Source organism: Gracilibacillus sp. JCM 18966 (genome assembly GCF_055392695.1).
Window position 1 is genome coordinate 749,729 of record NZ_AP043883.1, and the last position, 230,686, is coordinate 980,414.

The following is a 230,686-nucleotide window of genomic DNA, read 5'->3' on the forward strand; positions in this document are numbered from 1 at the left end:
ATCATCTAATGCAAGAAATTCTCTTTCTTTAATGATTTGCTGATACCAATAAGCAGATTTCTTCAAATGACGATTTCGATTGTCTTCTAAATCTATTTCTACTAGACCATATCTATTTTTAAAGGCATTCATTGGGGAAACATTATCCGAAAATGCCCAAAGCATATAGCCTGTACAATTAGCGCCTTCCTTTACTGCTTTTAATAACCATTTTAAATGCTCAGCGATAAATTCGATTCGATAATCATCCTGAATAATATTGCTCTCATTTTTGAATCTTTTCTCATTCTCTACACCCATACCATTTTCCGCGATAAACCATTCGATGTTTCCATATTCCTCTTTCATTCGCATCGCCATATCATACATAATTTGTGGGTAGATCTCCCAACCACGATAAGGATTCATCTTTTTGCCTGGCATATCAAATTTTTCATAATAGTACGAAGGATGAAATGGGATAGCTTCATTCCATGCAGATGTCCTAGCTTGTACCCGATGTGGAAAATATAGATTTATGCCGACATAATCCACTGTATTATTTTTGATGATGGATAGTTCTTCTTCTGTATAATCAAAGGTGATTCCATGCTTATCCATTAGATCAAATAGCTGTTTCGGATACTCTCCTTTTATTGCCGGATCTAAGAAGGTACGATTAAAAAACAAGTCATACATTTCCGCTGCTTTTTGGTCATGGGGAGCAGAAGAACGTGCATAGGTAACCTCTGGATTTAAGATGACACCAATCTTTGCTCCATGCTTAGCCTTTAAATCCTTTTCTTTAAAAAGCTGCACTACTCTAGCAGTTGCCAGACCTTTATGATAGTTCCATTGCATCCATTTCTTTGTGTTTTGCTCAAACGGCCAACGGATCGCATCTAAGTATACCCTTGTTTGAACCACTACTGGTTCATTAAACGTAAACCAATGCTTTACTCGATCTCCATAGCGGTCGAATACCTTTTCTGCATATTTGACAAATAATTCGAGGACATGCTTGGAAGCCCAACCGCCATACTCCTTCAATAGCTTTGCAGGTAATTCATAATGTTCTAGACAGATCATTGGCTCTATACCATTGTCTATTAATTCGTTAATCACATCATCTATGTAATTGGCATATTCTTCGTCGACCGTTGCTGTTTCATAGTCTGTTAGGAAGCGTGACCAATTGATAGAAGTTCTGAAATGGGTTAAACCGATTTCCTTCATCAGCGCGACATCTTCTTTAAAGCGGTTTCTGAAATCTGTTGCAACAGCCGGCCCATATCCATTGTGCCAGACATTCTTGTTTTCTTTATACCATAGATCTAAATAGGAATCCTGTGTATCCTTCTTCCCTGACCAACCCTCTGATTGCCAAGCGGACAGAGCGGCACCTAAGATAAAGTCCTCTGGTATCTTTATTGCTACTTTTTCCATTACTACTACCTCCTAAATTATCTCTCTAATCTCGAAGAAGTTACTTGCCTGTATTTCGTAGGTGTCATACCGACAAACTTCTTAAAGACCTCTACAAAGTATTTATATTCATTGTAACCTACTTGTTCAGCTATCTCATGTATTTTAAATGGAGTTTCCATTAATAATCTCTTGGATTCCTCTACACGTAGGCCATTGACATATTCATTAAAATTTTTACCTGTTTTTTGTTTAAATAATGAGCTAAAATAATTTGGTGAAATATTGATAACATTAGCTACTTCTTGTGCTTTTATATCGGACGCAAAATACTCCTTTATATAGGCTATAGCCCGATCCATTAACCAATCATTATGATCCGGTTGCGTTAAATGGAAGCCATCAATAATCCTTTCAATGTCCATTAAGATCAATTCTCCTATCACTATAAAAGAGTCGACTAATAATATGTCTGGATCTTGATGAAATGCGAGCTTTATTCCACTAGGCTCCATTTGTAATACGTCTTGACATTGTTTCATAATAGCCTGCATTAACGCTCTCGCTAACTCAATCACATGTCCAAGAGTAATATGCTGCTCTTGGAAATAGTAGACCATTTGCTGAACGATGGATTGGATCTCTTCCATTTCAAGATGCAGAATCGCATTTGTTAGATTCTGCTCCATTTCCTTCGGGTAGGTAATCATTTTTACTTCTTTCGTTTTCTTTTCATAAAAAGCTAATTTTTCTCGCTTAATCGGCATTTGAAAAACGGCATCCACCATCTGAGATACTACGGAATGAAGCTGCTTGACTTGTACTGTGAAGGGACACAAGAAGATAAGATGATCCGATAACTGGTGTTGCATGTCTGTTAATAGTTGATCACTAGATTGGTTCTCCGTGTCAAAGAAGCATGTTAGTAATATATTAGATCGGATAAATAAGGAAACTCCGAGTCTACTATTTTTAGAAAGCATTTGATCAGCGGTTTGCTTCCAATTGTTTTTCAATTCCCGAAGTTCGTCCTCTGTGAACTTATTTATATCGAAATAATAATCCCACTTCATTGTCAAGATTATTTTCAGCTTTTGTTCCTTAAGTATCGGAGAGACTTGTGTTGGATTGGGGTATTCCAATACTTGTTCTATTAATGTGTTCAATAGAACATGCTGTTGCTTTTGCTCTTGCTCGTTTCTTTCTAATTTCATTTTCTGCATTAATTTATCCATAATGGTAAGTAGTTGGTCAATATCTACTGGCTTTAGCAAATAATCCTTTACCCCTAATTGCATCGCTCTTTGGGCATAGCTAAATTCATCATAGCCACTAATCATGATTATTTCCGTGTTAGGGTAATACTGGCTAATATAAGTAGCAAGCTCCAAACCGTCTTTATTTGGCATTTTGACATCTGTTATGATAATATCTAACCCTTTATGTTCGTTGATTTTATTGATCGCATCCTCTCCGTCCATAGCAGTACCTACTACTTCAATCCCTTTTTCGTGCCATGGGATGGTGTTCGCTAATCCACGAGAAATTATTGGCTCATCATCAACTATTAACATACTATAGGTCATTATTTTCACCTGGTTCTTGTTTTTTTGCTTTTTCCTTTTCCAGTGTTAATGGAAGCTCTAATGTTATCCATGCCCCTTTGTTTCCTTTTTTGATCTCCATACCATATCCTTCACCAAATGCTAACCTCATTCGATCTCTTATATTTTGCAGGGCATATCCTCCATCAATCTTCGATAATGATTCTTCTTGAAAACCCCGGCCATTATCGATAACGTCGATGATCAGACTTCGTTCTCTTTTATATGCGCGTATATCTATTTTGCCTTGCCTTGGGAGATCCTTCAATCCATGAAGGATACTATTTTCTACTAATGGCTGTATTAATTGTTTCACAATCAGTGTGTCCTTCAATTGTTCCTCATAGTATATCGTATATTGTAATCGATCACCCATTCTACTTCGCTGAAGCTCCAAATAATTATCAAGATAAACCAATTCCTCTTTCAGTGAAACCCACATACTTCCTTTATTGAGATTCATCCGAAATATCTTCGACAGGCGTTCGATTAGTTGACTTGTTTCCATTGCTTTTTCCATTCTTGCAGTCCAACGAATCATATCTAATGTATTATATAAAAAATGAGGATCAATTTGATTTTGTAATGCCTCTAGCTCCGATTCCTTCTGCTTGATCTTCAATTTATATTCGCGATCAATAAACTTTTGTATCGTTATAACCATTTTATTAAACCTTAATCCTAACCTTCCAATTTCATCCTTTGAATGAACCGGAACCTTTGCCGAAAAATTACCCTTTTCCAATTGCTTTGTCTGTTCGGTTAATTCTAAAATTGGTTTCACATGCCAATTATAAAAACCAAAAAATGCGACAACACCAAGAACAGCTAATAGGACAACAAGATTAATCATTAATGTACGAACATTGTACAAGTTCTGCACTACCTCATCCTGATTAACTAGTATCACAGAAAACCAATTCGTTCCGATTATTTTTTGCTTGACCAATAGATATTTTTCCCCACCTGTTTCATAGGTGAAATTTTTCCCCTGTTCATGTGTGACTAAGTCAATAATAGCTTGATTAGGATATTTATTTCCTACCAGATCACTATCAGGATGTAACACTACTTCTCCACTGTTGGATAAAACAAAGTAATTTCCTTGTTGTGTCATATCTACTTCGATATTTTTATATAATTCTGTTTCATTCAGACGGATTCTCGCCATCCCTATTGGTTGTGAAATCTTGTTAATGTCATTAATTTGTCTAGTTAAACTAATTACATGGTGCTCTCCAGACCATGCACTGTTTAATTTATACGTGTTGCTCCAAACTGGCTCCCCGCCTGTCGAAATAGCTAGCTTTCTAAGTTCATTTTCATTTCCTTCGACCGGATTACCGAAATTCAGTAAATTATCTTGGTTAGTACTGACAAGTTTAATTGAATCAATATACTTATAGCTCATGATTTGAAAGGTAAAAAAACCTTTAATGGCATTTTCCGCTTCTCTGACCTTTGCTACGTCTTGCTTTGGTGTTGTGAAGAAGGTGCGGAAGCTCTCATCGTAAATCATATACGAGGTAATATTCTCGATAGTATTTAAGATTGCTACTAGATTTTCATCATTTTTTTCTAATCTTGCATTAATATTTTCCTCTGCTTGCTCCTTAAACACCTCGGTTGTTTGGTAATAAATAAGCGAACCAAATAGGATAGTGGGTAGTGTAATAAGTATTAAAAACACACTGATAAATTTTTTTCTTAATCCCCAATGACGAATCATTTACATCACCTTTAAACTCTTTTCTACCTATCATACACTATCCTTTTACAGCGCCTGCTGTCATTCCTTTTACAATTTCTTTTTCTAATAACAGGTAAAAGGCGATAATCGGAATCAAGGACATCGTTAAACCTGCCATTTGGGCACCATAGTTTGTCGTAAATTGACCAGCAAAACTAGCTAAACCGAGTGGCAATGTTTGGAGATTAGGGTCATTGATTAAGACTAGTGCAAATGAAAATTCATTCCAATTATAAATAAAATTCAAGATCAGAACTGTAGCTAAGGCAGGACGCGACATTGGTAAAATAATCGACCAAAAGATTCGGAAAATACCACATCCATCCATAATCGCTGACTCTTCAATATCCTTTGGAAATGCCTTCATAAAGCTTGTTAGAATAAAAATCGTAATCGGCAGATGGAAAGCGATATATGGAAATATTAGCGTAATCGGTGTATTTAATAATCCGATATTACGCATTAGGATAAACATTGGTACTAATGTTGCATGGATAGGGATCAGCATACCAAATATAAAAAAGGTGTAGACGGCTTTGTTTAATTTAAAGGTAAACCTAGACAAAAAATAAGAGGTAACTGCACCGATTAAAACGGTTAAAAACGTTGCTGTTAAACAAATAAAAATACTATTAGAGAATAGTGTTCCTAGATTTGCCGTTTCCCAAGCACTGATATAATTTTCTATGACAAATTCTTTCGGAAAGCCGAATTGATTATTTGCAAACTCCTGCTCGGATTTAAATGAGTTAATCACCATCCATAGAATAGGATAGGCATTTACAAGTGCGAAGATGATGAGCACAACGTAAATCAGCGTTTTTTTCACCGGAAATTTTTTATGTTGATATGCTTTGTTTTCGATCGATTTTTCGTATGTGGACTGCAATAGGTCTCCTCCTCTCTATATCATCTTTTTTCCTAAAAGTTTGGTTACCGTATAGATTAAAATAAGGCTGAAGAAGAAAATAATGACTGATACTGCACTTCCATAGCCATATTGTAATTGATTAAATGTTTCATTAAACATATACAATGCCATTACATCTGTCGAATGGGCTGGTCCGCCATTTGTCATGACATAGATAAGATCAAATGTCTTTAAGCTTCCAGAGATACAAAGAATTACAGCAACAATAATGGTATCCCAAATCATAGGAATCGTAATGCTCCAGGTGGTTTTCCATTCGGAGGCTCCATCGATTCTAGCAGCTTCCAATACTTCTTCTGGGACATTTTGTAAGGCGGCTAGAAAAATGATTAAATACAGCCCAACAAACTGCCAAATGACAGTTACCAATACGGCAATCATGGACCATTTAGAATCACCGAGCCAATTCTGTGCTAAGAAATCTAGCCCAATCGTTCGCAATAATTCATTAATTAAACCATTTTCCGAATTATAGATTAAGCTCCATGTTATCGAAATAACGACCGTTGATAACACAACAGGTAAAAAACCGATCGTCCGGAATAGCTTCAATCCTTTTATTTTTCTGTTGAGTAATAATGCAATGAACAACGCAATGGGTACTTGACCCAAAACGGAAGCTAAGACAACATAAATATTATTTTTCAAGGAATTCCAAAATAGTGGATCTTGGAACAATGCTTTAAAATTATCAAGGCCAACATATTGCATCGCTGAAAAGCCATCCCACTCCATTAATGAATAATAAAAGGATTGAAGAATTGGTAAGATTGCAAAGATAAGATAGATGATCAATGCTGGTAAGATCCCCACCGTTATTGCTATTGTTTTATTTCTAGTTGCATGCATCCGCTCACCTCCATTAGGGGCTGGGACGAAAGAATAATATAGGAAGAAAAACCCGACCATTATTTTTTCTGCACAAAAACCGCTCCGTCAAAATACTCCGCTTTCCGTGGGCACGGCTTCAGCTAACTTTGCAAAGAAAACCGCTTTGCAAAGTGGATCTTCAGCTCGTGCTGTTCCCACTGGAGTCTCCGTATTTTGACTACGCTCAGTCAGAATTTTGTTCGGATTCTCATGCTCCTTTTTCGTTATGTCCCAGCAACCATATTTATTTGCCTTCATTTTCAGCTTGCATCTCTTTCGCAAGCTCTTCTGGTGTCATTTCACCTAAAGTAATGGACTGTAGCCCATTATTAATTAAATCGGTCAACTCCGGAGTTAAGGTAGCATCATAAACAGGAGCTAATCCCCCTTGTGCCAGATTATTCGCTTCCTGAAATACTTGAGGAATTTCATCACCCATTTCAAGATCTGCAGGAACAATAATATTTGCCTCTAGTAACTGTTGATACATCTCTTCACTATAAAAAAACTTTAAAAATTTGAATGCCGCTTCTCTTTCTTCCTCACTTAAATCACTGTTTAGTGCAATACCTCCACCTGCAACACCTGCAATTTTCGCTGGATCTCCTTCTCCACCTTCAAAGCTTGGAAATGGAGCAACACCAATATTCTCAATATTTTCGGCACTTTCTAATATCGGGCCAATTGCCCATGATCCTGCAAAGTGCATAGCAGCATTACCACTTATAAAGTTATTGCGAGCCTGTGCTTCATCCAGTGTATTCATATCCTCGTTGAATGCTTTTATTTCCGTAAGCTCTTGGATGATAGACAATGATTGAACGAATTGTTCATTTTCAAACGTTCCTTCACCGTTTAAAGCTTGAGGTAAAAAATCACTTCCAGTAAATCGATCAGCAATGGTCGAAATATATACGGATTGCAATGGCCAAATCGCTTTATTCCCTAGTGAAATAGGGGTGATATCCTTTTCATTTAATGCTTGGATTAAACCCTTTAAATCTTTATAGCTTTCCGGGAATGTGTCAAAACCTGCCTGTGCGATCATTTCTTTATTATAGAAGATCAAACTCGTTTCACTTATATTTCCTGGTATGGCATACTGATTGCCATCCACAGCATAATCCTTCATAATCCCTTCTGGAATTGTGTCTTTCCAATTATCGATAATATCATTTAAAGGTAGGAGCGCATCCCCTTCCACTAATGGTTGTATTCTTGCTCCTGGCCAAACACGGAACATGTCAGGCAATTGTTTACCCGCTGCTTGTGTACGAAGCTTTGTCTCGTACTGGTCATGTGGAATGGCTTCAATGATCACCTCAATATCTTCATTCTCTTCATTAAATTTCTCGACCATACTTTTATAGGCATTATTCTCTGGTCGATCCTCTGTCCAATCATTCCAAAGTGTTAATTCAATCACATCACTACCTGAGGTTTCTTCATTATTACTCCCTCCACATGCTACTAAGCCTAATAAAAATGCTGTACTAAATATCATAATGGCAAGCTTTCTCATTATTACCCCTCCTCTTTTTCTAAACGCCTACACAGATTGTAACTGCTTACAAATAAGTTGAATATCCTAGTAATTTATAAAAATATCCGAAAATTTATCCATCTTAATAGAACAAACCGCAAAAAGCCTTACTCATACTATTGTATCAGTAAGGCAAATTTTATTTTAATTTGATTTATTAATTATAATTTATACGGCCTTTCTTTGAAAATAAATATATCCACATAGGAAGAATAAAACAAAGCTACCACCCACAACGAGTAACAATTGATCCCACGGGATAAAGAACACATCCCCTTCCTTTCCACCTATATACATCATCATAAATGGTTGTCCCCATGGATAATATGGTCCATATGTTTCTGAATTAATAGCTAGTATTGTCGGCAAAGTAAAAATAACATTCACCGCAAAGGGAGCAGCAAAGCTCTTGAATAACATAGACATCCAAAGCTGTAAGGCAACTAAAGGCAATGTCGCTACCCAACCACCAAAAATACTCTTCCAGACAATATCAATAGGAAATGGAGTGGTAAAGCCTTTTATCATCCCTACTGTATAGACACTAGCAAGATATAATAACTGAATCACCATGACTAAGAGCATCACGAGAGCATATTTGCTGATAAACACTTTTCCTCTTGTAACAGGCATGGCGAGAAGCTGCTTCCAGCCACCTGCTTGGTGCTCATATCGGCAAATAACGCTTGCCAGCACGCCTGTTATGAGAGGTAAAAATAATAATGCATAGGTGAAATTCATGCCCATTAAGGCGATATACCAATCATTTGCTACACCTTCCATCAGGTCCATATTATAGGTTAAACCAATAAAAAGTCCAATGAGTGGACCGACAAAAATAATTGGCAAGATTTTAGATTTTCGTAATTTTAACCATTCCGAGCGTAATATTCCAACCATTTATTTGACATCCCTTCTTGCAAAATCTAACATACCAGCAATATACAATAAAAAGCCAACTCCGAGTCCGAGGAGTACGTTGATAATGGGATCTCCCCATTCATTTCTCAATGTTGGCCATTTCCATATCATCCAATCGGGTAAGACATAGGCAGAATAAGCGAAAATTACCCCCATAATACCTGTTGTGATGGGAATACCTTGATTTTTACTAACCGTAGCAATCCAAAGCTGTAGTGCTAGTACAGGTAAGGCTGCAACAACAGGATATAGACTTAATGTTAATATGGAGTTGTATGGTATATCACTCCCTAAACCAAGAAACAGACCAAAGCCAAATGTGAAAACCATGAGAAGTAGTGAGGAAACAACTAACAAAAAGGCTAGTACAGTGAATTTGGCTAAGTATACACTCCATTTCGAAACAGGGAGGGCAATTAATTGCTTCCAGGCGTTTGTTTCACTCTCAATACTTGTTAAAAAAGAAGTGAGGATCGCAATCCCTAACACGATGGCTAATGGAGTAAAGGAACTGACATTTGCTAAATAGTACTGCCAGTCATTTTCGCTCTGCTGGAGGAGATAATCCTTCCTCACTCCATAGTTGACCATTTGTAATGCAATGACTCCGAAAGGACCTAAAAAGGTTAAGAACCAAAATCCTTTCCGTTTAATTTTTAAAAACTCCACACTTAGCAACTTTTTTATCATCCAGCTTGCTCCTCCCTCGTCATTTGCAGGAAGATCTCCTCAAGTGATCTCTTTTCTTCTTCCACACGATAGATGGCGATGTCCTTTTGAACGAGGAAACGAATTGCTTCTGCCACTTTTTCATCGGTATGCTCGGTTAAGTAAATGATTTCGTCCTGGTAATCTACCTTTACTCCCTTTGCAAGTAAATATTGCCATGCCGCTTTACTATTACTTACTTTTAACGAAATCTTTTGTTTGGCAAACCTTCGCATTGCTTCAATCGAATCCTGAAAAATCATTCTCCCTTTTGTTACAATTCCCACCGTTGTCGCCATTTGATCAATTTCAGATAATAAGTGACTAGAGATAAGGACAGTCATTCCATGCTCTTCTGGCAATCGTTTGATTAGGTCACGAATTTCAATAATCCCTGATGGATCAAGACCGTTTGTTGGTTCATCTAGAATTAATAATTCTGGATAATTTAATAATGCTGCAGCAATCCCCAAACGCTGCTTCATTCCAAGTGAGAAGCCTTTTACTTTTTTATTGGCTACATCTGATAAGCGAACAATTCCAAGCACTTCCTTTATTCTAGATTTTGGTGTACCTAGTATTTTCCGCCATACTTCTAAATTTTCATAGGCTGTTAGATGAGGATAATAGGATGGATTCTCTACTAAGGAACCGACTTTTGACAAGATACTCATTCGACCCTTGTTCAGATCCTTCTGAAAAACTTGTATAGAGCCAGAGGTTGGCTTCATTAGTCCTAACAGCATCCGAATCGTTGTCGTTTTTCCTGCTCCGTTTGGTCCTAGAAATCCATAGACCTCTCCTTTTGGTATCTTCATATCCAGACCTTCCACTGCCATTTCTTTTCCAAATTTTTTGGTTAATTTTTTCGTCTCTACGATATATTCCATTTTTACTCACCTCTCTTTCTATGATAGACAGTCTAGGTTAAATTCTAGTAGGGGCTTTGTTTAAATTTTGTTTAAATAAAAATAGTGGGAAGAACTAGATTTAGCTCTTCCCACTATATAGTCGATCATTTATAATTTTCACCGTTGTTCCTTGCTCATTTGTGTCCATTGTCCAATCCAATTCCATTCCTTTTACCATTTTATCTACGATGGATAAACCTATTCCTGCACCCTTTTGATCAGAGTCTACTTTTAATCCGTGACCATGATCGGAAATGACCACTGCATCATAGTTAGCAACAGATTCTATCTTTATTTCAACATATTTACCACTGCTTGCATGACGTAATACATTTTGTAAAAGGTTGTCATAAATTCGAGTTAACCAGTTTGGATCTACATGCCATGTGTGATCCATCCCTTCATCGATATCGACATGGACATGAAATCCTGCTTTTTCAAAGACTGGGTACCAGGAGGCTATACACTCTCTTGTAAAACGGGCGATATCTACTTCCTTGTATTCTAATTTGTATTTACTTGCCATTAAAAGCGTGTAAGACATTAGATTCTCAATAAGACGATCTATATTGTCCACAGAGGATGCTAATGTTCGAAGGGCATCCTGTGTAGTTGCCGGCAAATCCTGCTTGGTTAGTTTATAGGTTTGTGCATTGATTTTGGTTAAAGGGGTTCTTAAATCATGAGATAAATTGGCGATTAATTCCCTTCTTAACTCTTCCTCCTCTTGCTCTCGCTCCTTGCTATCCCTTAATTCGTCTACCATTTGGTTAAAAGTCTGTTCAAGATGACCGATCTCATCCTTTTTCTTCACATCAATCTTAATTGGTAGTCCGTCCACATCACGTATTTCCATTGCCTCTTGCAAATATAATAATCGCTTACGAATACCGCGAAAGAATAAAAAAGAGATGAAAATAAATAGAAGGATAATTACTATCATCCCAACAAATATAATCGAACCGAACTTATCATACACCTTTTCTACTGGTGTACTAAAGTTCTCTCTTGGCATTTCAAACACAACGAGTCCATTCGCTTCACTGCCACCTGCAAATGCAATCACAGTAAATGGATTTCCATCATAACGATCCTTAATAAATTTTGCCGTATACGCTGCAGTCCATTGTTCTGGAAGCTTTTTGTCGACATGGAACTGTTCTTTTAGAATACCATTACCATCCACCCAGAACATGGCCGCTTCTGGAAATTGCTCTCCCCACTTCTGAAAATAATCGTTTATTTGTTTATCGGTAATGGCATCTAGCTGATTTGTTTCTTCATGCCACTTTTCTTCAATCCATTCAAAATCGTATTCTTCCCGAGCATCATTCTTTTCAAAGCTATCTGCTACACCTGCAATAAAGATAGCAATAAATAAATATCCAATCTGAACAATCGATATGGCTAACACAATAAGGAGCATGTATTTTGCTAAAAGAGATTGAAAAAACTTCCTCATACCTTCACCCGATAGCCGATGCCTCGAATGGTTTCAATAATCCTTGGCTTAGCCGGATCCTGCTCCATTTTTTCGCGCAAATAACGAATGTGTACCATTAGCGTTTTGTCCCCATCTATGTAAGGCTCCCCCCATACACCTTCATAAAGCTGCTCCTTTGTTAGAATTTGATTGAGATGACGAATAAAAAATTGAAATAAATGATATTGTTTGCCTGTTAGCTTGATTTCCTCACCTGTCTTCTTATTCATAATCATCATCGTTTTCACCTGAATGCTCAAATGTCCTATCTCAATCGTATCTTCACTTTTTTGGAATCGTCTTAACAGAACCTCTACTCTTGCAGCGAGCTCTTCTGGATGAAATGGCTTGGTTAAATAATCATCCGCAAAACTTAGCCCTTCGATTTTGTCCTCCACTGCAGATCGTGCAGATAACATGAGGATTGGTAAATCCTTTATCTCTTTTTTGATACGCTTCCCTATAGAAAAACCGTCCAGCCCTGGCAACATAATATCAAGGATTGCCATATCTATATTCGATAAATAGGATTCTAAATTTTCTCCAGACCGAAGCCATGTCACGTCATGCCCCTTTTCCGTCAACGCTTCTGTTACCCAGCTCCCAATTTCCTTCTCGTCTTCTATGTATAAAACTCGTGCCATTAGTGCCCTCCTTTTTTCTAGATATATTTTGCTATAAGATACCACCTATTTTCTCTTGTCACAAGCACTAAATGATCGCTTTTTTGTCTAGCTTTGGGAGAATAAGGACATTTCTAACATGGATTCTGCTTGAAATGTCCTTTACTTTTTGGGATGAGCGACTTTTGGGATTCAATTGTAGTGATTTTAATGTTTTTCACAAAATTCGCTGAACATCTGATCCTTTACTTCATCAATCGGAAACTGATCAGGGTATGTCGATATCATTAGCATGATTCCTTGAAGGGTGGAAGAAAAATATAAGGAACGTTTTCTCGGGGCTTCCACTCCTATTTTTTTAAATATTTCACATTGTAGTTCAAACTGCCTTGCATTTTCTTCTACAATCCGTTTACTGTATTGAAACAATTCTTGATCTGCCTCTGGCTGTGTTTGTAAATGCAGATAAAATCGGAACTCTTCTGGCTTTTCGTACACATTATCGACGGCCGAGTTAATAATATAGGCTAGCTGATCAAAAGGAGTAGTTTGGGCAATCGCAGTTTCCATCACCTCTGTTAATGCTTGGATTCTTAGATCCACCATCGTAGCAAGTAGCTCTTCTTTTCCTTTAAAATAATTATAAAGCAATCCTTTTGAAATATTTGCCTCTTTCGCAACATCGTTAATAGAGGTTGCGTGATATCCCTGTCTTATAAACAAATGCATGGCAGCACTTCTAATATTTTCTTTTGCTAATTGTCGAATACGTTCATTTTCCTCTGGTGTTCTTGGCATTTTATTTATCTCTCCATAAATTTAGTCATTTGCTGATAAAGCTTGTGAGGATGTGTTAGTGTAAGCATATGGTCTGCTCCAGAAATGGAAATGATTTGAGCATTCGTGCATTCACGAAAGTACTCTTTGACACGCAAGTTATCGGCGGACTCTTCCGTGCCAATTAAAAATAATGTGTCTGGCTTTAATTCTGCTAATCTCTCAAAAGCTGGTGGCTCTGGCCAAATCAACTCAAAGGAAGGCCAGTTAAAGGTTCGTTGTATATGATGACGAAGCATTTTTTCCGTTAATTCTCTTTGGGGACTTGCCTGAACCACTCGGTATAATGGTGCGCTCTGCGAAACCTCTATCATTTGATCAATATCAGGAGCCGCAGCTGTGATACTATTCATATATTCTATAAATTGATCGGAATAAGGAAAACCGGTTAATGCTGGGGCTAACAAAATTAGCTTATCTACTCTTTCAGGATACTCTAAAGCGAAGTCTGTTGCAATCTGTCCCCCCATGGAACGACCGACAACGGTTGCTTTTTTAATTTCCAGATGGTCTAGAAGCGATTTTACATCTTCTACACAACTGACATCACCTGTTGGATCTGGTGATTTTCCAGCACCACGACCATCGTAAGTAATAGCTTGATACCTTTGCGATAGCAATGGCGCTAGATAGGTCCATTCTCTTAAGTCTGCTCCCCCACTATGAATAAAAACGATTGGCTTTCCATTCCCACTTACTTCATAATACAAATTCATGTTTAAATTCCCTCCTTATTTTTTTATAATTTTATCATTGAATGAACGTTTAGTCAAAAATATTACTAAGTCAAATGACCGTTTACTGGAGCGGTTAGAAAATACTTTGTTCCCAAATGTGACGAGTATCGTCATCCTTTTTGTTGTTTTATTTTATCCTTCTAGTATATATCTTGTAGCTTTTCGTATATTAAGTAATAGTTTTTTAAAAAGGAGCGTAGATGAATGGAACGATTTCAAGATAAAGTAGTGATCATCACTGGTGGAGGATCAGGCTTAGGGCGAGCAGCTGCTCTACAAATGGCAAAGGAAGGAGCCAATTTAGTTCTTGTAGATGTGGATAAAGAAGGTTTGGAAACAAGCAAAAAAGAGATTCTCTCTGCTTCTCCTAATGCAACAATAGAACTCTTTGAAGCTAATGTTGCACATGAATCAGAAGTTAAGCAGTATGTCGAGCATACGATAAACACATTTGGAAAAATTGATGGATTTTTTAATAATGCTGGAATTGAGGGAAAGCAAAACTTAACAGAGGATTATGAAGTGGAGGAATTCCAACGGGTAGTAAAAATTAATTTAGATGGCGTATTTTACGGGATGAAATATGTCCTAAAAGAAATGAAAAGACAAGGATTCGGTTCAATCGTGAATACTGCCTCAGTTGGAGGTATTCGTGGTGTAGGAAACCAATCAGGTTACGCGGCAAGTAAACATGGTGTAGTAGGGTTAACTCGAAATTCAGGTGTTGAGTATGGACAATACGGTGTAAGTATAAAAGCTATTGCTCCAGGTGCCATTATGACACCAATGGTGGAAGGATCACTGAAACAAATAGGTGGGGAAAATTGGGAAGAGGCTGGAAAAGAGTTTGTCAGTGTAAACCCTATGAAACGGTTTGGAAAACCAGAGGAAATTGGATATCTCGTTGCTTTTTTATTATCAAGTCAGGCGGATTTTATCAATGCAGCGGTGATTCCAATCGATGGTGGTCAATCTTATCAATATTAAAAACACTGCGAATGCCTAGTTATGTTTATACTTTCCAACCGTATAAAAAAGGATGGCCAAAAAAGTGCCATCCTCTTTTTACTGTGATTTTTCCTCGAAATCCTCGGTTTGTTCTACTCTAGTGATCAATACTTTATCTACTCGAACATTATCCATATCAATCACTTCTAGGAGAAGATCATTTACGTTTATTGTATCTTTTTCGCTAGGGATATTACCAATCTGATGGGTAATAAATCCACCTAACGTATGGAAATTTTTATGGTTGGTATTCCATAACGGGCCATCTTCTAAATCGAAATATCGAATAAACACATCAATGGAAACAAGACCATCTGCTAACCACGTCGTTTCATCTCTTTCAATAATTTGTGGATCAGGCTCATCCTCTTTTTCAGGCAAGTCACCAACAATGTTTTCTACAATATCATGAAGTGTGATAAAACCTTCGATACCTCCGTATTCATCGATCACTACTGCTTCATGCTGTCCAGTTTGCTTTAATGTCTCTAAAGCCCGGTATACCTTTACTGACTCTGGTAGAATAAGTGTTTCGGTAACGCAATCTGAAAGCTCAAAATGCTCATCTAGGATCATTTTTGAAAAGACATCCTTTGTATGAATAATCCCTTGGAAATTATCTAAGCTTCCTTTCCCTACTGGAAATTTGGAGTAGCGACTTTCATTAATTCTTTTTATGTTATCTTCAAAAGGTGCTTCTATATCTATCCAAACAAGCTGTGTACGGGGTGTTAAAATATCTCCTAAGAGTTTGTCGCCCAGGTAAAATATTTGTTCGACAAGATCCTGCTCGATTTCCTCTACTGTACCACTATATACACCTTGCTCAATTAATTGATTTATTTCTTCTTCCGTTACATCTGGTTCTTTTGTCTGCTTAATTCTCAATAGCTTTAGAACAAATTCAGTTGATTTACTTAAAAACCAAATGATCGGCCGCCCAATTTTTGAAAAAAAGTACATCGGCTTTGCAACAAGACAGGCTACCTTTTCAGGATTTCCCATCCCGATTCGCTTTGGTACTAATTCTCCAATAATTAGCGACAAGTAAGTGGAAAGGCCAACGACTAATGCAAAACTTAATTCATAGCTAAAAGCAGCAAGTGCATCGACTCGTTCTACATATACTGCCAATTGCCCTGCAATAGTAGCACCACCAAAGGCACCTGTTATCACACCGATTAAAGTAATTCCAATTTGAATCGTAGAGAGCAACTGATTAGGGTTTTCGGCTAACTTCAATGCATACCTTGCTCGAGCGTCTCCTTCATCTCTACGTTTTTCTAATCTGTTTTGTTTTGATGTTACAATCGCAATCTCAGTCATAGCAAAAATACCGTTTGCTATAATTAAAATAAGTACAATGACTATCGAAGTAACTATACTGTCCAAAAAAACTTCACCGTTCCTTTGATTATATGAAATTTTAGGGTTTACCTAATACTATAAATTATATCACATTATTGTAGTTTGGAACGGCACGAGTATGTGTATGCTATCTAAAAAATGGCACATCCTTTACACCAACTAATCTTGCATAAATAAACAGTTGTCCTTTATGGTGTATTTCATGATCATACATTGCTAATAGATATTTTTTCTTTGTTCCTTGGAGCTTTGGATGTGTGGCATTATTTTGCATTTCTAATTCTTCCTCTGTTATCGATTGATAGGTTGCTTTCGTTTTTTCTGTAAAGCTGTTGACAGCAGCGCGTACTTCCTCCATTGTTTTGCATTCTGGAATATCTGGTGGAAGAAACTCCTCTGTTTTCACCATGGAAACGAAAACATCATTCCAGCCAGTCACATGAAGAGCTAGTTCCCCTAATTCCATCGCACCCTCCCATGGTTTAAAATGAATAGCTTCATCATCTATTTGCTCTAATAAATTCACCAACACTTGGCGATGTTGAAGCCAGTCCTCCATCATGATTGTCGATTCACTCACTATTCTTCCCCCTCACCTATTTTATAATTTATAAATTCGACGAATGGTCAATTATATCCTCTATAATATACCCTTTTTATTAATGTATAGTAAACTATACATTAATAAGATAAAGCAGGTGAAATAATTGAAAAAAGTCGTAAATAATCGTGTGAAAGAGTTAAGAAAAAATGAAGTATACTCAAAAACAATTAGCAGATGAAATAGGAGTGACAAGACTAACAATCATCTCCATTGAAAAGGGAAGATATGAACCATCTGTTGGAATAGCTTTAAAATTAGCTTGTGTCCTAAATACTAAAGTAGAAAACATTTTTTGGATTGGAGAGGATCACCATTAAAATTAATTATTTGTATCGAATATTATTAAAATTTTGTTTATTTTTAATATTTGCTTTATTTGCCATCAGCAACTATAAATCGATTGTTCCTAACTCTGCTTACATGACATTTGTAGTGCTTAGTATTTTTCAACTTATATCATTTGGTTATGACTTAATCGTTTTTTTAATAGGAAATAAAATAAAGAATGAAATGGATGATGTGGACGAACGGTCTAGAAATCATGCTTATAAAGCGGGATTTGTAACCTTCATTATAAACATGGTGTTTTTATTGCTTTTTATCTTACTCATCATAAACTTTCCATTCATATCATTGCAGCCAGTTGAATATATCACAATTTTAATTGGATTAAATTATATAATATACTATTTAATCAAATTTTATTTAATTTTTAATAAATAGAAATGAGGTGAAAATTGTGAGTAAAGGGGTAAATATAATTTTAAAAACATTTAGTATAGTGTCATTAATTATTTCGGGCAGTTTGTTCTTACTATTCATCAATGCATTTGTCAATATAATTCCTTTAAGAGACCTTATTCAAGGAATACCGATCATTTTGCCTGCCTTTGTTGCACCATTTGGGGTCCTTTTTGGCTTTGTTGGCTACTTAAACATGAGAAATAAACTTGGCTTATATGGAATCCTGTCGAATATTTTTATGTTTTTACTTCCTTTTATTTATGTCATGGGAGGAACGCTTATATTCGGACCATGATTTAGCCAAAAAGAATCGTTCTTAGCATACAGCTTAAACTCCTATTTATATAAGTAGCTATGATAAAATGGATATAAACGAAGAGTTGTTCAGCCTTCAGGATAGGCATAGAGATATTCCTGCGAAAAGGCTCCATCCTTGTTGATTTCATACTGTACTATTCGGACTGATTGTAAGCCGATCATCTAAAGGTGGGTTGAATTCAATTGAAAATAATAGACAAAAGCTTGGAAAATGACCATTTTTTTGAATATGTCGCTTTGACAATATTGTCTTTTTTCGTTTTAAAACGACTCAAAAAAATCGAACAAAAACGTAATGCTCTGAAAAAAGAGATAGACGAAAAGAAATATCAAGTTTGATTAAATTAAATTTTGATGAGTTGAACTGAGGGCGAAGGTTTTGCCTTAACCTGATTAACACATGACTACTAATTATCCAGAATCCCTATGAATGGATCGGGAAAAATTATAATCATTACACATACTAAGAAACATAAACCTAAAATTATCATCATGTACCTTTTTACTTTTTTATTTAACGAATGAACAGGTTGGCGATAAAAGATAGGTATGATTGCCGTTCCTATAATAGTAGAAATCAACATACCGAAGCTTATAATCCCGTATGTCATTCCTTCCCAACCATCATCTACTGCTAATAAGCCATATCCAGTACAAATAATTGCTAACAAAAAGACTAAAATGGGTGGTATGAAAAGAAGCTTTGTTTTATTAATCTTTAAATAGCTGTAAAAAAAGATATTTAATCCTAGAAAAAAACCGAACAAAATATAAACAAATAGCATTCAAGTAACCTCCCTCAATAAATTAATATATCCTTAGAATTTCATCGTTTTCCTTCCAATATCTCTTGATTACTTGAAGTCCATGATAGGCCACTTTACTATTATTTATAAATCATGATAAATATGGAATTCAATCGTCATACTTCTAACAAGGTATCGGATTTATTTTCCATTAAATGGTTATTGGTGTATGATCGCACAATGGATCTCCACTTGCACATGGCGGTGGACCCTCCCACGTCTCTCGGCGTCAATGCGCGTAAATTCCTTCGTTCGACCTGACCATGGTGGAGGCCGGAAATGCTCCTATAGTGGGTCGTTGCCCTGATGGATGTAATAACGACCGGCTTCTCCGTGCTTCAATTGTCAAAAGTTTGGTTGTAAACGTTGGTTCTATTGTTACTTATGCAACTTCCTGTATATTCGAAATCATGGGAATATCCCGAATCATTCGTTCTTCACTGAATGCGCAGTTACGTGTCCCTAATAGGAAAAATATCTTCACGACTTTTCTGCTTAATGCGACAAAGGATTGCTTGCCTGACAGTGGATTATGGGACCGATAGCGATAGTAATGATGCAATTGTTTGAATCCTTCATTGTGTAACGATAAGGGTCTTGCCACTTGATACAATAAGTTTCGCAGTCTTCTACGCCCTCGTTTGGTGATAGTCGTCTGACCCTTGAAATAACCTGATTGATTCAATTTTAAATTTAATCCCGCTAATTTAATGATTTGGCGTGGATCTTGATAATTTGTTAAATCACCAACTTCAGCAAAAAAACCAGCCACGGTAATGGCGCTCACACCTTTGATTGTCATCATCTGATCAGCACCAGGAATATGGAGAACGAGTTCTTTCAGTTGTGCTTCAAGAGCGATTCGTCGTTCTTCCAACGCCTTATACTGATCCAGGAGATAACGGATCTCTTGGCGTCCCATGCGCAAGCCTACTTGTAAGCCCACGCTATGCTTAGCTGCTTCTTTTAAGGCCTGAATTCGTTTGATTCCCACTGCTCGAGTTGCGGCCTGTTTGACTTCCAGAAGTAAGCTTTCTTCGGATGCTGCTCGTATATCTTCTGGCAGATAACCCTTATCTAATAAATGAAGGGCAGCCTTTCCCGTCCAATCTTTAAAGACCGTCAGAAACTCTGGAAAATAGCGATCCAGTGCATTATGCATTTGTGCCTTTATCGACGCGATATCCTCCTGGATCATGTCATAAAGCTTCATGCCTTCCCGCAATTCCGCATACACATCCTCGGGTAACGTTGGTTCGTGGTAACGACCGTCACGCATGACCTGTGCGATGACTTTCGCATCTTTGGTGTCATTTTTCGTTGGAGAATCGTCGTCCATTTCCTTGAACCGTTTTACCTTCATCGGATTAACAACCACCACGGGAATGTCTCGCGCCTTTAAATAATAAGCGAGATTCAGCCAATAGTGGCCAGTCGGTTCCATTCCAATTAACAGATTAGGTCGGTTGTGTTTCTCGGACAGGTTTTGAGCCCATTCTATCAACTCCAGAAAACCTTGATAGGAATTAGTGAACACTAGTCGTTTCACTAAATCTCGCCCACGATCATCTATCGCTCGGGCTACATGTTTGCGTTTGGCCACATCCACCCCAATAATTAAGGTTTGTTCATTGACTTGCGCTATTCGTTTATTTTGTGTAAAATCCATACTAGAAGTCCTCCTTCGGTACTTAATTCGAGGTCATGCATGACACTCTCTATCGTACCAAGGGGGCTTTTTTTATGCATTTCTCAGATTCGGCTATTTTTCCTCAAATTTTCTTATTACAGGAATGCTCCTTAAATTAAATATGATAATAGATGACTACCAAAAATAATAATAATGAGATCAAACATTAAGGAAACCATAAAGATTTTTGTTTTAAAAAAGATAAAAGTGAACAATAATAAAAAAATAACAGACGGGAGATAAAACAAATTAATGCTTGCTTGTAATACATTTTCTATAATAGAAGGATTAGCTCCAGAGGAGTTCGCGTAAAAGATATAATAGAGAATGCCGATTCTCACCATTACCAAAAAGACCAATAGTCCTATATTCAGTTTTCTTAAACTTTTCAAAGGTTTAATGTTGGTTTCACTAGAATTACTATCAATGGTTGGTATTTCGGTTGTTTTAATGTCTGAATATAAATGACTACATTCATCACAAGTGTTTATATGGTTATGAATAATTTCCTTTACTTCATTGTCTAACTCTTCCTCAATAAATATTAATTCTCTAACGAGTAAATGAATTTTTTCTTCCTCTTTCATTATTCATCCACCTCCATTTTGGCCAAACGTTTTTTTATACGAAATATTTTTGATTTAAGTGCTGATGTAGTTAAATTGAAAAGGTGCTCCATTTCTGAATAGCTATATCCGTAATATTCCTTGGCAAGCACAATGGCTTTGTCAGTTGGATTTAATTTCTTCAATAAATCTTCTAACTGTTTATTAACCAATACCTCTCTCTATTGATGTTTGATCAATAAGTAATCGTTCAATTATTTCTTCATCTTTTAGCAGAGTAGGTTTCTTTTTTTTGTAATAATCGAGAAATGCATTTTTAGCACATGTTATTAACCACCTTTTGGTATAGGTCACTTTCAGCATATTTTCAGGGTTAAATAATATACGAGTAAATAAATCTTGAATAATGTCTTCCGCTAAATCTTCGCTTTTGGTTAATCCTATAAAAAAGAAAATTCCGTAAAAACAAATAATTTTCGTTATACATTTTTTCTATGTATTCTAATGGTTTCTTCCGACGCATAGCAAAACCCCTCTACTCTCCCTCTAATATTAAGACGATTAATTCCAAATAATGTTGCGGTTTTTTATTGACTTATAGCAAGATGAGGAGAGGAGAGGAGAATAGAATAAAAAAGATGACCCCTTTTTCGAATAGGAATCATCTTAAGTAGCTTAACCCTTTTTTTCACGCTTGATATAGGTACCAGGTTAACTTCTTATCCATTTATTCCGGCACATTATTATTCGCTATCGATAGTCGGTTCCAGCAGTTAATAGTAATAATTAAAGCAACTAAATCAATATACTGCTTCTCATTAAAGTACTGTCGAATGGTTTGATAAACATCCTCTGGCACTCCGTTTTCTCCAATCTTCGTTACTGCCTCTGTTAATTCTAAAGCCGCTCTTTCTTCCTCTGAATAGAAGTTCGTTTCTTGCCAAGCACTTAAGCAATAGATCCTTTGTTCTGTTTCCCCAAGCTTCCTTGCATCCTTTGTATGCATATTGATACAAAAAGCACAATTGTTCAGCTGGGAGGCACGAATTTTTATTAATTCTATTAGCTTTTCATCAAATCCTGTCTGCTTTTTGTACATTTCTAATTGGCGGATGAGCTTGACTAATTCTGGAGCTACCTCCATATAGTTTATTCTTGGTTTCATCTATCTTCCTCCTTTTTTTGTCTTTCACTTATAAGACAAATTAGAAGGAGTAATTGTGACCTATTTTGTTTAATTTTTCTGGATTCATCACGACATAAATATTTTCAATACCATTTTTCGTATAATGGAATGTCAATATTTTTATTGGTTTACCTTGTCGTCTTTGGAGAATACCAATTTCACCATTTACATGAATCAAGCTTAGCTCACCATCGAAGGTACCTCTTTTATGAATTCCTCGTATATAAGCAGCAACACGGTGCTTGTCATAGATAGGATACATAGCAGAAAGTACTTTACCACCACCATCTGATAACAGGACAACATCTTTCGATAATTGGTCAATGAACGGTTCGAAATTACCACTATCTACTGCTTCTAAGAACAAATTAGCTAACTGGTGTACCTCTTCTTTCGTAGCTTTCGGTGCATTAATATTTTCTTGTAGCTTTCGCTTTGCCCTACTGAATACTTTACGACAGCTTTGTTCAGATCGCCTGAGTATTTCTGCTATACTTTTATAATCATAGGAGAGTATTTCACGTAATAGAAAAACACACCTTTCAAGCTCTGTCAGTTGATGTAGGAGAACAACAAATGCATACGAAATAGATTCTTCCTTTAGCAATTGTTCTAACGGCTCATTTACCATTGTTTCGACAATTGGCTCTGGAAGCCATGGCCCTGGATATACTTCTCGCTTTTTTCTAGCGGATTGTAGAAGATTAAGGCATTTATTTGTCGTCATTTTCGTTAAATATGCTTTTGGATCTTGAAGGGATGAAATGTCCATCTTTTCTAGCTGAACAAAAACATCCTGAACGATATCCTCCGCATCCTTAACAGAACCTAACATTTTATAAGCAACAGAAAATAGGAATGATTTGTATTCTTCATAAAATGTACGATGATCCATCTTCTTACCAGCTTTCCTTTATAATGTGGTTAATCGGTGAACAAAACATAAGATGAGGATTCATTTAAAATCACTATACCATTAGTGTGGATAAAGTTCCATTTACTGCTAGATACGCTAAAATGAAAAGAATACAGAGGTGATAAAATGATTAGAGAATTAGATGAAAAAGAATCATTACCTATGGATTTATTGCTTTTAGCAGATCCATCGGAAAAGCTAGTGACGGAATATGTAAAGAGAGGGAAATGTTTTGTCATGGAAGAGAAAGATTCCATTATTGGTGTCTATGTCCTGCTTCCAACTAGACCAAAAACAATAGAAATCGTAAATGTGGCTGTCGATGAAAGCTTTCAAGCAAAAGGTTATGGTAAAAAGCTTGTTCTTCATGCCATTCAAACCGCAAAGCAAGAGGGCTATAAAACAATCGAGATCGGAACAGGAAACTCAGGTGTTGTTCAATTAGCATTATATCAAAAATGTGGCTTTCGGATAACTTCGGTTGATCGCGATTTTTTCCTTCATCATTATGATGAACCGATCTTTGAAAATGGTATCCAGGTGATTGATATGGTGAGACTATCACAGCAGTTATAAGGTCTTCTATCTGGCTTTAATCCTCTTAGGATTAGAATCCTTATAGGCAGTAATTCGTATAAATTATTTCATTCTCCGTACAATACTGATGTAAAGCTCATGTGATATCTTACATAGGAGGCCAGTAATAATGGGGTACAATGAATATTGGGAACAAATTTACAGTATTAGTGAAGAACTAAATTCTCTAATAACTGCTTATTGGAATGATTATTCCAATTTATCATCTTGGCAATTTTGGGTAGTTCTTTTCATCATGATAATACCTTTAGTTATACTTTACTTTACCGTTGATCGCCAAAGGATTTTTGAATTATTCTTTTTTGGTTTTATCGTACACATGCTTTGGTCATATTGTGATACTATTTTATCGTTATATAAGTATTTTGTTCATACCTACTTTCTAACACCTTTATTGCCTTATGCCCAAAACATGACCACTTCATTGCTTCCCGTAAGTTTTATTCTGTTATATCAATATTGTACGAAACACAAGAAGAATTTCTACTTGTATACATTGTTCTTAAGTGCTTTCTTTGCATTACTTGGTACCCCTATTGAAGAATATTTTGGCTTTGTAAAGTTTGATAAGGGATTGCTACCATTGCATATTTTCTTTATAGATGTAGCTATTGCTTATATTGCTTATTGGGGAACCAAATTCGTCTTAAGCCTAAACCAAAGAAGTGAAAAAAATAAATAAAAATTCTTTTCACTTCTTTTTATTTTTACATATTTAGAACCGCATTGAACTTCAGACCTTTTCACTTTCGGAAATGAAAGATTACGAAGGTTAGCTCTGCGATACTTTCGAATCCTTTTTATGCTCAGTTATATCAGAAAAGGAAGCGACATATCGAATGGGATCTCCTGCTTCGTCCTTCACTGTACTAATATTTAGCCATTCAAGATATAGTTCACCACTTTTTCGTTTGTTCCAAATCTCCCCTTGCCACTGGCCCTGTTCCTTCATTTCTTTCCACATTTTTTGATAGAAGGATGGAGATTGTTTGCCTGATTTTAAAACAGATGGGGTTTTTCCAATAATCTCTCCCTCATTGTAACCTGTTAATGTCGTAAAAGCAGGATTCACAGCGATAATTTTTCCATTCGGATGGGTAACCATAATTCCCTGTCCTGTAGATTTAAATACGTCATTTGAAATTTTCAGACGGTCATGGTAATACATCCATACAACTAATACTAAACTCGCCAAAGCCATTTGGGATAATAACATAAAACCAATCGCATAATGACCTGTGATGGAATGAACAATCGATAGGATAAGTGGTGGAAAAAATCCGCCTAAGCCACCCATCATCGATACAATCCCATTCACAATCCCTGCTTGATTCTGAAAATACATCGGCACTAGCTTAAATAGCACACCATTACCTATACCAGCAGAAACGGCAATCGCAATTGAGCCAATGGTATAAAGGCCAATCGAAGGCGAGAAAGCTAACAAAATAGCAGCAATCGTATATATCGTAAAAACGCCTGTCAATAAATACATTGGCTTAAACCGATCACCTAGCCAACCACCAAGTGGCCGAATGAATGTAGCTACTGCAATAAAACCAGCCGTTCTTAAGCCTGCATCTACTCGAGCCAATTCGAAGTTAGAAACGAGGAAGTTGGGTAAGTAGACCGTAAATGCGACAAAGGAGCCAAATGTAATAAAATAAAATAGTGAAAACAACCATAATTTTTCGTTTTTATATACACTTTTGATTTGTTCCATGATTGGTGTTTTCATTTTTTCTTCTTTTCGATCACCAAGGAAAATATTTAGTGCAATAAAAATAAGTAACAAAATCAAATACACTTTGACTGTTAAGGACCAACCAATTTGTGTGGCTACAACAGGTGCAGAGAACGTCGTTACCGCTGTTCCAATATTACCTACACCATACAACCCATTTACAAAACCTTGTTTTTCCTTAGGATAATATTTAGGAAGGGAAGTAACACCGACTGAGAAAACCGCACCACCTATCCCTAAGAAAAGACCACCTATCATTAAATCAACAAAGCTCGAAGCCTCACTAATATAAAATACCGGAAATAACAAGAGAATAAAACTTGTGATAAATACTATTCTGGCACCATATAAATTGGTAAAGTATCCGAGCGGGATCCGTAAAATGGATCCTAATATAACTGGAATAGCCGTTAGAATAGCAATACTCCCTGCTGGAATATGGATATCCTCAGTCATAAAAGGTACTAGCGAAGATATGAGCACCCAGACCATAAAACCTACGACAAGATTTAAGGTTTGCAATGGCAATTGTATTTTTTTCATGATTCACTCACCTTTACTTATGTTCTGAAAAGGTTTTTTAGATTCCCAATTCCATTGTATATTTTTCCTCGAATCAAATAAATTAGGGAGTTCCCCACTCAGATGAGGAGACTCCCTTAAAATTCTAACAATTTCTTTTTTAACGCATATTCGACTAATTCAGGCTTACTCTTTAGATTTAATTTTTCCATAATCTTTGCTTTATGTGCTTCGACTGTTTTGACAGAAATATATAGCATTTCGGCAATCTCTTTATTTCCATATCCTTTTGCGACCAACGGCAAAATCTCTAATTCCCTTTTCGATAAAATCTCAAGCCTATCGTCCTGATTTGCTTCACCATTTTTGATGAATTCACGGACAAGAGAGTTGGTCATTTTAGGTGAAATATAGGTTCCATTGTTTTTCACCGTACGAATCGCTGCTATTAATTCTTGGTCTGGCGCATTTTTTAGTATATAGCCTGCTGCACCATTTTTTAATACATGAAATAAATATTCGTCATCATCATGCATGGTTAAGATTAATATTTTCGTAGAGGGAAAATCCTCATGAATTCTTCCTGTTGCAATTAAACCACTTTCTCCCGGAGGCATGCTTAAATCTAGTAATAAAACATCCGGCTCATGTTGTGCCACCTTTTGATAGGCTTCCATTCCATCTGCCGCCGTATCTACAACTTCCATATCATTCTGGAAATTTATTATCATAGAAAATCCGCTTCTCACAACAGCATGATCATCTGCGATCACAATCTTCATGGGCTTTACTCCTCCTCCAATTGATTTGGTATAGGAACCGACAGAAAAACAGTCGTTCCTTTATGATGCTCGGAATGGACCTTTAGCTTACCATTAATCAGTTCCGCCCGTTCCTTCATGCCAAACAAACCGATACCAGACCCTTTTACTGTCGGATGGTCTACATCAAAGCCTTCTCCTTTATCCCGTACATAAAGCTCTAGTCGATCTTCACTTTCCGTAAGAATAACCGTTATTTCTGCAACCTTTGCATACTTAACAGCATTCAATACCGCTTCCTGACAAATACGATAAACGGTTGTTTCCATATTTGGTAGATAACGGCGCTGCTTGATCGTAGAAGTAAAGCTTACTTCAATGCCATAGGTTTGTTTCACCCATTTAAAATGTGAGCGAAACGCTGCCTCTAGGCCAAGATCATCAAGAGAAGCTGGCCGTAAAAATACGGATAGATCACGAATATCCTCAATCAAACGGTTTAGCGTTCCTTCCGTATCATCTATTTTCTTTAGAATATCCTTCTCATCCATATACCTCATTACACGAATATCAACAAGTGTACTAATCAGCTCTTGAACGACACTATCATGAAGCTCTCTAGAAATACGCCTTCGTTCTTTCTCCTGAGCATCGATTGTTTTTTGAAGCATCTTGTTGCGATAAACAAGCTCTTGTTTTTTATATTGTAAAGTTAAATCACGGAGCATAAACACATACACTCCGTTTTCCTCATCGATCATGTGGTAACTAGCAGCATAGGGTACAATTCCTTTACCATTCGTTTCTAAATAAACCTGAAATGAGGTGAAATCACTTTCGGGATCCTTTAAATAGCAATGCACACAGGTCATTAGATGCTCATCACTCGTGTACCCCCTACAAAAGGAGCAAAGGGAATTAATGTTTCCACCTTTAATTTTTTGCAACAAACTAGGGTCGATAATTTGTTCTGCAGCTGGATTTAGGGATAGGATATTCCCCTCTTCATCCAGGAAGAAAATTGCTTCTGTGCTGTTTTGATACATCTTGACTAAAAAATCGATCATCTGATTATTCGTCATTTGAATCAATTTGTCATCAACTCCTGCAGATAAAGTGGACCGAAGCACTCACCAAGTTCATCCATCATACGTTGATATAATGCTATGCCTGCTCCTTCAATTTCTCTACTTGCTACTAGCAAAACAGCTGTGACACGGTGATTTTTGAATAGCGGCAATGCGACAAAGCTCTTTATTTGTTCAAACTGAAGAATCGGATAATGATACATCTTGTTTGGATCTATTTGAGTAGGTACATTGGATACAATATAAGGCTTCCCAGATTTAAAAACAGCACCAGCAACCCCTTTGCCTGTACGTAATTGAATCCTCTTATATTGCTGGTTTAAATTACCAGATATATACTTCCATTTTAATAAAAACTGCTCCTCAGGTAAAACCATAGCTAGAGCAACTAAATCAACTTCGTAAATTTCATGAAGCTGATGAATCGCCGTTTGAAAGTCAAAGGATTCCATACCTTCTCCCCTTCTTTCCAATAATGTAAGACCCCTATCAATGGGCTTTCAGATATTAGCGTCGTTCTTGAAGCAAGAGACGGCTAACTCTATAATCATGGTTAAGACGTTTTTCTTTTTTTATGTCTTCTATATAGAATATAACTTCTACCAATATAATTCAATGGTACACTCCACACGTGAACCAAACGTGTAAAGGGCCATATAGCAAAAATGAGAAAGCCAGTAAATACATGAAGCTTAAAGGTTAGCGGAACATCTGTCATATAAGAAGGATCTGGTCGAAAAATAAGTAGGTCCCGAAACCATACAGAAATCGTCTCACGGTAATCAAAGTCATGCTGCACGTTATTCGTAACTAATGTGGAATAAACACCCATAAACACAATAAATAACAGCAAAATATTCACAACGATATCCGATGTAGAGCTTAGCTTACGGACCGATTCTTTCGTAATACGTCTGGAGGTTAAAAGCAGCATTCCCGCTAAAGTAACCACACCAAAAAATCCACCAGCATAAACAGCCCCAATATGATATAGGTGATCATTTACACCTAATGCCTCCATCCAGGACTTCGGTATCCCTAGTCCTGCCACATGGCCTAATATAACGGGTATTATCCCGATGTGGAATAATAAACTACCGATCATGAGCTGTTTTTTCTCAATAAATTCACTAGATTTCGCCGTCCAACTAAATTGATCGTGCTTATACCGATAGAAATGCCCGATTAAAAATGAAGCAATGCAAAGATAAGGGAAAATCACCCACAAAAATTGATTTATCATTTGGATTCAACCTCCTGCTTTAGCACACAGGATTTCATCAGCTCACGCATCCCTTGAATTAAATAGAAATAAGGACTATTTTGTTTTTCCAAGGTCTGCAATAAGTGATAGGTCCCGTCTTCGATTACAGCAAATAATAACGAGAAACTCTCTAGTGATCGTTCATCTTCTAGCCAATCTGCAGCAAAGATAAATTCACACATTAATGGTAGATAATCTGAAAGTTCTGCTTGATCCATATTTAATCCATACATCTCATATAAGACCTTAAGGCGGGCAAGCATTTGCCCACGCTCCTTACTATCTTCGAATTTAGCATAGGTCATGTATAAGGTTGCTTTTTTCTGAAAATCAAATGTTTCAATATATTGCTCTTGAATCTTATCCAGCTCATTGAATTTACCGATCTTATCCCAATACGACCGAATAGATGAAAGTCCCGGCATACCTGATGCAAAAGTTGCCTCAAAGAATTCCTCGTTAAAGATCGATAACTCCTCCGGATAGGAGAGATGTTGACTGAAAAAATCAAATGCTTGCTTATATTGATTTAATTTTTCTAAATTAATCACGCCAAATCCCTCCATAGAAGGTTTCTTCGTATATTTCCTTTCCTGATTTCTCCACTGGCATAGATGGACCACATCCGTCACAGCCCATATCATAGCCTTCAGATCCTTGCGCACGATACGTATCCATATATCCTTCCTTATGGGAGGTAGGAATAACGAAACGATCCTCATATTTAGCGATGGAAAGCAAGCGATACATTTGCTGTGTTTGATGTGCAGAAAGACCAACCCGGTCTAGACGGGATTCGTCGAATTCTTTTCCACTTGATAAAGCGCGCATATAGGACCGCATCATGGCCATTCGCTGCAATGCTTCTTTTACTGCATCGGCATCACCAGCTGTTAACATATTAGCTAAATACTGAATCGGTGTACGCATTTCCTCAATAGCTGGGAAAATAGCATCCGGATTTTTAATCGAATCCCTTCCTTCGAAATAACTCATAATCGGACTAAGTGGTGGCACATACCATACCATCGGCAATGTTCGATACTCTGGGTGTAATGGAAAGGCTAGTTTATATTCGATGGCAAGCTTATATACTGGTGAATTTTGTGCTGCTTCAATCCAATCCTCTGAAATCCCATCTTTTCTTGCTTGCTTAATTATTTCCGGATCATGTGGATCTAGAAATAGATCACATTGTGCTTCATACAAATCTTTTTCATCAGGAGTTGATGCTGCCTCTAAGACACGATCAGCATCATAAAGGAGTACTCCTAAATAACGAATTCTCCCCGTACATGTTTCAGAGCAAACAGTTGGGAGGCCTGATTCGATCCTTGGAAAACAGAAGGTACATTTTTCTGCTTTATTTGTTTGCCAGTTAAAGTACACTTTTTTATACGGGCAGCCTGTCATGCAATAACGCCAGCCACGGCATGCCTCTTGATCCACTAAAACAATCCCATCTTCGTCTCGCTTGTACATAGCTCCAGATGGACATGATGCCACACAGCTTGGATTGAGGCAGTGTTCACAAAGTCTTGGTAAATACATCATAAATGCTTGCTCAAAATTAAATTTAATCTCTTCTTCGATTTTTTCCACATTCGGATCTTTCGGTCCAGTGACATGTGCCCCAGCTAAATCATCCTCCCAGTTTGGCCCCCATTTGACCTCCATTTTCTCACCAGTGACTGCTGAATGAGGTCGCGCAACAGGCTGATGCTTTTTTTCCTCTGAAGTGGTTAAATGCTCGTAATTATAAGTCCATGGCTCGTAATAATCCTTCATTTCTGGCATATCTGGGTTATAAAAGATTTTCCCCATTGCGATTTTGGATAGCTTGGAGCCAGATTTGAGCTCCAGCTTCCCTTTTCGCATTTGCCAGCCACCTTTATATTGTTCCTGATCCTCCCATCGCTTTGGATAGCCCATTCCTGGTTTTGTCTCAACATTGTTAAACCACATATACTCTGCTCCCGGGCGATTGGTCCAGGTGCTCTTACACGTAACACTACAGGTGTGGCAGCCAATACATTTGTCTAAGTTCATAACCATTGCCACTTGTGCTTTAATCTTCAAGCCAATCAACCTCCTTCATTTTCCGAACCGCTACATATTCATCTCGCTGATTACCAATAGGTCCATAGTAGTTGAAACCATAGCTTAGCTGTGCATATCCTCCAACCATTTGTGTTGGCTTCACGTGAATCCGTGTCGGGGCATTATGGCTTCCACCACGTTCACCTGTAAGCTCCGATCCGGGCACATTAATATGCTTATCCTGTGCATGATACATAAACATGGTCCCTTGTGGCATTCGGTGACTGACGACGGCACGTGCTGTAACGACACCATTTCGATTGTAGACCTCTAGCCAATCATTGTCCTCGATATGATGTGCTTTTGCATCGAGATCACTTATCCATACCGTTGGTCCTCCTCTAAACAAGGTGAGCATGTGCAAGTTATCTTGGTAGGTAGAATGGATATTCCATTTTCCGTGTGGCGTCAAATAACGCAATACGAGAGCATCCTTCCCTCCGATTACCTTCTGATCATGCTTTCCAAAAACCATTGGTGGCAGTGTAGGTTTATAAATTGGCAATGACTCCCCAAACTGTATAAAGATTTCATGATCGATATAAAAATGCTGTCTTCCAGTCAATGTTCTAAATGGCACTAATCTCTCAATATTTGTCGTGAATGGAGAATAGCGTTTCTTCCCTTTGTTGGACCCAGTGAATACAGGTGTCGGAATCACTTCACGTGGCTGTGCAGTGATTTGGTCAAAGGTAATCCGTTCTGCTTCCCTATCGGATGAGATATCCTTTAATTCCATTCCTGTGTCAGCTTCTAATGACTTATATGCTCGTTGAGAAACGGCTCCATTCGTTGCGGAGGAGATGTGAAGCATTGCATTGGCTACCTGTCTCGCTGTTTCCATTTTCGGTAGCCCATTTTTAATGGTTTCATCAAAATGTGTACCATTAATTAATTTCAATTCCTCATACTCTTCCTTAACAGAGAAATTAACCCCGTGTGCACCAATTTTTCCTTTTTCAATATTCGGACCTAAGGTGACATATTTATCGTAGATTTTCGTATAGTCCCGTTCAACGATTTGAATATTCGGCATTGTTTTTCCTGGGATAGCCTCGATCTCCCCTTTTTTCCAATCCTTCACTAATCCATTCGGTTGAGCCATTTCACTAGGTGAATCATGACCAAGTGGAGCTGTGACCACATCCTGATAGGTTTCAGGTAAATGCTCTTCCGCCATTTTGGAAAAGGTTTTTGCAAGGGATCGATAAATGTCCCAATCAGAGCGTGATTCCCATAATGGATCAATGGCTGGATTAAATGGGTGAACAAATGGATGCATATCGGTTGATGAAAGATCTGTTTTTTCATACCATGTTGCAGCAGGCAAGACTATATCTGCATACATGGGGGTTGCTGTCATACGGAAATCTAATGCTACTAACAGATCTAGCTTTCCTTCAACTTCCTCTTGACGCCATTTGATCTCCTCGGGCTTTTCTTCATCATTTTGCTTAGAGAGCAAGCCATCATGTGTACCAAGTAAATGCTTCATAAAGTATTCCTGACCTTTTGCAGAGCTTGAAATAAGATTGGAACGCCATACGAATAAGGAACGCGGGAAATTCTCTTCTGCATCTGGGTCCTCAATCGCAAAGCTCAGCTCATTAGACTTAAGCTTTTCAACCGTGTGCTGAATAATCTCTTCTTTTGTCGTTTTACCCAGTTTTTTCGCTTCTTCTGCTAATTTTAAGCTATTCTGATTAAACTGCGGGTAGGATGGTAACCAGCCTAATCGTGCTGCTAAAGCATTATAATCCGCAGGGTGCTGATAACGAATTTTTTTACTTGTTGGTGATTTTAGCGAGTCATTTCCCATCTCTTCATATTTCCATTGATCGGAAGCAAAATAGAAAAAGGATGTTGCATTTTGTAAGCGTGGTGGACCTTGCCAATCCTTCGCAAATGCAATGGATGACCAGCCTTCGATTGGTCGACATTTTTCTTGACCAACATAATGAGCCCAGCCTCCTCCATTTTTACCTTGAGATGCAGTTAAAATAACTAAGTTTAAAATAGCGCGATAAATAGTGTCACTGTTAAACCAATGGTTAATCCCTGCCCCCATAATGATCATAGATCTTCCATCAGTATCGATGGCATTTTGTGCAAACTCTCGCGCAACTTGTGTCACGATCGATGCCTTTACTCCAGTAATTTTTTCTTGCCATGCGGGAGTATAATGAGATTTATCATCCTCGTATCCCTGCGACTCAAGGGGACTATTCGCTTTTTTCACACCATATTGGCTGATCATTAAATCATAAACTGTCGTAATTTTTCTTACGGTACCATCCTTTAAGGTAATGGTTTTTGCTGGGATTGGACGGTTAAAGGTACCGTTCCCTTGATTATCAAAAAATGGAAAGGTAATTTCCTCCCACTTCGCATCAAGTGGGACAATTGATAGGGCAGGATCCACCTTCGTTCCGTCTTCATTCTCTAATTTTAAATTCCATTGTTTCCCTTCCTCCCAGCGTTGCCCCATTGTGCCATTTGGCACAAGCATTTCTTTTGTTCTTTCATCGTAAATAACCGGCTTCCAATCAGCATGTTCGGTCTCATAGCCAAGATCACTTGCTCGTAAGAACCTCCCAGCTTTTAACCTGCCATCCTCCTCATCTAACAAAAGTAAAAATGGCATGTCGGTATACTGTTTGGCATAATTAATAAACATTGGCTCTTTTCGTTGTTCATAAAAATCATCTAAAATAACATGTGTCATCGCTTGTGCTAGTGCAGCATCTGTCCCGGGATTTGGTGACAACCAATTATCTGCAAATTTGACATTTTCAGCATAGTCCGGTGCCACGGAAACAACTTTTGCCCCTTTATAACGTACCTCTGTCATAAAATGGGCATCTGGTGTACGGGTTAATGGTACATTAGAGCCCCACATAATTAAGTAACCGGCATTATACCAATCTGATGATTCTGGTACATCTGTCTGCTCTCCCCAAATTTGTGGAGAAGATGGCGGTAAATCCGCATACCAATCATAGAAACTCAACATTTCGCCACCGATTAAGTTAATAAAGCGAGCACCGGAAGCATAGCTAATCATGGACATAGCTGGAATAGGAGTAAATCCTGCGATACGGTCCGGTCCATATTTTTTTATTGTATAAATTAATTGAGCTGAAATTAGTTCAAGTGCAGCCTCCCATGTTACTCTAACGTGACCACCCTTACCGCGTGCTTGTTTGTACAGCTTTGATTTCTCTTCATCTTCGACAATACTTGCCCATGCCTTCACTGGGTCTTCATGTACTTCTATTGCTTCTCTCCATAAGCGCCAAAGCTTGCCTCTCATATAAGGATACTTGACACGAAGAGGACTATATTCATACCAAGAAAAGGAAGCACCACGTGGACATCCCCGCGGTTCAAATTCTGGCATATCAGGCCCACAGGATGGATAATCCACCTGCTGATTCTCCCATGTGATGATGCCGTTTTTCACAAACACCTTCCAGCTACAAGAACCTGTACAGTTAACACCATGTGTGGTTCGCACAACCTTATCATGTGACCATCTGTTACGATACATATTCTCCCAGTCTCGATTTTTTTCTTCTAAAAGTGACCAATTTCCAGCATATTTTTCTACTGGTTTAAAATATCTCAAGCCAACCTTCCGTTTCATCTCGATCTTTCACCCCATTCATTAATGCTAGGTTAATAATTTGTTAGGGAATCATTTATAACCTTTATTAGTATCTATTATGAATGGAAATCATCACTTCTCCTATTAGGGAATTTCCTATTCATCCGGCAAAAGCCCCTTTAGTTTCGAAATAAAAAAAGGAGCCTCCCTAAAGAAGGTCTCCGCTTTGTCTTACTTTTTTAAACAATACATGATTTTCGATATGAATATGATCACATGTGTCTTTTTCTAATTCATTTAGTCTTTTATAAACTAGCTGAAAGGTATTACACGCGTCTGCTGGTGGCTGGAAGTCATTTGTGATTTCCCTTAATTCATGTAATAAACCACCAGTTAGGTCATGCTTGCTTTCTAGCTCGAACAAATAAGCATCTACTTTTTTTCTAAGTTTTTCTGATGGTTCTGTTTGATAGGTTTCCAGTATTGGAAAGATATACTGATCCTCCTTATTCATCATGTTAAGAAGTTCTATACGCAATCTATCAAATAGCTGTTTCACTTTTCTTAGTTCCGTTTTTTTCTCTCCATGTACCATAGCCACTTTTTTCACAATTGAAGAAAGGCCTACTAATTCCTCTTTTAGATAACGATGATGCTTCATTTGGATATAATTGATTAAAGTGATTGTATCAAATGCTTTTGGCTTTAGACCGTGGTAATTCTTCTTCCGTGTTTCCACATCTTTAATTTCAAATAAAATCTTTTCTGGATCATACCCCCTTTTTGTTGCCGCTTCTTTTAGTGATGCTTTCCCATCACAATAGTAATCTATCCTTTTATGTCGAAATAAATCCGTTGTCTGAGGTAATTCGGCAACAATCTCCGATACTAGTGTATCAAGTGTTATTTGAGGCATTTCCTCCCATCCTCTCCTCGTATTCTCCCTATCTCTTCCTCAATATAAGGAAAACAGCTAGAAGTCGTCTATTCGGAAATTCCCTATAATCCGTTTAAAAAATGAGTATAAATTTTTCATGAGGTTCCCTATAAGCAAACCACCTATATTCATTCAGGGAATTCCCTAATCTTAAAAACTTCTATGCTATGCTACGATAAAGTAAGACTTAGGATGGTGGATAGTTATCAAACTATCAACGGAATAGTAAGCTCAATGACAAGAAAAAAACGAAAATGATTGAGGAGGAATGCTTCATGACAGGACCATCTTTAAAACAATTTCATGCTCATCATGCTATTCATGCAGGTGCACTTGCTGGGGCGATTGCGAAGACGGAGGAGCTCAAGCAATTCATGCGTGAAGAGAATGTAGATAAAATTAATATGGCTGTTTCTGAATTGCTTGATTATTGGGAAAGTAGAATTATTAGTCATGCCGATGCAGAAGAGGAGGAGAATGGGTTTTATCAAGAGATTATAGAGCTTAAGCCTTTATTAAAAGAGGAAATTGTGGCATTAAAACGGGATCACAATCTACTGAGAACCATTGCTGAACAAATAAAAACACAAATGGAGGAGGAAGGCTTCTCTATAGAGATACTGGAAAAATTTCAAGCATTGATTATTGTGAACGAAATTCATAGCCACGATGAGGAGCAAATCTTATTAGCAAATGAGTAAAGTGATAAGTAAATTGTTCACTTATCACTTTTCACTTTTGAAATAGTTAGCCCATCTCCAATTGGAAGGATAATCGATTCTAATTTAGGATGACTAGCAACTTTTTGGTTAAATTGCTTCATCCGTTCTGTACGTGGCTTTGGCTCGATACTAGCATCTGCTACACTACCAGCTGCTAGCACATTATCGGCGATCACTAAAGCGTCCGGTTCTGCTAGCTTGATACAATAATCTAAATAGTTCTCATAATTCCCTTTATCTGCATCAATAAAGAAAAAATCAAATTTTTTATTTTCAGAAGCTAATTTTTCAAGGCTTTTGAGAGCAGGCCCAGTAATATAATTAACTTGATTGCCATAGCCTGCTTTTTTTAGATTTTTATGTGCAAGTGTTGCATATTTTTCTTCTAACTCCAGCGAGGTTATTCTGCCATTCTTCTGAAATCCTCTTGCAAGGCAAATTCCGCTATAGCCTCCAAGCGCCCCTATTTCTAGTAGATTTTTTGCCCCTGAAATAGATACAAGCATGGTTAAGAGCTTGCCTGAAGAAGGCGATACCGAGATAGATGGCATGTCATTTTTCTTAATAGATTCTATAACCTCTTCTAATAATGGGTCCTGTTTGGCAAACAGATTATCTATATATTGATTGACCTTTTTCATGTCCCTTCCACTCCTTTTTATCCTTATAAATAAAACTCCATATGCTTCTTACTTTGTTGATAATAATGTAGTCTATCCTCTAAAGTTCCTGTATGGAACTCAAACTTATGCCCATCTGGATCGGTAAAATAAATAGATTTCTTATCACGCGTATCTCTTTCTCTACCTGAAAGTATAGTTACATCTAATTCTTTTAATTTGTTGTAAATTTCGCTATATTCCTTCTCCTCAATAGAAAAGGCAATATGTGTATAAGAGCTATGAATCTCATTACGAGGGATATTTTTTTCCTCATTCAATGCAAGCCACATCCCAAGTAAATCAAAATAAGCTGTCGTATTTCCTTTTACTAATAGCTTTGCTTCGAACACATCCCGATAAAACTTTATCGATTTTTCCAAATTAGAAACGGAAAATAATAGATGATTTAATCCCTTAATTGGCAAGCTACATCCGCCCTTTCTTAAGTCTCCTCCTGCATATGGACAATCATTTTTCCTCGCACGTGTCGGCCCTTTAATTTCTTTAGTCCTTCAGGCAACTCTTTACGGGAAAGAACTTCCGTTACCATGGCATCAAGCCTTTTATCCTTCACCCTTTGCATTAATTCTTGCGCCATGTAAGCTAAATTTCTCCTTGCACGTGCAGATCCACTTTGATGGGCAGCCCCTAGCGCTACTTCATGGATGGATGGAGATAAGGTAAAAGGCTTCACGTCAGAAGTGTCAGGTCCTCCTGCTATATAGGCTAATTGACCAGAAAAAGTAAGGCGTTTTAGGTCTTCTGTTGCTTCTTTTCGTCCTACTGTATTCAAAATAAGGTCAACACCTTCACCATTTGTCTCGTCTAAGATTCGGCTAGTTACATCCTCTGTGCGATAGTCAATGGCTATATCTGCACCGAGCTGTTTAACCCAAGAATGGTTATAGGAAGAGGCCGTGGTAAAAACTTTTAATCCTAATTCTTTAGCTAGCTGAATCGCGAATCCCCCTACTCCACCAGATCCAGCATGGATTAAGATAGATTTTTTCTGAAAATGGTTTAATTTTTGTACAATTCCTTCATATGCTGTCATTCCTGCACAGAGAATAGTAGCAGCTTGATCAAAAGAAACACCGTCAGGGATTTTTGCTGTAACATCTGAATCTACTACTGCTTTTTCAGCAAAGGCGCCATTATTCGATAAATTAGTATGACAGGCCACACGATCTCCTATATTAAATCCATGTACTTCTGAACCTATTTCTACAACCTCTCCTGTTAAATCAACCCCAACTACATGTGGATACTTCCAATACGGATTGCCATTTTCGATCATTTTATAATCGACTGGGTTTAATGCCGTACTGATAATTTTTACAACCAATTGATTTTTTTCAGGACTAACATCCGCGATTTCCCCCCACGTTAGGTTTTCTATCTTTCCAGGTTCTTCTATATACCATGCCTTCATCTATTCTCAGCTCCTTTTTTCACCCTGTTTTAACATTATGATACCATCTTTATCCAGATCACTAAATCATATTGCATCTGTTGTTCATGAAAGCGATGTTATTATGATAAAATATATTTAACTTTGCTAGGAATGGAGGGAATGGTTGATTATGACAGAATTTCTAACCTATCATCCACCACCACCTTTGTCGGATTATATTCATATCTTTTGGTACAGCAATGGACTTCAATCACCCCACGAAAAAGAACGCGTACTCCCGGATGGATCAATAGAATTAGTGATCAATTTACGAGAAGATATCATCAAGCTATATGATAAAGAGACGCATGATCACTTTACAAGTTATCAGGGGAGCATCATTTCTGGTCCTCATTCAGATTTTGTTGTGATCGATACCGCAAGTCAAACGAATACGGTAGGTATTCATTTTAAGCCTGGAGGTGCTTTTCCTTTTTTCCCAGTTGCGATTTACGAGTTATGGAATACCCATCTTTCTTTGGAGCAATTATGGGGCGATAAAGTAAAGGCATTACGTGAAAGGCTACTTGAGGCTCGCTCACCTACTTTTATGTTCCACATCTTGGAGCAATTTTTAATAAAGATGAAAAAGGATACAACCAACCACCCAATTATCACCTATGCCCTAGCTAAATTTCAAACACCAGAATATCCGCTTCGAATTAGCGATATCACTGATCAAATCAATCTAAGCCCTCGGCACTTTATCGATATTTTCAAAAAAGAAGTTGGTCTGACACCTAAGCAATTTTGGCGTGTACAACGATTTCAACATATCCTCAGCTCCATTCACAAAGTAGATTCAATTGATTGGATGGATATCGCACTAGCATGTGGATATTATGATCAGGCCCATTTCATTCACGATTTCCGTTCCTTTTCAGGCATAAAACCAACAGCTTATCAATCGAATCAAGCTTTTAAAAATCACGTTCCGCTTTTTTAGATAGGTCATTTTTTTACAATAATAAATGACATGTGCTGATTATAATGAATGTAACAAATATTTTTGAATGGAGGAGATTATTATGTATCCTATTCCTAGAGGCCATCACACTGTAGCACCCTATATGATTATTAGAGAAGCTGCCAAAGCGATAGAATTTTATAAGAAGGCATTTGGTGCAAGTGAGGTAATGTGCCTAAAAAATGATAATGGAAAGATAAAGCATGCAGAAATTAAAATTGGGGATTCCATCATCATGATAGTGGACGAGTTCCCAGACTTTGAATTAATGCGCGGTCCCCAGTCGCTTGGTGGTTCTTCTATGCATATTTTCCTTTATGTAGAAGATGTAGACTCTCTCTACCGGCAAGCAATGGAAGCTGGTGCAAAAGAGTTAGCACCAGTAGAGGATCAAGCAGATGGAGATAGGCGCGGAGGATTAATCGATCCATTTGGACATATTTGGTGGATGGCCACACATGTGAAGGATGTTCGATTAGAGGGATAATTCGGGGCGGGCGTTTGACAATGTCCGCCCTTTTCTATTATAAAATTAGATCCTTCCCAAAATAGATGGTCACTAGCGTTAACCCCAATAGAACGATATTCTCTACAGTTCCACCAGTTTTTGTTGTGATTGGGAAGCGAATGGTGATACTGACTGGATAAAAAAGCTTAATTCCATTTTTCGTTGCAGCATCCAAAATAAAATGGCTTACCATTCCTACTAGAACTCCCATAATAATCGATGAATTATCTGTGAAAAGAGTTAATAAATAGCCAACTAGTAACAAAAATAAGAGGCTATGGGTAAAGGTTCTGTGGCCAAATATTGTATTGATTACTTTTGAAATAAGCGGAAACCTTCTACCAATTTTACTTCCACCATGGCAAATGTCAGGCAAAACAGCCCCAAAAGCCCCTGCGATAATAAAAATAGTAGGGTCATAGTGTTGATAATGGGCAACAGCGGCAGCCGATGCTATCCCACCCATAATATGTGTCTTTCCTGTCATTTTACTTCTCCTTGTATGTACTGTCTTTAGTAGTGATTGATGCAGATAAGGAAACGTTTGTTCTTATTTTAGCATAGTTTATTAGTATAGGAAAGCATTAGTTTTGGTATATTTTCCGCCATGGTAGCAATAATAGGTGTTCGCATCAAGTTTTTTTAATTTTGCTAATGACTTTTTTGCATCCTCCATATTTAAACAATAATCAGGATTAGCGATCATAAGCTTGTGATCCTGATGAACTGCGGCATCCCCTGTAATTACACTGTTTAAATGAGGGAAGAACAAAGAAATATGGCCTGATGTATGCCCTGGTGTGGCAACAACCTCACAACTTTTATCTAAGATTAGATCACCATTATAGACAACTCTATCAACTGAAACATGTTTCTGTTCTTTCAGTTGGCTTATAAACGATTTTCCAAACTCTTGGAGTTCTTTTGGCATGTGCTGTTGCATCTCTTCAGCTTGCTTCAACCTTTCAGATTTAACCTGCCCGCTAATGTATTTAGATTCTGTGTCACTTGCTATTATATTTATCCAAGGAAATTGATCCTTAAATTCTCGCAATGAACCGATATGATCCATGTCATAATGGGTAATAATAATATTTTTTAATTGACCTATTTGGTAGTGATTTTTAATGATCGCTTCCTCAATTAACTTTAAACAAAAGGGATATCCCGTATCCACTAAGGTGAGCTCACCCCTCGATTCTATTAAACTAGGATAAATATAATCCTTTTGGTCATTAAATTCGACTTTTATTGGTAATTCTATTATTTTCATTTCTTCACCTCTTTCAAAAATTGTCCATTATTTCACTTTCTCACAAAATACGCACCTTTATTAGCTCCCATTTTCTCAAAGTTTTTCTTAAGAACAGTTCTAATACTCCAATTAAGATCCATTTCACACCAATCGTGAATAATTTTAGTCGTTATTTTTTGATTTGGAAATAATATTTGAAATTCATCTATATTGCGTAAAAGGACGTGCTGTAAGTTTTCTTTTTCTCCACATGCTCTACACGTACAACTTTTTTTTGCTATATCCTTTAGTATTCCGGAACAGGAAGGGCAGCGCATTCCTTTTTTTAATTCATTGTAATGGTAATCAGGAAGTGTTTGTTGAGGGGATGTTTTTTTATTTAGGCTATGTAATTTGTCGGATAATTGCTGTAGAGACGGAGATAGTGGAATTGTTTGATTAAATTGTCTGATATACTGCCCTAACTGGGATGGTAAAATAATTTTATCCGTTCGAGGTGCATGAAAAAGTGTAAATTCGGGGTTCGGAAATACTGCAGTAGGTACTATTGGGGTGGTGAAGCCAAGTTGATGGAAAAGCTGCCTAAGCAAGGAGCTGGATCTTTTTAACTGAATAAGCGGATCATCCACTTCTTTCTCCGAAATATGATAGAGCTTTTCGTCTTGATCATAATATTCACCAATATAATTCTTTATTTCATACATATAAAACAGATTATTATATAGAAGCCCCTGATCTATTTGGAAAAACCTATCGTTATAATTTAAACAAAGATCTTTTAACAATATGTAACCACCTGGGAGTTGTTCTAGTAGATGATCAAAATAGACCTCCCCTTCATAACCTCTTTTTAAGCTCCTATACCTTCTTTTGTCTTTGCTAGAAAATCGCTTACGGTAAATAAGTGCTTTATAGACTTGCAATTCATGAGCTTTTTTACGCGCTCGCAAATGTATGCTCCTTTCTTTTCTAACATTCTATTATAAATACAAAAACAATGCTAGTGTTATCTGATTTAATTGTTAATGTTCGTGAGAATTTTATCTTGATTATTTTGCTTGATGACTACGGGATAACCAAGATATTTTGTTTTATCTTGGTTATTTTACTGGGTGACTGCGCGATGGCCAAGATATCTGGCTTTATCTTGGTTATCTTGATGGGTGACTGCGCGATGGCCAAGATATACTAATCTTTACATAAAAAAAACTGCATAAAAGAGCTTACAAACTCTTCTACGCAGTGAATTCTATACCGTCTGTCTAATCATATTGTTCACTTTGCTGGCAATCTCCTCGTACGTCGTGTCTAATGAGACAGCCAGCTCACTGAACATAATATTTTGTACTGATTCTAACAGCTTGTGATCCAAATCAGACACCTTGTGGCCGTTTTCTTTAGCCTTTATTTCTTTTTTCATTAGTGTATTTAGAATATTAGAAATCTTTTGGCGGTTTCCTGTATGAACATAACTCGTATATTTTTTATTGCGTTCTCTTGCATTGTCGATCCATTCCACACCTGGAAATTGGAACGAATGTAATATTTCCTTGGCTTCTTCTTTATTCATAACTGTCCACATGTTAGTTTGATTATCCTCAACAGGTGCACTAATCGTCAAATTTGGATCTTTTACTGGGTGCATCACATAGTAGGTTCTCTCTTTATCTCTAAACTTCTTTTCACAGATGTCGTCAATTTTACACAAACCATGTGTCGAATAGATAATCATATCTCCAACATTAAACATTTAGTCAAGCCTCCAACTAACATTTTGTCAACTTAGTTTACAATTATAGTATACGCCATTTTTAAAAAGATGTCAATCTAGTTGACAAAGGAGAGTGCTTTTTTTATAATTAGTTTCGAAAAAATGCGCAGGAGTGGTCTTGTTGAATGATGACTTACACAACCTCAGCTTATTCGATATGCTTAGCGAACGGCAAATACAGCTTCGTAAATTATTAGAAGATTTGCGAAATGATCATAGTGAAATAATTCTATCCAATTCCGAATGGTACATTCTCGCTAAAATCGATAAAAAGGAGCCAACGATAGCATCTGTTGCTAAGAATGTAGATATCTCGAGACAAGCAACACATAAATTCATTAAAAATCTGGCAGCAAAGGGATTAATAGAAATCATTGATGCCAAACATAACAAAAAAGAGAAATGTATTCGTTTAACCGATCTTGGTATAAGTTGCTATGAAAAAAATGAGGCATTAAAAAAAGAATTAGAGGATAAAATGGCCGTCAAAATTGGGGAAGAACAACTTCAATATTTAAAAAACATGCTCAAAATAGATTGGGGATTGTAATGGGTCTGCTCTAATAGCAGACCTTTTTTCTAGCATAAAGGTTGAACCTTACCATCACGCTAGCATGGCTATTACGCTGATAAGGTCAACAATATTTTAGAGGGGAGTTGGAAATCATTCCCCTCCTCTATTAGTCTAATTTATGAAACCAGTTTCAGATCAAGGAAAAACGAATATTTGACATGAAACGCGTTTCATAGCTTACACTAAGGATGGTAACCATACGACATCAAATATAAAAGGAAAGTGGGACAAGAAATGAAAGAACAAAGTGTTATATTTTTTGATATAGACGGAACATTATTAGACCATGATAAAAAATTGCCTCCTTCCACAAAAGAAGCGATTTTCCAATTAAAAGAGAATGGACATCTAGTTGCTATTGCTACAGGCCGTGCACCTTTTATGTACGAGGATTTGCGCGAAGAATTAGGCATTGATACATTTGTGAGTTATAACGGGCAATATATTGTTTTAAACGGGGAAGTGCTACATACGAATCCATTAAATATCGATTCTTTAATTAAACTAACTGAAACTGCTCTTCACAATGATCATCCCGTTGTATTTATGGATCATGAAGATATGAAGGCGAATGTTCCTGATCACCCTCATGTCAAAGAAGGAATTGAGTCATTAAAGATCAAGCATTTTCCGACACATGATCCGTATTATTACGAAGGACGCGAATTATATCAATCTCTTTTATTTTGTCCAGAAGGGGAAGTGAAACAGTATAAAGATAATTTTCGCGATTTTGATTTTGTGAGATGGCATCCTTTATCTGTTGATGTCCTCCCTAAAGGTGGTTCAAAGGCAAAAGGGATCGAAAAGATTGTAGAAAAACTAAATATTCCAAAAGAAAGAATATATGCTTTTGGGGATGGCTTGAATGACATCGAAATGCTATCGACAGTAAACAACAGTGTTGCAATGGGAAATGCGGAGGAAAAAGTGAAACATGTAGCAAAATATATTACAGAGTCTGTGGAGAATAATGGGATAGAACATGGGCTTAAGCTAGTTGGTTTACTATAATTACTAAAAACCCAATTTTGGAGACTTCTCTAGAATTGGGTTTTTTCATTTGCATCGGATCAAGTTCTAATCCTGTATCCTTTCGTATATGTATTTAATGATGTCAATAAGGATGGAGGGTTTTTATGCAATATTATTATGGGAATCAGATGCCACTTCGTGTCCTAGATGAAGCTGAGTTTTGGAAGCATCAAGAAGAAGAGCATACAGTCGTTATTAGAGAGCTCGTTAAAAATTTGGAGCAGCCATACGTTGATGCACTGAAAGAATGGGAGAAGGCTTTTGCTCAAACCCATCAGCAAGTAGTGAGGTATATTGAAACAGTTAACCGATCTGCTGGACAGGTTTCAGATGCACTTTATCAGGATATTTTGAAGCTAACCTCTTTTTGCCTTGAACAGAGTCAGCAATTTATAAACTTTTGTCGTACATTAATGGAAGAAAGTAAACCGATCAGCACCAATCAAACCGCTAAGGTCGTGTTGAATCATATTATTGTAGAATCAGAATACTTTATCGGGGTTGCCCAAACTATTTTATATCAAAAATAGAAAGTTACTTCCTTCTACCGCTTTTAAGGTGTTGTCCTTTATAGTCTAATTCTGTAAAGGGCTTTTTTACTTTATTTTAATTTTGCTGGAATAAAATATGCGATGGTTGCTGATAGAAAGGCTATGATTATGGGTTGGAATAAATGGATTTCCTGTGGAGAATTGACACCAAGACTGCTTACGTTTGCTATATATGGCGTATACCACAAAGTTAAAATCATTCCAGATATGAGTTGAAGTAAGGAATAGATGATTAAAAAACTTACAGCAAAAACTATATATTTCTTCACTTTTAAAAAACCTCTCATTTCACTTTATTTTATTCTTACCTAAGGGTTCGTACAGACGTTAAATAGATTTCAGTCTTCTAAGAAGCCAACTAGTATAGGCTAAAATTATCTATTACACATATTAATCTGTATTCGTTTTCATTGACTTACACCTTTTCTTTAAAATATACTTAAATTACCTAAGGAAAATTTAAAAGGGAGTGATTGCGTGAAAACTATGATAAGTAAATGTACACTTGATGACTTACGTCTTTTGCAGGATATTGCTACAGATACCTATAATGAAACATACAGCCATTTAAACACTCCAGAAAACATGAACGATTATTTAGAAAATGCCTTCAATGCTAATCAACTTACAAAAGAACTATCCAATGAATTTTCTTCTTTTTTATTCTTGTATTCCAATGATATTCTCATCGGTTATTTAAAAATTAATGAGGGACCAGCCCAAACCCGTGAAGTCGGGGAAAATGCTATGGAAATTGAACGAATTTACGTCAAACAAAAGTACCAAGACAAAGGTTTTGGTAAAACATTACTGCAGACAGCCATTGAGCTAGCCAAAGAGCATAACAAAAATGAAATATGGCTAGGTGTTTGGCGAAAGAACAAAAATGCCATTGAATTTCATAAGAGCAAAGGCTTTGAAATAAGAGGTCAATACTCTATCTTTATTGGTGATGAAGAAAAAGAAAACTATATTATGGTAAAAACCTTGAAATAGGTAGATTGAGAGAAGAGGATTTCTCTCTTCCTACTTCGTTTTTTTCAGCTATGGCATGCCACACTTCTCTAACTATATGAAGACCTAACCACATTTTCCTCTAATACCTTTTGTAGATTTTGCTCCATCTCCTCTGTCATCACAATACAGCTTATCGTTCGAAATCTTGACTTAATTTTTAACTCTTTTTTATCATTAATTTCTGAAGAAAAGCCATAATGCCTACTGTTTACATCTATCGGAACAAATTCAAATGACTTTATTTTTTCCCATCGAATAAACTGATTCCCACTAAGAATCCCTTTATTTGTGATAGAAAACAACTGAAACAAATCATTGGAATGAAGTAAAGGGATAAAGAAAAAGGGGTACAAATAGAAATTAAATTCATCGTGAAAAATGGCCAGGATAAACAGCGTTGTTGCTAATACTAGTGTAAAAGCATATAGGATGATCCCCCATTTTTGTGTGGAAAGGGTCGGGGGTTTTATTTCTCTACGTTCAGAGTTTTTAATGGAAGCCATCTCCTCATCTGTTAGCGGCATAATTACACCTTGATTCATTTTCTTTAAAAGGACGATTAACTTATAGCTATGATATCCGATAAATAGAAGAAATAATAGACTCATTAATATTCTCATGCGCCATCACCTCTTGTCTTGTAAAAGTTGGAAACCATTAATAGAATTATTCCTATGATCATGAGTGGTATTGCAGAAAAGCCTAACATATTCTCTTGAATTCCTAACGTGCTATGAAAGGTAATGCCAAAAGCCACTAACCATATTCCGATAAAGAATAATGTTTTACTCTTTTTGCGATGTTTCTCCATCTTAATTCCCCCGTATTAATATACGAATAACTCAAGGCTTTCGTTTCATAAAACTTCGCTATTCAAAATACAGATGGTAGTGGTTTTCACATCTTTCATTGAATCTCGACTTACAATGTAAACAATGATTTGTATTTATGTACTGATTAATCGTTAATTCTACTCCACAGACTCCACAGATTATCGCTTTTTCCTCTCTTTCCTTTGCGCTCCATAGTTCAATCGAATGATTTTCACATTCTTGATGACATTTATAGCATGGATAAAATTTATGACAACATTTAAATTTTATCGCAATAATATCCTTTACATTATGATAATGTTTACAGCGAGTTTGGTTATCTACAGTAAGTCCATAGATTTTTGGCATGTTGTTCACCTCATTAAACGTATTTTATTGCTTTACTTTTAACCCTAACAATCGAGAAAAACCAATAGCTTGTTCAGGTGAAACTACACATCCTTCTAGACTTTCCATCGAAACATTCATTCTATCAAATGTACAAGTACTAATATCAATGCCTTTAAGCACCGTTTGATGGAAATCGACCTCATTCATATCACTCTTCTGAAACTCCACATTGATAAATTTACTACGATAATAATTAGCATTTTGTAAGGAGGTCTGATCAAATATTACTTGATTTAAACGAGACTCCGCAAAACTACTGAACCTCGCGATACATCCCTCAAAGGATACATTCCCTAACGAGCTTTCCGAAAAATCCACACCTAATAATTTACAATCCTTAAACGCAACTCTATGTATCGATCCCTGTCTCAAATTAACATTTGATAGATCACAATTTTCAAAGATCACATCCGTCAAGTCTGCCCTTTCCAAAGAAACACTCGGAAAGGTCACTCCTTTAAAAATAACCTTGGATATCATCACAGGATAAAAATTTTTACTACTTATCATGCTATTAGATATCTTACAATTTGATAATTCCAGCTCTTCTTTTGTGAAAATATCCCCTTCCTTCCCTTCTTCTAAATCAAAAGGGATTTCAGGTAATTTGATTTTAAAGTTTTTTGTCATAACAACACCTCTTTGCACCATTATAACAAAAATTTATTGAATGATAGATCCAAAAAAAGCTGAACTTTACGAAGCTCAGCTCGGTGAAACTCTGCCTATAAGTACTTTCCGGTATAGGAAGTTTGATTTTCTCTTATCGTTGCTGGTGTTCCTTCGGCTATAATTTGACCTCCATTTACTCCTCCTTCGGGACCTAGATCAATCACCCAATCTGCCGCTCTAATCATTTGGCTATTATGCTCCACCATAATAACCGTATTTCCTGCATCCACTAATCTATCTAATAGCTTTAGTAATTGAACAGTATCATTGGGATGTAATCCTGTTGTAGGTTCATCTAATAAATATAAGGATTTTTTATTCCCTTGTTTCATGAGCTCCTTAGCCAGCTTCAATCGTTGTCCTTCTCCACCTGAGAGGGTAGTTAAGGATTGGCCTAATTTCAGATATCCAAGACCAATCTCCACTAGTAAATCAAGAACGTATTTCACCTTTCTCTCCTTGTTGAAAATCGTTAAACAATCATGAACAGAGCTTTCCAATATATCATTAATGGAATGCTCCTTATATTTTACTGAAAGGATCTCCTTCTTAAATCTCTTTCCATGACAAACAGGACAAATTACCTCTAAATCCTCGAAGAATAGCATGTTTGTTGATACATAACCTAATCCTTGGCAATTTTCACAACGTCCACCGACTGTATTAAAAGAAAAATGCTTTGCTGTCAGCTTGTTCTCTTTCGCTACTGTTAACTGAGAAAATAGCTTTCGAATTTCAGTAAACACTTCTATATATGTTGCAATATTAGACCGTTTCATTCTACTTAGTGGTGACTGACCGACTGTTATCATTTGATCAAAATATTGAAGGCCTGTAACCTTCTCAAAGCCTTCGTGGATTTTGTCGTTCCCTTTTGCTAATACATCAAAAACAAGCGATGATTTCCCTGAACCTGATACACCTGTAACCGCTGTAAGACATCCAATTGGAAAGGAAGTGGTTATATCCTTTAGATTATGAACATTGGCATGATGTACCGTTATTTTCTTACCAATCCCTTGCCGGAAATCACTCACCATTTTGTGCTCTTCCCGTAAATATTTCCCTGTCACGGAAGCTTCCTGTTCCATTAATTCCTGTAAGTTTCCCTCGCCAACGATTGCTCCTCCCATTTTACCTGCACCTGGACCCATATCTATGATATAGTCTGCATGCTTCATCACGTCTACGTCATGCTCGATGACTAAGACTGTATTACCTAAATCTCTAAGCTTTTTCAATACACTTAACAGTCCTAAGGTGTCCTTCGGATGTAACCCTACAGTAGGTTCATCCATGATATAAAGTACCCCTGTTAATGCAGAATCGAGAAGGGCTGAAAGTCTTAACCTTTGTACTTCTCCTCCCGATAGGCTTATCACTTGGCGATCTAACGTCAAATATCCCAATCCTATTTTGATAATTCTTGTAAGCTTTGTCTCTAAATCTTTTATAAACGTCTTAGTGATCGAATAACTTTCTACATCTAATGACTTCTCTAGACTTTTGCTCCATTTTAGCATTTCCTCTAAAGAATGGTTTACGAGGTGTGTAATCGTTTTATCTGCTACCTTAACCCTTCGGCTAGTTTCGTTTAACCTTTCTCCTTTACAATCAGGACATGTCTGGGAATAAAAATAATTTTCAGCTTCTGCAGAGGCTCCAGCCTTTTCCGTAAACCTTCTCCACATTCCTGTTAATACACCTTCAAATTTGCCTTTATCAACCGTTTTTGGAGGCTTAACAGTAGGGAAATATTTCTTCACTTCCTCACTTTCGACACCATAATATAAAATTGCCTTTTGGGCAGGGGTATAGTCTTTTAGAGGTAGTTGTTCTTGAAGTGATATACCGTAATAGTTCATCGCAGCTTTTACAATAGATACCTGATAGTCTGCATAGCGCCCTTTCCATATATCTACGGCTCCATTTTCAATCGAATGTGCTTGATGGAAGAGAGATTCTTTATGAATATCGACGACTTCTCCTAGACCTTTACAAGTAGGGCAGGCTCCTTCAGTGGTATTGTAAGAGAAATGCGTTCGAGTCAATTTTTCCATTCGATGCTGACATTTCGGGCAATGAATATATTCTCGAAAGCTATTTTCTTCTTTCTCTATTTCCTCTTCATTCCAAGTTGGCTCTATCTCATACTGACAAACAGAACATCTCCTCCTACCAATTTTCTCAAAAATCATCCGTAGACTTGTATACATATCTGTTACGGTTCCAACTGTTGAGCGAGGATTCTTATTGGCAATTTGTTGGTTAATACTGATGGATGGAGAAAGCCCACTCATGAATTCTACTTTCGGTTTATCAATTCCTTGTAAGCCCATGGATTCTAGATATTGCCTCTGACATTCTTTAAATAATGTATCTATTGCCAAGGTAGACTTTCCTGATCCGGAAGGACCTGTTAGGACAATGAGTTGATTTTTTGGAATAGATACTGACAGGTCCTTTAAATTATTTTCTTTTGCCCCATTTACCACGATTACATTTTCCAAAACTATCTCCTCCAATATCTTTTCTATTTCAAGCATACAACATTTATGCAAGTGCAAAGTTTTGATAGCAATGTTATTATTATAATAGGCTTAAAATGAATCAAACCCGTCATGGGATTACAATGTTTTAATTGAATCTTTTAAAGAAAAGAGAGGGCTCCTATGGAATTAAGACCGATAGACATTGCTCGAGAGCTAGACGTAGGAACCAGTGCCTTACGGCATTATGAAAAATGGGGTATTGTTCCACCAGCCAAACGGAAGGCAAATGGGTATCGTGTTTATACGGAAGTACATGAAGCCTATTTCAAATGTATACGCGCTATGTATCCAGGGTTTGGGATGGCCACAGTAAGAAAAGTTATGCCTATGATTCAGCAAAATAAGTTTACGGAAGCTTTATGGGAAGTAAATAGAGTCCAAGCAAATTTATATGAAAATAAACAACAAGCAATAAAGGCATTAGATATATTAAAACCTGATAATATGGAGAGCTTTTTGAATAGGCAAAATAAAAACCTGTATAACATTGGGGAAGTAGAGAGGGAAATTAAAGTCCCAGCCACTACGATTCGGCATTGGGAAAAAGAGGGCTTAATTAAACCTGTTAGGGACGCTGAGAATGGCTATCGAATGTATAGTCGTGACGATATTCGTAAATTATTAATCATTCGAACCGTTCAATCATCGGTATATTTCCTTGATAGTGTTCGAGAGATACTAGATAGAATCAATCAGCTTAACGTCACAGAGGCAAGAAAAATCACCATGGATTCTTTAGTGTATATGGATTATCAAATTGAGCAGCAACTTCGTGGTGCGCATTACTTATATCGATTAATCAAATTACTGAAGAAAAAAGAAAAAGAGGCATAAGTTAAAACCATGAACTATCTTTTCGATATCCCATGGTTTCAGTAATTTATGTTTATGCTTCAAGCTTAGCTGCCCATAACTCGATTTCGATCTTTATCTCGGGCAAGCCCAATTCAGTGATATACCCTATGGTCATTGATGGATAGTCTGTAGTAAATAACTGCCCCCATTGGGTATAAAAGAAATCCCAATCTATCCTTTCTGTTGCCCATATGTTCACTTTAATAATGTTTGTTGCATCTAATCCTTCAGATTTCAAAAAGGCTTTGATATTACTAAATGTGTTACTCACTTGGTCATTGATGGTAGGAGGAATATTCCCTTCTTGGTCTACCCCTATTTGTCCGGATGTTACGAATAACTCAGCATTTTTAGGAATTCTCGTAATATGTGTGTAATTACCTACAGGTGGTGGCATATTTGACGGGTTTTTTCTCGTAATTTTTTGCATCTTATCGCCTCCTTAGATAAATTTTATTAAAACTCCCATTCCGGATTCCAGACTACCTCCCAAAGATGTCCATCAGGATCTTGAAAGTAACCGGAATATCCTCCCCAAAAGGTGTTACATGCCTTTAGTGTAATGGTGGCTCCCGCTTTTTCTACGAGTTCCATGATTTGATCTACTTCTTCTTTACTGCTTACATTGTGTCCAATCGTAAATTCTGTCGGACTGTTTGCTGTTTTTGTAACCTTTGCATCGTGAGCAATAGCTTCCCTATTCCATAATGCTAATTTAAGTCCAGATTGCAGATCAAAAAAAGCGACAGCACCGTGCTCGAATTCTTCTCCTACTATTCCCTCTGTATGCAAACCTAATCCATCTCGATAAAAGGATACTGCCTTTTCTAAATCATCTACTCCTAATGTAAGAACTGAAATTCGCGGTTCCATAAATCAACATCTCCTTAGGGTTTAATTGGTTACATCATTTGCTCCAGTTCAGGTTGCATTGCACTTGTTAGAACTATAGATAGTTGTTCCTCAGCATAGTAAAAGCCAAATTGCCCTTTGCCTTTCTCTATTTCCTTCATTACTTCGGATAATTGGATTCTTACCTGCTCATTATCCCCGTTCAGCTTGGCGCGAATTGCTTCACTCCTTTTATAACTGATAGGTTCAAAGGAATTCATAAGCCGATGCAATCGGTCAAATTGTACCTTATCCTCCTCCTTATTTACTACCATATCGATCTGCTTAATTTGGTTGATAAATTGTAATGTGAATTTATTTTTCTTTGTTATAGGTATCTGCTTAAATGGTTCAATCAAATTAGAAGCTGTGTCGTAATTTTTCGTGACAAGCGTATAATAAAAGAGAATATGTGCAACCGAAATATTATCAATGGTTGGTTCCAATGTCTTAGCCTGTCTGATTAAATCCTTTGACCAGTCCCTGGGATGTAATGGAGTCATCATTTCCTTAATTAATAATAAAGAAATTAGAAATTCATCTGAATGTTTCCCACCTCTCCATAGCTCCCACAATATACGACCATCGGATTTTAAGGACCCTTGATATGGCAAAATGGTTAAAACGAATACACTTAAATTAAAAATACCAAAGTAGTATACCATATCGATGTTCATGAACTCTCCAGTAAGTAAACTGATCATACCGACTACTACTGAAAAAATAGGGCCACCCGCTGCATACCATTTATGCTGCCGGGCGATCGTTTCTAAATCTTTGGCCAATGGTGTGCAGTTCGAAACTCCACCAAAACTGAACCAGCTGTCATTGACGCTTATACGTAACCGATCTGTTTTTTCAATGGTGATGGGACCAACTGTGACATAATTGAATTTGTAACCTGACCATATTCCAAATACAACGTGTCCTAACTCATGAATGAATAAAGTAAAGAATAAAAGAGCTGCACACATACCGATCAAATTAGCTGTTTCTGCGTAGTTGGTAAAGTTAAACAGTCCAATAAGCATGGCTGAAATAATTACGATGCCAAAAGGCTTCATGATGTCATTCATTATTTGTTTCTCCTCTAGAATGTATTTTCATTTGTGAAGGTTATGGTCTACCATTATCGACTCAATGATTACTAACCTACAATTAAATCAAAAAATCTTTCATATGCATCATATATCTTGTCCGCTTCCACCTGATCCTGAAATTCATCTTCATATTTATAAACAAAGAGATCCATTTCATAAAGGGAAATCAGAATTCTGACAAGTGGCTTCGGCATTGTATCCCAGAAGAATATTTTGTCATCGATAGTCGTCAATTCTTCCAGGATCTCTTCGAATTGTTCTTCATCCAAGCCCTTTCCTTGTTGGAGTTTTTCAAAAAAGCCCCCGCCCTTTTCAATTTGTTCCATGAGACTTGACATAACTTTTTCCTTTGCTTTGTCCGATATTTGATCACAAGCAAGACCCTTCTGCCTCAAGGTGCTGATATTTGCTGCAGCATCCCGTATTCTCTCGGATTCTTCTCCTGAATAATTTCTGGAAAAGTTATAAAGCTCACCACAGACTTCCATGACTGACTGTACGGCATCTTGTGGAATAGAGTCCTTATCACTCCATTGCTCCATCAATAGTGAAAACGACCTTTTCATATTTTCATATTCCTTCTCATCCATGCCATTACCCATCCGCAGTTTAACAAGCAAATTTATCTCCGATTCAATAAAATGTTCCAATAATGTTAATTGGTCCATATTGACACCCCTTTTGTTAATTCATAAACTCGGAAGGACGACCGATTAACTCAAATGCTTCCTTAGGAATAAATTTTTCAACAAGTACCTCCTGTGAACTATTCGCATAATTCCGGACCATTTGAAATGGTTTACCAGCCTTGGTGACTAGATACTTTTCTTGTATTTCGGGGTCTGTTAAATCATAGTATTTATTAGTAACCTTATTCAAATCAATTCGTACTATCCGAAGATCCTGTGGCTTCCTGTCATTATTTATATCATACCTAGCATTGTCGAGGGCAACATCAAAGCTTTTGGTTGTGGAAATAAATTGAGAGCCTTTAAAATTCTCCTTACTTCCATTTCTCACATGTCCAGCAATACTCATATTTCTATCCGGCCTCCTAGCCTTTATACCCTCGGAGATATCCTGCTTATCTGGTAAAACACGGTAAACAATCTTTTCCCCTGACTTTGGCTTTATACCAATTTTTTTCAACAGATCATCTGCCTGATTTACCTTTTCTTGAATCTCCTCTACTCCATCAGAGGAATAAGTATTTCCACTCGAAAAAGAAGATATAGCTTCATCTACTGTTCCTATCAGTTCCCCTATATAATTGACAATACCCTTAACCGTCTCTTCTACACCGTCAATCGTATTCTCAATACTATCTCCAACTGAACCGAACCAATCAGTTACAGGCTCCAGAAATCCTCCATCTGCTTCAACAGAGCTAACAGTGGCTAATGTTGAGATATCAGCAAGAGGTGCTCTCTCCGCTGATGTGTTTATTGGCTGCATAAAAGAAAAAAGCATAAGTGCAATGAAGAAACAGAGCAGATATGGGTGTTTAATTTTCTTCAACTTTCTTTCCTCCTAACTATTAAATGTGATAGATTCATCCGTCTAGAATATGAACTCAGATGATAACGTTTCATTCTATGTATGATTAATTACACTCTTTATAATAGAAAAGATTTCAAGTAAAGTCTATGTAATTTATACATATAATAAAATTTAGTATTTTTTTCCTAATAAGCCTTTTCTAAGTAAGCGCAAGATTATTAATTTATCATTAATTAGGTTAAAATAATAAATAGAACATGTAGAAAGGGTGAAAAAATGAAAGTTTTAGTTATTGGTGCTAATGGACAAATCGGTAAACATCTGGTTTCCTTTATTCAGGAAAATGACAAGCTAGAGGCAAGGGCTATGATTCGTGATGAAAAACAGGCTCCTTATTTCAAAGAATTAGGTGCAGAAATAGCGGTAGTAGATCTAGAAGATGAAATAGAAGCCATTGCAAAAGCTGCAGATGGAGTCGATGCTATCGTCTTTACTGCCGGATCTGGTCCAAACACAGGGAAGGATAAGACACTGATGATCGACTTAGATGCTGCTGTGAAAACAATGGAAGCAGCGAAAGAAGCGAAAGTTAAACGATATATTATGATCAGTTCCTTTGATACCACTCGTGAAGCTATTCAATCTGCTCCAGAGTCCTTTGCTCCATATGTAGTGGCGAAGCATTATGCAGATGAATGGCTTAAATCCACTAACCTAGACTATACCATTATACACCCTGGGTTATTAACAAATGATTCTGGAAAAAATAAAGTTGAGCTTGCAACAACGGTAGCAAGAGGAGAAGTTCCTCGAGAAGACATTGCGAGAGTTATTGTAGAAAGTTTAATCAATGATTCCACGATCGGGAAGGAATTCCAGGTTGTTGGTGGAAGCACCCCTGTCGAGGAAGCAGTAAAATCTGTCTAACTAAAGTGAAATCAAGTGCTTGTGAAAGGACCCCCTAAAAAAGGGGGTTATTTTCACCTTGTGTATTTATACCATCTACTGATTATCCCTTATACACTTTTTTCAATTCTGCCAGATCGAGCTTCTTCATTTTAAGTGTTGCTTGATTCAGTCGATTGATTTGTTCTGCAGTGCTATTATTCATCATCTCATCCATTTCTCTCGGTACGATTTGCCAAGACACTCCAAACTTATCCTTTAACCAACCACATTGTTCGGACTCAGGAACAGCCGATAGCTTATCCCAATAGTCATCAATTTCTTCTTGCGTATCGCAATATACCATAAAGGAGATCGCCTCATTGAATTGGAAGTCATGATCCATTGCACTATCCATTGCAGTAAACCAATGATCTAATAGCATGAAATCTGAAAACATAACCGTCCCTTCTTTATCAAGCTCCATGCCTTCAGGATAGCGATAAATCTGTCCCCAATTTGTGCTCTTAAAGGTAGACACATAAAAGTCAACGGCTTCCTCAGCTTTCCCACACACCTCACCAACAAACATAAGCGAAGGTAAAATAGCAGGCCTTTCTTCTCCATCAGGATTAGTCAGGATTAACTGCCACGATACACCATACTTATCTTGAATCCAGCCGTACATTTCGCTAAACGGATACTTATCTAAAGGCATTAGCTCAGAACCACCTTCAGATAATTTGTTCCAAACCTCCTCGAGTTTCTCACGAGCGTTGGCTTCTCGTGATGGATCAAAATTAACGGTAAATGAAATAGATGGATTGAATTGGAAATAAGGACCTGCGCTGATAGCCATAAACCCCTGTCCCCATAATTCAAATGAGACTAAGTTAGCGTCACCTGATGGGGTATCATTCAATGTCGTACTGTTTGTCATGTTTGATTCAGGAAAAATCGACGTATAAAACTTCGCTGCTTCAGCGGCCTCCTTATCAAACCACAAATGTGGAACAATATTTTTCTTTAATTTTGTCATTATTCTCCCTCCTTTATGTGCATATTCTATCATAGCTATTGACAGACTATTTCTTTTCTATTGCTATGTTAAAAAAGACATTGACTTAACGTTCATTTTACATGTATTATATATCTAAAAGATACATATCATTTAGATAGGGGTATTCCATGAAAAAATATAATCATACAACATATGCCATTCTTGGTATATTAACGACTGAATGCAGAACGGGGTACAGTATCAAACGACTCATCGATCAAAGTCTAAATCATTTCTGGAAAATTAGTTATGGGCAAATTTATCCTACTCTGAAACGAATGGTGGAAGAGGGATTAGCAACCGTAAAAACACTCACAGAAGGTGGTAAACCTGATCGACATGAATATTCACTAACTTCAAAAGGGGAAGCTGCCTTGAAGGAATGGTTGGAGCAGCCAATTGAACAAATACCTCACGAGCGAAATGAAGTATTACTAAAATTATTTTTCGGAAGACACCAAACAAAAGAAAATACATTATTACAGTTGGAAATTTATAAGCAAAAATTAACGGAAACCTATGAAACCTATCAGGCTATTGAAAAGATGATCAAATCCAATCATCAACATCATGAGGATCTGACCTATTGGTTACTTACTTTAGATTACGGGAAACGGGTGACAACGGCTGCGATGGAATGGTGTGATACGACTCGAGATTATTTTAAAAAGGAGGAAGAGTAAATGGCAAAGCACATTTATAAAGGTCGATTTACAACAGAAAACCAGGAAGATTTAGTAGTATTTCTTATTGGAATGAGGATAAACAAACGCTATCTATTCCATCGTTGGTTACCTGTCTTTACTGCTATGCCTGGGATGATTAAGGAACTCTATTCGAATAAAGAGGAGCTAGGGTTTCTATCAATGGAAAGTTATTTTGGTTTAAGAACAACTGTTATGATTCAATATTGGCGGTCTCTCGATGATTTACTGGCATATGCAAAAGGTGAAAAACATTTGAAAGCATGGGAAAGCTTCAACAAGAAGATTGGAAATAATGACTCTGTTGGGATCTACCATGAAACCTATGAATTGAAAAAGCAACAGTATGAATCTGTATATGGAAATATGCCGTTATACGGACTAGGGAAGGCGATGAAGCATATTCCAATTACAAAAGAAATAATTACCGCAAAAAAGCGACTTAATCGTTAGAAAAAAGCCTCCGAATCTCGGAGGCTTAACTAATAAATTGTAATATAAAAGTGAGTAAAAATAGACAAGCGATCATATAAAGGGTGAAGGATACGTTTCTTTTTTTCCCTGTCGCTAATTTTAACATCACATACAAGATGAATCCCATTGCTATACCATCTGCAATACTGTACGTAAAAGGGATCATGATCATCATAAAGATGGCTGGAAATGTCTCGGTCATATCCTGAAAGCTTAAATTCCGTATATTTTGTACCATAATTGCCCCAACAATGATTAAAATCGGTGCAATAGCATTTGCTGGAATGATATTCATATATGGAATCAGAAAAATCGTACCGAGAAAAAGTATTCCTGTTGTGATCGACGTAAGCCCTGTTCTACCACCTGCCGCAATTGCAGCAGTAGATTCAGCTGTGGATACAGTTGGACTTGAACCAAAAATACCAGATAGCATCGAAGCAATACTGTTTGCTTGAAAGGCCTTTTTAAACTTTTCTGGTCCTTTAGCTAAGTCTAACTGACCTGCGACTAATCCCATATTTTCAAAGACGATCACCATCGTAATGGAAAATACAGAGATAACAAAAGGCAATGATAAACTGTTTTCTAGCGAAAACGCTCCAAATACTTGGCTGTATTCCTGCAAGGAGAAAGCCTGATTCGTAAGTGGAGGCATTACATCAAGCAAAAAGGCGATACTTATCCCAACGAAAATCGTCCAGAGAAAATGCCCTTTTACATTGCGAACAAACAAAACAAAAGCGATAATTAACGTTAATATCGTTGCTAATACGACAGGATCACTTAAATCGCCCATCGCAATAATCGATTGATCGCCTTGTTCTATTAAGCGCCCTTTCTCCAGTCCGATCAATATGAGGAAAAATCCTATCCCTATGGTTATAGCTTCCTTTAACGAACTAGGAATCGCTTTGTTGATTACCTGCGTTAATTTAGAAAAAGCTATCAATAGGAAGATAATTCCGGAAACTACTGTGACACCAAGTGCCTCCTGCCAGGCTAACCCCATCGACTGTACCAAGGTATAGGTAAACATCGCATTAATTCCCATCCCAGGGACCACTAAGATGGGTGCATTGGCCCATAATCCCATTAGGAGACACCCTACAAATGATGTCATGATGGTAGCCACAATGGCACCTTGTAGAGGAATCCCTGCCTCTGACAAAATCAGCGAATTAACCGCAATAATGTATACAATCGTGAAAAAACCGATAAATCCTGCTGTTATCTCCTGTTTAACACTTGTCTCGTGTTGTTTTAATTGAAATAAGGATTTTTTCATTCCATTTCCTTCTATTTAATTATCCCTCTCCCAACCCGCTCTCCTCTATGCTTTCTTATACCAAAATAAATAGCAAAGAAAAGAGAGCCAACTTACATTTTAGTAAAAATAGAGCATTTGTCAACTACTTAAAACGATAAACAATGAAAGCAAACAACCCTTTAGAAGTTTCCTAAAGGGTTGGCGTCTTACCATTAATAGAATCTTTTAAAACTAGAAAAGTGTTTCTTCCAGTAAGAATTGTTTAAGCTAACAACCTCTACTCCATCTGAGCCTGCATGGATAAATTGATTGTTTCCTAGATAGATTCCCATGTGTGAAATGCCAGATTTATAAGTTCCCTCAAAAAATACTAAATCTCCAACCTTGGGATTGTTAACATAATAGGAACGGTCATAATAACCTGCACTGGAAAGTCGCTTGATGTCCTTTTTACCAGCTTGCTTGTATACATAATAAATGTATCCACTACAATCAAATCCATTTGGTGTTGTTCCACCCCAAGCATATTTTGTACCCTTTAAGCTTGTAGCAACATCGATAAGTTTGGTTACGTTGTAATCTATATTACTAGGTTGTTTATTGCTAGTATTCTTATCAGAAGTGGAGCTTGTTGAATCTTGCTTTGCTCCGATTTTCAGCTTTTGACCAACATAAATTCGATCAGAGCTTAGATTATTCCATTTCTTCAAATTAGCAACAGAAACACTATATTGAACTCCTATATGAGAAAGTGTGTCCCCTGACTTTACAATATAAATAGTAGAGGAAGAACTACTTTCTTCTTTATTAGAGTTAGAATTAGATGATGTTTGTTCATTATTAGAACTGGTATTAGAGCTTGACTTTTTTACAACTAAGACATTGCCTGGGTAGATCAATGTAGTATTTAAATTATTCCATTTCATTAAGTTTTGAAGGGAAATATTGTGCTTGTATGCTATACCACTTAGAGTATCTCCACTTTTTACTGTATATTTACTTGTCTTACTGGTGCTTTGATTCGCATTTTTATTTTGCGTTTGGTTATTTTTATTAGAAGAAGATGCATCTGTTTTGATAATTTGATTTGGATAAATAATATCAGAGCGAAGCTTATTAATATCGATCAGTGCTTGTACACTTGTATTATACTTCTGAGCTATCTTCCATAATGAATCACCACTTTGGACTTTATACGACGCCGCTTCTGCTTCATCTGCTCCTATCATTGTTGATGCGATAGCTGCACCTAAGGTAACAGACATAATCATTTTCTTTTTTACCATTTAAACTACATCCTCCTGTTTATTAATAATAAATAATTCTTCTCTTTAGGAAAAACAAAGCTCGTACTACTAGAATTGATGTATGTATGAAATGTGGATAAACACGCAAGTTTTATGTAAGGAGCTTTTACGAAATCAAATATAGTCCTATTATACTCCCTTTTAGCGAAAAATGATAGATTTTATTGAAATATGTTTTTTAATTTTTTGTATCAAATTATAGGTTGTTTGACCTATAATTTATTCAATTACATAGAAATCCTTATAATTGTATTACCAATAGTAATTATATTATTTACCGAACGATACTAAATGACTATTAATAACATGTCATTTATGTAATTCTTATAGTTACCTTTAATCACATTTTCGTTCTAACTATACAACCAAAACTTGTTAATAAAAAAACTCGCAGTCAACTGCGAGTTAAATTTCCTATCCCTAATCTAATTTAGCTTTTTCCTTTCGATAAATTACCCGTAAACGAAGAAAGAATCCAATTGCAGCCCCTGTTAATCCAAGTGTAATTCCAACCCAAAAACCAGAGGGTCCAAGATTCGTAAAGGCTGCTAATAAATATCCAGAAGGGATACCAATTAACCAATAAGAAACAAAGGCGATATAAAATGGTACTTTTACATCCTTGTAGCCCCGTAAAACACCCTGTAGACTAGCTTGTGAAGCATCAGATAATTGATAAATAATGGCAATGATGAATAACTGTCCCGCTATTTGTACAACAATCGGATCTGTAGTGTAAAGGTAGGCAATTGGCTCTCGGAAAAAGAACATAAAGACAGATCCTGAAGCAAGAAAACCGATGGCTCCAAGTACTCCAATAAAGGCATACTGTTTAGCTGCATCTAATTTTTTACCGCCAATTGAATAGCCTACCACAATCGTTATAGCCATTGATATACTAAGTGGTATCATAAATAGTAATGTCGTAAAGCTAATCACAATTTGATTTGCCGCAATAACCGTAGTGGAAAACATATTGCCAATTAGTAAGGTAACAACGGAAAAAATGCTTGCTTCAAAGAAAATGGAAAGTCCGATTGGTATTCCTATGGATAATTGCTCTTTCCATGCTTTAAACGATGGCTTCACCCATTGGACAAATAATTTGTACTTTTTCACTGCTTCAATTCTAAATGTCATAATAATGCTAATAATTAATATGATCCAGAAGGTGATACCTGTTGCGTATCCAGCACCAATCCCGCCTAACTTAGGCATTCCAAAATTACCAAAAATTAAACTATAATTTAAAAGTACATTAAAGGGAACAGCTAAAACCGTAATAATCATGGTGATTCGTGTGAATCCTTGTCCATCGAAGAAATTACGAATAACATTGGAAAGGAATAATGGGATAATCCCAATCGACAGACCAGCTAAATAATGAAAAGCGATATGTTGTACATTTTCTTCTAAATCCATTAGATTTAAAATCGGATGGAGGGCAAACGCCCCTACTAGAATAATCATCATACCAAGCATAATCGCTAAAAATATAGCTTGTGTTACGGTATGATGAATTTTATGACGTTGGTTTGCTCCCATAAATTGCGCAATAATCGGTGTAATGGCGAGCATAACACCATTCATTCCTGTAAAAACTGGTGACCATAAACTAGATCCAATAGCGACTCCAGCAAGATCATCTGTTCCAACACGACCAGACATCATCGTGTCAACAAGGTTCATTGCTGATAAACTGATCTGTGTAATCATTATCGGCCACAAAATAACTAAGAATAAATGAATTTTTTCCTTCCATGTTTCGGCATGATACATGTGAACCCTCCTTACTTCTGAGATGTACGATCTGGATAGGTAATACCTAACCAGAATATTTCCCAAGCTGCATGTAATTTTCGGTTGGTACGAGCTTCTCCTCCGTAAATTAATTCGACACCAATGGAATCTAACAATGCCGAAAATGACATGACTGCAACATTAGGATCTTGACTTATTTCTTCCTTTTCATACGCATATTGAAATCGATCAAAATATAATAAGTCTACTTGATCAATGTATTGATAGAGCTCCCTAGTGACTTCATCGTATAAATGACGTGGAGGAAGAAAGGTGTTACGAAGCCAGAACTTTAATTGATTATCATGATGAAATCGATGGATAAAATGTTGCAGATCTGACCATAAAAATTCCTTTAGTGTTTTATCGAAATATCTTTTTATATAATCTTGTTCCTTTTTTAACTCATCTGCGAAGGTTTCCTTTAGTATTTGCATAAACAGGGCATCTTTTCCTTTAAAATGAGTATAGATGGATTGTTTCTTGATCCCTACTTGCTTCGCAATATCAGCAAGGGACGTCCCTTCATAACCATGTATGGCGAATAAATTCAATGCTTCCTGTTTAATTAATTGATAAGACATCCTACCACCCCTTACGAACGGTCGTCAGTATAGCTTAGCAAAGGATGATAGGAGTGTCAATAGACGGAATACAACAAAAAAAAAATCACAAGTGATTGCTTGTGATTTTGAGGAAGGAGCATTATTTCAGTGATGGTTTATTATCTAATGCTATCGATAGAAATATATATACCCAAACAGAAACAGAAGAAGTGAAGAAGAAAATTAATCTGACAATGAAAGAAGATATGCCAAAAAACTCCGCGATCCCTCCACACACACCATAGAATGCCTTATCCGTTGATGATCTTGTTAACTTCTGATTCATTCCATTTCCTCCTTCATATGTTAAGTCACTTGCCTTTTTACCAATTATAACACGCTTTTTGTAAAATAAAGGATATAGCTAATACTTTAAAGTGCTAGCGCGCTCCTCCAAGAAGCAAACACATGGATCCCGTTGATAAAAAAATAAACACTAGGAAGCACCCAATATTAGGGTGTTTCTTCTTTTACGAGTACTATGCACATTACTTGCAACTTTTCATGAAAGCGTTTATAGTAGTTAACTGTTCATACCTCTCCATCCTCATTCGTCCTCTTTACTCTTTCCGCTTATAAATTCACCGATCATCGAGAAGGAGGTAACTATGTTACATCGATTAAAAATATTTGATAATTTTTATTATGGATGGGTTATCTTAGTTATTGGTGGTTTAGGGGTGTTTTTCTCTGGACCTGGTCAAACATTTTCAAATTCTCAGTTTATAGATGAATATATACATGATTTCGGATGGTCGAGATCACAAGTCTCCGGTGTCTATTCTGTTGCTACACTATTAGCAGGTGTACTAATGATGATCGTAGGACGTTTCATCGATCGATTTGGACCAAGGATGATGATGGTAACAGTAGGAACTTTATTTTCCTTAGCATGTTTCTATAATAGTTTTATATCTAGTATTTGGATGCTTGCATTAGGATTTTTCATGGTACGTTTATTAGGGCAAGGGAGTATGACATTAATTCCAAATACACTCGTTGCCCAGTGGTTTGTGAAAAAAAGAGGTCGAGCCTTTAGTTTAAAAGCACTTTTTAGCTTTGCTGGTGCCATGTTATTTCCTATTATTAATACTTGGCTCATTCAAACATGGAGCTGGCAAGTAGCATGGCAATTTTGGGGAATAGTACTTCTATTTTTATTTGTACCTATTGCTTTCCTTGGAGTAAGAAATAGCCCAGAATCTATTGGATTAGAGCCAGATGGAAACGTAGAACCAGAGGCCGACCAACAAAATAAATTAGTGACACCCGTCATAGAGGCTGAAGAAGATTGGACATTAAATGAAGCAATGAGAACGAGAGCTTTTTGGGCTGTATTAATCTGTGTTGGTATACCTGCGTTAGTTAATACAGGTATTACGTTCCATATCACCTCTATCTTTAAAACGAATGGATTATCGCTTGAAATGGCCGCAATGGTTTTAAGCTTAATGGCATTTGTCGGAATTCCGATTTCCTTAGTCTCGGGTGTAATTTTAGACAAAGTAAAAACAAACTATGTCCTATTCGTTATCTTTATCATCGAATTTTTTGTTCTTTTATTGTTACTAATTACAGATAGTTTCCTTATGGCAATACTATTTGGTATATTATGGGGATTGGCAGGTGGATTAGAACGTATTGCTATCGGTGTTATTTGGCCTAATTATTTTGGTAGAAAATATATTGGGAGTATTAATGGTGTTGGAGCCACGATAATGGTTATCGGTTCATCCCTAGGCCCGTTACCATTTGGTATAGGCTTTGACCTATTTGGTGGCTATACTATCGTTATTCTATTAGCATTAATCTTTCCTATAATCGGCGTTATCTGTTCCCTATTAGCAAAAAAACCAGTGAAGGTTACTATTTGACTACATGTAATTCTAAAGTATGTAGTCTTTTTTTTTATACTTAACCATCTAAATCACTTAACATATTTATAAATTTTAGTAAAGACGGAGGTATATACTTATCTTTCCGATAAATGAACACTGTTTTGACTTTACCGTATAAATTTGGAATGGAATGCTGTCTAAGCATTCCATCTTGTACATGCTTTGTAACGACAACTTGTGGAAGCATACTTATACCTAGACCAGCTGCTACACAACCGATTATCGCATCTAAAGTACCAAATTCCATTATTTTATTCGGAATTATCCTCTCTTGACGTAACCATTGTTCAAGTTTTTCTCGATAGGAACATCCAGCATGAAATACAAGCAACGTTCTTGTTTGAATATCTTTAAATGAAGAAATAGGAGGATGAATTGTATCGGTAATGAGTACTAATTCCTCATTAATTACTTCCTTTTGAATGAGCTCGGGATGTTCAATAGGTCCAGCCACAAATGCTCCATCAAGTTCATACTTTAAAACTCCTTGGATATTTTGTTCAGAAGAGCCTGTTTTTAAAGTTACATCAACATCTGGAAAGTCTTTATGATACTTTGCAAGTAGGGTTGGTAAGCGAACTGCAGCGGTTGTTTCCATTGAACCAATAATTAACGGACCACTTGGTGTTTGATCATCATTCATCACACTTTTTGTTTCCTCTATAAGATGAAATATTCTTTCAGTGTATGATAGCAACATACTTCCCTTGGCTGTTAAGTCAGTCCCACGATTATGTCTATAAAAAAGGGTTGTTTTAAGATCTGATTCCAATTGCTGTATTTTCATAGTGATATTAGATTGTGCATATTGAAGTTCTCTTGCTGCTTGTGAAATACTTCCCAGCCTTGCAACAGTCTGAAAAATTTTTAATGTATGCAAATCCATAAAAATCCTCACACCTTTTTGCCATCTAAATAACTGATGACTAATATCAATATAATATATTATTCAATATATCAAAAAAAAGATATGATTTAAATATAATTTTTATCTTTAGAAAAAATCGAAGGAAAGACTAACTTAATCAATAAGTAAAAATAAAAAAGAGGTGTGAAATATGTTAAAGAATAAGATGACAGAACTTTTGAAAATTAAGCATCCGATTATCCAGGCTCCTATGGCTGGTGGAGTAACAACCTCAACATTAATCGCTGAGGTTTCAAATGCTGGTGGGCTAGGGATGCTTGGAGCAGGATACTTGCCCCCTGCTCAAATAAGGGAAGAAATTAGGGAAATAAAGCAATTAACTTCAAATCCGTTTGGAATAAATCTCTTTGTTCCTAATGAGTTTGATATTACAGAGAATGAGATTAAATCGGCTAACCAGTTCTTAAACCCGATTCGTAAGCAATTAAATTTACCCCAAAGGGATGACCTTGATTTTCCAAACTTTAAAGATGTTTCTGATACATTTACTGAACAAATTAAGGTTATTATGGAAGAAAAAGTTCCTATTTGTTCATTTACATTTGGCATCCCTTCTAGAGAAGTGATTGCTGAATTAAAACAATCAAACATTATCCTGATTGGCACAGCTACCACTGTGACAGAAGCAATGGAAAATCAAAAAGCTGGAATGGATATGGTTGTTGTTCAAGGAAGTGAAGCTGGTGGACATCGTGGGAGCTTTATTAATGGAGCACAAGAAAATTTGGTTGGGTTAATGTCTCTGATCCCACAAGTTGTAGACAATATAAGCATTCCTATTGTTGCTGCAGGAGGAATTATGGATGGGAGAGGATTAATGGCTTCGATTTGTTTAGGAGCAATGGGTGTACAAATGGGTACAGCTTTCCTTACTTGTATTGAAAGTGGAGCGAATAAGGTTCATAAAGAAGCAATTCTTAAAGCTAAAGAAGACCAAACTGTTTTAACTCGTTCATTTTCAGGTAAGTGGGCAAGAGGAATTAAAAATAATTTTATTTCAAAAATGCAGAACTATGAAACACTGTTACCCAATTTTCCTGTTCAAAATAGACTAACACAAGATATTAGAAAAACTGCTGCTACAGAAGATAATCAAGATTTCATGTCCCTTTGGGCTGGTCAAAGCCCTAGATTAGCCACAATTCAAAAAGCCGAAATATTAATTAAAAATATTATTGCAGAAGCCAACAAATTAAGTTCTATGGATACAAAGTAAATTCTTGTACTAAAAACCTAGCAAAAAAAGCTAGGTTTTTCTATACCTTAAATAATTATATTAACACTTACAAGCACTATATCGGTACTAAAAAATACTATTCATTTAATAGTATTTGATAAATATAATAGAAAACTGTAGAAAACGGCTGTAATTCAAAGAAAAATACCATTGTTTACGTTTCTATAGCGGTTTGACGTTTTTGTAAATTGTGATATAGTTCACTTTGTTCACGCCGGAAATTTTCTCTGAAACGCTCAGAGAACTATAAAATAATACGAAAGAGGTGCTTCATGAACAGAGCAGAAAAAATTAAATATGAATGGTTTGGGAATATACGAGGAGATATATTAGCGGGAATAGTGGTAGCTTTAGCGTTAATTCCAGAAGCCATTGCGTTTTCGATTATTGCAGGGGTTGATCCAATGGTTGGGCTATATGCCTCCTTCTGTATTGCTGTTATCATTTCCTTTGTGGGTGGAAGACCCGGGATGATTTCAGCTGCAACAGGGGCTATGGCGCTATTGATGATCACGTTAGTAGCAGATCACGGGTTGCAATATTTATTTGCGGCTACTATTTTAACTGGAATAATACAAATTCTATTTGGGGTATTTAAATTAGCTAGGTTTATAAAATTTGTTCCTCGTTCCGTAATGGTCGGATTTGTTAACGCACTAGCTATTATGATCTTCACATCACAATTACAGCATTTCGAAGGTGAAAGCTGGATTATGTACAGTATGGTAGCTTTAACATTGGCAATTATTTATCTTTTTCCTAGGATCACAAAAGCGGTTCCCTCCACTTTAGTGGCCATTATCGTTGTAACTTTAATCACCGTATTTTCCGGATTTGGTATTCGTACAGTAGGAGACCTTGGTAATATCTCTCCCAATTACCAATTTTTATGATTCCTGACATTCCAATATCTTTTGAAACATTGGCGATTATTTTCCCTTATTCACTAGCACTCGCCATTGTTGGGTTATTAGAGTCATTGTTAACCGCTAATATCGTGGATGACATGACAGATACAGAAAGCAATAAAAACAAAGAATGTCGCGGACAAGGGATAGCTAATATTGCGTCAGGTTTCTTTGGCGGAATGGCTGGTTGTGCAATGATAGGACAATCCGTTATTAATGTTAAATCTGGCGGAAAAGGTCGATTGTCTGCCTTTGTTGCAGGTCTTTTCCTTATGTTTTTAATTATTGTATTAGGTGATGTCGTCGTCCAAATTCCTATGGCAGCACTTGCTGGTGTAATGATTATGGTATCTATCAGTACCTTTGATTGGTCTTCCCTACGAAATATTCATAAGATTCCTAGAACCGATGCAATTGTTATGGTAGCAACCGTTATTACCGTAGTAGTAACACATGACTTATCAAAAGGTGTTTTACTTGGTGTATTACTAAGTGCCATCTTCTTTGCGGCAAAAATATCTAAGGTCAAGGTTACGAGTATTTCATCTGTAGATAATAGTAAGAAAATTTATAAAGTCGATGGACAAATTTTCTTTGCTTCAGTAAGTGATTTAGTAGAACAATTTGCTTTCAACGAACCGATTAAACAAGTGGATATTGATCTTACCAATGCTCACCTCTGGGATGATTCAGCAATTGGTGCATTAGACAAAATCGAAATGAAATTTGAACAAAATCATGTTAAGGTACAATATATAGGTCTAAATGCGGAGAGTAGATTATTAAAAAGAAAAATCGGTGGTCTATCAAAAGCATCGGGTCATTAATCGTAGAAGAGGTGAAGGGGCTTGTATAAAAAAATATTACTTGCAACAGATGGATCAGAGCACTCCGTTCGAGCAGCGGAACACGCAATCGAAATTGCTCAACTCAAGAATGGAACGATCGACATTGTCTATGTAGTAGATGGGAATACGTCCAAAACAGATGTCCTTCATGGTGTGGACAAATATGAAGTTAAAAAAGAAAGAGAAGAAAAGATAAAACCGGTAAAAGATAAAATTACATCTGTAGGTATTCCTTGTGAAACAAACATCTTACATGGTGAACCTGGTCCTTCGATTGTTGAATTTGCTAATGACAATAATTATGATCTTGTGGTGGTAGGTAGTAGAGGATTAAATAAACTACAAACCATGATCCTCGGAAGTGTAAGTCACAAAATACTCAAACGCGTACAATGTCCTGTTTTAGTCGTAAAATAAAGTGACCATTAGTGATGTTGGAAGGCCTGAACCTTTTTCTAAAGATAAGGTTCAGGCTTTTGTTTCGGTAAAAATATTTAATAATAGAGCCTTTAACTGTAAGTTTTTACAGAGATCGGTTCAAAAGTAGTAAATTTTTCTATTAGAGATGAAGGATTGGAGTCAACCATAGCTAAGGATCGGTACTTCTCCTGCAAAAATTGTTGCTCCACCATATGATCAAATAAACTAACTAAAGGATTAAAATATTGATGAATATTCAGCAGGCCAAATGGTTTTTGATGTAAGCCAATTTGTGCCCATGTAAATATTTCGAAAAATTCCTCCATGGTTCCAGGACCTCCTGGAAGGGCAATAAATGCATCTGCCAGTTCAGCCATCTTTGCTTTTCTTTCATGCATAGTATGAACCGTATACAGTTCGGATAGATGGGGATGGGCTATTTCCCTTTCTTCTAATAGTGTTGGTATCACTCCAATTACCTCTCCACCTTCGGCTAACACGGTATTAGCTAATTCCCCCATTATCCCGACACTTGCTCCACCGTAAACTAGGGTGATATCTCGCTTCACTAATTCTTTTCCTAATTGGATGGCACCTTCTTTATAAATATTTGAAGCACCATAACTAGAACCACAAAAAACCGCTATTCGTTTCAAAATAATTCCCCCTATCGATCTATATAGATATCGATTATCATTATATAGATTATTCTGTTAATCTAAAAGAAAAAAATATGGAGGATTTATATGAATTTAAATGATTTTCAACAATGGGTAAAGTCTTATTATGAGAAAAGAGGGTGGTCAGATTTAGATATTTTTATTCGAATTGGTTTTCTAGCAGAAGAAACAGGTGAGGTTGCAAGAGCCATCAGAGCACTGGAAATTGGTAGAGATAGACCAGATGAAGGTACCGGAACATTAGATCAACAAAAACAAGAATTAGTAGAGGAACTAGGTGACGTTTTGGGAAATCTTATTGTCATTGCGAATAAATATGATATTCCACTTGAAGATATCTTTCAATCCCACCGAGATAAATTAGATAAACGATATTCTTCCTAACTTGTACAGAAGGATTTGCTTTTCCACGGCGCCTATAAAGTCCTAGGGCGGTAACAAAGACGGTTTACGAAGCAATCGTTCTAATGATCAGTATTACTAGTTCTTATAGTGCTGATTATGAAAGAAAAAGAATAAGCCACCCTACTAAGCTTTATAGCTATAGCAAGGTGGCAAAACCAGATTATATGGTGACCGCCACTATAAAGGAAATCTATTGCATGACCGGTAGGTGTTACCGCACCTATCGGTCTTTTTACTGTATGAACTTATTATACCTAACGTTTTGAAAAAATAGACTGTTTTTGTTAGGTTATAGAAAAAATTCTCATTCTTCTTTTAGAAGCATGCTAAGCTTTTTTCCATTCCATTAAATACTCCGCTTTACCTGTCTGCTCATCCCTAAGTTCATCCTTCAAAACAAAGCCATTTTTCAAATAAAAGTTTATAGCTAATGCATTTTCCTGATATACTCTCAGCTGCATGATATTCCGTCGCCTTTTTTCAAAGTTCAACAACTCTCTTCCAGCCCCATTATTTTGGTTGCGTACATCTATAAAAAGTGCTGCTAAATAGTTGCCTACCATAGAAATAAATCCGATAATCTCGGATTGGTCTGTAATGACATGAGTCTCTGACATTGGAATATACTTATCTTTCATTTCTTGCATTTTTGATTCCCAATAGCTAGCATCTATGAAATGATGAGCCTGTACTGAACCTTTATACCAAATATCGATTATTTTTTGAATATCTTCATTTTTATATGGTCTTATCATCTTCTTTATTTCCCTTCTTTATAAAAACCCTTTGGATAAATCATATCCAAAGGATTAGATGATAGCAAGACAAAATGCGATAGCTAACAACAAATACCCTCATAAGGTATTCTAAAAACATTTCATATATAGTAAAAGGCCGATTTAACGGGAAAGTAAAAGAAAGCTTTTCAAAGAAGGCTATTTATCTAACGAAATGGATATTATTTTCACCTGCATGGATGAATGAGACTGGAGCTATTCCAATCACCGTCCATGGTTCGAGGGAACCATAGGCTATAACAGGCTGTATTTGTCTTGCTCTTCATAAACCCGATAACCATTTTCTTTACGAGAAGGTTGGATTAACCTTTTTTCTCGTAATAACGAAAGAACGGGGGCTAACTCCTGTTTGATTAGAAAGTTTACTGATCTTCATTTCCCTGTACGATAAGGAATCGATTTTTTTAGGTTGGAGATATGCTTAACGTACAAAATATCCGAAATGTTGCCGGCACCCCATATAGCTTATCCCACTTTAAGTGATGGTTATGACATAGCGTTTTTTACAATGTTGCGGTAGTAGCCTATGGTAAACAGAGCGAATACAAAATAGATAACCGTGTAACTTGTCATGGCGATGGATGCCGGAAATATGGTGTCCGACCGGATCATAAATGAAGCCGCCTTGATAGCAAAGATCGAATGCAGCATACCAATCGATAGAGGGAGAAGGAACACGATGGCCTGCTTTCGTATAATGCCTTTCATGATCATATCCACGTCGAATCCGAGCTGACGCAATGTCTTAAAGCTTTGCTTTTCCTGCTCAGCTTCGGTCATTTGCTTAAAGTACAAGATGCTGCCGGTTGAGATCAAAAAGACAAGTCCAAGGAAAGCTGCGATGAAAATGAGCAAGCCTGTCAGCTCCAGCACTTTTTTGTACTGCGCATAGTAATCATACTTTAATGGTTCGTCATTGTCATATTTTTCGTATATTGAGGAAGCTATTGCGAGCTCTTCCTTGTCCGGAACTTGATACGTATCAAAGTGAATTTTTTTATAATCAGGCGTACCGGCCATTTGTTCTGCGATTTTGTTCATCGTCGCTTCTGACACTAGCAGCTGACTGCCGGGAGCATTTAAATTCATGATGTTCGTTTCCCTCAATGTCCTCAATGTATACATAACGGCCTGTCCATGCTGCTCCAGCTCTATTTTGGTTGGATATCGCTTCGACTGCTCATCTAATTCCCCGGCAAGTGAGGCCCCAGCATCGTACAATATGGCTTCACCATCTGGCGGCACGTTGAGGTCTGCGCCTGTTTGTTTAAGCTGTTCGGCCGGAAGCCATAACAAACTTTCTTCAACCTTGTAGGATTGGTCATTCGGATCAAGGATGATGCCCATCGTCAGAACCGCTTGAACGACGTGGTGATTAACATCGATGCCTTCCTTCTCCAGCTCCATTTTGAACGACAGCGCCTCCTTCGGATCGTTTTCAAACATAAAATCATAAGGGAGGTCGCGACGGGTCTCATGCTCTACGGAGTAGTAGAAGGAGTAAGCCATGGAAATCAGCGTGATGGTCATGGCCGACAACAACGTAATCAAGGCAAGTGAGTTGGCATTTGCTTTCGTATGGTGCATCAGCGGAGCTATCGACAGGCTGTTTGTTAAGCCTAGGTGTCCATCTTTACGCTTGCGGAACCGGTAAAAGCACCATCTGATCGTAACGTGAAACAATAAGTAAGTCCCTGTAACGATAGATCCGAGCATCAATAGTGCGTTGGGGAATAACTCTTTATCGATATGACCCGATAATTTATAGCCGTATCCAATCAGCGCCAGACCGAGCAGGGCAAAAATAGCAGATGCCACCGCTTTAGGCGGATTAGTGAGATCAGGCCGCTTGTCAGCTTGAAACAGATTCAGAAGGCTGCTGCGATAAACCGTCAGCATCATCTGAATGGAAGTGATGACGATGATGAAAAGATAGACCATCACCGTTTTAAAAGCCGCTGGTACGGAGAAGCTGATGCCGACAATCCCTTCTAAGCCGAGCAGATTCAGCAAAATCAGGACGAACAGCCTTGAAATCAACGCACCAAAAATGATCGCAGCAAGTAGTGCACCTAAGCCAAGCAGTATATTCTCGATTATTAGATATCGGGCTACCCAGCCTTTGGAAAGACCAATCAGCTGATATAGTCCGATTTCTCGACTGCGCCGACGCAGGAAAATGCCGTTGGCTGAGACGGTAAAGATCCCAACGATCACAATCAGCGTGACTCCCGCAATTTGAAAGAAGACAACGCTCGTATTTGTCATATTCTGAACAGACTGATCGTGCTGTAGTGAGGTGAAGACAAAATACAGGCTCAAACTAAAGATCAGCGCAAAGAAGTACAAATAATAATGCTTCACATTTTGCCGCATGCTGCGAAGCGCTAATTCAAAAACCGTCAACATGGTTGCCCCCCTAGCACAGCTTGCACGTCCATAATTTCATTAAAGAACGCATGTCTTGTTTTATCGCCGCGGTAGAGCTCGGAATAAATCTTCCCGTCTTTTAAAAACACAACACGGCTGCAATAGCTGGAGGCTACCGGATCATGCGTCACCATGACAATGGTGACCCCTCGCTGCTGATTCACTTTCTCCATCACGTCCAGTAACGAGGAAGCGGATTTGGAATCCAGTGCACCAGTCGGTTCGTCCGCAAACACGATCGAAGGCTGGTGGATCAGAGCGCGCCCGGCAGCTGTCCGTTGTTTCTGGCCTCCTGATATTTCATGCGGATATTTGTACGACAGTGCTTTAATGTCAAGCACATCAGCGATGGCTGTGAACTCGCTTTCCGCTTTTCGCTTGCTCATTTTGCTAAGGGAGATGGGCAGCAGTATATTTTCCTTCACTGTTAACGTGTCCAGTAGATTGTAATCCTGGAAGATGAATCCCAGCTTGTTGCGCCGAAAGGCAGAAAGTGCGGTATTACTCAGCTTCGAGATATCTTCGTCATCAATTAAAACCGTTCCGTCCGTAGTATGATCAATCGTGGCTAAGACGTTAAGCAATGTCGTCTTGCCTGATCCGGAAGGGCCCATAATGCCAACAAATTCACTGCGGGTGACGCGTAAATCTATTCCTTTTAATACATGCTGTGCATTCCCTTTATTACCATATGTTTTGTGGATATTTCGTGCTTGTAAAATGGTTTCTCCTACATTCAACTGATCCATAACGTACCTCCAAATCATAATTTGATAGCTTTATTATACGGTTGGATTTTCCGCTTGTCGTACGTTTTACATGACAATTTGGCAGGACAACGTGACAATATTGTCACGTTCACTATTCCACACCAAAAAAACAGCCAGGAGCAATCCTGACTGCTTCATAGTTGGATATTACTCGCCCGCCCCTCTCCGGACAGCTTCGAAGGCGTTGGGTTCGACAAAGATCATTCGCATTACCGTTCCTTTCTTTTGACCGGGTTGCGCTTTGAGGGTAATTCCTAATTTATCTGCAACGGTTTTTGCAAGATAGAGCCCGAGTCCGGTCGCTGCGTTTTGAATCCTGCCGTTTTCGCCCGTGAAGCCTTTGTCAAAGATACGCGGCAATTCATGCGGCTGTATTCCCGGTCCTTCATCGATGACATCCAAAAAGACTTGGCCTGTCTCCGTTACATCCGTCACGATCATAAGTACCGTATTCGCAGGATTATATTTCACGGCATTCGTCAACAGTTGCCGAAGGATGAAACGGCACCATTTTTGGTCTGTAATGGCCTTTACATCCGTTCCTTCGATACTGACCGCCAGATTTTTTTCCATACACCACGGCGCCAGCTCCCGTACTTCTTCCGCAGCAAGGCGCTGTATAGAGGCCAATTCAAGAACATAGTCTGATTCGATCGCGGGCAGACGTGTCATATGCAGCTGCCGGTCAACCAACAAATACACCCGCAACCATTCCGCTTCAATTTTACGTATTTCCGGATCACTTGGCTGGGCGTCCAAGATCAGCTTCATGGCGGTGAGAGGAGTCTTCACCTCATGGATCCATGAGGCCGTAAATTCATTCTCGATCAGTTGAGATTCTTTATAGTCAGAAAGCTTTCGTTTGAACTGAAGGGAGGCCTCCCGTAAGATGTCGTTGGTCATCTGATCTAGGCCGTTCCCAGGTTCAGGAAGTGTCTCCATCCAGTCTAAGGCCATGTCTTCCTGCAGAGCAGCCAACGCGGCGGCATATTTTGTCTCTTTTTTGAAGCGCCATATAAAAAACAGGAGAAAGGACAGAATAAATGAGGCGTTAAAATAAAAAAGAGAAGTAGATGTGACCTGGATGCCTTGATCAAGCAGGATCAGAGCATTGGCTAAGCCGAGCAAGCCGGCAAACAGTAAAATCCAGCTTTTCCTTGCATCAACGTAACGGATAAACATGGCTCGGTTCCCCCCTATCAATACATGTTCATAATCTCTATAAAGTGATGGCCATATAACCCAGCCCTTTTTTTGTCACAATAGCGTCTGCCAAATCGATTGTCTCTAGCTTATGCCGCAAACGAGTTACATTCGCCGTGAGGGTATTGTCGTTCACGAACTGCTCATCCTCCCACAGTTTTCGTATCAAGTCATGGCGCGAGATAATGACATTGTTGGTTCTCACAAGCGTGATCAGTATAAAAAATTCGTTTTTTGTTAAATCCACTTCTTTCCCAGCTTTTCGAATTATACCTCGATTCAAATCAATCAAGGCGCCATTCCATTCAAGAATATTCGATTGCTCTTCGCCATAAGCATATGTCCTCCGGAGAACGGCTTGAATTTTGGCATAAAGCACATCTGTATGAAACGGCTTCTGGATGAAGTCGTCCGCTCCCATGCTCAGTGCCATGACCATATCCATTGGGTGATCGCGAGAGGAAAGGAAAACAATGGGTACTTTGGATACAGCGCGAATCTCGCGACACCAATGAAAACCGTCAAATTTCGGGAGTATGACATCCATGATGACGAGCTGAGGCTGTTGTTCAAGAAATGAACGCATCACACCTTCAAAATCATCTGGTCTCGTGACCCGGAACGACCAAGCCTCTAGACCTTTCTTCAATGCAGCAAACAAAGCATCATCATCTTCAACAACAAATATGTTTATCTTCATCGAGCCAGCCTCCTAGTGTCGCAAATTTGACTCTTGTAAATAAAATAATATGAGGTAACAAAGAATTACTCCTCTTTATTGTATCACAATTAATGTTTCACCTATGGTGGGGGTACGGAAACGATTCGAGGATTGAGGGGCACTATGAAAACAAACCGTTTGGTTAGATCGATCTCTCTCGATCATCAATAGCACGCGCAACGTGTTTGTGTCTGGCGATATCTATGCAACAGTGATTGTGTTTTCCGTTATTTGCATTAATCGAGTAAAATTTATTTTGACTCCTCCTTCGGTATTTTCGAGGTCATTATTTCGTGACGTGACACTCTCTATACACCAAGGAAGGCTTTTTTGTGTAATTCCAAAAACCTTATTTCGGGTCAAATTTATTTCTACAGGAAGGCTTTTTTATAAAAAACCCATTGGACAAATCATTTCCAAAGGGTAGATTTTAACAATTTAAATAAGAGGGACTTACAGACGTAATCTAAGCTTTCAACAATTTTGCATTAATAGCTACGATAATCGTACTCAAACTCATTAGAACTGCTCCAACTGCTGGGCTTAACACAATACCAATAGGTGCTAATATACCAGCTGCTAGCGGGATAGCCAATATATTGTACCCTGCAGCCCACCATAAATTCTGAGTCATTTTACGATAGGTTTTCTTCGACAAACTAATTAAGGAGACAACATCCTTTGGGTTACTTTTCACAAGCACTACATCAGCTGTTTCCATTGCTACATCTGTTCCAGCTCCTATGGCAATTCCTAAATCAGCTGTTGCAAGAGCAGGAGCATCATTAATTCCGTCTCCTGTCATTGCCACCCTCCAGCCTTTTTCCTTAATTTTCTTAACTTGATCCGCTTTTTTGTCTGGTAAAACTTCGGCATATACCTCATCAATATTCAATTGTTCGGCAACCCAATTAGCCACCTTTTTGTTATCACCAGTTAGCATAATCGAATGTATATCAATTTCCTTTAGCTTAGCAATGGCTTCTTTTGCGGTTTCTCTTACCATATCTGCTAAAGCAATCATACCAACTAGTGCATCATCTATTAAAACAAATACGACTGTTTTCCCTTTCTCCGACATCTGATTAAACTGTTGCATATCATAGGTAAGATGATTGTCATCGACATAACCAGGACTGACCACATTAATTTTTTGACCATTAATGGTTCCTTGAATTCCCTTTCCAGTAATTGATTCGAAATTCGTTATTTTTTGTAGATGCATTCCTTTTTCTTTTGCTGAAGTAACGATACCTGTTGCAAGGGGATGCTCTGAACTCTGCTCCAAGCTTGCTGCTAAATTTAAAACTTCCTCCTCTTGATATCCTTCATTTGGAATAATATTGGTTACACCAAATTCTCCTTTTGTCAGCGTTCCTGTCTTATCAAAAACAACGGCATTTAAATTTCTCGCACCTTCAAAATTGGCACGATTACGGATAAGTAAGCCTTGTTTTGCAGAAATAGCTGTAGATACTGCTACAACAAGAGGTGCAGCTAAACCAAGTGCATGTGGACAAGTGATGACCATAACCGTCACCATTCGTTCCAGTGATGTATCAAATGGATATCCAAGCCCAAGCCAAACGAATAAGGTAATAAATCCAGCAGCAAGCGCAATATAAAATAACCATTTTGCTGCCCGATTGGTAACATCCTGTGTTCGTGATCTTGAATCCTGTGCCTCTTTGACCAGTGTAATGACTTGTGAAAGGTAAGAAGCTGCACCGGTTTTTTCAACCTGTATCGTAAGTGAACCTTCCTTATTCACCGAACCGCCGATAACTTCATCACCTTTATTCTTTTCCACAGGTACGGATTCTCCTGTAAGCATCGACTCATCTATTGCTGAATTTCCATCTAGGATTGTTCCATCCACTGGGATTTTTTCTCCAGGTTTGACCAAAACACGATCGGCATTCTTTAACTCAGAAACTGGTATGTCTTCCACTTCGTCTTGTTCGTCGAGTTTATGAGCCTCACTAGGCATGAGCTTGACAAGCTCCTCTAGCGCATTGGACGCTCCCATCAAGGAACGCATTTCGATCCAATGTCCTAATAGCATAATGTCAATCAATGTGGCTAGCTCCCAGAAAAAATCCTTCCCTTCTAAGCCAAAAACAGTGAGCGAACTATAGGCATAAGCAACAAAAATTGCTAAGCCAATGAGTGTCATCATTCCAGGGTTTTTATCTTTTAATTCACTAATTGCCCCGGTAATAAATGGCCAACCACCATAGAAAAAGATAAAGGTAGCAAGTAGGAATAAAATATAGGAATTGTATAGAGGTTGCCAATTTACCCCGAAAAAGTTTTGAATCATCGGAGATAAAATAAGAATTGGAATGGTAACCATTAAGGAAATGTAGAACCTTTTTTTAAAGTCTTTCACCATATGCTCATGATGATGGCTATGGTCATGTCCGTTATGATTTTCATACTCACTATGATGATGTTCTTCATGACTATGATGCTTTGAATGGTCATGATGAGCATGGCTTTCAGAATAGTTTTCTTCATGATTAGAACGTCCTTGAACATGATTCATATGTTTAGAATCATGCATTGCTTCTTTCTTTGTATCTCCCTCTCTTACCAAGCTAATCACTTCCTTTTTTTATCTAATATTCCTTTCTAATTAAACTTCTATCCATTTGAAGCTCTGTATTTTTACTGATAATACAATACCCTTGTAAGGTATCAAACAAACATTTCATATTAAGTAAAAGAGCCGACCCAATAAAAAAAACGGATCAGCTCTTATATATGTATGCTACGACATCGTAGCCTTGATCTTCTACTGCTTCGCTTAAATCAGTAATCGTAACCTTAGTCTCATCAAACGGCAACACTCACTTTTTCAGTAAAATTAACCTCTGCACGGACTCCATCCATTTTATTTAGAGCAAGCTGCACAAGTCATTCCTGTAATTCCGACCGTAACATGCCTTTCATCACTCATGTTCTAAGCCCACTTATTTGGAAAATTGTTTCATCACTTCGAGTAATTCATCAATAACTTCGTCTCCGTCTCCAGATTTAACCGCATGGCTAACACAATGCTTAGCATGCCTTTCCGCTACCGTGAATCCTACTTTTTTTAGTGCTGCATTAATCGCACTAATTTGCACGAGTATATCAGGACAATACCGGTCCTCCTCCACCATTTTCTGAATACCACGCACCTGACCTTCTATTCGTTTAAGGCGATTGATAACCTTCTCTTTCTCATCTTTTGTTTTAGGTGTAATGGGATGATCATGAAGAAATTCTCCCATTCGCTTCACTTCCTTTCTTTTCATAAAAATACTATACCATTAATCGTATTTATGTGAATAAAGAAAACTCGGCAACTGCCGAGCATTACATGAACATTATTTGATGCATTAAGTTTATCCATTTATAAAGTTTGTATTCTTTTAGATAATATGGATATAGACACAAATAACCACCCTTGAGCCTGACAAGCAACTAAGGTGTGGTTATAAAAAATACCTATAGTGTGTCGCTCCCTTGAAGGGCTATTGCACTACTGTTCGGTGAACCACCACCAAGACGAACTATATTATTATACGACTTTCTATTTATATTATACTGGATAAGAAATTTTAACAAATAACTTATTTTGTTGAAATACCCAATACAAAAAAGTCAGTAAATGAAAATATGTAAGCTATTTTCGTTAGACAATCTTAACCATTTACAAAAAAATAACGCATGATCTCTAACTAGAATCATGCGTCCATGGACTTTTACCATGATCAACAGGGAAATAGCTTACATTGATATTATACAAAAAACAAAATCAACCTTTTATCAATAACATCACTATTTTTGATATAAACAAAGATAAAGTGAATTCCATTTTTTATTAGTATGGATCAAATAGATGTCCACCAATAGCCTAATCCTTCTTATCCCTTATATCTCTTGGAATAAATAAATTCAGTGACCGGAACCGTAATAAATGTCAGACATACAACTAACAATAAAGGATAATTATCCACATTATTAAGATTACCTGTACCTTCTGAAACAAATAGTATGATGCCTGACAATACCATTAATACATAGTAACCAATTTTGGCGCTTTGTGTTTGAATATGTCTATCTAATTCATCCTTTTCACCGCCGCCTTCGTGTTGCCCCCAAGTAATCCAGTTAAAAAAGTAAGTTAATGCAAGAAAGCTAAAGAAGATAGAACCTCCATCAACCGTTCCAAATTTAAACCATTTGTATAAGGAATACCCTGCAACTAATATGAAGACCATAAACGCGATAATTGCGATAATTTTTTTAGTCTTATCCATTTCTCTTTCCCCCGTTCTTAGGTATAAATAATTGTTCCATGGGAACCGCTAAAGTTTTTGCAATATCAAAGGCTAACTGTAGACTAGGGTCATACTTATTGTTTTCAATCGCATTGATGGTTTGTCTACTTACATGGCATAATTCTGCTAATTGCCCTTGAGAAAACCCGCTTTTTTCTCGATATTCTTTTATTTTATTTTCCATTCTGAACCACCTTTTAATCTGATAAGGTGTAAAATACTTTTGACACCTCGATTATAAAATAAGACAGACATGGTGTCAAATACATTTGACATATTGTCTGTCCAGATTTAAAAGTTACTTCATGTAGTTTTCCACTAATTCGAAGCATCTCTCTTGTGTAAGATTGTTCTCAACCCTTACATATTCATATTGTTCCATTGTACCACCTTTATATTGTAGAGATGCCTCTTTTGCTGTATTATCCCGGTAATCTAACCATTCACGCTGTTCTATTCTTAGTTGTTCCATTTCTTCTGTCGGTAAAGTTTCTTCTAAAACTCCATAAATTTCATTTAACATGCCATCCAAAATATCGAAAGCATCACCTTCTATTTTTTTTAAAGCAAATGTTGTCTCATCCATAGGATTTTCTCGCATTTCTTCCACTTTCTTTTTCGTCTCATTTAATTTGTTGAGATATTCTTCCTTTAAGTCCACAGATTCTTCTTCGTTCGTTGTATTTACATTCTCGCTTTGACCGTTATCCTCAACGATTTTTACGTTCGAATTATCCATATTGGAGTCATTCTCTTTAGAATTTGACTGGTCCGATTTTTCACTTGGATTTGTTGAGGTAGGTTGATCTTCTGTCTGTTTAACGGTTGACTCGTTCGTCGTGCTGCTACAAGCTGCTAGCAATAGTAGCACTGTCCCTAATATTCCTAATAAAAAGTGACGTTTCATAAAATACTACCTTTCTTAAAAATTTTGTCTAATAGCCAATTAACACATCTTTTTTAATGTTTCGTTTGGAAATTTCATTATCTCGTAAATAAGTAGATGTATCCTCTACCATTGACTTCGGACCTGCAATATAGTATTTAGCATTATTCTTATAAGTACTGATGCTTTTGTCCAATGCTTGCTGTAAGTGATTCGATGAATCGAGATAAGTTAAGCCGATAGAGGTATTACTCGCTATTCTATCAAGCTCATCTTTAAAAATATAAGTTTTGTTACTGTCCAAATAGAGTAGATGCACAGGTCTTTCTTTTTTCTCAGCCTCTAGTTGCTTTACAATGGAACGAAAAGGGGTAATTCCAATTCCACCCGCTATTAGTACTGTAGGGTGTTCCTCTCTTAAATAAAATGCCCCGACAGGTCCAGCCATCGTTATCTTCGTTCCTTTTGTTAATTCTAGCATTGCTTTCTTAAATTCACTAGGTTGATCACTGATTTTGGTCGTAATTTGAATCGTATTTTCCTGAGGTACAGATGCTACACTAAATGGTCGCGTATTGTTTTTTATTTTCTTGTGGGTAATTGTAAACAAGCCATATTGTCCTGCATTCCAGGTTATATCCTTTTCTTTTTCGAACAGAAAGGTATAGTAGTCTTCTGATTCTTTGTAGCTTTTTAGAAATGATAATTCTTTCTTATTAAACATGGAAAGCATATCTTTTACAAAACTCATTTCCATAGCTCCTTTCTAATTATTTTCTCCAAAAAGTAGAACAATTAGCTTTGTCCCAAATATTAAAGTCTATCATTTTCCCAAGTAATGAATAGTTAACAGGTTTATTCCATGGGATACGAATCAATCCCTTTGTGTAATCATATCCAGCCTTCTTAATATCCTCCTCCACATGAGTAATGGTAGCATCTTCAGGGGCAACCGCTAGATGTTTTTTGGATACACTAAAACCAATAATAAAGGTACCATGATCTGTAAACATCGGTTGATTCCATTTCAATTCTGTCTCTAATTGTGGATATTTATTATTTACCCAATGCAACACTTCTTCTGTTCTTTCACGTTGGGATAGATCATCTATCCCTGCTACGAATGCTTCAAAAATCGCCATGTCTTCCTACCTCCTTATCTTTACGCTTCATCTAACACTTTCTTAAGATTTTCCACCTTATACATCCAGCCATACTTCGCACCATTAAATGCTTGTCCCTCTTGATCAAATCCGGTATGTTCCAGATGCAAGTGAGTTGTCTCACCTTCTTGCTTTAAGGTCCACGTAACAATGGTGTCAATCGGTCCACCAATCCATGTATAAGATAATTTATGAGGCTTATCTACCACCAACACTTCGCTATCTACAATTAAATCTATCTCCTCATTCCGAAACTGACATTTGTGCCCCACTATCGGTTGAAAATTATTTTCCATGACCCATTGTGCAAGAGTAGCTGAATCGGTTAAAGCCTCCCATACTTTTTCGATGGAGCTCCTAAACTGAAAATCTAATGATAGATCTGCCATGATTTAATCCTCCAATATATTTTTTAATAAGGACACTCGCTCGTTCCAAAACTGTTCATAATAAGAAAGCCAGTCTTTGACCTCCTGTAAAGGGGCTGGATTTAGTCGATATCTAGTTTCTCTACCTGATTTTCGATTGGTTACGAGGTCAGCCTCTTTCAGGATAGTCAAATGCTTCGAAACCGCCGTCCGCCCCATTTGGAACTGGTCTGTTAATTCATGTAAAGGTAGCTCATCTGCTTCTGCCAATAAACGGATCAATTGACGTCTTGTTGGATCTGCAATGGCAACAAAAACATCCCGTTTTTCGCAAACTTTCTTCATCATTCTATCCTCCAAATTCGATACCAATTGGTGTCCTTATTATACGACACCAATTAGTGCCGCGTCAACGAAAAAAATGAAGCCCCTCCAGAGCTTCATTTATAAGCAAAATTATTTCAAGTGATGCTATATTATTTTCCATTTACATCTACCAAATAAAAGGGATTAACTTCTTTGTGCTCTTCTTATATTCTATGAATTGGTCTCCATATTTGTCTTGTAGATATTTATCATGATTTGGTATGTAGCTAGTAACAAATAATAAAAGTAAACCGAGGGGAATAAATAAACTAAAAAAATTATTTGTTAAGATAGCTAAGCCCAATACCCAAAGACAATCTCCGAAATAATTAATATGAATGGCGTAATGGAATAGTCCACCAGTATATAATTTCCCTTTGTTTTCTGGATTATCTTTAAAAATCTTTCTCAACAACTCTGATCCAGTGTTGATAAAACTACCTAGTAAAAATATTATCCAGCCAACCATAAAAAGTGTCATACTAGCATCGTTATCATTAGCGATAGCTAGAAGAGGAAAAACCAGGTAGTATAAAGCAAAAGCTAAACTATTTCCGATAGCCTCCATCCACCCAATTCCTCTAGGTAACCAAAGGAACATCATGGCATTTAACCTCAGAGACGTTATAAATAGAGCCGTAAACAACCCTATCGAAAGGAAGTTTTCTTCATTCAAACTAAACAGTACATAATAGGCAATAATCAAATATACAATCTGTGCAATCAAAATAAAGCTCTTTTGTTTGGTTGATTGTTTTTGACTTCCGTACATAACGCTGGCTCCTTTTTAATGGATTGTAAGGTAGGTCTAGTTAAAGGATTTCACTTCACAAATCAAGAAGACTTCGGTTTTCTCTCCAAGATAGCTATAAAATTATCTTTATAATAGTACAACAAATAACCATGACATAGGACAAGTACTATCGCTAATGCTAGCAATGATGGATCAAGGAACAAATGGAGCAGAAAAATATTGGCAGTAATAGGTGATAATATGGTTAAGACTAAGGGGATAAATTGATGAATTAGAAGTAGAACACCACAAATAACTTCTAACGATTTTTCTATGATTAATAGATATTCAAATTCGAATAATGCCATTGCATCGGGGCTCGTTGCGATAAATGGGTCAAGCCCAAGAATAACAAAATAACCGTTAACACCAGCAACTAAAAACATCACTCCTAAAAATATTCTGCAAATTTGCATCCATAATTTTGTCAAAATAGTTACCCCCCTTTCTTTTTTGGCTACTTGAGTGAAAAGCCACATTATTTTCACGCCTTAAATGTTTTAAAGATATGCATAGGCTCTTTGCTGTAGAAACGATTTGTAGATGAAATAAAATCACATCTGATCTCTTATGTTTTATCATCCTAAACTATGGGAGATTCGTCAATGGATTTCACCCACAAAGGTTTTGGTTTTGTTTTGAAAGATGAAGGGCATACCTTCCCAAAGATATGCCCTCCGTTTATTCGTTTTTCTGAGATGTGATAATCGTGTTAAATTTCCTAACCTTTGTTCTTCCTTATTTCCTTCTGAATCTTGCGAAGTGCTTTTTTCGAACCCCTCTCTATATCATGCTGCATTTTTCGCGTGTGATGGTCTACAAATAATGTTTCTAAATCATATCCTTCTGGATATAGTTCCTGCGCCTGTATATCTAAGGAGAGACGTTTCACATTTACCTCCATAAACGCTTCGTTATAGAACACAATAAGGTTACCATAATTGTTTATCCCTTTATAAACAATGGCAATGTCATCATGGTCTAATAGCTTCACACGATCGCCTTTCTTATATTCATACCTGTTTTGGGTTTCCTCTTTAACGATCTTTGGCTTTCTTTTTTTGGCTTCATTCATTATTTCTAAACGATACGCTTTATTGTTCATATATTCCTTTGCTCTTTTTAGTACGTTTTCCTTTATATTCATTTTTTCAGAGATCCATAGAGCATTACTTTCACCGGATTTCCCTATGATTAATTTATACTTTGGTTCTAATGTTTCGCTATTAAATTGCATTGCTGCATTCATAAAGTCGTTATGCATTTCAGAAAAGCGTTTAATTTCACCATAGTGTGTTGTTGCAACTGTCATACACCCCATATGATAAAATTCTTCTAAAATGGAAATCGCTAGAGCAGAGCCTTCATTCGGTTCCGTTCCACTACCTATCTCATCAAATAGTAAAAGTGTATGGTTGTTGGATACTCTCATTATTTCAGATAGGTTTTTCATGTGAGAGGAAAAGGTACTTAAGGCGTTTTCGATACTTTGATTATCTCCAATATCTACGAAGATGTTTTCAAAAACAGATATTACCGTAGCTCTATCCGCATTAATGTGAAAGCCTGACATTGTTGCTAAAGTTAATAATCCAATTGTTTTGAGAACAATCGTTTTTCCACCAGCATTTGGCCCTGTAATAATTAAGCTACGATAATTTCTTCCGATTTCAAAATCAAGTGGGACAACTTCTCCTGATAAAAGTGGATGTTTGCCCTTTACTAATTTTATATGTCCATAATCATTCAATTTGGGCTCTATCCCATCAATGTGCTTGCTGAATTTCGCTTTTGCAAACACCATATCATATTGGCTAATTAGATCAAGATTAATCTTAATGTCATCCATGTTCTCTAAGATCATGCCTGATAATGTAGCTAAAATTTGATATTCTTCAATGGCTTCTTCTGCCTTTAAACTTGCGAGTTCTTCGTTTAATTTTGTAACAGTATTCAGTTCGATAAACACCGTCGATCCTTTTGAAGATGCTTCAATAACGGTTCCTGCAACTTGGTTCTTATAGGAAGCCTTAATTGGGATCGTGTATCTATCGTTCTTCTTACTAATGAAGAATTCTTGAATATACTTCTTATTCGAATTGTTATTTATAAATTTATTTAGGCGCTCTTTCACTCTCTCTTCTACTGCTTCGATGTTTCTTCGGATCTGTCTTAATGTTTTGCTTGCAGCGGAATCGACACTATTTCCTTTGATCGAAAAATCAATCTCTTCTTCCATTTTTTCAAATTCAGACATAGAATTCGCATAAGATGCTAGTACTGGTGCAAAAAACTCTTTATCAAGCATAAACCTTTTTATTTTCCTACATCCTCTTAAAAAATCCGACAGCCTGACCAATTCACTAGGATCTAGAATGATGCCTTTTTCTAGGTTTTGAAGTAGGCTTTCAATGTTAGAAACACCTAGAAATGGAACATGCCCTACGACATCTAATATGGATCGCGCCTCTGTCGTTTCATTCAAACGATTCTTCACTACCTTCATACTTGAGCTTGGTTTCAAATTATCTATCATTTTTTTCCCTAAACCACTTACACAATAAGATTTTACTATTTCTTTTAACTCGTTATATTGTAGTTTCTCAAATGTCATCTTATTCATTTTTCATACTCCTCACTATGATGATCATAATGAAGGTACCTACCGAATAGATCCCAATGAAGTGTTATTGGCCATTGAGTAAGCACAAAAAAAGCTGCGGGATACCGCAGCTTTCTTCACATTTACAAGGCTTGTGTAAATTGAAATAAGCTATCTAAAGAGTATAGCTATTTCCTCCACTTACACGCTTTATAATGTACTGTAGGTATCTTCATAGGTTTTGAAATAAATACATGGGAAAACAAGGTGACATCCTAAAAAAATCCCCTTTTTTCTCCATATTTATTTCGTTTAAAATTTATCCTATTTAGAACCTTACCGCACTCACAAAAAGCACCCTTTTTTTAATTTATAGTTTCATTCATTGAAATCTAATTCTTATTGATAATTATACTATTCTGACATAACAAAGTAAAGTTGATTTATCCTATGCATACATATGATCAGAGTAATCTAATCATTTAATCCTTTGCCATCTAAAATTTTTTGCGTATATTTTTCCACTCTTGACTGTCTAGTTTTAGATTGTTTCGCATTAGAAAAATGAAGAAGATAAGCTCTTTGGCGCCCCGGGGTCAGTGACTTGAAGGCAGTCTTCAAGTCAGGCATTTCATCGAATTTCGTTTGCAATTCATCAGGAATCGTGTATTCGGAGGTCTTTTTTAACTCGACTTCCAAACCCGCCTTCTCTACTTCCATGGCGTTATGAATGTAGGCTTTTAAAATGTCTTCCATATCGATTATTTCTTGAACATTGGTAAATCGAATCTGACGTGCCGACTGCGAATTCTTGGTTTGCTGAATAAGTATATGATTAGGATCTTTTAGCAGGACACCCTTTTGAAACATTAAGGCACAGTATTCTTTAAAGCCATGAATAATAACCACATTTTTCCCATCATATGTGTAACACGGATGCATCCATTTAAAATCTTCGGTCAACCCACAATCGAGTACGATTTGTCTTAACTTCTCAAATTCACTCTTCCACTTTTTCTCTTTTCTTAAAAAACCATCCACTCTGCGACTTCCTACATTGTCTGCCATTTAAGAATCCCTCTCTATAAAGTTTTGAAATTAGTTAACTTTAATTTACAACATTTAGGCTTACAGGGCAATCCGCTCGATTTTATTGACAGTATGTAGACAATAATGTAAGAAAAACCGGGAAAGCCCGCCCGGTCCTTTGTCAAGATGAGAGGACATCCGAAAGTCTGTATTCCTGACCACGAAAGCCTTTGTAATACTCCGGATACATCTCTCCTCCGCACTTTTCACAACTAAACTGTGGGGGAACACTTGGATCTCCTCCATCCATGATATCGAAATCTCGTACCACGTCGTACGGGATTTTTTCTTCTTCATGACAAGCCAAACAATGATAGTTGACGGCTTGTTGGCTTTTGGCTGGCTGTAAATGATCTCTTCCTTTTTGTTTCTTCTGTTTTTTCTTTTTTTGGTTTTTCGGTACTCGTGAGATAACGTATCATCCTTTCTAAATAGGCTTGGGCATCTTGATTGATGGCTACTTTGATGTCTAACTGCCCGTTATCGAGACATACTTCTCCCATATATTCATAATAATTATCACAATGACGACAAACCATAGGGTCTTTCCCACCACTAGCGATTACACGCTCTCTCCATGTTTGACGACGAAGTGTCTTTTTTACTTTCAAGAGGATGCGATCCACTCTCTCCTGCCACTTTTCGATCAGCTTTCTACAGATAGATTTACTTCTGCGTGAATAGATGCCATAATGACGAATGACTTTAAATTGTTCATCCGGAATATGCCGAATGAGACACTTGATAAACTCTTCTACCATCATGGTTTCGGTTTCTTCTGCCCCTGTTTTCTTATCCATATATGTAAACGTCACAAAATCACCATCATATGCCACAATCCGGTTCAGACCAATCGCAGGTCGTCGCATATAACGACCGATATAGCGTAACTGCTCGGTTACATTTCCTCGACTTTTCGGTGCGTACACATAAAAACCATCTCCATTAGCACTATACGCCTTCTGTAATCGTCCTTGGACTTTCTTCTTTTCTTTTGGAGACAAATAAGCACGTATCATTTTTAACACAACCGTTTGCCATTGCTTTCGTAACCTTGTATAAGGAATATAGTCATACACTTTCCACGCTCCCCGTTTCGTTATCCCGCCCATGGTTACTAACATATGTACATGGGGATTGAAATTCAATGTGGAACCAAACGTATGGAGTCCAGCGATGATGCCGGGAGTTACCTTGACTTTTTCTTCAAAGAATTCACGAATCAATCGTACCCCTTCGTCCATTAATGGTTTTAACAACTCTCGGTGCAACAAGAATATATCTCGTAAATCTTCATCGATCGTGAGAATCACATGGCGATGGTTCACTTGGTACACATCTTCGCTTAATAAACGACTCCACTCTTCACTTTCCCCCACAGCACAAGTCGTACAGAAGCGTCCTTTACATCGATAGGGAACGTGCTTTGTCTCATGGCAACCTTCACAAACAAAGAGCTTGAATCCTTTTTTCATATCTCCACAATCTCTAAATTTTTCTACCTCCTTGATCACGACAGGGCGGATTCTATCGCCATACATTTGCTTGAAGGTTTTCCAATGTTGATAATCATCAAATAGCATTTCTTTTAGTATATTTGTCTCCATATAACCACCTTATCATAGTTCAAAATCCTATGGTACCGCGGATTATATACTTTCTTTACTTATTAGAAAAACTCGCATTCGCTCGTCCTTTGGCGAATGCCTAGTTTTGCTTATACTTGGTACCTTAAAATTCCAGCTACGTCGAAACGCTACTGTGTAGAAATTTTATACTTTCCTAACGTAAAAAAAGGAGTGAACCGTCCACTCCTTCCACATCATCTATTATACAGAGGTTGCACCTTGTCCACCATCAATTCGATAGTATGCCCCAGAAATAAAAGAAGCTTTGTCAGAAGCTAAAAACACCACGTAAAGCAACCTGTGCAGACAATGCTTCCATGGAGAACTTCTTCGGCATATTGAAACAAGAAATGTATTATGGAGAAGAATTAGTAAGCTACGAGGAATTAAAAAGCCGAATTGAAGAATATATCGACTGGTACAACCATGAACGATCAAAAGAAAAATTGGCTGGATTTAGTCCAGTCGAATATCGAACTCAATTCAGCCAATCAACTGCATAATTAAACTCTAACTTTTTGGGGTAACCACCATAACGGGCTTTTTTTCTATACATCAATTAATATAGAGTAGAATGGAAGATTTCTTTTACAGTATTATAAGCAAGTTTTTGTCTTCGATAAATATCTACTAATCCCTTATTATTCTGAGTTTTAGGCCTTCCATGGAACCAGCCCGGATCTACCCTGCAATCTGCATACTGCCAGATAATCACACCACTTAAATCCTCATCGGCTAAAATGGAAGATACTTGTTCCGATAAAGCATACTGCTGGTATTCTTCCGTCCACTTATCCTGGTTATTGCTCCTATGACCATAGATTGCGCCTGCTCCTATTTCACTAATCAGTAATGGTTTATCTGCTCCACCTGTACGATTAACAAAATCTTTAATATTTTTCAAAGAATCCTTTACTGGTGTATGATGATACCAGCCCGGATAGATATTAAAAGATACAATATCTACTAAATCCAGGCACAAATCTGACCCTACATTTCCTTCGAGACTAGCAAAGGAGATCGGACGACTAGAATCCAAGCGCTTAATATAGTTAAATTGCTTGGCATAGCAGGATCTCCCAAACTCTGTATTGCTGACACATTCATTAAGAATTCCCCATGCGTAGATACATGGATGATTGATATGGTTTTCAATCATTTCCCTAATACAATCTAAACTTTGTTTTTCAAAGTTTTTGTGTCTCATTTGCTCTTCATTCAATCCCCTTGCATGAGACTCTTCCCATACTAATATGCCATTTTCATCACATAAGTCCAAGAAACGCTCATCATTAGGATAATGACTAGTACGAACGCAATTTGCACCTAATGACTTGATCAATTCGATATCACGATACATTGCTTCAATCGGGATGGCACATCCAAATTCCGCATAATCTTCATGACGATTTACCCCTTTAATGATAACTTTTTCCCCGTTAAGCAGAATATCCTTTCCGCTGACTTTTATTTCTCGAAAGCCGACTCTGTCTATTAGATCATCTACTTCTTTCTCATTGTACAATAGCTTAGCTTCCATCCTATACAATTTAGGATTTTCCAAGGTATAAGGAATTGCCGAACGAAACTCATACGAATTCTCCATTCGTGTTTCCGTATGAGGAGGGAGTGCTTTATCATTAAAAGAAACCTCCTCATCGTTTATCTTAATTTTCAGGGTTACCATCTTTTCCTCACTGGATAGATTATTTACAAAAGCACTAATGGACGCGTACCATTTTCCATTTTCTTTATATGGAATAAAATGAATATGTCTAATAAACATGTCATCTATCGCTTCCATCACTACCGGACGGGTAATCCCACCGTAAGAATAATAATCATTTCTTACATGTAGAGCAGACTCCTCATGAAAAGTATTGTCCACCTTAACCTCCAGTAAATGCTCACCATAAGGGATATCTTCTAATATAACGCTAAATTCGGTATACGCATTATAATGGTAGGAAACTTCCTTCTTGTCTAAATAAACATGTGCCGTATGGCTCACTCCTTTAAATACCAAACGGACATTACCGCCAAAAAATACTTTTTTAGAATACAGCGCTTTTCCTTTATAAGATGAAAGCTTTGGATTACTTTCCCAACAACCTGGTACAATCATTTGGAATTTTTCCTGTTTTTCCTCCTCGGCATTCAGGGTATGAAAATCCCAGATAGGTTCAAGTGGGATTTCTTTACGTACAATGTGATTTTGAAATAATCTCGTATTCATCATTTTCCTCCATAAATTAAGTTATCTACAATTATAGAAACAAGAAGCTATAAATAAAATGCAAGAAAGTTAGCACTTCATGTCAAATAGTCATATTATATATCTGTTGGAAATTGCTATGATATAATGAACACACATAAATATGTCTAAAAGTATGGGAATGAACTAGCCGATGGATAGTTTAGATATTTTTAACGAACTTTCAGAACTCGTCACGCTTCGAATAAATTCTTGTAGTGAAGTGGAACATCCGAATAGTTGGATGGAGAGAAGACAATATAAGGATTATGACTTATGGTGCATTCAAAAAGGACAAATAGAAATTCGTATACAAGAAGAGGTATATGTTGCTTCCGAAGGGGATTTAATTCTTTTCAGTCCAAAGATAGCCTATACGGCCACTACTCTCCGTACCAGTTGCAAATTTATTTTTACACACTTTGACCTTAGCCTTGGTAATCACCTCCGAATCCTCGACAATTTTCAACTGTCAGGCATTCTGGATAGTGCGATTGTTAAAGCGGAATATCATCTTTTTTTAGATACATATGACCAATATAAACAAAATGTCCCTATGTCACAGATTCGTTTAAAAGGGTGTTTAACGATTCTAATTGCAAAGATTATGGAACTTTATGGTTGTAACCAGTATCGAGGGGAATTTATACAAGATACCACCAAGCAGAAGCTGACCAAGTATTTAGATAAACTTCAGCCCGTATTTAATTTTGCCCATGAACACCTCCACCAATCACTATCAGTAGGCGAGCTCGCTATCGTATCAGGTATGTCGGAGAAGTATTTTATCTCTTATTTTAAGAATGCTCTTGGTATAACACCTGGGCGCTACATTTATCAATTGAAAATGAACAGGGCTCGAGAATTATTGTACAGCAAACAATATTCGATAAAGGAAATTGCAAGTATGCTTGGCTACCCAGATCCATACAGTTTTTCTAAAGCTTTTAAAAAATATTATAATGTTCCGCCTTCCAAGTTTGTCTGGTAAGTTTAAAAGGTGTATGGAGGGGAGGACGCTATCCTTTTTCATACATAAAAGAATTAATATCGATGCTGCTGCTCTATTAAGTTAAGGTTGTTCAATTAAAAATACCATAATTTTGGAAAACGGAAAGAAAAAAGCAATAAAAGATACCGAATGGAATATTTTGTAATCTTGCTCGAGGCGTCTCAGACAAAACGAATGGAACCCGATTATCCATCGGTGGTCTGTTTATTACGTCTGAGGGCTGTTTATATCGAGGCGGTATATAGAAGAAAGCAAACAACATAAAAGGCATTCCCCCAACGATAAGAGAATGCCTTGTAAAAAATAGTTGGGGTTCCCTTGATTAGGCTTTATAACACCCCGGATTCATCGCCAAGGGTTTCGTTGTACTATCTATTATTCTTATCAGTGATAAAATAAACATTTACACTTTGCTATTATTTACCTTTTTTACCTTTATTAGGGGGTTTCACTACCGGGCGTGCTACTGCCTCACATAACTCTTTTTAATACTAGTGCCCTTCTTTTTTTGCACTTTGTTTTTGTCACTCATCAGTATCCTCCTCTATCTATCATACTATAAAACTCAGACTGGTTTACTTCTCTAATTGTTACTTTCGTATCCACATCAAAGAATGTTGCAGTAAAAAAATAGCATTATAACAACCTATTTTCAGTGTTTAAAAATGGAAATATCACCCATATAAATGATCACCATTTCCATTTATTATTATTTAACTATTCAAAATAAATAGTATTACATATTATGTTTACATAATTATGAATACAACTAATTAATAAATCCCCCATTTGGTAAAAAATACCTCATTCAATTTAATAGTACTCCTCGAATCACACTTGCAACTGTGGAAAAAGGAGGAAAAGTATAGTCTTTAGTAAATCGAGAAATACCACTTATCTATTCTTCCACCACACCTTCATTTCGCAACTCCTCACTACTGGACAAACTGTATCTATACATATTTACTCTTTTCCCAGTCTGAAAGTTATAGAAAAATAGATTAGAAATTGGGTGCGTAAAATTTTATCTAGCAATATCTAGGATTCGATTGGAGGAGGGGTCCAAAATAATCATCTCACTAATTGGCGATCTCTCACCAAACATAAGTCGCAAGAAATCCGCCTTAACATAAAAAAATAAAGTCCTTATTATTGGACTTTATCCTCTAAGCTATTGATTCGTTCTTTAAATCCAGGACGGGATTCTTCACCCACAAAATCTAATCCTTCTATTAGCCACTCTAAACGTTCTTTTGTTATTTCCTTATCATCATTTTCCATGAGTGTTAAATATTCTTCAAATCTTTCGTCTGATAAACCAGCATGTGGAAAGGAGTCATTAGGGAAAGGGTTTACTTCTTTATCTAAGCCAATTTTTTCAAGATCAACTTCTATCTTATCATTTGTTTTATTTTTTTCTTTAACTTTCTGGCCTTCCTTTTCAGATGATAACTGATTCTGTAGTGAATCTTCTTGATTCCCTTGTGCTTTTTGTTTCTCATCCGTATCAGTAACAATAACTATACTTACTATTACAGTAAAAACTATAGCTAATAAAGCAGAAATTATAAATAAAGTTTTTAATTTCCTCATGTGAAAACTCCAATCATTCTATATACCATATTATATTATTCACGTAGAATAGATTCAACATTTTATTTATTTCTTACCAACCTGTAGCATAGGTGGTCGCTTGATTATACATAGAATAACCTATCTCATAGTCGGGTCACACCATAAATAATTTGCTCCATCCTCTCTAACAGCATTCAAACCACTCATTCAAGAGGAAAAGAAGTCTTGGATTATTTGATAGGCTGTCAGCTCGGGTTTGCTTATGAAAAAAATATCCCGAAACCAAGCATTGAAGCAACAAACCGCTGTTTTCATCGACATCTTGCTCAACTAAGAAAGGTGTTTGACATCAATGATTATAAGGTAAATCAATACCCAAACAAGATCGTCCGTGACCAATACAAGGTTAGTCGCCATTATCTTTTTAAGTTTTCTCAAAACGGTTGGTATCGTAACCTACCAGATGAAATCTTGACACTCGATAACAAATATCCGTCAACAGATATAAGGGAAAATGCAAGAATGCAATTGAAACGATAACTATAAAAGGAGTGATTTATATGTCATTCGCATACAACGGCTTAATTGAACAAATAAAACAAAAAAAAGCGGGACTCATGGGAATCCATCTACCATTGTTGACGATGCATTTCTTGGAGTTCGCTCATAAAGCAGGTTTTGACGAGAACGACTATCCAACACTAAAAGCCTACATTCAAAAAGCATCTTACCAAGAAAAGAAAGATGTGTTCGAAACGCTTGGTTTTCAAGTCTTATACATGACCCCTTTCTGCTACAAAAGTAATCCATTTCGCTCAAGGGCAGTTAGACCATGCACCTTCAAAACCATCTATTCATGAAGCATTCCTCGATAAACTACGAAACGTATTTATCCTAGATGTCAACGTCGGGATGGACAATTTATACTTTTTGATAGAATACCACTTTTGAAATTAGTTGTTGACATTCTCCTTCATCTATGAGATTATAGTAAGGTTAACAAACTAAAGTAACAAATAAGTGTAGCTGGCATTCTACTAATATTTTTGAAGATGCTTATTCACACTGGCGCGACTAAGGGGTCGCAAGGACGTAAGAGCAGGTAGGGCTTACGTTGCTTAAGTTAGAAAATCCCAGTGGAATATTTACCGCGGTAAAGTGAAATTCTATTAATGAAATTTCCCACCCGAATTTATCGGGATATAAAAATAATCATAAATCTTATGTGTTGCTTTATCAATCAAAGGGGTACTCTTATAGTAAGAGTGCCCCTTTTCCAATACATATAAATAAAAAAGAAAGAAGGTCTTAATATGGATAAGCAAATAGGTACGATCCAAACACTCGAGGTACTACGAAAAATTGAAACTGGTTATGTTTTAGAAAACGACATACTCCTTCACCATAATGAAACGGACTCAGAACTTGAGGCTGAGCAATCTGTTGATGTTTTTCTTTACCAAGATAAAAAAGGACAAACGGTTGCAACGACACAATTACCGACTATTCAAATTGATACGTACGGCTGGGCTGAAGTCGTTGAAGTCTTACCACACTTAGGTGTATTTGTTAACATTGGTACTTCAAAAGAAATCCTTGTATCAAAAGATGATTTGCCATTGTTCGAAAACGTATGGCCAATGATCGGTGATGAACTATATGTTTCATTAGGTAAAGATCGGAAAGGACGACTTCTTGCGCTCCCTGCAACAGAAGGAATTCTTGAAAGAGTATTCGAATCAGCACCCGATGATCTATTGAACACAGCCATCAGTGGTCGCATCTATCGTACAGACAGAGAAGGATCTGCATGTATAACGGAAGAAGGCTATCGTGGATTTATCCATCACACTGAACGAAAAGAAGAACCACGTTTAGGCGAACGCGTGGAAGGTCGCGTCATTGAAGTGAAACATGATGGCACATTAAATGTATCGCTCAGACCTTTAAAACAACACAGTATGGATGAAGATGCTGATATGATATTGGCACGATTAGAGGAAAGCAATGGCGTTATTCCGTTTTCCGACAAAAGTGACCCTGAAGATATTCGGGCCACCTTTCACATAAGTAAAGCAGCATTCAAACGCGCTCTTGGTAAATTAATGAAAGAAGGAAAAATAGAACAACGTGATGGGAAAACTTATTTAATCACTAAGTAATAGTTTCTTTTAGTGGATAGGAGCTTTTGCTTCCAATTAGAGATAATTCAGTACCATAATCGACCAATAGAAATTGGTCGATTTTTATAAATTTTTTATATAAAAAATAGGTTATGCAATTGTTATGAATGTGTTTAGCGTATAGTATAAAAACCTTGTCGAAAATATCTATTAAACTTTATTGAATGTTATAATAGAGATAAGTGCATATGGCTTTTATGGGTGGTGGCTCATTCCCTTTAAAGAAAGGGGGGTGAGCGTATGACGGTATTCGAAACCATTTTCTTGATGATCTCTTTCGCAACACTAATTGTAGCTATACTGTCATTTCATCAAAAAAAATAACCATCCATAGCCTGACAAGCATTTAGGATGGTTATTTTTCTGTCTTTTGCGAGTCGCCCCCTTAAAGGGCTATGCACTAACCGTTTGGTGTACCAGCACCAGACGGTTTTTATTATTGTATGACCTTCTATTTATATTATACCCGAATTTCGTTAATTGTTAAACAATCAATATTATTTTCTTTCTAATCTTTATAAAAAAACAGGTGCAAAGTCCTATTTAACTGCCTTAGACAACTTTCCTATGAAGCTTGATATTTACTGAGTTTTTTACTATTGTAAAAGAGAATATTTTAAGATGGAATGCAATTATAGTAAGTCCATATATCTCTTTTACTTTATATACTAAAGTAAAAGAGAATGCTACATAGACGCCCCGACCAAAAATGATTGGTAGTCAGCAAAAAACATGCACATTATGTTCTTTATTTATCATGTATATCCCCTCATGCTTTTCCACCATGGATTCCTCTTTTCAGATGTATACTCTTTTAGTTAAACGTTTGTAATACTGTGCCTCTTCCATTATCGACTTCTATTTCAGCGGACGCTCCATTTATAAAAGTAATCTGTGGTGGTACATGACCACAATCTATATCGTATAGGATAGGAATTTGGAGTTCTTCAGAAAGCTCTTTATAAACATCTTCCACTGTATAATTTGTGACAGGTGTATTAGCTGAACTCCTTCCAAACATAATACTATTACAATTATTAAACCAACCAGCCAATTTCATTTGTATTAGAGTCCTACGTAAGTCAGTGGTCGATAACTCACAATTTTCGAGAAACCATATGACAGAGTCTCCTGCAATATAGTTATTTTTAAAATACTGTACATCCCCGTATGGTGTGCCAATTAAATGTCTTATCGTATCAATACATCCACCAAGTAATCTTCCCCGAACCTTAACTTTATGATTTGCAGTTGACTTCCAGTAAGTATTCTCTGTTAGATAGAAAATGTGAGGAGTAGGTTTATCAAATTGCCATTCCTTTTGATATTTTTCTGATGAATGTTGGAGAATTGATTCGCCTTTTTTGGTGGATAAAACAGATTGCCACATTGCAGTCGTATCATCAGAATAATCCCCTCTTAGATCTACTAAATTTGTACCATGAGCAGTAGCTATACCTGTATTTAATGTAATAGCTAACAATAGTAAACTAATATCAGAATAGCCCAAGACCCATTTGTTCTGTATATTTCTAAAATCGATATATTCAAGTGTCTCAATAAGTAGTTCTCCACCCCATGGAGGAATAATAAGGTTAATATCTTCGTTAATCATCATATCATTAAACTCTTCTGCACGTTTTTTTGCTGATGCAGACTTTGCCTTATCTTGAGTCCAAGGAGTTTCACCACACTTAATATGGAAACCCTTCTTTTCCATACTTTTAAACGCCGAATTAAGCAATTCATGCAATTCACTTGGTACTCCCGATGATGGTGCAGTTACTCCTATCGTCATCCCTTTTTCTAAGAATGGATAATGGATCATTTTACGCCTCCCGTTTAGTATGTAGTATAGAAAGAACCCATTTTGAAAAATGTTTGTTTAAAATAGATTCTCTTCCAACATATTTCAATTTATTTTTATAAAAAAGTGTGATTATTTTCTAACTTTGTTGTTCCATAATCGATTGTTGAACTGCCTTCCTCCTTCATGCTTTATCTTCTTCACCAAAACAATATTGTTTAAGTTATTTACAACCATTCCGTTCAAATAATGTCCATATTTGCTCTGCCATCCATTGAGGAGGCTGCGGCATGTGATTCAGTATCCAGTTCTCCACAGTTCCGACAAATGCTGTGGTCATAAATTGTACAATAAATTCCTTATCTACGTTCTGATTGATGCCCTGCATATGCATTTTCTTCTGCATACCAGACGAAAGCAATGCCATCATCCGTTCCCGAAATGTGGAAGTTTTTTTATTGGATAACATGGAAGAGAAGAATGCGAAATTTTCCTCAACATAAATAAACAAGGACTTGAGCGCCTCAATTGCCTCAGTCTGCTCCAGTTTTTCCTCTGTAAACTTGGTAAAGGTACAAGAGTGAATCATTCTGTTCAAATGATCATCGATACTATGATCTAACAAATCATACTTATCCATATAATGAAGATAAAAAGTCCCACGATTGACATTAGCACGTTCGGAAATGTCATTAATGGTAATTCGATCAAATTCTTTTTCCGTAAGCAATCCTAAAAATGCTTCATTAATGGCTTTTTTCGTCCTAAGAATTCGTCTATCTGTTTTGGTTTCCATTTGTTATTGTCTCCTTTCGTTAATCAACAATATTCATCCGATTGTTGTATATAGTACAAAAGCACGTATATTAGCGATTGAATTTATCCCTATTCTCTTTATAATAATACTCAACAACAGTCTGATAATCAACATTTGTTCAAATAACTGTTGAAAGGTACAAAAAATTTATATAAGGAGCGATAGATATGGAAAACATACAATCTAAGGTCGTTATTATTACAGGGGCATCCAGTGGAATTGGAGAAGCCACTGCCAAGTTCTTAGCTCATCATGGAGCAAGTCTGGTGTTGGCAGCAAGAAGAGAGGCTCGATTGAGAACCATAGTAGACAACATTCTCCAAGAGGGTGGTAACGCAGTTTATATGCAGACAGATGTAACTAATGCTGAAGACATGCAAAGATTGGCACAGTTTACACTAGAAAATTTTGGACATATTGATGTTCTTATCAATAATGCGGGTGTTCAGTTGAATTCTCATTTACATGAACTGAAAATGAACGAATGGATGCAAACTATTGATGTAAATATCAAGGGAGTTCTTAACGGCATTGCTGCAGTATTGCCTACAATGAGGAAACAAAAATTAGGACATATTATCAACATATCTTCAGTGATGGGACATAGGATTATCCCGACAACTGCTGTATACAGCGCAAGCAAATCTGCTGTCCGCGCAATCTCGGAAGGGCTGCGTCAGGAAGAATCAACGGATTCTGGGATTCGGTCCACCATCATCTCACCGGGATTGACGGCGATTGGTGTGTTAGAGGAGTATTCAGACTATCCAAGTCTTTCCCCATCCGCTGTCTCACAGGCTATTGCATATGCAATCAATCAGCCTGATGATGCCAACGTAAACGAGATTGTCATCAGACCTACGTTGCAATCAATATAAAACTTTCTGTCTACGTTATAGAAAGATTAATGCCTTTTTGGTGTATAAAGTTAACAAAGGCCGATGCTAAGTAAAAACAAAGAAAGCAAAAGAAATAGGCAAGTAGAAATTGAGGAAAGAATGAAAGGATGGTTTGGAATAATACCAGCTCATTCTAACATTCAAATAAAGTTTGATTAAAAATACCTAACAAACCTATACTTTACGATAAGTGAAAAGAATCCATTTAGGAAAAATAATGATCAAAATGGATTCTTTTCCTGTAGTTTTGCACTAGCGGCATACCATAATCACTTGTTTTATCGGTATCCCTCCTGAAATAAATATATAATTTTACCAAATGAAGAAGGCCACTTTTCTTTAAGGTTTTTTTTTCGAAAATTAGTGTAGAATAGATCACTGAGTATTCAACAGTCAGATATAGCTAATATTTCTCGTCGTGGTCTTATCAACCTCTTCCTCTTTTACCATCCCCAAACTAACACCTTTGCGCTTTTTTAACCTTTTCGCCAGTACATTAACCCTGAACTTGAGCTGAAATTTCCCGGATCAGAACCTGTTATAATAACATGTAATTAATCCTTAAAAAATGAGGTGTAACGATGAATTTACTATCTCTTCGTTATTTTGTTGAAGTTGCCAACACGTTAAATTTTACAGAGGCATCAAGGAACCTTCATGTCTCCCAACCCGGAATTAGCCAACAAATTCATATTCTTGAGAAACAGCTTGGAGTAAAGCTTCTTTATCGTACCACGAGAAGTGTAGAGCTAACTGAGGAAGGTAAATATTTGTTAGAAAAAGTGGCCCCTTCCTTTAACCAAATTGAAAACACAGTCTCGAATGTTATGAACACAACTCAAATGCCGTTTCTTGTAAAAATAGCGACCATCCCATCAGCGGCCAGCCTATATTTGCCTAAAATCATGAAAAATCTTCATGAACAATTTCCAGACATCGAATTCAACATTAAAGAGACGACTTCCGCGCATGCGACTGAACTTATCAAAAGTAGAGAATATCATATTGGTTTCATACGAACGCAGGACAACTTCCATTCGTTCAATCAAATGGAAGTGGAGCATTTGGAGCTTAATAGGTCTCCACTTGTGGCAGTTGTGTCTGCTAATCATAAGCTTGCTTCACAACAAAAGATTCATTTGAAAGAGCTGAAAGATGATTTCTTTTTACATTACGATTCGGATCAGTCACCAGCTCTTCATGATTTGCTTCAAACTGCCTGTGAAGAAGCGGGATTTACACCAAAAACAATTTGTAGCGGTTCCGAGTTGCTCACAATTTCGAATCTTGTTTCGAACAATTTCGTTGTTACATTAATGCCCATGGATATGTTTCAGCTAATCGATTCTAAAAGGATTATATGTTTGGGTTTAGAAGGTAATCAACTAGAAAGCTCTATCTCTGCTGTCTGGGAAGAAAGCCCTTATATCAGGAAAAATACGAAATATATGTTGGAGATTCTCTCCAAACTAAAAAGTAATTTATAAGAAAAGGAATTATTTTAGCTTGATTTATAACTCTTCCTTATTAATTTATAACAAACCAGTATTTCTAAATAGAATACTGGTTTGTTAAGATTTCCTTATACTAAGAACGAGGGGGAAGAAAAAATGGGTAAAGCGTTAAAAGACTTTAAAATAGTAGTATATGGTCTTGGACCAATCGGAATGGAAATTTTGAAAAAGTGTGAAGAGCATTTGCGTGGAAAAGTAATTGGAGCCGTTGATATCGATCCTGCTAAGATTGGAAAAGATATCGGTGAACTAACCGGATTAGAACAGCGAGGCATACGGGTTGTTTCTTCTATTAAAGAAGTAGAAATACAAGGTGATTATCCACATATTGCGATTCATGCCACTGGTTCAAACTTGCAAACAGTTAGGCCACAAATCAAAGAATTAGTGGATAACGGTTATTCAGTTGTTTCCACTTGCGAACAACTTTCTTATCCATGGCACCGTTATCCGAAATTGTCAAAAGAAATTGATACCTATGCATCTGAAAAAGGGGTAACTGTAATCGGAACAGGCGTTAACCCGGGGTATGTCATGGATACACTCGTATTAAGCTTAACTTCTGTTCTGAGCGATATCTCATCTATACGCGTAACTCGTCGTGTTGACGTGAAAAAGCGCCGCCTTCCTTTACAGAAAAAAGTAGGCGTTGGAATGACAGAGGAAGAATTTAATAATCTTGCTACAGAAGGAAAAATCGGCCATGTTGGTCTTGAAGAATCACTCCGTCTCCTTGCAGCTGGCCTTGACTACGAACTCGAAAGTGTAAAGAATTCTATCAATCCAAAAGTGACAGACCAGCCGCTTTCATTACCTCATTTTGACGTGAAAGCCGGAGAAGTAATTGGTCTTCACCAAGTGTCCAAGGCTTCTACAAAAGATGGAAGAAACATTGAGCTTGACCTAGTTATGGCAACTTCGGTCAACGAATCAGAAGATGCTATAAAAATCGATGGAGACATGAAGCAAAGACTTGTAATTCCAGGTGGTATTTTCGGCGATTCAGCAACAGCTTCCATCATTATTAACACTACCAAAATAGTTGCGCTGGAAGTAAAACCAGGACTACAAACAATGAAAGACATTAGATTGACAAGAAACATTCACCTTTAAAATAAAAAGGAAAAGATTTCAGTGATACATTTATCTCTGTTATTTTTTCCTCTTTTATTTTTTCATGTAATAACTTGCTGATATTGTTATCAACAACATTATTCTTACATCATTGCAAGACTAATATAATTCCAACTTCAATTCTTCTTCCACAAACCTCCCTTTACTTCATGTACATTCGTACATTCTGTTACGAAGTCACCTGAAATAAAAGTTAAATATTGTATGTCTTAATTTAAAATAGCTACCTAAACAGTAGCTATTTTTCATCTTATATCTCTTCATATTATAACCCCTGTACTCTTCGTTAAATGCATAATTGGTTCTTGAAGCTTGATATACAAATATCTCTTCGAACTGGTTCTACTCCCATTTTTAAAGCATTTATTTACAATAGTCTTGTTGTGATTAGTGTTTGTTGTAGCAAATACATAAGTGTTTATATGTTCTACGATATATATTTGTCACCTTTCTTACCTCTTTTATAAATTCAGGATTAATAGACCGATTGCTATCAATTTGATTACCGCCTTCTATTGAACATGTCCAAATGTATCCTTCAATAGTTTCTTTTAATGGCAACTACAACATAAAAAAACCCTCTGCTTCTATGTTAAACGCAGAGGGTGAGATAAATAATTGGATATTTACAATTTTTTCTAAATCTTTAATCTAAACGTTTGAATATTTTTACCAAAAAAGACATTTCAGTATTGAACTTTTTTCATGCTACAATTTTATCTTTTTCCGAATCCCCTATTACTCCACCGTAACAGACTTCGCAAGGTTACGTGGTTTATCCACATCACAATCACGATGCAATGCTGCATAGTAAGAAAGTAATTGCATTGGAACGACACTTACAAGTGGTGTTAGTAGATCATGTACCTGTGGTAACACGAAAGTATCGCTATCCTTTTCCAATCCTTTCATACTAACAACACATGTGTTAGCTCCACGTGCAGCTACTTCTTGCACGTTTCCACGGATAGAGAGATTGACATTTTCTTGTGTTGAAATGGCAATCACAGGTGTACCCTCCTCAATTAGAGCAATGGTACCATGCTTTAACTCCCCACCGGCAAAGCCTTCTGCTTGGATATAAGAGATTTCTTTTAACTTAAGGGCTGCTTCTTGGACAACAAAGTAGTCCATTCCACGACCAATGAAGAATGCGTTGCGAGTTGTTTCGAACATCTCTTTTGCAATTCGCTCAAATTCTTCCTTTTGATCTGTTAATGTTTCCATTGCACTTGCGACAATACCTAGTTCTTGTAATGGATCAAACTCTAAGCCATTACCTTTAGCTCTCGCTGTATCTACAGCCAAAATGGCTAATACAGCAATTTGTGCCGTGTATGCTTTGGTAGAAGCAACTGCAATTTCTGGCCCTGCATGTAAATGCAACGTATAATCTGCTTCACGAGAAAGGGTGGAACCAGGAACATTTGTAATCGTAAGAGCTGGATGTCCTAACGCTTTTGTTTGGACTAATACAGCACGACTGTCCGCTGTTTCTCCACTTTGAGAAATGAAAATAAATAATGGTTTTTCAGATAAAAGTGGCATATTATAAGAGAACTCACTTGCAATATGCACTTCTACAGGAATATCTGCTAATCTTTCAATAAACTGCTTTCCAACTAGACCTGCATGATAGCTCGTTCCTGCAGCAATAATATAGATACGATCCGCTTTTTTCATTGCTTCTCTAATATTATCATCCAAACGGAGTGTATCATCTTCCCCTTGGTATTCTTGAATGATTTTGCGAATAACGATCGGTTGTTCATCAATTTCTTTCAGCATAAAGTGAGGATATGTCCCTTTTTCTGTATCAGCAGCGTCAATTTCCGCTACATATGCCTCACGTTCAACAACTGTACCATCAAGCTTTTGGATTTCCACTCGATCTTTTTGTACAAGCACGATTTCTTTATCTTCAATTTCGACATAGCGATTGGTTTCCTTTAATGTAGCCATTGCATCACTAGCTACTACATTAAAATCATCCCCTAAGCCAACAAGTAATGGGCTTTTATTTTTCGCCACATAAATAAGGTTAGGGTTTTGGTTATCGATTAATCCAATCGCATAAGAACCCTTTAATAAAGTCAGTGCTTGACGAAAAGCTTCTAATACATCATTTGTATTCAAATAAAGCTGCTCAATTAATTGAACGACAATTTCCGTATCTGTTTCACTTTTTAGCTCTACATTTTGTAGATACTCATCACGAATTTCATAATAGTTCTCGATCACACCATTATGAACTAAAGTAAATTGCGTACTTGCACTTTGATGTGGATGGGCATTATCCTCACTTGGTTCCCCATGGGTAGCCCAACGAGTATGACCAATACCAATAGATCCTTGAACAGAGGTGTCCACTTTTTCACGTAAAGCTGCAATACGACCCTTTACTTTAAAGATGTTCATACCAGAATCATTTAGTACAGCAATTCCAGCTGAATCATAGCCTCTATATTCTAATTTCTCTAAACCATTTAATAAAATATCCTTTGAATCATTTCCACCAATATAACCTACAATACCACACATATCGTTGTTTCCTCCTCTAAGTCAGAAGGGGCATACAAACGACCATAAACCTATTTGCATCAGGGGCGCTTGTTGCCCCTTTCTCGTGTATAGTTAGTTGTTCATCTTGTTTTTATTTTTGTACAAAAAGTCGCCTTCTTGTTTTCGATAAAAACTTCTCGGTTGAGATGGACAACCGGGAGGCATCCGCCGATCTACTTCGATAAACCTCCACCTCGTCAGCTATATCTGCCTATAGCCCTGGCGCTTTATAAAAAATGTCTCTACTATGCTCCTTTCCATTCTTGACTAAAAACGATGACTTTTCCATTTTACTTGAAAACATATTTCTTAGCAACCATAAAACTAATCATTTATTAAATCATATGCAAATCTAGCATTTATTGTACCGTTAAGAAGGCCTTTTCGGTCATTTTTTCACGATCAGGCCTTCCTTCTCCACTTAATCTCTGCCCATTACCTGTTCGATTACTTTGACAACTTCATCTACATATCGATTACAATCCTCAAGAGTTGGCGCCTCTACCATAACACGCACTAATGGCTCTGTTCCAGAAGGACGAACGAGTACTCTTCCTTGTGTACCCATTTCCTTTTCGACCTTTTCAATTGCCTCTAAGATGACAGGGTTTGTCATTACTTCATTTTTATTCACGACGCGAACATTCTTCAATACTTGTGGAAACTTCTCCATTTCACTGGCTAATTCAGATAAAGTGAGACCTGTTTCCTTCATCACATTCACTAATTGAAGACCTGAAAGCATACCATCTCCTGTTGTGGTATGATCTAAGAAGATAATATGTCCTGATTGCTCTCCACCAAGGTTGAAGTCCCCTTGACGCATTTCTTCCATGACATAACGGTCCCCAACAGCTGTTTTATTGCTTTTCATATTATGGGATTCTAAGGCCTTATAGAAGCCGATATTACTCATTACGGTAGACACAACCGTCGATTGACGGAGTAGTCCTTTGCCATTTAAATATTTTCCGATGATAAACATAATTTGGTCACCATCAACAATATTACCTTTTTCGTCCACAGCAATTAAACGATCTCCATCCCCATCAAATGCGAGACCAATATCAGCACCTTTCTCTACTACTAGTGCCTGAAGTTTCTCCGGATGCGTTGATCCAATTCCATCATTAATATTCAAGCCATTCGGTGAGGATCCAATCGTAGAAACATCTGCTTCTAGGTCTGCAAATAGATGGGTTGCTAAGCTTGATGTGGCACCATGGGCACAGTCAAGCGCAATATGTATACCATCAAATTCATTATCTACTGTTTCTTTTAAGAATTGGAGATACTTCTGGCCACCTTCGAAATAATCATTAATTTGACCAATCTCACTGCCTATCGGACGTGGTAGGTTGTCCTCCTCCTGGTCTAACAACGCTTCTATCTCCGCTTCCTGTTCATCTGATAGCTTAAATCCATCTGAACCAAAAAACTTAATGCCATTATCGGCTACAGGATTATGAGAGGCAGAAATCATTACACCTGCTTGTGCATCCATTGCCTTCGATAAATAGGCTACTCCCGGTGTAGAGATCACACCAAGCCTCATGACCTCTGCTCCTATGGATAAAAGCCCTGCAGCCAAAGCACCTTCTAGCATATGTCCGGAAATACGTGTGTCACGCCCAATTAACACCTTAGGATTAGAAGTTTCCTTTGTTAAGATATACCCACCGTAGCGCCCGAGTTTAAAGGCTAGCTCTGGCGTTAATTCTTTATTTGCCACTCCTCGGACACCATCTGTACCAAAATATTTTCCCATTTTATAATACGCTCCTTTATATTTTCTTCCGTTTGTGCATATATATAGACTAAGGTTCGGTTGTTAATGTTGCCTCATTTATCGCAAGTTCAATCTCTGCATCATCTGCTATATCGTCGGGTAATTCAGCACGGATCGGTAACGTGAATTCCCCCTCCTCTTGTCCCTCCATTGTCACAAATAATCGAAGGTCACTTGGGGTTATTTCAGATAGAACAGAAGGATAGCCACTTAGGGTAACATTCATTGTACCTGAAGCAGGATTCGTAAAGGCTACTTCTGTATCCTCTGGCTCTCCTTCTATCTCAATCGGTACATCTTCTATTACTTGCTCTTCCACCTTCTCTACCTCTATATTCGCATTTACTGTTGTTGTATTTACTTTTCTTACTTCAGAAGGGACGTTCAAATTCACTTCTACCGTTCCACTTTCCGTTATTTTACTTAGATCAATTGGTTGAGTGCTAATTTGCTCTAATGTTGCTAAGTAATCTTCTGCAGCAAATACTTGCACCTCTTCTGTTTCTAGTTCCATAGAAACAAGGTTTATCCCTTCTGGAAGCTCGTTTTCTGTTTCCATTGAAATTGGAACGGTTTTATTCGGACTAGCTAATTCTACCTCTACATCAACTGTCGGAGGATCTATTCGAACATTCAACTCATTACCTTGATTATCATAGACCTTTACTGGTACATCATCAACGCTAAAGGATTCACTTGCTCCTGCAACATCGACAAATCCTTTGATGATTGCAATATTATCTACAATACTTTTCGAGCTTGTCACAACGATTTGTCCAGGATCTGATGAAACATTCACTACCTCATAACCTGCTTCTATTTGATCCTTGTTCACAACATCTATATTCACAGAGAATTCCTCCGTTGCTCGCTCCTCAATCGAAACCTCCACTTCTTTAGGCTCGACATACACATTTAAATCCTCATCTATACCCGAATATTCAAGCGGTACCGTGTGTGTGCCCGTACCTAGACCTTCTAAGTCTACAAAAACATCGAAGTTCTTCCTTGTGGCAATCGATGTCACCTTACTAGCTGAGCCTTGAAGCGTTACTTTTACCGTTTCCGGTACACCGCCAACCACATATTCTTCTTCATCCAGAATAATTCTAACAGGGATATCCTCCAATGTCTGGGTTTCATTCGTTGTCCCAAAATAAGAATCAAATCCGTCATTATCATCATATACGTTCTCGTCAAAGGCAACAACGACAAATAATAAAACAGCTAACAACAAGGATACTATTCGTATCATCCACGGCTTATCTAACCATTTATTCATTTTTTTTACCCCTCCAATTCCAACCTTTCGTTGTAGAGGCTTTAAATTTCGTCACAAGCTCTAGTTTCAGCAATTCTGTTAGCTTCTCCACTGTAATATTTCGATGAAGCTCCCCGTTTTTTGTACAGGAAATGTTACCAGTTTCCTCTGAGACCGTAATCGTGATAGAATCCGTTACTTCACTGATTCCAAGTGCTGCGCGGTGTCTTGTCCCTAGCTCCTTTGAAATAAAGGGGCTTTCTGATAATGGCAAATAACATGCCGCTGCCACTATTTTATCCTGATTAATGATCACTGCTCCATCATGAAGAGGAGTGTTAGGTATGAAAATATTGGTCAATAGTTGATTCGTTAATTTACCGTTTATGGGGATACCAGTTGAGACAAAATCCCCTAACGAAATCTCTCTTTCAATGGTAATTAACGCACCTATTCGCCTTTTTGCCATATAGACACAGGAATCGGTGATTGCTTGGATGGATTGGTTCATTAACTCTTCCTGAGAAGTAGAGTTTCTTGAGAAAAAACTACCTCTACCTAATTGCTCAAGAGCTCTTCTTAATTCTGGTTGGAATAAGACAATAATGGCTACAGGCCCCCATACAATCACTTGACTCATCAATGCCCTCACTGTACTTAAGTCAAGCACCACACTTAATAAATAGATGGCAATTACCACAAATATACCATTTAACAGCTGTATGGCCTTTGTCCCTCTAATCAGCATAAGTAATTTATATAAAACATACCATATAATCGTTATATCTAAAGCAATTTTCACGATGCTAAGTACAGAAAAATCTCCATTAAGCATGCAAACACAACCTTATGTCCATCCGAATCCTCTTCCTATTCTAAAATTAGTTATGAACTAATTATAGCATAAATTAACGCCATGCTCCTCTCCTATGCCACAGATTTTGTTCAAACGAAAAAAAGAATGGCTTCATGCACCCAAAAAATTCTGTGGATGGTAAAAAAAGTGATCCTATCTTGATGAGATAAAGATCACTTCATAAGCTTAATCTGGAAGATTAAATACTAGTTCCGCCATTTCTTTTATTTCATACCATAACCAACCAAAGACACGATCAACCTCCTTGATTTCACCAGCTACATCACCAGCAGAAGCCTTTAGCTTGTCACCATTAATAATGATGACATCCCCTTTTACTTTACCCTCTATTTTAATATTACCATTCTTCACTTCGAGGTCATCCTCTATTACTACACCTTCAGGAACGATCACCGTATCATTTTCCACCACTAGGTTCATACCCTTTGGATAGCTTAACTGATGGTCCTGGTTCCACATAGTAAAAATACTACTAGACATTAAAATAAAGAAGATAGCTGCTGCTGTTAATAGTGGATGAACCCTAAACCATCTCTGAATGCTTGTTCTTTTCTTCTCCTTTGGTAATTGCGCCATTACTTTATTGGTGAAATCAAAGGATGGTTGAATATCCACATTTGCTGTGATCAATGCGACAGTTCTTTTTAATTCTTTGAAATGTTCCTGACAAGCTTCGCATGATCTCAAATGGGAGCGTAGTTCCTGTTCCTTCTCTTCTGAAATGTCACCATCCAAATATCGATGCATTAATTGAATGATTTCCTTATTACAACTCATTTTTTACACCCCTTTACACATGTCGAAGCTTCTTGCGCAGAGCTTCTCTCCCTCTATGAATTCTTGTTTTTACTGTTCCAACAGGGATTTCTAGAATTTCACTAATTTCTTTTAGAGAGAGTTCATCTATAAACCGTAAAGCAATTATACTACGATATTTCGCAGGTAATTGCATAATTTCCTTTTGGATATAGCTTTGTGTTTCTAGACTGGTCACTTCATCCTCAGGTAATACACCATTATCCGGAATTTGGGAATATAAATTCATTCCTTCTGTCCCCTTAATTTCTGCATCAAGGTAATAATCAGGCTTCTTCTTCCTCATCCGGTCTATCGCAAGGTTAGTCGCGATACGATAGAGCCATGTTGAAAACTTCCTATTCTCATCATATGACTGAATATTAATATAGGCTCTTATAAAGGCTTCCTGTGCCAAGTCTTCTGCCTCATGCTTATTGCCAATCATCCGAAAACAGATGGCAAAAACCTTATTTTGATAAAATGAGACCACATCCTCAAAGGCAGCTTGATCACCTTTTTTAACTAGTTTTATTTGTTTGACTATCTTTTCCTCGATCATCCTAATACCTCCGCCATATTTGCGGTTAATCTTTATACGTAAGACTACACCTAAAGGTTTCAATTTTATTAAAAACTTTTTAGCCTATATACTGAAAATGACAATAAAAGTATTATAACAAGAAAATAGTATTTTTTGTTGGTGAATGAATAAATTTTTGTAAACTATTAGGAAGAAAGATAGATTTTTGATTTTAGCTCATCCGTACGATTATTGAATTATTCTTCCATTATTTGATAGAATATAGTTTTAAGGCATATTTTTTAGTGTGATAACTGTGAAGGAGGTAAAAGTATGAAGATCACTTCCATGGAACCGACTCCTAGCCCCTATTCAATGAAAATAAACCTTGATGAGAAGCTTCCTGATGGAAAATCAGAGAACTATAAGGCTACGGATATGCTAGAGGATGTCCCGTCCTATGTACAAGCACTTTTTGAAGTCAAAGGGGTCAAGGGGATCTACCGAGTAGTTGATTTTATTGCTTTAGAAAGAGATCCAAAAGTCGCTTGGGAGGAAATTCTCCCAAAAGTTCAAAATAAATTAGGGTCAGTAGAAGACTTAGAGGAAAGCTTTACGAACCAAAAAAGCAGCCAATCCACGGATGCCTTCGGAGAAATTCAAGTGTTTATCCAAATGTTTCGTTTTATTCCAATGCAGGTTAAATTAGAAGAAGGAGACATAGAGAAACGTTTCGGATTGCCAGATCGATTTACAGAAGCCGCATTAAAGGCATCTGCTGATTCGGACATGCTCAAGGAACGAAAATGGGTCGAGCAATCACCACGTTATGGAGATATTGACAAAATTGGATTAGAGGTTGTCGAGGAATTAAGTGCAAGCTATGATCAAAACAGATTGAATGAGCTCCTTCATTTTGTCGATGATGCTAGTCAGGGCTCTTTTTATCATGAAGTTACCATCGATATGTTAGATAATCCAGATTGGAAGGCGAGATACGCAGCCCTTGACCGAATGTCTCCAAGCTTGAAGGATCTTCCTGTATTAAATAAGGCTCTAGATGATGAAAAAGCGTCAATCCGGCGTCTTGCAACAGCTTATTTAGGGATGATTGAAGAGGAAGAGGTACTCCCATATTTATATAAAGCTTTAAAGGATCCAGCGGTTAATGTACGAAGAACTGCAGGAGACTGTTTGTCTGATCTTGGCTTTAAACAAGCTATGCCGGAAATGATTGACTCTTTATCTGATAAAAACCGCCTTGTTCGTTGGCGTGCTGCTATGTTTTTATATGAACTCGGTGATGAAACGGCTATCCCAGCACTGAAAGAGACATTAGATGATCCAGAATTCGAGGTAAGAATGCAAGCAAAGATGGCACTTGCAAGAATTGAGGAAGGAGAAAGTGCGAAGGGCTCCATATGGCAACAAATGTCGGATGTTACAAAAAAGAAACCGTAGTCTAGTCTTGCTTTTTTACAAAGCAAGACTTTTTTTACGCCTTTATCTAAGCCTAGAGACCTAATCAAAATTACAACTTAAGCTTCTTATTTCTCTTACGGCTTTTTCATACAATAGTAAAAAAAGGCTTGCAGGAGATAAGAAAGATGAAACAAAATAAGATTTATTTATTATTCACCAATACTCGAACGCTATTTACAAGAACGATTCGTTTATATACGAAAGCAGATTATAACCATGCTTCGATCGCTCTTGATCCTAACTTTAACGAAACATATAGCTTTGGTAGAAAAAAGCCTCGCAACCCCTTCCATGGTGGATTTGTCAAAGAAAAAATAAACGAAAATTTATTCAGAACTGCTGATTGTATTATTTATTCTTACACAATAACCAAGCAACAGGAACGAAGAATTAAGCAAGTATTGGCAAATTTCGACCGTAATAAAGAGACATATCACTATAATTTAATTGGCTTATTCGGAGTGATGCTCAATAAACCGATCCAGAGAAAAAATGCTTATTTCTGTTCTCAGTTTGTCGCGTATATTTTAAAAGAGTCTGGGATTATTACATTTGACAAGCCTCTAGAGCTGGTTACTCCATATGATTTACAACAAATTCCTAAATTAGAATTCGTGTATGAAGGAAAATTACACCAAGCAGTTAGTTAAACTATTTATCATAATGGAGGAATCAAGGAATGGCACAAAAAAGAAAAAATCGATTTTGGCTATTTACAAGAAATATCCTTTTATTTTTAACAGCAATAAGTTTTGTTTGGTTTCTAGCACATCAGCTAATGACTCTCAACGAAAAGAATAAGTATAGTCCAATAGGGGAATTAGTAGAGGTCGATGGAAAGAATATGCATGTCTATACAAAAGGGAAAGGTGAAAATACGATTGTATTACTTAGTGGCCTAGGAACTGCTGCACCTGTGTTAGATTTTGAGCCATTGATTAACGAGCTGGCAAAGCAAAACAATGTAGTATCCATTGAGAGCTTTGGTTATGGCTGGAGCGATAGTACTAACAAAGAGCGTACAGTAAAGAACATTGTAGAAGAGATTCGATCTGCTCTAAAAAAAGCAGGTATAGAAGGTCCGTACATATTGATGCCACATTCTATTTCTGGGATTTACAGCTTGTATTATGCTAATAAATATCCAGATGAAATTCAATCAGTGGTAGGAATAGACTTTACTTTACCACAAGCTCTAGCTTATTTTAATGAATCAGCACCGACGATGCCTAACTATATGAAATATTTAGCACCAACAGGGATTGGACGACTTGTTACAATGGTGAATCCAGATGATTTTTTACCAATAGCGGAAAAAGGAACATATACAGAGGAAAACTTAAAAATGACAAAAGCCATTTCAGCTTGGAAAGGCTATAATGAAAATATTGTTGAAGAAGCTAAGCAAATAGGAAACAATGTACAGAAAACGAAGAATATGACTTTTCCACCTACAATTCCTGTCTTAGTTTTCACAACGAAAGAAGAGTCACAGGGAAGGAAATCACTAGAAACATTTTATAAGGAACAGTTACATGATCATCATTCCAGTAAGGTCATCACACTAGAGGGACATCATTATTTACACTGGACTCGTGCTAAGGATATGGCTAAGCAATTCGAAGAATGGAAGGAAAATATAGATAAAAACAACTGAAGCAATTCTCTATTATACAGCAAAAACCGAACTATTTTAAAATCATAGTTCGGTTTCCGTCTTTGACAAAATAAAAATGGAGCCTAGCGGGATCGAACCGCTGACCTCCTGCGTGCAAAGCAGGCGCTCTCCCAGCTGAGCTAAGGCCCCTAAAAATGGTGAGCCATGGAGGATTCGAACCTCCGACCCTCTGATTAAAAGTCAGATGCTCTACCAACTGAGCTAATGGCTCGTTAAAATAATTTTCTCCCTAATTCAAAGAGCGTTCATTATGTTAACCCCTGCATCTTCTAGTTTATTCGATGATGATTAATGCTTCGGGGTTACTCGTAGTTTATTCGGTAGAAGTATTGCTCGTTGCTCTACCAACTGAGCTAATGGCTCGTTAAAATAATTTTCTCCCTAATTCAAAGAGCGTTCATTATGTTAACCCCTGCATCTTCTAGTTTATTCGATGATGATTAATGCTTCGGGGTTACTCGTAGTTTATTCGGTAGAAGTATTGCTCGTTGCTCTACCAACTGAGCTAATGGCTCGTTAAAATAATTTTCTCCCTAATTCAAAGAGCGTTCATTATGTTAACCCCTGCATCTTCTAGTTTATTCGATGATGATTAATGCTTCGGGGTTACTCGTAGTTTATTCGGTAGAAGTATTGCTCGTTGCTCTACCAACTGAGCTAATGGCTTCTATCCCATAGTTTCATTCTAATTGTTATAGTTTATATGCATTTAACCCTAAATTTTATATGTAGAAAAAAGAATGGCTGGGCTAGCTGGATTCGAACCAGCGCATGACGGTACCAAAAACCGTTGCCTTACCGCTTGGCTATAGCCCAACAAAAAACGTATATCGATAGTATACACGCCTGATCTAAATTTATACATAATAAATGGTGGAGGGAGTAGGACTCGAACCTACGAACCCGATGGGAGCGGATTTACAGTCCGCCGCGTTTGGCCAACTTCGCTATCCCTCCAAATAAAATTATGATCTAGTTCCAGTGGTGCCGGCCAGAGGACTTGAACCCCCAACCTACTGATTACAAGTCAGTTGCTCTACCAATTGAGCTAGACCGGCATAACATGGTGGAGGATGCAGGGCTCGAACCTGCGACCCCTTGCTTGTAAGGCAAGTGCTCTCCCAGCTGAGCTAATCCTCCGCCGCACAGGATGTGCAAGTGCATGCGTTGCGACAGGGACGTCGCGATCTTAGCATGCCATCCTTAATATAAAGTAGCAATAACTAATGATTACTGTGGTTATTATGGTGACCCGTACGGGATTCGAACCCGTGTTACCGCCGTGAAAGGGCGGTGTCTTAACCACTTGACCAACGGGCCAGTAAATCTAGGAGAGCTTCCAGCCGGACTTGAACCGACGACCCCTTCCTTACCATGGAAGTGCTCTACCGACTGAGCTATGGAAGCAAGTGGCTCCACAGGTAGGATTCGAACCTACGACCGATCGGTTAACAGCCGATTGCTCTACCACTGAGCTACTGTGGAATAAACATTTACTTCTGTTGCTTCTCAAAGCTTTGCCTGGCAGCGTCCTACTCTTGCAGGGGCGTGAGCCCCAACTACCATGGGCGCTGGAGAGCTTAACTACTGTGTTCGGTATGGGAACAGGTGTGACCTCTCCGCTATCGCCACCAGACTTGGTGGATATAAGCTAATCCTTATTAAGATGGGAGAAACTATACCATCAAAACTAGATAAGAAGTAGACAAACCATTGGTTTTTCATCCAAAGAACGTATAGATAAGTCCTCGATCGATTAGTATTCGTCAGCTCCACATGTCACCATGCTTCCACCTCGAACCTATCTACCTCATCGTCTCTGAGGGATCTTACTCACTTAAAGTGTGGGGAAGTCTCATCTTGAGGGGGGCTTCATGCTTAGATGCTTTCAGCACTTATCCCTTCCACACGTAGCTACCCAGCGATGCTCCTGGCGGAACAACTGGTGCACCAGCGGTGTGTCCATCCCGGTCCTCTCGTACTAAGGACAGCTCCTCTCAAACTTCCAACGCCCACGACGGATAGGGACCGAACTGTCTCACGACGTTCTGAACCCAGCTCGCGTACCGCTTTAATGGGCGAACAGCCCAACCCTTGGGACCGACTACAGCCCCAGGATGCGATGAGCCGACATCGAGGTGCCAAACCTCCCCGTCGATGTGGACTCTTGGGGGAGATAAGCCTGTTATCCCCGGGGTAGCTTTTATCCGTTGAGCGACGGCCCTTCCATTCGGTACCGCCGGATCACTAAGCCCGACTTTCGTCCCTGCTCGACTTGTAGGTCTCGCAGTCAAGCTCCCTTCTGCCTTTACACTCTTCGAATGATTTCCAACCATTCTGAGGGAACCTTTGGGCGCCTCCGTTACTCTTTAGGAGGCGACCGCCCCAGTCAAACTGCCCACCTGACACTGTCTCCGAACCGGATCACGGTTCTGGGTTAGAAGGTTCATACAGCCAGGGTGGTATCCCACCGGCGCCTCCACGTAAGCTAGCGCTCACGCTTCTCAGGCTCCCACCTATCCTGTACAAGCTGTACAAACATTCCATATCAGGCTACAGTAAAGCTCCACGGGGTCTTTCCGTCCTGTCGCGGGTAATGCGCATCTTCACGCATAGTATAATTTCACCGGGTCTCTCGTTGAGACAGTGCCCAAGTCGTTGCACCTTTCGTGCGGGTCGGAACTTACCCGACAAGGAATTTCGCTACCTTAGGACCGTTATAGTTACGGCCGCCGTTTACTGGGGCTTCAGTTCAACGCTTCGCTAATGCTAACGCATCCCCTTAACCTTCCAGCACCGGGCAGGTGTCAGCCCCTATACTTCGCCTTTCGGCTTCGCAGAGACCTGTGTTTTTGCTAAACAGTCGCTTGGGCCTTTTCACTGCGGCTTACTCGTAAGTAAGCACCCCTTCTCCCGAAGTTACGGGGTCATTTTGCCGAGTTCCTTAACGAGAGTTCTCCCGATCACCTTAGGATTCTCTCCTCGCCTACCTGTGTCGGTTTGCGGTACGGGCACCCTTTTCCTTGCTAGAGGCTTTTCTTGGCAGTGTGAAATCCGGAACTTCGGTACTCATTTTCCCTCCCGATCACAGCTTGTGATTGCCAGACGGATTTGCCTATCTGACTCACTCACTGCTTCGACGCACACGTCCAGTCGTGCGCTTTCCTTATCCTACTGCGTCCCCCCATCACTCAAACGGAATTGGGTGGTACAGGAATATCCACCTGTTGTCCATCGCCTACGCCTTTCGGCCTCGGCTTAGGCCCCGACTAACCCTGAGCGGACGAGCCTTCCTCAGGAAACCTTAGGCATTCGGTGTAGAAGATTCTCACTTCTATTTCGCTACTCATACCGGCATTCTCACTTCTAAGTGCTCCACCAGTCCTCACGGTCTGACTTCACTGCACTTAGAACGCTCTCCTACCATTGTTCGTAGAACAATCCGTAGCTTCGGTGATACGTTTAGCCCCGGTACATTTTCGGCGCAGCGTCACTCGACCAGTGAGCTATTACGCACTCTTTAAATGATGGCTGCTTCTAAGCCAACATCCTGGTTGTCTAAGCAACGCCACATCCTTTTCCACTTAACGTATACTTGGGGACCTTAGCTGACGGTCTGGGCTGTTTCCCTTTCGACTATGAACCTTATCACCCATAGTCTGACTCCCAAGGTAATATGATTGGCATTCGGAGTTTGACTGAATTCGGTAACCCGGTGAGGGCCCCTAGTCCAATCAGTGCTCTACCTCCAACATACATCCCTTGAGGCTAGCCCTAAAGCTATTTCGGAGAGAACCAGCTATCTCCGTGTTCGATTGGCATTTCACCCCTACCCACACCTCATCCCCGCACTTTTCAACGTACGTGGGTTCGGGCCTCCAGTCAGTGTTACCTGACCTTCACCCTGGACATGGGTAGATCACACGGTTTCGGGTCTACGACCCCCTACTATCTCGCCCTATTCAGACTCGCTTTCGCTGCGGCTCCGTGTCTTCCACTTAACCTTGCAGGAGATCGTAACTCGCCGGTCCATTCTACAAAAGGTACGCCGTCACCCATAAAAGGGCTTCGACTACTTGTAGGCACACGGTTTCAGGTTCTCTTTCACTCCCCTCCCGGGGTGCTTTTCACCTTTCCCTCACGGTACTGGTTCACTATCGGTCACTAGGGAGTATTTAGCCTTGGGAGATGGTCCTCCCAGATTCCGACGGAATTTCACGTGTTCCGCCGTACTCAGGATCCACTCTGGAGGAAACACGCTTTCGACTACAGGGCTGTTACCCGCTGTGGCTGACCTTTCCAGATCGATTCGTCTAACGTATTTCTTGGTAACTCCGTATAGAGTGTCCTACAACCCCAAAAAGCAAGCTTTTTGGTTTGGGCTAATTCCGTTTCGCTCGCCGCTACTCGGGAAATCGCGTTTGCTTTCTCTTCCTCCGGGTAATGAGATGTTTCAGTTCCCCGGGTCTGCCTCCTCTATCCTATGGATTCAGATAGAGGTTCTACTCCATGACGAGTAGAGGGTTTCCCCATTCGGAAATTCTCGGATCAATGCTTACGTACAGCTCCCCGAGACATATCGGTGTTTGTCCCGTCCTTCTTCGGCTCCTAGTGCCAAGGCATCCACCGTGCGCCCTTTTTCACTTAACTATACTCATGCTTCAGATGAAAAAGTCGTTGGTTTTATTTGATGTCTTGTCATCAGTTTCGTGTTGGCGCCTATTGATGCCTTCACGTCCTGATTTCTTCTTATCTAGTTTTCAAGGTACATGTTTTTATGGTGGAGCCTAGCGGGATCGAACCGCTGACCTCCTGCGTGCAAAGCAGGCGCTCTCCCAGCTGAGCTAAGGCCCCAAGATTAGAATGGTGGGCCTGAGTGGACTTGAACCACCGACCTCACGCTTATCAGGCGTGCGCTCTAACCAGCTGAGCTACAGGCCCATTCTAAAGGTGAATGAAATATGAGGTTATATTAATCACTCAAAACTGAACCAAACAACCAAGTACAATCTATGATGATCTACGCTAATAGATCATTTCCTATTGTGTCTAGCTCCAGCACCCAGCGACTAGCACAACTTCCCTCACCTCCGTACGATAAGTCAACATCAAGTCGCTAAGCTCCTTGTGTTTCCTTTATCTCCTTCGGTAAGATTGATCGATTAAAACCACCACTTTGCGTGGTAACATCGATCCACCCATGTTGCATGGGCGCAGTTTGTACGTCGCTAACCGGGTGCTTCCGCCTTTCACTTTATCCTTAGAAAGGAGGTGATCCAGCCGCACCTTCCGATACGGCTACCTTGTTACGACTTCACCCCAATCATTGGCCCCACCTTCGGCGGCTGGCTCCAAAGGTTACCCCACCGACTTCGGGTGTTGCCAACTCTCGTGGTGTGACGGGCGGTGTGTACAAGGCCCGGGAACGTATTCACCGCGGCATGCTGATCCGCGATTACTAGCGATTCCGGCTTCATGTAGGCGAGTTGCAGCCTACAATCCGAACTGAGAATGGTTTTATGGGATTGGCTTCACCTCACGGCTTCGCTGCCCTTTGTACCATCCATTGTAGCACGTGTGTAGCCCAGGTCATAAGGGGCATGATGATTTGACGTCATCCCCACCTTCCTCCGGTTTGTCACCGGCAGTCACCTTAGAGTGCCCAACTCAATGCTGGCAACTAAGATCAAGGGTTGCGCTCGTTGCGGGACTTAACCCAACATCTCACGACACGAGCTGACGACAACCATGCACCACCTGTCATTCGGTCCCCGAAGGGAACTCCCTATCTCTAGGGACATCCGAAGATGTCAAGACCTGGTAAGGTTCTTCGCGTTGCTTCGAATTAAACCACATGCTCCACCGCTTGTGCGGGCCCCCGTCAATTCTTTTGAGTTTCAGCCTTGCGGCCGTACTCCCCAGGCGGAGTGCTTAATGCGTTAACTGCAGCACTAAGGGGCGGAAACCCCCTAACACCTAGCACTCATCGTTTACGGCGTGGACTACCAGGGTATCTAATCCTGTTCGCTCCCCACGCTTTCGCACCTCAGCGTCAGTTACAGACCAGAGAGCCGCCTTCGCCACTGGTGTTCCTCCACATCTCTACGCATTTCACCGCTACACGTGGAATTCCGCTCTCCTCTTCTGTACTCAAGTTCCCCAGTTTCCAATGACCGCTTGCGGTTGAGCCGCAAGATTTCACATCAGACTTAAGAAACCGCCTACGCGCGCTTTACGCCCAATAATTCCGGACAACGCTTGCCCCCTACGTATTACCGCGGCTGCTGGCACGTAGTTAGCCGGGGCTTCCTCGATAGGTACCGTCAAGGTACCGCCCTATTCGAACGGTACTTGTTCTTCCCTAACAACAGAACTTTACGATCCGAAAACCTTCTTCGTTCACGCGGCGTTGCTCCGTCAGACTTTCGTCCATTGCGGAAGATTCCCTACTGCTGCCTCCCGTAGGAGTCTGGGCCGTGTCTCAGTCCCAGTGTGGCCGATCACCCTCTCAGGTCGGCTATGCATCGTTGCCTTGGTGAGCCGTTACCTCACCAACTAGCTAATGCACCGCGGGCCCATCTGTAAGTGGTAGCTTGCGCCACCTTTCCACTTCGGTTCCTATGAACTAAAGTACTATCCGGTATTAGCCCCGGTTTCCCGGAGTTATCCCAGTCTTACAGGCAGGTTGCCCACGTGTTACTCACCCGTCCGCCGCTCGTTCCACTCACGTCCTCCCGAAGGATTCAGTCAGCTTCCCGCGCTCGACTTGCATGTATTAGGCACGCCGCCAGCGTTCGTCCTGAGCCAAGATCAAACTCTCCATAAAATAGATGCACCGAAGTGCTTGTGTTGATCAAGCTCGCTTAAAGCTAGCATGTTCTTACTTTTTGTACTGGTTGTTTTGTTCAGTTTTCAATGATCAATATCTTATGTCGTTTTTTGCGACGAAATATAATATATCACGCTTCAATATGGTTGTCAACAACTTTTTTTATTCTTTTTATAAGACATGTAAAAAGTGCGAAACTACGATAAAAAAGTGTTCCATCATTTTGACGACAAGATTTAATATATCACATATTGACCTGCTAAACAAGTATTATTTTTAATTTGTTTGTGTCAAACTTTTCTCGGTACCCTATTCATCCCAGTATTTCTGGCACTCTAAATTTGTACGCTTTTCCAGCTACCGCGCGAATGTCTTCGCTTGGTTCCCCGTCATTTTAAGTTACGTTCTAAAGACCAAGAACCTAACTTAAAATGCCAGGATGGTTATCTAAAACTTTTAGCTAGCTTTCCTATGGCGGATGAATGAGGTGCATACACACCGATTACGCCTTGCTTAGCACCCATCGACGGGCGTGTAGGTTGATGCAAATAAGAAGACATGCGGACAACCTTCTTCACTTCTCGTTGCTTTCTTGCACTTCGTTTAAGATCCGCAAGATAAACTTCTCGTAAGGTGCCGTTTAGTATGCCTTGTTTTACCTTTACCATCGCCTCTGCGCCCTCTGAACTCCAATGCATGCCTCGTTTCTTCATACGGTAAGTAACACGTCGCTGATTCGATTCCATCGCACCTAGATTTCTTGCGTCTTCTGGAGGATTATCTATACGCTTTTTCCAATTCAAAATACGATCCCAATTGTTCAAGATATACGTACGAAACACCTTAACTTTTTCGGTTTTTTTGGAGTCTTCAAGCGTGCTTTCGTAAGTATCCAGCCATAAGTTAAAATGCTCTAAGTCATGATTCTCTAACGCTTTTCGTAATTCCGTTTTATAGTCACTCTGTTTGGCACCAAGTGCTCGATTAAGCCCTTGGAATACATGGTAAGGGTCTAGTTGGTTTAGAACAGGATATTCTGACTGGGAAAAGGCTTCTTGAAACTTCTCAGCTGTGTAACCGGCTCCACCATCACTATTCGTTACAACTCGTGTCTTTTCCAAAGAATAATGATTGGCAGTAAGTGCCTGAACTTCTTTCCAAAATTCCGAGGTTGGTTTGGTTGTCATAAGCACTTTCTGATTACGCAAAGATACGCGTTTCCCACTCTTATCCCAGCCTTCGTAAATAATCGCATGGCTTACCTCGTGACTCTTTTTCTTTTCCGTTCCCCTAACGAATACCCCATCAGCTTCTGCATAAAGAAACTCAACTTTTTCACCTTCTGGCAATTCAGCGGAATCCTCTAAATCAATGACCATGTCCTTATCCGCTATAGCTTGTGCTCTCCCAACCTCTCTCACAATCGTTCCAACCGTTGCGTGACTAATATCTACAGCTGTCCACTCCTTCAGTACATGAGCCACTTCTCTGTAGGTACTTTCAGCGGCCATTTCGGCAACCTTTACTTCTACAAAAGGACTTCTACGCTTGTACTTTTTAAATCCAATCCATTCATCAAAAGGATAGTGGGAATGACCTTCTAAATCATGCATAAGCGTATGTGTAAATCTCACTCCACCAAAAGTGAATTGAATTTCCCTTTCGTCATTTCTTTCAACCCTCCAGCCTTCCGCTTGTTTTTTCTTCACAATGACAGTGTTCATATTGGTGAATACGTCCCCCAACAAGGACGCAAACAACTCATACATCAAGGTACGAACACTTTCCTCGAAATCAATTAAATTATCTGTTTGGTGTATTAATCTGTATAATTTTGATATAATAGTATTCATGAAGAGGCCTCTTTCTACGATGTATTTGCTCTGGTAGGCATACATTTATGATAGAGTGCCTCTTCTTTTTTGGCTAGGATTTTGTAGAAATACCACCGAGAACTATTTTACACATACTTTTAATTTAGAAATTTCTCTTTAAAAACAGATAAAGACCTCGTATCTCCGTAATAGAAACAAGATCTTCATCTTAACATTTAAATTTCAAGGCCACTTCCCATACCAGACTCACTCATTCTATCTTAATTCTTTTCGGAATATATTTTTGAATCTCTTCTTGAGATGCAACTCTTCTATATAATTGAAATAGCACCTTGTACCTTTCATGCATGTTTTGTTTCACCATTTGATCGATACGGTGATCTTCTAGGTCTAGTAACAATTCTTCTAATTCTCTCTTTATTACATATTGTAATTCCGTTTGTTCTTTTTCATTTATCAATAATCCCAACATAATTGTTCACTCCTACCTTCTATTACTATATATATTCCTACTTTTTTTCAAAAATAAACATTATTAGACAGCATATTTTAAGAACAAGCTCATACATATAGAACAAGCCTAATAAAATCGGGGGATATAAATGAGAAAATTATATGTAGTAGACATGAAAAAAAGTAAAAAGCTTCTTTTCATTGTGCCAATTGCTTTTTTTGTTGCCCTTTTTTTATTTTTAGAATCTAATTATTCCTTTACCGTTTTCTCTAATCAAGACGAGCCAAAAGCTCTAAGTGCTGGGAATAAAAAGCACGCATCTGTTGCTTTAACGTTTAATATTAGCTATGGAACAGAGCAAGTGGAGCCAATCTTGGAGCAATTAAAAGCAAAAGAAGCATTAGCCACCTTTTTCGTTAGTGGGGAATGGGCTGAGCGTCATCCAGACCTACTGGAGAAAATTGCAGAGGACAAGCATGAAATAGGGATGCTGGGATATCAGTACAAGTCGTATCTCGAGCAAGAGGAAGAACAAGTAAGAAGTGATATAGCTAAAGCAAAGGAAACTTTTACAAAGCTCGGTTATGAGGATGTCTACTTATTACGTCCACCTAATGGACATATTAATAAAGCAATCCTATCGATCGCAGAAAATCAAGGGATGAAAGTCATTCATTGGAGCGTGAACCCCAACGACTGGAAAAATCCTGGTACAAAAGCCATTACGGATCATGTACTGAAAAACACAGAAAAAGGGGATATTGTTTTATTGCATGCATCAGATTCCGTCAAACAAACAGATAAGGCTTTAGAGGCTATCATACCAGAGTTAAAAAATAAAAATCTTGATATAGTGACGATCTCTCAATTGATTACCAATGCAGATGGTTCTCAAAGTGAATTGAAAAGTAATAAGTAAACTCATGAAATTAATAACGCATTCGCTCGTATTGTAAGCGAATGCGTTTTTTTAACGTCCCTTTGTAGCTTTTGTTTTTTCGGTTAGTCGGTGAAGGATTAATAATTGATATGTATTACAGATAATTAATGGAACGATCATTAACCAAGCATAGTCTCCTCCATTGGTTCTCAGTCCCGGAACCCACTCTATTGATGTAATGACAACCATGAAAAACAAAGCTGGAATAAAAGCCCTTTGGTTCGTTTCCTTTGCTTTGATTCGAGCGATGACAATACTATAAACCAACAACGCGATTGCAGTTAACAAGAATGGTGTAATCGTGCCATCCTCCACCGATTTATAACGGAAGTAGACTAAATCAAATAATGTAAACAAAATCAGGCCTATTTGTATAGTTGGCCAAAATCCACGAAAGATACCTAAAGCAAACTGATTTACGGTTAAATAGGCAAAAAAACCCATTTGACTAACTAAACTAAAAACAAAGCCCAAAGCTAAGAAGAAGATCAACAAACCCAATAATTCAAACCAATCGAAAGGGCTTAAGAACTTAATATAAGCATCACTTTTTACAAAGAAACTTGTGATTAATGTCGAAATTCCTCCTAAAAGCAAGGTAGAAAAAAACAATCGTACGACATTACGACTTTTCAAAATAAATCCCCCTAATTCTTTACTTCCTATTCTTTAGATATTTTACCATGAACCCTATTTTTTTTCGCTTTATAATACATATTAATTTTAAAAAGACCCCATATTAGGAGTACATAGAAATTTCAAAAAACGACTTGAGATATATGGAAAGAAAGGTAGCGGTCTAATGAATTTATCAAAGTTTTTTATCCTAACGATACTTTCACTGCTATTCCTTAGCGCCTGCGGTGGTGGTGGCAATACCCAGGGCAAGGAAGAGGGTGATTATGAGGGCACTAAGAAAATGGTGGCTGATATTTTGAAAACAGATGAAGGAAAAAAAGCCATAACAGAGGTATTATCTAGTGACGATATGCAAAAAACCTATGTCATTGATGCAAAGGTAGTACAGCAAACAGTACAAGAAGCCTTAACTTCAGACAAAGGGAAGGAGTTCTGGACAAAGATGTTCCAGGATCCAAAATTTGTTGAGTCCTTTTCACTCGCTCTACAAGATCAACAAGAGAAAGTGATGAAGACCTTAATGAGTGATCCAGAATTCCAGAAAAAATTTATCGAAATACTGAGCAATCCCGAAATGGAAGATCAAACATTAACCGTTCTGACAGGACAAAAGTTTCGCTCTCATCTGGAAAAGGTTATGGAGGAAATGTTCAGCTCCCCTATGTTCCAAGCCAAAATCTCTGAATTGTTATTAAATGCAGCGAAGGAAATGAAGCCTAGCGAAGGAGGACAATCCCAATCTGGAGGACAAGGAGAGTCCGGAGGTGGACAGCAACAGCAAGGCGGACAGGGAGAACAAGGCAACCAAGGTGGCGGAGGAGGAGGAGCGTAGGAACAAAGGGAGCATGCCCTCAGCCCGAGCATGCTCCTTTTGTAAATATTTATAGACGTTCAATAATTTGCTTAGCAATGGACAAATATTCTTGACCATTAGGGTGATCCTCCTGATAAACAGAAGGGGCAAATATTCCTTCTTCTTCATAAGGCTGTTGAAGTGATAGGCGCCCTATTACATTTGTGTCTAAAACTTCCGCTAGCTTGTCTCCTCCACCTTTTCCAAAGACATATTCCTTTTCGCCTGTTTTCTTACTCACGTAAAAGGACATGTTTTCCACAACACCAAGCAGCTCATGATCCGTATTAATCGCCATTTGTCCTGCTCTCGCTGCTACAAATGCTGCCGTTGGATGAGGAGTGGTTACAATAATCTCCTTCGAGCTTGGTATCATATTGTGAACATCAAGTGCCACATCACCAGTTCCAGGAGGCAGATCTAATAATAAATAATCTAATTCTCCCCACTCCACCTCTTTAAAAAAGCTTGCTAGCATTTTCCCTAGTCTAGGACCACGCCAGATAACAGGGGAATTATCTTCCACAAAAAATCCCATCGACATTACCTTGACACCAAAACGTTCTACTGGAATAATTTTATTCCCTTTTAATTTCGGACGTTCTTCCACACCCATCATATCAGGAACACTAAAGCCATAAATATCAGCATCAATAATCCCGACTTTGTTTCCTAATCGCGCCAAAGCAACAGCTGTATTTACAGTTACGGTTGATTTACCAACTCCGCCTTTACCACTCGCGATCGCTAAAAATTTTGTCGTAGAGCTTTCACTTAATAGTCCAGGCTTATCCTCAGATGTCGGTTGATATTTCTTAATCACTTCCTCTGGTAAGGAAGAAAATCTTAATCCAACTGTCGCAGCACCTAGATTCTTCAATGCCCCTACAAGCTCTTGCTGTAATTGCATCTGCTCTGCTGTATTCGTTTTCGCAATCGCTAATTTAACACTGACATGATTCTTATCAGGCTTAATCGTGATTTCTTCTATACCATCTGTCTCTTTGAACGTTTTATGTAAAAACGGATCCTTCATATTGTGCAGTAATTCTCTTACCTTTTGTTCCGAAAGCAAAATAGGTCACCTCGATTGTATTCTTGTGTACTCCTATCTGCTAGTATAACACAAATTTCTTCAATTCTAAGCAGGACGCATTATGGATTTTCTTCTTCCTTCCCTGTAATGTAATTTAAAATCCCTTTATAAATACTTGCCGCCATCTTACGTTGATAATCATCTGATTTCAGTAATCCAAGCTCCTCTTCATTGGACAAAAAACCAATCTCAACAAGCGCACCAGGTGCTTTTGCATATTTCAAAACAAAAATTTGATGAATAGGAAGAGCTACACGATTTGTATTTTCTAGGTTGCGAATAATTTCTGCTTGAATAGCCTTTGCCAGCTTTTCATTTTGATCTTTTCCCGGGTAATAAAAGGTCTGGGCACCCTTCCACTGTCTGTCACCAAGTGCATTTAAATGAATGCTTAAGAAAAAATCGGCATTTTTATCACTAATAAATTGAACACGGCGCTGAATATCCTCTGCTTTCCTTCTCGATAAACCTTTGGTCCCTTCATCTGCAAGATCATAGTCCCCTTCTCTAGTTAAGTATACGGAAGCACCAGCCTGCTGGAGATAATCCTTCAGTAAGTTCGATACCTTCAGCGTGATCTCTTTTTCCTGTGTCTCATCTGAGCCCTCTGCACCTCCATCAGCACCACCATGTCCCGGGTCAAGTACAATAGTTTTTCCTGCAAGTGGCAGGGACCAGCTTTCCCAAGAATCCATTGAATCTTGCATAGGGTATTGAATCAATATAATTAATACAAATAGTCCAATTAACCATAATACGATTTTTAAGATACGTGACATACCCGCTTCTCCTCCCATATTCACGCCTTCATTTAACTATATGGGACAAGCGAGCGGGTTATGCCGTTAAAAATCGTATTGCTCTTCTTTTTCTTGTAATAGCTGTTGATACGTTTTTGTTAACATAATCGTATCTTCCACCAAGCGATCGATTCGAAATAATATATCCTCATTAATAATTTCCTTTTGGTAAAAGTCCACTTCTTCTATATAGACGTAAGTTTGCACAATTTGCGCCTTCATATAGGATAAAATTGGCTTTATTTGTTGCTCTGGTATCAAAAAGTGACGGCTTGAGCCTGCTGTCACGATCATGCTTACTACCTTATCTCGAAAAGCATTGATTGGTAACAAGTCAAAAATGTTCTTCAATGTTCCAGGTATCGACGCTTGAAAAATCGGTGTTCCAATGATTAGTGCATCTGCTTCCATTACCTTCTCTGTTACATATTTCGTATCCCCTGTATAGTCCAAATAATGTCGACCATCACTAAATTCCAGCTGATAATCGGTTAAATCTAATAAAGTTATTTCCACTTCTGGATAGGATTCTATTATCTTTTTGGTCGTATAATCTATCGCCGTTCTTGTCTTTGAACCTACTGTCGATCCAGACAATGCTACTACTTTCATGATGATCCCCCCTTATTTTACTGTATACTTTCGAATAGCTGGTAAAACTTCCTTCCCGACTAGCTCTATATTTTTACGGAGCTTATCAAAGGGAATGCCACCAAAATCCAATTGAGCAATATAGCGTTGGTGACCATAGACCTCATGCTGATACAGAATTTTTTCGATGACTTCCTGTGGACTACCAATATTCATCACATTACGCTTGTCTGCACCTTGAGCAAAATGCTGCTTCAGATAACCTCTACCATTTGTATGTTGCATTCCTTCATTAATGGAAGGATAAGTCTCTCGTTGCGCTTGTTGCGTGGTTTCCGCTAAATAGAAAAATCCAGCTGTTGCCACAGGGAATTCCTTCGGGTCAAATCCCGCTTCCTGTAAAGCATGACGGTAATCATCGATGGTCCGTTTAAAAATAGAAACAGGGCCACCTAGCGTTGCTAGGAATATCGGTACTCCTGCATAACCAGCCTTAACTGCACTGGATGGATGCCCTCCAACCGCTCGCCAAATTGGAAGAGAACCATTAACCGGTCGTGGTAGGACCTTCGCATTTTGAAGCGGTGCACGAAATTCCCCACTCCAGTTCACTACTTCTTCTTCATTTATTTGTAATAGTAGGGCTAGCTTCTCTTCAAATAAACCTTCATAATCCTTTAAATCATAACCAAGCAACTCAAAATTACCGACTCGCGATGCTCTTCCTGCGATGATCTCTGCACGACCTTTCGAAATAAGATCAATCGTCGCAAAATCCTCATAAACACGAACAGGATCTAATGTGCTAATAATAGTGGAGGAGCTAGCTATCTTGATCTTCTTAGTCGCTTGGGCGATTGCCGCCAAAACAACGGAGTGAGCTTGTGTCGTAAAATATTCCTGATGACTCTCCCCTACACTAAAGAAGTCAATGCCTACATCCTCAGCAAGCTTAGCTAATTCGATGATTTCCTCGATTCGTTGTGCTGCCGAAATTCTTTCACCAGTTGCAGGATTAGGGAGATGATCACCTAATGTATATAAGCCAAATTCTAAACCTTTTCTCGGGTCTATACGATATTTTTCCATCAAAGCCATACACTACCTTTCTTCTCTTATTCCTATATATGTTATTATGAAGCATATGACCATTTACGTGAAGTACGCACTTATAAGATATATAGTATACAAAAAGATACTAATAGGAGAGATGTAAGATGAAATATAATCCAAATGCATGTCGGGTAGAGGATGCCTTGAGTATACTAGTTGGAAAGTGGAAACCTCTCATTTTATTACATTTATTAAATGAAGGAACACAACGATTCAATGAGTTAAAACGTAGTATACCCGGTATTACCCAAAAAATGCTAACAAAGCAATTGCGCGAATTAGAGGAAGAAGATATTATTGAGCGCGTCGTCTATCCTCAGGTTCCACCTAAAGTGGAATACTCGATAACAGATTATGGAAAAAGCCTTCAACCTATTCTAGAGGCCATGCATGAATGGGGAACAAAGCATACCTTAAGAAAGCTGGAAAAAACGGAAATGGATGAATAAAGCAAAAGAAAAGTCCTGTTTCCGATTGAACAGGACTTTCCTTGCTAAAACTATAGATTTTTTAGCTGTTTTTTCAACGCTTCTGAATAATGTGTTAAATAAGCATAGGCTAATGGGGAAACATTTTCTCTTCCTTCTGCCTTGTCTAGTTGCTTGCTAAACTTTGCGAGAAATTTTTGCGCTTGATTTGTTGAGCCTCTTTCTACATGGTGTTTCACTTGTTTTAATGTATTCGTTAGTTGAGAAACGGCGGTCCCTGTAATGTCCTCTGTTCGTACATATTCTTCCATATGGTTAGTCAAAACGGTAAGATATCCGGTTGTTACTTCTACCACATTCGATGTTTCCGATTCTCCACTTGCATTGGCTGCTTTAATGTAATAGGTATAAGTAACATTTGGTTCTGCGGTTCGATCATAGAAAGTATCTACTTTTGCATAACCCAAATACTCTACCTCACCATCTGCTTCTCTATAGACATTATATTGATTCGCACCACCATTTGACTCCCAGGCAAGCCCAACAAAATTATTTCCGATCATTGTTACCCTTAACTCAGTTGGCGTGCCAGGAACAGGCATCTTGATGGCTATCGCCTCTGACAGATTCGATTCACCCATTTCATTAACGGCAGTTATTTTGTAACTATAGCCTGTATCGCTGATACTCACACTTTCGTCGATATAAGCAGATTCATCGGTACTCGCAATTTGACGATAATCTCCGTCTTCATTTGTTTTACGATAAACATTATAGCTTTCTGCTTCTGCAACGTCCTCCCAATTGATCTCAAATGCTGAGGTGGTAATCTCTCCAGCGGTTAACCCTGTTGGCACCTTCGGAATCTCAATCGCCTCTTCTGTGGTCGTTGATACCACTTCTGATAATGCTGATTCTCCTCCAGTACTTGCTGTAGAAATCTTATAATAATAAGTTGTCGAGGCTTCTACTGGCTTATCCATATAGGAAGGTGTCGTCGAATTTGCTACCTTCGTGAATTCTCCATTAGGATCAGTCGACCTATAAATACTATAGCTTATAGCATTTTCCACCTGTTGCCACTCCAGCATTACGGTAATACTTTTAGTTTCTGTTATCGTAACGCCACTAGGCGTAGCAGGTTTTGGTTGGTTCGGATCATAGAAGAAAATCTCCGCTTGATCTGAGTGCTCTGACTCTCCTCCCGCATTGATTGCAGAAATCTTATATTGATAGGTAACACCTAATTCCACCGTATCATCCTGATAAGCAGGTTGCTCTGTAGTTGCAATCGCCCGGAAGGAAGGGTCCTTAGATGAAGCGCGGTAGATGAGGTACTGCTCCGCTTGTGAAACAGCAGACCAATTCAGTGAAACGTCCTCCCCATTCATCTCTGCTTTCAGATCGGCAGGGATATCATCAGGTGGTTCGGTATCTGGAGCAGTCGGCTTTAATAAAACAAAATAGTTCATCCGTTTGGTGTTATTATTTGGCCCCATCACAACATGAGATCCTGCAGGGTAGTTCTTTTTATAAAGCTCAAAAGTAACAGGTTGATCATCCACTATTGTTTGCCCAGTATTTTCATAATGTTCAGATAACCACTTTGGTTTTGGACTAACTCTGGAGTCATGTGCAACATAGACATCCGTATCTGCCGCTAAGTAAAAGGAAACCAAATCGTCACTCGAGGCACTTCTGGAATTAACAGCAGACCGAATCCATTCGACACCAAGCAAGGTATCAGGTATAGAGGTAAAATGATAACCATCCCTGTCCCCTGCTACAAGGTCTCCTATTTGAAGGTTTTTCTCCACAGACCATTTACTTGCATTTTCCTTACCATTCCCACTATTATCATGGACAATTACATTCTTTGCGAGTGTCCCTTCTAATAGTGGCAGTGGTTCATCATCTGGCTCCGGTTCTGGATCAGGCTCTTCCACTGGTGGAACGAAAGGATCTTCATCCCAAACAGGCGGTTCCATTGGATAGCCCTCTGGAAAAGCAGAGCTTGCTAATTCATTTAAATAAACCTCTAAATTCGTATAACCATTCCCATTTTTGTCTCCATTGCGATCCGCTGGATTATTCGGATCAAGCCCTTTCGCTAGCTCCCATTCATCAGGCATCCCGTCCTGATCCGTATCTTTCAGAGCCTTTCCTTTATCCAAATCAGGAAAACCACCAACATCTTGCTCATGTCCTATAATCGCTCCTGTTTGGTTTCGCACATCATGGATTACTTTTTGATCGACCCTGTCTCTTATTAAGGAAGAACCAGCGTAATCTAAAACATGCTCATAAGCGGCTTCTGGCTCCTCTACATTTGTAAGCGGGTAAGCGAATCGATCCTCCACAATAACACTTGGCCTTTCCGCCTCCATCATATCTGTTCCAGTATCGGTACCATCTAAAACACCATTTTTATTACTATCAATTCGATTATTATGAAGATATAAGCTATAATTTTCGTTCCCTCGTACGACCGCATATTCCGGATTAGCCGAGTTTATACCTGCAATAAAGTAATTCCCTTCTACATTCCCATATCCTTTTGTACCGGATTCTCCTCCAGCCACATAAGGATAACCACCCCAGTTGTATACAACATTATTAACAAAATCAATTTGCCCTTTCGTCTTAGGATTTCGATCATTATTATGGGCATACAGATTATGATGCATCGTGATCGTATTCATTTCAATAAGTCCCCCCATTGAATGGGTTAAAAGACCTTCTGAAATGATCGACCATTGCACGGTTATATTTTTCGACTCAGGGTTTTCGTAGTTTTTACTTAAAATAGAGAGGTTTTCGTCTGTCCCCCAAGAAAAGGAGGAATGATCAATAATGACATTTTGAGAATCTTCGAAATATAAAGCATCATCCGAGATACTTTTACCTAAGCGAAAACGCATATAACGGATAATAATATTATTACTATCTATAAAACGAACGTTATTTCCCTTTATTGTCACACCATCTCCTGGTGCGGTTTGACCAGCTATCGTAATATTCGCTTTATTCCTAACAATTATTTGAGGAATCGTAATATTGCCACCTATATCAAACACAATCGTTCTAGGGGTATCACCAGCGGTTGTTAGTGCATCATGGAACGTTCCAGGACCTTTAAGATCATAGCTCGTAACATGATATACTTCTCCCCCTCTGCCTCCTTTTGCATATTGACCAAATCCTTCTGCACCCGGAAAAGCCAAGAGCTCTTCTTCCTCCGCAGCAAAGACATTAGACTGAAACACCGGAAAAAAGGTAAGACAGACAACAAAACATAATAAAAACGGAAAAAAGGATTTCATAGCAAACCTCCATTTTGAAATAGTAAGATTTCGGTCATTAGGAAAATCCCTGCTACCTGATGACGATTAGCGTATTAGACTCCCCCCTTTCGTTGTTAACATAATCGCTCTATAATCAGATTAAATCTGTATGTAACCGCTAACAATAAACAATTCTTACATTTTATATACAAAAACGATAGACAGGTTTGCTGAATTCGTTCATTAGAAAGGAACTTCTATGAGGAATCTAGCGATAGAAAGAGGAGAAATAGCTATGCATTGAAACAATCCCCCTTGCCTTTTAAATATCTATCATGACATTCATACCAAGGAGGCAATTACATGAGACAAACAAGAATGAAAATATTTAACGTGAAAATTAATTCGAATCACATTCCTATTTTTTGGTTTTTTTCTTTTTTTCAAGTGATCTAATTCGACCAATCCCCAATTGCTTTGCTTCTTGTTGTAATGATTTAAGTAAACTAACCGCCATTAGTATCATCACTAAGGAAAATGGTAATGCTGCTACAATCATAGTATTTTGTAGTGCTTGCAGGCCACCAGAGTAAATCAGTGCAAGTGCCGTAAGGGAAAGGAAAATTCCCCAAACCATTTTAATTCTTTTACTCGGATTTTGAGATCCATTTGAAGTCATCATTCCTAATACGAACGTTCCTGAATCAGCCGAAGTAACAAAGAATGTAATAATAATGATAATCGTTAAAATAGACCATGCCATACCAGCTGGATAGGTCTCTAATATACCAAAAAGGGATTCCTCAGGTAAGAGCGAGGAAATGCTAATACCTGACAATTCCGTAGTGATCGCCGCACTACCAAATGTCGTAAACCAGATAAAACTAATAATAGTAGGGGCTAATAATACATAAATGACAAACTCACGAATTGTACGTCCTTTTGATACCCGTGCAATGAAAACCCCAACGAAAGGTGACCAAGCAATCCACCAAGCCCAGTAAAAAATAGTCCAATCATTAATCCAACTACGAATATTTTCATTTAATGGAGCGATTCTTAAACTCATTTTAATAAAATTTTGCAAATAACTTCCCACTGAATCCACCAATAAATTTAGAGTAAAAAGTGTAGAACCAAAAATAAATATAGCTAAAAAAGCAGCGTAGAAAAGCCCATATTGACATTACTTAGAATCTTAATGCCTTTTCCTATACCAGTTATGGCAGAGATCATGAACAATACTGTTACAACAAAAACAATAATGGTTTGCGTAGTCAAACCTCGAGGAATATCAAATAAATAGGATAGGCCGCCATTGATTTGTATTGCTCCAAATCCTAACGATGTAGCAACCCCCATAATTGTGGCAATAACAGCGACAACATCAATTATTTTCCCAGTTATTCCGTCAGCCTGGTCACCAATGAGCGGACGCAATGTTTTACTTATTAAGCTTATTTCACCTTTTCTAAAAGCAAAGTAAGCAATCGCTAAACCGACAATACTATAAACAGCCCAAGGATGTATGCCATAATGAAAGAAAGTAAATCGTATAGCATCCTTAATCCCCTGATCTGTCCCTAACTCCCCTGTTGGTGACTGAATGGCATAGTGACTGATCGGTTCATAAGCACCATAGAAGATTAGCCCAATGCCAATACCTGCACTAAACAGCATGGCAATCCATGAAGGACGTGAAAATTCAGGCTTTTCATCCTGCTTTCCCAGTTTAATTCTCCCTATTGGGCTAACTAAAAGATAAATACATATCAATACAAATCCAGATACGATGATTAAATAATACCAGCCAAGTGATTGAATGATAAAATTTTGGGTTTTGTTTGTAAGATGCTCGATAAACTCCGGCATTAAGATTCCCAAGATAACAAGTACAGCCATAATGGCTAAGGAGGTAATAAAAACAAATGAACCTTTTTTCATATTTCGTCGTAAACTCCCATCTGTATTAGTCTCTTCTTTGACAGTTCAACTGTATTATGTAACTATTTTCTTCTTTTATTTCAACAATATTCGTAAATTACACCAATCTGCCATTGTTACGTTGTCTTAACCCAACCAAAAAATATATTTGAAAACATGTCACAAATCTTAGCCCTTTGTCGTCTTGAATAATGAAATAATAAGAGGAGGTTAACTTATGACTAGAAAATGGGATGTTATCATTGTTGGTGGTGGATTAGCAGGATATGTTGCAGCAAATTATTTAATTAAAACCAATAGGTCCATATTACTTATTGAGAAAGGGAAAATTGTTGGAGGAAGGGCTAGGACAACTAAGATGAACGACCAGTGTTTCAATCTTGGTCCACATGCCCTTTATAAAAAAGGAAAAGCCACGGCTATTCTTGAAGAATTAGATATTAAGTTGAATGGCAGCTCACCTAGATTATCTGGCATACTAATGGATAATCATATCGAATATGCTGCTCCATTTTCTCCATCTACACTCTTTAGTACCCAGCTATTGAACACAAAGGAACGGATGGAGTGGATAAAGGTTCTGTTAAAATTAATGACTATAACTCCTGAAAAATTAGCAAATCTTACTTTTCAACAATGGGTTAGACAAGTGACCCAATCCAAAATGGTAGAATCGTTACTATATACCCTTGGAAGACTGGCAAGCTATTGTCATGCTCCTGAAAAAGTGAGCGCAAAAGCAATATTATCATGTGTGAAATCGGCTATGGGAGGTGTACTGTATTTAGATGGTGGCTGGCAAACAATGATAAACCAGCTTCATAATAGGGCCACTCATTCAGGTATGGAGGTCTGGCAGCATACTCATGTTAAACAAATCGAACCTGCACAACAGAAGCAATTCCAATTAGTACTTTCAAATGGTAAGAAAATTCTAGGAGAGCATGTAATTTGTACAACAGGACCTCATGAATTAAATGATATACTAAGTAAAAAGATGGTGTTCCCTCAAAGAGAATTTTTATCTCAGATTACACCTATTAGAGGAGCAACTTTAGATATTGCTTTGACACAACTTCCTAACCAAAACCAATTATTCGCCATGGACATCAAAGCTCCTCTCTATTATTCCGTGCATTCCGCTTTTGCTCGCCTCTCTAATCATCCAAGGAATGCTATTCTTCATGTTTTTAAATACCATCATCCAGATCAACACATGGATGGAGCCATAATTAAAAAAGAGCTGGAGCAATTCCTAGATGTGTTGCAGCCAGGTTGGCAAGAGTATGTGATATTCAAACGATTTCTTCCCCACATTACGGTGAATCAGCGTTTACCTCAAATAGGAGATGAACAGAAAATACTAGATTGTCAAACAGAAATACCAGGATTATATATAGCCGGAGATTGGGCATCTCCCCATTCTATTTTGGCAGAAGCAGCCATAACTAGTGGCAAACAAGCAGCTGAAAAAGTTATTTTAAATGAAAAGAGGCATAACGATGGAGATTACAAAAGCAGATTATCAGCTATTTAAACCGTTGTTATTTTCATTAGGTTATCGAATGTTAGGCTCCGTAATAGACACGGAGGACATGGTGCAGGAAACCTTTCTAAAAGCATACCAATTGAACAAAAATGATATAAAGAACAAGAAAGCATATCTCTGTAAAATAATGACAAACCTTTGTCTCGATCTATTAAAGTCTGCACGGTATAAACGAGAGCAATATACAGGACCATGGAATCCCGAGCCCTTACTCCTCGAGAAAATACACGAATTAGACCCAAGCGAAACAGTCATCCAAAAAGAAGGGTTAAGTATTGCTTATCTACGAATGATGGAACATCTAACAGCAGATGAGCGAGCAATCCTGCTTTTAAGAGAGGTATTCAGTTTTTCATACTCTGAGATTGCTCATATCATTAAAAAGAAAGAAGACAATTGTAGAAAAATTTTTAGTAGAGCAAAACAAAAGATTTTAGTAGTGGAAGGTGAAAGTCTAAACTATGAAAAAAACAGGTCGATCATTGATCTTTTTGTAGAGGCTTTCCAAAAAGAAAACACAGCTGCATTAATGGAACTTATCTCTAATAATGTTACCCTTTATTCTGATGGAGGTGGTAAGGTTAGTGCAGCAACACGGCCAATTGTATCGACTACGAATGTCTTGGCTCTATTATATGGCATCATGAAAAAAAACCCAGAGGACTTTTACTTTGAAGTTAAAAGCATTAATTATCAACCTGCTATCGTGATCTATATCCATGGTGACATTCATAGTGTCCTCAGTTTTTATATTGATAAGGAACAGATAAACGAAATTTATATAACGATGAACCCTGAGAAATTACCGATTGCTTAATGGAACGAGAGATAGGTTAATATAGAATTTCAAAGGACCTTACTTTTAGCACTACTCCCAAGACTATAGCTATAGTCTTGGGAGTAGTGCTATGGTGTATGGAAAAATTGTCAATAAAACGAGTATAATTGGTTAATTATACCTCCTTGACAAGGTTTGGAAAATCATTTAAAATTTCATAGTAAGTTTATCGTTTGAACAAAGTAAGTCTGAATAATTGAATCATTTTCTCAAGTAAATCAATGACACAACACGAATTTGTAAGCGGTTACTTGTAAGAACCCTTAATTTTTTTGAAGGGAGTGGAAACAAGTTTTTGGCATGAGGCAAGACATCATTACGTATACTGACAAACCCTCTTTTAGAGATTAGCAGTGTAATCCAAACGTAAAAAGGTGGAGTAGAAATGACAAAAAGTAATTCATTATTTGTTTTTTTAGTGTGGCTCATGTTAATCGTTGTACTTGTTGGTTGTTCGTCATCTTCAGCTGAGGATAAAAAAGAGCTTAGGATTTGGACTTTCACAGATGAGGCCAAATATGCTGTGGAAAAGTTTCAAGAAGCAAACCCAGATATTAAGGTAGATGTCCTATTTATCAATAACGATAATTATGTAAAAAAGCTAATGTCTGTGTTACAGGTTGAAAAAAATGTCCCTGACGTGTTTTTTGTAGAAAAAGCCTATTGGCCACAGATTAGGGAGATTCCTCGATTAGAGGATTTATCGCAAGCTCCTTATAACGCAGAAGAAATACTAGATCAGCAATACCAATATATTCAGGATGATGAAAAAGACGAAGAAGGCATCATAAGAGGTCTGGGATATCAAGGTACACCAGGGGCTTTCTACTATCGACGTGATCTAGCCAAGGAATATTTGGGCACAGATGATCCAGAGGAAGTAAGTAAGTTGATTTCAAGCTGGGATAAAATAATGGATATCGGAGAGCGAGTAGTAGAAGAAAGTAATGGCGAGGTTCATGCATTGGCGAATTGGAGTGATATCGGTTCAGTAGAAAGCTCTAATATAAAAGAGCCTTGGGTGGTTGATGAGAAATTAGTGATCGATCCAGTTAGAGTGGAAGCAGCAGAACTTGCCAAGGAGGCTAGAGAGCGAAAGGTATTGGCAAATTATGAATCCTGGGGCCCTGCTTGGACTGCATCAATGCAGCAAGGAACCGTTATGTTTTATGCCATGCCTACTTGGGCACTGCCTCATGTTTTTGAGAATAATGCTCCTGAAACAGCTGGGAAATGGGGGGTAACCCATGGACCAAAAGCCTTTACTGGTGGCGGGACTTTCCTAGCCATGTATAACGGAAGTGAAAATAAAGAGGTCGCTTGGGAATTTATGAAGTTTTACACCACAGATAGAGATTTTCTAACGGAATTGGCCAAGAACGAGCAGTACTTTCTAAGCAACAAAGAAATTAATATCGAATTAGCACCTGAATTAACCTCAGACTTTTTAAACGGTCAGAAATACTTTGCATTCTTTAATGAAGCAGGCGAAGAAGCGCCTTCTGCCCCGCAATCAACATATGATAATGATATTAATGGCTTGTGGGATGAAAAAGTGAATGATTTTTTAAATGGTAGATTAGAAACGATAGACGATATGATTGCCTCATTTAAGAAAGATGTCGGTCATCATTTTCCAGAAATTCAAGTAGATTAACATCATTCTGACTTAATAGATTTTCTGAGGAGGAGAAATAATGTTTTCAAAGACATTACGAAAAGATACTTATGGTTATCTATTTATCGCCCCATTCTTTATTATATTTCTTGTGTTCGGGCTATATCCTATCATGTATTCCTTCTACTTAAGCTTTACAGACTGGGACGGTTTTACGAATCCAACCATCGTAGGAGTGGAGAACTATCTAAGATTGTTTGGTGACTTCTTTTTCTACAAATCCTTATTCAATACATTGGTTATTTGGATTGTTTCGGTCATTCCCCAGTTAACTGTCAGTTTAGTACTAGCTGTTGTACTACATGAAAAATTTGTGAAAGGTAAAAGTATTTTCAGGGCGGTGTTTTTCTTTCCTAATATTGTTACTGCCGCATCGCTAGGTTTATTAGTTGCCTTAATTTTCAGCTGGCAAACAGGCAGCTTTAATCAGTTCCTAATAGCTATAGGAATGATTGACGATCCAATTCAATGGACAGATATGCCAAATTTTATGAGGGGCTTAGTATCGTCCATTCTGTTCTGGCAATATTTTGGGTACTCAATGATTATCTATATAGCAGGTCTCCAAGGTATCTCAAGGGACTTATTAGAGGCTGCAGAAATTGATGGCGCTTCCAAGGTAAGGGTGTTCTTTAGTATAACTCTCCCCCTACTAAAGCCAATCATTTTATTCCAAGTAGTAACCTCGATTATTGGGGGTATGCAAATCTTTGATCAACCCTACGCCTTAACGGATGGATCGGGACAGCCAGATAATTCCACCCTTACTAGTGTCATGTATTTGTATGAGACGGCATTTACTCGTTATCAATATGGATATGGTTCCGCAATTGCCTTCGGGTTGTTCCTTGTTATTGTCGTCTTCTCGATTATATCCTTTGCCACGATGAACGCCAGAACAAAGAGTGAACAAAAATAAGGAGGAAATAGAATGATCTCAGAAACAAAAGTGGAAGCCATTCATGACAAAAGAAAATCGAAAAGAATCAAGCCTAGCCACATTATCATTCATATACTTCTCATACTACTTGCCATTGTTTGTATTGTTCCGTTCTATATTATGATCGTTTATGGTACCCATACAAATGCAGATATTGCTTCCCAATTTATCTTTTTCCCAGGGGAAGCACTGATTGACAATTATCAAAATATGACAGAAAACATTAATATTTGGCGAGGGTTCTTAAATAGCTTTATTATAGCAGGCTGTTCAACGGCACTTACCCTTTATTTCGGGGCACTCAATGCATACGGATTTGCGAAATACAAATTTAAAGGTAACAAAGTATTGTTTTGGTTTGTGTTAGCTACGATGATGGTTCCTCAGCAATTAGGTCTAGTCGGGACATTTCGGATTATGTATATCCTGAATTTACTCGATACGTATGCCGCACTTATCCTACCAGCTGCTGCTAATGCATTTGCCGTATTTTTTGTCAAACAATTTATTGATGGAACCATTCCTGATGAGGTCATTGAGTCTGCGCGGATGGATGGGGCTAGTGAATTCAAAACGTTTAATCGGATTATACTTCCTATGCTGGCACCAGCTCTAGCTGCACTAGGTATCTTTGCCTTTATAGGTTCTTGGAATAATTTCATCAGTCCATTGGTACTACTGTTCTCTAATGAAAAGTATCCATTACCAGTCCTTGTACAAATGCTGCAAGGCTATTATGGCTCTAACTATGGCGTGCAGTACTTAGGGGTTGCCTTATCTGTCCTGCCAATTATCATTGTATTTGCGATTTTTTCGAAGCGGATTATCGGCAGTGTTGCGATCGGTGCAGTCAAAGGTTAACCATCAATGAACAAAACCTACTCTATGAGAAAAGGGTCTGATCAGCATGCAGTTAAATGGTTTATTAAATGTGTTTTACAACGCTGGTGTATGGGTAATCCGACTTGTCTATCTCAACCTATTATGGATATGCTTTACGATTATAGGTTTAGTAGTATTTGGGATCATGCCAGCGACCGTGAGCTTATTTGCTATTTTACGTCAGTGGATTCAAGGTAAGGAAATTGTTGCGGTATTTCCCACTTTTCGGCAGTATTTTCAAAAGGAGTTCTTGAGAGCAAATCTATGTGGATTGATCTTTCTAGTGGCAGCCATTATTTTGCGAATGGATATCATACTATTAAAAGCATTTCCATCATTTCCGTTTCAGCTGCTCTTAGGTATCACACTCTCTTTAGGAGTATTGTATGCGATTATATTGCTGTATTTCTTTCCGGTATACGTGCATTTCGAGGTTCCGTTATGGCATTATTTTAAATATGCCTTGATTATCGGTATTACCCAGCTGCCGATTACCATCATGATGATTCTGGGCAGTGTGGTAGTTTTCTGTATGTATTGGTTCTTCTCTGGATTAATACCATTACTTTGTGTGAGTTTATTTTGCCTAAATTTGATGTGGTTTGGGTATCGTGCCTTCCAAAATATAGAATATGAACAACAGAACGAAGAACACAAGCCATTACGTAGCAAAAAAGCAATAAGCCGTTGACGCAGGTCATTAGTAGAAAAAACTACTCATAGGCTAAAGCCTATGAGTAGTATCATTATGCCAATAATTTAGTTGACTCTTTGATAAACGCTGGAATATCATCCGGTTGGCGACTTGTGACTAATTGGTCTTGACAAACGAAAACCTCTTTATCTTGTACCTTAGCTCCAGCATATTCTAAATCGACCATAATCGACTTATAGCCGGTCACTCCACGTCCTTCTAACGATTTCGCGGTAATTAACAGCTGTGGCCCATGACAGATTGCAAATACGGGCTTTTTTTCATCCATAAAATGCTTGGCAAATGAAACAAAGCGATCATCTGCCCTTAGTATATCAGGGGAAAACCCTCCAGGGATAAATAGTGCGTCAAAATCGGCTGGTGATACTTCATCAATCCCTTTATCGATCTTTACGGTAGCATCCCCTTGCTTTCCTTTCACTGTTTTGCCAGTTTCGTCACCAATTGTTACCACATCATGTCCTGCATCCTTATATGCTTTTGCAGGATCTGTATATTCCACATCTTCAAAATAATCGGTAATAACGGTTGCTATTTTTGCCATTTGTAGAAACACTCCTCTTAAAGTATTATTGTTTGCTACATTCTTACTTTTCCACAGAGAAGTATTTCCTAAACATTACTAAATAATTATTTTTGTAATTCTTCTAACAAACTAGCCAGCTTATCCCAAGTTTGAGTGACTCCTTCAAGTACACCCATATCCAAAACGGCTTGAAGTTCTTCAGCTGTTGGGTACTCAGATCTGCTTACTAGTTTTGTTTTTCCGTCTTGTTCGATGAAGGTTAATGTCATTTTAGTAGAAGGCATATCCTCTAGAATGTTACCTTCTGCATCAGAGAATGAATCAATGAGTACAATTTTTTCTGGTTCTTGAATATCTTGATAGACAGCCTTTCCCCATGACTCCATTCCATACTCTTCTTGATTTTCATCCGTACACTTCATGCAGTACTGCCATACTCCTCCAGGTCGAAAGTCTACATTACATACTGGAGTGGACCAACCTTCCGTCGACCACCATTTCTCCAAGTGTTCTGCCTTTGAAAACGCCTGGAAAACAAGCTCTCTTGGTGCATCAAAAGTGCGTTCTAGAACCAAATCCTTCCCTTCCACTTTCGAGGTAATTTTAGTATTTACATTATTCGGCATGCTATTGCCCTCCTTGGATTATATTAGTTCATAGCTATTCATCTTTTAGATAAATGCTATAATTACAAAAAGATTTATTCCTTATCACGCGACGCTTCTTTTCTTTGAAGCTCTCCTAAGTATTCATCCAAGCGATCAAGTCGTTGTTCCCAAATTTGTTGGAATGTCGTAAGCCAAGCCTCCATTTCCTGAAATGGTTCATGACGAAGCTTGTAAATTCTTCGATTCGCAACCGCTTGGACTTCGACAATCCCCGCGTCACTGAGTTTTTTAAGGTGCTTCGAAGCCTGTGGTTGCCGAAGCATTAGTTGATCAGCAATTTCCCCTACTGTCAGCGGACCATTCTTTAAGAGTTCGACAATCTGTAATCGGTTAGGCTCGGCAAGTGCATGTAACGTGGTCGTCTTCATTTCATCTGTCCTTTCCGATTGATGGAGTAACTATCTACTCCGTGTTACATTTATAATATACCACCAAAGGAATATTCTAGTCAAGGAATATTTAAGATATTTTTAAAAGAATAATTCTATCCATAATAATCACAGTTTATAGTGGATTATTAAGTTTCGATTGAAAGTTTAGTATTGTTGTCATTAAGATACTTTTATGTTATAAATAGAATGATCGTTCTATATAAGGGGTGTTTTCTTCATGAGCAAAAAAAAGCAAGATATAATGGAACATGCGGAACAGTTATTTTATAAACATGGCTTTCACGGTGTTGGCTTAAAAAGAATTGTTGAAGAATCAAATGTAGCTCTTATGACATTATATAACCATTTTCATTCAAAAGAAGACCTCATCCTTGAAGTGCTAAAAAGACGAGAAGAGCAATATTTTTCTATCTTGAAATCATCTGTTAAGAATGCTAAAAGCTCCATTATATTGTCCCTATCAGAAGCCCATATTAATTGGATTCGAAAACATGACACGAATGGATGCATGTTTTTAAGGGCGAAAGAAGAGTTTTCTTCAAATGATAATTATGAGATTGTCCAATACGTAAATGAGCATAAAAGATCCTTGCTGGATTTTTTTGAAGAGCTTGGCTTCGACCATAGTGAGGCTGCACAATTAGTGTTATTATTCGAAGGAGCTACAGCTTTATCAGAAACCTTAAATGTTGATGAAGTGGCTATGGCATTCATAAATTCTATAAAGTCTATGGGGCTTCATTTAAGTGTCGAGTAGTAGGACGTAATACCAACTAACAGGAAAAGTCCGTCGAAGACTTTTTCTCTTTTTACCAAAAAATATAATGATCGTTCTATATAAAAAGAGGTGTTGTTAATGAATTCAAAAAAATTAATCATGGTTGGTTTACCTATGATTGCGGTAACTTATGGTTTTGCAAGGTTTAGTTATGGATTAGTTCTCCCTTATCTACGTGAGTCTTTAGAGATTAATCCATCTGTGGCAGGAGTGCTTTCTTCGTTATCGTATTTGGCATATTGTATAGCGATTGTCCTAGCAATGTTATATATGCAAAAAGTTGGTTCCCGTATGATGATTTTAACAGCAGGGATCGCAGCAGCTATAGGAATGAGTATCATATCCATAGCCAATAGCTCACTAGCTCTTGGTATTGGTATCTTTATTGCTGGCCTAAGCACGGGGCTATCTTCTCCACCTTATGCAGATGTGATAAAGAAATGGGTAGATCAGGATAAGCGTTCTACAACAAATACGTGGATTAATGCAGGTACTAGTTTGGGAACTGCATTAACAGGGGTTATGGTTATCTTTTTGGCTAGCAACTGGAGAATGACATACCTTCTGTTTACACTAATATCGATTATTATATTGATACTTAATTATAAGGTCATTCCTCAGACAAAGGATACGAGCAAAACTCATCAGACACAAGCCTTTCATGTGACAAAAAAGGAGCTTGTTCATGCTTATCCCTTAATCTTATCTTCTTTGCTCTTAGGGGCATCGAGTGCACATTATTGGACGTTTTCAAGAGATTTGTTGTTTCAAATGGAGAACCTCCCACAAGCTCTGATTCAAGTATTTTGGATCATTATTGGCATAGCAGGCGTATTAGGAGGATTTGCTGGATATTTTAGTGAGAAAATTGGATTATTATCCTCCTACCGAATAAGTGTTATTTTGCTAGGAGCTTCTTCCTTATTATTAGGTTTATTTACAAATATTCTTCCTGTTGCCCTATCAGCAATTTCTTTTGGTAGTTCCTATATATTTATGACAGGTGTTTTGATCATTTGGGGCATCCATATCTTTAAAACAAATTCCTCACTTGGTCTAGGCTTACCATTTTTACTATTAGCTTTAGGTCAAGTGTTTGGTTCATTCATTGGAGGAGCGGTTGCTGGGCTTCTAGGTTATGAAGCCATGTTTATCCTATTTGCTTTGATTAGTTATATTGCTTTAATTTTTAATCCTAAAGAATAATTTTGAGAAATATACTTTCTAATTCCAAGAATGGGTTCTGAAATTTTATCAATCTTTTATTGACCTACTTTTTACGCTTTGAACTCCCCATTCAACGACAGTGAATTTCTTTGCTGTCTAAACAAAAAAGAAGGAGGCTAACTATTTAAAGTCAATAGTTAGCCTCTTTCTAATTAGTGTGATAATTTCATATTTCTCTACATAAAGGATTAAGCTTTTCTTCTTCTCATGATGAGGAAGAACACGCCACTTAAGAAGAGTAAAAACCCTGCTAATAAGTACTGAAAGGTCGTAGTGGCAGTTTCCGGTAGTTTTTGTCCGTCTTCCGTAACAGGCTGTTGTTCCATTGTTTCCTGTTCAAAAACGGTATAGGTGCTGAAGTGATCGGTTTGTGCTTTCACGTTTCCATCATGCCATTCTCCCCCGATTTCTTCCCATTCTTCGAGTTCTGGATTCCAATAGAACAGTTGCACCTGATCTTTATCATTTACTTTGTCGCTATCAACAGAAAAAGTCAGTGTCACTTTTTCGTCGAAGGTATCCAATTGTTTTTCGCCTTGTTTGATTTCAAAGTCATAGACCACACTCAATGCTTGATCAATGTCAGCTAAACGCTCTAACTGGATGGTTGCAGCATCGGATCCATTAGTGAAATTGGAGGCAGCTAGTTGCAAGCTTACATTTTTTAACTGAATGATGATCGTTATATGATGCTCCTTCAGCCATTTTATTTGGTCAGAATTAAATGCTAGGTTAACAGAATCATTATGACCTCGTAAATCTATCCTTAGTTCACCTTGATCAGCTAGCTGATAGAGCGAGTCTGTTACGATCGTTGCTTCGCCATTGGTAACGTTAGGTGTTAAGGTAACACTGGTTTGTTTCTCCGGGTCTTTTGAATCCTCAGGATTTTCTGGATCGACAGGGTCTTTTGGATCTTCAGGATCTTCAGAATCTTCGGAGTCTTCAGGATCTGGTAAAACTGGATCAGAAGTATCGATTGTTTTTAAATGTGCAACGACACTATTATTGTTATAAGTGACAGTTACGTCGTAATCATCTGCAGTTACATTATCGAATTTACCTTCCACTTTGTCGGCGGTCATTAAAGTAATATTTGCTGCCTTGTCTATTTCATAATTAGAAAGATCCAAATTCAGATCCCCACCATCAAGGTATAACAGTCCATCTACATTTAGTTGCGTTTTGTCATTATCCATTGCAATATCAAGGTTTCCAGCTTCCATTGTGAAGTTACCATTTACATTCAAAGGTTCATCTACATTAACTAACACTGTACCATCTTCCACATAAAGATCGCCTTCACCAAAAGCAGTCTCAGAAGTAGCTTCTAACGTTCCTTCTTCTAGCAATGTGCCTCCTGAATAACTATTATTTCCTGTCAATGTAAGTGTTCCTGTCCCTTGCTTGGTAAGCATACCACTGCCAGTTATATCATTTCTCCACCAATCATGGGCATTAAACCTTCCTTTTGAAGCATCCATATTCACTGTTACATTGCTTAAAAACGCACCATATCCATCAGATGCTGTTACCAAATCAAGTCTGCCCCAACCATTTGATTCGTCTATTACAGGGTAGCCTGATTCAATTTCTGTGGTATACAATACTTCTCTACGTTGTTTATCGGTCAAATAGGGCTGACGAGTTTCCAATAAAACTTCAGCCCCTTTAGGTACTACAGGGTCTAAACCTTTTGTGCCTGTTTGAGGTAATCCGTATGTAAGTTTTTCCCGATAGAATGCTTTATTTGCTTCGTGATCCTCCCACTTTTCTTCATCGTACGCACTTTCAAACGTATAATCCTCTGTTACTGTATGTGCATATTCGTACAAGCTCATTTCTTTTGATGCAGCTAATTCACCGAATACTTCTCCTGCATTTTGATAAGCCTTATCCAATACCTCTTGGTTTTCTGAAAGATTGTATGCGTAGGCAGTCATTGCTGTAGCTTGTATTCTTGCTCCTATAACATCAAGCGGAGAGTGCATGCCGGTCACTATTCTATTTTCTCCCATTTGAGCTGCTCTTGTTAGAAATTCAGCATATCTTTCTGGTGTTGCATATGCAAATCCGAATGTTGACAAATAAGATGCACTTGTATGCCCGCTTGGAAAGGCTCCGTCTTTACCTCTCCCGTCCTCTGCTTTTCTTTTTACATATTCTAATGCAGGAATTACTTCCACATTCGTTTCATATTGCTGGTAATGTCTTTCTCCTGTTTCTTTTTTACCACCTGAAGGTAATTCTTCTATTGTACTCTCACCACTGCCGATTGTGTCCCAAACAGGTAAACCGTTCTCATCAACAACTTCTTTCACTTCTCCATTTGAATTCATTCTGTAAGGTCTTGGAGAAGAAAAAAAGTATTTAGAAGGATTAGACGAAGAAGGATTCCTAAATCTAATTAAATGAACTAAATCCATCGCATCTTCTAGTGCAGATCCCTCCCATTGTCCCATCCCTTGGGCTTGGTCTTCAACAGTCGATTCTTCCAATACTTTATCCATGTCCTCTGATGATCTGACAACACTTGTGATCGGGTTAACGATCTCTACGTAGGCATTTGCTAAAGGTCCATAAGCTTCCATCATACTATATACCTTATCTCTTTGATCATCATAGTAGGCCGCTAACGCCTCTTCATTCGTTCTATTTTTAGTAACCTCTTCTACATATTTTATATTAGCTTCCCAAGTCCTCGGATTTCTGATTTCTTCGTTAGCATATGTCTTCTTATCTGCTATTACCTTTGTCTTATCATTTTTATATCCATCAAAATAAACGGTAGGTCCGTCACCATATTTTGCAATCTCACCATTTGCACCTGGTATAGTTAACGCAGTTCCGTCTCTCCAATCTGGTTGATTCAGAGACCATATTTGATCAAAACCATCTAAAATATTGATAAAAGGATTAGTTCTAGCTATATTCTTTAAGATAGGATCGTTAGCATTTCCACCATTATCTACTGCCGGTAAAGGCTGCTCAACTTCAGGAGGATCTGTATTTATTTCTTCAGTAGTCCCTTGTGGCTTTGCAGGTTTTGAATGCTCCTTTTCAGAATATTGACTAGCGACCTGAACAGGAAGTTCAAAAGATGCCATAGTTAGAACTGCAAGTAGTAGTATTATCGAGACTTTTTTCATGAATTTCATACCTTTTCCATTTCTCCTTTTTTGCTGCAGATTTTTAAATCACTTAACCACACTAATTCACTTTAGGGACTGTATGTTAAATGAATGTAGGGAAAATGTTAAAATTATGTATTTTTTTGTAGAAGGGAAGAGCCCTATTACGAAAATAAACGGGTTTGGGGAACTTTTTTTGCAAATCTTTCGGCTATCTCTTTGAAACGCCAAAATGAGTTATTACAACTACTACCATAAAAAGTGGAAGAAAGCGATAGAACAGCCATGTGACTGAGGAAACGAAGGAGAAAACTGCCGAGCTGTTTCAGAAATTAGCTTGGAGTTTTCAAAGGGTATTCAATTCCAAATATGGACACGAAAAAGCCCTCTCTGCTCCATAAGTGCAAAGAGGGCAAACCCTTGGTTTATAAGGTTTTTTAACGTTTTGAGAAATATACTTGTAAAATTTACGTATACCTAATCCATTTTAATCCTTTTATATCAATGTTTTGGGAATTGTTATATGGATAAAAATTTATGAAAAACGATTGAAATTGACATTACTTAAACCAATTTGCACCAAAAATTTAGATGTTAGTTGAATACAACAATAATTCTTGCTTACTATCTTATTCCATTGGCCTTACTTTATCTTCAATGAACTGAATTTCATTCTGGCTCAAATTATACTTTTTATATAGCTGTTGATCAATTTCTGAAATAGATTTCGACCAATCAATATCTGATCTTTCAGTAAAGTCCTGAAGAGGCACTTTCGACCACTTATCTCGAGTATTATCTTGAGTTATTTTTAAAACACCTAAAATTGCTCTTGTAAATTTACTTTTAATATATTTTAAAACTGACTCTGCTTCGTATTTAGTTGAAAATCCACCAATTGAAAGAAACGTTTCTGTAGCCCCAACATTCGGTTCTAAAATTAATGGCGAACTTATCACTTCACCGAAAATTCCACTTCCATAAGCTTTGGGTATAATCACTTTATAATCTTCAAAACTACTTGGAGCATTCAGATACTTTTTATCCATCCAATAATACGTACGCTGGCTATTCTCAAGTCCCAAAATTCTAACAAATTCGCCTTCGTGCTTAGGTTTATCTTTATAAAAAATAATATCTTTTAACAGCTTAAATGCTCCTGAACCAATATCATTCTTATGTCCCTTTGACTGTATATCCTCAATTTCAGGATAATCCTCATGAGCAGAGTTTGCCAATTTATAGACTCCTCGACCAGAAATGAAAGATTCTAATGTTTCAGAAGTATTGGAAGTTACTTTACTCAGAATTGAGTTTAATTCATCATAAACTGTAAAAGTCCCAATCTCTCCAAAGACTTTTTCTTTGTCCCTATACGTTATAGCAATTCCGCCTTTAATATCAGTATTCGGAAACACCTTTGAGCTATCATCGAAATAATTTACAACTTTAAGATGCTCATCCGATAACATTTTCTTATTCCATGCTTTTGGTGTGCTTCCTGCATTAAATAAAAATCGAGCAGGGTGAATCATTTCTACTTTATCAGCTAGTTTATAAGATTCTTCCAAAAACTTATGGTAGATTGGTGGAGCATAAGTCTTATTATCACCTATTGTTTCATCTTGGTATGGTGGATTTCCTATTATTACATCAAATTTCAAATTATCATCTCCAAAAGCTTTATAGATATCTATACTTAATTTTTCTTTACTAGCTAACATCATTGTATCAATTTCTATTAGATTGTTTGTCGAAATACCCACTAGTTCACTAAAGATGAAATTCTTAACAATATTATATATGATGTTACTTGGCGCACATGCGTATACTTGATTTTCTAATATCCATTTAATACGTTCCTGTTGATCTGGAATTTGCTCTTTCAATCCATCGTTTAATTTCTTTACGATCTCTGTAATAAACAAACCGCTTTTTACATATAAGTCAGCAAATTTTACTGTTTTATTAGAAAATATACCCGGGTTCTCTTCTTCCAAAATATTAACCATTTTTTTTACTACACTTTTTGGAGTGAAAATTTGATTTGTTTTTTGTGGCGGAATATAGTCGAAAATATCCTCCTGCAAACTATCATCAAAATAATTTGCTAAACGCTTTTTAGTGTCTAAAAACTCTTGAATACTTGCATTAAAAACTACCTCATTGAATAAGCCATGAACGACTTTTATATTGCCTTTATCATCCTCATATTCGAAACCATCGCGAAGCTTCTTAAACTCTTCAATTGTTATACTTGTAAGATCTTCAAAGGTAGCTTCATCAATATTCTTTTCAAAGTTTTCTAATCTAGTCTGATCATCTCCGTATGCCATTAGGAACGCGGGAATTGTACGTGCAAATCCTCGTAAATGATCTCGAACATCCTCTTCTGTTGTTTTCTTTTTCTTTTCTTCTACTTTTTCTATTTGTTCTTCGACAACAGTGTTGATTGTGTTTTCTACTTCTTTATTAATTTCATCGGCAAAAGACTCTTCTATCTTTTGTTTTTCTTCTTCATATTGCCGAGTTACTACTTTTAATTCAGTTTCATCTTTTCTCTTCTCTGCTTCCTGCTTTTTCTTTTCATATACTTCCTCTATCTCTTTAACTTGATTGCTTAGTGTCAAACTTTTCTCAGTTATAATATCCTCAATAGAATTATTTACTGAATCCTTTAACTTATCAGTCTGCCCATTGTTTAGCTCGAAGGAGTCCTTTAATTTATTAAAGCCATCTGAAAATGAAGCTGTTATATCTTTCGCAAGTTTTCTAATGGATTCTTTTTGTTTTTCCTCTGCTTCTTCGAAGGTTGATACAACTTCATCAACCACTTCAATTGATGAATAAATTTTTTCTCCAAAAAGTTCTTTTGATTTACCTAACACTACTTCTTTTGGAATTTCTACTTCTCCATTATCATTTAAAAGCGGGTCAGTGATAGAGACCTCACGGGGTTTCTCTAATCTTTTATTTTTCTCAGGCGGTATTTTATCTAGAATTTCTTTAAATGGTGAGTCACCTGAAAAAATACCTGATATATTAGCGAATAATAAATTACTCATAAAGCCTCTTTTAACAACTTCTCGTGACGTAATTCGAGTAGGTATCGTCAAGACTTCAGATGCATCAATTTCATGCATTGTACCATCTTCGTCTTCAGCGATTACTGGAAAGAAATTTAATAACTTCTTTATTTTACGTTTTCTTTCTTCGCTTGTTTTAGAACTGCCACTAGACAAGTTATTAGCAAATTCATCATAAAGTCTTAATGTTCGATCTGGCGAAAAGTCAAAGATATACGCATTTTCTTTTCTATAAAGTTTACTATCTTCTTCATATTCATAAGGATTTTGTGACCTAAATGCAGCTTGAAAGTATAAACTAGGTGATTCAATATTATTTAACATTAATACTGCCGTCCACTCAGGAATTGTCACACCAGTTGTTAACTGTCCCACGGAAAGCGTTATTGTTTTATCATATTTTTTAATAGCATTTCTAACTTTATCAAAGCTTTTTGTATTTTCTTTTAAATCAAGCGCTTCTGATTCTATACCGTCATGTAAGCTAACACCATCTCCTGCTGCAAGTACTACTTTGTAATCTTTGAATGTTGGATGAGAGTTTAATAATTTTTCAAGTGCTTTGGCGGCATTTACCCGTGGTAGTAGCCAAAATGTATGATTTAGTTCATTACGATATTGATTTTCAGAAAATGGAAACTTCCCTGAAGATAGATTATCTAAAAAACGAACAACACTTTCTTCATATTCAAATCGTCCATTTTCTTTCACTCTAAAAAATTCATTTAAATCAAATGCATAATCAACGTTTTTTTCTTCCTCTATTGTTAACCCTGCCGATACTTCATCTTCTATCATTTTACTCATTTGATACGTGAATAAATTTAAAGTAGGTAGGCTTTCGTAAGGATTGCTACCAATTATTGGATCCCAGTTTTCTTTTGCTTCTTGTTCATCGACATACGACCAATTAAATATTTGTTCTTCAGAAAAATCACCTTTTGCTAACGCTTTAAACGGAGTACCTGATAAATGCAGGGTAAAGTCTCTTTTTAATTGGCTAAATGCTATATCTGTTTTTTTCGTATCAATACCTTCATGAGCTTCATCAATTACTAGTAAGTCCCAATTTAAGCCAGGTACCCACTCTAACTTTTTATAATTACCACCAGCAAACTCTGCTCCTTTTAAATCTTGTAAGGACATAAAGAAGATTTGTGTAGGATTAGGGTGAGATGTTGTACCAAGAAAATCACGATATTGCTCTCTAGTCATCGCTTTACCATTTAATGCATCTGTTTCCGAAACGAATTTCATTTGCGGCTCTTGCCATGCTATAAATTTGTTAAAATCATCGAACCATGAATTCGCGATTGCCGGTCTATTGGTTACAATTAAAACATTTGTTGCATTTAAATTTCTTATAAAATCATACGTTGTTAACGTTTTCCCAAAACGCGGCTTAGCATTCCACAGAAACTCTTTTGGCTCCTGATTACTTTGATAATACTCATAAGTTTTTTCAACTGCTTGTTGTTGTTCATTTCTTAGTACATAATCCGAACGTTTGTCATCAATTTGTACTTCATCATAATCACGATTGATAAATTTATTCGTTAACTCTTCGGCCTTTTCCAACGTTCCATTAAAATAGAACCACTCATCAGCACGACTATTAAAATCCTTTTTCTCTATTCCATTTAGAATAAGAAATCTATGTAAATCCTTATCACGGAACCATTCTCCATCAGATTTCCGAGCTACTTTCTCAAATAATATTTTAGGGTTTAATCCAGCTGTGCCTACTTGTTCAAAAATTCTTGTAACAACTTCACGTGTCGTATCACCTATTTTCACATAACCATTATGATTCGGAACTTCGGGTAAGGTATAACCATACACTCTATATTTAATTTCTTCAAAAGGCTTAATTATTGTCTTATCCATCGGCTTCCTCCATCTCCTCTTTATAAACATCGATTATTTTCACAGGTATATATCGCATTTCTTTTTGAACTTCATTTGTGTTTTCAGTTTCATCTTCCAAAAAGTCAAACATATCTAGTTGCACTGGTTGTTTTATTGCATGATTAATTGCTTTACCATTTTCCTTTTTGACCCTTCCGTATATTTCATCTAATGTATATTCAGTTCTTTGTATTTTTATATTTTTAGTTGTTTTCTTAAGATTAATAGGTTGCCATTCGCTGAATACTAAAGGGCTTCCATCTCTCGATTTTCTCGTTAAAAAATTACCATTATCAACATTTAATGAAATGATTTTCTTTGCACTATCTAATACTTTTTCCTTTAATTCTCCATTATGATGTTCAACTTGTTCTTTGTATTTATCATAATATTTTTGAAACATGTTCATCACACATGTTTGGGCATTATCTTCTAATAATTCAATTCCGTACAGTGTTGTTAGAGCGAGCAAAGAGTAATTTTCATATTGTGTTAAATCTCCATTGTATTTCTCAGATACCATGTTTAACTTTCGCTCTAGTATTTCAACTAAAAAAGCACCTTCCCCAGCAGCCGGTTCTAGAAACGTTGCTGTTAAATTTTCACAAGCCTCTTTTATCTCAGGAATATCCAGCATTTTATTTACTATTCTTTTAGGGGTAAATACTTCTCCATGTTTTTGAACTCGAAGCTTAGATTTAATAATTTCTTCTTTCAAACATAGTACCCTCCTTTCTTTTTCACTACTTTCGGTTATCTATTTCGTATCTATCTAGTTCTATTCTATCATAAGGTACTTTACTAAATTTATTTGAAGTAATTGTACGTAATATACCTTGAAGAAAAAAGGGAGTTGTTTCTCCCTTTTAAATATAGCTCTTTTCTTTCAGGCTAGTAAAACTGTTACCACTATTTACTACTAAGTGATCAAGCACTTCGATGCCTAGTAACTTCCCAGCTTCGACTAATCTCCTTGTAACGTTAATATCTTCCATCGAGGGGGTAATGTCACCACTCGGATGCTGATGTGCAACAATTACACTTGCTGCGTTATTAAGTATCGCTGATTTAAACACCTCGCGTGGATGAACGAGTGAGGAATTCAACGAACCAACATGACAACGATGAACTGCGATAACATTATTTTTCGTATTTAAACACATAACAAAAAACACTTCACGATCATCACGACCAATAAAGCGAGACGCTATATTTGCTCCGTCTTCTGGACTACGGATAATGTAATTAACGCCTTCATCTGCCTCTCGAATAATTTGTTCAATGCGAACAATCTCTAAAATGGTTTCCATTTAGATCAACCTCTCTATAATTTTTTTGACCTTTTTGGTCACCATATAGAGAATCACCGCATCGATTAATGTCCAGTGGCGTTAGTAGCAAAGCTATCAAGTGATTCGTATATGTTTTGGGGAAGCCCAATGAATTAGGGTGCGTTAAAAGCGTAATTTGCTTTCTACGCACCCTTATCCTACTTGGCTGACTCATAACATCCGAAGAACGAAGACCCTTTACATAATCGATAATGCGTCTCTGCTTTACAGGCGCATTAGGAGATTATAATTAGGGGAGCTGAAAGGAAAAAAACTCTAGGAACACTTCTGCTCACATTATTAAGAGGTTATAGTTTAGTGTTTTGAGAAATATCTTTAACAAGGATGAGGAGCACTTATCTATATGCATCCCTTTATATCAATATTCTAGCTTACCTAAATTAAACTAAAACGGATAAAAATACATCTATTTAATAAAATCCAAAAAATTTATACTTGAGGCTAATAGGGTAAATCAATTTCACCAAATCTGTAATTGTTTTTTGCACAGCGATAAAAACAACCAGTTTATCTATTCACTAAAATAACAGGTCATACGTAAGCCATAAGTATCTTTTAGGTAAGTATCAGTTGCTAGAATAATTTGTTTCATTGAATCTGTAATTTTCATTATCGAGACTCCTGGCTGAACAATTGATATTTCAAATTCTGTTTCAAAACCAGATTTCACCATCTTCTTTAACATATGAAGAATTTGTAAATCTCCCTTTTCAAACCGAGTTTCACCGTAGTCTTTCTGTCTCCTACTTTCTCGTTCAATCATTCGTTGAACAATCTCTAAGACATTATCATTCCACATAACTGATTTTTCAGCTTGACCACATACTTCATATAAGTCTTTAACACGAGCACCGGGAAGTTCTCCGCCTGAGTATTTACAATGATACAGATGAAATATGACTTTTGAATGTTCATTATCAATTTTGACCGAAACGACATCTGCAATTTCTCCCGATCCATCATCATCAAAAATGATATCTGATGTCTGATCTACAATATTATGTATCGTAGCGTATTGAATAGAATCAGTCTTTCTTCCTCTTCCTTGAGATTCAGATTTAATATCGACTCCAAATTCATCCCAATCGATAGCAAAAAAAGAGTCTAGTGGCAATTCAATATCACTTTTAGGTTTGATAACTGTTTTTAAATTTTCTTGGATTACTACAATAGTTCCATCGCTTTGTATGAAAGAAACTTCCGGTGAGTATTCATACAGATAATCAGTCATTTTAACAGTTCTATTACCAGATTTCACTATTAGCTCTTCACCTTCGATTTGCTTGAAACTATATGAAGTCTCATTAATAATCTGCTCAAAGATAAATTTTCGTTCATTTATCCAAAATTCAAAGCGAAGATTCTCATTAACTAAACCGGGATTCTTTAAAACTGTTTGAAAGAACGGAAATGCCTTTTGTTCCTTAGAAATATATAACTGTTTAGCGGAGGAAGTAGAAACTTCGATTATTTCTGGCATCGATATTTTATAAGGGACACCTTCTGGAAATTCCTTAATAACTTCTAAAGTAAGGGAATTATTTAATATATTATTCGTACTAATTGTATCATCCAACACCTTATTCCCTATTTTCTGACACCAGTCTGTCCAAAAGTTTATCCGCTCTACCCAGCGCATCCACACTTTACCTTTATATGAACAACCAATACTAATTCGTCCTCCATCTTGATAGCCATAACCGAATAAATTAGACTTAGTCGAACCCGATGCAACTGCCTCATTTATTCCAGCCTTAATATCTGCACCAGCAAACATTCTAAAGCTAATCCTTCCGCTAGGTTTTTGCTTTAATCCCAGCGTTCCAATCATCAATCGATTAATTCCATCTAAGCTTCGATAAATTGAATCTCCCTTAATTGCTGATGCTTCCGGAAACATACTATCCACAAGCCGATTTCCTTTTCCAGCATCAGTTTCGTTTATATGAACAATTCCATTATCCTCATCTAAGAACAGCACAAAGAAATCATAATCATATTGAACTATATCCTTTTGATCTGACCAGATAACCTTTGTTTCAATTTCCTCAATGAAAACATAAACAAAATCTTCTTCATTTATTAATGATGTAGTTCTATTTGGATCCAGAACCTGTTTCCATCCATTTACAAAAATTCTTTTTGAAGGGTGTTGGAACATCCTAGTACTTACTTTCATCTTTAATTGGGATAAATCTATCTCCTTCACATGACCTTTTTCAAACCTATCAATGAATTCACCAAGCTCAACTTCCTTATTGATAGCTTGATTTGAATGGATATTAAGAAGTTGATTCCAATCAGAATCCTGATGATATAACTCTTCAATCGATTCCTTCAAATCGTCCATTGCCACATTCGTGATGAGCTTTGCATTCCCCAACTTATTGCCACTTGTTCGAGCAAAACGTCCAATGAATTGAAGTGTAATTGGAAGCGACTTATATTTATCGTGGATTGCCGCAATTTTTAGTGTTGGAATATCTATGCCTTCGCCAAACATATCTACACATACCACAATTTTTGCTTTACCATCTTTAACATGCTGCAAGTTTTCTTTCCTCTGAGCAGCACGAATACCAGTGTGAATCACAACTGGATTATACTCTTTATATTTAGAGTAAATTTTTCCATACAACTCATCAGCTCGTTTTCGGCTTTTTGCTCTCGCTAAAAGTACGTGCTCATATCCTTTTTCCAAATCTTCATCTAATTGCTTAATTGCAATTTTTGCAATTTCTTGATCAGACTTTCTCTCATCAAATTCTTGAATTGGATAAAAATCGATAGGTTTGAAATACCCAGCTTTTTGCGCCAATGCCAAACCATAATTAAAAATTATTTTACCGTCAATCTTTTTACCATCATTTCTAAATGGAGTAGCAGTAAATTGTAGTATTTTTTTCCCTAAGAATCTTTCTCTCACTGTTCCCCAATCGGGAGCTGCGAGATGATGCGCTTCATCAAATATTACAACCTCTACCTTTTCAACGAGTGTATCCAAAACAGAAGAAGGCATTTTTTTAATCATACCGGGAGTTGAAACAACTATATTAGCCTCTTCAAGAGCATCAATCAGAATTGTTTCTTCCTCGTCTTCTACTTTTGACTTATAAAGAAAAGTCGTTGGATAAATAACTTCATCTGAAATCATTTCTAATTTTGGAAGTATCCCAAAATGCCTCGCTCCTTCAAAAATTTGTTCTCTCAAAAGATTAGAAGGTACAATGATAAGTGATGAAGGTATTCTTTCAGAAATAATCGTAGCATACATTGTTTCAGACTTCCCTGTTCCAGTTGGTAAGACAATTGTTGCTGGAGAATTTGATGTGGCCCAATGTGCACGAATTGCAGATAATGCACCAAATTGGGGCAAGCGTAAACCAATTTCATCTTCATTTCGAGAAACTCTCTCATTATATGACTCTTTCCAACTATTAATAAGTTCTTCTTGGTTGAAGATTCTACCTTCAGCATCCGTACATCGACTTAACTTATTATAACGACCGATTGTTGAAATTATATTTTTATACTTTCCCAAACAATCACTTCTTTCTGTTGTAAAATTATATATTTTCATTAATTATATAATAACAGATACAAAAGAAACCTTTATCAAAAAAATGTAATTAGTATTGTGTTTGGGTGAATCAAATGTACGGAAATCAATAAAAATTAATACCAAAACTAGGTGTACCTATCCTGGGAATACAAATAAATCATTAGCGATTTTTGCGATTAAAACCTTGGAAAATTAACGCTTTTGGAAAACAAATAGTAAAACCACGAAGTCATCACTGATTCCTCATTAAAATAGAGATTGTTACTATACAATCAAAAAGGCTCTCACTAGTTTAAATAGTGAGAGCCTTTTGTTTTATGCTTCATTTACTCCTCATCATGATAATATAGACTTTCTGGAGAACGACTACCAGCTACCTCATCATACTCTTCAGCTTCAATCTTTTTTTCAAACTCTTCTCTTTCTATCTCTTCTAATTCTTCTATGTCCTTAATCTTTTTTTCAAACTCTTCTCTAATGGTGAGCTCTCGATCAATGATGAATAATTTCATATTTAATGTGTCAGTTGAATCATTTTTAATTTCTTCATAATATTTTTTTTGTTTTTCTCCCTGCTCAATTTCCTCGATGGCTCCATTTTCTTCCGCAATATAATAGTCCATCACAACTTTAGGAACTCTATGACCTTTAAGTAGAATAGTATTTTTTTCAAGTTGCTCATATAACAATTCTTGTATTCGTTTATCCTCTAACATGAGAAGTATGTCCTGTTTTTCATATATTGCTGACCTGCGTGCCCCTTTAATTCTAATAATAGAGTTTCGATCTTCATCAGTTAAAGGCGGCCTATTATTATTTTCCTCTTTAAATTTACGTTCAATATACCCGTTTATATATCGATTCATGTTTTTCCGAATGGTTACGTGTTTTCCTTTTTCATCCTTATCCATTTTTTGAAGAACCTTTTGTGAGTAATCATCTGTACCATATCCCATTTTAATGTCAAATAACGCCAAAACTTCTTGTGGACCTATCATGTTCATCTGATTACCTCCTTTTTAACATTATATCACACAAATAGGTGTCTCAATTGTATTTGAACCTTATTTTTCGAAATATAATGATGTAATATAAGGACTATAAAGAGTCACCAAGTTGCTTTAAACAACGAAAATTAAATGGTGTCTCAAAAAAAGGAGGAAGTAACACTATGAAGAAATTGAGAGAATTCAACAAGTTTGATGCAGTGGGATTTTTCAAGGACAAGGATGTACGGGTAATGGCTCACGAGCCTTGGAATGAATATGATGACGGACAAGTCACTAAGCAGTTGGGAACAAAATATAAGTGTGTGGTTGCAACAGACAAAACGGAATATAAAGGAAAGGACGTACCTCCAGATTTAAACGCTGGTGAGAAAATTGATGTGAAAGTACCGCAACAGCCAAAGAAATATAAAAAGTTTAGCAGAATCACATTTGTTAATCCAACCGCTTCCGTCTATGGTACATTCCAATCTGAGTTGAGTGTGAAAGCCGATGATGTTGACATTCAACCATAATAGCGATCTAGGGGCATAAGCCCCTCTCGCTATTAATCATTACATTCTGATAGGTATGACCGCCCCGACAATGGGCGAAATCAAGTTATTAGGACGTGGATTTATATGAAAAAAACATATCGAATGCAATGGGGTTTTCTTTCGTTTTTGTTCATTGGAATTTTCCTTTTTTTGTGTTTTTTCTTTTATCGAATATATCCATTAATTATTGAAGCAGTGACAATAATTCAACTCCCACACATTGAGTCAAGTATCTTTTTGGCTATCACTGGTCTAATGATGGCTAACTTATTCGTTTGTTGGTCGTTTCGCAACAAATTATGGCACGGTTTACCCTTTGCGCTTCGTTATTATTCAATGATCAAGCGGATTAGAAGACATTTCAAAGACGCACGGTTTGAAGATGAACGTGAGTTTGACAATCGTTTAGTTGTATTACCAAAAATCAAGATAGTGTTCGACGACAAACGAACAAGGCAGTCGGGGAAAGTGTATATTCAAAACTCGATTAAATTCGACAAGAAGCTTGAGGATATGCGAATTGATTCAGCATTAAAAGGATACGTAAGCGAACGTCAATATTTATCACAAGATCGCAATTGGTATGCGTACGAGTTCTATTCTATTGGGTCGCAAAATCAACTTGAAATTAAATCAGCAAGTGACTTGATTGAATGGTCAAACAAGACAGCAGACGATTACGCCATACGCCTAGATGAGCGTGCAACTGTACCGTTTCATCACCTCGCTTTGGTGGGGCAAACAGGTAGTGGTAAATCCTTTTTTATCCAAATGCTGCTTGAACAAGTGTTATCGAAAAAGGGCAATCATGAGTTATTCATTATTGATCCAAAGCGCACAGACGTTTACCAAATGGCTAAACGTACCGTTGGTGATGAGCAAACGGCGGACAAAACAAATGCGATTGAATTGATTAAACAATTTCATGAGCGCATGAAAAAACGACAAGATGAATTACAAGACTATTTTATATCAAATCGAAACAAAACTTATAGGGATGCTGGTTTACCGGCTTTAATTCTGCTTATAGATGAGTTCGGGGCATTGAGAGAGTCATGGAAGACTTTAGCAAAAAAAGAACGTGATGAAGTCGATAGCATACTGTCTGACGTTGCTTTCATGGGTCGTCAACTAGGATGCATTCTATGGGTCGCTACGCAACAAATGAACGTACAGACGATGCCAACAGCGATTAGAGAACAGCTCGTTTTGAAGGTTGCATTAGGTGATAGTGATGAGCAAACCTATAGAACTCTGTTTTCCTCTGGTGTGGATATACCACCAGTTCAGTTTACTGCTGGTCAAGGGATATACAGCTATCCAGGGGTAGCCAGCGCAGACAAGCCAAGGTTGTTGACAGTTCCTTACTGTAGCTTTTTGAATTGAAACACCTAGCTTTTCCTTAAGGAGAGACGGCACAGAGAGTGGAAGGGGACCCGCCGTTTAGGGGGGGAAGGTTCCACTCCGTGCTTTACACCTTTAGGAGAGCTGGGGTGCAGGTAATCACCCCAGCTCCAGTCAGGAGCAAAACCCACACCAAAGCCTACTATTATAGGCTTTTACATCAAGAAAACTTTACCTAAAGTTTTCTTAACAAAAGGAGTGAATAGAACATGATTAAACCAGATATTGACCAATTTACACTTGTATTACAGTCAACTGATGTATTTGATTTCGATGAATGGCGTGACTGGGTAGCAAAAAGCTTAATAAGTACATTCTTAATTAAATCTAAGATGCATAAGCTATTCAACAATTTCGGTGAAGCTGACGTTAAGCTGCCAGAAGGCTATACAATTGGTTATTCATTCATCAATGCACCATTTTACTTTTGTATAGCTTATCATGAAGCATTCACGAAAATGGGCGTAATTGTCAAATATAGTGCATACGCATGGCATGAATATCGGAAGCGATATGAAGAAGAATTTAATGAACCTATTCATTTACACACCTTTTTAAAAATGATTGATTCGGATGAATATAGTTTTAGGCTTTCACGAATTGATATATGTTGTGACTTTATTAATGAAAATATTAACATTGCTAAATTGAAACGCTCAATAGAAGAAGGAAGGACTGAAATACGCTATGGGAAGTACTAATAAAAGTTATGCAAAAAGTTATTGAAGATAACAAAAACAAGCCATATAAAAGAAACAACTCAAAAGTATCCGACGTATCTAAAGACTTTCAGGCACAAACATTGTATATCGGGGCAAAAAGCAGAAATACAAAAGTGCATTTACGCATTTATGACAAAAAAGAGGAACAACTATCATGAAGCACATGCGACATATCGCCAAAGAAGTGGATGACTGGACACGTGTTGAAGCAGAGTTTTCTGGCGATTATGCCCATCAATTAACAGATGCAATCAAAAAATGTAGTACAGATGAACAGCTTAAAAATGTAATTATTAGTGCTCTACTTGATCGCTATATGCTCTTTTATGTTAATTCTAATCGACCTCATAAGATAACTAGATTAATGCTTGAACTATTAGATGAGAAGGACTTTCACTTTGAGTCACCATCTCCACGAAACAATTTGTTACAACAATCAATAGACCATCTAATTAAGGGGTCTGGGCTACTCCCCACATTGTGGAAAGTTCAACAAATATGGGGATGTAATACAGCAAAAGAATTAATAGATTATTTATATAAACAGTACTATGAAGAATTCGAACCCAATGATGACCATATATCTTGGTTAAATAAATATAAGACACTTTACCAATTAGAAGGTAAACCGTGGGAAGGATGATATTTAAATGAATTTTCCGAAATTAAAAGAACATATACAACACATTGTAGAAATAGTAGATTTTTTCCGGGACGGTAAGGGAACGATTAATAAAACGGATAATCATTCTGATTACCAAAATAGCAACTATACACCAGAAGATATTTTAGGACAAATCAAATATGATGCTGAACAAGCACTAAATGAACTAAATAAATTTTAAAAATAAATCTCAGCATAAAGGAGATGATGCCACATGAGCACAAACATGGCTACAAAGGATTATCCATATCTTTTAACAAGGGAACAAGCATCAGATTTTTTAGGTATAGACCCAAAGTCTTTTGATAAATATATTCGGCCACATGAAGAGCTAGATCGTTTCATGATTGGTAAGCGCGAACGCTACACAATGAAGTCTTTAATACACTTTATCGAAAAACACTCCGTTTAAAATGTGACAGTTGATAAGATGCTAGTTTCAGAATACAATACAGATGTATTCAACTAGCATCTATCAACTTTATTTTTGAAAGGGATTGATAGCATGGCTAGTATTGTAAAAAGAGGAAAGTCATATCGAGTACAAATTTCTTTGTACAAATATGGAGAACATAAAAAACTAACTAAAACATTTCCGACTAAGAAGGAAGCAAAACTTTGGGCTTTAGAAATGGAATTAGCGAAAGGAGAAGGAAAAGAACTTGCTCACAGAACAACAACATTTGCGGACTTCTTCGAAAATTGGATATATCTTGTAAAGGTTAATGACGTTAAAGAAACGACATTTCAAAATTATGTTCGTACTTTAGGAGTTATTAGAAATTTATTTCAGGATATCCAATTAAAAGATTTAAATGATATTGTTGTTCAGAAAAAGATTGATGAGTATGCCAAGACACATTCTCGAAAAACTACACATGAGGTTCTTCTTAAAATTAAAACATCTTTACGTGATGCATATGCTCGTGGCTATATTGCAAATGATTTTGCTCGTTTAGTGAAAACCCGTGGAGAAAACCCACCAAAACGAAATAAAGCATTATCTATTACAGATTTTAAAAAGCTTCGTAATTACGTTTTACAGCATCCAAAAGACGAGTTTAACATACTTGTATTACTTGCATTAGAAACAGGTATGAGGCGTGGAGAACTACTAGCAATACGTCCTGAGAGCCTTTATGAGTACGGTATAGAAGTTAGACATTCGATTAGTCCTACTTCTGACGACACTTCGTTAAAGACACAAAATGCAAAACGTGATGTTTCTATCAACAAAGAAGTATATGAGCTTATTCGTCAAATTCCCGTTAAGGAGAATGGTTATATTTTTAGTTTTGGCGGTTTTAAGCAGTCTGAACTATTAACCGAATTATTAACGGAGTTAGACATTAAAAGAACTACTTTTCACGGATTAAGAGATACACATGCATCATTTCTGTTCGCTCAGGATATAGATATTGCATACGTGTCAAAACGGTTAGGTCACATAAATATTCAAACAACACAAAATTATTATCTGGAATTAATGCCAGAAAAAAAGCACCAGCAGGACGCCGATGCTTTAAATCTGTTAAGTGCTCTGTAGCACTTTATTATTGATTTGCACCAACTTGCACCAAAAAAACTTTGAAACGTTGGTATATCAACAAACCTATTAACGTTTTGAGAACTGTGGTGCACGACGAGCGCCTTTAAGACCGTATTTCTTACGTTCTTTCGCACGAGCGTCACGAGTTAAGAATCCAGCACGCTTCAATGTAGAGCGGTATTCTGGATCTGCTTCTAATAATGCACGAGAAACACCATGACGGATTGCACCAGCTTGACCAGTGAAACCTCCACCATTAACGTTTACTAATACATCATAGCTTCCTTCAGTTTCAGTTGCTGCTAAAGGTTGTTTAATAATTGTACGAAGTGTTTCGTATGGGAAGTAATCTTCCGCATCACGACTGTTTACAACGATACGTCCAGTACCTGGAACTAAACGTACACGTGCAGTTGAACTTTTACGGCGTCCGGTACCGTAGTATTGTACTTGTGCCACTATGAGTTACCTCCTTTTAATTATCCGCGAAGTTCGTAAACTTCTGGTTTTTGTGCTTCATGTTTATGTTCAGCGCCTCTATATACGTGCAATTTTTTACCCATTTTACGTCCTAGGCTTCCTTTAGGTAACATTCCTTTTACTGTTATTTCTAACATTTGCTCAGGATATTTTTCACGCATTACGCCTGCAGTACGCTCTTTTAATCCACCTGGGTGGTTCGTATGACGACGATATAGCTTGTCACTAAGTTTTTTACCTGAAAGTTCGATTTTTTCCGCATTGATAATAATGACATGATCACCAGTATCAACATGTGGGGTATATGTTGGCTTATGCTTACCGCGAAGGATTGAAGCAACTTCACTTGCTAAACGACCTAGCGTTTGACCTTCAGCGTCTACAACAAACCATTTGCGTTCAATATTCGCTTCATTTGCCATGAAAGTTGTGCGCATGATTGGTTAACCTCCTATATCTGTGAATCCATTATCTAAAATTGTCTCGCTTCGAGCGCCCAGAAACTAGTGTCCTTCCCTCAGCTTTGTACGATAAGTCATCATCAGCTCCTTCGTCGCTGTGATTCCTTTATCTCCTACGCTTCAGTCCAGGACATACGTTTCTGAACGGGCGCTTACGCTTTTCTATTCCGATTTATATTCTAACACGAGTAACTTTCCGGGGCTATTCGTGGTTTAGAAAATAAAATGCCATAGATCATAATATAACAAATTGGACGTAAAGTCAATAGCCAGAACCTAATACCGTGAGAAAAATGCTTTTTAACATAAAAAAATAATGGAATTAGCAGAAATCGAAATCTCTACTAATTCCAGTTAACTTACGATTTATTTACATAACTTACAATTGCATCACGTAAAAAGGCCGTTCCACCTTCTACATGCTTGTCATAATAAGCGGTAAATCGTTGATCGGCCACATACATTTCTGCAAGGCCAGCATGCGCTTCCTTTGAATACGATGACCATGAATACATTAACCATTCCTTATGCTTTAACACTAATGCTTGGGCTAATTCAGACTCAGGGTCACCTGTTTCATATGCTTGCTGGAGTAATGCAAATACTTCCGCTTCTATCTGCTGTAGAGCTTGGTAGTCTTCCTCAGACATTTTTCTTAGTTTGGCATTACTTTCATTTATCGTATTGTCACCGTATTTCTCTCTAATTTCTTCACCATATTTTAGCTCATTTTCTTTAATCATTCTCTCTTTAAACGCAGCAAATTTCTCTTGATCTGACATTTGGTCTCCACCCTCTCTTGACGCAATCATTTTTTCAACGGTTGCGATAATATTGTCAAGACGGTTGCGTTTTTCCTGCAAATTTCTGTAGTGATGTTTTAAAGCTTCTGTTTCGTCAAAGCCTGGCTGATGGAGAATGGCATCTATTTCTTCCAGGCTGATATCTAATTCCCGGAAGATCAATATTTGTTGAAGGATATCGACTTCTCTTGCTCCATAAATTCGATAGCCTGAATCATTTATTCTAGCAGGCTTTAACAAACCAATTTGGTCATAATATCGTAGTGTGCGGCCGCTAACACCAGACAATTTTGCTAATTGGCTTACGGTATATTCCATCACCAACCCTCCTGACAATATTCATTTTAAACCTTTACGTTGCGTTAAGGTCAAGGGTGTTTTTCGAAATTGTCTGTCACCATATCTTTATCGATTTCCGTAATTTACTTCCCATAAATACAACCCGTGTGGTGGGGCTGTTTTACCTGCTTTTGAACGATCCTTAGCTTCTAAAATAGTGCTCAAATCCTCCACTGTTCGCTTGCCTTTCCCGATCTCCAAAAGCGTACCAACAAGGATACGTACCATGTTGTATAAAAACCCATTTCCTCTAATGCGAAACACCAGACGGTTCCCAGTTTTCTCAAAGCTAGCATTTGTAATCGTACGTACCTTCTCTCCCTTGACATTCGTATTCGCAGCACAAAAAGACGTAAAATCATGTGTACCCATTAAGTATTGACATGCCTGCTGCATCGCTTCAAGGTCGAGTGCTTCTCTTACAAAATACTCATAATGGCGTTGAAATAAATTCATTTCTTCATCCTGCAATATAAAATAGCGATATTCTTTTGTTTCTACATCAAAACGCGCATGAAAGTCAGGAGATACCTGTTGTACTTCTTTTACGAGAATATCATCTGGAAGCATCGTATTTAAAGCTTTTTTCCAGTTTCCTTCTGGTATTTGTAAGGGGGAGTCAAAATGAATCACCTGGCCGACCGCATGGACACCTTGATCCGTTCTCCCTGAAGCGACGATTCGAATAGGCTTTCCTTTATGCATCTTTGCTAGCTTTGATTCCAACACTCCTTGAACCGTCCGTCCTTTAGGCTGAATCTGAAACCCAGAAAAGTATGTGCCATCATAGCTAATTATTGCTTTTAGTCTCATCTATTTGCCACCTCTGTCATTCTCTTATCCAAAAGAAAAGTCCCGCTAAAGCTAGAACTACGAAGATTGCCATGTAGTCTAGCTTTGTCATTTGTAATTTTCTTAGTTTCGTCCTTCCAACATCCCCACGGTAACCTCTTGCTTCCATTGCAATCGCTAAATTCTCCGCACGTTTAAACGCACTGATAAATAACGGAACAAGTAAAGGGATAACTGCATATATTCTACTTTTCCATGAGCCTGTCTTAAAATCTACCCCTCTGGATGCTTGTGCTTTTGAGATTTTCTCTAATTCGTCCATTAATGTCGGGATAAACCGTAACGAGATCGAGATCATGAGAGCGAGCTCATGAACAGGTACTTTCCATTTTTTAAGAGGCTTTAGCAATGCTTCTATACCATCCGTTATTTCCATTGGAGTTGTTGTAAGTGTTAATAAAGAAGTTACCATAATGAGCAGTAGAAAGCGTAAGGAGATTGTAACTCCCTTTATCAATCCTCCATCATAAATGGAAATAAAACCAAGCTGGTAGAGCAACTCTCCCTCTTTCGTAAAAAAGAGATGAAAAAGTAAGGAGAATAGAATAAAAAACCATATTGGTGCAATTCCCTTTAGAACATACCTGATATGGAGTCTTGATAAGATAATAAAACTGAAAGAATATATGGTTAATAAAGCATAACTAGCAGCATTATTCGCTAAAAAAACGATAAAAACAAATCCAAAGATAAATAATAACTTAAAACGTGGGTCTAACAGGTGTAAAGGAGATCTACTAGGTACATATTGTCCAATAACCATAAACGATTTCATTGTTTTGCCCTCTTTAACTTCTTTTCTATTTCCTCTACTAGTAAGTCAAGTGATTGTCCATTATATTCAATCGGAAAGGGGAATTTTTTATTAGCGGTTTCTACAAATGCTAATATTTCCGGTAAACCTAATTGGACGCTTGTCAGAAGATCACGTTTTTGAAAAATTTGATCTGGTGTCCCTTCTATCAATTTGGCGCCTTCTTTTAATATAAGGATTTGATCCGCATAAGTAAAGGCATCATCCATATGATGTGTCACTAGGATAGTCGTTCTATTTTTTTGTTTATGTAAATGATATAATAATTCCATAATTTCCTTTTGCCCTTTAGGGTCAAGTCCAGCAGTCGGTTCATCTAGAACAAGGATTTCGGGCTCTACTGCGAGCACACCTGCAATCGCAACTCTTCGCATTTGACCGCCACTAAGCTCAAAGGGGGATTTAGCAAGAATCTCTTCCGTTAACCCTACGTCTGTAATAGCTTTTCGTACTCTAGCCTTTATTTCGGTTTCAGCTACACCAAAATTTTTTGGTCCAAAGGAAATGTCCTTTTCTACCGTTTCTTCGAATAATTGATGCTCAGGATACTGAAAGACAATCCCTACTTTTTGTCTCAAGCCCTTTAGATCTGATTTTCTTCCCTTTTCCAGTAAATAGTCACCAACTTTAACTGTTCCCTCTGTCGGCAATAGCAGTCCATTAATATGTTGAAGCAAAGTAGATTTCCCTGAGCCTGTATGTCCAATGATCGCCATATATTTTCCAGAGGGGATAGAAAAACTAATATTTTTTAGTGCCTTGAATGCAAAAGGTGTGTTTGCTTGGTAGGTATAATTTACGTTTTTGAATTGTATGTCCATAAGGCATCGATTAACTCCTCATGATTTAGTGGTGTATGCTCGAATTGGTATCCATATTTCTCAAATTTCTCTTTAACGGATAGTACAAATGGTTTCGTTAATCCAAGGTAATCCCAATCATACTCTCCTGCCAACAATTGCCTTGGTGTTAAACATTGGTATAATTTACCTCCCTTTAGTATGATCACTCGATCTGCTTGCATGACCTCCTTAACGTCATGCGTGATCGATACTGTCGTCATTCGTCGCTGCTTTATAATCCTACTAATTACCTTTGCTATCTCTTGTCTACCTATTAGATCAAGCATAGAAGTCGCCTCATCTAGAATCACAATATCAGGTTCTGTTGCCATAACACCAGCTATCGCAACCCGTTGCTTCTGTCCTCCTGATAAATGATGTGGCTCATGTAATGTATAATCATCCATCCCTACATCGATTAAGCTCTTTTTAATGCGGTCGACCATCTCAACCCTAGGTACTCCTCTGTTTTCCAACCCGAATGCCACATCATCTCTAACAGTAGTGCCAACAAATTGAGTTTCAGGATTTTGAAATACCATTCCTATTTTTTGTCGAATCTCCCAAATATGATCCTCCGTAACTCTTTGTCCGTCGACAAATATTGCCCCTTTTTGAGGGTAAACTAATCCCATCATTAGTTTTGCGATAGTAGATTTCCCTGAACCGTTATGTCCAATAATGGCCACATTCTCACCAGGTTCTATCGTAAAATTAAGGGCTTCGATTATCCAGTTCTGATCCTCATGATAACGAAAATAAACATTCCGAAACTCGATTTTTGTCATTATATATTCTCCTTATTGATATTTCCCAGGAAATACACTATCTATTGTAACATGATTGCGTTACACCGGAGCGGTTTGGTAAATATAGTAAATTGGTTGTTTGGAAACTTTCTAGTTGAGAAAAATCTTCCATTCATAGATCCTTAGCTTTTCTAACATATTAGAAAAACTCGCATTCATTCGTCCTCTGGCGAATGCCTAATTTTACTTATACTTGGCACCTAAAAATTTCAGCTACGTCGATTTTATACTTTTCTAACGTACAAAAAAAGGGCTTGGATACACCTCATAAAGAGATTGACTCCTGCCCCTTCCTGCCAAGCTATATAATTAATTAAACAAGCTCAATAATCGCCATTGCAGCTCCATCACCACGACGAGGTCCTAATTTCAATACGCGAGTATATCCACCTTGACGATCTTCATAGCGTGTTGCGATATCGTTAAATAGCTTTTGTAAAGCATCTTCATTTTCATTTGCTTCTGCTTTGTATAAGAATGACTCAGCTTGACGACGTGCGTGTAAGTCACCACGTTTTCCAAGTGTGATCATTTTATCTACTACAGAACGTAATTCCTTCGCCTTTGCTTCTGTTGTTTCCAGACGTTCATGGATAATAAGGTCTGTTGCTAAACCACGAAGCAATGCTTTACGTTGATCAGTAGTACGTCCTAACTTTCTAGCCATGAGAATTCCCTCCTTCGCTCTTATTTCTCTTAACGATGTATATATTAATCTTCGTTTCGTAAACCAAGTCCTAAATCTTCTAATTTATGCTTCACTTCTTCCAAAGATTTGCGTCCAAGGTTACGAACCTTCATCATATCTTCTTCTGATTTGTGAGCTAGTTCTTGAACTGTATTAATGCCAGCTCTTTTTAAACAGTTATAAGAACGAACAGATAAATCTAGTTCTTCAATTGTCATTTCTAGCACTTTTTCTTTCTGGTCTTCTTCTTTTTCGATCATAATTTCAGCATTTTTCGCTTCATCTGTTAATCCAACGAAAATATTAATATGCTCCGTGAAGATTTTTGCTCCTAATGATACCGCCTCTTCCGGACGAATACTTCCATCTGTTAACACATCAAAAGTAAGCTTATCAAAATTAGAGTCTTGACCGATACGGGTATTTTCTACTTGATAGGTTACCTTTGAAACTGGTGTGAAAATAGAATCAACTGGAATTACACCAATAGGACGATCTTCGTGATTATTGGAATCTGCTGGTCGATATCCTCTACCACTCTTTGCCGAAATACGCATTTTCAAGTGACCATTTTCACCTAATGTAGCGATATGAAGATCAGGATTCAATATTTCGACATCACTATCAAAAATAATGTCTGCAGCCGTAACTTTTCCTTCTCCCTGTACATCTACCTCTAGCGTTTTCTCTTCATCAGAATAAATCTTAAGGGCAAGCTTCTTAAGATTCAAAATGATGGTAGTTACATCTTCAACTACACCTTCTATCGTTGAAAATTCATGAAGTGCACCATCTATCTGCACAGATGTCACAGCAGCGCCAGGAAGTGAAGATAATAGGATACGACGCAAGGAGTTACCGAGTGTAGTACCATATCCACGTTCGAGTGGTTCTACAACAAACTTTCCATAAGTAGCATCATCACTGATTTCTACTGTTTCAATCTTTGGCTTTTCAATTTCGATCATTCATTAACCCTCCTTTAAAACGTCGAAACCCCGGTTAGACACATGTCTAACCGAAATTCCCCAGGTAGGCAGTTCCCGTTTCTGCACTCTGCAATTGTGATACTATGTCTGCCTTTTGTAATGGTGTCAATAGAAAAAATTGTGAATACTCTATTCAGCTATCATAAACCATTATAGACAGATTAACAAATAATATACTGTTATTATACTCGACGACGTTTTGGCGGGCGACAACCATTGTGAGGAACTGGTGTTACATCACGAATGGCAGTTACTTCTAAACCAGCTGCCTGAAGTGAGCGAATGGCTGCTTCACGACCAGCACCAGGTCCTTTTACCGTAACCTCTAAGGACTTTAAACCATGATCCTGGGCTGCTTTAGCTGCTGCTTCTGCAGCCATTTGAGCAGCAAAAGGAGTTGATTTACGAGAACCTTTGAATCCAAGCGCACCAGCACTACTCCAACTAACGGCATTACCTGCGACATCAGTAATCGTTACAATTGTGTTGTTAAAAGTAGAGCGAATATGAGCTATACCTGTATCAATATTCTTTTTCACACGGCGTTTACGTGTATTAGTTTTACGTGCCATAGATTAACATACCTCCTTTATATTATTTCTTTTTATTAGCCATTGTTTTTCTAGGGCCTTTTCTAGTACGTGAGTTGTTTTTTGTTTTTTGACCTCTCACAGGTAAACCACGGCGATGACGTACACCACGATATGAACCAATTTCAATTAGACGCTTAATGTTTAAGGAAACTTCACGACGAAGATCACCTTCTACGTTATAGCTATCAATTTTTTGACGAATTTGACCTAACTCTTCTTCTGTTAGATCACGAACACGAGTGTTCTCATCGATTCCAGTATCCTCTAATACTTTCTTTGCAGTTGATTTACCAACTCCGTAAATATACGTTAATGCAATAACCACGCGTTTATCACGCGGAACATCTACACCAGCAATACGTGCCATAGATAACGTGCACCTCCTTATTCTTTATCCTTGTTTTTGTTTATGCTTAGGGTTTTCGCAAATTACCATTACTTTTCCTTTACGGCGAATAACCTTACATTTTTCACAAATCGGTTTTACAGATGGTCTTACCTTCATCTTTCATACCTCCTCTTGTATCGGAGCATTTTATTTATAACGGTACGTAATACGACCTCTTGTCAAATCATATGGAGAAAGTTCAACCGTTACTTTATCTCCTGGCAATATACGAATGAAGTGCATTCTAATTTTACCAGAAACATGAGCTAAAACGGTATGACCATTCTCTAATTCCACTTTAAACATTGCATTAGGTAATGTATCAATAACAGTACCCTCGACTTCAATTGCATCGTCTTTCGCCATCGAGTTGATCTCCCTTCTTCAAATCTGCCAATATTTCATTAGCAAATTTATTAATAGCATAACGTAGTTTCCCATTCGTTACGCGCCCTGTTTCGAGAAGGCTTCTTCTTACCTCCGGAGATATAAATTCAGTACACGTTATATGACTTAAATTCTTCTTCTTCGGTCGGTCATATTTACGTTTATCTCCATCAGCTAACAACACAAAACGACTGTCTATTTTTTTAATTACAATTGCAAACTGACCTGCTTCGCGTCCCTGTAGGATTTGAACAACTTGACCTAATTCCGGATACCTCTCCGTTTCACTCAACCATCATCACCAACACTTTAGGTTATTAGTTAACTCATTTGCAAATTGTACACTTTATCATTATACCAACAATTTAAAGAAAAAATCACATAAGATTCTTTAATTTTTCGTCAATATCATGAAAAACTTGATCAATTTGTTGTGAGCCATCTATTTTGACTAGACTTCCTTTGTCTGAATAAAAGTCTAACATTGGTTGTGTTTGCTCAAGATTGACTTCTAATCTATTTTTAACTGTATCTGGTTGGTCATCCTTGCGCTGAATGAGCTTTTCTCCATCTTTGTCACAGATTCCTTCCTGTTTAGGAGGATTGAACTTAATATGGTAGGTAGCTCCACAAGAAGGACAGATACGACGTCCAGTTAAACGTTCCACTAATTCATCTGTGTCCACATCAACATGTAACACATAATCAATGGATTTATTCATTTTAGCAAGTAACTCATCTAGTGCCTCAGCTTGTGCTAAGGTTCGTGGGAAACCATCAAGTAAAAATCCTTTTTGACAATCATCCTTACTTAATCTTTCCTCTACTATACCTATCGTTACTTCGTCTGGAACAAGAGCACCTTCATCCATATAGCTTTTCGCTTTTTGTCCAAGCTCTGTTCCTTCCTTGATGGCTAATCTGAACATATCTCCAGTTGAAATATGAGGGATTGGATACTTTTCTACGATTTTTTCTGCCTGTGTCCCTTTACCAGCACCAGGCAATCCCATTAAGATAAGATTCAACGAATTTCCCCTCGCTCTCTATCTATTCCAGTACAACATACTTACTTAATAAAACCCTTGTAATTACGTTTTACTAATTGTCCTTCTAATTGTTTCATCGTTTGTAATGCTACACCGACAACAATTAGTAGACTAGTACCACCAATTTGAACTGCTTGTGGTAATTCAGCTATACCGCCTATAATCAGTGGTAATACAGAAACGGCAGCTAGGAAAATAGATCCAACAAACGTTAATCGATACATCACACGAGTTAAATAAGTTTCGGTATTTTTACCTGGTCGAATACCTGGAATATAGCCTCCTTGCTTCTTCAAGTTATCTGCCATTTGCTCTGGATTGACCTGAACAAATGTATAGAAATAAGTGAAGGCAATAATTAAAGCGACATAAATTATCATACCAGTTGGTTTGGTGTAATCAAAGATTTCTGAGATGGTGTTTGCTATTTGATTGTCTTGAAAGAAATCAGCAATCGTTCTTGGCGCAATAATAAAGGCAATCGCAAAGATTACTGGAATAACCCCTGCTGCATTTACTTTTAGCGGTAAATGGGTAGAATGCCCACCTACTGGCGAACGGTTGACTAATCGTTTAGCATATTGAACTGGAATCTTACGCAACGCCTGTTGAATAAAGATTACTCCAACAACAATAGCAATGACTAATAAAACAATCAATGCTACAATCACGATACTAATAAATAGATCATCTCCAGCGTCAGAACCAAAGTATTTTGCATAGATTTGGTTGACACCGTTTGGTATGGCAGCAACGATACCTGCAAAAATCAAGATCGAAATACCATTACCAACACCATGAGCTGTTATTTGCTCTCCTAACCACATTAGAAATGCAGTACCACTTGTTAACACAAGGGCGATTACAATAAACTTTCCGATATTAGGATCACTAATGAGTAATCCTCCAGACATTTGGTTAAAGCCAAAGGCCATTGCACATGCCTGGATAAAAGCAAGCACAATTGTAGCATAACGTGTGACCTGTGCTGCTTTTTTACGTCCCATTTCTCCTTGCTTTTTCCACTCAGAGAACTTTTGTACTACATCCATTTGAAGTAGTTGCATGATGATGGAAGCTGTAATGTAAGGCATGATCCCCATTGCAAAAATGGAGAAGTTTTGTAATGCCCCACCACCAAAGGTATTGATTAACCCGAACACATTTTGTTCATTCATAAAGTCAATTGCACTTCGATCAGTAAATGGTACGGGAATAAACGTACCAATTCGAAATACAACTAACATAAGAAGTGTGAATATAATCTTTTGTCTGATATCAGCCACACGCACAAAATTGGAGATTGTACGGAACATTAAATCACCTCAGTTTGACCGCCCGCTGCTTCGATCGCTTCTTTCGCGGAAGCAGAAAACTTATGAGCTTTTACTGTTAGTTTCTTTTCTAGATTTCCATTACCAAGAATTTTAACTCCAGATTTCACTTTACTAATAGTACCTGACTCAAGTAAAAGCTCAGGTGTTACTTCAGTACCTTCATCAAAGTTATTTAATGTTTCGATATTAACGATCGCAAACTCTTTTCGGTTAATATTGGTAAAACCACGTTTAGGCAAACGTTGAAATAGTGGCATTTGCCCACCTTCAAATCCTAAACGTACTCCACCGCCAGAACGTGCTTTTTGTCCTTTATGACCACGACCGGATGTTTTACCATTACCAGAAGACATACCACGTCCTACACGATTACGTTTCTTTTTCGCTTGTGATGGTTTTAATTCATGAAGTTTCATGCGAGCACCTCCTCTTTACAGTGAAATTTATTAAACTTCCTTAACTTCTACTAAATGTGATACTTTATTAATCATGCCTCGCACGACAGGAGTATCTTCACGGACTACTGATTGATGAATCTTTCTAAGACCTAGTGTTTGAACAGTAGCTTTTTGTACTTCAGATCTACCGATGACACTGCGTTTGAGGGTAATTTCTAATTTATTAGACATTTAGTTTCCCTCCTTATCCTAACAATTCTTCTACTGACTTATCACGAAGTTTAGCTACTTCCTCAGCACGTTTCAATTCGCTAAGTCCATTAATTGTTGCACGAACCATATTAATTGGAGTGTTTGATCCTAATGATTTAGAAAGGATATCTCCGATTCCAGCTAATTCTAATACGGCACGCACTGGTCCACCAGCAATAACTCCAGTACCTTCTGCAGCTGGTTTCATTAAAATACTTCCAGCACCAAATTGTCCGACATTTTCGTGTGGAATTGTTGTACCAACGATCGGTACATTGATTAAGTTTTTCTTGGCATCATCAATTGCCTTCTTAATCGCATCTGGTACCTCTTGTGCCTTACCTGTACCAAATCCTACATGACCATTTTTATCTCCGACTACTACTAATGCAGCAAAGCGAAAACGGCGACCACCTTTTACAACTTTCGCTACACGATTAATTGTTACAACGCGTTCTTCTAAATCTAATTTATTTGGGTCGATGTTAGTACGCAACATATGTCCCTCCTTTTTTATTAAAATTCAAGACCTGCTTCACGAGCAGCATCTGCTAGAGATTTAACTCGACCATGATATAAATAACCACCACGATCAAATACTACATTTTTATATCCATTGTCTAGGGCACGCTTTGCAAGAAGCTCTCCAACCTTTTGCGCTGCTTCTACATTACCTGTAGCTTCTAGACTTAATTCTTTATCAACAGTTGATGCACTTGCTACTGTTACATTGTTTACATCATCGATTAGTTGTGCGTAGATGTGTTTGTTTGAACGAAACACATTTAGACGCGGACGCTCTGCAGTACCAAATAGGTTTTTGCGGATACGTAAATGTCTTTTTTTACGAACATCATTTTTATCAGGCTTTGTGATCACTTAGGTCACTCCTTTCTGTCTACCTAACAATCTTACTTAAGCGCAATTACTTAGCAGTTTTACCTTCTTTACGACGTACATATTCACCTGCGTAGCGAATTCCTTTACCTTTGTAAGGCTCAGGTGGACGAATCGCACGAATATTCGCAGCAATTGCTCCTACAGCTTCTTTATCAATTCCTTTAACTACCACTTGTGTATTAGAAGGAACATCAATTTCAATTCCAGCATCTGGTTCAATTTCCACCGGATGAGAGTAACCAGCATTAACGATTAGCTTCTTACCTTGCTTTTGTGCACGGTAACCAACACCTTGAATCTCTAATGCTTTTTCGAAGCCTTTGTGGACTCCCTCAACCATGTTAGCAATTAAACTACGAGTTGTTCCATGAAGTGCCTTATGAACTTTGCTGTCACTCGGGCGCTCCACTGTTAGAATGTTATCTTCGATTTTTAGTTTCATATCTGTATTAAAATTACGACTTAATTCACCTTTAGGTCCTTTAACCGTAACATGACCACCGTCAATTTTAATTTCCACACCTTGTGGAATTTCAATTTGTTTAAAACCTATACGAGACATGCTCTGCACCTCCTGTCTTTAGAAAATATCTTACCAAATGTATGCAAGCACTTCTCCACCGATAGCTTGCGAACGTGCTTCTTTATCAGATAGTACACCTTTAGAAGTAGACACGATTGCGATACCTAAACCGTTAAGTACTTTAGGTAGCTCATCAGCTTTTGCGTAAACGCGAAGCCCTGGTTTACTAATACGCTTCAAACCAGTAATTACACGCTCATCGTTCGCACCATACTTCAAGAAAATACGTAGAACACCTTGCTTGTTGTCCTCTACATACTCATAATCGCGAATGAAACCTTCACGTTTTAATATATCTGCAATTTCCTTTTTAAGATTTGATGCAGGAAATTCTAATTTCTCATGGCGAACCATGTTAGCATTACGAATGCGTGTAAGCATATCTGCAATTGGATCTGTCATAACCATTTATCATTACCTCCTTCCCAATTATCGGGGATTACCAGCTTGCTTTTTTAACACCAGGAATTTGACCTTTATATGCAAGTTCACGGAAACAAATACGGCAAAGTTTAAATTTGCGAATTACAGAATGTGGACGACCACATCGCTCACAACGTGTATATTCTTGCACTTTAAATTTTGCTGGACGTTTTTGTTTAGCGATCATCGATTTCTTAGCCACTCTTTTCCCTCCTTATATTAGCTTTAGCACTTATTTTTGGAAAGGCATGCCAAGTTGAGTTAAGAGTTCAGCAGCTTCTTCGTCAGAATTCGCTGTTGTAACAATAACAATATCCATCCCTCTAACTTTGCTTACTTTATCATAGTTAATCTCAGGGAAAATCAATTGTTCCTTAACACCTAATGTGTAATTTCCACGACCATCAAATGCCTTTTTAGAAATACCACGGAAGTCACGTACACGTGGTAAGGATACGTCAATTAGTTTTTGAAGGAAGTCAAACATACGCTCACCACGTAAAGTTACTTTTGCACCAATCGGCATTCCTTCACGTAAACGGAAACCTGCAATTGATTTTTTCGCTCTTGTGATTACTGGTTTTTGACCAGAGATTTGAGCAAGCTCTTCTACAGCAGAATCAAGTGCTTTAGAGTTTTGTACCGCATCACCGACACCCATGTTAATCACAATTTTTTCAACTTTAGGTACTTCCATTACTGATTTATAATTAAACTTCTCAACTAATGAAGATACAATTTCATTACTGTATTTTTCCTTTAATGTGTTCATCAAGTAAACCTCCTTTCATCGCTAATACTATTTATCTAAAGCTTCACCAGATTTTTTAGCGATACGAACTTTCTTTCCATCACGAACTTCATACCCAACGCGTGTTGGTTCGCCAGATTTCGGATCCACCGGCATTACATTAGACACATGGATCGGTGCCTCCTGATTCAAAATACCACCTTGTGGATTATCCTGTGAAGGTTTAGCGTGTTTCTTCACGATGTTGACACCTTCAACAAGTACACGATCTTTTTTAGGAAATGCTGTTAATACGGTACCTTGCTTTCCTTTGTCTTTGCCTGAAATAACTTGTACTTTATCACCTTTTTTTACATGCATATACGCGCACCTCCCTACACGATTTTTTCCGTACGTGCCTTATATTACTTCTGGAGCTAGAGATACGATTTTCATAAACTTAGCATCACGTAATTCACGTGCTACTGGCCCAAAAATACGAGTACCCCTTGGACTTTGGTCATCACGAATGATTACTGCTGCATTTTCGTCAAAACGGATGTAGGAACCATCTTTACGTCTCACACCACTTTTAGAACGAACGATTACAGCTTTTACTACTTCACCTTTTTTGACAACGCCACCTGGTGTTGCTTGTTTGACCGAACATACAATCACATCACCAATGTTTGCTGTCTTACGACCTGATCCACCTAACACTTTAATAGTTAGTACTTCACGCGCACCAGAGTTATCTGCTACTTTTAAACGAGATTCTTGTTGAATCATCTTCGTTTACCCTCCCTTCGGAACGTTTCCGAGCGAACTTTAAGATTAAATAATAACAGCTTCTTCCACAACTTCTACTAAACGAAAACGCTTGGTAGCTGATAGTGGACGAGTTTCCATGATTCGTACAATGTCACCAATTTTGGCTTGATTGTTTTCGTCATGAGCTTTGAATTTTTTAGAGTATTTTACACGCTTGCCGTATAGCTTGTGAAACTTATATGTCTCTACTAATACCGTAATGGTTTTATCCATTTTGTCAGATACGACACGGCCTGTGTATACCTTACGATTATTATGCTCACTCATCTGAGGCTAACCTCCTTTAATTATCCGTTAATTTACGCTTAATTCTCTTTCGCGAACTACTGTTTTCATACGTGCGATAGATTTGCGCACTTCACGAAGACGTGCAGTGTTTTCCAATTGTCCTGTTGCTAATTGGAATCGCAAGTTGAAAAGCTCTTCTTTTAAAGATTTGATCTTTTGTTCAATTTCGGCAGTGGTTAGTTCTCTAATTTCATTAGCCTTCATTGATTTCACCACCAATTTCTTCTCGTTTTACGAATTTCGTTTTAACCGGTAACTTATGAGAAGCAAGACGAAGTGCTTCACGAGCAACTTCTTCCGATACACCTGCAATCTCGAACATTACCTTCCCTGGTTTCACTACTGCAACCCATCCTTCAGGCGCACCTTTACCAGAACCCATACGAACCTCTAGAGGCTTAGCTGTATAAGGTTTATCTGGGAAAATTTTGATCCATACTTTACCACCACGCTTCATATAACGAGTCATCGCTATACGAGCAGCTTCTATTTGACGACTAGTAATCCAAGAGGATTCTACTGCTTGAAGACCGTATTCACCGAATGATACAGCTGTACCGCCTTTCGCTTTACCTCTCATCTTACCACGATGTTGTTTACGATGTTTTACACGTTTTGGCATTAACATAATGCGTTGCCCCCTTCCTTACTTATTGTTTTTTGTTGGAAGGACTTCTCCACGATAAATCCATACTTTAACACCAAGTTTACCGTAAGTAGTGTCTGCTTCTGCAGTTCCGTAATCGATATCTGCACGCAAAGTATGAAGTGGAACAGTTCCTTCACTGTAATGCTCTGCTCTTGCCATGTCAGCTCCACCTAAACGACCAGAAACTTGTGTACGGATTCCTTTTGCTCCTGCACGCATTGCACGTTGAATAGTTTGCTTTTGTGCACGACGGAATGATACACGATTTTCTAATTGGCGAGCGATGTTTTCAGCTACAAGCTTCGCATCTAAGTCTGCTTTTTTCACTTCTACGATATTAATGTGTACTCTTTTACCTGTTAAGCCATTTAATGCTTTACGTAGTGCTTCTACTTCAGAACCACCTTTACCAATTACCATACCAGGCTTAGCTGTAGAAATTGAAATGTTAACGCGATTTGCTGCTCTTTCAATTTCGACCTTTGATACAGCTCCATCCTTCAAACGCTCTTCAATATATTCACGAATTCTAATATCTTCATGTAAAAGATCTGCATAATCTTTCCCTGCATACCATTTTGATTCCCAATCACGAATGATACCGACACGCAGACCTGTTGGATTTACTTTTTGACCCACAGATTATCCCTCCTTTTTCTCAGATAGAACCACAGTAATATGGCTTGTGCGTTTGTTAATTTGTGTAGCACGACCTTGTGCACGTGGGCGGAAACGTTTCAATGTAACACCTTCGTTTACAAACGCCTCAGATACATATAAATCTTCTGGATTCATTTCATAGTTATGCTCTGCATTTGCTACAGCAGAGTTGATTAATTTCTCAACAACTGGTGATGCACCGCGTTGTGTATGCTTTAAAATCGCAATTGCTTCTCCTACTTCTTTACCGCGGATTAAATCAATCACTAAGCGGACTTTACGAGGAGCAATACGAATGGATTTTGCAACAGCTTTTGCTTGCATTAGGAGTACCTCCTCTCAATTAACGTTTTGTTTTCTTGTCATCTCCAGCATGCCCTCTATACGTACGTGTTGGAGCGAACTCGCCTAATTTGTGTCCAACCATGTCTTCTGTTACATATACAGGCACGTGTTTGCGACCATCATATACCGCGATAGTATGACCGACAAAGCTAGGGAAGATAGTAGAACGACGTGACCATGTCTTTACTACTTGTTTTTTGTCATCTTCGTTTAATTTGTCAATCTTTTTCAATAAGTGATCATCTGCGAAAGGTCCTTTTTTTAAGCTACGACCCATGAATAAGCCTCCCTTCGCGATTGGCAGACGGGCATTAATTCCCGCCATTCAATCCCGTTATTTTTTACGTTTACGAACAATAAATTTATCCGATGATTTGTTGCGTTTGCGTGTTTTGTATCCAAGTGTTGGTTTACCCCAAGGTGACATAGGTGATTTACGACCAATTGGTGCACGACCTTCACCACCACCGTGTGGGTGATCGTTAGGGTTCATAACAGAACCGCGAACTGTAGGACGAACGCCTTTCCAGCGTGAACGTCCAGCTTTACCAACATTGATTAGTTCATGCTCAATATTACCTACTTGACCTACTGTTGCACGACAAGTTGCTAATACTAGACGAACTTCACCTGATGACAAGCGTACTAATACATATTTTCCTTCACGACCAAGGATTTGGGCTTGTGAACCAGCAGATCTTACTAGCTGACCACCGCGTCCTGGCTTTAATTCAATATTGTGTACGACTGTACCAACAGGAATATTAATTAATGGTAAGGCATTACCTAATTTAATATCTGCTTCTGGTCCAGAAACAACCTCTTGACCTACTTGAAGTCCTTTTGGTGCTAAAATATAACGTTTTTCTCCATCTGCATAATGGATTAATGCGATGTTAGCCGTACGATTCGGATCGTACTCGATTGTAGCAACGCGTCCTGGTATTCCATCTTTGTCACGTTTAAAATCGATAATACGATATTTACGCTTGTGGCCTCCACCTTGATGACGAACCGTTAACTTACCTTGATTATTACGTCCACCTCGTTTGCTTAAAGGTGCTAGTAAAGACTTCTCTGGAGTATCTGTAGTGATTTCCGCAAAGTCAAGTACTGACATTCCTCTACGACCATTTGAGGTTGGTTTATACTTTTTAATCGCCATCTTTTTTCCCTCCTTTTTGATTTAATTATAGAGATTCAAAGAAATCTAGTTCTTTACTATCTTCAGATAATTGAACAATCGCTCTCTTGCGGTTTGGACGGTAACCACCATATCGTCCCATTCGCTTGAATTTACCTTTACGATTTAATGTATTCACATTGACTACTTTCACACCGAAGATATCTTCTACTGCATCTTTGATTTGAGTCTTGTTTGCTTCTTTCGTAACTTCGAAAGTATATTTCTTTTCTGCCATTAAATCTGCAGAGTGTTCAGTAATGATAGGGCGCTTAATAATATCACGAGAATCCTTCATTATGCAAGCACCTCCCCTGCTTTTTCAGCTGCCTCTTTCGTTAAGATCAGCTTGTCATGCGTAAGCAAGTCTAGGACATTTACTTCACTTACAGTTACTACTTTTACATTTGGTAGGTTATTAGCTGATTTCGCTAATACGGCATCTTTTTCTGCCGTGACAATTAAAGCTTTTGCATCAACATTTAATGAAGAAAGCATTGCTACTACTTCTTTTGTTTTTGGAGCTTCAATCGTAATTCCATCTAATACAACTAAGCTATCTTCTTGTACCTTTGTAGAAAGAGCAGACTTAAGCGCTAATCTACGAACCTTCTTCGGCAATTTATAGCTATAGCTTCTAGGAGTAGGACCGAAAACTGTTCCACCGCCTACCCATTGAGGGGAGCGAATAGAACCTTGACGCGCACGTCCTGTTCCTTTTTGACGCCATGGTTTACGACCACCACCACGTACTTCAGAGCGATTTTTTACAGCATGTGTACCTTGACGAAGTGATGCACGTTGCATAAGTACTGCATCATGAAGTACATGTTTATTTGGCTCAATACCAAATACAGCATCATTGATTTCTACATCACCAACTTGAGATCCACTTTGATTAAATAGTGCTACTTTAGGCATGACATATCCTCCCTTCGATAATTATGATTAGTTAGCCTTTAACGCACTCGTAATTTTAACGAATGATTTTTTTGCACCTGGGACATTACCTTTAATTAATAGAAGATTGCGATCTGTATCAACCTTTACAACCTCTAGGTTTTGGATCGTGATTTGCTCTCCACCTGTTTGTCCTGGTAATTTTTTACCTTTAAACACACGCGCTGGGTCTGCAGCAGCACCCATTGAACCTGGTGATCTATGATAGTGAGAACCATGAGACATAGGTCCACGTTGTTGGTTATGGCGCTTGATCGCACCTTGGAATCCTTTACCTTTAGAAGTACCTGTTACATCAATTTTATCTCCTGCTTCAAATACTTCTACGCTAATTTCTTGACCTAGTTCATACTCGTCAAGATTAACGCCACGGACTTCACGAATGAAGCGCTTAGGATTCGTGTTAGCTTTTTCCGCGTGTCCTTTTTCTGGTTTGTTTGTACGATTATTCTTTTGATCAGCAAAACCGATTTGGATTGCTTCATAGCCATCATTTTCCTCTGTACGCTTTTGCAGCACAACGTTTGGTTCAGCTTCGATTACTGTTACTGGAATTAATTCTCCTTCTTCTGAGAAAAGCTGAGTCATGCCGACTTTGCGACCTAAGATTCCTTTCGTCATCCGTAACACCTCCTAAAATGAATTTATATTATAGTTTAATTTCAATATCTACACCTGACGGTAAATCAAGACGCATTAATGCATCAACCGTTTTTGGTGTTGGACTAACAATATCAATTAGACGTTTATGTGTACGCATTTCAAATTGCTCACGAGAATCTTTGTATTTGTGTACCGCACGAAGAATCGTGTATACCGATTTTTCAGTCGGTAATGGAATCGGTCCAGAAACCCCTGCACCTGATCTTTTAGCCGTATCTACAATTTTATCTGCAGATTGATCTAAAATACGGTGATCATACGCCTTTAAACGAATTCTGATTTTTTCTTTTGCCATTATTTTCCCTCCTTTTCGCCCATTTTAAAATAGACATTCTCCGCGAAAATTTCTTCGACACCCGCCATGGCAAAGGGGCCGGGTGTGCCAACAACCTTCCGCATCATCGCCTGTTTTGTGACCAACATTGTATATTATATAGAAGAATCAACGTGATTGCAACATTTTTAAGGATTTTTTTGCGATTTTATCAATTATTTTTGAAAACTTCTATTATAGCTTTCTGAATGTGGTATTGCTTGTACTTTTCATCTTCTCCTAGCCAGATTTATGTGTAACAAAACAGAAAACAGGTAGTGTGCTCACTACCTGTTTTCCTCTATCTTACATCAATTATTTAATGATCTCAGTTACGACACCAGAACCTACTGTACGTCCACCTTCACGGATAGAGAAGCGAGTTCCATCTTCAATCGCGATTGGGGAAATCAATTCTACAGTCATTTCTGTGTTATCACCAGGCATTACCATTTCTACGCCTTCTGGTAAACCAACAACGCCAGTTACATCAGTAGTACGGAAATAGAATTGTGGACGATAATTTGAGAAGAATGGAGTGTGACGTCCACCTTCGTCTTTTGATAATACATAAACTTCTGCTTTGAAGTTAGTGTGTGGAGTAATTGAACCTGGCTTAGCTAATACTTGACCACGGTTAATATCTTCACGCGCAACCCCACGAAGAAGTGCACCAATGTTGTCACCAGCTTCTGCATAATCAAGAAGCTTACGGAACATTTCTACACCAGTTACAGTTGTTTTAGAAGCTTCTTCAGCAAGACCGATGATTTCTACTTCGTCACCAACTTTTACAACACCACGCTCAACACGTCCTGTTGCAACAGTACCACGACCAGTGATAGAGAATACATCCTCAACTGGCATCATGAATGGTTTATCAGTATCACGTTCTGGACGTGGGATATACTCATCAACAGCATCCATTAATTCAAGAATTGCGTTAACATATTGTTCTTCTCCTTCAAGTGCTTGAAGTGCAGAACCTTTGATTACTGGAACATCATCACCAGGGAAGTCATATTCGCTTAATAGATCACGAACTTCCATTTCTACTAATTCAAGAAGTTCTTCGTCATCTACCATGTCACATTTGTTTAAGAATACAACGATAGCTGGTACACCTACGTTACGAGAAAGTAGGATGTGCTCACGAGTTTGTGGCATTGGACCATCTGCAGCAGATACTACAAGGATCGCACCGTCCATTTGTGCAGCACCAGTGATCATGTTTTTAACATAGTCAGCGTGACCTGGGCAGTCAACGTGTGCATAGTGACGGTTGTCAGTTTCGTATTCTACGTGAGATGTAGAAATAGTGATTCCACGCTCTTTTTCTTCTGGCGCACCATCGATTTGATCATACGCACGAGCTTCACCACTACCATATTTGTTGAAAAGAACATTTGTAATTGCTGCAGTTAAAGTTGTTTTACCATGGTCAACGTGTCCAATAGTACCAATATTAACGTGGTCTTTGGAACGGTCAAATTTTTCTTTTGCCATGTCTATTTCCTCCTTTAATTAAGTAAAAAGTTTTTTAATTTATTTACATGTATCGCAGCTTAGTAGGCGAGTTCACTCACCAAGCTAAGCCTATAATACAAGTTATACTTTAGATTGTGAAAAAAATCAATTATTGACCTGCGTTTTTCTTAATAATTTCTTCTGAAACGCTTTTCGGTACTTCTTCATAGTGATCAAAGTGCATAGTATATACACCGCGACCTTGTGTATTAGAACGGAGAGCTGTTGCATATCCAAACATTTCTGCTAATGGCACAAATGCTTTGACAACCTGTGCAGGTCCGCGTGCTTCCATTCCTTCTACTCTACCACGACGAGAAGTGACATCACCCATGATATCTCCCATATACTCTTCAGGGATAACTACCTCTACTCTCATCATTGGTTCAAGTAATACAGGGTTACATTTGTTTTTAGCAGCTTTAAGTGCCATAGATGCTGCTACTCTAAATGCTGTTTCGTTGGAATCGACATCGTGATAGCTTCCATCATATAACGTAGCTTTTACATCGATTAATGGATAACCAGCTAACACACCGTTTTCCATTGCTTCTTTCACACCAGCCTCAACGGATGGAATGTATTCACGTGGTACAACACCACCAACGATGTTATTCACAAATTCAAAGCCAGCACCTTCTTCATTCGGCTCAAACTTGATCCAAACGTGACCATATTGACCACGACCACCAGATTGGCGAACGAATTTCCCTTCGACTTCTGCAGCTGAACGGAATGTTTCACGGTAAGAAACCTGAGGTGCACCTACGTTTGCTTCTACTTTGAACTCACGCTTCATACGGTCAACGATAATATCAAGGTGAAGCTCACCCATACCTGAAATGATCGTTTGACCCGTTTCTGTATTTGTTTCCGTTTTGAAGGTAGGATCCTCTTCTGCTAGTTTACCTAGTGCTACGGACATTTTGTCTTGGTCCGCTTTTGACTTAGGTTCAATAGCTACGGAAATTACTGGCTCAGGGAATTCCATTGATTCTAGGATAACTAGGCTTTTCTCCTCACATAGAGTATCCCCAGTACTAGTATCCTTCAATCCAACGGCTCCAGCGATATCTCCAGCATATACCTCAGAAATTTCTTCACGAGAGTTAGCATGCATCTGTAAGATACGACCTACACGCTCACGCTTATCCTTCGTTGAGTTCTTTACATAAGAACCTGATTTAAGTGTTCCTGAATATACACGGAAGAAGGTTAACTTCCCAACAAATGGGTCTGTTGCAACCTTAAATGCAAGGGCAGAGAAAGGCTCTTTATCGTCCGCTTTACGCACAACTTCCTCTTCTGTCTCTGGTACATGTCCTTCAATTGGTGGGATATCTAATGGAGATGGTAAGTAATCAACTACCCCATCAATCACTAATTGTACCCCTTTGTTCTTGAAGGCAGATCCACAGAATACAGGATAGAATTCTACACTTAATGTAGCTTTACGAACAGCAGCTTTTAATTCATCATTAGAAATTTCTTCACCTTCTAAGTAACGTTCCATTAGATCTTCATCTAATTCAGCAACTGCTTCGATTAAGTTTGTACGATATTCCTCTGCTTGATCTTGCAATTCAGCAGGTATTTCTCTCGCTTCCGTACGCGTTCCTAAATCATCCTCGTAGTAATAGGCTTCCATTGTGATTAAATCAATAATACCCTCAAATTGATCTTCAGCACCAATTGGAAGCTGTACTGGATGAGCATTCGCTCCTAGGCGATCTTTTAAAGTGCCTGTTGAATAAAGGAAATCTGCACCGACTTTATCCATTTTGTTTACGAAAACAATACGAGGAACGCCATAAGTTGTTGCTTGGCGCCATACTGTTTCTGTTTGTGGTTCTACACCAGATTGGGCGTCAAGTACAGTTACTGCACCATCAAGTACACGAAGGGAACGTTCTACTTCTACTGTGAAGTCTACGTGTCCAGGTGTATCGATGATGTTAATACGATGACCCTTCCACTGAGCAGTAGTTGCTGCAGAAGTAATCGTGATTCCACGTTCTTGTTCTTGCTCCATCCAGTCCATTTGAGAAGCACCTTCGTGTGTTTCTCCAATCTTATGGATACGACCAGTATAGAATAAAATACGCTCTGTAGTTGTTGTTTTACCAGCATCAATGTGAGCCATAATACCGATATTACGTGTATTCTCCAAGGAGAACTCTCTAGGCATGAATCTTTCTCCTTCCTATCTCGAATATAGTTAATCTAATTACTTGGATAGTAGCTTCTGCGTCTTTGGAGCAGGCTATATTAAAAATTTTCGTCGTATTACCAACGATAGTGTGCAAAAGCTTTGTTTGCTTCAGCCATTTTGTGCATATCTTCTCTCTTCTTAACTGATGCTCCAGTATTGTTAGATGCATCAAGGATTTCATTAGCTAAACGTTCTTCCATTGTCTTTTCTCCACGAAGACGTGAATAGTTTACAATGTAACGTAAACCTAACGCTTGACGACGTTCAGGTCTAACCTCAACTGGTACTTGGTAGTTAGATCCACCAACACGACGAGCACGCACTTCAAGTACTGGCATAACATTTTTCATCGCTTGTTCAAAAACTTCCATAGCGTTTTGACCACTACGCTCTTGAACTAATTCAAAAGCACGATAAAGAATTTTTTGCGCTTTACCTCTTTTTCCATCAACCATAATTTGGTTAATTAAACGTGTTACAAGTTTTGAATTATATAACGGATCTGGTAAGACATCACGCTTTGGTACTGGTCCTTTACGTGGCATATCTCCCCCTCCTTTCCTTTGTTATTTCAAGCTTTTAAACTTTTTATTTTTTAGGTTTTTTCGCGCCATATTTAGAACGACCTTGCATACGGCCTTCTACACCTGAAGTATCAAGTGCACCACGAACGATGTGGTAACGAACACCCGGTAAGTCTTTTACACGTCCACCACGAATTAACACAACACTGTGTTCTTGTAGGTTATGACCAATTCCAGGGATATAAGCAGTTACCTCGATTTGGTTAGACAAACGAACACGAGCATATTTACGTAATGCAGAGTTTGGTTTTTTCGGTGTTAATGTACCAACACGAGTACAAACTCCACGTTTTTGTGGGGAGTTTTGATTTGTCGCCAGTTTTTTACGGCTATTGTAGCCTCTGTTAAGTGCTGGTGAATCAGATTTTTTAGATTTAGAAACGCGTCCTTTACGTACCAATTGATTAATAGTTGGCATGTTTAGTTCCTCCTCTCTTCTTCATAATGTAATACCACACATCCAGGTGGTTCATTTTAAAGCAAAAAACAAAGCCTTCACAAACTTATACGGTTTGCCAAAACTTTATTGCTTAATTGCCACGGTTGCTGCCCCTACATCAATTCCACATGTTTTGCCTAATTTTTTCATAGAATCAACATATGCTATGGGAACATTGTAATCTTTCGCGACATGTGACACTTTGCTAGTAATATGTTGATCTGCGTCACTAGCAATGATCACTTCTTTTGCTTCACCATTTTTAATGGCTTTTATTACTTGTTTTGTTCCGATAATTTTCTCAATATTCACCTTTGCCACTTTATCATAAGACATCTATTATATCCTCCAAAGTAACAAGGATAACGGAAGCACCTTAAATATACTATCATCACCTAAATTCAATGTCAACTTTAAATTGAGCAAATTTAGTAATTTTTCCTTGCTTCCGTTTTTATCCCTTGTTGTTTATCAAGTAAAAATGGAAAGATTGATGTTCGACATCTACCTGAACTAGGTAGATGTCGAACACATTCGTTAGACTGCTTAAGAAGTAATCTCACCTGTTGCTACTTCTTCTGCAAGACTTGGATCTTCTGCTAGTTTTTCCTTGATACGACGGTACTTCTGCATACCTGTACCTGCTGGAACTAGCTTACCAATGATAACATTTTCTTTGAGACCGAGTAATTCATCTCGTTTTCCTTTAATAGCGGCATCTGTTAACACCCTCGTTGTCTCTTGGAAGGAAGCCGCGGATAAGAAGGAGTCTGTCTCTAGAGATGCTTTTGTAATACCTAACAAGACAGGTCTTCCAACTGCAGGTCGACCACCACTGAATAGGGATTGTTTATTTGCATCTTTAAATTGGTGAACCTCAAGTAGAGAGCCTGGTAGTACATCTGTATCTCCAGAATCTGCCACACGGACTTTACGTAGCATTTGTCGCACCATAACCTCTACGTGTTTATCACCGATTTCTACCCCTTGCATACGATATACTTTTTGTACTTCTTTTAGCAAGTATGATTGGACTCCATCAATACCTTGAATCTTAAGCAATTCTTTCGGATCGATAGAACCTTCTGTTAAAGCCTGGCCTGCTTCCACTTCATCTCCTATGGATACTTTTAAACGAGCTCCATATGGCGCAGTGTAGGTTTTCGTTTCGATCGCACCTTGGACAACGATCTCTTGTTTGTCTTTGACCTCTGTCACATCTTTCACAATTCCGAAGATTTCAGAAATGACCGCTTGCCCCTTCGGATTTCTTGCTTCAAAGATCTCTTGAATACGAGGTAAACCTTGTGTAATATCGCTTCCTGCAACACCACCAGTGTGGAAGGTACGCATCGTTAACTGTGTACCTGGTTCACCGATTGATTGAGCAGCAATAATACCTACTGCCTCTCCCACTTCAACCTCTTCACCAGTTGCTAGGTTGCGACCATAGCATTTCTTACAAGTACCATGCTTCGTATTACATGTGAATACCGTACGGATCATTACTTCCTCAATCCCTGATTCTACAATCTCTTTGGCAATATCTTCTGTAATCACTTCATTTTTTGAAATAATTAAGTCTTTTGTTTCAGGATGATAAACATTTTGGAATACTGTTCTTCCAATTAAGCGATCAATTAGTGGCTCAATCATTTCAGTACCTTCTGTTATAGCAGTTACTGTTAGGCCTCTGTCAGTACCACAATCTTCTTCACGGATAATAACATCTTGTGCTACATCGACTAGACGTCTTGTTAAATAACCAGAGTCAGCTGTCTTCAAGGCAGTATCGGCAAGACCTTTACGTGCACCGTGAGTAGAAATAAAGTACTCTAGTACGGTTAAACCTTCACGGAAGCTTGACTTGATCGGTAATTCAATAATTCGACCTGCTGGGTTGGCCATTAGACCACGCATACCTGCTAATTGAGTAAAGTTAGATGCGTTACCACGGGCTCCTGAATCACTCATCATAAAGATCGGGTTACGAGGATTCAAGGATTTCATTAATTTATCCTGAATATCATCTTTTGCTTGAGACCAGATAGAAATAACACGATCATAGCGCTCTTCATCTGTAATTAAACCTCTTCGGAATTGTTGTAAAACTTTATCCACTTTAGCTTGAGCAGCTTTTAGAATTTCTTCTTTTTCCGCTAATACGACGATATCGGCTACCCCTACCGTAATACCTGCTTTTGTAGAATAAGCGAATCCTAAATCCTTCATTCTATCTAACATTTTAGAGGTTTCACTAATTTTAAACTTCTTAAATACTTCCGCAATAATATCTCCTAAAATCCCTTTCTTGAATGGAGGAATAATCTCTCGATTAGCAATTTCCTCTTTAATGTTTACTCCTTTTTCAACAAAGTACTTATCAGGAGTTGCCTCTTCTAAGTTCTTCTGAGTTGGTTCATTCATATAAGGGAATGATTCAGGTAACATATTATTGAAAATTAGTTTCCCTACTGTTGTAATCATTAACTTTTGGTTCTGCTCATCTGTAAAAGCTTCTTTGTTTAAGGATGTTGGTTGTACGGCAATTCGTGTGTGTAAATGAACATAGCCATTTTGATAGGCGATTAATGCTTCATTGATATCCTTGAAGACCATCCCTTCACCAACGGCATTTTCCCGTTCCATTGTTAAGTAATAGTTCCCTAATACCATATCCTGAGAAGGGGTTACAACCGGTTTTCCATCCTTAGGGTTTAGAATGTTTTGAGCAGCAAGCATGAGAATACGCGCTTCTGCTTGTGCTTCTGCTGATAAAGGTACATGGACAGCCATTTGGTCACCATCAAAATCGGCGTTATACGCTGTACAAACCAATGGATGAAGACGAATAGCGCGCCCTTCTACTAGAGTTGGTTCAAATGCTTGAATACCTAATCTGTGCAAGGTAGGTGCACGGTTAAGGAGAACTGGATGTTCTTTAATGACATCTTCTAATACATCCCAAACCTCTGCATGTAATCTTTCAATTTTTCGTTTAGCTGATTTAATATTATGTGCCAAACCTCTTTCAACTAGCTCTTTCATAATAAAAGGCTTGAATAGCTCAACCGCCATTTCCTTCGGCAAACCACATTGGTACATTTTTAAATGTGGTCCAACTACGATAACCGAACGTCCAGAATAGTCTACACGTTTACCAAGAAGGTTTTGACGAAAACGACCTTGCTTACCTTTTAACATGTGAGACAATGATTTTAATGGTCTATTACCAGGTCCAGTAACCGGACGTCCACGACGACCATTGTCAATAAGAGCATCTACGGCCTCTTGTAGCATGCGTTTTTCGTTTTGAACAATAATGCTTGGTGCTCCTAAATCAAGCAACCTTTTCAGACGATTGTTACGGTTAATAACACGACGATATAAATCGTTTAAGTCTGAAGTAGCAAAACGTCCACCATCTAACTGTACCATTGGTCTTAATTCTGGTGGGATGATTGGTAATACATCCATGATCATCCAGCTCGGATCATTACCAGAATTACGGAATGCTTCTAGTACTTCCAAGCGTTTAATCGCACGTGTTCTTCTTTGACCTTGTGCTGATTTTAATTCTTCTCTTAAGAGATCGACTTCTTTTTCCAGGTCGATATCTTGTAGAATTTTCTTAATCGCTTCAGCACCCATCTCCGCCTTAAAAGAATTACCGTATTTATCACGATAAGCACGATATTCTTTTTCAGAGAGTAATTGTTTTTTCTCTAACGCTGTATCGCCTGCATCAATAACGATATAGGCTGCGAAATAGATCACTTCCTCTAAAGCACGAGGAGACATATCTAATACTAGCCCCATGCGACTTGGAATGCCTTTGAAATACCAGATATGAGAAACTGGTGCTGCCAATTCAATATGACCCATTCGTTCACGACGTACTTTTGCTTTCGTTACTTCCACACCACAACGATCACAAACAACACCTTTATAACGAACTCGTTTATATTTTCCACAATGACATTCCCAGTCCTTTTGTGGTCCGAAGATTCGTTCACAGAACAAACCATCTTTTTCCGGCTTTAATGTCCGATAATTAATGGTTTCTGGCTTTTTGACTTCACCATAGGACCAGGATCTAATTTTGTTCGGTGAAGCTAAGCCTATTTTCATGTATTCAAAGTTATTTACATCTAACAAGGGGTCAACCTCCCTTTTTTTATCTTTCGGTTTTTGTTAAGACAGATAGGTTCCTAACCATTGCATAGAATGGTTAGGAACACGTTGATTTCATCAGCTAGTTGTTTCTTCTATTTCTAGGTTAAAGTTGTCAGCAGAATGAGTATCGTCCTCATCCTCGTCCTTTAACTCGATTTCTTGTTCATCACCTGAAAGCATTTTGACATCCATTCCTAAGCTTTGTAATTCCTTAATTAATACTTTAAATGACTCAGGAATTCCTGGCTCAGGGACATTTTCCCCTTTTACAATTGATTCGTATGTTTTCACACGACCAACGGTATCATCAGATTTGACAGTTAGAATTTCTTGTAAGGTATATGCAGCACCATATGCTTCTAATGCCCATACCTCCATCTCACCAAAACGTTGTCCACCGAATTGTGCTTTACCACCTAGTGGTTGCTGTGTAACAAGGGAGTATGGACCTGTTGAACGCGCATGTAGCTTATCGTCAACCATGTGTGCTAGCTTGATCATGTACATAACACCAACAGAAACACGATTATCAAAAGGCTCTCCTGTGCGGCCATCATAAAGAATCGTTTTGGCATCTCTTGAGAGTCCGGCTTCTTCAATCGTTTCCCATACATCTTCTTCACGAGCCCCATCAAATACTGGTGAAGCAACATGAATGCCTAGCTGTCTAGCGGCCATACCGAGATGAAGCTCGAGTACTTGCCCGATGTTCATACGTGACGGTACCCCTAATGGGTTTAACATGATGTCAATCGGTGTTCCGTCTGGAAGGAATGGCATATCTTCTTCTGGAAGGATTTTAGAGATAACCCCTTTGTTCCCGTGACGACCAGCCATTTTATCCCCTTCATGGATTTTCCGTTTTTGAACGATATAAACACGAACTAATTGGTTTACACCTGGTGGTAATTCATCACCATCCGCACGATTAAAGATTTTTACATCTAGTACAATTCCCCCTGCACCGTGTGGAACTCTTAATGATGTATCTCTTACTTCACGCGCCTTTTCACCAAAGATAGCATGTAATAAACGCTCCTCAGCAGATAATTCTGTCACCCCTTTAGGTGTTACCTTACCGACAAGCAAATCACCATCTTCTACTTCTGCACCTACACGTATAATTCCTCTTTCGTCAAGGTCACGTAAGGCATCTTCCCCAACATTTGGAATATCGCGTGTGATTTCTTCAGGTCCTAACTTCGTATCACGCGCTTCTGACTCGTACTCTTCGATATGAATAGAAGTATACACATCGTCTTTTACAAGTCGTTCGCTCATGATGATCGCATCTTCATAGTTATAACCTTCCCATGTCATAAACCCAACTAAAACATTTTGCCCTAATGCAAGTTCGCCATCTTCCATAGAAGGTCCGTCCGCTAGGATTTCTCCTTTAGTAATACGATCACCTTTTTGAACAATTGGTCGTTGGTTATAGCATGTTCCTTGGTTAGAACGAATGAATTTTTGTAGACGATAACGGTCTAAGTCACCTTCTACTTCTTTACCATCTATTTCAGAAATGCGGCGTATGAGAATTTCTTTTGCTTCTACTCTTTCTACAATACCTTCATGCCTACAAATCACAGCAGCTCCAGAGTCTTTACCTGATACATATTCCATACCTGTTCCAACGATCGGAGCTTTTGGTTGCATTAGAGGTACTGCTTGACGCTGCATGTTCGCACCCATTAACGCACGGTTAGAGTCATCATTTTCTAAGAACGGAATACATGCTGTCGCAGCTGAAACTACTTGTTTCGGCGATACGTCCATGTAATCGATCTTTTCACGCTGGACGATCGTGTTCTCCCCGCGGAAACGAGCAATTACTTCATCATCCACGAATCTTCCTTCATCATCAAGCTCAGCATTAGCTTGTGCAACGACATAATTATCTTCTTCATCTGCAGTCAAATAGTCCATTTGATCGGTTACTTTTCCGGTTTCTGGATCAACACGACGGTATGGTGTTTCAATGAAACCAAATTTGTTCACCTTTGCATAAGAAGACAAGGAGTTGATTAGTCCAATGTTCGGTCCCTCAGGAGTCTCAATCGGACACATACGACCATAGTGTGAATAGTGAACGTCACGCACTTCAAAGCCGGCACGTTCTCTTGTTAAACCACCAGGGCCTAATGCAGATAAACGACGCTTGTGTGTTAATTCAGCTAATGGGTTCGTTTGGCCCATAAATTGTGAAAGCTGTGAACTACCAAAGAACTCCTTAATGGAGGCTATCACTGGGCGAATATTAATTAATTGCTGTGGAGTAATAGAAGAAGTGTCCTGAATAGACATTCTCTCACGTACCACACGCTCCATTCTAGATAAACCAATTCTAAATTGGTTTTGCAATAATTCCCCTACAGATCTTAGACGACGGTTACCTAAGTGGTCAATATCATCCGTATCGCCTACTTCATGTAAAATGTTGAAGAAATAACTGATAGCAGACAAAATATCACCTGGTGTAATATTTTTAATATTGCTATCTACATTGTTATTACCGATAACGGTTAGTGTTCTTTCACCTTCAGGATCTGTTGGATCGACAATCTTAATAGATTGTACATGAATTGGGTCTTCTAGGACTCCTTCGTGTGGTTCTAGAACCTTCTCACCAAAGCGGTTATCATCAGAATCTAAGATTGGTAATATCTTATCTAATAAGCGTCTATCTAATTGATCACCCTTATTAGCAATAACCTCACCAGTTTCTGTATCCACAATCGGCTCTGCTAATATTTGATTGAACAAACGATTTTTAATGTGAAGCTTCTTATTTATTTTATATCTACCAACATGTGCTAGATCATATCTTTTTGGATCAAAGAATCTAGAAACAAGGAGACTTTTGGCATTGTCGACAGTAGGTGGCTCCCCTGGTCTTAAACGCTCATAAATTTCTAGTAGCGCTTTTTCACTTGTTTCGGTATTGTCTTTTTCTAATGTATTTCTTAAGTATTCATTTTCTCCTAGTAAATCGATAATCTCTTGATCATCTCCAAAACCTAATGCTCTTAAGAGTACCGTGATTGGTAATTTTCTTGTTCGATCAATTCGAACATGTACGACATCCTTAGCATCTGTTTCAAATTCTAACCAAGCCCCTCTGTTCGGGATAACAGTAGCAGCATAGCCACGCTTTCCGTTTTTATCGACTTTGGCATTGTAATATACACTTGGTGAACGAACCAGTTGAGATACGATAACGCGTTCTGCCCCATTAATCACAAATGTACCTGTATCTGTCATCAGTGGGAAATCACCCATAAACACTTCTTGTTCCTTCACTTCACCTGTTTCGTTATTTAATAAACGAACTTTCACTCGAAGAGGTGCGTTATATGTCACATCTCTTTCTTTCGATTCATCAACAGGATATTTCGGTTCTCCGAGGCTATAATCCACAAACTCTAAGGAAAGGTTGCCCGCAAAATCCTCAATTGGAGAAATGTCCTGGAACATTTCCTTTAACCCTTCATCCAAGAACCATTGATAGGACGCTGTTTGAATCTCGATTAAATTTGGTAACTCTAATACCTCACTAATACGCGCATAACTTCTACGTTGGCGGTGTCGTCCGTATTGAACTAGTTGACCTGTCAACTGATTCACCCCTCGATCATTAATAAAAGATAGTCACCATGTTAAAATGGCCATTAGAAAAACTTGACTCAGCATTTTCGTGACACGAAAACGAAAGTCTATGTTTCACTTATACTATAGTCCCAAGAGCTTAAATAACCAACCTATAGTATAAACGAAACCACACTTACCATTTATACTTTACTAACTATAGGTTATTTGACATTTCTCTATAGATCGTATAATTTAGTAAGTGTTGCATTTCCGTTCGGGCATACACACCGAACAAACCTGTGGTAATTTGCTCACAAGTTATATATAGACACCTGCTAGTGAGCAGATGTTATTCATTTGCTAAATGTTTCTGTGGAAAAATAATAAGGAATCTAATAAGATTGAGTAGAGAACTCTATTAGCTAATAAAATGCCATTATAGTTACGAATAAGATTACAAGTATGCTAAAACAGCGCATGTTAGATAGTTTTTCCAACATTTTTAAAAATATACATTAAAATTTATACTTGACAAGGGTTTCGTCCTATTGGCATTTTTCAATATTAACACAAGTGGATGGCAGAGTCAACTTATTTAGCACGAAATATAAAATATCCTTTTTTCTTTGCGACAACTTCAACCTCCGAAAAAAGTTCTTCTAGTTTCTTCTGAGCAGATGGAGCCCCCTGCTTTTTCTGAATAACGACAGATAATTCCCCACCATACAGCAATGCTTCCTTTGAATCTTCTAGCATTTGATGCACCACTTGCTTACCTGCGCGGATAGGCGGATTCGTCAAGATCGCAGCAAATTTCTTTTCTTTTATTTCACTAAATATATCACTTTCTAGAAAGCTTACATTTTTCACATCATTTTGCAGTGCATTTTCGTTTGCCAGTTCGAGAGCCCTTTGATTAATATCAACCCCAATGATATTTCGATCAGGGAAATCCTTCGCGAGTGCGATACCGACCGGACCATACCCACAGCCTAAATCTAATATATCTCCATCAACAGCAGGAAGGGTAAAGGTATCGATTAAAAGTCTAGAGCCAAAATCGACCTCATTTTTCGAAAAAACACCGTTATCTGTTGTAAAGGTAAGAGAATACCCCCTTATTGGAAAAGTCCACGTCCTCCGATCACTCTCCACATCAGGGTTCTGAGAAAAATATTGATTAGTCATGGCATAACTCCTTTCCATGCAAAAAAGGATTCGATCAAAAATCCAGCACATATTCTAAGCATATCCTAACACAAAAGCTCGCCATTATATAGCGAGCTTTTGCGGTGTTCCTCTATTATTTTAATTCTACAGTTGCGCCTGCTTCTTCAAGCTTAGCTTTCATTTCTTCTGCTTCTTCTTTTGCTACGCCTTCTTTGATTGCTCCAGGAGCGTTATCAACTAAGTCTTTTGCATCTTTAAGTCCAAGACCAGTGATTTCACGAACAGCTTTAACCACTTTGATTTTAGAAGCTCCAGCATTTTCAAGAACTACATCAAATTCTGATTTTTCTTCAGCTGCTTCTCCACCAGCTGCACCTGCTACAGCAACAGGAGCTGCTGCAGTTACACCAAATTCTTCTTCAATTGCTTTTACTAAATCATTTAACTCAAGAACAGACATTTCTTTGATCGCTTCAATAATTTGCTCTTTAGACATGTTTAATTCCTCCTAATTTTTTATTATTTATGAACATATCCGAATGTTTTTTATATACCAAAAACTTAAGCGCCTTGCTCTTCTTTTTGCTCCGCAACAGCTTTTGTTGCATAAGCGAAGTTGCGTACTGGCGCTTGTAGAACGCTGAGTAGCATAGAAAGCATACCTTCGTAGTTTGGAAGGTCCGCAAGCTCCTTGATTTGCTCAAGGGAAGCGACAGATCCTTCTACAACGCCACCTTTAATTTCAAGTGCTTCATGCTCTTTTGCAAAGTTACTCAATACTTTTGCAGGAGCTACAACATCCTCTTTGCTAAAAGCAATAGCAGTTGGTCCCGCAAGGACATCTGTTAATTCATTTAACTCTGCCTCTTCTACTGCACGACGGGTCATTGTGTTTTTGTAAACCTTGAATTCTACACCAGCTTCACGTAATTGTGAACGTAATTCTGTTACTTCTGCTACATTTAATCCACGGTAGTCTACCAAAATAGTTGATTGGCTTTCTTTAAACTTGTCAGCAATTTCAGCAACCACCTGTTTTTTCTGCTCCAATACTTTTGACATGATTCCACCTCCTGTTTTGCGATCATTATACCGCACTTATAAAAGATAAATATCTTTTACCAAAGTAAAAACCCCCATGTAGACATGGAGGTTTTATGACTGTCATTTATTGAAAGAGCATATGAAAACACACAAGCTCTTTACATTTATCCAGACACACCTCGGTAGGAAATTAAGCATAACGCACCTACTGTCTACGGTATAATGTATATACTTTGATTAACTTAACCTTTGTGAATTATACAGTGTACAATTCTAAAAGTCAAGAATAAATTATTTCGCAAATGCTGATGAATCTACTTTGATGCCAGGGCCCATTGTAGATGATACAGCAACGTTTCGTAGGTAAGTACCTTTTGCAGCTTGAGGCTTAGCTTTAACAATTGTTTCAGCTAATGCTTGGAAGTTCTCTACGAGCTTATCTAAGTCGAAAGAAACCTTTCCAATTGGCACGTGGATATTTGATTGTTTATCTACGCGGTACTCTACTTTACCTGCTTTAATTTCTTGAACAGCTTTTTCTACTTCGAAGGTTACTGTACCTGTCTTAGGGTTTGGCATTAAGCCTTTTGGTCCTAATACACGACCTAGCTTACCTACCTCTGCCATCATGTCAGGAGTTGCAACGACTACATCAAAATCAAACCAACCTTGGTTAATTTTATTAATTAGGTCTTGTTCTCCTACATAATCTGCTCCAGCAGCTTCCGCTTCCTTCGCTTTATCCCCTTTAGCAAAAACTAAAACAGTTTGGCTTTTACCAGTACCATGTGGTAATACCATTGCTCCACGGATTTGTTGATCCGCTTTTTTCGGATCAACCCCTAAACGAAATGCTACTTCCACTGTTTCATCAAACTTCGCAGTTGCTGTCTTTTTTACTAATTCTAAAGCTTCTTTTACTTCATATGCTTTTGTGTTATCAACAAGCTTTAAAGCTTCTTGTTGTTTCTTTGTTTTTTTAGCCATTATATTTTCCTCCTTTGTGGTTTTAACGGTTATACCTCCCACTTCTATCAAAAGCTAAAACATAACAAAGGTTGCGACATGAGGTATTCCTCTACTACCGCAACCCATTAGCCTTTGTACAACGCTGTGAGATTAGTCCTCGATTACGATACCCATACTACGTGCAGTACCTTCGACCATACGCATTGCAGCTTCAACATCAGCAGCATTTAAATCAGGCATTTTCAGTTCAGCGATTTCCTTCACTTTGTCGCGTTTAAGTGTTGCAACTTTATTGCGATTTGGCTCCCCTGAAGCAGTTTCAATACCTGCTGCTTTTTTAAGCAATACTGCTGCTGGTGGAGTTTTTGTAATAAATGTAAATGAACGGTCTTCAAAAACCGAAATTTCTACTGGAATGATCAAACCAGCTTGATCCTGTGTACGAGCATTAAACTCTTTACAAAATCCCATGATATTAACACCCGCTTGACCTAATGCAGGTCCAACTGGTGGTGCTGGGTTCGCTTTTCCTGCTGGAATTTGAAGTTTAACAACTTTCTCTACTTTTTTAGCCACGAGACACACCTCCTTAAGTCCGTGATGTGGTAATAGGGTTTCACCCTCCCACTCTAATACATATGTTAAATAACCTTCTACTCGAGGCATAAAGAACATAAGAATTTTAGCATTAATTAGCTTAAAATGCAAGTACCTCTACCAATTAATTTAAATTCTAATTCCTTATGACATTTTTTTCACTTGTGAGAAATCTAATTCTACTGGTGTTTCCCTTCCGAACATGTTGACATGTACTCGAACCTTTTGTTTATCTAAATCTATTTTTTCAATCGTACCGGAGAAATTATTGAACGGACCATCCACTACTTCTACCGTTTCTTTTAACTCAAAGTCTATTTCCGTTACAGGCTCTTGATAACCCATTCGCTTCAGAATTGTTTCCACTTCTTCTTCTAATAATGGGGTTGGTTTAGATCCAGAACCGGCCGAGCCAACAAATCCCGTTACACCTGGCGTGTTTCGGACCACATACCACGAATCGTCTGTCATCACCATTTCAGCTAATACATAGCCAGGGAATACCTTTTTCTTTGCCACTTTCTTCTTACCATTCTTGATTTCTGTTTCTTCATCTTCGGGAACTAACACTCTGAAAATCTTGTCTTCCATCCCCATGGACTCTAGTCTTTTTTCTAAATTCGTTTTTACTTTATTCTCATATCCAGAATAAGTATGCACGACATACCATCTTTTTTCCATTTCTAGAGGGCGTTTTTCGCCCATCCCTCCCTTATTTATTAACTTGTCTTCTACGGCCGAATTCTAGTGATTTTGTTATTTGATTCCATTTAAAAAACCCGTCACGCGGGTTCTCTTTAAATATTTTAGACATATTTATAAATAGTATAACATATATAAATTCTATTTATTCAAATAAAAGATTTAAAAGTTGCGTAATTCCAAGATCTATTAATGCAAAAAAGATTGTAACAAAAGCGACGGTAACAATTACGGTAATCGTATAACGGGTTAATTCGCGCCCTCTCGGCCAGGACACTTTTTTCATTTCTCTGGATACGTTCTTCAAAAAAGTTACAGGATTCACTATGTGTACCTCCAAACTGTCTTCAATGCCAGTAAAACTATTTCGTTTCCTTATGAATGGTATGTCTATTGCACTGCTTACAAAACTTTTTCACTTCTAATCGAACCGAATCTGTTGTGTTTTTCTCCGTACTATAATTTCTATTATGACAAACCTCGCATGCAAGGACGACCTTTTTTCCCATGTTTTTCACCCTTTTTAATGTAGCATGGTTGAATAAGCCTGTCAACGACCTACTAAATAATCCCCAGGTTTTTAGATTAGGAGATATAAATATCGCTTTCTTCGAGGTATTTTTCTAATTTCCTCTTTACACGCTGAAGTGCATTATCAATTGATTTCGCATGTCGATTTAATTCCGCTGAAATTTCCTGATAGGTTTTGCCCTCTAAATATAACAATAGGACATCTCGTTCTAATCTACTTAACAGCTCTGCTAGTTTTCCCTCCATATCACCATGCTTCTCTCGACTAATAATTAGTTCTTGTGGGTCTAAAGCAATCGTTGCTTCAAGAACATCTAACAAGGTGCGATCTGATTCCTCGTCATAGATAGGCTTGTCCAATGATATATACGAATTTAACGGCATATGCTTCTGTCTTGTTGCTGTCTTCACTGCTGTAATAATCTGTCTCGTAATGCAAAGCTCAGCAAACGCCCTAAAGGAAGATTGCTTATCCTGTTGAAAGTCCCGAATAGCCTTAAATAACCCAATCATACCTTCTTGTGTAATATCCTCATGATCTGCTCCAACAAGAAAATAAGATTTAGCTTTAGCACGAACAAATGATTTATATTTTTGGATCAGAAAATCTAGTGCATATGTATTTCCACCCTGAATTAGCAAAATTAACTCATTATCGTCCAACAGTTGAAAATTTAGCTCGTTATTCTCTCTGCGCATGGTTATAATCAGGACTCCTCCTAGCTAATGCCAATATAGTTAAAGCAGACTAATATAATAGCAATATTATACAGGAAGCGCTTTATAACCGTCAACCAGTGTTTTTCTATTTATTACCACGTCGCCACCTTTCAAAAACTTGTAGGACATGGTCATTAAGAGGAATTTTACTCCTTATTTTCTTTTGTTGATGTATTTTAATATCTTGTTTGATTTCTTTTTGAATGTTTTGAATCTCTATTTCTAGCTCTCTTGCCGACATACGAAATGCCCCTTGAGCAAAAATCATTCGTTGCTCCGTATAATCAGAGGTTGCGACAAATACTTTTGTTTTTACATTTTTCAGTTCCTTAATCAACCGTTCAATACATTGATCAGCTGTTTCATTTTCCTTCGTAAAGATAACCTCCACCTTATATTGTTCGTGACGGTTTTCGAGTCCTCTAACCTCATAGGCATCAAATACAACAATGACTCTTCTCCTTCTGTAGGCTTGATATTCTGCCATTTTATCGATCAATAACAATCTAGCCTTATCGAGATCCTCCTCTCGTAAAGCCTTTAGCTCCTGCCACGCACCAATCATGTTGTAGCCATCGACTAATAAAATGTCCATTACGATTCACCAATTGAATACCTTTTTCGATAAATTTCATACATGAGAATACTTGCTGCAACCGAAGCATTCAACGAGGAAACACGCCCTTTCATTGGGAGGCTAACTGTCCAGTCACAGTTTTTCTTCACGAGCCTACTCATTCCCTTCCCTTCATTTCCGATGACAAGGGCTAATGGTAAGCTCCCATCCAATTGGCGATAATCCTCTGTTGCTTCCGCCTCTGTGCCAACGACCCACACATTTCTTGCTTTTAATTCTTCGATTGTCTGCACGATATTTGTCACTCGGACCACAGGGATATGCTCAATTGCTCCCACAGAAGTCTTCGCAACTGTAGCGGTTAAGCCTACCGCTCTACGCTTTGGTATGATAACACCATGGGCTCCTGTTGCATCAGCTGTTCGGAGAATGGAGCCAAGATTGTGAGGATCCTCTATTTCATCTAATAAGATAAAAAAAGGATTCTCGTTTCTTTCTTCTGCAATCGCAAATAATTGTTCAAGACTTGCATACTCATAGGCAGACACAAGGGCAGCAATTCCTTGATGATTACTATTCTCTACAAGCTGATCTAATTTCTTTTTTGGTACCCGTTGCACTGTAGCATTCGCTTTTTTTGCCATTGCTTGAATTTTCTTTGCTAGAGATGGATTCAAATTCTCTAATAAGTATATTTTTTCAATCGATCTCCCTGATTCTAATATTTCCATCACGGTATTTTTGCCAACCATCCATTCTTGCCCCATCCTATTCCTCTCCTTTCTCGATGATAGTGATAGCCTGTTGAATAAGCTCATCTAACCGTTCTGTTTGTCCGTCTAAATATAAATAGCCTAGTAGTGCCTCAAAGGCCGTACTATGGCGGTAGGCTTGGACACTTGTATTCTTGGGAACAGAACCTGACTTAGCATTCCGCCCCCTACGAACAATCGCTTCTTCGCCTTCCGTTAGTACTCCAGCGTCCAGCCAACTTTGAACAACCTTTGCTTGAGCATATGCCTTCACATATTGAACCGCTAATTGGTGTAATTCATGCACTCTTACATTGCCCTTCTCCAATAAATATTGACGTATTTGGGTTTCATAGACGGCATCCCCCATATAGGCTAGTGCTAGACTTTTTAATTGTTTTGCATTTTCCATTATAATCCTCGTTTCCAACGCGTTCCTTGTGGTGTATCCTCAAGAATAATATTACGTTCCTTTAAATCATCACGAATCTTATCAGCGAGCGCAAAATCCTTATTTTTTCTCGCTTCTATCCGTTGCTCAATTAATTGCTCGATTTCTTCATCAAGTAACGCTTCTTCCTCACGTTGAATGCCTAAGATCTTTAACCAGCTATTTAAAGTATTTTCAAAAGCTTCTATAACCTCTGTATGTGTTTGACTTTCTTGGAGATACGTGTTCGCCTCTTTGACTAAATCGAAGATGACAGCAATGGCGTTAGCTGTGTTGAAATCATCCTCCATTTCCATTTCAAAGGAGTGCTGCATGTTCGTGATTTTATCCAACCATACTTGATTATCAGCCACTAAATCTAAACTAGATGTTTTACGGTGCTTTAAATTTACCAACACATTTTCAATCCGATCAAAGCTATTCTTAGCACTTTCTAATAATGCATCACTAAAGTTAATCGGATTACGGTAATGGACACTTAACATAAAAAAGCGAAGCACTTTCGGGTCATGACGTTCGATTAGATCATGGGCTAATACGAAGTTACCTAACGATTTAGACATCTTTTCATTATCAATATTAATATAACCATTATGCATCCAATAATTAGCGAAGGACTTGCCTGTCGCTGCCTCTGATTGCGCTATTTCATTCTCATGATGTGGGAAAGTAAGATCCTGTCCACCCGCATGGATATCAATGGTCTCTCCTAAATATCGCTTCGCCATTGCCGAGCATTCAATGTGCCAGCCTGGTCTTCCTTCCCCCCATGGGGATTGCCAAGATATTTCTCCATCCTTTGCCTGCTTCCATAACGCAAAATCAAGCGGATCTTCCTTTTTCTCTCCTATTTGTATACGGGCACCAGACCTAAGCTCATCTATCGATTGATGGGACAGCTTTCCATAATGCTGAAAGGATCTCGTCTTAAAATAAACATCTCCGTCCGCAGAATAAGCATGCCCCTTATCAATTAATGTTTGGATAAAAGCAATAATATCATCCATTGTCTCGGTTACACGTGGATGATGATCTGCCTCCATCACCCCAAGTGCCCCTACATCTTCCTTATATGCTTCAATAAATCGATTCGCAATAGTTGGAACCTCTTCTCCTAACTCTTTGGCTGCTTTAATCAACTTATCATCCACATCGGTAAAATTGAGCACATACTCGACATCATAGTCTTTGTATTCCAGGTATCTTCTAACCGTATCAAATACGATGGCAGGGCGTGCGTTTCCAATATGAATGTAATTGTAAACAGTTGGACCACATACATACATTTTCACTTTTCCCGGCTCTATCGGATGAAAGGCTTCTTTTTTTCGAGTCAGTGTGTTATATATTTTAATCGTCATCACGTTTCGCTCCTTTAATCATTTCTAACTCTGTTCTTAATGCACTAATTTCTTCGCGCATCTCTTTTAATACTTCACTTATGGGATCAGGCAACTTATGATGATCTAAATCTTTTCTTAGCTTTTCTCCATTTTGGACAACAACACGTCCTGGTATACCGACAACGGTAGAATGGTCTGGTACATCCTTTAGCACAACAGACCCTGCACCGATTTTGGAGTTTTCACCAATCGTAATTGAGCCTAACACTTTTGCTCCGGTTGCTATAAGCGCATTATCCTTTATCGTAGGATGTCGTTTCCCTTTCTCTTTCCCAGTTCCGCCTAATGTCACACCTTGGTAAATCGTAACATTATCGCCTATTTCACAGGTCTCTCCAATCACTACCCCCATACCATGATCGATGAAGAAGCGTTTGCCGATCTTAGCCCCTGGATGGATTTCCACCCCCGTAAAAAAACGACTTATTTGTGAAATGACTCTTGCGATAAAGAAAAATTTCTTTCGGTAAAGGCCATGAGCAATCCGATGTGACCAAATAGCATGCAGTCCTGAATAGGTAAGGCAAACCTCCATATAAGTTCTTGCCGCAGGGTCTTGGTCAAATACCACTTCGATATCTTGCTTTAACAATTTAAACAATCCCAATGATTATCCCTCCCTTAAGGCAACTTCCTATTTTGAACCATTCTCTCAAAGCTTCTCTAATGAAAACAGATTGAATAGCTTAAAGGAAATTTAGTAACAGCATCTCTCTATTGGTTGAATCTCACGTGATCCCTTCCACAATAAAAAAAGCGCCCCTGTGTTTATACAACACAGAGACGCTTACCGCGCGGTTCCACTCTGTTTAGGAATTTTAGGTTAAATAAATTCCTCCACTCTTAGCACAGATAACGGCGTGCATCCCCGTTCTCCCCTACTATCTTTCAAGAAGAAACTCCTGAGGTGCATTTCAACAATGATTACTTCAACCACTCGCAGCCAATTGGTGGTATTCTCTGTAGAAGCTTCTATTGTTTACTTTTCCTCATCTACGATCTAATATATCATTTGTTTTATTATATATAGTTCTTAGGAAAATGTCACTTATTTAATTAGGGAAAGCACATTATTTAATCTTGCCTTAACAATCTCAGGACCTAATAAGTGAATAGCATTTGGCAATTCTGGTCCATGAACTTGTCCAGTTGTTGCTACACGAATAGGCATAAATAGCTTTTTCCCTTTTTGTTTCGTTTCTTTTTGGGTCGCTTTTATTGCTGCCTTAATATTATCAGGTGATAACTGTTCGATTTGTTCAAATTGGGAAAGGAAGCCAGTAATAACCTCTGGTACTTGTTCTTCTTTTAGTACATTCATCGCATCCTCATCATATTGGATATCCTCTTTGAAGAATAGCTCCGTTAGTTCAACAATTTCCGCACCATAGGATAACTGGTCATGATACAACCGAATGACATCAATCGCCCATTGCTTGGTTACTTCATCCATATTTTCTGAAAGTCTACCTGCAGCTATTAAATGAGGAAGACTAAGCTCGACAACATCTTCCAATGAAGCTTGTTTAATGTATTGGTTATTCATCCATTTTAATTTCGCTGGATCAAAGATTGCTGGTGAGGTGGACAGTCTCTCTGGATCGAAAATCTCGATAAACTGCTCTTGTGTGAAGATTTCCTCTTCACCAACAGGAGACCAACCTAGCAATGCGATAAAATTAAATAACGCTTCTGGTAGATAGCCTAGATTCTTATATTGCTCAATGAATTGTAAAATGTGCTCATCACGCTTACTTAGCTTTTTACGATTTTCGTTTAAAATCAAGGTCATATGTCCATATTGTGGAGGCTCCCAGCCAAAAGCATCAAAAATCATCATTTGCTTAGGTGTGTTGGAAATATGCTCTTCTCCACGTAGAACATGACTGATCTCCATTAAGTGATCATCAATCGCCACAGCAAAGTTATAGGTTGGAATACCATTCTTCTTCACCATTACCCAATCTCCAAAATCACTGGATTCAAAAGTAATCTTTTCACGTACAATATCTTGGAATGTATATGTCTTTTGATCTGGTACACGGAAGCGAATACTAGGCTGTCTTCCTTCCGCTTCAAATTGTTCGATTTGTTCTTCGGTTAAATCACGATGTGCTCCAGAATATTTAGGAACCTGACCATTAGCTCGTTGTTCCTCACGCTCTTGCTCTAATTCTTCCTCTGTCATATAGCACTTGTAGGCAAGGCCTCTTTCTAAAAGCTCATCGACATATTTTTGATAAATATCTAGTCTTTCCATTTGGCGATACGGACCATATTCACCGCCAATATCAGCACCTTCATCCCACTTGATTCCTAACCATTTCAAATAATTAAGCTGGCTTTCCTCGCCACCCTCTACATTTCTTTTCGCATCGGTGTCCTCTGTTCGAATAATAAAGGATCCACCTAGGTGTTTGGCATATAAATAATTAAATAAAGCCGTTCTCGCATTACCGATATGGAGATGTCCTGTCGGGCTAGGCGCATAACGAACTCTTACTTTTTTTGTCATGAGTAAACTCCTTTCCAATTTTCACGTAACTTTTATAAAATGCTTTCCTTATTTTATCATTATCTTAATGAAAATGTTATGTTTTGAGCTTATGATCTCTCTAGCCTTTCTGTACTAAAAGAACAACAGCCTGGGCAGCTATCCCTTCTTTTCTCCCAGTAAAGCCTAATTGCTCTGTAGTGGTTGCTTTGACATTTACTTGTTCGATGTCTGCCTTTAGCAATCTTGCAATATTTTGACGTATTTCGTCAATATATGGCGCCATCTTAGGTGCCTGCGCAATAATCGTACAATCTATATTACCTAATATATAGCCTTTTTTCGACACGAGCTCCCATACATGCTCTAACAATTTTTCAGAATCTGCATCCTTATAGGCAGGGTCTGTGTCAGGGAAATGCTTTCCAATGTCTCCTTCAGCAATGGCTCCTAAGCAAGCATCGGTAATGGTATGGAGTAACACGTCTGCATCCGAGTGCCCGAGTAAGCCCTGTTCATAAGGTATGTGAATCCCACCAATTATACAAGGACGGTTTTGCGCAAATTTGTGTACGTCAAAGCCTTGTCCAATTCGAAACATCTACAAATCTCCTCTCTTTTGTAAAATCCATTCCGCACGAAAAATATCTTCAGGGGTAGTCAGCTTCACGTTTTGATAACTTCCTTCTACAATCTGAACAGGTTGGTCTGGCAGGTATTCTTCCACTAATGAGGCATCATCTGTTCCCAAAAAACCATGCTCTTGAGCTAACTCGTGTGCTTTTGTGATTACTTGATAATGAAAAGCTTGTGGTGTTTGAGCAGCCCATAATGTAGATCGATCCAATGAATGGACACCAGTTGCCGTTTTTTGCTTAATTGTATCTGTCACTTGGACCGCTAGAAGGGCTGCTTGCTGTTTTTGTGCTGTCTCCGCTAATAAGTGCAGGTGTTCTTGTTCTATAAACGGCCTTGCCCCATCATGTACCATCACAATTTCATCTGGATTATCTACTTGCACTGCTTTAAGCCCCTTAAACCCACTATCCTGACGCTCACTGCCTCCTGAAACGAATTGTAGTCGATGAAACCATGGAAATGGCTTAAATAAGGCTTCCATTTCTGTCCGCTCATGTGGATTAACGACGAGATAAACAGCCTTACACCAATCATCATGAATAAAGTTTTGCACTGTATGTATGATTAATGGTTGATCAAGCAAATGGATAAATTGCTTATTCTTCCCTGCCTTCATTCGCTTGCCCTGGCCAGCAGCCAGCACGATGACATTATATTTTACCATATTGGCACCTCATATTCTTCCAACAATGCTTACATTGTCATAGCTAATCGAAATATTAGGACGAGCAAAGAAAAGTGATAACATAGATGTTATCACTTTTCTTCTATTCCTTATATGTTATACCTTTTTTATAGAGCTTTTTCAAGCAATTTTGGTTTTGCGAAAATCATGCGCCCTGCTGATGTTTGAAGAACACTAGTGATGACAACTTCAATCGTTTTGCCAATATAGCTTTTTCCTTCTTCTACCACAATCATCGTACCGTCATCTAGATAAGCAACACCTTGGTTCTGTTCCTTACCATCTTTAATGACTTGTACCATTAATTCTTCTCCAGGTAAGACGATTGGCTTCACCGCATTTGCTAAATCATTGATATTTAGTACGGGTACTTTTTGAAATTCACAAACTTTATTTAGGTTAAAATCATTTGTCACCACAATCCCATTCATGACTTTTGCCAATTTGACTAGCTTACTATCAACCTCTTGAATCTCTTCAAAATCACCTTCATATATTTCAACATTGATTGGTAATTCCTTCTGTATTCGATTTAAAACATCCAGACCTCTTCGCCCACGGTTACGCTTCAAGGCATCAGATGAATCAGCAATATGCTGTAACTCCTCTAGCACAAATTGCGGAATAATAATGGTTCCTTCTAAAAAGCTAGTTTGACAAATATCTGCAATTCTTCCGTCAATAATAACACTTGTATCTAGGATTTTTGGTTTCGGCATTTCGCTTCCTACATCCTCTGTTTGAGGGGCTTTTTTCTTTTCTTTTTTCGGGATTGTCAGTAGATTAAGGAATTCATCTCTTCTTTTAAAACCAACTTGAAAACCTAAGTATGCTAGAAGAATACTTAAAAAGATGGGAATAACCTGTGACACTACTCTGATTTCAATCGCTTGGATTGGTGCATTTAAGAAATAAGCTATAATTAAACCAACGATAATACCTAAACTACCAAATAACAAATCTGCTACCGGAGCTTTTAATAAGGTTTCCTCAATCCAATTAAAGAAGTTTACTATATAATCTGCACACCACAATGAAATAAGAAATAAAATAATTGCTCCTAATACTAGCCCTAGATATGGGGCAAAATCTGACTGTAGCCAAGCGCTATCTGCAAACCCCATTACTTCCAATAATTTTGGAATATATAAATATCCCGCGGTACCACCTGCAATAATAAAAAATATTTGCACGAATCTTTTTAGCACCACATTCACCTCCTATATAGTATTCTCTCCTATTAAAAAATTTTTAAACGTGCGTCATTAGGATTGTCCCAAGGTTTCTCTGATTGCATGTTGGACTGATTCCACACCAATAACCTCGATCGATGAAGGAGGAGTCCAACCATCCATATTCTTCGCTGGAATGATCGCTCGTTTGAATCCAAGCTTTGCCGCCTCTTGTACTCTTTGATCTATTCTGGATACACGGCGAATTTCACCTGTTAGGCCTACTTCGCCGATTAAGACATCATCTGCTTGTGGTGGCTGGTCTCTAAAGCTTGAGGCAATGCTGATGGCAACTGCTAAATCTATGGCCGGCTCATCTAGCTTCACACCGCCTGCTACCTTTACATAAGCATCTTGATTTTGTAGCATTAGTCCCACTCTTTTCTCTAGAACAGCCATCAATAACGGTACACGATTATGATCAATTCCTGTTGCCATTCGTCTAGGGTTCCCAAAGCTAGTAGGGGAAATCAATGATTGAATCTCGACGAGCACTGGCCTTGTTCCTTCCATGGAGGCGACAATGGCTGAGCCTGCTACACCTTGCGATCTTTCCTCTAGAAATACTTCAGAAGGGTTCAAGACCTCTACTAGACCTAATTCCTTCATCTCAAAAATGCCCATTTCATTCGTACTACCAAATCGGTTCTTGACCCCACGTAATATTCTAAAGGTATGATGTCGTTCCCCTTCAAAATACAATACAGCATCTACCATATGCTCCAGCAATCTTGGTCCTGCAATGGAACCTTCCTTCGTTACATGTCCTACAATAAAAATAGGGATATGCTTTTGCTTCGCAATGCGCATTAGCTCACTTGTACATTCTCTTACTTGGGAGACACTTCCAGGTGCACTTGTCACTTCCTCTTTATAAACGGTTTGGATCGAATCAATGACAACAAAGCCTGGGTTAATGGCATCAATTTGATTGACAATATCGACTAAATTAGTTTCTGCTAATACATATAGTTGATCGGAGTTAATGTTTAAACGATCGGCCCTTAGCTTTGTCTGTTTGATAGATTCTTCACCAGATATATACAACACATCTACATTACTCTCTGCTAGCTGACTAGATACTTGCAGTAATAAAGTAGACTTACCGATACCTGGATCCCCTCCAATTAAGACAAGCGATCCTGGAACAACACCGCCACCTAATACACGATTTAATTCTTGCATTTGTGTTTTGATTCTTGGTTCTTCTTGAGATTGTATCTGGCTAATCTTTTCTGGTTTATGGATGGTTGCAGCACTAGAAGTCCAATTTCCTCTTTTGGTGGAGCTTGCCACTACTTCTTCCACTAATGTATTCCATTCATGACAGCCTGGACATTTCCCCATCCATTTAGGTGATTCATATCCACAAGATTGGCAAACAAATTTTGATTTTCTTTTAGCCAAGATAATCCCTCCTATTTATTATAAACGAAAGTCATGTGCTATAAGTTACAAAGATCTATCAATTTAGTTAAAGTTATATGTAAAAAGTGTGGAATAGTAGAAAATCGAGGTATTCACATTTAGGGTACTTAAAAATAGAAAAAAAGAGAAGAGAAAATCGGAAGGATCGCCTTCCGATTTTCAATAATTAAGATACAATCGCAAATTCGCCCTTATCATCAAGATCAATTTTGACTTTTTGGCCTTTATGAATTTTTTCCTTCAACAATTCTTCTGACAATAAATCCTCTACGTTCTTTTGAATAGATCGACGTAAAGGTCTTGCCCCGTATTCAGGATCAAAGCCTTCCTTTGCAATTTTCTCGACTGCTTTATCAGACAATGAAAAGTCAATCTCTTGGTCGATCAAGCGTTTTTGGAGTTCCTTGACCATGAGCTCCACAATGTGCTTCATATGCTTTTTCTCTAATGAGTGGAACACAATCGTTTCATCAATACGGTTTAAGAACTCTGGACGGAAAGCCTTTTTCAATTCTTCCGTTACTTTTGAACGCATGTCTTTATAGCTTTGTTCTTCATCGCCTAGGCTGAAGCCAACATATTTGTTTCGCTTTAGCTCATTTGCCCCTACATTCGACGTCATAATTAAGACCGTATTGCGGAAGTCTACAGTCCGACCTTTAGAGTCTGTCAGACGGCCATCTTCTAATACTTGTAAGAGAATATTGAAAACCTCTGGATGGGCTTTTTCCACCTCATCTAACAGAACAACCGAATATGGCTTCCTTCTCACTTTTTCAGTTAATTGGCCACCTTCCTCATAACCTACATAACCAGGAGGTGAACCTACTAAACGTGAGGTTGCATGTTTTTCCATGTATTCTGACATATCAATACGAATCATGGCATCCTCATCACCGAACATCGATTCAGCTAGAGCTCTGGCTAATTCTGTCTTCCCTACACCTGTTGGCCCAAGGAAGATAAAGGATCCAATTGGGCGCTTCGGGTCTTTTAATCCAGCACGAGCACGGCGAATGGCTTTTGAGACGGCCTTTACCGCTTCTTCCTGACCGATTAAACGACTATGCAGAATGTCTTCCATGTTTAGGAGACGTTCGCTTTCATCCTTCGTTAGGGCCGATACTGGAACTCCTGTCCAAATGGATACGACACTCGCAATATCCTCCACCGTAACCTCTGAGTTCTCTTGCCCTTGTTTTTCCTTCCATTTGGATTCTGTTTCTTCTAAATCCTTTCGAAGACGCTGTTCACTATCACGTAAGGAAGCAGCCTTTTCGAATTCTTGACTTTGCACGGCAGCATCCTTTTCTTTCTTCACTTCCTCCAGCTTTTGCTCTAATTCCTTTAAATTAGGAGGAGTTGTATAGGAACGCAGACGCACCTTAGATGCCGCCTCATCAATTAAGTCAATTGCCTTATCTGGTAAAAATCGGTCTGTAATATAGCGATCGGATAGCTTAGCTGCTGCTTCCATTGCTTCATCCGTGATCGTTACTCGATGATGTGCCTCATAACGATCTCTTAATCCTTCTAAAATTTGAATCGATTCTTCTACCGTCGGCTCATCCACTTGAATCGGTTGAAATCTTCTCTCTAGCGCCGCATCTTTTTCTATATATTTACGATACTCATCTAGTGTTGTAGCTCCAATACATTGAAGCTCTCCACGAGCAAGGGATGGCTTTAAAATGTTCGATGCATCAATTGCGCCTTCCGCGCCACCTGCTCCAATTAATGTGTGCAGCTCATCAATAAATAAGATAACATTGTTCGCTTGGCGAATTTCCTCCATTACCTTTTTTAAGCGATCTTCAAACTCCCCACGATATTTTGTTCCTGCAACCACTGTTCCCATGTCCAATGTCATGACGCGTTTATCACGGAGTATTTCAGGTACTTCATTTTGTACAATTTGCTGTGCCAATCCTTCCGCTACGGCCGTTTTCCCAACACCTGGTTCTCCGATTAAGACAGGGTTGTTTTTGGTTCGTCTACTTAATACTTGGATGACGCGTTCAATTTCTTTACTACGCCCGATGACAGGGTCAATGTTTCCTTCCTTCGCGATCGCTGTTAAATCGCGTGCAAGCGAATCTAAGGTAGGTGTCGCTGCATTATTATTTTGACTACCTCTCCCATTCGAAGCGCCACTATTTTCATTATTACCGAGTAATTGTAGAACCTGCTGGCGCGCTTTATTAAGACTTACTCCTAAGTTATTTAAAACACGTGCTGCAACCCCTTCTCCTTCACGAATTAATCCAAGGAGAATATGTTCTGTTCCTACATAGGAATGGCCGAGCTTCCTTGCCTCATCCATCGACAATTCAATGACCTTTTTCGCTCTTGGTGTATAGTGGATCGTTTGGGAAACTTGATTGCCCTTTCCAATTAGTGCTTCCACTTCTTCTCTAATTTTTTCTGCACCGAGACCGATGGCATGTAAGGCTTTAGCAGCGATACCATCCCCTTCACTAACTAGTCCTAGCAGAATATGCTCTGTACCAATATTATTATGTCCTAATCGAACGGCTTCTTCTTGGGATAAGGCTAATACTTTTTGAGCCCTTTCTGTAAAACGTCCAAACATCATATTAAAATTCCTCCCTTTGCTCTAACGTGAACCTTTCACGAATTAATGATGCCCGAAAAACATCACGTTCATGAGGTGTAAGCATTCTTCTAGCATATTGCTGTAGGAATGCCGGTTGCGTTAGTACCATTAATTCATTCAAAATAGATTTGGAAATATGCTTAATATATCCTAGGTCAATCCCTAACCGAACATCCGAAAGACATTTGGCCGTTTCTTTGGATTCGATAATTCGACTATGTTCTAGGATGCCATAAGAGCGAAACACACGATCTTCAAGCTCTAGCTCAGACTGTTGCTTTAATATTGTTCTTGCTTGTCGTTCCTGTTCGATTAATTTTTGAACAACACTTGTTAGGTCTTCGATGATATCCTGCTCTGATCTCCCTAAGGTGACTTGGTTAGAAATTTGAAAGATATTCCCCAATGCTTCACTGCCTTCACCATAGATCCCTCGCACTACTAAACCTAGCTGATTAATAGCCGGGATCATCCGGGAAATTTTCCTTGTCATAGCTAATGCAGGGAGATGCATCATCACAGAAGCTCGTAATCCTGTTCCCACATTGGTTGGACAGCTTGTTAAATAGCCTCTTTCTTCATCAAAGGCGTAATCTATCTTTTGCTCTAACCAATCATCGATGTGAAAGGCTTCTTCTAAGGCCCTTTTTAATTGGAAGCCTGGAAAGTATAATTGCATCCGAATATGATCCTCTTCATTGACCATGATGGAAACCTGCTCATTTTTGGAGATTAATGCGGCACCATATTGGGATTTCTCAGCGAGATGTGGACTTATTAGATGTTTTTCAACCAATACCTGTTTTTCAATTGATTTTAAATCCGCCATTCTAACAAATTCAAGCTGTTCATATTGTGTAAAACTACGATGATTGAATTCTTTTTCTAAAAAATATAAGATACCTTCAAGATGCTCTTCATTTGCAATTAAAGGAAATGGTGACTGTTCAAAGTTTCGAGCTAGTCGAATGCGACTGCTCATCACAATATCACTATCTGGTCCATCTTCCTTTAACCATGGACTAATGGCTTCATTGATAAATTGTTCAAGCCCCATTAAGCATCACCCTCCCCTTTTTGGTTTAGGTTTTTTTCTAGCTGTCTTATTTGATCACGAATGTTCGCAGCTTCCTCAAATGCCTCATCAGCAATTAGTTGTTGGAGTTTCCATTTTAAGTTTCTTAGCTGCTTCCTTTCATAAATATCCGCACCTACACGTTTCGGAACCTTTCCGTCATGGGTTGTATTTCCACTATGAACTCTACGAAATATTGGATTTAAATGACTAGAAAACGTCTCATAACAAGTGGCACATCCAAATTTTCCAATTCGTGTGAACTCTTGATAGGTCATACCACATTTTTCACATTGGAGATCTTGCTCCATTGGATGATGTGGAGATGATGTATGGAAGGCATCTGAATCAAATTGAAAAAGCCCTGATAACAGATTGTGTAAGGAATAGGATTCGTCTTCAGGAGGTACATAGCCTTTTTCCTTCGCACACTGATGACAGACGTGAATTTCCTTTTTCTCTCCATTAATCACCTGAGCAAAGTGAAGTGTTGCAGGATTCTGTTGACATTCTTGACATTCCATAAGAACACCTCCTAAGATTCATATTTTAAGGATTGTAGCATTGCTGCCATAATTCTAGCTCGCAACTCATCTCTCAAGGGTAGCTGGAAGGATAAGATATTACGATTCAATGCAGCAACCATTAACTTCGCTTCTCTTGTCGTAATAAGCTCCTCCTCCAGTAATCGCTCCAATATATTGGCGGCCTTCTGCTGGGAGATTTTCGGTAAAATCATCTCAATAATTTCATCGATTAACTTTGCTTTATCGTCATTGGTAATTTTACTAATTCTAATATAACCTCCACCGCCACGCTTACTCTCGACTAGATACCCTTTTTCTAAAGTGAATCTTGTATTGATCACATAATTAATTTGAGAGGGTACACATTCAAAACGATCCGCAATCTCGCTACGTTTAATCTCAATGATTTTCGTTTGATTGCTTTGCAATACTTCCTTCAAATATTCTTCAATAATATCTGAAATATTGCGCATTTTCCCTCCTCCTATCTGACTTTGACTATATTTGACTATATTATTATTATACTGCATGTGAGGACGGATGCAACTATAATGTTCCTAATTATTATTGCCTTTTTTCCACTATTAGAAACATGTTTTTGGAATTTTATGCTAAAAGCAAGACTTACATCGTGGGTATGCTTCTTTTATTGAAACTTCATTTTTATTTTCTTGACATCATCTTGCTCTAGTAGCCATTCATGAAGGTTATCGCGGTTTTTCTGATGGGTAACATCAATATACATTTTAATCCGTCTGTTTCCTTCTTCATCATTTGTAATGTCAAACTGCTTGACTTCAATTGGAAATGATTGTATTTTTTCAAGAATTTTAGCCGTATTTTTGTCTTTTGCTACTTTTATTTCAAATGAAATTTGATGTCTTTTTCTATGAATCTGTTTTTCCCACTTATTCAAAACAACTAGGCTAACAAGAATGATCACCGTCGTGACAATGGCCTCTTTATACATGCCTATACCGATAATTAACCCTAATCCGGCAACTGCCCATATAGATGCTGCTGTGGTTAGGCCTCGAATCGTTCCACCATTGACAATAATTGTTCCAGCCCCGAGAAAACCAATCCCACTGATGACATAGGACGGGATTCTCGCAGGATCGAAACGGATGTTATCATAATTTTCGATAAAATAATCAAAGCCATTTATCGATAATAGCATCATAAGACAAGAGCTAATGCCAACTAATATATGTGTACGAAATCCTGCTGAATGTTTATTTAGCTCTCGTTCGAATCCTATTAATCCGGATAGTAATAAAGCAATAGCTAATTTTGAGATCGACTCTATGAATTGTGCATCAAAGATATCTTCAAGCAAATATCTCACTCCTAAGTGCGGTAATTTTAGTTGATAATTCATTTATACCCTATTTCTAATCAAAATATTTCATGTTATTAAAGTTTATCTATAGAAAAAAATCACCCAATGGATGATTTTAAAAAAAGTCTGGAAAATATGTCTGTTTATTAGGAATGATCGCATCTAATGTTTGAATTGCCGTCACATCTCCTTGAATCAGTTGGAGGCCAGCTAAATTTGTTGCGTTTTGATAACTTAATAGGATAGAAGTTAATTGCTGAACGGAACAATAAATATGTTGACATTTCCCGTCGGGTTTATCTCTACTGACGACGATATCACTATTTTCCTTGGTTAAGTAATAGGTACCTGTATTCTCTGGTAAAAATTCATCTTCTACTTCGATAGCGATAGGATGAAATCGATCCGTCATCCGGAAGCGATATTGCCTTAAAAAGGCAGACACATCCACAATTCTACTCATAAAATAAGGCACGAGCTTTTGCTCATATCTTGGTTCATCTACTAATAAAGGCAAGGAGTCATCCGCTGGCACCTTCATCTCTACTGACGTTACCATTGAATCATGATTAGAAAGTAATTGAAGAATTAATTTTAAACCATTTGAGTTAACATATGCCATATCTTCTACATATAATATACGATCCTTCACATGGTATAGGAGATAACCTTCTGGTTCATCCTGGTCATTATAGCAAATCGTGATGATCGTGTCTTTTTTGATAACGCGTTGCTGCCACCATTTTTCGTCTCGGATAAGTCCACCATTGTATCTATTTATATAGGTGGAATAAATCTTGTCTAACTCCTGATAATTTTTACTTCTTCTTGCATAACCATTCGGGCTCCACTTTTTCTTAAGGGTCTCGATTGGAATCTGATACCTTTTGTACGGAAAGGTAAGCTCATACCCATATCTTCGGTAAAAAGGAACAGAAAATGGGTGTAAATAGGAAATAATATAACCATTCTCCTTCATGGACTGCAAAACTGTAAGCAAAAGTTTTTTAATCATCCCACCACGTCTATATTCTGGCCACGACGCAACAGAAGCGATGCCACCCATCTTCACCTTATTTCCATTAATATTTACCTGGAGTGGAATCATATGGACCTTTGCGCATAATTGCTCTTCTTTTAGCCATCCCCAAATTTCATGACGCTCCGCTTCTTTTTCCTTTTCTTCTAGTTCTACCTCATTTAAGGTGTATTGAAAGGCAAATTGGGATAATTTAAATATTTCCGGATAATGATCATGCGATAATTTCTTAATTTGATTCACAATTTTTCACCTCTTTTTAAATGTTTACTTCCCATTGTGAAACCTTTTTCCCATGCTCCTCCTTTGTATATGTATGCTATAAGTATCTCAATTTTTTGTCCATCCACCAACCGTTTTGCATTAGGAAATAAAAAACCCCAGAGAAAATAGATTCCTCCAGGGTCATCATTAGAAAAAATATTATTTTTTTGGTAATCCATTGGCTTCACGGATTAATTCAAAGTATTGGTCTCCACGGACAATTTCATATTCTGAGCTCAGTGATTCTGCAATTTCTACAACGTCTGATGGTGTAAGAGACCACGATAACATCCCCAATGAAATAAATAGTGGTGAATCTCCGTCCCAATCACGAGAGGCATCTGCTATCGCCTCTTTTGCTTCACTGACACTGCTGACACCACGTAAAATCGACTGTGGTAGCTCATTATTTAAGATAGATGTTCCTGTATTGCTCTCCCAGCTTAAGAACATTCCTTGTGGGTCTACATAGTCCAAGTAATCCTGTACTTTGGATTCTGTTAAAGGTACATTTTGTTCATCTACACGATTTAATGCATAAATAATATCCATTCCCGTACGTTTCATGTACCTTTTTGTTTGTCTAGCGAATAAATCAAATGTATCATCCGGCCACGGTGTAGGATAGATATAACCTGCCCCCGATGGACCAGCAATTAAAAGGTCGTTATCTGTAGCAGTTTGCTGGTAATAGCCTAATATGGATGGTGCAACATCATAAAGAAGTGGACTTGTTGTCCAATTAATTGGCACACTTCCTCTTGCTTTGTCATCCCATAATTGTCTTAGCTTATGTTGATTATATTGAAGGTTGTCACCTTCACCGAATGTGAAGGTAAGATAAATCTTGTTGTCCAATTCTGGAGCAGCTATTGGTTTTTGCTTTTTAATTTTCCCTTTAACACCAGAGAAGACCGTCATATTGTTAAACCAATCGGCGGCTAGCACATACACACTGTGTTCAGAAGCTAGCTCTGTTGAACTGAATTCCCCTGCAACATCATTACTGAACCACCCTAAGTATGGTGTATTTGGTTCGACATCAGACATGATTTGCTCAAATAATTCCTTTTCCTCTGCTACATTTGATTCAAGCCAAAATACCATTGCACGATTTGCCACTGCATAATCTCTTAAATATCCGTATGGTTCTGTTTCACCCGCTGCAACTGGTTGGACATTCGATGCAGAGACCTTAAATTGATTCCACATATCTACTGAAACAACCAATTCTTCGGTATTCGCAGGTGGTGTAAATCGATAGATAAAGTAATTACCATTATCTGCCCAGCGGTGGCCGCCATAACGCTCATCCGCACTGGAATGATAACCATCATATAGGTAGGGCGCTTCCTCTGCTTGTCCAGGTATAAACTGTGCAATAACCTGTCCATCTGCTTTTACGGTTACTTGATGGACCGCCGGCCCCCAACCATCCTTTGTAAAAGCATCTTGAAAACGAAGGTAAACAGATTCTCCTTCGAGAAATTCTGAGAGGTCTAAGTCATAGATATCTCGGTTAGAGCTATCTCTAATTTCTTCCTCTTCTTCCACAATCACTTGGAAATCATCCCAATTATCTTCAGGCAATTCGACACTTCTATGAGGATTTAATCCAACTAACATTCGTTTAGTTGTTCTTGGCCATAGATTTTCATATTGCCATTTATACGCATCTAACCCGTCATCGAATTGTCCACGTAAATCTTCTATTATCTTAAGATTATATGGTGGTTTCGTCAGTTTCTCTGCCAATTCAGGGCTTGCTACTACCCCTTGCTCCAAACCAGCCATTGTTGTAGCAACATTGATAGAGTCTTTTACTTCCGGGTCATAGACTATCATCCCAGATAGTTCATCTTTATACTTTAACAATAGCTCCCAAGGGTTCTCCCTAATGCTGTAAGGGATGTTCCAATCATTTAACCATGTGAAATTTCCTTCCTCATAGTCATTTTCTATCATGTATATCCTTGGTTTTTCCCGATTCACATTTCCTTGCAGTGTCGTAAATAGTAGCTTCTCATCGCCTGTATTTTCTCTTAAATCCAACACATCTAGATGCTTTGCCTTCGCAAAAGTAGGTAAAGCCTGACTTTTTGGCCATGTGATTTTACCATTTTTCATGGATTCTGCTTGTGTTTCTGTTGCTTGGATACTATTAATACTGGATAGGATTAAAAACAAGGTGAAACATATCAACACTAATTTGCGAATCATTGATTTTCCTCCTTTGTCCAATCAGTTCAAAAGACCATTTACCTACCTACATCCGAATAAATAATTTACAGAGAGAAATCACCTCCCTTAAGTTCACAATAATGACATTAACTTGAGCTCTTTACTTTCATTTTTAGTGTTTTAATTTCAAACGGTGTGAAGGAGATAGGACTATCGAGAGATATTGATTGTTTTGGATTTTCTAACAAATTCGTTTCTACTATTTTCTCAACAACAAAGCTTAGGTCTAATTTGGTCGTTGTATGATTACCAGATATTTCATATAGGCGGATAATCATCTCATTATCCAGTTCTGCTTTTTTGATCGTCTCAATCATCACACTTCCACCCTGTAATTGAATAAATGAAGCGGAGCTGTCCTTTTTTACAGTAGCCGCATCTGTTTTCTCCACTTTTCGCACTGGTATATTCAATTCATAGCCTTTTTTATACACTTCTCCCGAGACAAACTCACCCTTATGTGGGTAAAAACTATAGACAAATTCGTGATCTGCCCGATCTGCATTAGGATCTGGACTGTCGGGGCTTCGTAATAAATTCAGGTCAAGCTCATCTTCCTCGGCACGATGACCATATTTGCAATCATTTAAAAGGGCAACACCATAATCCGGCTCAGAAATATCAATCCATTGATGTGCACATATTTCATCCTTTGCAAAATCCCACTGTGTATTTTGATGGGTAGAGCGATTGATATAACCAAATTGAATTTCACAATGGACACGGTCACTTCTTACTTGAAGTGGAAAGGAGGTCCGAAGCATTTTGTTCGATTCCTTCCAGTCTACTTTTGTCTGAAAGTCAACTTGTCTGCTTCCTAACTTCATCTTCACAGATTGCTGAATTGTTGAGTTTCCAAACGTGTAAAAATGGGTCATTACCGCAATGGGACCATTAATTTCGCAATGAATATCCTCGAGAATCGGTTTCATTTTTGGAACAGATTTATAATCAGATGGGAAATCCCATGCATCTCCATGATCATGATAAATAGCCAGTTGATTAGCTGGACGGTGCTTCGCTATCGTTTCTCGGTTATTTTCTTTATCAAAAATCGAGCGTATCGTTCCATCACGATTAAAGGAGACAACTAGAAGTTCATTCTCCATCCTTGTCTTTTCAACCTTCAATTCTGTGTGTCCAGTAAGAGCTTGTGATGGTTGATCCTTTATTTCGAGATAGCCCATTGGAGGTATCGTGATTTCTCTCCACTTCCCGTGGACCTCCACCCACTCTCGCCTTGCCCAAGGTAGTGAATTAAAAAAGGTTATTCCGGATAGATGAAGGTGTTGATACAAAGCCTGGTAGTGTTTCTCTATTAATCTCTCTACTTTTTCATTTATCTTTTGATAACGCTCGAGTGATTCATCATATACACGGCTGATAGAGGACCCAGGTAATATATCATGAAATTGGTATAGCATAACCTCCTTCCATATCGAATCTAATTCCTCAGAAGGATATTGCTTGATTCCCTTCATCATCGTGAGACTTGCGACAAACTCTAACTCACGGAGCGCTTTCTCGATCTTCCGGTTATATTTTTTATTGCGTGCTTGGGAGGTCAAGGTACCTTGATGCTTTTCTAAATAAAGCTCGCCAGACCATGTTTTATATTTACTGGAAGAGGACTCTAATTTTCTAAAAAAATTGATCGATGGCTCTTGTACTACTGGAGAAAGACCAAGGAGATTTCTTTCCCGTTTAAGACGTTCCAGATGCTCTTCTCCAGGTCCACCACCACCATCTCCTATGCCAAATAACATTAGACTGTGTTCTGAAATGTTCTTATCATAATACTCTCTTTCTATCTTTTTAATCGATCTCGGTGCAGCAGGACCATTATACGTATCTTCTGGCGGTAAATGGGTCAGTACTTTACTGCCATCAATCCCCTGCCAGTAAAATGTGTGATGTGGATGATCGTTATATTCGCTCCAAGACAGCTTTTGAGTCATGACATAATCAATTTCTGATTGCTTCAAAAGTTGTGGCAAACTAGCAGAATAACCAAAAATGTCAGGTACCCAGAGAGTCCTAACTTCCTTGCCAAATTCCTCTAAATAAAACCTTTTCCCGTAAAGGATTTGGCGAATTAATGATTCTCCACTAGGAATATTGGAATCAGGTTCTACCCACATTCCGCCTTGGACTTCCCAACGCCCTTCCGCAATTCGTTGTTTTATTTGTTCATACAGAGCAGGGTAGTATTCTTTCATCCATTGGTATAATTGTGGCTGACTAGCTCCGAAAATATAATCCGGATATTTTTCCATGTTACGAAGTACTGTGGAGAATGTCCGTGCCCCTTTTCGAATCGTTTCCCTTATTGGCCAGAGCCACGCAAGGTCAATATGAGCATGACCAACAGCACTAATCGTCAGGTCCACATCGCCATTTTGTTTTTGGAGTGGTATGGCAAGTAGTTCTCTAGCCTTCCTTACATTTTCATCTGTCCAATCGACAAGTAATAAGGAAATATCATACAGTGCTTGGTAGATTCTAGCTCTTCTAGCCGAGTCTTCTTCTAATTGCTCAGCTAGCTCTAATAGCACCTCTACGTCATAATAAAGCTGGCGTATTTCTTCCTTACATATTGCAATATCTGCTATTTTCAATGTTCCAGACCTGAAATGACCGAACAAATCATTGCAACCTGCATCTGCCCAAAGATCAATCTCTTCTGTACCGGAAGCTTTCTCTGCAATTTCGACCACTCTTTTTCCGGGCTTACCAAGAGATAATTCAAATTCGGAATTTACATTGGTTAGCCCTTGCATCGGTGATCCATTACGATCAACTAGACACAATTCACCATTGACATCAATCAGAAGAACAAGCTTCTCTCCTCTTGCTTGACTCGGAACTTTCCCAGAAAAGTAAAACCAAGCGCAATCCCAAAGCTCTCCCCATTTGTCGCCAGCAGACAACGTAAGATGCGTTCCTGTCTTTCGCTCCTTAAACGTCGTTGGTTCTTTCGTCACCCAAGCTTCTACTTTTAGAGAGGACAAGCTTTGATATATTTTCCCCTCAATAAATGCTTTCATTTGATGTAGTTTTTCATTGTTTATCTTCTCGTATGGCATTCCTGACCCTCCGCAATTGTGCTTTATCATTTTAATTTTGAATGGATATCATTAACTTGATGAAATATCGACAGCATAATGCAATATCTTGATTTTGGTACCCTCTGGATTATTTTTATAGTAAAAGAAGAAGGTATTACTTCTTTGATCCCATTCAAAATTTATTGATTTTTCCTTATTCTGTTCATCAACAATTAGGATTTTTACTGGTTTGACTGGATATCTTATCCTACATACTCCTGGTACATGTAATGGACCTTTCATTAGAATCGAATATTCGTTATGAGCCTTTTCAACACTTTCCATTCTGGATGAAGAGGCAATGACTTGAATATCTGTTTCGTTTGTCTGACTATTTAAATCATAGAGAAGTGATTGATTACCCGGCAGGATCGTAACCTCTTCTTTTATCGATAAATTAGGATCCAATAAATCAACATACAGGCCGCTTAAACGAAGTGGCTCCATATGAACCGATTCCTCCATGACAGAACTGATGACATAAGGGCCTCTTCTCAATAACAAATAATTCTTTTCATCCCACCGAAATGAATCTTGTGCACTTTTCTCTGTCGCTTTTTTCACAGTATCCTTTAGAAGCTTTGCGTTCTGTTCATTCTGAGCAAATTCCTTCGGATGATTTGGCAGTATAGTCACGAGCCCTTTCCCAACATGTTGAATGCCTTCTCTCCATTCCACTCCTAATGACTCAAGAAGGTGCTCTGCAGGGTTATTATAATCAGCCTCTTGTGTGTTCCACCATTCTCTTACTTGGTGAAAAGCATCACTCCCATCACCTACGTAAATCAAATTGCCTCCGTTTTGCACCCATTGACTTATGCCAAGGTGAATATCTGGCGCTTCCGGCTTCATAAATTCATAGCTTAGGATTAAAGTTTTGTAATGGTTTAAATAGGACGTGAATCGCCGGATATTGTCTAACTGGATCGGTCTTACTGGAATCCCGGATTTCAGCAACGGTAAAGCTAATCCGTAAAACTCTGACCAATAAAGTAGCTCTTTAGCTTTATTTCCCTTCAGCATCTCTCGTTCTGTTCCATCATATTTTTGTGAAGTATCTTCTCCTGAAATCTCAGGATGGTTTCTTTGAAACATGGCGGTATCAGAGAGCATTAGACCAACCGGATCCAAACCATTCTCCCACTTTATTTCATCTTGGTTTAAGTCACGGAGTACATTCATAATAATAAGCAAACTCGTTGCATAGCTAGGTGGAATGGGCTCTTTTCCTTTTCCATCCTTCTTAGGATACGACCGGTTGAAGATTCGGTTGGGCCAAGGCGATATTTCATACCGAAACACATCTGGATGAAAAAGGGATGCCACTAATGTTTTGACATAATTATTCTTATAGTCCTCCCAATCATAATTCGGGTTATCCTCGATTGGATCATGTAGAAACCACATTCTTCTTTCCGTTCCTCGCGCCAATTCTTGCATAACTCCATATTCTAAGTAAGCCGTTTCAAATGTCCTTTCTTTTGCGATCCCACCATAGACATTAGGCGTACGAGAAGTCCCTGTCCATACTTGTGCGATATAGCCATCAACTGTTGGCAGACTAAGCAATTGGGACTGTGGGCTGACGATCCGCCATTGTGTATAGTTAATAAGACTGTGTGTAGGGACATAAAACCGTAAAGTTCTCTGATATTTTACTTGTGCATATTCCTTAAGCTCTGTACATAGACGATCTAAACATCTCTTATACAAAAATGCCTTTAACTTGGAAGCACGGTACTGCCCATCTACAGATTCATGTGGTGGTGTCCATTCCTCCTTGTAGAAAATCCGCCACTCTCGCTTAAAAGCTTCGGAGTAACCTCCTTCCACCCAAAACTCTGGTTCTTCGAGATGAATGGCTTCTACCCCAGCATCTACAGCCTTCTTGATACGACTCGTTAAATAGTTAGTAAAGGCAATGGTTGGCACCATATATGGAACATCTTTACCATGACTGATAGTTTCACCATATCGATTTTTCTGAGCTTCGTCCCAATGATTCCTGCCATCCACTTGACCATATAAATAATCTTGATATTCTCCCCATGCCACCCCTGTCATGAGATGAACTACATACCCACATTCCTGCCATTCTTTGATTCTTTCCGGCATTGAATCATCGATGCCATAAACCATCACAAAATCGGTTCGCAAATCTATGGAGGGGTGATATGCTACTCTTTCCTGAAAACCTGTTCTTTCTTCCCATCTATCATCTATTTTCATGCTTCTCCTCCCGAAAAAACGTTAATTTTTAATCCAATCCCTTGTGAGCAGTAAGATAAATAATCCTCCGACAACAGAGCGGTTCTTAAAATTTAGTCGTTTCGCTGTTTTTGTATCATACCAATCTGTAAATGGAACACGATCCTCGGTCTCATTTAAAAAGTGCCAAAGCGGTTCTATTAGGGAAAGTCTATCCTCTTCCCGTTCAGCTAATGCCGCTGCCCAAACTAACCAATCTGCTTTCGTATACGTTTGGCGACTATCCAAAGGGGTTCCATAGCGATTCTTCCTTGCGAGATAATAATTTACTTCTTTTTGCTTTACTTCATCGGAGAATAAATTCAGAGAGAACAGATTATCCCAAATGAGGTTATATTTGAGGCTCCAAGTTCCAGACTGATCAAATGTCAATTTAAAATGATCGTTATCATCTGCCATCTCTTCCCATTCCCTTGCCATCAGCTGTGCATGATGTAGGTAATCCTCCTTTTCTTCCGCCTTCCCTAGCAATCCACACAGAATTCCATAACTACCTACCCCTATAATTGCTTTAATAGAAAGATTCGCATTATGGGCCAAATGGCCTGCAAAGTCATCTGTACAAAGCTGATGTCCTGGGTCCAGTCCGTTTCTTCGGAGGTATTTTGCCCATTGTGTTAGTAAATCCCAATTTTCTTCCGCAAATTGCGTTTTTCCTTCCGCTAGACAAACTGCTGTCATCATAATGAGGATGTTGCCACATTCTTCAATCGGCATTTGGTTCTCAACGGCATTCTCCCCATATACCTGACCATTAGCAATCGGATATGTCCCGACATCATGTGGAGCAAAATCAAACGGCCATTCATCTGATCGTGCATAACAGAAAATCGGGCGCATCATCCCCTTGACTAATGCTGGGTTATAAAGTAAAAATAATGGGGCGGATGGGTAACTGATATCGACTGTTCCTATACAGCCGTTACTGTTGTTTTCCTTAGATAAAAATAACAAATCACCTTTTTCATCAAGAACTAGCTTATGGGCAGCAATTGCCTGACGGTATGCTAGAGACACCATATCTCGATATTTATCGCCTCCAAGCTTCGTTGCCTTTTCCTTTAATTTTTTGTTAAATCTAGCACAAGCTTTTTTGATAGTTGGATACTCCCTTATGGCTAATAGCAACATTTGACCCATCGTTAGACCATCTCTCTTCCAATATCCAGGAAGCTGTTGATGGAAGTATTCGATGGAAACGATATCGTCATATGCCAGAACTAAGAAGTCCGATTTCTTTTCTGATGTCACCATTCCAAAATCCAGTACGGCTGCCATTACTGGGCAATCTCCCTCTACACTGCGTGGCATTTGTGTATCATCCTTTTTAGGTAGTGACCCTTGCTCCATCCATGTTCTTCGGATATCCATCGAATGAATGACTGTTTCTCCATAGTAAGTGTCAGAAACTACTAAATGAAGATAACCCCAGTCAATGCGTGTATCATCACCTTTGCGTCCTAAAATAGGCTGATCCAAGGAACCCATTTTCATACTTTCGAAACGTCCTCCTAGATTTACTCGTGACCAGTTCACTTGTTGGGTGGGTTCATGGACACACCATTCTCCTGTCACATCAAAGTAAATTTGAACATCATGTAGATTACCATCATTCGACCAGACGTCAAATGTTATATAAGACGCAGGTCGCGATAGAATATCTAGATTATCTAGTAAAAGCGGGGTCATAAATTCTACTTGAAGTGTTATCCCTGCACCTTCAAAAGTATAGATCGTATTTAATGGATCGACGGTTAGAGCAACTTGCTGTAAATAGTCTTGTTCTTCTCCATGTTCAGTTTGAGGAAGCTTCCCCATAAATCGCCATGCTTTTCCATCAATACGGATCATTCCCATCATTCCATGGATACCAGCAGTTCCGCCTTGCTGAAATGTCCAATGATGTGTGTGATCATCGAAAAGATGATCATTACTACTCCATACATTAAAATAAGGATCTACAGTTACTAGAGGCACAGCAGGAGGTCTAAGTGTAAATGTCATTATGTCACATCCATTCTCGTATTATCGTTTGTTAGTGGAAGCCCCCTCAGTTATCAACAAGGGGACCTCTAGTTCATAAGAAACTTAGTTTGAAGTTCGATAACGCATAAATTCTGTTCCACTTTGTGCTTGCTTGGTGATTTCATCTGCCACTTCTTCAATTCCAGCCTCTATTAATGCGTCACGAGTTTCATTAATAATATTGAGTGCCTCCTCATCAGAGCCTGCATGAATTGCCTGTTGAACCACATCACCCATTACAACCGTTACTGGTTCTATCTGCTCAAAATTCGGGTGGTTCTGTAATACGGAATATGGATCAATTCCTGTAATTGGCTGTATACCATCTTTCCTTCTAATTTTGATAAATTCTTGCTTTACCTCATACTGCTTATCAAATTGATGACCAAATGGTCCACCACCAAGTGAGTCCTCCCGATCTAATCCTGAGAATGCGATATAATGATTAATTCCTTCATTCTTAAATGTTCCATCATTAATTTTCTCTACCATCTCTTCCTTAGCAACTACTTTTCCATCCACTAAATCGTAATGTAGCCCTTCAATGCCGAACTTAGTTAGAAGAAAACCTTCATCACTTGATAAATAATCAAACAACTTAACGAAAGCATCCAATTTTTCCTCAGATGCATCGGCAAAAATAGCGATTAACTGACTACCTTGAACATTAAACTCTGTCCGATAACGATCTCCACTAAAGTCTTCTAGTGGTCCCAACGGCACATATTTTTCTTCTATACCTCCCTGCTTCGTGTCATTCCAAAGACCCGGGAATTGGTTTGGTATGACGGCATATCTCCCTTGAGAAACCTTTTCTCTTGCAATGGTTCCAGTATGTGAGTAGACTTCCGGATCAAGTAATCCTTCACTCATTAACCTTCTCATATACAGAATCCATTCTTCATATTCCTCCGTCATAAAGTTATACCTTGCATTTCCCTCCTCATCGATAAACCAACTGCCAGCTCCTGCTACAGGTACAAACATTTCAGAGGTAATATCCAATGGCCATCCATTGTCATATGCACCTAATGGGAAAACAAGATTACCACTTGCTTGAAACTCGCCCTCTTTTACCGCTTTCAAAAAGTTATATAAATCCTCTGGTGTTTTTACAGAGCCTGGATCTATTCCAACCTCCTTTGCAATGTCTTTATGAACATACAGCCCATACAGCCAATCCTCTATATCTGCTTCTGTAGCAGGATACATAGAGTGAAGCATAAATTGACCGCCTTCCTGCTGACTAATAATATCGTTATATAAAGAGGTGGACATATTTTCCTCTTTTACAACTTCCGCTAAGTTTGGGTACTTTTCTATATATGGTGTTAAATCATGCAAAAGTCCATCATTTGCCGCTTCTAGTAACATTTCCGCTTCCTTTCCCCATGCCGGACCAATATAGACATCCGGGAACTCTCCAGTTGCCAAGACCTGTGTTAACTTATCCACTTCACTACCATTTGTGTACTCAAAGTCTAGCTTCACTCCTGTTTCTTCGAATATCTTTTCTGCAACAGGATTCATTGGATCTTCTGGAGCATTTGCCCCTGAGCCATTCCAATTATGCAAAACCTTTAATGTCACTGTATCCCCATCTTCTGAACTACTACTCTCTTCACTACAAGCTACTAACAAGGTGAATAGGATAAAAACAAGGAAAGCTATAAACGATCTGATCATTGCTCGGTTCATGGAAATCCCTCCAAAATTCTATTTAATCAAACAAATATTACCCCTTGATAGAACCAACCATAACGCCTTTAACAAAATACTTTTGTAAAAATGGATACACACAAATAATAGGTAATGTGGCAACGATTAATGTCGCCATCCGTAATGATTCAGGTGTTACCGAAATCATCCCAGTTGATACGGTTGTGCCTGTTTGTGAAGCTCTTTGGGCTGCATTTGCTAACGCCTCAGATTCCGTTAATAATTCATTTAGAAGTGTTTGCACGGGTCTTAATGATTCTTCCGTCACAAAGTAGGTTCCTGTAAACCAATCATTCCAATGAAAAACTCCTTGAAACAAGGCAATAGTAGCAAGCACCGGCATAGACAACGGCAGAATAATGCTCACAAATACCCTAAAGTTACTAGCTCCATCTATTTGTGCTGATTCTTCTAAG

At 38.0% G+C, this 230,686-nt stretch carries 229 protein-coding genes, 11 tRNA genes, 3 rRNA genes, 3 pseudogenes and 2 other annotated features (2 of these 248 cut by a window edge); of the genes and pseudogenes, 52 read left to right on the plus strand and 194 right to left on the minus strand.

What is annotated here, in order from left to right; all coding sequences use genetic code 11:
• The 13 genes from ACZ5N5_RS03375 to ACZ5N5_RS03435 all read right to left on the minus strand — a co-directional run.
• A protein-coding gene (locus ACZ5N5_RS03375) for a glycoside hydrolase family 1 protein (protein ID WP_109982869.1) crosses the window boundary here: on the minus strand, positions 1–1,425 show its 5' portion. The gene continues 15 nt to the left of window position 1, outside the view; only the first 1,425 of its 1,440 coding nucleotides appear in the window; its start codon is at positions 1,423–1,425; its stop codon lies beyond the left edge, outside the window.
• 17 nt (positions 1,426–1,442) lie between these two features.
• Positions 1,443–2,990: a response regulator transcription factor gene (locus tag ACZ5N5_RS03380; protein WP_109982870.1), complete on the minus strand. Its 1,548-nt coding sequence runs from the start codon at positions 2,988–2,990 to the stop codon at positions 1,443–1,445.
• The gene (locus ACZ5N5_RS03385) at positions 2,980–4,737 is read right to left on the minus strand and encodes a cache domain-containing sensor histidine kinase (protein WP_464373280.1); all 1,758 of its coding nucleotides are present in this window, start codon (positions 4,735–4,737) and stop codon (positions 2,980–2,982) included. Before ACZ5N5_RS03385 ends, ACZ5N5_RS03380 begins: the two co-directional genes overlap by 11 nt.
• Before the next feature lie 37 nt (positions 4,738–4,774).
• Positions 4,775–5,623: a carbohydrate ABC transporter permease gene (locus ACZ5N5_RS03390; protein ID WP_425454554.1), complete on the minus strand. Its 849-nt coding sequence runs from the start codon at positions 5,621–5,623 to the stop codon at positions 4,775–4,777.
• Between the two features lie 39 nt (positions 5,624–5,662).
• A complete protein-coding gene (locus ACZ5N5_RS03395) occupies positions 5,663–6,538 on the minus strand; it encodes a carbohydrate ABC transporter permease (protein WP_054860423.1) in 876 nt (291 codons plus the stop codon).
• Between the two features lie 265 nt (positions 6,539–6,803).
• Entirely contained in the window at positions 6,804–8,081 is a 1,278-nt protein-coding gene (locus ACZ5N5_RS03400) for an extracellular solute-binding protein (protein WP_464373281.1), read from the minus strand.
• Positions 8,082–8,270: 189 nt separating this feature from the next.
• Positions 8,271–9,002 carry an ABC transporter permease gene (locus ACZ5N5_RS03405; protein ID WP_054789196.1) on the minus strand — a complete coding sequence of 244 codons (732 nt, stop codon included), beginning with the start codon at positions 9,000–9,002 and terminating at the stop codon, positions 8,271–8,273.
• A complete protein-coding gene (locus ACZ5N5_RS03410; protein ID WP_109982874.1) occupies positions 9,003–9,713 on the minus strand; it encodes an ABC transporter permease in 711 nt (236 codons plus the stop codon).
• Entirely contained in the window at positions 9,710–10,621 is a 912-nt protein-coding gene (locus ACZ5N5_RS03415) for an ABC transporter ATP-binding protein (protein WP_464373282.1), read from the minus strand. The genes ACZ5N5_RS03410 and ACZ5N5_RS03415 overlap by 4 nt, the downstream gene beginning before the upstream one ends.
• 100 nt (positions 10,622–10,721) lie before the next feature.
• A complete protein-coding gene (locus ACZ5N5_RS03420; protein ID WP_277679819.1) occupies positions 10,722–12,104 on the minus strand; it encodes a sensor histidine kinase in 1,383 nt (460 codons plus the stop codon).
• The gene (locus tag ACZ5N5_RS03425; RefSeq protein WP_277679818.1) at positions 12,101–12,769 is read right to left on the minus strand and encodes a response regulator transcription factor; all 669 of its coding nucleotides are present in this window, start codon (positions 12,767–12,769) and stop codon (positions 12,101–12,103) included. Before ACZ5N5_RS03425 ends, ACZ5N5_RS03420 begins: the two co-directional genes overlap by 4 nt.
• Before the next feature lie 186 nt (positions 12,770–12,955).
• Positions 12,956–13,546 (minus strand): TetR/AcrR family transcriptional regulator, encoded by a 591-nt coding sequence (locus ACZ5N5_RS03430; protein WP_109982878.1) that lies wholly within the window; start codon positions 13,544–13,546, stop codon positions 12,956–12,958.
• Positions 13,547–13,551: 5 nt separating this feature from the next.
• Positions 13,552–14,301: an alpha/beta fold hydrolase gene (locus ACZ5N5_RS03435; RefSeq protein WP_277679817.1), complete on the minus strand. Its 750-nt coding sequence runs from the start codon at positions 14,299–14,301 to the stop codon at positions 13,552–13,554.
• A gap of 225 nt (positions 14,302–14,526) precedes the next feature.
• Between ACZ5N5_RS03435 and ACZ5N5_RS03440 the strand changes: the two genes are divergently transcribed.
• Entirely contained in the window at positions 14,527–15,309 is a 783-nt protein-coding gene (locus ACZ5N5_RS03440; RefSeq protein WP_054860427.1) for an SDR family oxidoreductase, read from the plus strand.
• Between the two features lie 78 nt (positions 15,310–15,387).
• Here ACZ5N5_RS03440 and ACZ5N5_RS03445 read toward each other — a convergent pair whose 3' ends face one another.
• On the minus strand, positions 15,388–16,722 hold the full coding sequence (locus ACZ5N5_RS03445; protein ID WP_181397401.1) for a hemolysin family protein: 1,335 nt from the start codon (positions 16,720–16,722) through the stop codon (positions 15,388–15,390).
• Between the two features lie 103 nt (positions 16,723–16,825).
• Complete coding sequence (locus tag ACZ5N5_RS03450; RefSeq protein ID WP_464373283.1) at positions 16,826–17,278, minus strand: DinB family protein; 453 nt, start codon at positions 17,276–17,278, stop codon at positions 16,826–16,828.
• A 170-nt stretch (positions 17,279–17,448) separates the two neighbouring features.
• Here ACZ5N5_RS03450 and ACZ5N5_RS03455 point away from each other — a divergent pair, with 170 nt between their 5' ends.
• Together ACZ5N5_RS03455 and ACZ5N5_RS03460 are read left to right on the plus strand one after the other, a co-directional pair.
• Positions 17,449–17,619 (plus strand): helix-turn-helix transcriptional regulator, encoded by a 171-nt coding sequence (locus tag ACZ5N5_RS03455; protein ID WP_464373284.1) that lies wholly within the window; start codon positions 17,449–17,451, stop codon positions 17,617–17,619.
• Positions 17,620–18,083: 464 nt separating this feature from the next.
• Entirely contained in the window at positions 18,084–18,341 is a 258-nt protein-coding gene (locus tag ACZ5N5_RS03460; protein ID WP_464373285.1) for a hypothetical protein, read from the plus strand.
• A gap of 430 nt (positions 18,342–18,771) precedes the next feature.
• Here ACZ5N5_RS03460 and ACZ5N5_RS03465 read toward each other — a convergent pair whose 3' ends face one another.
• The 7 genes from ACZ5N5_RS03465 to ACZ5N5_RS03495 form a co-directional block, all read right to left on the minus strand.
• Positions 18,772–19,149, minus strand: a complete 378-nt coding sequence (locus ACZ5N5_RS03465) for a hypothetical protein (protein WP_464373286.1) — start codon at positions 19,147–19,149, stop codon at positions 18,772–18,774.
• A gap of 403 nt (positions 19,150–19,552) precedes the next feature.
• The gene (locus ACZ5N5_RS03470) at positions 19,553–20,839 is read right to left on the minus strand and encodes an IS110 family RNA-guided transposase (protein WP_464372419.1); all 1,287 of its coding nucleotides are present in this window, start codon (positions 20,837–20,839) and stop codon (positions 19,553–19,555) included.
• A 131-nt stretch (positions 20,840–20,970) separates the two neighbouring features.
• Positions 20,971–21,447, minus strand: a complete 477-nt coding sequence (locus ACZ5N5_RS03475) for a hypothetical protein (RefSeq protein WP_464373287.1) — start codon at positions 21,445–21,447, stop codon at positions 20,971–20,973.
• Positions 21,447–21,638: a sigma factor-like helix-turn-helix DNA-binding protein gene (locus ACZ5N5_RS03480; RefSeq protein WP_464373288.1), complete on the minus strand. Its 192-nt coding sequence runs from the start codon at positions 21,636–21,638 to the stop codon at positions 21,447–21,449. Before ACZ5N5_RS03480 ends, ACZ5N5_RS03475 begins: the two co-directional genes overlap by 1 nt.
• Entirely contained in the window at positions 21,631–21,909 is a 279-nt protein-coding gene (locus tag ACZ5N5_RS03485; RefSeq protein WP_464373742.1) for an RNA polymerase sigma factor, read from the minus strand. The genes ACZ5N5_RS03480 and ACZ5N5_RS03485 overlap by 8 nt, the downstream gene beginning before the upstream one ends.
• Positions 21,910–22,153: 244 nt before the next feature.
• Positions 22,154–22,591 carry a carboxymuconolactone decarboxylase family protein gene (locus tag ACZ5N5_RS03490; protein WP_054788752.1) on the minus strand — a complete coding sequence of 146 codons (438 nt, stop codon included), beginning with the start codon at positions 22,589–22,591 and terminating at the stop codon, positions 22,154–22,156.
• 40 nt (positions 22,592–22,631) lie between these two features.
• Entirely contained in the window at positions 22,632–23,507 is an 876-nt protein-coding gene (locus ACZ5N5_RS03495) for an RNA polymerase sigma-70 factor (protein WP_054860430.1), read from the minus strand.
• A 147-nt stretch (positions 23,508–23,654) separates the two neighbouring features.
• Between ACZ5N5_RS03495 and ACZ5N5_RS03500 the strand changes: the two genes are divergently transcribed.
• The gene (locus ACZ5N5_RS03500) at positions 23,655–24,104 is read left to right on the plus strand and encodes a GNAT family N-acetyltransferase (RefSeq protein WP_054788749.1); all 450 of its coding nucleotides are present in this window, start codon (positions 23,655–23,657) and stop codon (positions 24,102–24,104) included.
• A 130-nt stretch (positions 24,105–24,234) separates the two neighbouring features.
• Positions 24,235–24,807 (plus strand): hypothetical protein, encoded by a 573-nt coding sequence (locus tag ACZ5N5_RS03505; protein WP_464367561.1) that lies wholly within the window; start codon positions 24,235–24,237, stop codon positions 24,805–24,807.
• 90 nt (positions 24,808–24,897) lie between these two features.
• Here the strand turns inward: ACZ5N5_RS03505 and ACZ5N5_RS03510 are convergent, their stop codons facing one another.
• The 9 genes from ACZ5N5_RS03510 to ric form a co-directional block, all read right to left on the minus strand.
• On the minus strand, positions 24,898–26,415 hold the full coding sequence (locus tag ACZ5N5_RS03510; RefSeq protein WP_277678656.1) for a nitrate/nitrite transporter: 1,518 nt from the start codon (positions 26,413–26,415) through the stop codon (positions 24,898–24,900).
• Between the two features lie 113 nt (positions 26,416–26,528).
• A complete protein-coding gene (locus ACZ5N5_RS03515; protein ID WP_109982884.1) occupies positions 26,529–27,173 on the minus strand; it encodes a response regulator transcription factor in 645 nt (214 codons plus the stop codon).
• Positions 27,174–27,178: 5 nt separating this feature from the next.
• On the minus strand, positions 27,179–28,234 hold the full coding sequence (locus tag ACZ5N5_RS03520) for a PAS domain-containing sensor histidine kinase (protein ID WP_109982982.1): 1,056 nt from the start codon (positions 28,232–28,234) through the stop codon (positions 27,179–27,181).
• A 5-nt stretch (positions 28,235–28,239) separates the two neighbouring features.
• Entirely contained in the window at positions 28,240–28,713 is a 474-nt protein-coding gene (locus ACZ5N5_RS03525) for a GAF domain-containing protein (RefSeq protein ID WP_054788748.1), read from the minus strand.
• Between the two features lie 80 nt (positions 28,714–28,793).
• A complete protein-coding gene (gene narI / locus ACZ5N5_RS03530) occupies positions 28,794–29,483 on the minus strand; it encodes a respiratory nitrate reductase subunit gamma (protein WP_464367560.1) in 690 nt (229 codons plus the stop codon).
• On the minus strand, positions 29,480–30,055 hold the full coding sequence (narJ, locus tag ACZ5N5_RS03535; RefSeq protein ID WP_464373289.1) for a nitrate reductase molybdenum cofactor assembly chaperone: 576 nt from the start codon (positions 30,053–30,055) through the stop codon (positions 29,480–29,482). The genes narI and narJ overlap by 4 nt, the downstream gene beginning before the upstream one ends.
• Entirely contained in the window at positions 30,048–31,583 is a 1,536-nt protein-coding gene (narH, locus tag ACZ5N5_RS03540; protein WP_109982887.1) for a nitrate reductase subunit beta, read from the minus strand. Before narH ends, narJ begins: the two co-directional genes overlap by 8 nt.
• A complete protein-coding gene (locus ACZ5N5_RS03545; protein WP_464373290.1) occupies positions 31,573–35,250 on the minus strand; it encodes a nitrate reductase subunit alpha in 3,678 nt (1,225 codons plus the stop codon). Before ACZ5N5_RS03545 ends, narH begins: the two co-directional genes overlap by 11 nt.
• Positions 35,251–35,419: 169 nt before the next feature.
• Positions 35,420–36,127, minus strand: coding sequence for an iron-sulfur cluster repair di-iron protein (gene ric / locus ACZ5N5_RS03550; RefSeq protein WP_464373291.1), 708 nt, complete (start codon positions 36,125–36,127; stop codon positions 35,420–35,422).
• A 296-nt stretch (positions 36,128–36,423) separates the two neighbouring features.
• Here ric and ACZ5N5_RS03555 point away from each other — a divergent pair, with 296 nt between their 5' ends.
• Positions 36,424–36,849, plus strand: a complete 426-nt coding sequence (locus ACZ5N5_RS03555) for a hypothetical protein (protein WP_054788745.1) — start codon at positions 36,424–36,426, stop codon at positions 36,847–36,849.
• A 17-nt stretch (positions 36,850–36,866) separates the two neighbouring features.
• Here ACZ5N5_RS03555 and ACZ5N5_RS03560 read toward each other — a convergent pair whose 3' ends face one another.
• From ACZ5N5_RS03560 to ACZ5N5_RS03570, 3 genes are read right to left on the minus strand one after another with little or no spacing between them, the layout of a single operon-like run.
• Positions 36,867–37,511 carry an O-methyltransferase gene (locus ACZ5N5_RS03560; RefSeq protein ID WP_464373292.1) on the minus strand — a complete coding sequence of 215 codons (645 nt, stop codon included), beginning with the start codon at positions 37,509–37,511 and terminating at the stop codon, positions 36,867–36,869.
• A 23-nt stretch (positions 37,512–37,534) separates the two neighbouring features.
• Positions 37,535–37,957 carry a FosM family fosfomycin resistance protein gene (gene fosM / locus ACZ5N5_RS03565; RefSeq protein ID WP_277678644.1) on the minus strand — a complete coding sequence of 141 codons (423 nt, stop codon included), beginning with the start codon at positions 37,955–37,957 and terminating at the stop codon, positions 37,535–37,537.
• A gap of 17 nt (positions 37,958–37,974) precedes the next feature.
• Positions 37,975–38,964, minus strand: coding sequence for a zinc-binding dehydrogenase (locus tag ACZ5N5_RS03570; RefSeq protein ID WP_277678645.1), 990 nt, complete (start codon positions 38,962–38,964; stop codon positions 37,975–37,977).
• 151 nt (positions 38,965–39,115) lie between these two features.
• Here ACZ5N5_RS03570 and ACZ5N5_RS03575 point away from each other — a divergent pair, with 151 nt between their 5' ends.
• Both ACZ5N5_RS03575 and ACZ5N5_RS03580 read left to right on the plus strand, forming a co-directional pair.
• Entirely contained in the window at positions 39,116–39,931 is an 816-nt protein-coding gene (locus ACZ5N5_RS03575; protein WP_464373743.1) for a DUF6597 domain-containing transcriptional factor, read from the plus strand.
• Positions 39,932–40,013: 82 nt separating this feature from the next.
• A complete protein-coding gene (locus ACZ5N5_RS03580; RefSeq protein WP_245902223.1) occupies positions 40,014–40,439 on the plus strand; it encodes a VOC family protein in 426 nt (141 codons plus the stop codon).
• A gap of 37 nt (positions 40,440–40,476) precedes the next feature.
• On the opposite strand, the gene ACZ5N5_RS03585 is transcribed toward ACZ5N5_RS03580, so the two are convergent.
• The 4 genes from ACZ5N5_RS03585 to ACZ5N5_RS03600 form a co-directional block, all read right to left on the minus strand.
• Positions 40,477–40,947, minus strand: coding sequence for a metal-dependent hydrolase (locus tag ACZ5N5_RS03585; RefSeq protein WP_464373293.1), 471 nt, complete (start codon positions 40,945–40,947; stop codon positions 40,477–40,479).
• Between the two features lie 81 nt (positions 40,948–41,028).
• Positions 41,029–41,733 carry an MBL fold metallo-hydrolase gene (locus ACZ5N5_RS03590; RefSeq protein WP_109982894.1) on the minus strand — a complete coding sequence of 235 codons (705 nt, stop codon included), beginning with the start codon at positions 41,731–41,733 and terminating at the stop codon, positions 41,029–41,031.
• A 32-nt stretch (positions 41,734–41,765) separates the two neighbouring features.
• Entirely contained in the window at positions 41,766–42,665 is a 900-nt protein-coding gene (locus ACZ5N5_RS03595; protein WP_464373294.1) for a nuclease-related domain-containing protein, read from the minus strand.
• A 299-nt stretch (positions 42,666–42,964) separates the two neighbouring features.
• Positions 42,965–43,465, minus strand: a complete 501-nt coding sequence (locus tag ACZ5N5_RS03600) for a CarD family transcriptional regulator (protein WP_054860443.1) — start codon at positions 43,463–43,465, stop codon at positions 42,965–42,967.
• 133 nt (positions 43,466–43,598) lie between these two features.
• On the opposite strand from ACZ5N5_RS03600, the gene ACZ5N5_RS03605 reads away from it, so the two are divergent.
• The 3 genes from ACZ5N5_RS03605 (at position 43,599) to ACZ5N5_RS03615 (ending at position 45,625) form a co-directional block, all read left to right on the plus strand.
• Complete coding sequence (locus ACZ5N5_RS03605) at positions 43,599–44,036, plus strand: MarR family winged helix-turn-helix transcriptional regulator (protein WP_342767694.1); 438 nt, start codon at positions 43,599–43,601, stop codon at positions 44,034–44,036.
• A gap of 258 nt (positions 44,037–44,294) precedes the next feature.
• Positions 44,295–45,074 (plus strand): Cof-type HAD-IIB family hydrolase, encoded by a 780-nt coding sequence (locus ACZ5N5_RS03610; protein ID WP_464373295.1) that lies wholly within the window; start codon positions 44,295–44,297, stop codon positions 45,072–45,074.
• Positions 45,075–45,199: 125 nt separating this feature from the next.
• Positions 45,200–45,625 carry a DUF2935 domain-containing protein gene (locus tag ACZ5N5_RS03615; RefSeq protein WP_054788739.1) on the plus strand — a complete coding sequence of 142 codons (426 nt, stop codon included), beginning with the start codon at positions 45,200–45,202 and terminating at the stop codon, positions 45,623–45,625.
• Between the two features lie 71 nt (positions 45,626–45,696).
• Here ACZ5N5_RS03615 and ACZ5N5_RS03620 read toward each other — a convergent pair whose 3' ends face one another.
• Positions 45,697–45,915 carry a hypothetical protein gene (locus ACZ5N5_RS03620; RefSeq protein WP_054788738.1) on the minus strand — a complete coding sequence of 73 codons (219 nt, stop codon included), beginning with the start codon at positions 45,913–45,915 and terminating at the stop codon, positions 45,697–45,699.
• Between the two features lie 217 nt (positions 45,916–46,132).
• Between ACZ5N5_RS03620 and ACZ5N5_RS03625 the strand changes: the two genes are divergently transcribed.
• Entirely contained in the window at positions 46,133–46,642 is a 510-nt protein-coding gene (locus ACZ5N5_RS03625; protein ID WP_054788756.1) for a GNAT family N-acetyltransferase, read from the plus strand.
• A 68-nt stretch (positions 46,643–46,710) separates the two neighbouring features.
• Here the strand turns inward: ACZ5N5_RS03625 and ACZ5N5_RS03630 are convergent, their stop codons facing one another.
• The 5 genes from ACZ5N5_RS03630 to uvrA all read right to left on the minus strand — a co-directional run bounded on the left by ACZ5N5_RS03630 (position 46,711) and on the right by uvrA (position 51,068).
• The gene (locus ACZ5N5_RS03630; protein WP_054788737.1) at positions 46,711–47,283 is read right to left on the minus strand and encodes a hypothetical protein; all 573 of its coding nucleotides are present in this window, start codon (positions 47,281–47,283) and stop codon (positions 46,711–46,713) included.
• Positions 47,280–47,474, minus strand: a complete 195-nt coding sequence (locus tag ACZ5N5_RS03635) for a hypothetical protein (protein ID WP_054788736.1) — start codon at positions 47,472–47,474, stop codon at positions 47,280–47,282. Before ACZ5N5_RS03635 ends, ACZ5N5_RS03630 begins: the two co-directional genes overlap by 4 nt.
• 58 nt (positions 47,475–47,532) lie before the next feature.
• A complete protein-coding gene (locus ACZ5N5_RS03640) occupies positions 47,533–47,844 on the minus strand; it encodes a CHY zinc finger protein (protein WP_054788735.1) in 312 nt (103 codons plus the stop codon).
• A 24-nt stretch (positions 47,845–47,868) separates the two neighbouring features.
• Complete coding sequence (locus ACZ5N5_RS03645) at positions 47,869–48,516, minus strand: pentapeptide repeat-containing protein (protein WP_054788734.1); 648 nt, start codon at positions 48,514–48,516, stop codon at positions 47,869–47,871.
• A gap of 95 nt (positions 48,517–48,611) precedes the next feature.
• Positions 48,612–51,068, minus strand: coding sequence for an excinuclease ABC subunit UvrA (gene uvrA, locus ACZ5N5_RS03650; protein WP_464373296.1), 2,457 nt, complete (start codon positions 51,066–51,068; stop codon positions 48,612–48,614).
• Positions 51,069–51,230: 162 nt separating this feature from the next.
• Between uvrA and ACZ5N5_RS03655 the strand changes: the two genes are divergently transcribed.
• The gene (locus tag ACZ5N5_RS03655) at positions 51,231–51,944 is read left to right on the plus strand and encodes a MerR family transcriptional regulator (protein WP_109982902.1); all 714 of its coding nucleotides are present in this window, start codon (positions 51,231–51,233) and stop codon (positions 51,942–51,944) included.
• 52 nt (positions 51,945–51,996) lie between these two features.
• On the opposite strand, the gene ACZ5N5_RS03660 is transcribed toward ACZ5N5_RS03655, so the two are convergent.
• The 5 genes from ACZ5N5_RS03660 to ACZ5N5_RS03680 all read right to left on the minus strand — a co-directional run bounded on the left by ACZ5N5_RS03660 (position 51,997) and on the right by ACZ5N5_RS03680 (position 55,474).
• Positions 51,997–52,395, minus strand: coding sequence for a RidA family protein (locus tag ACZ5N5_RS03660; protein ID WP_109982903.1), 399 nt, complete (start codon positions 52,393–52,395; stop codon positions 51,997–51,999).
• A 26-nt stretch (positions 52,396–52,421) separates the two neighbouring features.
• On the minus strand, positions 52,422–52,838 hold the full coding sequence (locus ACZ5N5_RS03665; RefSeq protein WP_109982904.1) for a VOC family protein: 417 nt from the start codon (positions 52,836–52,838) through the stop codon (positions 52,422–52,424).
• Between the two features lie 29 nt (positions 52,839–52,867).
• Positions 52,868–53,932 (minus strand): site-2 protease family protein, encoded by a 1,065-nt coding sequence (locus ACZ5N5_RS03670; protein ID WP_054788731.1) that lies wholly within the window; start codon positions 53,930–53,932, stop codon positions 52,868–52,870.
• A 71-nt stretch (positions 53,933–54,003) separates the two neighbouring features.
• On the minus strand, positions 54,004–54,624 hold the full coding sequence (locus ACZ5N5_RS03675) for a hypothetical protein (RefSeq protein ID WP_464373297.1): 621 nt from the start codon (positions 54,622–54,624) through the stop codon (positions 54,004–54,006).
• 16 nt (positions 54,625–54,640) lie between these two features.
• Positions 54,641–55,474, minus strand: a complete 834-nt coding sequence (locus ACZ5N5_RS03680) for a DUF7587 domain-containing protein (RefSeq protein ID WP_464373298.1) — start codon at positions 55,472–55,474, stop codon at positions 54,641–54,643.
• 258 nt (positions 55,475–55,732) lie between these two features.
• Between ACZ5N5_RS03680 and ACZ5N5_RS03685 the strand changes: the two genes are divergently transcribed.
• Entirely contained in the window at positions 55,733–56,383 is a 651-nt protein-coding gene (locus ACZ5N5_RS03685) for an SDR family oxidoreductase (protein WP_054788728.1), read from the plus strand.
• Between the two features lie 82 nt (positions 56,384–56,465).
• Here the strand turns inward: ACZ5N5_RS03685 and ACZ5N5_RS03690 are convergent, their stop codons facing one another.
• On the minus strand, positions 56,466–57,380 hold the full coding sequence (locus ACZ5N5_RS03690) for a VOC family protein (RefSeq protein ID WP_464373299.1): 915 nt from the start codon (positions 57,378–57,380) through the stop codon (positions 56,466–56,468).
• A gap of 149 nt (positions 57,381–57,529) precedes the next feature.
• Between ACZ5N5_RS03690 and ACZ5N5_RS03695 the strand changes: the two genes are divergently transcribed.
• A complete protein-coding gene (locus ACZ5N5_RS03695) occupies positions 57,530–58,084 on the plus strand; it encodes a PadR family transcriptional regulator (RefSeq protein WP_464373300.1) in 555 nt (184 codons plus the stop codon).
• Entirely contained in the window at positions 58,085–58,558 is a 474-nt protein-coding gene (locus ACZ5N5_RS03700) for a DUF4188 domain-containing protein (protein ID WP_109982909.1), read from the plus strand.
• A 25-nt stretch (positions 58,559–58,583) separates the two neighbouring features.
• Here the strand turns inward: ACZ5N5_RS03700 and ACZ5N5_RS03705 are convergent, their stop codons facing one another.
• The 5 genes from ACZ5N5_RS03705 to ACZ5N5_RS03725 form a co-directional block, all read right to left on the minus strand.
• Positions 58,584–59,867, minus strand: a complete 1,284-nt coding sequence (locus tag ACZ5N5_RS03705) for an NCS2 family permease (RefSeq protein ID WP_109982910.1) — start codon at positions 59,865–59,867, stop codon at positions 58,584–58,586.
• 194 nt (positions 59,868–60,061) lie between these two features.
• Entirely contained in the window at positions 60,062–61,135 is a 1,074-nt protein-coding gene (locus tag ACZ5N5_RS03710; protein WP_464373301.1) for a C40 family peptidase, read from the minus strand.
• Positions 61,136–61,576: 441 nt separating this feature from the next.
• Entirely contained in the window at positions 61,577–62,935 is a 1,359-nt protein-coding gene (locus ACZ5N5_RS03715; protein ID WP_464373302.1) for an MATE family efflux transporter, read from the minus strand.
• A gap of 11 nt (positions 62,936–62,946) precedes the next feature.
• The gene (locus ACZ5N5_RS03720; protein ID WP_464373303.1) at positions 62,947–63,540 is read right to left on the minus strand and encodes a TetR/AcrR family transcriptional regulator; all 594 of its coding nucleotides are present in this window, start codon (positions 63,538–63,540) and stop codon (positions 62,947–62,949) included.
• Positions 63,541–63,661: 121 nt separating this feature from the next.
• On the minus strand, positions 63,662–63,847 hold the full coding sequence (locus tag ACZ5N5_RS03725) for a PspC domain-containing protein (protein ID WP_109982913.1): 186 nt from the start codon (positions 63,845–63,847) through the stop codon (positions 63,662–63,664).
• Between the two features lie 322 nt (positions 63,848–64,169).
• On the opposite strand from ACZ5N5_RS03725, the gene ACZ5N5_RS03730 reads away from it, so the two are divergent.
• Positions 64,170–65,435 (plus strand): MFS transporter, encoded by a 1,266-nt coding sequence (locus ACZ5N5_RS03730; protein ID WP_109982914.1) that lies wholly within the window; start codon positions 64,170–64,172, stop codon positions 65,433–65,435.
• 40 nt (positions 65,436–65,475) lie between these two features.
• Here the strand turns inward: ACZ5N5_RS03730 and ACZ5N5_RS03735 are convergent, their stop codons facing one another.
• On the minus strand, positions 65,476–66,345 hold the full coding sequence (locus ACZ5N5_RS03735) for a LysR family transcriptional regulator (protein WP_464373304.1): 870 nt from the start codon (positions 66,343–66,345) through the stop codon (positions 65,476–65,478).
• A 172-nt stretch (positions 66,346–66,517) separates the two neighbouring features.
• Between ACZ5N5_RS03735 and ACZ5N5_RS03740 the strand changes: the two genes are divergently transcribed.
• From ACZ5N5_RS03740 to ACZ5N5_RS03750, 3 genes and pseudogenes are all read left to right on the plus strand, one after another.
• The gene (locus tag ACZ5N5_RS03740) at positions 66,518–67,603 is read left to right on the plus strand and encodes an NAD(P)H-dependent flavin oxidoreductase (protein WP_054788724.1); all 1,086 of its coding nucleotides are present in this window, start codon (positions 66,518–66,520) and stop codon (positions 67,601–67,603) included.
• A 293-nt stretch (positions 67,604–67,896) separates the two neighbouring features.
• Positions 67,897–69,359 (plus strand): annotated as a pseudogene (locus ACZ5N5_RS03745) (SulP family inorganic anion transporter).
• 21 nt (positions 69,360–69,380) lie between these two features.
• Positions 69,381–69,797, plus strand: a complete 417-nt coding sequence (locus tag ACZ5N5_RS03750; RefSeq protein ID WP_054860462.1) for a universal stress protein — start codon at positions 69,381–69,383, stop codon at positions 69,795–69,797.
• Between the two features lie 92 nt (positions 69,798–69,889).
• Here ACZ5N5_RS03750 and ACZ5N5_RS03755 read toward each other — a convergent pair whose 3' ends face one another.
• Complete coding sequence (locus ACZ5N5_RS03755; protein WP_109982918.1) at positions 69,890–70,456, minus strand: LOG family protein; 567 nt, start codon at positions 70,454–70,456, stop codon at positions 69,890–69,892.
• Between the two features lie 90 nt (positions 70,457–70,546).
• Here ACZ5N5_RS03755 and ACZ5N5_RS03760 point away from each other — a divergent pair, with 90 nt between their 5' ends.
• Positions 70,547–70,864, plus strand: a complete 318-nt coding sequence (locus ACZ5N5_RS03760; RefSeq protein WP_054788723.1) for a MazG nucleotide pyrophosphohydrolase domain-containing protein — start codon at positions 70,547–70,549, stop codon at positions 70,862–70,864.
• 347 nt (positions 70,865–71,211) lie between these two features.
• On the opposite strand, the gene ACZ5N5_RS03765 is transcribed toward ACZ5N5_RS03760, so the two are convergent.
• The 19 genes from ACZ5N5_RS03765 to ACZ5N5_RS03855 form a co-directional block, all read right to left on the minus strand.
• Entirely contained in the window at positions 71,212–71,640 is a 429-nt protein-coding gene (locus ACZ5N5_RS03765) for an N-acetyltransferase (protein WP_109982986.1), read from the minus strand.
• A 528-nt stretch (positions 71,641–72,168) separates the two neighbouring features.
• Positions 72,169–74,091, minus strand: a complete 1,923-nt coding sequence (locus ACZ5N5_RS03770) for an FtsX-like permease family protein (RefSeq protein ID WP_464373305.1) — start codon at positions 74,089–74,091, stop codon at positions 72,169–72,171.
• Positions 74,085–74,861, minus strand: a complete 777-nt coding sequence (locus ACZ5N5_RS03775) for an ABC transporter ATP-binding protein (RefSeq protein WP_054789233.1) — start codon at positions 74,859–74,861, stop codon at positions 74,085–74,087. Before ACZ5N5_RS03775 ends, ACZ5N5_RS03770 begins: the two co-directional genes overlap by 7 nt.
• Positions 74,862–75,029: 168 nt before the next feature.
• Positions 75,030–76,064 carry a sensor histidine kinase gene (locus ACZ5N5_RS03780; RefSeq protein WP_464373306.1) on the minus strand — a complete coding sequence of 345 codons (1,035 nt, stop codon included), beginning with the start codon at positions 76,062–76,064 and terminating at the stop codon, positions 75,030–75,032.
• Positions 76,065–76,101: 37 nt separating this feature from the next.
• Positions 76,102–76,785, minus strand: coding sequence for a response regulator transcription factor (locus tag ACZ5N5_RS03785; protein ID WP_181397403.1), 684 nt, complete (start codon positions 76,783–76,785; stop codon positions 76,102–76,104).
• A 487-nt stretch (positions 76,786–77,272) separates the two neighbouring features.
• On the minus strand, positions 77,273–79,354 hold the full coding sequence (locus ACZ5N5_RS03790; protein ID WP_464373744.1) for a heavy metal translocating P-type ATPase: 2,082 nt from the start codon (positions 79,352–79,354) through the stop codon (positions 77,273–77,275).
• A gap of 427 nt (positions 79,355–79,781) precedes the next feature.
• The gene (locus ACZ5N5_RS03795; protein WP_464373745.1) at positions 79,782–80,084 is read right to left on the minus strand and encodes a metal-sensing transcriptional repressor; all 303 of its coding nucleotides are present in this window, start codon (positions 80,082–80,084) and stop codon (positions 79,782–79,784) included.
• Positions 80,085–80,720: 636 nt separating this feature from the next.
• Positions 80,721–81,116, minus strand: a complete 396-nt coding sequence (locus tag ACZ5N5_RS03800) for a hypothetical protein (protein WP_109982924.1) — start codon at positions 81,114–81,116, stop codon at positions 80,721–80,723.
• Positions 81,109–81,321, minus strand: a complete 213-nt coding sequence (locus tag ACZ5N5_RS03805; RefSeq protein ID WP_109982925.1) for a helix-turn-helix transcriptional regulator — start codon at positions 81,319–81,321, stop codon at positions 81,109–81,111. The genes ACZ5N5_RS03800 and ACZ5N5_RS03805 overlap by 8 nt, the downstream gene beginning before the upstream one ends.
• Before the next feature lie 114 nt (positions 81,322–81,435).
• A complete protein-coding gene (locus tag ACZ5N5_RS03810) occupies positions 81,436–82,044 on the minus strand; it encodes a lysozyme inhibitor LprI family protein (protein ID WP_464373307.1) in 609 nt (202 codons plus the stop codon).
• A gap of 28 nt (positions 82,045–82,072) precedes the next feature.
• Positions 82,073–82,774 carry an FAD-dependent oxidoreductase gene (locus ACZ5N5_RS03815; protein WP_464373308.1) on the minus strand — a complete coding sequence of 234 codons (702 nt, stop codon included), beginning with the start codon at positions 82,772–82,774 and terminating at the stop codon, positions 82,073–82,075.
• Positions 82,775–82,793: 19 nt separating this feature from the next.
• Positions 82,794–83,165 (minus strand): iron chaperone, encoded by a 372-nt coding sequence (locus ACZ5N5_RS03820; protein WP_054789229.1) that lies wholly within the window; start codon positions 83,163–83,165, stop codon positions 82,794–82,796.
• A gap of 20 nt (positions 83,166–83,185) precedes the next feature.
• Entirely contained in the window at positions 83,186–83,575 is a 390-nt protein-coding gene (locus ACZ5N5_RS03825) for an SRPBCC family protein (protein WP_054789228.1), read from the minus strand.
• A 3-nt stretch (positions 83,576–83,578) separates the two neighbouring features.
• A complete protein-coding gene (locus ACZ5N5_RS03830) occupies positions 83,579–83,899 on the minus strand; it encodes an ArsR/SmtB family transcription factor (RefSeq protein ID WP_109982929.1) in 321 nt (106 codons plus the stop codon).
• Between the two features lie 148 nt (positions 83,900–84,047).
• Positions 84,048–84,692 (minus strand): methyltransferase family protein, encoded by a 645-nt coding sequence (locus ACZ5N5_RS03835; RefSeq protein WP_464373309.1) that lies wholly within the window; start codon positions 84,690–84,692, stop codon positions 84,048–84,050.
• Between the two features lie 62 nt (positions 84,693–84,754).
• Positions 84,755–85,144, minus strand: a complete 390-nt coding sequence (locus ACZ5N5_RS03840) for a hypothetical protein (RefSeq protein ID WP_054789226.1) — start codon at positions 85,142–85,144, stop codon at positions 84,755–84,757.
• Positions 85,145–85,434: 290 nt separating this feature from the next.
• Positions 85,435–87,336 (minus strand): endonuclease MutS2, encoded by a 1,902-nt coding sequence (locus tag ACZ5N5_RS03845; RefSeq protein WP_464373310.1) that lies wholly within the window; start codon positions 87,334–87,336, stop codon positions 85,435–85,437.
• Positions 87,337–87,789: 453 nt separating this feature from the next.
• Complete coding sequence (locus tag ACZ5N5_RS03850) at positions 87,790–88,383, minus strand: YdeI/OmpD-associated family protein (RefSeq protein WP_109982933.1); 594 nt, start codon at positions 88,381–88,383, stop codon at positions 87,790–87,792.
• 314 nt (positions 88,384–88,697) lie between these two features.
• The gene (locus ACZ5N5_RS03855) at positions 88,698–90,011 is read right to left on the minus strand and encodes an IS91 family transposase (RefSeq protein WP_464373311.1); all 1,314 of its coding nucleotides are present in this window, start codon (positions 90,009–90,011) and stop codon (positions 88,698–88,700) included.
• A 308-nt stretch (positions 90,012–90,319) separates the two neighbouring features.
• Between ACZ5N5_RS03855 and ACZ5N5_RS03860 the strand changes: the two are divergent.
• A pseudogene (locus tag ACZ5N5_RS03860) lies at positions 90,320–90,535 on the plus strand (IS3 family transposase); the annotation flags it as partial.
• 56 nt (positions 90,536–90,591) lie between these two features.
• Here the strand turns inward: ACZ5N5_RS03860 and ACZ5N5_RS03865 are convergent.
• Positions 90,592–92,268, minus strand: a complete 1,677-nt coding sequence (locus ACZ5N5_RS03865) for a glycoside hydrolase family 2 protein (protein ID WP_464373312.1) — start codon at positions 92,266–92,268, stop codon at positions 90,592–90,594.
• Between the two features lie 172 nt (positions 92,269–92,440).
• On the opposite strand from ACZ5N5_RS03865, the gene ACZ5N5_RS03870 reads away from it, so the two are divergent.
• Positions 92,441–93,277, plus strand: a complete 837-nt coding sequence (locus ACZ5N5_RS03870) for a helix-turn-helix domain-containing protein (protein WP_277680247.1) — start codon at positions 92,441–92,443, stop codon at positions 93,275–93,277.
• Between the two features lie 1,170 nt (positions 93,278–94,447).
• Here ACZ5N5_RS03870 and ACZ5N5_RS03875 read toward each other — a convergent pair.
• Positions 94,448–94,891, minus strand: coding sequence for a hypothetical protein (locus ACZ5N5_RS03875; protein ID WP_054860484.1), 444 nt, complete (start codon positions 94,889–94,891; stop codon positions 94,448–94,450).
• A gap of 207 nt (positions 94,892–95,098) precedes the next feature.
• Here ACZ5N5_RS03875 and ACZ5N5_RS03880 point away from each other — a divergent pair, with 207 nt between their 5' ends.
• The 4 genes from ACZ5N5_RS03880 (at position 95,099) to ACZ5N5_RS03895 (ending at position 97,380) form a co-directional block, all read left to right on the plus strand.
• Complete coding sequence (locus ACZ5N5_RS03880; protein ID WP_054860485.1) at positions 95,099–95,413, plus strand: hypothetical protein; 315 nt, start codon at positions 95,099–95,101, stop codon at positions 95,411–95,413.
• Between the two features lie 20 nt (positions 95,414–95,433).
• A complete protein-coding gene (locus ACZ5N5_RS03885) occupies positions 95,434–95,733 on the plus strand; it encodes a hypothetical protein (RefSeq protein ID WP_054789143.1) in 300 nt (99 codons plus the stop codon).
• Positions 95,734–96,186: 453 nt separating this feature from the next.
• A complete protein-coding gene (locus tag ACZ5N5_RS03890; protein WP_054789144.1) occupies positions 96,187–97,035 on the plus strand; it encodes a CvfB family protein in 849 nt (282 codons plus the stop codon).
• A 288-nt stretch (positions 97,036–97,323) separates the two neighbouring features.
• On the plus strand, positions 97,324–97,380 hold the full coding sequence (locus tag ACZ5N5_RS03895; protein WP_464373746.1) for a putative holin-like toxin: 57 nt from the start codon (positions 97,324–97,326) through the stop codon (positions 97,378–97,380).
• A gap of 490 nt (positions 97,381–97,870) precedes the next feature.
• On the opposite strand, the gene ACZ5N5_RS03900 is transcribed toward ACZ5N5_RS03895, so the two are convergent.
• On the minus strand, positions 97,871–98,884 hold the full coding sequence (locus ACZ5N5_RS03900; protein ID WP_109982948.1) for a S66 family peptidase: 1,014 nt from the start codon (positions 98,882–98,884) through the stop codon (positions 97,871–97,873).
• A gap of 202 nt (positions 98,885–99,086) precedes the next feature.
• Positions 99,087–99,659, minus strand: coding sequence for a TetR/AcrR family transcriptional regulator (locus tag ACZ5N5_RS03905; RefSeq protein WP_277680053.1), 573 nt, complete (start codon positions 99,657–99,659; stop codon positions 99,087–99,089).
• A gap of 188 nt (positions 99,660–99,847) precedes the next feature.
• On the opposite strand from ACZ5N5_RS03905, the gene ACZ5N5_RS03910 reads away from it, so the two are divergent.
• The 3 genes from ACZ5N5_RS03910 (at position 99,848) to ACZ5N5_RS03920 (ending at position 103,206) form a co-directional block, all read left to right on the plus strand.
• The gene (locus tag ACZ5N5_RS03910) at positions 99,848–100,558 is read left to right on the plus strand and encodes an SDR family oxidoreductase (protein ID WP_464373313.1); all 711 of its coding nucleotides are present in this window, start codon (positions 99,848–99,850) and stop codon (positions 100,556–100,558) included.
• A 602-nt stretch (positions 100,559–101,160) separates the two neighbouring features.
• Positions 101,161–102,066 carry a LysR family transcriptional regulator gene (locus ACZ5N5_RS03915; RefSeq protein ID WP_054789146.1) on the plus strand — a complete coding sequence of 302 codons (906 nt, stop codon included), beginning with the start codon at positions 101,161–101,163 and terminating at the stop codon, positions 102,064–102,066.
• A 123-nt stretch (positions 102,067–102,189) separates the two neighbouring features.
• On the plus strand, positions 102,190–103,206 hold the full coding sequence (locus ACZ5N5_RS03920) for an NAD(P)H-dependent amine dehydrogenase family protein (protein WP_464373314.1): 1,017 nt from the start codon (positions 102,190–102,192) through the stop codon (positions 103,204–103,206).
• A gap of 759 nt (positions 103,207–103,965) precedes the next feature.
• Here the strand turns inward: ACZ5N5_RS03920 and glmS are convergent.
• The 6 genes from glmS to sigW all read right to left on the minus strand — a co-directional run bounded on the left by glmS (position 103,966) and on the right by sigW (position 111,070).
• Positions 103,966–105,768, minus strand: a complete 1,803-nt coding sequence (glmS, locus tag ACZ5N5_RS03925) for a glutamine--fructose-6-phosphate transaminase (isomerizing) (RefSeq protein WP_464373315.1) — start codon at positions 105,766–105,768, stop codon at positions 103,966–103,968.
• A 442-nt stretch (positions 105,769–106,210) separates the two neighbouring features.
• A complete protein-coding gene (glmM, locus tag ACZ5N5_RS03930; RefSeq protein WP_464367531.1) occupies positions 106,211–107,557 on the minus strand; it encodes a phosphoglucosamine mutase in 1,347 nt (448 codons plus the stop codon).
• A 49-nt stretch (positions 107,558–107,606) separates the two neighbouring features.
• Positions 107,607–108,860, minus strand: coding sequence for a CdaR family protein (locus ACZ5N5_RS03935; protein ID WP_109982973.1), 1,254 nt, complete (start codon positions 108,858–108,860; stop codon positions 107,607–107,609).
• Positions 108,853–109,674: a diadenylate cyclase CdaA gene (gene cdaA, locus ACZ5N5_RS03940; protein ID WP_109982974.1), complete on the minus strand. Its 822-nt coding sequence runs from the start codon at positions 109,672–109,674 to the stop codon at positions 108,853–108,855. The genes ACZ5N5_RS03935 and cdaA overlap by 8 nt, the downstream gene beginning before the upstream one ends.
• A gap of 207 nt (positions 109,675–109,881) precedes the next feature.
• Positions 109,882–110,493, minus strand: a complete 612-nt coding sequence (locus tag ACZ5N5_RS03945) for a zf-HC2 domain-containing protein (RefSeq protein ID WP_054789147.1) — start codon at positions 110,491–110,493, stop codon at positions 109,882–109,884.
• Positions 110,494–110,506: 13 nt separating this feature from the next.
• A complete protein-coding gene (sigW, locus tag ACZ5N5_RS03950) occupies positions 110,507–111,070 on the minus strand; it encodes an RNA polymerase sigma factor SigW (protein WP_054789150.1) in 564 nt (187 codons plus the stop codon).
• A gap of 297 nt (positions 111,071–111,367) precedes the next feature.
• Between sigW and ACZ5N5_RS03955 the strand changes: the two genes are divergently transcribed.
• From ACZ5N5_RS03955 to ACZ5N5_RS03965, 3 genes are all read left to right on the plus strand, one after another.
• On the plus strand, positions 111,368–112,495 hold the full coding sequence (locus tag ACZ5N5_RS03955) for a conserved virulence factor C family protein (protein WP_277680062.1): 1,128 nt from the start codon (positions 111,368–111,370) through the stop codon (positions 112,493–112,495).
• Positions 112,496–112,641: 146 nt separating this feature from the next.
• Positions 112,642–113,166: a hypothetical protein gene (locus ACZ5N5_RS03960; protein ID WP_464373316.1), complete on the plus strand. Its 525-nt coding sequence runs from the start codon at positions 112,642–112,644 to the stop codon at positions 113,164–113,166.
• 29 nt (positions 113,167–113,195) lie between these two features.
• Positions 113,196–114,173 carry an alpha/beta fold hydrolase gene (locus ACZ5N5_RS03965; RefSeq protein ID WP_464373317.1) on the plus strand — a complete coding sequence of 326 codons (978 nt, stop codon included), beginning with the start codon at positions 113,196–113,198 and terminating at the stop codon, positions 114,171–114,173.
• A 77-nt stretch (positions 114,174–114,250) separates the two neighbouring features.
• Here ACZ5N5_RS03965 and ACZ5N5_RS03970 read toward each other — a convergent pair.
• The 16 genes from ACZ5N5_RS03970 to ACZ5N5_RS04045 all read right to left on the minus strand — a co-directional run bounded on the left by ACZ5N5_RS03970 (position 114,251) and on the right by ACZ5N5_RS04045 (position 123,330).
• Positions 114,251–114,323, minus strand: a tRNA-Ala gene (locus ACZ5N5_RS03970).
• Between the two features lie 6 nt (positions 114,324–114,329).
• Positions 114,330–114,405: transfer RNA gene (locus ACZ5N5_RS03975), tRNA-Lys, on the minus strand.
• Between the two features lie 530 nt (positions 114,406–114,935).
• A tRNA-Gln gene (locus ACZ5N5_RS03980) sits at positions 114,936–115,010 on the minus strand.
• Positions 115,011–115,065: 55 nt separating this feature from the next.
• Positions 115,066–115,151, minus strand: a tRNA-Tyr gene (locus tag ACZ5N5_RS03985).
• A 25-nt stretch (positions 115,152–115,176) separates the two neighbouring features.
• A tRNA-Thr gene (locus ACZ5N5_RS03990) sits at positions 115,177–115,252 on the minus strand.
• A 6-nt stretch (positions 115,253–115,258) separates the two neighbouring features.
• Positions 115,259–115,334 (minus strand) — tRNA-Val (locus ACZ5N5_RS03995).
• Positions 115,335–115,439: 105 nt separating this feature from the next.
• Positions 115,440–115,514 (minus strand) — tRNA-Glu (locus tag ACZ5N5_RS04000).
• A gap of 14 nt (positions 115,515–115,528) precedes the next feature.
• Positions 115,529–115,601 (minus strand) — tRNA-Thr (locus ACZ5N5_RS04005).
• A 3-nt stretch (positions 115,602–115,604) separates the two neighbouring features.
• A tRNA-Asn gene (locus ACZ5N5_RS04010) sits at positions 115,605–115,679 on the minus strand.
• Between the two features lie 34 nt (positions 115,680–115,713).
• A 5S ribosomal RNA gene (rrf, locus tag ACZ5N5_RS04015) occupies positions 115,714–115,830 on the minus strand.
• Between the two features lie 100 nt (positions 115,831–115,930).
• Positions 115,931–118,844 (minus strand): 23S ribosomal RNA (locus ACZ5N5_RS04020).
• Positions 118,845–118,972: 128 nt separating this feature from the next.
• Positions 118,973–119,048: transfer RNA gene (locus tag ACZ5N5_RS04025), tRNA-Ala, on the minus strand.
• Between the two features lie 10 nt (positions 119,049–119,058).
• Positions 119,059–119,135, minus strand: a tRNA-Ile gene (locus tag ACZ5N5_RS04030).
• A gap of 323 nt (positions 119,136–119,458) precedes the next feature.
• Positions 119,459–121,020, minus strand: a 16S ribosomal RNA gene (locus tag ACZ5N5_RS04035).
• Together the 16S, 23S and 5S rRNA genes with 9 tRNA genes alongside form the textbook arrangement of a ribosomal RNA operon.
• A 446-nt stretch (positions 121,021–121,466) precedes the next feature.
• Positions 121,467–122,876 carry an ISLre2 family transposase gene (locus ACZ5N5_RS04040; protein ID WP_464373318.1) on the minus strand — a complete coding sequence of 470 codons (1,410 nt, stop codon included), beginning with the start codon at positions 122,874–122,876 and terminating at the stop codon, positions 121,467–121,469.
• Positions 122,877–123,108: 232 nt separating this feature from the next.
• Positions 123,109–123,330 (minus strand): hypothetical protein, encoded by a 222-nt coding sequence (locus ACZ5N5_RS04045; RefSeq protein ID WP_054787884.1) that lies wholly within the window; start codon positions 123,328–123,330, stop codon positions 123,109–123,111.
• Between the two features lie 130 nt (positions 123,331–123,460).
• On the opposite strand from ACZ5N5_RS04045, the gene pdaB reads away from it, so the two are divergent.
• Positions 123,461–124,231, plus strand: coding sequence for a polysaccharide deacetylase family sporulation protein PdaB (pdaB, locus tag ACZ5N5_RS04050; protein ID WP_109985110.1), 771 nt, complete (start codon positions 123,461–123,463; stop codon positions 124,229–124,231).
• A gap of 51 nt (positions 124,232–124,282) precedes the next feature.
• Here pdaB and ACZ5N5_RS04055 read toward each other — a convergent pair whose 3' ends face one another.
• Positions 124,283–124,888, minus strand: coding sequence for a KinB-signaling pathway activation protein (locus ACZ5N5_RS04055; protein ID WP_054861668.1), 606 nt, complete (start codon positions 124,886–124,888; stop codon positions 124,283–124,285).
• 166 nt (positions 124,889–125,054) lie between these two features.
• On the opposite strand from ACZ5N5_RS04055, the gene gerD reads away from it, so the two are divergent.
• Positions 125,055–125,723, plus strand: coding sequence for a spore germination lipoprotein GerD (gene gerD / locus ACZ5N5_RS04060; RefSeq protein WP_109985112.1), 669 nt, complete (start codon positions 125,055–125,057; stop codon positions 125,721–125,723).
• A 49-nt stretch (positions 125,724–125,772) separates the two neighbouring features.
• On the opposite strand, the gene ACZ5N5_RS04065 is transcribed toward gerD, so the two are convergent.
• From ACZ5N5_RS04065 to ACZ5N5_RS04080, 4 genes are all read right to left on the minus strand, one after another.
• Positions 125,773–126,819, minus strand: coding sequence for an Mrp/NBP35 family ATP-binding protein (locus ACZ5N5_RS04065; protein ID WP_054787885.1), 1,047 nt, complete (start codon positions 126,817–126,819; stop codon positions 125,773–125,775).
• Positions 126,820–126,899: 80 nt separating this feature from the next.
• A complete protein-coding gene (gene cwlD, locus ACZ5N5_RS04070) occupies positions 126,900–127,619 on the minus strand; it encodes an N-acetylmuramoyl-L-alanine amidase CwlD (RefSeq protein ID WP_054861666.1) in 720 nt (239 codons plus the stop codon).
• 66 nt (positions 127,620–127,685) lie between these two features.
• Positions 127,686–128,252 carry an NADPH-dependent FMN reductase gene (locus ACZ5N5_RS04075; RefSeq protein ID WP_054787886.1) on the minus strand — a complete coding sequence of 189 codons (567 nt, stop codon included), beginning with the start codon at positions 128,250–128,252 and terminating at the stop codon, positions 127,686–127,688.
• A 12-nt stretch (positions 128,253–128,264) separates the two neighbouring features.
• Positions 128,265–129,320 carry an LLM class flavin-dependent oxidoreductase gene (locus ACZ5N5_RS04080; protein WP_464373319.1) on the minus strand — a complete coding sequence of 352 codons (1,056 nt, stop codon included), beginning with the start codon at positions 129,318–129,320 and terminating at the stop codon, positions 128,265–128,267.
• Between the two features lie 128 nt (positions 129,321–129,448).
• Here ACZ5N5_RS04080 and ACZ5N5_RS04085 point away from each other — a divergent pair, with 128 nt between their 5' ends.
• Complete coding sequence (locus tag ACZ5N5_RS04085; RefSeq protein WP_464373320.1) at positions 129,449–129,793, plus strand: winged helix-turn-helix transcriptional regulator; 345 nt, start codon at positions 129,449–129,451, stop codon at positions 129,791–129,793.
• Positions 129,794–129,843: 50 nt separating this feature from the next.
• Here the strand turns inward: ACZ5N5_RS04085 and ACZ5N5_RS04090 are convergent, their stop codons facing one another.
• On the minus strand, positions 129,844–133,095 hold the full coding sequence (locus ACZ5N5_RS04090; RefSeq protein WP_464373321.1) for an FIMAH domain-containing protein: 3,252 nt from the start codon (positions 133,093–133,095) through the stop codon (positions 129,844–129,846).
• A 379-nt stretch (positions 133,096–133,474) separates the two neighbouring features.
• Positions 133,475–135,000: pseudogene (locus ACZ5N5_RS04095) on the minus strand (BCCT family transporter).
• Positions 135,001–135,217: 217 nt separating this feature from the next.
• Between ACZ5N5_RS04095 and ACZ5N5_RS04100 the strand changes: the two are divergent.
• From ACZ5N5_RS04100 to ACZ5N5_RS04125, 6 genes are all read left to right on the plus strand, one after another.
• A complete protein-coding gene (locus ACZ5N5_RS04100) occupies positions 135,218–136,537 on the plus strand; it encodes a phytoene desaturase family protein (protein ID WP_109985116.1) in 1,320 nt (439 codons plus the stop codon).
• A complete protein-coding gene (locus ACZ5N5_RS04105; RefSeq protein WP_464373322.1) occupies positions 136,503–137,366 on the plus strand; it encodes an RNA polymerase sigma-70 factor in 864 nt (287 codons plus the stop codon). Before ACZ5N5_RS04100 ends, ACZ5N5_RS04105 begins: the two co-directional genes overlap by 35 nt.
• Before the next feature lie 406 nt (positions 137,367–137,772).
• Entirely contained in the window at positions 137,773–139,044 is a 1,272-nt protein-coding gene (locus ACZ5N5_RS04110; RefSeq protein WP_109985117.1) for an ABC transporter substrate-binding protein, read from the plus strand.
• A gap of 40 nt (positions 139,045–139,084) precedes the next feature.
• Complete coding sequence (locus ACZ5N5_RS04115; protein WP_277679277.1) at positions 139,085–139,984, plus strand: carbohydrate ABC transporter permease; 900 nt, start codon at positions 139,085–139,087, stop codon at positions 139,982–139,984.
• A gap of 12 nt (positions 139,985–139,996) precedes the next feature.
• Positions 139,997–140,866 (plus strand): carbohydrate ABC transporter permease, encoded by an 870-nt coding sequence (locus ACZ5N5_RS04120; protein ID WP_109985119.1) that lies wholly within the window; start codon positions 139,997–139,999, stop codon positions 140,864–140,866.
• Positions 140,867–140,912: 46 nt separating this feature from the next.
• A complete protein-coding gene (locus ACZ5N5_RS04125; RefSeq protein ID WP_054861102.1) occupies positions 140,913–141,578 on the plus strand; it encodes a YesL family protein in 666 nt (221 codons plus the stop codon).
• Between the two features lie 55 nt (positions 141,579–141,633).
• On the opposite strand, the gene ACZ5N5_RS04130 is transcribed toward ACZ5N5_RS04125, so the two are convergent.
• From ACZ5N5_RS04130 to ACZ5N5_RS04140, 3 genes are all read right to left on the minus strand, one after another.
• Positions 141,634–142,146, minus strand: coding sequence for a type 1 glutamine amidotransferase domain-containing protein (locus ACZ5N5_RS04130; RefSeq protein WP_277679279.1), 513 nt, complete (start codon positions 142,144–142,146; stop codon positions 141,634–141,636).
• Between the two features lie 86 nt (positions 142,147–142,232).
• A complete protein-coding gene (locus tag ACZ5N5_RS04135; protein WP_109985121.1) occupies positions 142,233–142,754 on the minus strand; it encodes an SRPBCC domain-containing protein in 522 nt (173 codons plus the stop codon).
• A 74-nt stretch (positions 142,755–142,828) separates the two neighbouring features.
• Entirely contained in the window at positions 142,829–143,164 is a 336-nt protein-coding gene (locus ACZ5N5_RS04140) for an ArsR/SmtB family transcription factor (protein ID WP_054861104.1), read from the minus strand.
• A 241-nt stretch (positions 143,165–143,405) separates the two neighbouring features.
• Here ACZ5N5_RS04140 and ACZ5N5_RS04145 point away from each other — a divergent pair, with 241 nt between their 5' ends.
• Together ACZ5N5_RS04145 and ACZ5N5_RS04150 are read left to right on the plus strand one after the other, a co-directional pair.
• Positions 143,406–143,945, plus strand: coding sequence for a TetR/AcrR family transcriptional regulator (locus ACZ5N5_RS04145; RefSeq protein ID WP_464373323.1), 540 nt, complete (start codon positions 143,406–143,408; stop codon positions 143,943–143,945).
• 99 nt (positions 143,946–144,044) lie between these two features.
• Entirely contained in the window at positions 144,045–145,172 is a 1,128-nt protein-coding gene (locus ACZ5N5_RS04150) for an MFS transporter (RefSeq protein WP_464367527.1), read from the plus strand.
• Between the two features lie 209 nt (positions 145,173–145,381).
• On the opposite strand, the gene ACZ5N5_RS04155 is transcribed toward ACZ5N5_RS04150, so the two are convergent.
• From ACZ5N5_RS04155 to ACZ5N5_RS04180, 6 genes are all read right to left on the minus strand, one after another.
• Positions 145,382–148,342: a phosphatase PAP2 family protein gene (locus ACZ5N5_RS04155; protein WP_464373324.1), complete on the minus strand. Its 2,961-nt coding sequence runs from the start codon at positions 148,340–148,342 to the stop codon at positions 145,382–145,384.
• A gap of 611 nt (positions 148,343–148,953) precedes the next feature.
• On the minus strand, positions 148,954–153,297 hold the full coding sequence (locus tag ACZ5N5_RS04160) for an Eco57I restriction-modification methylase domain-containing protein (protein ID WP_464373325.1): 4,344 nt from the start codon (positions 153,295–153,297) through the stop codon (positions 148,954–148,956).
• Positions 153,290–154,036: an N-6 DNA methylase gene (locus ACZ5N5_RS04165; RefSeq protein WP_464373326.1), complete on the minus strand. Its 747-nt coding sequence runs from the start codon at positions 154,034–154,036 to the stop codon at positions 153,290–153,292. The genes ACZ5N5_RS04160 and ACZ5N5_RS04165 overlap by 8 nt, the downstream gene beginning before the upstream one ends.
• 148 nt (positions 154,037–154,184) lie before the next feature.
• The gene (locus ACZ5N5_RS04170; RefSeq protein ID WP_464373327.1) at positions 154,185–154,628 is read right to left on the minus strand and encodes a JAB domain-containing protein; all 444 of its coding nucleotides are present in this window, start codon (positions 154,626–154,628) and stop codon (positions 154,185–154,187) included.
• 553 nt (positions 154,629–155,181) lie between these two features.
• Positions 155,182–158,250, minus strand: coding sequence for a DEAD/DEAH box helicase (locus ACZ5N5_RS04175; RefSeq protein ID WP_464373328.1), 3,069 nt, complete (start codon positions 158,248–158,250; stop codon positions 155,182–155,184).
• A gap of 308 nt (positions 158,251–158,558) precedes the next feature.
• The gene (locus tag ACZ5N5_RS04180; RefSeq protein WP_464373329.1) at positions 158,559–159,236 is read right to left on the minus strand and encodes a hypothetical protein; all 678 of its coding nucleotides are present in this window, start codon (positions 159,234–159,236) and stop codon (positions 158,559–158,561) included.
• A gap of 167 nt (positions 159,237–159,403) precedes the next feature.
• Between ACZ5N5_RS04180 and ACZ5N5_RS04185 the strand changes: the two genes are divergently transcribed.
• The 8 genes from ACZ5N5_RS04185 to ACZ5N5_RS04220 all read left to right on the plus strand — a co-directional run bounded on the left by ACZ5N5_RS04185 (position 159,404) and on the right by ACZ5N5_RS04220 (position 164,111).
• On the plus strand, positions 159,404–159,754 hold the full coding sequence (locus ACZ5N5_RS04185) for a hypothetical protein (RefSeq protein WP_054787902.1): 351 nt from the start codon (positions 159,404–159,406) through the stop codon (positions 159,752–159,754).
• 123 nt (positions 159,755–159,877) lie between these two features.
• Positions 159,878–161,161, plus strand: coding sequence for an FtsK/SpoIIIE domain-containing protein (locus ACZ5N5_RS04190; RefSeq protein WP_464373330.1), 1,284 nt, complete (start codon positions 159,878–159,880; stop codon positions 161,159–161,161).
• A gap of 227 nt (positions 161,162–161,388) precedes the next feature.
• Positions 161,389–161,880 carry a hypothetical protein gene (locus ACZ5N5_RS04195; RefSeq protein ID WP_054787903.1) on the plus strand — a complete coding sequence of 164 codons (492 nt, stop codon included), beginning with the start codon at positions 161,389–161,391 and terminating at the stop codon, positions 161,878–161,880.
• Between the two features lie 8 nt (positions 161,881–161,888).
• Positions 161,889–162,059 carry a hypothetical protein gene (locus tag ACZ5N5_RS04200; RefSeq protein WP_464373331.1) on the plus strand — a complete coding sequence of 57 codons (171 nt, stop codon included), beginning with the start codon at positions 161,889–161,891 and terminating at the stop codon, positions 162,057–162,059.
• On the plus strand, positions 162,056–162,544 hold the full coding sequence (locus tag ACZ5N5_RS04205; RefSeq protein WP_464373332.1) for a hypothetical protein: 489 nt from the start codon (positions 162,056–162,058) through the stop codon (positions 162,542–162,544). Before ACZ5N5_RS04200 ends, ACZ5N5_RS04205 begins: the two co-directional genes overlap by 4 nt.
• A 7-nt stretch (positions 162,545–162,551) precedes the next feature.
• Positions 162,552–162,746: a hypothetical protein gene (locus tag ACZ5N5_RS04210; RefSeq protein WP_054787904.1), complete on the plus strand. Its 195-nt coding sequence runs from the start codon at positions 162,552–162,554 to the stop codon at positions 162,744–162,746.
• Between the two features lie 33 nt (positions 162,747–162,779).
• Complete coding sequence (locus ACZ5N5_RS04215) at positions 162,780–162,977, plus strand: MerR family transcriptional regulator (protein WP_028273283.1); 198 nt, start codon at positions 162,780–162,782, stop codon at positions 162,975–162,977.
• 75 nt (positions 162,978–163,052) lie between these two features.
• Complete coding sequence (locus ACZ5N5_RS04220) at positions 163,053–164,111, plus strand: tyrosine-type recombinase/integrase (RefSeq protein ID WP_464373333.1); 1,059 nt, start codon at positions 163,053–163,055, stop codon at positions 164,109–164,111.
• Positions 164,112–164,180: 69 nt separating this feature from the next.
• Here ACZ5N5_RS04220 and rpsI read toward each other — a convergent pair whose 3' ends face one another.
• The 76 genes from rpsI to ACZ5N5_RS04600 all read right to left on the minus strand — a co-directional run.
• Positions 164,181–164,573 carry a 30S ribosomal protein S9 gene (rpsI, locus tag ACZ5N5_RS04225; RefSeq protein WP_054787905.1) on the minus strand — a complete coding sequence of 131 codons (393 nt, stop codon included), beginning with the start codon at positions 164,571–164,573 and terminating at the stop codon, positions 164,181–164,183.
• 20 nt (positions 164,574–164,593) lie between these two features.
• On the minus strand, positions 164,594–165,031 hold the full coding sequence (gene rplM, locus ACZ5N5_RS04230; RefSeq protein WP_054861108.1) for a 50S ribosomal protein L13: 438 nt from the start codon (positions 165,029–165,031) through the stop codon (positions 164,594–164,596).
• Positions 165,032–165,414: 383 nt separating this feature from the next.
• Positions 165,415–166,176, minus strand: a complete 762-nt coding sequence (locus ACZ5N5_RS04235) for a MerR family transcriptional regulator (RefSeq protein ID WP_464373334.1) — start codon at positions 166,174–166,176, stop codon at positions 165,415–165,417.
• Positions 166,177–166,263: 87 nt separating this feature from the next.
• Positions 166,264–167,010, minus strand: a complete 747-nt coding sequence (gene truA, locus ACZ5N5_RS04240) for a tRNA pseudouridine(38-40) synthase TruA (protein ID WP_109985126.1) — start codon at positions 167,008–167,010, stop codon at positions 166,264–166,266.
• A 16-nt stretch (positions 167,011–167,026) separates the two neighbouring features.
• On the minus strand, positions 167,027–167,824 hold the full coding sequence (locus ACZ5N5_RS04245) for an energy-coupling factor transporter transmembrane component T family protein (protein ID WP_109985127.1): 798 nt from the start codon (positions 167,822–167,824) through the stop codon (positions 167,027–167,029).
• Complete coding sequence (locus ACZ5N5_RS04250) at positions 167,821–168,684, minus strand: energy-coupling factor ABC transporter ATP-binding protein (protein WP_464373335.1); 864 nt, start codon at positions 168,682–168,684, stop codon at positions 167,821–167,823. The genes ACZ5N5_RS04245 and ACZ5N5_RS04250 overlap by 4 nt, the downstream gene beginning before the upstream one ends.
• A complete protein-coding gene (locus ACZ5N5_RS04255) occupies positions 168,660–169,493 on the minus strand; it encodes an energy-coupling factor transporter ATPase (protein WP_464373336.1) in 834 nt (277 codons plus the stop codon). The genes ACZ5N5_RS04250 and ACZ5N5_RS04255 overlap by 25 nt, the downstream gene beginning before the upstream one ends.
• Positions 169,494–169,827: 334 nt before the next feature.
• Positions 169,828–170,181 (minus strand): 50S ribosomal protein L17, encoded by a 354-nt coding sequence (gene rplQ, locus ACZ5N5_RS04260; RefSeq protein WP_054787907.1) that lies wholly within the window; start codon positions 170,179–170,181, stop codon positions 169,828–169,830.
• A gap of 44 nt (positions 170,182–170,225) precedes the next feature.
• The gene (locus ACZ5N5_RS04265) at positions 170,226–171,170 is read right to left on the minus strand and encodes a DNA-directed RNA polymerase subunit alpha (RefSeq protein ID WP_054787908.1); all 945 of its coding nucleotides are present in this window, start codon (positions 171,168–171,170) and stop codon (positions 170,226–170,228) included.
• A 203-nt stretch (positions 171,171–171,373) separates the two neighbouring features.
• Positions 171,374–171,763 (minus strand): 30S ribosomal protein S11, encoded by a 390-nt coding sequence (rpsK, locus tag ACZ5N5_RS04270; protein WP_054787909.1) that lies wholly within the window; start codon positions 171,761–171,763, stop codon positions 171,374–171,376.
• A gap of 22 nt (positions 171,764–171,785) precedes the next feature.
• Positions 171,786–172,151, minus strand: coding sequence for a 30S ribosomal protein S13 (gene rpsM / locus ACZ5N5_RS04275; protein WP_054861113.1), 366 nt, complete (start codon positions 172,149–172,151; stop codon positions 171,786–171,788).
• Between the two features lie 24 nt (positions 172,152–172,175).
• On the minus strand, positions 172,176–172,289 hold the full coding sequence (gene rpmJ / locus ACZ5N5_RS04280) for a 50S ribosomal protein L36 (protein ID WP_003156543.1): 114 nt from the start codon (positions 172,287–172,289) through the stop codon (positions 172,176–172,178).
• A 30-nt stretch (positions 172,290–172,319) separates the two neighbouring features.
• Positions 172,320–172,538 (minus strand): translation initiation factor IF-1, encoded by a 219-nt coding sequence (gene infA, locus ACZ5N5_RS04285; protein WP_018934234.1) that lies wholly within the window; start codon positions 172,536–172,538, stop codon positions 172,320–172,322.
• A complete protein-coding gene (locus ACZ5N5_RS04290) occupies positions 172,516–172,851 on the minus strand; it encodes a KOW domain-containing RNA-binding protein (RefSeq protein WP_054861114.1) in 336 nt (111 codons plus the stop codon). Before ACZ5N5_RS04290 ends, infA begins: the two co-directional genes overlap by 23 nt.
• An 85-nt stretch (positions 172,852–172,936) precedes the next feature.
• Entirely contained in the window at positions 172,937–173,587 is a 651-nt protein-coding gene (locus tag ACZ5N5_RS04295; protein ID WP_054861115.1) for an adenylate kinase, read from the minus strand.
• 41 nt (positions 173,588–173,628) lie between these two features.
• Positions 173,629–174,924, minus strand: a complete 1,296-nt coding sequence (gene secY / locus ACZ5N5_RS04300; RefSeq protein ID WP_109985130.1) for a preprotein translocase subunit SecY — start codon at positions 174,922–174,924, stop codon at positions 173,629–173,631.
• Entirely contained in the window at positions 174,924–175,361 is a 438-nt protein-coding gene (gene rplO / locus ACZ5N5_RS04305; protein ID WP_054787911.1) for a 50S ribosomal protein L15, read from the minus strand. Before rplO ends, secY begins: the two co-directional genes overlap by 1 nt.
• Positions 175,362–175,391: 30 nt before the next feature.
• Positions 175,392–175,574 (minus strand): 50S ribosomal protein L30, encoded by a 183-nt coding sequence (gene rpmD, locus ACZ5N5_RS04310; RefSeq protein WP_054787912.1) that lies wholly within the window; start codon positions 175,572–175,574, stop codon positions 175,392–175,394.
• 13 nt (positions 175,575–175,587) lie between these two features.
• Positions 175,588–176,094 (minus strand): 30S ribosomal protein S5, encoded by a 507-nt coding sequence (gene rpsE / locus ACZ5N5_RS04315; protein ID WP_054787913.1) that lies wholly within the window; start codon positions 176,092–176,094, stop codon positions 175,588–175,590.
• 17 nt (positions 176,095–176,111) lie between these two features.
• Positions 176,112–176,474, minus strand: a complete 363-nt coding sequence (gene rplR, locus ACZ5N5_RS04320; RefSeq protein ID WP_054787914.1) for a 50S ribosomal protein L18 — start codon at positions 176,472–176,474, stop codon at positions 176,112–176,114.
• Between the two features lie 46 nt (positions 176,475–176,520).
• A complete protein-coding gene (rplF, locus tag ACZ5N5_RS04325) occupies positions 176,521–177,057 on the minus strand; it encodes a 50S ribosomal protein L6 (RefSeq protein WP_054787915.1) in 537 nt (178 codons plus the stop codon).
• A 30-nt stretch (positions 177,058–177,087) separates the two neighbouring features.
• Positions 177,088–177,486 (minus strand): 30S ribosomal protein S8, encoded by a 399-nt coding sequence (rpsH, locus tag ACZ5N5_RS04330; protein WP_054787916.1) that lies wholly within the window; start codon positions 177,484–177,486, stop codon positions 177,088–177,090.
• Between the two features lie 31 nt (positions 177,487–177,517).
• The gene (gene rpsN, locus ACZ5N5_RS04335; protein ID WP_054787917.1) at positions 177,518–177,703 is read right to left on the minus strand and encodes a 30S ribosomal protein S14; all 186 of its coding nucleotides are present in this window, start codon (positions 177,701–177,703) and stop codon (positions 177,518–177,520) included.
• Positions 177,704–177,733: 30 nt separating this feature from the next.
• Positions 177,734–178,273: a 50S ribosomal protein L5 gene (gene rplE, locus ACZ5N5_RS04340; protein ID WP_054787918.1), complete on the minus strand. Its 540-nt coding sequence runs from the start codon at positions 178,271–178,273 to the stop codon at positions 177,734–177,736.
• A 27-nt stretch (positions 178,274–178,300) separates the two neighbouring features.
• Positions 178,301–178,612 (minus strand): 50S ribosomal protein L24, encoded by a 312-nt coding sequence (gene rplX / locus ACZ5N5_RS04345; RefSeq protein WP_054861117.1) that lies wholly within the window; start codon positions 178,610–178,612, stop codon positions 178,301–178,303.
• Positions 178,613–178,651: 39 nt separating this feature from the next.
• The gene (rplN, locus tag ACZ5N5_RS04350; RefSeq protein ID WP_054787919.1) at positions 178,652–179,020 is read right to left on the minus strand and encodes a 50S ribosomal protein L14; all 369 of its coding nucleotides are present in this window, start codon (positions 179,018–179,020) and stop codon (positions 178,652–178,654) included.
• A gap of 45 nt (positions 179,021–179,065) precedes the next feature.
• Positions 179,066–179,329, minus strand: coding sequence for a 30S ribosomal protein S17 (gene rpsQ, locus ACZ5N5_RS04355; RefSeq protein ID WP_054787920.1), 264 nt, complete (start codon positions 179,327–179,329; stop codon positions 179,066–179,068).
• Positions 179,330–179,356: 27 nt separating this feature from the next.
• Positions 179,357–179,554, minus strand: a complete 198-nt coding sequence (gene rpmC / locus ACZ5N5_RS04360) for a 50S ribosomal protein L29 (protein ID WP_054861119.1) — start codon at positions 179,552–179,554, stop codon at positions 179,357–179,359.
• Positions 179,544–179,978 (minus strand): 50S ribosomal protein L16, encoded by a 435-nt coding sequence (gene rplP, locus ACZ5N5_RS04365; RefSeq protein WP_054861120.1) that lies wholly within the window; start codon positions 179,976–179,978, stop codon positions 179,544–179,546. Before rplP ends, rpmC begins: the two co-directional genes overlap by 11 nt.
• Positions 179,979–179,996: 18 nt before the next feature.
• A complete protein-coding gene (gene rpsC / locus ACZ5N5_RS04370; RefSeq protein ID WP_054787921.1) occupies positions 179,997–180,638 on the minus strand; it encodes a 30S ribosomal protein S3 in 642 nt (213 codons plus the stop codon).
• 3 nt (positions 180,639–180,641) lie between these two features.
• Positions 180,642–180,983, minus strand: coding sequence for a 50S ribosomal protein L22 (rplV, locus tag ACZ5N5_RS04375; RefSeq protein WP_054787922.1), 342 nt, complete (start codon positions 180,981–180,983; stop codon positions 180,642–180,644).
• Positions 180,984–181,002: 19 nt separating this feature from the next.
• The gene (gene rpsS / locus ACZ5N5_RS04380) at positions 181,003–181,281 is read right to left on the minus strand and encodes a 30S ribosomal protein S19 (protein ID WP_109985131.1); all 279 of its coding nucleotides are present in this window, start codon (positions 181,279–181,281) and stop codon (positions 181,003–181,005) included.
• Positions 181,282–181,338: 57 nt separating this feature from the next.
• Positions 181,339–182,169 carry a 50S ribosomal protein L2 gene (gene rplB, locus ACZ5N5_RS04385; protein WP_054787923.1) on the minus strand — a complete coding sequence of 277 codons (831 nt, stop codon included), beginning with the start codon at positions 182,167–182,169 and terminating at the stop codon, positions 181,339–181,341.
• A 25-nt stretch (positions 182,170–182,194) separates the two neighbouring features.
• Complete coding sequence (gene rplW, locus ACZ5N5_RS04390) at positions 182,195–182,485, minus strand: 50S ribosomal protein L23 (protein WP_054787924.1); 291 nt, start codon at positions 182,483–182,485, stop codon at positions 182,195–182,197.
• Complete coding sequence (gene rplD, locus ACZ5N5_RS04395; RefSeq protein ID WP_054787925.1) at positions 182,485–183,108, minus strand: 50S ribosomal protein L4; 624 nt, start codon at positions 183,106–183,108, stop codon at positions 182,485–182,487. The genes rplW and rplD overlap by 1 nt, the downstream gene beginning before the upstream one ends.
• 27 nt (positions 183,109–183,135) lie before the next feature.
• Entirely contained in the window at positions 183,136–183,768 is a 633-nt protein-coding gene (gene rplC / locus ACZ5N5_RS04400) for a 50S ribosomal protein L3 (protein ID WP_054861123.1), read from the minus strand.
• A gap of 28 nt (positions 183,769–183,796) precedes the next feature.
• Entirely contained in the window at positions 183,797–184,105 is a 309-nt protein-coding gene (rpsJ, locus tag ACZ5N5_RS04405; RefSeq protein WP_109985132.1) for a 30S ribosomal protein S10, read from the minus strand.
• 333 nt (positions 184,106–184,438) lie between these two features.
• Positions 184,439–185,629, minus strand: coding sequence for an elongation factor Tu (tuf, locus tag ACZ5N5_RS04410; protein ID WP_054787927.1), 1,191 nt, complete (start codon positions 185,627–185,629; stop codon positions 184,439–184,441).
• A gap of 130 nt (positions 185,630–185,759) precedes the next feature.
• Positions 185,760–187,838: an elongation factor G gene (fusA, locus tag ACZ5N5_RS04415; protein ID WP_109985133.1), complete on the minus strand. Its 2,079-nt coding sequence runs from the start codon at positions 187,836–187,838 to the stop codon at positions 185,760–185,762.
• Positions 187,839–187,936: 98 nt separating this feature from the next.
• Positions 187,937–188,407, minus strand: a complete 471-nt coding sequence (gene rpsG, locus ACZ5N5_RS04420; RefSeq protein WP_054787928.1) for a 30S ribosomal protein S7 — start codon at positions 188,405–188,407, stop codon at positions 187,937–187,939.
• Positions 188,408–188,450: 43 nt separating this feature from the next.
• Positions 188,451–188,864 carry a 30S ribosomal protein S12 gene (rpsL, locus tag ACZ5N5_RS04425; RefSeq protein WP_109985134.1) on the minus strand — a complete coding sequence of 138 codons (414 nt, stop codon included), beginning with the start codon at positions 188,862–188,864 and terminating at the stop codon, positions 188,451–188,453.
• Between the two features lie 105 nt (positions 188,865–188,969).
• Complete coding sequence (locus ACZ5N5_RS04430; RefSeq protein WP_054861128.1) at positions 188,970–189,221, minus strand: 50S ribosomal protein L7ae-like protein; 252 nt, start codon at positions 189,219–189,221, stop codon at positions 188,970–188,972.
• A 210-nt stretch (positions 189,222–189,431) separates the two neighbouring features.
• The gene (rpoC, locus tag ACZ5N5_RS04435; RefSeq protein WP_109985135.1) at positions 189,432–193,043 is read right to left on the minus strand and encodes a DNA-directed RNA polymerase subunit beta'; all 3,612 of its coding nucleotides are present in this window, start codon (positions 193,041–193,043) and stop codon (positions 189,432–189,434) included.
• A gap of 93 nt (positions 193,044–193,136) precedes the next feature.
• Entirely contained in the window at positions 193,137–196,679 is a 3,543-nt protein-coding gene (gene rpoB / locus ACZ5N5_RS04440) for a DNA-directed RNA polymerase subunit beta (RefSeq protein ID WP_054787930.1), read from the minus strand.
• 564 nt (positions 196,680–197,243) lie between these two features.
• Positions 197,244–197,840, minus strand: coding sequence for a class I SAM-dependent methyltransferase (locus ACZ5N5_RS04445; protein WP_464373337.1), 597 nt, complete (start codon positions 197,838–197,840; stop codon positions 197,244–197,246).
• A gap of 115 nt (positions 197,841–197,955) precedes the next feature.
• Positions 197,956–198,318 carry a 50S ribosomal protein L7/L12 gene (gene rplL, locus ACZ5N5_RS04450; RefSeq protein ID WP_054787931.1) on the minus strand — a complete coding sequence of 121 codons (363 nt, stop codon included), beginning with the start codon at positions 198,316–198,318 and terminating at the stop codon, positions 197,956–197,958.
• Positions 198,319–198,383: 65 nt separating this feature from the next.
• Entirely contained in the window at positions 198,384–198,884 is a 501-nt protein-coding gene (gene rplJ / locus ACZ5N5_RS04455) for a 50S ribosomal protein L10 (RefSeq protein WP_054787932.1), read from the minus strand.
• A 55-nt stretch (positions 198,885–198,939) separates the two neighbouring features.
• Positions 198,940–199,102 (minus strand) — a sequence feature (ribosomal protein L10 leader region).
• 55 nt (positions 199,103–199,157) lie between these two features.
• Positions 199,158–199,853 carry a 50S ribosomal protein L1 gene (rplA, locus tag ACZ5N5_RS04460; RefSeq protein WP_109985138.1) on the minus strand — a complete coding sequence of 232 codons (696 nt, stop codon included), beginning with the start codon at positions 199,851–199,853 and terminating at the stop codon, positions 199,158–199,160.
• A 132-nt stretch (positions 199,854–199,985) separates the two neighbouring features.
• A complete protein-coding gene (gene rplK, locus ACZ5N5_RS04465) occupies positions 199,986–200,411 on the minus strand; it encodes a 50S ribosomal protein L11 (RefSeq protein ID WP_139180338.1) in 426 nt (141 codons plus the stop codon).
• 165 nt (positions 200,412–200,576) lie between these two features.
• The gene (gene nusG / locus ACZ5N5_RS04470; protein ID WP_109985158.1) at positions 200,577–201,113 is read right to left on the minus strand and encodes a transcription termination/antitermination protein NusG; all 537 of its coding nucleotides are present in this window, start codon (positions 201,111–201,113) and stop codon (positions 200,577–200,579) included.
• Between the two features lie 166 nt (positions 201,114–201,279).
• A complete protein-coding gene (secE, locus tag ACZ5N5_RS04475) occupies positions 201,280–201,420 on the minus strand; it encodes a preprotein translocase subunit SecE (RefSeq protein ID WP_054861144.1) in 141 nt (46 codons plus the stop codon).
• 76 nt (positions 201,421–201,496) lie between these two features.
• Positions 201,497–201,643: a 50S ribosomal protein L33 gene (rpmG, locus tag ACZ5N5_RS04480; RefSeq protein WP_109985140.1), complete on the minus strand. Its 147-nt coding sequence runs from the start codon at positions 201,641–201,643 to the stop codon at positions 201,497–201,499.
• A 76-nt stretch (positions 201,644–201,719) separates the two neighbouring features.
• Complete coding sequence (sigH, locus tag ACZ5N5_RS04485) at positions 201,720–202,364, minus strand: RNA polymerase sporulation sigma factor SigH (protein WP_054787933.1); 645 nt, start codon at positions 202,362–202,364, stop codon at positions 201,720–201,722.
• A 106-nt stretch (positions 202,365–202,470) separates the two neighbouring features.
• Complete coding sequence (locus tag ACZ5N5_RS04490) at positions 202,471–202,980, minus strand: NYN domain-containing protein (protein ID WP_054787934.1); 510 nt, start codon at positions 202,978–202,980, stop codon at positions 202,471–202,473.
• A complete protein-coding gene (rlmB, locus tag ACZ5N5_RS04495; RefSeq protein ID WP_464373338.1) occupies positions 202,980–203,729 on the minus strand; it encodes a 23S rRNA (guanosine(2251)-2'-O)-methyltransferase RlmB in 750 nt (249 codons plus the stop codon). Before rlmB ends, ACZ5N5_RS04490 begins: the two co-directional genes overlap by 1 nt.
• Before the next feature lies 1 nt (position 203,730).
• Positions 203,731–204,126: a Mini-ribonuclease 3 gene (locus ACZ5N5_RS04500; RefSeq protein ID WP_054787935.1), complete on the minus strand. Its 396-nt coding sequence runs from the start codon at positions 204,124–204,126 to the stop codon at positions 203,731–203,733.
• The gene (gene cysS / locus ACZ5N5_RS04505; protein ID WP_464373339.1) at positions 204,126–205,526 is read right to left on the minus strand and encodes a cysteine--tRNA ligase; all 1,401 of its coding nucleotides are present in this window, start codon (positions 205,524–205,526) and stop codon (positions 204,126–204,128) included. The genes ACZ5N5_RS04500 and cysS overlap by 1 nt, the downstream gene beginning before the upstream one ends.
• Entirely contained in the window at positions 205,516–206,169 is a 654-nt protein-coding gene (gene cysE, locus ACZ5N5_RS04510; protein WP_109985159.1) for a serine O-acetyltransferase, read from the minus strand. Before cysE ends, cysS begins: the two co-directional genes overlap by 11 nt.
• A 175-nt stretch (positions 206,170–206,344) precedes the next feature.
• Positions 206,345–206,573: a binding site (T-box leader), on the minus strand.
• 43 nt (positions 206,574–206,616) lie between these two features.
• Positions 206,617–208,083, minus strand: a complete 1,467-nt coding sequence (gltX, locus tag ACZ5N5_RS04515) for a glutamate--tRNA ligase (RefSeq protein ID WP_277679966.1) — start codon at positions 208,081–208,083, stop codon at positions 206,617–206,619.
• Positions 208,084–208,183: 100 nt separating this feature from the next.
• The gene (gene ispF, locus ACZ5N5_RS04520; protein WP_054861132.1) at positions 208,184–208,663 is read right to left on the minus strand and encodes a 2-C-methyl-D-erythritol 2,4-cyclodiphosphate synthase; all 480 of its coding nucleotides are present in this window, start codon (positions 208,661–208,663) and stop codon (positions 208,184–208,186) included.
• Positions 208,664–209,365 (minus strand): 2-C-methyl-D-erythritol 4-phosphate cytidylyltransferase, encoded by a 702-nt coding sequence (gene ispD / locus ACZ5N5_RS04525; RefSeq protein WP_464373340.1) that lies wholly within the window; start codon positions 209,363–209,365, stop codon positions 208,664–208,666.
• Positions 209,366–209,493: 128 nt separating this feature from the next.
• Positions 209,494–210,594 (minus strand): PIN/TRAM domain-containing protein, encoded by a 1,101-nt coding sequence (locus ACZ5N5_RS04530; protein ID WP_109985145.1) that lies wholly within the window; start codon positions 210,592–210,594, stop codon positions 209,494–209,496.
• A gap of 57 nt (positions 210,595–210,651) precedes the next feature.
• The gene (gene radA, locus ACZ5N5_RS04535) at positions 210,652–212,025 is read right to left on the minus strand and encodes a DNA repair protein RadA (RefSeq protein ID WP_054787936.1); all 1,374 of its coding nucleotides are present in this window, start codon (positions 212,023–212,025) and stop codon (positions 210,652–210,654) included.
• 187 nt (positions 212,026–212,212) lie between these two features.
• Positions 212,213–214,642 (minus strand): ATP-dependent protease ATP-binding subunit ClpC, encoded by a 2,430-nt coding sequence (gene clpC / locus ACZ5N5_RS04540; RefSeq protein WP_109985146.1) that lies wholly within the window; start codon positions 214,640–214,642, stop codon positions 212,213–212,215.
• A 1-nt stretch (position 214,643) separates the two neighbouring features.
• Positions 214,644–215,720 (minus strand): protein arginine kinase, encoded by a 1,077-nt coding sequence (locus tag ACZ5N5_RS04545; RefSeq protein ID WP_054787937.1) that lies wholly within the window; start codon positions 215,718–215,720, stop codon positions 214,644–214,646.
• Positions 215,720–216,262 carry a UvrB/UvrC motif-containing protein gene (locus ACZ5N5_RS04550; protein WP_464373341.1) on the minus strand — a complete coding sequence of 181 codons (543 nt, stop codon included), beginning with the start codon at positions 216,260–216,262 and terminating at the stop codon, positions 215,720–215,722. The genes ACZ5N5_RS04545 and ACZ5N5_RS04550 overlap by 1 nt, the downstream gene beginning before the upstream one ends.
• Before the next feature lie 11 nt (positions 216,263–216,273).
• On the minus strand, positions 216,274–216,738 hold the full coding sequence (locus ACZ5N5_RS04555) for a CtsR family transcriptional regulator (protein ID WP_054787938.1): 465 nt from the start codon (positions 216,736–216,738) through the stop codon (positions 216,274–216,276).
• Positions 216,739–216,911: 173 nt separating this feature from the next.
• Positions 216,912–217,604 (minus strand): MgtC/SapB family protein, encoded by a 693-nt coding sequence (locus tag ACZ5N5_RS04560; RefSeq protein WP_245902359.1) that lies wholly within the window; start codon positions 217,602–217,604, stop codon positions 216,912–216,914.
• A 118-nt stretch (positions 217,605–217,722) separates the two neighbouring features.
• Positions 217,723–218,889 carry a GNAT family N-acetyltransferase gene (locus ACZ5N5_RS04565; protein WP_464373342.1) on the minus strand — a complete coding sequence of 389 codons (1,167 nt, stop codon included), beginning with the start codon at positions 218,887–218,889 and terminating at the stop codon, positions 217,723–217,725.
• Positions 218,886–219,089, minus strand: a complete 204-nt coding sequence (locus ACZ5N5_RS04570; RefSeq protein WP_109985149.1) for a hypothetical protein — start codon at positions 219,087–219,089, stop codon at positions 218,886–218,888. The genes ACZ5N5_RS04565 and ACZ5N5_RS04570 overlap by 4 nt, the downstream gene beginning before the upstream one ends.
• Entirely contained in the window at positions 219,070–221,130 is a 2,061-nt protein-coding gene (locus ACZ5N5_RS04575; RefSeq protein ID WP_245902360.1) for a GxGYxYP domain-containing protein, read from the minus strand. Before ACZ5N5_RS04575 ends, ACZ5N5_RS04570 begins: the two co-directional genes overlap by 20 nt.
• A 107-nt stretch (positions 221,131–221,237) precedes the next feature.
• On the minus strand, positions 221,238–224,237 hold the full coding sequence (locus tag ACZ5N5_RS04580) for an alpha-mannosidase (protein WP_464373343.1): 3,000 nt from the start codon (positions 224,235–224,237) through the stop codon (positions 221,238–221,240).
• Positions 224,238–224,288: 51 nt separating this feature from the next.
• A complete protein-coding gene (locus tag ACZ5N5_RS04585; protein ID WP_464373344.1) occupies positions 224,289–226,487 on the minus strand; it encodes a hypothetical protein in 2,199 nt (732 codons plus the stop codon).
• A gap of 21 nt (positions 226,488–226,508) precedes the next feature.
• Entirely contained in the window at positions 226,509–228,530 is a 2,022-nt protein-coding gene (locus tag ACZ5N5_RS04590; protein WP_109985152.1) for a glutaminase family protein, read from the minus strand.
• Between the two features lie 84 nt (positions 228,531–228,614).
• Complete coding sequence (locus ACZ5N5_RS04595) at positions 228,615–230,249, minus strand: extracellular solute-binding protein (protein WP_054787940.1); 1,635 nt, start codon at positions 230,247–230,249, stop codon at positions 228,615–228,617.
• Between the two features lie 37 nt (positions 230,250–230,286).
• Positions 230,287–230,686: the 3' portion of a carbohydrate ABC transporter permease gene (locus tag ACZ5N5_RS04600; protein WP_464373345.1), read on the minus strand. Its footprint extends 491 nt past the window's final position; the window shows 400 of its 891 coding nt (coding positions 492–891); its start codon lies beyond the right edge, outside the window — the gene reads right to left on this strand; it ends in the stop codon at positions 230,287–230,289.

Bases quoted from the DNA above. Each gene is read 5' to 3' on its own strand.
- ACZ5N5_RS03380 (WP_109982870.1), bottom strand. From the start codon at position 2,990: ATGACCTATAGTATGTTAATAGTTGATGATGAGCCAATAATTTCTCGT.
- ACZ5N5_RS03385 (WP_464373280.1), bottom strand. From the start codon at position 4,737: ATGATTCGTCATTGGGGATTAAGAAAAAAATTTATCAGTGTGTTTTTA.
- ACZ5N5_RS03395 (WP_054860423.1), bottom strand. From the start codon at position 6,538: ATGCATGCAACTAGAAATAAAACAATAGCAATAACGGTGGGGATCTTA.
- ACZ5N5_RS03400 (WP_464373281.1), bottom strand. From the start codon at position 8,081: ATGAGAAAGCTTGCCATTATGATATTTAGTACAGCATTTTTATTAGGC.
- ACZ5N5_RS03405 (WP_054789196.1), bottom strand. From the start codon at position 9,002: ATGGTTGGAATATTACGCTCGGAATGGTTAAAATTACGAAAATCTAAA.
- ACZ5N5_RS03410 (WP_109982874.1), bottom strand. From the start codon at position 9,713: ATGATAAAAAAGTTGCTAAGTGTGGAGTTTTTAAAAATTAAACGGAAA.
- ACZ5N5_RS03415 (WP_464373282.1), bottom strand. From the start codon at position 10,621: ATGGAATATATCGTAGAGACGAAAAAATTAACCAAAAAATTTGGAAAA.
- ACZ5N5_RS03420 (WP_277679819.1), bottom strand. From the start codon at position 12,104: ATGAGGAAGTTTTTTCAATCTCTTTTAGCAAAATACATGCTCCTTATT.
- ACZ5N5_RS03425 (WP_277679818.1), bottom strand. From the start codon at position 12,769: ATGGCACGAGTTTTATACATAGAAGACGAGAAGGAAATTGGGAGCTGG.
- ACZ5N5_RS03430 (WP_109982878.1), bottom strand. From the start codon at position 13,546: ATGCCAAGAACACCAGAGGAAAATGAACGTATTCGACAATTAGCAAAA.
- ACZ5N5_RS03435 (WP_277679817.1), bottom strand. From the start codon at position 14,301: ATGAATTTGTATTATGAAGTAAGTGGGAATGGAAAGCCAATCGTTTTT.
- ACZ5N5_RS03440 (WP_054860427.1), top strand. From the start codon at position 14,527: ATGGAACGATTTCAAGATAAAGTAGTGATCATCACTGGTGGAGGATCA.
- ACZ5N5_RS03455 (WP_464373284.1), top strand. From the start codon at position 17,449: ATGAAGTATACTCAAAAACAATTAGCAGATGAAATAGGAGTGACAAGA.
- ACZ5N5_RS03465 (WP_464373286.1), bottom strand. From the start codon at position 19,149: ATGCTATTTGTTTATATTTTGTTCGGTTTTTTTCTAGGATTAAATATC.
- ACZ5N5_RS03470 (WP_464372419.1), bottom strand. From the start codon at position 20,839: ATGGATTTTACACAAAATAAACGAATAGCGCAAGTCAATGAACAAACC.
- ACZ5N5_RS03475 (WP_464373287.1), bottom strand. From the start codon at position 21,447: ATGAAAGAGGAAGAAAAAATTCATTTACTCGTTAGAGAATTAATATTT.
- ACZ5N5_RS03490 (WP_054788752.1), bottom strand. From the start codon at position 22,591: ATGAAACCAAGAATAAACTATATGGAGGTAGCTCCAGAATTAGTCAAG.
- ACZ5N5_RS03495 (WP_054860430.1), bottom strand. From the start codon at position 23,507: ATGGATCATCGTACATTTTATGAAGAATACAAATCATTCCTATTTTCT.
- ACZ5N5_RS03500 (WP_054788749.1), top strand. From the start codon at position 23,655: ATGATTAGAGAATTAGATGAAAAAGAATCATTACCTATGGATTTATTG.
- ACZ5N5_RS03505 (WP_464367561.1), top strand. From the start codon at position 24,235: ATGGGGTACAATGAATATTGGGAACAAATTTACAGTATTAGTGAAGAA.
- ACZ5N5_RS03515 (WP_109982884.1), bottom strand. From the start codon at position 27,173: ATGAAGATTGTGATCGCAGATGATCATGCTGTTGTGAGAAGCGGATTT.
- ACZ5N5_RS03520 (WP_109982982.1), bottom strand. From the start codon at position 28,234: ATGACGAATAATCAGATGATCGATTTTTTAGTCAAGATGTATCAAAAC.
- narI (WP_464367560.1), bottom strand. From the start codon at position 29,483: ATGATAAATCAATTTTTGTGGGTGATTTTCCCTTATCTTTGCATTGCT.
- ACZ5N5_RS03545 (WP_464373290.1), bottom strand. From the start codon at position 35,250: ATGAAACGGAAGGTTGGCTTGAGATATTTTAAACCAGTAGAAAAATAT.
- ric (WP_464373291.1), bottom strand. From the start codon at position 36,127: ATGCCTCAAATAACACTTGATACACTAGTATCGGAGATTGTTGCCGAA.
- ACZ5N5_RS03555 (WP_054788745.1), top strand. From the start codon at position 36,424: ATGACAGGACCATCTTTAAAACAATTTCATGCTCATCATGCTATTCAT.
- ACZ5N5_RS03560 (WP_464373292.1), bottom strand. From the start codon at position 37,511: ATGAAAAAGGTCAATCAATATATAGATAATCTGTTTGCCAAACAGGAC.
- ACZ5N5_RS03570 (WP_277678645.1), bottom strand. From the start codon at position 38,964: ATGAAGGCATGGTATATAGAAGAACCTGGAAAGATAGAAAACCTAACG.
- ACZ5N5_RS03575 (WP_464373743.1), top strand. From the start codon at position 39,116: ATGACAGAATTTCTAACCTATCATCCACCACCACCTTTGTCGGATTAT.
- ACZ5N5_RS03580 (WP_245902223.1), top strand. From the start codon at position 40,014: ATGTATCCTATTCCTAGAGGCCATCACACTGTAGCACCCTATATGATT.
- ACZ5N5_RS03585 (WP_464373293.1), bottom strand. From the start codon at position 40,947: ATGACAGGAAAGACACATATTATGGGTGGGATAGCATCGGCTGCCGCT.
- ACZ5N5_RS03590 (WP_109982894.1), bottom strand. From the start codon at position 41,733: ATGAAAATAATAGAATTACCAATAAAAGTCGAATTTAATGACCAAAAG.
- ACZ5N5_RS03600 (WP_054860443.1), bottom strand. From the start codon at position 43,465: ATGTTTAATGTTGGAGATATGATTATCTATTCGACACATGGTTTGTGT.
- ACZ5N5_RS03610 (WP_464373295.1), top strand. From the start codon at position 44,295: ATGAAAGAACAAAGTGTTATATTTTTTGATATAGACGGAACATTATTA.
- ACZ5N5_RS03615 (WP_054788739.1), top strand. From the start codon at position 45,200: ATGCAATATTATTATGGGAATCAGATGCCACTTCGTGTCCTAGATGAA.
- ACZ5N5_RS03625 (WP_054788756.1), top strand. From the start codon at position 46,133: ATGATAAGTAAATGTACACTTGATGACTTACGTCTTTTGCAGGATATT.
- ACZ5N5_RS03630 (WP_054788737.1), bottom strand. From the start codon at position 47,283: ATGAGAATATTAATGAGTCTATTATTTCTTCTATTTATCGGATATCAT.
- ACZ5N5_RS03635 (WP_054788736.1), bottom strand. From the start codon at position 47,474: ATGGAGAAACATCGCAAAAAGAGTAAAACATTATTCTTTATCGGAATA.
- ACZ5N5_RS03640 (WP_054788735.1), bottom strand. From the start codon at position 47,844: ATGCCAAAAATCTATGGACTTACTGTAGATAACCAAACTCGCTGTAAA.
- ACZ5N5_RS03645 (WP_054788734.1), bottom strand. From the start codon at position 48,516: ATGACAAAAAACTTTAAAATCAAATTACCTGAAATCCCTTTTGATTTA.
- ACZ5N5_RS03655 (WP_109982902.1), top strand. From the start codon at position 51,231: ATGGAATTAAGACCGATAGACATTGCTCGAGAGCTAGACGTAGGAACC.
- ACZ5N5_RS03660 (WP_109982903.1), bottom strand. From the start codon at position 52,395: ATGCAAAAAATTACGAGAAAAAACCCGTCAAATATGCCACCACCTGTA.
- ACZ5N5_RS03665 (WP_109982904.1), bottom strand. From the start codon at position 52,838: ATGGAACCGCGAATTTCAGTTCTTACATTAGGAGTAGATGATTTAGAA.
- ACZ5N5_RS03670 (WP_054788731.1), bottom strand. From the start codon at position 53,932: ATGAATGACATCATGAAGCCTTTTGGCATCGTAATTATTTCAGCCATG.
- ACZ5N5_RS03675 (WP_464373297.1), bottom strand. From the start codon at position 54,624: ATGGACCAATTAACATTATTGGAACATTTTATTGAATCGGAGATAAAT.
- ACZ5N5_RS03685 (WP_054788728.1), top strand. From the start codon at position 55,733: ATGAAAGTTTTAGTTATTGGTGCTAATGGACAAATCGGTAAACATCTG.
- ACZ5N5_RS03690 (WP_464373299.1), bottom strand. From the start codon at position 57,380: ATGACAAAATTAAAGAAAAATATTGTTCCACATTTGTGGTTTGATAAG.
- ACZ5N5_RS03695 (WP_464373300.1), top strand. From the start codon at position 57,530: ATGAAAAAATATAATCATACAACATATGCCATTCTTGGTATATTAACG.
- ACZ5N5_RS03700 (WP_109982909.1), top strand. From the start codon at position 58,085: ATGGCAAAGCACATTTATAAAGGTCGATTTACAACAGAAAACCAGGAA.
- ACZ5N5_RS03705 (WP_109982910.1), bottom strand. From the start codon at position 59,867: ATGAAAAAATCCTTATTTCAATTAAAACAACACGAGACAAGTGTTAAA.
- ACZ5N5_RS03710 (WP_464373301.1), bottom strand. From the start codon at position 61,135: ATGGTAAAAAAGAAAATGATTATGTCTGTTACCTTAGGTGCAGCTATC.
- ACZ5N5_RS03715 (WP_464373302.1), bottom strand. From the start codon at position 62,935: ATGTATCATGCCGAAACATGGAAGGAAAAAATTCATTTATTCTTAGTT.
- ACZ5N5_RS03720 (WP_464373303.1), bottom strand. From the start codon at position 63,540: ATGTCTTATCAATTAATTAAACAGGAAGCATTGAATTTATTCGCCATA.
- ACZ5N5_RS03725 (WP_109982913.1), bottom strand. From the start codon at position 63,847: ATGAATCAGAAGTTAACAAGATCATCAACGGATAAGGCATTCTATGGT.
- ACZ5N5_RS03730 (WP_109982914.1), top strand. From the start codon at position 64,170: ATGTTACATCGATTAAAAATATTTGATAATTTTTATTATGGATGGGTT.
- ACZ5N5_RS03735 (WP_464373304.1), bottom strand. From the start codon at position 66,345: ATGGATTTGCATACATTAAAAATTTTTCAGACTGTTGCAAGGCTGGGA.
- ACZ5N5_RS03740 (WP_054788724.1), top strand. From the start codon at position 66,518: ATGTTAAAGAATAAGATGACAGAACTTTTGAAAATTAAGCATCCGATT.
- ACZ5N5_RS03760 (WP_054788723.1), top strand. From the start codon at position 70,547: ATGAATTTAAATGATTTTCAACAATGGGTAAAGTCTTATTATGAGAAA.
- ACZ5N5_RS03765 (WP_109982986.1), bottom strand. From the start codon at position 71,640: ATGATAAGACCATATAAAAATGAAGATATTCAAAAAATAATCGATATT.
- ACZ5N5_RS03770 (WP_464373305.1), bottom strand. From the start codon at position 74,091: ATGTTGACGGTTTTTGAATTAGCGCTTCGCAGCATGCGGCAAAATGTG.
- ACZ5N5_RS03775 (WP_054789233.1), bottom strand. From the start codon at position 74,861: ATGGATCAGTTGAATGTAGGAGAAACCATTTTACAAGCACGAAATATC.
- ACZ5N5_RS03780 (WP_464373306.1), bottom strand. From the start codon at position 76,064: ATGTTTATCCGTTACGTTGATGCAAGGAAAAGCTGGATTTTACTGTTT.
- ACZ5N5_RS03785 (WP_181397403.1), bottom strand. From the start codon at position 76,785: ATGAAGATAAACATATTTGTTGTTGAAGATGATGATGCTTTGTTTGCT.
- ACZ5N5_RS03790 (WP_464373744.1), bottom strand. From the start codon at position 79,354: ATGAATCATGTTCAAGGACGTTCTAATCATGAAGAAAACTATTCTGAA.
- ACZ5N5_RS03795 (WP_464373745.1), bottom strand. From the start codon at position 80,084: ATGGGAGAATTTCTTCATGATCATCCCATTACACCTAAAACAAAAGAT.
- ACZ5N5_RS03800 (WP_109982924.1), bottom strand. From the start codon at position 81,116: ATGGATAAGACTAAAAAAATTATCGCAATTATCGCGTTTATGGTCTTC.
- ACZ5N5_RS03805 (WP_109982925.1), bottom strand. From the start codon at position 81,321: ATGGAAAATAAAATAAAAGAATATCGAGAAAAAAGCGGGTTTTCTCAA.
- ACZ5N5_RS03810 (WP_464373307.1), bottom strand. From the start codon at position 82,044: ATGAAACGTCACTTTTTATTAGGAATATTAGGGACAGTGCTACTATTG.
- ACZ5N5_RS03815 (WP_464373308.1), bottom strand. From the start codon at position 82,774: ATGAGTTTTGTAAAAGATATGCTTTCCATGTTTAATAAGAAAGAATTA.
- ACZ5N5_RS03820 (WP_054789229.1), bottom strand. From the start codon at position 83,165: ATGGCGATTTTTGAAGCATTCGTAGCAGGGATAGATGATCTATCCCAA.
- ACZ5N5_RS03825 (WP_054789228.1), bottom strand. From the start codon at position 83,575: ATGGCAGATCTATCATTAGATTTTCAGTTTAGGAGCTCCATCGAAAAA.
- ACZ5N5_RS03830 (WP_109982929.1), bottom strand. From the start codon at position 83,899: ATGAAGAAAGTTTGCGAAAAACGGGATGTTTTTGTTGCCATTGCAGAT.
- ACZ5N5_RS03835 (WP_464373309.1), bottom strand. From the start codon at position 84,692: ATGTACGGAAGTCAAAAACAATCAACCAAACAAAAGAGCTTTATTTTG.
- ACZ5N5_RS03845 (WP_464373310.1), bottom strand. From the start codon at position 87,336: ATGAATAAGATGACATTTGAGAAACTACAATATAACGAGTTAAAAGAA.
- ACZ5N5_RS03850 (WP_109982933.1), bottom strand. From the start codon at position 88,383: ATGGCAGACAATGTAGGAAGTCGCAGAGTGGATGGTTTTTTAAGAAAA.
- ACZ5N5_RS03855 (WP_464373311.1), bottom strand. From the start codon at position 90,011: ATGGAGACAAATATACTAAAAGAAATGCTATTTGATGATTATCAACAT.
- ACZ5N5_RS03865 (WP_464373312.1), bottom strand. From the start codon at position 92,268: ATGAATACGAGATTATTTCAAAATCACATTGTACGTAAAGAAATCCCA.
- ACZ5N5_RS03870 (WP_277680247.1), top strand. From the start codon at position 92,441: ATGGATAGTTTAGATATTTTTAACGAACTTTCAGAACTCGTCACGCTT.
- ACZ5N5_RS03875 (WP_054860484.1), bottom strand. From the start codon at position 94,891: ATGAGGAAATTAAAAACTTTATTTATAATTTCTGCTTTATTAGCTATA.
- ACZ5N5_RS03885 (WP_054789143.1), top strand. From the start codon at position 95,434: ATGTCATTCGCATACAACGGCTTAATTGAACAAATAAAACAAAAAAAA.
- ACZ5N5_RS03890 (WP_054789144.1), top strand. From the start codon at position 96,187: ATGGATAAGCAAATAGGTACGATCCAAACACTCGAGGTACTACGAAAA.
- ACZ5N5_RS03900 (WP_109982948.1), bottom strand. From the start codon at position 98,884: ATGATCCATTATCCATTCTTAGAAAAAGGGATGACGATAGGAGTAACT.
- ACZ5N5_RS03905 (WP_277680053.1), bottom strand. From the start codon at position 99,659: ATGGAAACCAAAACAGATAGACGAATTCTTAGGACGAAAAAAGCCATT.
- ACZ5N5_RS03910 (WP_464373313.1), top strand. From the start codon at position 99,848: ATGGAAAACATACAATCTAAGGTCGTTATTATTACAGGGGCATCCAGT.
- ACZ5N5_RS03915 (WP_054789146.1), top strand. From the start codon at position 101,161: ATGAATTTACTATCTCTTCGTTATTTTGTTGAAGTTGCCAACACGTTA.
- ACZ5N5_RS03920 (WP_464373314.1), top strand. From the start codon at position 102,190: ATGGGTAAAGCGTTAAAAGACTTTAAAATAGTAGTATATGGTCTTGGA.
- glmS (WP_464373315.1), bottom strand. From the start codon at position 105,768: ATGTGTGGTATTGTAGGTTATATTGGTGGAAATGATTCAAAGGATATT.
- glmM (WP_464367531.1), bottom strand. From the start codon at position 107,557: ATGGGAAAATATTTTGGTACAGATGGTGTCCGAGGAGTGGCAAATAAA.
- ACZ5N5_RS03935 (WP_109982973.1), bottom strand. From the start codon at position 108,860: ATGAATAAATGGTTAGATAAGCCGTGGATGATACGAATAGTATCCTTG.
- cdaA (WP_109982974.1), bottom strand. From the start codon at position 109,674: ATGCTTAATGGAGATTTTTCTGTACTTAGCATCGTGAAAATTGCTTTA.
- ACZ5N5_RS03945 (WP_054789147.1), bottom strand. From the start codon at position 110,493: ATGAGTTGTAATAAGGAAATCATTCAATTAATGCATCGATATTTGGAT.
- ACZ5N5_RS03955 (WP_277680062.1), top strand. From the start codon at position 111,368: ATGAAGATCACTTCCATGGAACCGACTCCTAGCCCCTATTCAATGAAA.
- ACZ5N5_RS03960 (WP_464373316.1), top strand. From the start codon at position 112,642: ATGAAACAAAATAAGATTTATTTATTATTCACCAATACTCGAACGCTA.
- ACZ5N5_RS03965 (WP_464373317.1), top strand. From the start codon at position 113,196: ATGGCACAAAAAAGAAAAAATCGATTTTGGCTATTTACAAGAAATATC.
- ACZ5N5_RS04040 (WP_464373318.1), bottom strand. From the start codon at position 122,876: ATGAATACTATTATATCAAAATTATACAGATTAATACACCAAACAGAT.
- ACZ5N5_RS04045 (WP_054787884.1), bottom strand. From the start codon at position 123,330: ATGTTGGGATTATTGATAAATGAAAAAGAACAAACGGAATTACAATAT.
- pdaB (WP_109985110.1), top strand. From the start codon at position 123,461: ATGAGAAAATTATATGTAGTAGACATGAAAAAAAGTAAAAAGCTTCTT.
- gerD (WP_109985112.1), top strand. From the start codon at position 125,055: ATGAATTTATCAAAGTTTTTTATCCTAACGATACTTTCACTGCTATTC.
- cwlD (WP_054861666.1), bottom strand. From the start codon at position 127,619: ATGTCACGTATCTTAAAAATCGTATTATGGTTAATTGGACTATTTGTA.
- ACZ5N5_RS04075 (WP_054787886.1), bottom strand. From the start codon at position 128,252: ATGAAAGTAGTAGCATTGTCTGGATCGACAGTAGGTTCAAAGACAAGA.
- ACZ5N5_RS04080 (WP_464373319.1), bottom strand. From the start codon at position 129,320: ATGGAAAAATATCGTATAGACCCGAGAAAAGGTTTAGAATTTGGCTTA.
- ACZ5N5_RS04085 (WP_464373320.1), top strand. From the start codon at position 129,449: ATGAAATATAATCCAAATGCATGTCGGGTAGAGGATGCCTTGAGTATA.
- ACZ5N5_RS04090 (WP_464373321.1), bottom strand. From the start codon at position 133,095: ATGAAATCCTTTTTTCCGTTTTTATTATGTTTTGTTGTCTGTCTTACC.
- ACZ5N5_RS04100 (WP_109985116.1), top strand. From the start codon at position 135,218: ATGACTAGAAAATGGGATGTTATCATTGTTGGTGGTGGATTAGCAGGA.
- ACZ5N5_RS04105 (WP_464373322.1), top strand. From the start codon at position 136,503: ATGGAGATTACAAAAGCAGATTATCAGCTATTTAAACCGTTGTTATTT.
- ACZ5N5_RS04110 (WP_109985117.1), top strand. From the start codon at position 137,773: ATGACAAAAAGTAATTCATTATTTGTTTTTTTAGTGTGGCTCATGTTA.
- ACZ5N5_RS04115 (WP_277679277.1), top strand. From the start codon at position 139,085: ATGTTTTCAAAGACATTACGAAAAGATACTTATGGTTATCTATTTATC.
- ACZ5N5_RS04120 (WP_109985119.1), top strand. From the start codon at position 139,997: ATGATCTCAGAAACAAAAGTGGAAGCCATTCATGACAAAAGAAAATCG.
- ACZ5N5_RS04125 (WP_054861102.1), top strand. From the start codon at position 140,913: ATGCAGTTAAATGGTTTATTAAATGTGTTTTACAACGCTGGTGTATGG.
- ACZ5N5_RS04130 (WP_277679279.1), bottom strand. From the start codon at position 142,146: ATGGCAAAAATAGCAACCGTTATTACCGATTATTTTGAAGATGTGGAA.
- ACZ5N5_RS04135 (WP_109985121.1), bottom strand. From the start codon at position 142,754: ATGCCGAATAATGTAAATACTAAAATTACCTCGAAAGTGGAAGGGAAG.
- ACZ5N5_RS04140 (WP_054861104.1), bottom strand. From the start codon at position 143,164: ATGAAGACGACCACGTTACATGCACTTGCCGAGCCTAACCGATTACAG.
- ACZ5N5_RS04145 (WP_464373323.1), top strand. From the start codon at position 143,406: ATGAGCAAAAAAAAGCAAGATATAATGGAACATGCGGAACAGTTATTT.
- ACZ5N5_RS04150 (WP_464367527.1), top strand. From the start codon at position 144,045: ATGAATTCAAAAAAATTAATCATGGTTGGTTTACCTATGATTGCGGTA.
- ACZ5N5_RS04155 (WP_464373324.1), bottom strand. From the start codon at position 148,342: ATGAAAAAAGTCTCGATAATACTACTACTTGCAGTTCTAACTATGGCA.
- ACZ5N5_RS04160 (WP_464373325.1), bottom strand. From the start codon at position 153,297: ATGGATAAGACAATAATTAAGCCTTTTGAAGAAATTAAATATAGAGTG.
- ACZ5N5_RS04170 (WP_464373327.1), bottom strand. From the start codon at position 154,628: ATGGAAACCATTTTAGAGATTGTTCGCATTGAACAAATTATTCGAGAG.
- ACZ5N5_RS04175 (WP_464373328.1), bottom strand. From the start codon at position 158,250: ATGAAAATATATAATTTTACAACAGAAAGAAGTGATTGTTTGGGAAAG.
- ACZ5N5_RS04180 (WP_464373329.1), bottom strand. From the start codon at position 159,236: ATGAACATGATAGGTCCACAAGAAGTTTTGGCGTTATTTGACATTAAA.
- ACZ5N5_RS04185 (WP_054787902.1), top strand. From the start codon at position 159,404: ATGAAGAAATTGAGAGAATTCAACAAGTTTGATGCAGTGGGATTTTTC.
- ACZ5N5_RS04190 (WP_464373330.1), top strand. From the start codon at position 159,878: ATGCAATGGGGTTTTCTTTCGTTTTTGTTCATTGGAATTTTCCTTTTT.
- ACZ5N5_RS04195 (WP_054787903.1), top strand. From the start codon at position 161,389: ATGATTAAACCAGATATTGACCAATTTACACTTGTATTACAGTCAACT.
- ACZ5N5_RS04200 (WP_464373331.1), top strand. From the start codon at position 161,889: ATGCAAAAAGTTATTGAAGATAACAAAAACAAGCCATATAAAAGAAAC.
- ACZ5N5_RS04205 (WP_464373332.1), top strand. From the start codon at position 162,056: ATGAAGCACATGCGACATATCGCCAAAGAAGTGGATGACTGGACACGT.
- ACZ5N5_RS04210 (WP_054787904.1), top strand. From the start codon at position 162,552: ATGAATTTTCCGAAATTAAAAGAACATATACAACACATTGTAGAAATA.
- ACZ5N5_RS04215 (WP_028273283.1), top strand. From the start codon at position 162,780: ATGAGCACAAACATGGCTACAAAGGATTATCCATATCTTTTAACAAGG.
- rplM (WP_054861108.1), bottom strand. From the start codon at position 165,031: ATGCGCACAACTTTCATGGCAAATGAAGCGAATATTGAACGCAAATGG.
- ACZ5N5_RS04235 (WP_464373334.1), bottom strand. From the start codon at position 166,176: ATGGAATATACCGTAAGCCAATTAGCAAAATTGTCTGGTGTTAGCGGC.
- truA (WP_109985126.1), bottom strand. From the start codon at position 167,010: ATGAGACTAAAAGCAATAATTAGCTATGATGGCACATACTTTTCTGGG.
- ACZ5N5_RS04245 (WP_109985127.1), bottom strand. From the start codon at position 167,824: ATGAAATCGTTTATGGTTATTGGACAATATGTACCTAGTAGATCTCCT.
- ACZ5N5_RS04250 (WP_464373335.1), bottom strand. From the start codon at position 168,684: ATGGACATACAATTCAAAAACGTAAATTATACCTACCAAGCAAACACA.
- ACZ5N5_RS04255 (WP_464373336.1), bottom strand. From the start codon at position 169,493: ATGACAAAAATCGAGTTTCGGAATGTTTATTTTCGTTATCATGAGGAT.
- rplQ (WP_054787907.1), bottom strand. From the start codon at position 170,181: ATGGCTAGAAAGTTAGGACGTACTACTGATCAACGTAAAGCATTGCTT.
- ACZ5N5_RS04265 (WP_054787908.1), bottom strand. From the start codon at position 171,170: ATGATCGAAATTGAAAAGCCAAAGATTGAAACAGTAGAAATCAGTGAT.
- rpsK (WP_054787909.1), bottom strand. From the start codon at position 171,763: ATGGCACGTAAAACTAATACACGTAAACGCCGTGTGAAAAAGAATATT.
- rpsM (WP_054861113.1), bottom strand. From the start codon at position 172,151: ATGGCACGTATTGCTGGTGTAGATGTTCCGCGTGATAAACGCGTGGTT.
- rpmJ (WP_003156543.1), bottom strand. From the start codon at position 172,289: ATGAAGGTAAGACCATCTGTAAAACCGATTTGTGAAAAATGTAAGGTT.
- infA (WP_018934234.1), bottom strand. From the start codon at position 172,538: ATGGCGAAAGACGATGCAATTGAAGTCGAGGGTACTGTTATTGATACA.
- secY (WP_109985130.1), bottom strand. From the start codon at position 174,924: ATGTTCCGTACAATCTCCAATTTTGTGCGTGTGGCTGATATCAGACAA.
- rplO (WP_054787911.1), bottom strand. From the start codon at position 175,361: ATGAAACTTCATGAATTAAAACCATCACAAGCGAAAAAGAAACGTAAT.
- rpmD (WP_054787912.1), bottom strand. From the start codon at position 175,574: ATGTCTAATAAATTAGAAATTACCCTCAAACGCAGTGTCATCGGTAGA.
- rpsE (WP_054787913.1), bottom strand. From the start codon at position 176,094: ATGTTGCGTACTAACATCGACCCAAATAAATTAGATTTAGAAGAACGC.
- rplF (WP_054787915.1), bottom strand. From the start codon at position 177,057: ATGTCTCGTATAGGTTTTAAACAAATTGAAATTCCACAAGGTGTGGAA.
- rpsH (WP_054787916.1), bottom strand. From the start codon at position 177,486: ATGGTTATGACAGATCCAATTGCAGATATGCTTACACGCATTCGTAAT.
- rplE (WP_054787918.1), bottom strand. From the start codon at position 178,273: ATGAACACATTAAAGGAAAAATACAGTAATGAAATTGTATCTTCATTA.
- rplX (WP_054861117.1), bottom strand. From the start codon at position 178,612: ATGCATGTAAAAAAAGGTGATAAAGTACAAGTTATTTCAGGCAAAGAC.
- rplN (WP_054787919.1), bottom strand. From the start codon at position 179,020: ATGATTCAACAAGAATCTCGTTTAAAAGTAGCAGATAACTCTGGTGCG.
- rpsQ (WP_054787920.1), bottom strand. From the start codon at position 179,329: ATGAGTGAGCATAATAATCGTAAGGTATACACAGGCCGTGTCGTATCT.
- rpmC (WP_054861119.1), bottom strand. From the start codon at position 179,554: ATGAAGGCTAATGAAATTAGAGAACTAACCACTGCCGAAATTGAACAA.
- rplP (WP_054861120.1), bottom strand. From the start codon at position 179,978: ATGTTAATGCCAAAACGTGTAAAACATCGTAAACAACATCGTGGTAAG.
- rplV (WP_054787922.1), bottom strand. From the start codon at position 180,983: ATGCAAGCAAAAGCTGTTGCAAAATCCATTCGTATTGCTCCTCGTAAA.
- rpsS (WP_109985131.1), bottom strand. From the start codon at position 181,281: ATGGGTCGTAGCTTAAAAAAAGGACCTTTCGCAGATGATCACTTATTG.
- rplB (WP_054787923.1), bottom strand. From the start codon at position 182,169: ATGGCGATTAAAAAGTATAAACCAACCTCAAATGGTCGTAGAGGAATG.
- rplW (WP_054787924.1), bottom strand. From the start codon at position 182,485: ATGAAGGATTCTCGTGATATTATTAAGCGCCCTATCATTACTGAACAC.
- rplD (WP_054787925.1), bottom strand. From the start codon at position 183,108: ATGCCTAAAGTAGCACTATTTAATCAAAGTGGATCTCAAGTTGGTGAT.
- rplC (WP_054861123.1), bottom strand. From the start codon at position 183,768: ATGACGAAAGGAATCTTAGGTCGCAAAGTCGGCATGACTCAGCTTTTC.
- rpsJ (WP_109985132.1), bottom strand. From the start codon at position 184,105: ATGGCAAAAGAAAAAATCAGAATTCGTTTAAAGGCGTATGATCACCGT.
- tuf (WP_054787927.1), bottom strand. From the start codon at position 185,629: ATGGCAAAAGAAAAATTTGACCGTTCCAAAGACCACGTTAATATTGGT.
- fusA (WP_109985133.1), bottom strand. From the start codon at position 187,838: ATGCCTAGAGAGTTCTCCTTGGAGAATACACGTAATATCGGTATTATG.
- rpsG (WP_054787928.1), bottom strand. From the start codon at position 188,407: ATGCCACGTAAAGGACCAGTACCAAAGCGTGATGTCTTACCAGATCCG.
- rpsL (WP_109985134.1), bottom strand. From the start codon at position 188,864: ATGCCAACTATTAATCAATTGGTACGTAAAGGACGCGTTTCTAAATCT.
- ACZ5N5_RS04430 (WP_054861128.1), bottom strand. From the start codon at position 189,221: ATGTCTTATGATAAAGTGGCAAAGGTGAATATTGAGAAAATTATCGGA.
- ACZ5N5_RS04445 (WP_464373337.1), bottom strand. From the start codon at position 197,840: ATGACTAATCAATATTTTTCTCAGAACCCTGATGTGGAGAGTGATCGG.
- rplL (WP_054787931.1), bottom strand. From the start codon at position 198,318: ATGTCTAAAGAGCAAATTATTGAAGCGATCAAAGAAATGTCTGTTCTT.
- rplJ (WP_054787932.1), bottom strand. From the start codon at position 198,884: ATGTCAAAAGTATTGGAGCAGAAAAAACAGGTGGTTGCTGAAATTGCT.
- rplA (WP_109985138.1), bottom strand. From the start codon at position 199,853: ATGGCTAAAAAAACAAAGAAACAACAAGAAGCTTTAAAGCTTGTTGAT.
- nusG (WP_109985158.1), bottom strand. From the start codon at position 201,113: ATGGAAAAAAGATGGTATGTCGTGCATACTTATTCTGGATATGAGAAT.
- secE (WP_054861144.1), bottom strand. From the start codon at position 201,420: ATGAAAAAAGTGTCCTGGCCGAGAGGGCGCGAATTAACCCGTTATACG.
- rpmG (WP_109985140.1), bottom strand. From the start codon at position 201,643: ATGGGAAAAAAGGTCGTCCTTGCATGCGAGGTTTGTCATAATAGAAAT.
- sigH (WP_054787933.1), bottom strand. From the start codon at position 202,364: ATGCGCAGAGAGAATAACGAGCTAAATTTTCAACTGTTGGACGATAAT.
- ACZ5N5_RS04490 (WP_054787934.1), bottom strand. From the start codon at position 202,980: ATGGACATTTTATTAGTCGATGGCTACAACATGATTGGTGCGTGGCAG.
- rlmB (WP_464373338.1), bottom strand. From the start codon at position 203,729: ATGGGGCAAGAATGGATGGTTGGCAAAAATACCGTGATGGAAATATTA.
- ACZ5N5_RS04500 (WP_054787935.1), bottom strand. From the start codon at position 204,126: ATGGAAAATGCAAAACAATTAAAAAGTCTAGCACTAGCCTATATGGGG.
- cysS (WP_464373339.1), bottom strand. From the start codon at position 205,526: ATGACGATTAAAATATATAACACACTGACTCGAAAAAAAGAAGCCTTT.
- gltX (WP_277679966.1), bottom strand. From the start codon at position 208,083: ATGACAAAAAAAGTAAGAGTTCGTTATGCGCCTAGCCCGACAGGACAT.
- ispF (WP_054861132.1), bottom strand. From the start codon at position 208,663: ATGTTTCGAATTGGACAAGGCTTTGACGTACACAAATTTGCGCAAAAC.
- ispD (WP_464373340.1), bottom strand. From the start codon at position 209,365: ATGGTAAAATATAATGTCATCGTGCTGGCTGCTGGCCAGGGCAAGCGA.
- clpC (WP_109985146.1), bottom strand. From the start codon at position 214,642: ATGATGTTTGGACGTTTTACAGAAAGGGCTCAAAAAGTATTAGCCTTA.
- ACZ5N5_RS04545 (WP_054787937.1), bottom strand. From the start codon at position 215,720: ATGGGGCTTGAACAATTTATCAATGAAGCCATTAGTCCATGGTTAAAG.
- ACZ5N5_RS04550 (WP_464373341.1), bottom strand. From the start codon at position 216,262: ATGGAATGTCAAGAATGTCAACAGAATCCTGCAACACTTCACTTTGCT.
- ACZ5N5_RS04555 (WP_054787938.1), bottom strand. From the start codon at position 216,738: ATGCGCAATATTTCAGATATTATTGAAGAATATTTGAAGGAAGTATTG.
- ACZ5N5_RS04570 (WP_109985149.1), bottom strand. From the start codon at position 219,089: ATGGATTACCAAAAAAATAATATTTTTTCTAATGATGACCCTGGAGGA.
- ACZ5N5_RS04575 (WP_245902360.1), bottom strand. From the start codon at position 221,130: ATGATTCGCAAATTAGTGTTGATATGTTTCACCTTGTTTTTAATCCTA.
- ACZ5N5_RS04580 (WP_464373343.1), bottom strand. From the start codon at position 224,237: ATGCCATACGAGAAGATAAACAATGAAAAACTACATCAAATGAAAGCA.
- ACZ5N5_RS04585 (WP_464373344.1), bottom strand. From the start codon at position 226,487: ATGAAAATAGATGATAGATGGGAAGAAAGAACAGGTTTTCAGGAAAGA.
- ACZ5N5_RS04590 (WP_109985152.1), bottom strand. From the start codon at position 228,530: ATGACATTTACACTTAGACCTCCTGCTGTGCCTCTAGTAACTGTAGAT.
- ACZ5N5_RS04595 (WP_054787940.1), bottom strand. From the start codon at position 230,249: ATGAACCGAGCAATGATCAGATCGTTTATAGCTTTCCTTGTTTTTATC.